Raw genomic sequence first — 227,192 nt, 5'->3', positions numbered from 1 at the left:
GTCTTGCTGAAGAACACATAAAGACCCCAGGTCAGTAGGACGGTGACAACAATCACGGCCACGTCCTCCATCCCCAGCACAAGACCACCGAACCGGATCTCCTTACCAGCCAATGGGTTCTGCAGCGTTTGCGGCTCGTGCCCCCAGATCAGACCAGCTGCAAACCTGATCACAAAGCCCAAGGCGATGGTTAGGATCACCACGGCAGTTTGACTTTCGCCAAAGACGCGGCGGATGATCAGCCGATCGATCAGATACCCAAGTGCGCCCATAATCCCCAGTGAAATCGGTAGCGCCAGCCAGAAGGGCAGCCCCATATATTCCGTATTCGTAAGGCCAATGGTGACAAACGCACCCAGCATCATGAAATCGCCCTGCGCAAAATTCACTGCCTCGGTGGCTTTGTAAATCAGTACAAAGCCAAGGGCGATCAGGCCGTAGACACAACCATTCGCCAGCCCGCTAATCAGCAGCTGTGCGTTATCCAATCTCACCCTCCCTAAGCCGGTTAAGTCCGGCGCTTTGTTCTACTATGGAGTGATTATCACCTTCCCGTCACTCTTTTTCAGAGCATCCGCCAGATTTGGCAGCACTTCTCGTAGCGAAAGCCGTGCGGAAACATCTGTACGCCAGCGCCCATCTGCAAATCGCGCCTGCACTTCGCTGACAACTCGCATTTGATCAGCCGGGGGGGTGTCCATCATCCAGCGGGTCAGCCAGAAGCCCTCGATCCGTTTGCTCATGAAGATCAACTGGCCCATCTGAGTCAACTTCGGCATTTCCGTGGTGAGTTTCCCATAGCAAACCCACCGCGCGCCATTGGGCATCGCGCAGAACACCTGCTCTGACAGTTGGTCGGCAACCGCGTCGAGAAAAACACGAGGTTTCAGATCTGCACTGATCGTGGCAAACCGCGTCGGCGCATCCGTATCGCTGGTCACGACCACCTCTGCCGCACCCAGGCCTTTTAACATCTCGACCGTTTCGGCGCGCCGCACCAGAGCGATCGGTTTCAACCCAAGATCCCGTCCAAGGCTGCACATCAACTTACCAAGCTGGCTGGTGGCGGCAGAGACCACAAAAGCCTCGCCCTCAGCCCGTGCGATATCCACCATCGCCATTGCGGTTAGCGGGTTTACGATCTGCGCCGCCCCGTCCTCATCCGAGATTTCGGGGCGCAAGGGGATACACATCTGGGCCTGCGTCACAACATACTCGGCCCAGGCACCAGAGCCTGCTGCCACAAAGGCCACGCGCTGATCCAGCAGGGCGTCAGCCCCGGTACCGGTGGCAACAACATCTCCGCACCCCTCGAACCCTGCTGCGGCGCCTTTGACCCGCGGCTGACCATATTCTCCTTTGATAAAATGGATATCTGAAGGATTCACCGAGGCAGTGCGCACTTTGATCAACACTTGTCCCGCCTTTGGGACAGGTACAGGCAGTTCAGCCTCCGCTAACCAGTCCGAGGCATTCTCCAGCGTCGGTCCCGTGGCTGTGCCGGAATATCCGTCCTGCGTCTGAACAACGGCAAACATGGTGTCGGGCAGGGTGGTCATCGTTCGATCCTTCTTTGATGCGAGTTCAGCACGAGGCCTTCATCGTCACAATGTAACACACTGACAAAAGGTTTTATTTTTTCAAAACAATCTCAAGAAAGCAATCAAACACGGTGAGCTATGTCAATTGGGTAATGCCGTAATGTGACGCAAATTAAGTCGCATCCCGACCGGGTGAACCAGCCCTCTTAGGGCTGGTTCTGGAATTGATCACTGCTGCGTCATCAGATTGCGCAGATCCTGTATCTTCGCGACAACCAGCTCAGGCGACGCTTTGATCTCGTCGAGGATCTTCATAACCTGTGTTTTGATGTCCTGAGACAAGGCGCTTTCCTGAACCGACGTGACGATTGCGTCATAGTCGAAATTCTGCGCGGTCAGCATGCCGTCCTGAACCCACGAGTTGAACAGTTCCTGCCCCTGACCGGCAAGCGCTGCGACCTGATCGCCAGCTGCTGAGGCTGCATCATTGGCCTGCTCGGTCAAAGATGTAGCAGCGTCGCTGGCCTGTTCCGATACCGAAGATGCAGCTTCCGAGGCCTGATCCGCAATCGAGGACGCAGCCTCGGATGCTTGTTCAGTCGCCGCCTCAACGGCATCAGCAGCGCCCTCTTGTATTGCCGAGGCTGCTTCACCAACCGCCTCTGAGGCATCTTCAGCCGCCGATTGCAACTGCTCGGCAGGGGTTGGTTCAGGTTTTGTGGCGAAATAGTAAGCGCCTCCGCCGATAACGGCGATGGCTACGATAAGTAAAAGACGCGACATTGGATGTCTCCTTCAAATGATGTGTCGCTCAGATGGGGTTAAGGTACGTTAAAGCAAAGGGGAAAACACGTGATTTTGCAGCATATTGCGGGTTTGAGCCACACTGCGCTGATTGACACCGCAGGCAGTGGCAACATCATGCCATCCGTTGCAGGAATCGCAACACAAGCAAAGAAACAGCCTTGAAGGATGAATTGATTTATGGCGGAGAGACAGGGATTCGAACCCTGGGTGGGCTTGCACTCACAACGTTTTCCGAGACCGTGTACTACATCAAAACAGAAGTCCTTGCATTAAGAGACAAGAGCTTTGTGGCGGCAAGATGGGCGGGTTCGGCACAGAAAGCGGGCAGGGGTGTCACAAGAAAGCATTAAAGTGATTTATGGTGAGTGACCTATGTCAGCGGTTGCCGAACGCGCATTGAAGATCCTTAGGGCGGAACCGGAATTTTTTGGAACCACTCCGCGTGACTTTCTAACACCAAATCTTTTTCGCCCGAAACAGTAGGCTAGGAAAGTAGAGCATTCCAGGCGGCACACGTTTTTTGTGTCATTTCAATCAAATGTTCCGCGAAGAACCTCGCGATCAACTTAATGGTGTGTACGGTAACAGTATTCCGCTCCGAGGCTAATCCAGTCAACGAGGTGGTGCCTGCCCGTGAATTCAGACAAAGCTATTATGGCGACCGTTACGCGAGAGTATAGTGTCCAGTGAATCTGGGCCGCGTGCCAACGACCATACAGGTTATTGGGAAATCGATGCCATGACACAGGTCAAAGCTCTCTTAGGTGTTGCGCCCTTTGCTGTTAATGGACCGACAACGGGCAGCAATCTGAACAAAGGCGATAGGAGCTCGGGAAAACGCTCCATGCTTGTTATCTACCTGTATTGACGTTGTTTCGGTGTGAGTACCCAAGAATAGTTTTTTCTTCACAATGGCTTGACGATCTGAAGCCACCTTTGAAACCGCCCCATGTGCCTACGGCGGCGGCATTCCAGATGAAATATCCCTTACGCAAAACCTGTTGTTTGTTGACCTTCCAGCGCGGGAACCGGGCATACAGCCCAAATGAGTCGTAAAGCAAGAATACACGCTTGGGATGGCAGGCATGAAACCGAACAGGGATAGAAAGGCTGTTACGCGACGCGGAGTGATTGCCGCGTTTGCTGCGACAACTCTTTTTCCAGCACCGGCCGTTTGGGCCCAATCGATGACAACCGAGGGGACGCGCCGGAATGTTTCCTCATTCCGCGTTGCTAAATGGCAGGATCACTTTGATACGCTTAAGAATGGTGTGATCCTGTCCGATACACAGTCCAAGGTCCTGCAATATTGGTCAGAAGACGAGCGCGTCTATCGGATGTATCCAACCAGCGTGCCGCTGACGGAAGACCTTACAAGGCTGGGCTACACCACAGTAACTCGCAAGGTTGAGGGGCCATCTTGGCGACCGACACCAGCAATGAATAAGCGCAACCCCGCTTGGCCCGACTATGTGGGCCCGGGTCCGGAGAATCCTCTGGGGACACATGCACTTTATTTGAGCTGGCAATACTACCGGATCCACGGCACCAACGACACACGCAAGATCGGAAGAAGATCCTCCAATGGCTGCATCGGCTTATATAACGATCAGATTGCGGAATTGTTCGAGCTGGCGGCTGTAGGCACGCAGGTAAAACTGATCTGACCATGGTCAAGTCGGCTTTTCTGGACAGGTGCTTAAGCTCGGTAACTTACAACGACGTGAAATAGTAAAATGGATAAACTTACACTCATGATAGGCGGTGTGGCGATCGCAGGTGCCGTCGCAATCGTCTACAATCTAAATCAGCAACCAGCTGGCCATTCGATGACGACACCTGATACGTCGACGCTGGCGTCGGGAGATCCAATCCAAAACGTCAATCTACCGGACCAGCTAAGCGAATTTGCGGCCGTCGGCAAAGTGGCATTCGACGCAAAATGCTCGGCGTGCCATGGCGGGAATGCAACTGGTCTGGAAGGCCTTGCACCACCATTGGTGCATAAAATCTATGAACCAAGCCACCATTCGGACGAGGCATTTTACGTGGCCGTCCAGAATGGTGTTCGGGCACACCATTGGAAGTTCGGTAACATGCCGCCGGTCGATGGTTTGACCCGCGCGGATGTGAAGGGCATCGTGGCGTACATAAGAGAGTTGCAGCAAGAAAACGGGATTTTCTGAAGGTGACGAGTCGAGTGGGCACAGCAATTCGTTACTCCATCCTGTCAATTGCGCTGGCTATTGGCGGGCTACTTGTGACGGCCGATTCTGCTCATGCACATGGCGGTGATTCACAGCATGTGATTGACCAAACCGACTCTGCGGACGTCGAACATGTCAAGCAGGGTCATCCCGGGCATTGTCATGGCGGAGCGATCTGCAACGCTGTTGGACTATTTTTGATGGGTCCAACACTGCCTGGTCCCCAAGGCACGGAACGAAGATACTCGATCCCTCGGGCTCAATACCGGGTTCTTAGTATTATCGCGTTTGACCCACCACCGCCGCGTGTCCTGATCTGACGAGTCGAATTGCGCTCAAGATGGGCGCGTCGAAGCAGACGAAAAGGACAAATAAATGAACTTTCTAAAAATGACTACAGGCGTGGCCCTGGTTTCTCTATTTGCGGCGGCCGCCTTGGCGCATGGTGGCGCAACCGGCGTCGTCAAAGAACGCATGGACGGTATGTCCGCGATGAAGGACAGCATGAAGGCCCTTACACCGATGATGCAGGGGAAAACGCCCTACAATGCGCAAACGGTACGAAGCGAAGCCAAGAAAATCGGAAGCCACGCCGGTGAGAGCATGACTAAGCTGTTTCCAGAGGGATCTGATGGCAAACCCTCGGAGGCCAAATCGCAAATCTGGCAGGATTGGGGTTCCTTTACAGAAATAGCCAGACAGTTGGAAATCTACTCAGAAGGCCTTGCGCTTTCGGCAGACAACGGGCTGATGGCGTCCGGATCGGGTCATGGTTCCGGCATGATGGGCGGCAAATCCATGATGGGAGGTCGTTCCATGAGGGGAGGTGGTTCCATGATGGGAGGTGGTTCCATGATGGGCAGCGGGATGATGGCTGGCAGTCCAAACTTAGCACAGCTGTCTGAAATGCCGGCAGATGGTGTGTTCATGATGCTGAGCCAGACATGCTCGGCGTGTCACACGCGATTTCGGTCGGAATAGGAATGCATCATGAAGCCGATAATACGGTTGGGTCTTGCTGCCGCCGTTACGGCGTCAGCAGGGTTTGTTGCTGTGATGGCTTGGCCGATTGGCCAGCCCTTACAAGCTCTCGACATTCAAGGTGACGTTAACCGCGGGGCGTATCTGGCAAGGGCAAGCGGCTGTATCGCCTGCCACACAGACTTTGCCAAAGGAGGTGCGCCCTTGGCCGGTCGGGTGGAGTTGGATACCCCGTTCGGCACGCTCTTTTCGCCGAACTTGACCACAGATCCCGATCACGGGATCGGTGATTGGACCATCGAGGAATTTGCCCGCGCTGTGCGTCAGGGTGTATCGCCAGACGGGCAGCCCTACTACCCGGCCTTTCCTTATCCGTTTTATGCGAATTTCACGGATCAGGACATCGCCGATCTCTGGGCCGCCTGGAAAACGGTTGCACCGGTAGCGGAACCGTCAAAAGAGCAGGAAATGGTGTTCCCCTTCAATCAGAGATGGGGCCTGAAGCTGTGGCGGGCGGCATTTTTGGAACCGCCGCGGACCGATCCCGTACCGGGCAATGATGATGTATGGAACCGGGGCCGGTTACTCGTTGAAGGTGCCACGCATTGTGCCGCCTGTCACACCGGGAGAAACCTGGCTGGCGCAAGAAATTCGGACACGGAACACTTCAAGGGAAGTGACTATCTGCCGGGCGGTGACAAGGCACCGGCCATCGACTTTGAGACCCTGCAAATGCGTGGGTGGACAGTTGTTGATCTGGCCTACGCGTTGCGCACCGGCGTCATGCCTGATGGCGATGTCTTCGGCGGCGCCATGGGAGAGGTCGTAAACTATGGCACCAGCTTTCTGACAGACGAAGACCTGAAGGCAATGGCGACCTATCTGCTGGATGTGCACGACGGGGGATAATCCAGTGCGAGATCAAGTATTCTTTGGAAGGAAGTCCTAATGAAGCTCAATCGCAGGCAATTCGTTGCAGGCACGTCGGCACTAATCGCAGTGCCGACTATTGGGAGGTCGGCTACCGCCGCCCGAATAATCGAGGCGCGTTCAGGATTGGCGCGTGTTGCACCCAACAACTATCCGGAGACCGAGATATGGGGATATGATGGCGGTGTTCCGGGCCCTGAAATTCGAGCCCGGCAAGGCGAAACGGTTCGCCGGACACTCCTGAACTCGCTACCTCAGCCTACAGCAATCCATTGGCACGGATTGCGGGTTCCGAACAATATGGACGGGGTACCGGGCCTTACGCAGGAGGCTGTACCAACCGGCGGCAAATTTCAGTATGACTTGCCTCTGAAGGACGCGGGGACCTTCTGGTATCACTCTCACAACCAGTCAACGGAACAAGTGGCCAGGGGCCTTTACGGCGCGTTCATTGTCGACGAAACGGACCCGCCGGACACGGACCATGACATCACGATCCTTCTGGATGATTGGCGGTTGGGTAAGGACGCTCAAATAGTAGATGATTTTGGTGCAATGCATGATTGGACCCATGCAGGTCGGATGGGAAACTACGTTCACGCGCGCATATCGCCAATGACCGAAGTTTTGACGAACCAGCGATTGCGAATTCGAATGGTCAACGTGGCAACTGATCGGATCATGTATGTGTCAGTAGGTGGCGCAAACGGGAAACTGGTCGCTTATGATGGCATGCCTGTAAGGCAGCCAGAAGATTTCGAAACACTTGTTTTCGGACCTGCGCAGCGAGCAGATTTGATCGTCGACGTCACAGCGGAATCGAACGAAGCCGTTCAAATAACTCTTCACGAACGCGATGAATCATTTGTTATCGCTGAGATCCCGGTTTCGGGAAGCGGTACATCTGCCAGTCGCGGTGAGATTGAAGCTCTGCCACCCAACCCTGTTTCTTTTCTTGAAGATGTTTCTGACGCCTTAAAGGTTCCATTGGTGATGGAAGGCGGGGCGATGGGCGGACTGCGTCAAGGTACTTACAACGGCCAAGTCATGAGCGCTAATGAGTTGGTTCAGGAAGGACAGATCTGGACATTCAACGGAGTCGCAGGGTTACCCGAAGACCCGCTCGCTTCTGTTTCGCGTGGCGACATAGTCCTTATTCAGATGCAGAACGACACTGTCTTTGCGCACGCCATGCACTTGCACGGGACGCACTTTCAGGAAGTTCTGTCGAACGGGAGCCTGGGACCGTTGCGAGACACGATACTGGTTGACCGGATGGAAACGCGGGAGATTGCGTTCGTTGCGGATAACCCGGGGGACTGGCTGTTTCATTGCCATATGCTGTCGCATCAGGCCGCTGGAATGAAGACCTGGCTGAGCGTGGCGTGATGAACAAGAGCGCGGCGAAATGGGTGTCACTAGCTGCTGTGGTGATCATTGTCGCGGTCGCTGGCTGGGGCCTGAGCGGGCGTGCACAAAACAGTGCATCAGCGGATTCGGCACGTGGTGCAGTTTTGTATGCCGAAAACTGCGCGTCATGCCACGGGGCAGATTTGGAGGGTCAACCAGATTGGCAGACACCTGATCCAGTTGGCGTCTTGCGAGCTCCCCCGCATGACCGAACAGGGCACACCTGGCATCACGGCGACAAGCTGTTGTTCGATTATACAAAACTTGGCGGGTACCAAACTTTGAAGCAGATGGGTGTCACTGACGTCAAAAGCGGTATGCCAGGTTTCGAGTACACTCTGTCGGATCAGGAAATCTGGGACATCCTCGCCTTCATCAAGGAGAGTTGGCCGGATCGGGAACGCAAGCTGCAAGAGCAGCGCACCGAGGCAGAACAAACGGAAGGAAACTGACGTGAAACGATTTTTTGCAGGCTTAATTGCCATCACTATGTCGATTGGTGCTGCTATGGCGAGTGCTGACGAATTGTCTGACTCCGATGTAAAACGGCTGGCTCTGGAAGCCATAATGGAAAACCCCGAAATCATCATGCAGGCGATTCAATTGCTTCAACAGCGCGAAGATCAGGCAAAAGCCGAAGCCATTGGAAACGTCTTGGAAAATCAGCGTGAATTGCTGGAACAGAATCCGAATGCGCCTGTCATCGGAAACCCGGAAGGTGATGTAACCGTAGTCGAGTTTTTTGACTATAACTGCCCATATTGCAAACGCGCGGCCCCGGTCGTGAAAAACGTAATCGCAGGCGATTCCGATGTCCGAGTTGTTTACCGAGAATGGCCCATACTCGGAGAAGGTTCCGACTTCGCGGCACGCGCCGCGCTTGCCTCACGTAATCAGGGAAAATATGAAGAATTTCATTGGGCGCTTATGGCTCTGAACGGTCGTGCCACTGAGGCCAGTGTCCTGAAAGTTGTTCGGGAACTTGGCCTGGACGAGGATCAATTGCGCGCAGACATGGAGGCGCCGGAAGTCGACGCGCATATTCAGGTGTCCATGGAATTGGCCCGGCAGCTTGGCTTCAGTGGCACCCCTTCGTTTGTGATTGGAGATGCGCTTGCCCCGGGTCTGATCGCCGAAGATGAAATGACCCGGCTAATCGAGGCAGTCAGAGACGCAAGATAGAACTAAGGGACGACAGCATTTGCGCTCCTAAACTTCTGTTGCGAAAGTGGCTTCGTATCCCTCGGACTCTGAGCTGCAAGGATATGATCAAGTTGATTGGTGCTTAAGACACGTACCCTGCGGTTTTTCATGTCAAAGTCCAACTGTGCGGAGGAACTTACTGTGTCAATGGCTTTGTCTATAGCTGACTTGCGGTGCCCGCAGCTCATATCCGGGATACTTAGCGTCGTCATGAATGATGAGAAAGAAAGTCAGCCTCATCCCTTGACCTTCCACTTGCTGGAACCCTTATGTTGCCCGTCAGCAGAACATACGTGGTGGCAATATGACTGAAAATTCACATGCGCGGTTCCAGGTTCAGGGTATGAGCTGTGCTTCCTGCATTGGGCGCGTCGAGCGCGCATTGAAAGATGTGCCAGGGGTAGATGCCGCTTCGGTTAATCTCGCCAGTGAAAGCGTTCAGGTCGATTTCCGCGATCCAGCCGATAAAGCGGCCATTGCTGATGCGTTAAACCGCGCCGGATATCCGGCGCGGACCGCAGAGGTCACGCTGGATATTCAGAACATGTCCTGCGCATCCTGTGTAGGGCGCGTTGAACGAGCCCTGGAAGCCGATGGCGGCGTCTTGTCCTCGTCGGTCAATCTGGCCACTGAAAGTGCAACTGTGCGTTTTGCTGAGGGAGTCACAACACCCGAAGCAATCGCGGCGCTTGCGGCATCTGCCGGCTATCCGGCGAGCCTGCGATCCGCAACGCAGACCGAACCACAAGACCGCAAAGCGGCAGAGATCAGCCATCTGGCGCGGCGAACAAGCTTCGCCGCTTTGCTCGCTTTGCCGGTATTCATTCTCGAAATGGGCTCGCATGTTATTCCGGGCATGCACCACCTGATAGCGAGCACCATCGGCATCCAGAACAGCTATTACCTGCAATTCCTTCTGACCACGATCGTTCTTTTTGGGCCAGGCTTGCAGTTCTACACCAAGGGATTCCCTTCCTTGGTCAGAGGCGCGCCGGACATGAATTCTCTGGTGGCTCTGGGCACTTCGGCGGCCTATGGGTTCTCGCTTATCTCGACCTTTGCGCCGGGTGTTCTTCCGGTCGGAACCGCAAATGTCTACTACGAGGCCGCAGCGGTGATCGTGGTTCTTATATTGCTTGGGCGATTCCTCGAGGCGCGCGCCAAGGGTCGAACTGGTGAAGCGATCCGAAAACTGGTCGGTCTGCAGGCAAAAACAGCGCGAATTGAGCGCGACGGATCGGTTGTCGAGCTACCGATTGAGCAGATTGTTGTAGGTGATATTGTGCACGTTCGACCGGGCGAGAAAATCGCGGTGGATGGTGCCGTAATGACCGGCACGTCATATGTCGATGAAAGCATGATCACCGGAGAGCCGGTTCCCGTCGAAAAAACCGAGGGCGCAACTGTGGTCGGGGGGACCGTAAATGGCGCGGGTGCATTGACGTACCGTGCTGAAAAGATCGGCGCAGACACTATGTTGGCCCAGATCATTCAGATGGTCGAACAAGCACAGGGTGCCAAGCTTCCGATTCAAGGCCTGGTCGACCGCATCACGCTGTGGTTTGTGCCGGTAGTGATCGCAGTGGCCGTTGTGACAGTGCTGGTATGGATGTTGTTCGGACCCGATCCCGCGCTTAGCCTGGCGTTGGTGGCCGGGGTTGCGGTACTGATCATTGCTTGCCCCTGCGCCATGGGGTTGGCCACACCTACTTCCATCATGGTCGGCACTGGCCGCGCTGCCGAGATGGGCGTCCTGTTCCGAAAGGGCGATGCCTTGCAAATGCTGCAGGAAACCACCGTTGTTGCGGTGGACAAGACGGGCACCCTGACCGAAGGGCGTCCGGAGCTGACCGACCTGATTGTGGCCGAAGGAATGACCGAAGACGAGGTTCTGCACCTTGTTGCTGCCGTTGAGGTCACATCCGAACATCCAATCGCCACAGCCATCGTGCGCGCGGCAGAAACCCGTGGTCTGGAGCTTTCCAAGCCAGAAGACTTCACGTCGATCACCGGTTACGGGGTAAGCGCCTCAGTCGAAGGCCATAATATCCTGATCGGGGCCGACCGCCTGATGAGTCGCGAAGGGGTTGAAATGGGCGCGTTGTCTGATCGGGGCGCTGAACTCGCAATCAACGGAAAGACTCCACTTTATGCTGCCGTAGACGGGGCTATCGCGGCCGTAATCGCTGTGGCGGACCCAATCAAAACCACCACGCCGGACGCAATCGAAGCTCTGCACGGGCTGGGCCTGAAAGTAGCGATGATCACCGGTGACAATGCCGCTGCTGCCAAATCCATTGCAGCGCAGCTTGGCATCGATCATGTCGTGGCTGAAGTTCTGCCCGAGGGTAAAGTATCCGCGTTACAGGATTTGCGTTCAAATGGCGGAAAACTGGCCTTTGTGGGTGATGGCATCAATGATGCGCCTGCTTTGGCGGCAGCTGACGTAGGAATTGCGATCGGGACAGGCACTGACATTGCCATCGAAGCGGCTGACGTCGTTCTGATGTCAGGCGACCTGACGGGCGTGGTCAATGCCTTCGATATTAGTCAGCGCACCATGCGTAACATCCGCCAAAACCTGTTCTGGGCGTTCGGCTACAACACACTGCTCATACCGGTTGCGGCAGGGGTGCTTTATCCGTTTGGCGGCCCGCTGCTGTCGCCGGTTTTGGCCGCAGGTGCCATGGCTCTCTCCAGTGTATTTGTCCTGACCAATGCGCTGCGGTTGCGCTGGGTTATGCCGATCAAAGTTGGGCGAGAACAGATCTCGCAAAACACCGAGCAAACGCTGCGTTCAGTGCATGCTGGATAGTATAGGAGAACCGCTGTGAATATCGGAGATGTAGCAGAACGTTCGGGTCTGCCTGCCAAAACCATCCGCTATTACGAGGATATCGGGTTCATCAAACCCAAGCGGAGCCTCAATGGGTATCGCCATTTCGACGAAAAGGAACTGCACAAGCTGGCCTTCATCGGGCGGGCCCGCTCATTGGGCTTTACCATTGAGGATTGTCGTTCGCTACTGGCGCTTTACGAGGACAAAGAACGCGCAAGCGCGGACGTGAAAGAAATTGCAAAACAGAATCTGAAAGAGATCGACGATAAGATTTCCGATCTGAAGGCGATGCATGAAACACTGTCTCATCTGATCGAAGAATGCGCTGGCGATCACCGCCCAGACTGTCCAATTCTAAAAAACTTGGGCCAAGCGTAGTTGACCTTGTTGTTTGATCTGCCTCCAAGTTTGGCAATCTTTTTCTTCAGACGTGGCAATCCGCTCTTCTCTAGTGCGTGCCGCACTATCAAATGTAGTTTTGTTGGCTTCGGGTCAGCACTAGGGACGGCTTCGGCACAAAAAGCGGGTGGGGGGGGTGTCATAGGAAAGCGTCATAGTGATTAAAGTCGAGTAACCTTTGCCGGCAGTTATCGAAGGCGCATTTAGGTCCCTTAGGGCGGAAAGCACTCCTTACCTCAAGTCCGCACAGCGCAAACTAGACGATAGCAAATTCGGTTATCGTAGTGACCGGCAAACTGCATCAAGAGGTCATTGTCCTAACAGCTTGTTAGTAAGACTTTGGTTTGAAATGTCTGCGTCGTGTATCGGCTTGAAGCTCCATCCTAATGCTCGCATTTGATTTAAAAAAAATCAGCGTCATCCAGTAAGAACAGTGGCTAAGCGTTCAACCAACACTCGTTGAACGATTGCAAATCTTGGTGTGTTCGCAATTTCGTCCAGCGCCGCAACCCAGAGCGGAACCTGAATTTCTGGAGTGATGTCGTGAGACTTTCGAAGTCTGGAATCCGCGTCGCCAAAAAAAGTAGGCAAAAACGTTTTGCCGACTCCTGCGGCTGCCATCTGCTGAAGCACCAAAAAACTGTCTGCCCCGCTGATCATTTGGTCAGCACTGACATTCGCTTTTAACCATTTGGCAGGAAGTGAACGGCTTAACGCGCCATCTAGCCTCAACCATTTGCGATTGGGGGAGCCGTCGTCAAAGACTCCGAAAGACAGTGTTCCGGCACGCTGTCCGATCAGACCCTCCCCGAGCTTTATCGATGGGCGCACGGCGATGTCTGCGCTTAACCGGGACAAATCATGGTGACTATTCCCGCTTAGCAAAGTCAGCTTCAGGCCGGGGTAAAGCCGTGCGATCTCATTTAGTATTGAAGGTAGAACAATCTGGCAAAGACTGTCTGTAGATGTAATTCGCACATGGCCCGTAGGGGACTGATTTGCACCGACAATCGCGCGTTCGACCGATAGCACCGCATCTTCGACGCTTTCCATAGCCGACAGAACTGCTCTGGCCTCGGGCAGGGCAGAGTATCCCGAAGGGCTTTTCTGGAAAATCACACAGCTATTGCGCTCTTCGAATGCGGCTACCCTTCGCAACACGGTCGCATGCGTGACGCCCAGTGCCGCTGCCGCTGCATTGAGTGAGCCGTATTTGCTTACGGCGAGCGCGTACCGAATATCATCCCAGTTTGCATTGTTCATAAATTAACAAGTGTCGACCAATAACAAACAATTACAAGAAAAATCGTTCAAGCTAACATTCGGAGCATTAAACAGGGAGACACATCATGAAGAAGAAGTTCTCAGTATTCGCGGCAGGTCTTTTATCATTGGCCGCCATTGGCACAGCCATCGCCCATGAAAGTGAAAATCCGGCTGTGAAAGCTCGTACCTCAATCATGCAACTCTATGCCTTCAATCTTGGTACACTTGGCGGAATGGCTAAGGGAGAGGTCGATTATGATGCCGAGGCCGCAACTCGGGCCGCGAATAATCTTGTTGTACTGACACAAATCGATCAATCCGCGATGTGGCCCCAGGGATCTGACAATGTGTCCGATCCGACCACCCGTGCACTGCCTGCGATCTGGGAGAACTTCCCTGACGTGGGTGCAAAAGGGCAGGCCATGGCAGACGCCGCTGTTGCGATGCAGGCTGCGGCAGGTCAAGATGTTGATGCCCTAAAAGCAGCCATGGGCGATCTGGGCGGAAGCTGTTCGGCATGTCACAAAGCATACAGAGCTCCAAAGAACTGATTGGGCACTGACGGTGCGGCGCTTTCTTTTCTTTGTCGCAATCGTCATTGTGTTGGTCGGGTTGGCCGGTTTGGTGCTGACCCGACCTCAACGAATGGAGCAATCACGACTCGACGGTTTGAACCCAGATCTTGCCAGAGGTGAAATCGTGTTCCACGCGGGGGGATGCGCATCCTGTCATTCAGCGCCGGATGCGGTCGGTGAAGACAAGCTCGTGCTCGCTGGTGGTCGCCGGTTTGAGACGGAATTCGGTACGTTCATTGCCCCCAACATTTCCAGTGACCCGGAAACTGGTATCGGATCCTGGTCTGCCCTGGATCTGGCCAGTGCCTTGATCCATGGAACCGGACCCGAAGGGCAGCACTATTTCCCAGCGTTTCCCTATACCTCTTACGCCAACATGTCGGCCGAAGACGTGGTTTCGCTACACGCATTCCTCGGCACGCTGCCAGCGGCCGCAACGGAAAGTGTTGCGCATGACGTAGGTTTTCCTTTCAGCGTTCGGCGCGGATTGGGGGGATGGAAGCTCTTGTTCATGTCATCAGGCTGGGTGGTTGAAGGTGATCTGACCGACCAACAAAAACATGGCAGGTATTTGGTCGAGGCGCTGGGTCATTGCGCTGAATGCCATACCCCGCGAAATGGTTTAGGGGGCCTGAAACGAGACCTTTGGCTGACGGGTGCACCAAATCCAAATGGGAAAGGTCGTATCCCCGGCTTAACCTCAGACCAGCTTGATTGGTCAGAGGCAGACATTGCCGAATACCTAAAATCTGGCTTTACACCAGACTATGACAGTGCGGGTGGTGAGATGGTGGAAGTCATCGAGAACACCTCACGGCTGACGGATGAGGACCGTTTGGCGATTGCCGCCTATCTCAAGGCTGTTCCTGTTTCGTCGACCGGGCTTTCATCCGAATAACAGTCGTTTGGCGCCACGCAGCGGCGACCAGATGATGTCGCCGATAGGATGCCGTAAGACCTATTCCCTTTTCGCCAAACACCTGTTTTACGTTTTGAACACCGGAGCTCACCAATCACCCGAGTTTCTGTTCATAATTGACTGAGGGTCGCGGCCAAATGACACAAAAAATCGCTCTTTGGTCTATCCCGATATCCATTGCGGTACTGGCCCTGAAACTGTTGGCTTGGTGGCTGACAGGTTCGGTGGCTTTGTTGTCAGACGCAATGGAATCAACCGTGAATGTTGTCGCGGCTTTGTTGGCGTATTTCGCAGTTCGGGTTGCCAATAAGCCCCCTGACCAAAACCACCCCTTTGGTCATAAAAAAGCGGAGTATCTTTCAGCCGTGGTTGAGGGCGCGCTGATTGTGTTGGCGGCGTTCTTGATCATCAGAGAAGCTGTACTGGTGCTCCCGAACCCGCATCTTGAGGATGCGCCGCTGCTTGGAATTGCCGTCAATATCGTTGCAACGGGTGTGAACGGTGCATGGGCCTACCTCTTGCTTAGGACAGGTAGGCGCGAGGGATCGCCCGCCTTGGAAGCGAGCTCCCGCCACATTTTTACGGATGTTATGACTTCTGTTGGTGTCGTCGTAGGACTGATACTAGCGCTTGTCACCGGCTGGTTGATCCTTGACCCGATCCTGGCAATTCTTGTTGCGCTGAACATCTTGTGGGAGGGTTGGAAAGTTATTCGGGCATCCGTCGATGGCCTGATGGATGTGAGCCTGTCGGAACATGACTTGCAGACTGTTTCTAATGCAATCGAAGCAAACCTCGGCGCAGCCTTAGAGTATCATGACCTCAAAGGGCGCAGATCCGCGAATGTTATCTTTGTAGAGTTTCACCTTGTTGTGGACGGCACAATGCCAGTCAGCGCAGCGCACGATATATGTAACGACATAGAGGAAGAACTAGAGTGTCTGTACCCGGGTTCCGTCTTTGTCATTCACCTCGAACCTGATGACGAGTTGAAAGGCGACGGGGTTAATCCCCACTGAACTGCTCATTTGGTTCTGCAAAAAATCTATTGGTTTGACTGATCTGATTAAGACGTTCGGCTTGAAATTCGTCAGACCTAAGCCCGATGTGGGAAAGTCGGACCGGTAGTAGCCTGTCTCCAATGTCACGAAGCGTGTCGATCAAAATTGGAGGCGAAAATGAAAATTCAAAGAAAGCTGGGTCAACTTCTAAGTACCGCGGCGTTGGCTTCGTCGATTGCCGCGACGCCTTATGTGCCAACCTTTGATAAGGATGGTCGCCTACTTTTTGAACCGTCATATGCCTTTGCCAAAAGCGGCAAAGGGAAAGACGGGGATGATCGTGACGATGACAGGGATGATGATCGTGACGATGACAGGGATGATGATCGCGACGACGATCGGGATGATAATTCGGGGTCGGGTAATAGCGGCCGTGGTGGCGACCGAGATGATGATCGTGATGACGATAGAGACGATGATCGAGACGACGACAGAGATGATGACCGGGACGACAATTCGGGATCAGGAAAAAGTGCTCGCGACGACGATGATGATGACGATAATGACGATGATGACTCCAAACGCTCCAATAAGGGCAGCGGAAAGAAGGATAAGTCTAATTCAGGGGGTAAATCGTCGGGTTCGGCTGGGATAACAAAGGTCGAAACGAACGCCAAGGGCATTGAGGTGCGTTACGCCGACGGAACCAAGGAAGAGATCGAAAACGGGCGGTATGAGAGAAAGAATGCTCAGAACCGGACTGTTGAGGAACGCCCCGCGACAGGCGCTGACGTTTCAAGGCTTCGGTCCTTGGCGAATGGTATCTCAATCGACAATGTACGCTCATCTGGGCAAGGCGGCACTGCTGGAAGTCGACCCACGAAAATCGAACGCCAAGGCAACAATATCGAAGTAAATTATGCCAATGGTTGGAAAGAGGAGATCGAGTTTGGGCGTTACGAGTTGAAAGACCCTTACAACCGGACTGTTGTTGAAAGAAACGCAACGGCCTCTGATCGCCGGAGGTTACAGTCGGTTGCTAACTGAGCTGCAATTCCAGTCGATAATCCGTTGGCGGCTTCTTTTTGGTGAGGGGCCGCCACCGTCGTCAAAGAGACCGCAGCTATTCTCCCTTGTTCCAAACATCATGTGCAATGAGCGCGGCCTCTACCCGATTTCGCGCATGAAGCTTGGACAGAACTGCGGTCATGTAGTGCTTCACGGTCTTTTCCTGGAGGTCTAACTCGTCAGCGATTTCACGATTACTCAGTCCTTTGGCCACACGTCTCAGTATTTCTTCCTCACGATGTGTAAGGTCATCTAGAATGCTGCTGTTAACAGACATGCCGGTGTCAGCGTTGATTTGAAGAAGTACCCGCGAGGCCAAGCCAGGAGAAACGAACCCTTCACCTGCGGCGATGCTGCGTAAAGAAGCGGTTAGTTCGCTCGCGGTTACTCCCTTCACAATGTACCCAATCGCACCCGCCTCCAAGGCGTCCGCGACATCGCCGCTGTTCTCTGAGACCGTCAAGATTGCAATGACGGGTGGATTTGCCATTGCCGCGATTTTACGTGTCGCGCTTATCCCGCCACCGGGCATCGAGAGGTCAAGAATAGCTATGTCCGGCTGATGCGCGCCGACCAGCGATACTGCCTCTTCAGCACTGGACCCAGCGGCTAAAACTTCGAAGCCATCAGCTTCATCCAACGTGCGTTGCAAACCATCCCTGAATATCGGGTGATCATCGGCTATTACGACAGATGTGGTCATGATGTGCCTAACTTTCTGGGAAATAGTGTCATAGCTATGGTGGTGCCTTCGCCCGGCCTCGATGCGACGTCGAACCTGCCACCAATACTCTCGACCCGATCTCGCAAGCCCATAAGCCCCTGGCCACCATCGTCTCGCAACGCGGTTTCTTCTGACCTGTCAAATCCTGGTCCGTCGTCTGTGATCTTTACAACTATGCGGTCGTTCTGCGCCTCAGCGATAACAGTGCACTTGGAAGCTGGAGCATATCTCGCCGCATTGGAAAGCGTTTCCTGGAGGAACCGAAAAACGCACAGTTTGTCGGACAATGACAACTCCGGAGCCTGGCTACCCAGGAATGAAATATCCGGTCGCAACGGGCTGTGTTCGGCGTGATCCTCTACGGCTCTCTTGACAACATCGACGAGTGACAGGCTATCGATATCTGGCGCGGACAGCCCTCGCGAAATTGCACGAATTTCAGCCAGCGATTTTTGCAAAGACTGCTGAATTTCCACTGCCTCTTTAGGCCTTTCCGACTCTTTGGAAAACGCCGCCTCCAGTCTAAGGGCGGCGAGCGACAGGTATTGCGCAGGGCCATCATGTAGCTCAGCTCCAAGATTCTTGAGGAACCGATCTGTTTGCGTGGTATATCTTTCTGACGCCTCGACCACACGCGACCGCAGCAGCGCATTCTGCTCAGCCATCTTCTCACTTTCTTTCAACCGCTGTTTAAGAAGAGACCCCTGTCGTCGAATTGTTTTGTCGCCAATTGCGACGATGGAATACAGAACAATAGTACTTGCCAGAAATGCGGAGCCGACGACCAACCAACTTGTTCGCCTGGCCTTGGCTAAGTCTAACTCAAGCTGGTCAGCTCTTTCGTAGAACTCCGCAACTGCGATGATTTCGCCGGACCAGAGTTCGCGAATTGGGCTGTAAACTTCCAGCAGTGGTATCCCCAATGCCGCCTCGGCGGCGCTCTCGGCATGATCAAGTTCTTCGAAGGAGCCGGAGATATCACCGTTCCACGCTCGCCTTAAATCATCCGTTGGATTGAAACGGTTTCCTATGATGTCTGTATCCGAGGCATGCGCAATCACACCGCCTTGCTTCCAGAATTTGTAGGAAACGATACGGTCACGCATTGGCTGGGTCATGAAAATCTCATCCAGCGCCAGGCTCGCCTGCTCAGAAAGGCGGTCGCCATGTGCCAATTCCTGGCTGAGCGGGGAAACTACGCTTTCCATATACAGCGCTGCGGAGTTGGCGGAGTTTTGCACGACTGCGTTCTGAATTCGATTAGACACCCAGACCCCAACGATTGCGGTAGCAGTACCCATCACGAAGATACTTGCCGCAAGAAAGACTCGCGACAACGACCAATTGCCAATCGTCAGGTCAGTTACTTTCGCTCTCATCGTGAAATCGACTATGAACTACAATCTATTACCGCACCACAGACCTTGGTCTGAGGTGATCTGGCTAAATCTCAGACCCTGAGTTTCCGCCCTGTGTCCAGAGTCAGATATCATCCATCGTTCGCAGACTTTGCAGCATCGGGCAGTGAACGTTACCACTATCACAATTGGCGGTAAGCTCACTCAAGGCACGCTCCAGACGTCTGAGCTCATCAATCTTGCTTCGAACGCTGGCAATATGCGCCTCGGCCAATTCTTTCACTGACCAGCAGTCTTCGGCACTTCCTTCTGACAGCTCTAAAAGCGCCTTTGCGTCTGGGAGAGGAAATCCCAGGTCGCGGCACCTCTTCAAAAATCGAAGTCTTCCCACATCGCTTGCTGAAAAGAGGCGACGATTGTTCAGAGCTCGCACAGGTCTTGGTACGATACCTTCGCGTTCGTAGTAGCGGATGGTTTCTATGCCAACCCCGGATTGCCGGGAAGCCTCACCTATCGCAATCATGTGAAGTGCCTCCACTTGATCCTGTAGTTACTACAGGAGTTATACGCTCTGAATACCGGTGCTTCAACACAATCAAATCGAGCATCTCGGGAGCAAAAGATGAAGAAATACGTGAACCTCAGCTACTTGGGATCGGTTTCAGCTCTGGGCGTCGCAACATGCTGTGTTCTTCCAATGGCCATGATGTTGTTAGGCTTGGGCGGCAGTTGGTTGGCAGTATTCGGAAAAATAGCGGCGGCAAGCTACTGTGTTCTCGCCGTCTCAACAGCGCTGGCCGCGGTTTCGTGGTTCTTAGCGCATCTAAACGGGGCGTTGGCAAATCTGAAATGGTGGCTTGTCGGAAGCACGGCGACTACCGCGTTGGCATGGGTCATCGTGTTCAATGAGGCTCAAATCAACGACTATCTAATCATGCAGATGTGAGACAATGACAAATCAAACTGTGGTGCTCAATAGCACTTTGACCTGCCCAAAGTGTGGGCACATTGAAACCGAAAGAATGCCAACTGACTCGTGCCAGTGGTTTTATGAATGCAAATCATGCAAGGCAGTCTTGAAACCGTTAGAAGGCGATTGCTGTGTCTTTTGTTCCTACGCAACTGTACCGTGTCCGCCAATTCAGTTGGGGGATAGCTGTTGTGGATAGGTCTTACTACGGGTCGGATTGATTGACTGCGGACAATACCGAAGGAGTAAAAGATCTAATACTTTTGGCCCGATCCAGCCGTTGGGCAATGGTTCTTGAACGACTGCTCGGCCGAAAATAACAAATTGGAAAGAGGGCGCCGGGCACAGTAGCTTTTTTGGGGCAAGGCAAATGAAAAACTACTTCAATCTATTTGAAAACGGACCCATCCGATGCTCAACGACAAGTGCACTCGGTCGTGAGTAGGGCATCGAGACTGTATTCAGGAATGTTGCTGGTAGCAAAATAGTGGCGGAGAGACAGGGATTCGAACCCTGGGTGGGCTTGCACCCACAACGGTTTTCGAGACCGCCCCGTTCGACCACTCCGGCACCTCTCCGCGGGGGTCTGTGAGGGGGGGATTTAGTGGTGAACGGGCAGGGGTGCAAGCAGAAAGTTCCGGATTTTGACGATAGTGGGATTTTCCATTGCCAGAGGTAAGAAAACACCTAGGCTGATATGTATGACTTACTTTATACGCCAGTTCGCAATCAGCCTCATCCTTCCAATTTTCTCACTTGGTGTCATGGCCTCGCCATCTCAGGCCGCCAGTCAGGATCAGATTGAGGCGTTTCTGACCACGACAGGGTTTGATGTTGCCTTGGAAAGCATAGCGCAGGCCTCTGCTTCGGCCCCGCAGATGCTGGGTATCGACCCTGACGGCTTCGGATCGGATTGGGCGCGTCTGACCGAAGAGGTGTTTGATACCGCTTTGATGCACGAAACGGCCGTCTCGATCCTTGAACAGACGCTTAGCGAAGAGGCGCTGGTCCACGCGGTCTCGTTTTACGCCTCGGAGTTGGGGCAAAGACTGGTCGTTGCTGAAAACGCCGCTCATATGGATGACGATGATGATGCCAAACAACTGGCCGGGCAAGAAATCGTCTCGAAGTTGATAAAAGAAGGCTCATCTCGTGTTGAAAGCCTGAAACGCATGAACCGTGCGGTGGACGCCAGCGGAACCTCGCTGCGCGCGCTGCAAGAGATCCAGGTGCGGTTTTTGCTGGCGGCAAGTGCGTCTGGCATTATCGACATGCAACTGAGCGGAGATGAACTGCGCGCGATGATCCAACGCAATGAAGGTGAGTTGCGTCGATCTCTGCAACTATCAGCTTTGGCAGGGGCGGCTTACACCTACCAGGATTTCTCGGATGAGGATGTCGACGCCTATGTTGACGCTCTGGAACAGCCTCTGATGCAGGAGGTCTATGAGCTGTTGAATGCGATCCAATATGAAATCATGGCGATGCGGTTTGAAGTATTGGCCGCCCGCATGGCCGAATTGCGCCCGGCGCAGGATATCTGATGCGAGTTTTAGCTACGGCACTCTGTTTGACGATCTGGGCACTGCCTCTGGCCGCAAGCGAGCGTGCTGAAAGACTGATGCAGGCGATGCATATTTTGGATTTTATGAAAATTCTTAGTGAAGAAGGCGTGGCGCAAGGGCATGCAATCAACGAGTCGATGCTGAGCAGCTCAGGAGGAGCCTATTTTTTGGCGCAAGTTGAGGATCTGTACGATCCGACTACGATGCACCAGCAACTTTCGCTGTCTGTTGGCGAGATGATGTCCGATGCGCAGCTAGAACAAGCTTCGATCTTTTTTGAAAGCGAACTGGGGCAAAGCATCGTTTCTCTGGAAAATTCGGCGCGCCGGGCCATTGCAGATGACGCGATCGAAGAGATGGCACGCAGCGCTTACGAACAGGCTGATCGCGAGGGCATGTTTTTTCGTCTTGTAGATGAATATGTGCAGGTCAACGACCTGATCGAGAAAAATGTGCAAGGCACCATCAGCGCTGATTATAGTTTTTACCAAGGACTTGCCTCTGGGCAAAGTGCCCTGTTCGACGATGCATCCGTGTTGCAGGAACTGCTATCTCAGCATGAGAACACCAGGGCAGAGACAACTGAATGGATGTACTCGTTCCTTTTATTGGCCTATCAGCCGTTGAACGAGTCTCAGATGCGAGAGAACATCGCCTTTTCCCGCACCGATGCGGGTCGGGCCTTGAATTCCGCTTTGTTCATGGGTTTTGATGAAATGCTAAACGGCATCTCTTACCAGCTTGGTCAAACCGTCGCGCAAGCCATGAAAGCGTCGGATCTCTGAGCCGCAGATTTTTGGTTGACTTTCTTCATGAATGCTTCGATAAGCGCGCATCCCGGCCGGCTTTCCGCGCCGGGTATCGTTATTCTTTGACCTGATGGCATGTGCCAAAGGTCATTCACACAGCCCGAAAAGGGCGCGCTGTTCGAGGTGGCGAAAGCCGGAAACACCCAATCGGGGACCACAGAACGCGGTCAGACAAAGGAAAGACGCATGTTTGCGGTCCTCAAGACTGGCGGCAAGCAGTACAAGGTTCAGGCGGGCGATGTGCTCCGTGTTGAAAAGCTGGCTGCCGACGCAGGTGAAAAAGTTCAATTCAACGATGTTCTGATGCTGGGCGGCGACGCACCGGTTGTTGGTGCACCTTTCGTTGAAGGCGCAGGCGTACAGGCCGAAGTGATCGAACAGATCAAAGGTGACAAGGTCATCAAGTTCGTCAAGCGCCGTCGTAAGCACAGCTCGAAGCGTACCGTTGGTCACCGTCAGAAACTGACTCTGGTCAAAATCACCGACATCCTGTCGTCGGGCGCTGACAAGTCGGGCATCAAAGCTGCAACCGGTTCGGCACCGGCTGGCGAAGCTGCTCCGGTGGCAAAAAAGCCTGCCAAGAAAGCTGAAGCCAAAGCAGAGGCACCCGCCGCAGCTGCTGCCGCTGACGATCTGACTGCTCTTAATGGTGTCGGCCCTGCCGCTGCCAAAAAGCTGGTTGAAGCCGGTATCGAAAGCTTTGCCGCTCTGGCCGCCTTGTCGGACGAGCAGATTGCTGCTATCGACACCATCAAAGTGAAACCCGAATGGGTTGAGCAAGCCAAAGAGCTGGCTCAGGGCTAAGGAGAGAGAGAATGGCACATAAGAAAGCTGGCGGTTCCTCCCGTAACGGTCGCGACTCAGCGGGTCGCCGCCTTGGCGTGAAACTGTATGGTGGCCAGGCCGCCATCGCAGGCAACATCATCGTGCGTCAGCGCGGCACCAAGTTCTGGCCGGGCGAAGGCGTAGGCATGGGCAAAGACCATACCATCTTTGCAACTGTCGATGGCGCCGTGAAGTTCCATAAGGGACTTAAAAACCGCACCTTTATTTCGGTCCTGCCAGTGGCGGAGGCCGCAGAGTAAGCCGAAACCCAGAAGGTTTAAGAAAAATTCATGGGGGACCGGCACAAAGTGCCGGTCCCTTTTTCGTTTTAACGCAGTCGTGATCACCAGAACCGATGACAGTCGCAACCACCAGTTTCCTGATTTTTGCCGCTTCGCAGGTTGGCACGCCGGGACCGGCCAATATGGTCCTGCTGGGAACAGGTGCGCGTTTTGGCTTTCGGTCGGCACTGCCCTTTGTGGGCGGGGTCATTCTGGGTAAACAGCTGATCATCTGGCCGGTTGGTTTTGGCCTGATGCAAGTGGCCGATCAGGCGCCGTTGGTGTTCGAGACACTCAAATATGCTTCTGCTGCATATATTTGCTGGCTCGCGTGGAAAATTGCCAATCTGCGGCTTTCCCGAGGTCAATCGGATAAGCAAGTGCCCGGTTTTCTGGCGGGGTTAATAGTGCATCCTCTTAACCCTAAGGCTTGGGCAATGATTATCGCAGGCTTCACCGGGTTTGTGGCAACAGGAACACCCAGTTTTGAGGCAACCCTTACGATCGCTCTCTGTTTGTTAATCTGCCAGATCGTATTGCACCCGATCTGGACATTTGCAGGAGATCGGATCGCCCATGCGGTTGAAGGTCGGCCTGCGGAAAAATATCTGATGTGGACGTTAGCCAGTTTGACAGTTGCGTCCGTACTTTTTGTGTTGTTCGGAGGAGGAACGCACTCATGAAAATTGAGGCAATAATAAATCAGCCGGTCATTGAAACCGAGCGGTTCGACCTTCGCCCTCTGCGTCGGTCGGATTTGGGTCTCATTGAGCACTATGCAGGCGATGAGCGTGTGGCGCGCATGACGACATCGATCCCGCATCCATTGCCGCCCGGCTCGATTGAGGCGTTTGTGATGCGCGCGATGGCCGAAGACCGGGACGAGGATGTCTGGGCAATGGATGCCACAAAGGATGGTGGCCCGGAGCTGATCGGACTGATTTCATTGACCCGGCTGGATCGCAACCAGTCCGAGGTCGGCTATTGGGTCGCCCCGGTGTATTGGAACACCGGCATTGCATCGCTGGCCGTTGAAACGCTGGTCAACGCCAATCCGCTGGAAAACGCGACCATGTTCGCCAGCGTGTTCCAGGACAACCCGGCCTCGGCCCGGGTTCTGACCCATTGCGGGTTCCAGTATCTTGGCGATGCGGAAACCTATTCGGTGGCGCGCGATGCGAATGTGCCCACCTGGACCTATACAAAGAAACTCTGACTTGTGGCCGATGGGGCCTTTGCAGTAGGGGACAGCTATGAAATTTCTCGATCTTGCAAAGGTCTACATCCGGTCCGGGGCCGGAGGTGGCGGCTGCGTCAGCTTTAGACGTGAAAAGTACATCGAATACGGCGGACCCGATGGTGGGGACGGCGGTAAGGGTGGGTCTGTTTGGGCCGAGGTTGTGGACGGGCTGAACACCCTGATCGACTTTCGCTATCAACAGCATTTTTTCGCCAAGAACGGCCAACCCGGTCGCGGTCAGCAGCGTACGGGTAAGGATGGTGACGACATCATCCTGCGCGTTCCCGTCGGAACCGAGATTCTGGACGAAGACGAAGAGACCGTGATTTGTGACCTGACCGAGGTTGGTCAGAGGTTTTTGCTGGCAAAAGGCGGCAACGGCGGCTTTGGCAACCTGCATTTCAAATCCGCGACCAATCAGGCCCCGCGCCGCGCCAATCCGGGGCAGGCGGGGATCGACCGCACCATCTGGCTGCGGCTGAAGCTAATTGCGGATGTGGGTCTTTTGGGCATGCCCAACGCCGGGAAATCAACTTTCTTGGCTGCCACATCCAATGCACGGCCCAAAATCGCCGACTATCCCTTTACTACGCTGCACCCCAATCTGGGCGTTGTCGGTGTCGATAATGTAGAGTTCGTCGTTGCCGACATCCCCGGACTGATCGAAGGCGCGCATGAAGGGCGTGGAATCGGTGACCGGTTTCTGGGCCACGTGGAACGCTGCGCTGTGCTTTTGCATCTGATCGACGGCACCTCGGAAACTGTGGTCGAAGACTATCGCACAATCATCACCGAGCTTGAGGCTTATGGCGGAGAGCTGGCGGATAAGCCACGTATCACCGTTTTGAACAAGATCGACGCTCTGGACGATGAGGAACGCGAACTGATCAAGGCCGAACTGGAAGAAGCCGTTCGCGGCCCGGTCATGACCATGTCAGGCGTTGCGCATTTGGGCGTGACCGAGGTGCTGCGGTCCTTGCGGGCTCAGATCGATGAAAACCGCCTGCGCCAGAAACCCGCCGAGGAGGCCACGCCTTGGCAACCCTGACCCATGCCCGCCGCCTGGTGGTCAAGATCGGATCGGCCTTGTTGGTCGACCGGGATACGGGATTGCTCAGGTCGGATTGGCTGAAATCGCTGGCGCAGGACGTGGCTTGGCTGAAAGGGCAGGGGACAGATGTTGTTCTGGTCTCGTCCGGGTCAATCGCGTTGGGTCGAGGTGTACTTGGCCTGCCGATGCAGAATCTGCCGCTGGAACAGTCACAGGCCGCTGCGGCGGTTGGACAAATCCGGCTTGCCCGTGCGTATGAAGAAGCGTTGACGCCGCATGAGATCAAAACCGCTCAGGTGCTGGTCACGTTGGAAGACAGCGCGGATCGGCGGCGTTATCTGAATTCCCGTGCAACGCTGGAAACGCTGCTGAGCCTGGGTGTTGTTCCGATTGTCAACGAAAACGATACAGTCGCCACGGATGAGATCCGGTATGGCGACAATGACCGGCTGGCAGCGCAAATCGCCGTGACCATCGGCGCGGATCAGTTGATCCTGCTTTCAGATGTCGACGGGTTCTATTCGGGCAATCCCAACGAGGACACGACAGCCACCCGATATGACGTGATCAAACAGATCACGCCCGAGATCGAGGCCATGGCAGGTGACGCGGGATCGGGGCTGTCAAAGGGCGGCATGAAGACCAAGCTGTTGGCTGCCAAGATGGCAACCGCAGCTGGCTGCGATATGGCGATAACTGAAGGATCACCCCTGAACCCGCTGAAAACGCTTGAAAATGGAGCGAGCTGCACTTGGTTCACGGCCACGCTCGATCCGCATGCAGCCCGGAAACGCTGGATTTCGGCGATGAAACCGCGCGGAGAGATCGTGATCGATGACGGCGCGGCAAGGGCGCTTTCCAATGGCAAAAGCCTGTTGCCCGCTGGCATTGTCGAGGTCACGGGTGATTTTGGTCGCGGCGATCCCGTCGCTGTTCTGGATGCGCAGGCGCGGAGGCTGGCACAGGGGCTAAGTCGCTATACCGCGCAAGAGGCGGATGCGATCAAAGGACGTAAATCGTCTGAAATCGAGGCGACGCTAGGCTATCCAGGCCGCGCGGCCCTGATCCACCGGGACGATCTGGCGCTGTAAGGGCGTGATTTGATAAACTGAGACCGAAAGGCGCTTGAGATGAAGGATTTCGACAACATTCCCGCAATGATGGCCGACCTTGGTGCGCGCGCCAAAGCAGCCTCGCAAGAGCTTGCTTTTGCCACCGCAGAACGCAAGCACGCTGCGCTGATCACAGCCGCAGACGCCGTTTGGCACAAACGTGCCGACATTATCGAAGCGAACAAGAAGGATTTGGAGTTCGGGCGAGAAAAGGGTTTGAGCCCCGCGATGATGGACCGCCTGATGCTGGATGAAGCACGCGTTCAGGGCATGGTTGACGGACTGCGCACCGTCGCCGATCAGACCGATCCTGTGGGTGAGGTGTTGGCCGAATGGGACATGGCCTCGGGCCTCAACATTCAGCGTGTGCGCACGCCATTGGGTGTGATCGGCGTGATCTACGAAAGCCGTCCCAACGTGACGGCGGATGCGGGTGCATTGTGCCTGAAATCCGGGAACGCCGTGATCTTGCGAGGCGGGTCTGAGAGCTTTCATTCGTCAACCGCGATCCACGCCTGTCTGGTTGAGGGGCTAGCAGCTGCTAGCTTGCCCGAAGACGCCATTCAACTGGTGCCGACTCGCGACCGGGCTGCGGTGCAAGAGCTTTTGACCATGACTGATTATGTCGACGTCATCGTTCCTCGAGGTGGCAAAGGATTGGTGGGTCTTGTGCAACGCGAGGCGCGCGTGCCCGTCTTTGCGCATCTCGAAGGCATCGTTCATATTTATGTTGATAAAGCCGCCGATCCCCAGAAGACGCTGGATGTTGTGTTGAATGCCAAAACTCGGCGCACCGGTATCTGTGGCGCGGCAGAATGCTTGCTGATCCATCAAGACGTTGCAGAAACACTGGGCCGTGATCTAATCGCTGCTCTTCAAGCTGCGGGTGTTGAAGTGCATGCCGAAGGCGTTTTGGCCAATGAGAACACCATTCCTGCGTCGGATGATGACTGGGGCAAAGAGTACCTAGATAGTATCATCGCTGCACGGCCCGTCGCAGATATCGACGCCGCGATTGCGCATATCCGGCAGTTTGGCTCAAGCCACACCGATTGTATCATTACCGAGGATTCCGTGGCCGCCGAGCACTTTTTCGAACGGCTTGACAGCGCAATCCTGATGCATAACGCCTCGACCCAATTCGCGGATGGCGGTGAGTTTGGCATGGGTGCTGAGATTGGTATCGCCACCGGCAAGATGCACGCGCGCGGTCCTGTCGGTGCCGCTCAGTTGACCAGTTTTAAGTATCTGGTGCGCGGAAACGGGACCACTCGGCACTAAAACCGCAGTGTCACCCGGGTTGCGGTCGTTTCTGCCGTGATCCTGCGCCCCATCGTCGAGGCCGTGTCCGGCAGCAGGGCAAATTGAACGTGCGCCGGGCTTAGTTTTTCGGTAAATCGCCCCGAGCCAATCCCTTTCCACAGTCCCGTATTGAGGTTCAGCTTGTCAGCAACGCCAGTCACCGTCCATGCGTCGCCCTGAGTTTCGATTTCCACTTCGCCGCCGAAGGGCATCGCATTTTCACAGCACATCACAGCCAGAAACGCGAGTTTAACCTGATTGCGCGGGACAGGTTCGGTCAGGTTCCAACTGATCTGCAGGCGCCCGGCCTTTTCCACATCTTTAAGAAGCTCGACCACTTCGGTGCGACCCAACGGCTGATCGCTTGCTGATCCAAAGGCAACGCGGAAAAACCGGATGCGGGCGCCTGCACTGCCAACGCTGCCTGAAATCAGCTCCATTTCAGGGCCTTGGACTGCGCCAACCATCTCCAACAGCTCAAGCCCGTTGGTAATTGCCCCAATGGGGCTGATCAGATCATGACAGATCCGAGAGCCGATCAATTCGGCCAGGTTGACGTCTGACGCGCCCATGCGTACCTCCTGCTGCATCTGCCTTGGACCCGGAGGCCCGATATGACAGATCTGAATGCCATTCTCGCACCGGGCATGTTTGTCCGCCACCCCGATTTCCCCGATTGGGGCGTTGGACAGGTGCAGTCCAACATCGGAGGCAAGATCACCGTTAACTTTCGCGAGCAGGGGAAAGTGGTGATCGACGGGACACGCATAGCCCTGATGCCGGTCTTTGATCCGTGAAACTGGTTTAGGAAAGGTTAACAACTCGGGCAAAACGCGGGCGAGTTGCCTTTGGCCGAGCAATCGCGTTATCAGCGCGCAACCGCGATCGATGGAATTTTCTTGATGCCAGACGAAGGCCCCTCATTCACTGTCAAATTGGCCAATACCGAGGTTGAACTGCGGGCGGCCCAACGTCTGCGCTATGACGTGTTTGTTCAGGAATTGGGCGGTGGCGGCGAGATGGTGGATCATGAGGCGGGGCTCGAGAAGGATCGGTTCGATCCATACTTCGATCATATGCTCGCCATCGACGATTCATCTGGAGAGGTGATCGGCGTCTATCGACTGCTTCCTGGTGAGCGAGCTGCCGAACTGGGGCAATTCTACTCCGAGGATGAATACGATCTCACCGTTCTGAAACAAAGCGGGCGCAAGCTGTTGGAGCTTGGACGCTCGTGCGTGCATCCGGATTATCGTGGTGGCACGGCGATGTATCATCTGTGGAATGGTCTGGCTGCATACGTCACTGAGCGTGGTATTGAGATCTTGTTCGGGGTCGCGAGTTTCCACGGAACCGACGTGAGCAAATTGGCGCAGCCGCTGTCGATGCTGCATCACAACCATCTTGCCCCGCTGGATTTGCGGGTTCGGGCCCAGCCAGAGGTATTTCAATCAATGGACCTTTTGGCACCCAACGCGCTGGATCGGCGCGCGGCGATGGTTCAAGTGCCGTCTCTCATCAAGGCCTACCTTCGCCTCGGTGGATTCGTGGGCGAGGGGGCATTTATCGATCATGCCTTCAACACAACCGATGTGTGTCTGATCCTTGACACAGCCCGCATGAATGAGCGTCAGCGGCGTATTTATGGTGGAGCATAACCCTGTGAGCGACCCATCGTGGCAGAGTGAAGACGCGCCTGATCCAATTGAGCTTGGTTTCATAGGTTGGGTCCTGGTGATACTTCGCGGTTTGCCGCTGGCCCTTTTGGTTTTTGGGGGGCTGTTCGTCTTATTGGCCATACGTCTCATCGAACGACCGCTTTATGGCGTTCAACGGCCGGTGACACCGTTCATTTCTCAGTTCGTTTGTCGCAATGCATTTCGAATTCTCGGGATCAGATTTCGCACCTCTGGCGCGCTCATGCAGGAACGCGGCGCTGTGGTTGCAAACCATACGTCGTGGCTGGATATCTTTGCGCTGAATGCCCGTAAGCGCGTGTATTTCGTATCGAAAGCCGAAGTTGCAAAATGGCCCGGCATCGGCTGGCTGGCACGCGCGACGGGTACGGTCTTTATCGAACGTGATCGCAAGAAAGCCCGCGAGCAGACCCGGATTTTCGAGGAACGTCTGAAAGCCGGGCACAAGCTGTTGTTCTTTCCAGAAGGCACTTCGACCGACGGACAGCGAATTTTACCCTTTAAAACAACACTCTTTGCCGCGTTCTTCACTGAAGAGCTGCGGGAATTCATGTATGTTCAACCGGTTTCGGTCATCTTTCACGCTCCCCAAGGTCAGCCCGATAGGTTTTATGGCTGGTGGGGCGACATGGATTTCGGTCCGCATTTGCTTAAGACTTTGGGGGCACGTCGACAAGGCACCGTGGAATTGATCTACCACGCGCCAGCTAAGGTTAGCGACTTTGAAAACCGCAAAGCTCTGGCAGCCCATTGCGAAGACGCGGTACGTGATGCGCATTCACTGGCGCGGCTTGAAAAATAGGGGCATTTGGCCCTTGCACTGATGCTAAACCTGCCGTATACGCGCGCCATTCAAACCCGCAGGCGGGGTTTGGGCTTTTTGAGGGAGACATCCTCATCTGGCCCGCCGGTTGGAGCATCCGCTTCTTTCACCCCCGCCGAGGCGTAAACCGGAAAAGGAAAGTAAAGCATGGCTCTTCCCGAGTTCACCATGCGTCAGCTGCTGGAAGCTGGCGTTCACTTTGGTCACCAGACACAGCGTTGGAATCCCCGCATGGGCCCGTTCATCTACGGCTCGCGCAATGGCATCCACATCATGGACCTGACTCAGACCGTTCCGATGCTGGATCAGGCTCTGCAGGCTGTCCGTGACACCGTCGCAAAAGGTGGCCGCGTTCTGTTCGTAGGCACCAAGCGTCAGGCAGCTCAGCCGATCGCAGATGCCGCTGAAAAATCGGCTCAGTACTACATGAACCACCGCTGGCTGGGCGGCACGCTGACCAACTGGAAAACCGTTTCCCAGTCGATCAACCGTCTGAACCAGATCGACGAAGCCATGGAGTCGGGTGCCGAAGGCCTGACCAAGAAAGAGCGTCTGGGCATGGAACGTGACCAGGCCAAGCTGCAGGCTTCACTGGGCGGTATCCGCGAGATGGGTGGCGTTCCGGATCTACTGTTCGTCATCGACGTCAAGAAAGAAGCACTGGCTATCGCCGAAGCCAACAAGCTGGGTATCCCGGTTGTGGCTGTTGTCGACACCAACTGCTCGCCCGATGGCGTTGACTACATCATCCCCGGCAACGACGACGCAGCGCGCGCAATCGCTCTGTATTGCGATCTGGCCGCACGTGCCGCTCTGGACGGCATGACCGCTCAGATGGGTGCTGCTGGCGTTGACCTGGGTGCGTTCGAAGAGGCGCCGGTTGAAGAAGTGGTTGCCGAAGAAGCACCCGCTGAAGAAGCCGCACCGGAAGCCAAAGCCGAAGCGTAAGCTGCCCGTCACGTAAATGACATATGGGGCAGGGTAGACCTGCCCCAATTCCGTTTGAATTGAGGAGAGCCAAAAGATGGCAATCACAGCAGCAATGGTAAAAGAACTGCGCGACTCGACCGGCGCAGGCATGATGGACGCAAAAAAAGCGCTGACCGAAACCGACGGCAACATGGACGAAGCCGTTGACTGGCTGCGCACCAAAGGCCTGGCCAAGGCGGCCAAGAAATCGGGCCGTACTGCAGCTGAAGGTCTGGTTGCTGTTCACGTCAACGGCGGCAACGGTGTTGCAGTCGAAGTGAACTCGGAAACCGACTTCGTTGCGAAAAACAGCGAATTCCAAGAGATGGTCGGCAAGATCACCTACGCAGCCGAAGGTGTTGATGACGTCGACGCGCTGCTGGCTGCCGATCTGGGCGGCAAGTCTGTTGCAGATACTCTGACCGACAAGATCGCCACCATTGGTGAAAACATGTCGGTCCGCCGCATGTCGAAACTGTCGGGCGATACTGTCGTTTCCTACGTTCACAACGCGGCGACAACCGGCATGGGCAAAATCGGCGTTCTGGTCGCTCTGTCCGGCGGTGATGAAGGCTTCGGCAAGCAGGTTGCAATGCACATTGCAGCTGTGAACCCAGCGGCCCTGTCCGAGGCGGACATGGACCCGGAAGTTGTCGAGAAAGAGAAGCAGGTCCAGATGGACATCGCCCGCGAATCCGGCAAGCCCGAGCAGGTGATCGAAAAGATGATCGTCGGTCGCATGAAGAAATTCGTCGCCGAAGCGACCCTGCTGAACCAGGACTTCGTTGTGAATCCTGATCTGACCGTCGAAGCGGCTGCCAAAGAAGCAGGTGCTACCATCACCGGTTTTGTCCGCATGGAAGTAGGCGAGGGCATCGTGGTCGAAAAAGAAGACTTCGCTGCCGAAGTTGCAAAGGCAGCCCAAGGCTAAAATCTTTTGCAGCTTCGGTTAGAGGCTGCAACAAATACCGAGCCCGGTTGCATAGCGCAGCCGGGTTCTTTTCATGTCAAAAGCCTGTGAACCGATGCTTGCGAAGATTGGTGAATTGAGGGGCCCTGCATGATGGGGATGGAAGGGCCCCTCAATAATCCCGACAAAGAGACGTGGACGAATAGACGCCTCGGTGTCAGAGCGATCAGAGAGCTTTGGTATTACAAAGATCCGATCAAAACGTTCCCTGGCTAAAGCCACCACTCACGGAACAATATCAATTTGCAATTTTATCGGGAGATTCGGAAAGTCATGTATTCCTTACCCTAGGTCAATTTGATGCTAATTAGCATCAAAATAGGGTCATGCTTCCATCACAAACATCTGATTCTGCAACGCGGCCTTCAATACGGCCTGAGCAGTTGTTTCAACCGAAAGCGCCTCACGCGCGAGTCTCAGGTGTTTTTCCACCGTTGCCGAAGTCAAACCCATCAATAGCGCGATGTCCTGCGTGGTCTTTCCGTCGCCGACCCATTGCAAAGCTTCGCGCTGGCGTTTGGTCAGCGCGCGGTTCGGGGCATGATATGGCAAGGTCAGGATTTTGAGATGGGCAACATTATTCATCAGAAGGATGTCGTCGCCGTGCTCGTTCCAAACCTCGTCCATCTCCTCCTGGCTGTGATTACGTGCCGCAAGCGAAATCGCCCCTTTGGAACGCATCGATACCGAGTTGAAGCTGACCGTATAACCTACTGTAATATCACGCGACTTATTGAACTCAAAAACCCGAAGCTCTTCGTTCGACATGACCCCGCTGGACATCATGTCCTGTATCATGCTCCAACTTGCAGCGCCTTCGTTGTTCAGGGCCCATTTCAGCATCGGGGCATGAAAATACAGACCGGATTGAAGGAACCCTTCCAAGTAATCCGAGCAGTGATTGGTCAGGATTACAAAATCTTCTGGATCGCCGAGCGAAGTCGCCGTTCGGTATTGCGTATACCCATACAACAACCGGTCGAAGCCATACTTTTCCATCTGGCGGCAATGTGCATCCCAAAGCTCTTCCAGAGTTTTCGTGTAGCTCAGAAAATTCAGATACTCTTTGAGGGTCATCCTGTGTCCCTCTCAGCCAGATGCGCGGCAATCGCGTTCAGTGCAAGAACATAGCTTTGCGCGCCAAAACCACAGATCTGTCCAATCGCGACTGGTGCGATATGCGATTTGTGACGAAACGCCTCGCGCGCGTGGATGTTAGATAAATGAACTTCAACCACGGGTACTTCGGCCGAAGATATCGCATCCATCAGCGCAATCGATGTATGCGTGAATGCGCCTGCATTCAGTACTATGCCATCCTGAACGCCGCGTGCCGCGTGGATCGCATCAATCAGCGCGCCTTCGTGATTGGATTGGAGATGGGTTATGTTTTGACCCAGCGTTTTACCATGCGCAACGCACAGGTCCTCGATCATCTGCAACGTCGTTGCGCCGTAGACCTCGGGTTGCCGTGTACCAAGCAAATTCAGGTTCGGACCATTCAGAACCAGGATATTGTGCATATTCAAACTGTCCCCATCTTCCTTTTTTCATAAACATGAATTTAAAGGTCGTCCAGCGACCTTCGCTCTTATGGGTAGAGCTTCATTGACGCATGCAGGTTGCTGGATCGGCTCAATCCCATCCTCTATTCAATTATCTTCCATCGTGACCACAACTTTACCGAGAGCCTCGCGCCTTTCGAGCATGCCAATTGCCTCTGCCACCTGGGTTAGCGGAAATCGTGCACTGATACGGGGTGAAATCTTTCCCGAACCATATAGGCGGAACAACTCGGCCAGGTTTTGTGCATGCCCCTTCGGGTCGCGAAATACGGACGCGCCCCAGAACACCCCGACGATCTGACAGCCCTTGAGCAAAGTCAGGTTCAGCGGAATGCTGGGGATGCCGGCAGGAAAGCCAACAACCAGATAACGCCCACCCCATGCCATACTTCGCAAGGCGGGCTCAGCGTAGTCTCCGCCGACCGCGTCGTAGACCACATCCACACCTTCGCCCCGGGCCAGTGCCTTTATCTCGGCGGACAGGGCCTTTTGCGCTTCGCGGTCCAAATCGCGAGGATAGATCAGCGTCTGGTCTGCGCCAACATCTCTGCAAAACAATGCTTTGTCTTCAGACGAGACCGCCGCGATCACATGTGCCCCCATCGCTTTGGCTAGCTCGATCGCCGCAGACCCAACGCCACCGGCGGCCCCCAGAACAAGTACTTTTTCGCCGGGCTTAAGTAGCGCACGGTCCTTGAGGGCGTGGTATGAAGTGCCGTAGGTGAAGACAAAGCTAGCCGCATCTTCAAACGGCATCACGTCGGGTATCTTGACGGCAGTCGCTGGTTTAAGCTTCAGATGCGTGGCGAACCCTCCGTGCCCTGTCAGCGCCAGAACCCGATCACCAGGCGCGAAGTCTGTGACGCCTTCTCCAACCGAGACAACTTCTCCGGCGATTTCACCACCTGGCGCAAAGGGGCGGGGTGGTTTTATCTGATAGAGGTCCCGGATCATCAGCGTATCAGGGAAGTTCACCCCGGCGGCGCGGATACGCAATACAATTTCATCTGACTCAGGGGTTGGATCGGGCAGGGTGGTCAGTTCCAAACTCTCGGGGCCGCCTGGTGTGACGCTGAGTAATGCCTGCATGTTTTTCAATTGCCTCTTGCTTCACCTGTTTTGAAATCGTTGGATTGTCAGGACGTATTGTCAAGAAGACCTCACGACAGAATCCCAGATCGCCTGAATGGAGTACACATGACGCCCGAGACTTTGTTTTCGCTCAGTGGAAAGACGGCACTGGTAACGGGGGGTGCCACCGGTATCGGTCGAATGGCGGCCGAGGCGTTGGTACGTGCCGGGGCGCATGTGCTGATCGCTTCTCGCAAAGGCGAGGCATGCGAGGAGGTTGCAACAGAGTTGAACGCTCTGGACGCGCCAGGTTCGGCAGAAGGGTTTGCTGGCGACATCAGCAGTGAGGCGGGTGTAGATGCGTTGGTGGATGAAATCAAAAATCGCACTCAAGCGATTGATATATTAATGAATAATGCAGGTGTGTCTTGGGGCGCGCCGATGGGGCAGTTCCCTCATTTCGCTTGGGACAAAGTCATGTCGGTTAATGTCGCAGGCGTATTTGATCTGACCCAAAAATTGCTGCCACTTCTGATGAAATCCGCAACCGACGAGGATCCTGCGCGGGTCGTCAATGTAGGTTCGGTTATGGGTGAGGTCCCGATGGGTGACGGGGCCTACAGCTATTCCGCGTCCAAAGCGGCGGTTATTCACCTGTCCAAAATCATGGCTAAAGAATTGGCACCCTACAGAGTAACGGTGAATGCGCTGGCCCCGGGACCATTCGTATCGCGCATGACGGCCTTTGCCACCGAAGACGAAACCAAGCGCGCGCGCGTCGGCAAAGGTGTTCCACTGGGCCGGGTTGGCCAGGCCGAGGATATCGCTGGTTGCATGTTGTTTCTATGCGGTCGCGGAGGCAGCTATGTCACTGGCGCGGTCATCCCTGTCTCCGGCGGGATAAATGTGCAGACCGGTGGCAATATCTTTGCCGATGCCCTTTAGCCGTGGGTTCATACGCAGGCTGAATATATGACACACACTGAAAACACTTTGGATATCAAGTCCGTCGACGCTTATCTAAACACGCATCTTGTTGGGTATCATGGCCCTCTTGAGGCTACAAAATTCACCGTGGGTCAATCGAACCCAACCTATCTGCTGCGTACGCCGGCCAAATCCTATGTTCTGAGACGCAAGCCGCCGGGCATATTGCTGAAATCCGCACATGCAGTGGATCGGGAATTTCGCGTACAAGCGGCGCTGGCTGGAAGCAAAGTGCCCGTCCCGCAAGTACATCTGCTTTGTGAAGATGACAGCGTCATAGGCTCGGCCTTTTACGTGATGGGGCATCTGAAAGGACGCACATTTGTCGACCCTGTCATGAAAGGCGAAAACAATGCGACGCGCACGGGTGTGCTGAAAGAGATTAACCGCGTACTGGCCGAACTGCACATGGTCGATATCGATGCGGTGGGTCTTTCGGATTTCGGACCTCCAGGCAACTATTTCGAGCGGCAAATTGCTCGCTGGACCAAACAATATCGCGCCTCTGAGACCGAAAAAATCGCAGAGATGGATCAGCTGATCGCCGATCTTGAGCGCCAGATCCCCGAGGATGACAATCAAAGAACACTGGTTCATGGGGACTACCGAATCGACAATCTGATGTTCGAGGCGCATGGCACCGCCTGCATCGGAGTGCTGGATTGGGAGCTATCGACCATCGGTCACCCATATGCGGACCTGGCAGCCGTCATCATGCAATGGCAGCTGCCCCCGGGCAAGGAGGGTCGGGGGTTGGCTGGCGTAGATCGGTTAAGCCTTGGGCTACCGTCAGATCAGGACTTCATCGCCGAGTATTGCGCGCGCCGCGGCCTAACGGGGATTGAGAATTTTGGCTTCTACCTTGCTTTCAACTTCTTTCGGATGGCCGGCATTCTGCAAGGTGTCTACAAGCGGGCCTTGGATGGAAACGCGTCAGACCCGGCACGCGCTAAGGCTTTCGGTGCCTATGTGCCGGTCTTCGCCCAACACGGATTATCTGCGCTGCAAAAAACGTAGGCAGTATTCTCGGCGCCCTTCAACAAATCCAGCAAAAATCAGCAGAATTCGCTGTTGCCTCGGATCTCACGAAGGCAAGATCGGCCTGATTAAGATGGAGTTGCCTCATGGGATTTGATCCGACCGCGCAGACCGACATCCACAATTGGATGCACCGATATGTGGAGCAGAGGAAATACGCAGGCAGCGCCCTTCTGATCCACCAGAACGGGCAAGAGGCATTCTTTCACGCATGTGGCCGCCGCTGCATTGAAACCGACCTCGCGTTCCAGCGCGACAGCCTGGTTCGGATCTATTCGATGACTAAGCCTGTGACGTCCGTTGCTTTGATGATGTTGGTGGAACAAGGGTTGTTTCATCTAGATGCCCCAGTTTCCGATTTCCTGCCAGAGTTTGCAACGATGCAAGCTTTGGTCCCGGGTGCAACGCAGTTGAACCAGACCGAGGACGCGCCGACGCCCAGCTTGCATCAATTGCTGACGCACACCAGCGGGCTGAGCTACCCGTTCAATCCCGGCCTTTTGCCAATGGCCATGGATGAGCTCGATCTGATCTTTTCCCCGAAACAAGGCCCGCTGGCGGATCGGGTTAAAGTGCTGGCAGGGTTGCCGCTGGCTTTTCAGCCAGGCAGTCGCTGGGAGTACTCGGTCGGTATCGACGTGATTGGCCGCGTGATAGAAGTTGTATCAGGCAAACCGCTGGACGTGTTTCTGACAGAACACATCTTTCGACCACTTGGGATGAGTGAAACCGCGTTTTCAGTGCCTGAAGGGGCAGGGGACCGATTTGCCTCGCTCTACACCCCGCTCGAAGGCGATGCCATGGCGCTGAATGCCGCAAAATCGGGTGGCGAAACATTGCGGTTGGTGGATCGGGCCGGAGAGTCCCCGTTTGAGGCGGCAACGACCTTTTCTGGCGGTGGCGGATTGATCAGTACCATCGACGATTACAGCAAGTTCGCCGAGATGTTGCGAAACAAAGGAACCGCAAATGGCGCGCGATTGCTCGGGCCGAAGACTGTAGAATTCATGTTTCGCAACCATTTACCGGACGATATTGCATCCATGGGTCCACAAAGCTTTGCAGAGCAACCCATGGAAGGCACAGGCTTTGGCATCGGAGGCGCGGTGGTACTGAACCCGGCGAGCACCCGAGCCCCAAGCTCGGTTGGCGACTATGGCTGGGGCGGGATGGCCTCCACCTATTTCTGGATCGATCCGGTCAACGCGCTTTCAACAGTGTTTTTTACACAGCTCTCGCCATCCAGCTCTTATCCATCCCGAGCGGAACTGAAGGCGCTTGTTCACGCGGCGCTCGTTGAATGATCGGTGTTTGAGTGATACCGGAAAAGGCCAAGACGCCGGAGAGCCCTGAATGACCGAAGCCGAACGCATATTGCTTGATCTGCTGAATATCGAACCGCTTGAGGTCGATTTGTTTCGCGGGACCGGTTCTGGTGGCGAGACACCAACGCGTATCTTTGGCGGGCAGGTGATCGCGCAAGCGCTTGCGGCAGCGTACAGGACGGTCGAGGATCGTTTATGCCATTCCTTGCACGCCTATTTCATAAGGCCCGGAGATCCGTCAATTCCGGTTATATATCAAGTGGATCGCGCGCGCGATGGAGGTTCTTTTACAACCCGCCGCGTGGTTGCGATCCAGCATGGCAAGCAAATTTTGAACATGTCAGCTTCGTTCCACAAGCAGGATGACGGATGGGAACATCAGCATCCGATTCCGGACGTTCAAGCGCCCGAGCACCATCCATCGCGTGACGAATTGCGCGAAAAATACCTGGATCGTGTTCCCGAAAAGCTGAAAGCTGAATTGCTGCGCGAGCGCCCGATCGAAGTGCGCGAAATTGATCCGCTGGACCTGTTTGCACCCGCCAAGGCAGATGACAAGAACCACGTCTGGTTTCGCATGGGCGCAGCGAACCACGCGGACACCGTCACACAACATCTTCTATTGGCCTATGCCTCGGATATGAGCTTGCTCAGTTCCGGAATGCGGCCCCATGGGCTGAGCTGGTTCACTGGTGAAATTGATGGGGCCAGTCTGGACCATGCCATCTGGTTTCATGCACCCGTGCAGTTTCAAAACTGGCATCTGTATTCGATGGAATCGCCGTGGACAGGGCAGGGGCGCAGCTTCAATCGGGGTTCGATCTTTTCGCAGAATGGCGAATTAGTTGCATCCGTCGCGCAAGAAGGCCTGCTCAGAAGACGGAAACTGCGCTAAGAACTGCCAGCAAACCTTTGATTAAGCTTCATCATTCCACCTAACCATCGGTCGTAGTCTTCTGTTTTTAAACGCATATAGTCAAGCACTTGTGGATGCGGAAGAATCAAGAAACGTTCATCCGCCAGCGCCTCGACACAGGCTTGGGCGACCTCATCAGGTTCAATTATTCCGTCAATCGCGGCGACCGAATCCTCATGTCCACGTATCATCTCGGACCGAACGGCCTGTGGACACAGAACCGAAACCCTGAGACTTTTATCGCCATAGGTCATCGCGATCCATTCAGCAAAACCCACAGCCGCATGTTTGGTTACGCCATAAGGGGCTGCGCCGGGTTGATTGAGCAATCCAGCCGCTGAAGCTGTGATCATCAAATAACCACCACCACGCGCAACCATCCTTGGGATCAGGTGCCGCGCGGTCCAGACATGGGACATAACGTTGATCTGCCAGATGCGGTCCCATTCAGCATCCGGCACTTCAAATCCACCTAGGGTGAGTATTCCCGCATTGGCACAGAATAAATCAATCGGAGCGATCGTATCCTCGACAGTCTCAATCAGATTTCGTATATCACTTTCCTTGGACACATCACAGCTGAGTGCATCACCGCCAATTTCCGCCGCCACGGCCTGTGCGCCGGCAAGGTCGATATCGGCGCAGACTACATGCGCACCTTCTTCTGAGAACCGCTTGGCAAGACCTTTACCTATGCCATTTGCAGCGCCAGTGATGACGACGGTCTTCCCAATCAGAACCATTGCATAGCTCGTGTCTTACTTCTCAAACACAGCGTAACATATTGGCAAGCCACGACCAATGTGTGTTCTATAGTCGTGGCTCGCTTGCTAAGTATTTTACATAATACCGATTATGCGAATAACAGATGCAGCCTCAGTAAAATGCCTGTAGTCCGGTTTGCGCCCGCCCCAGGATCAATGCATGAACGTCGTGCGTGCCCTCGTAGGTGTTGACTGTCTCAAGATTGATCATGTGACGCACCACCTGGAACTCAAGTGAGATACCGTTGCCGCCGTGCATGTCACGCGACATCCGCGCAATGTCCAATGCCTTGCCGCAATTGTTACGTTTGATGATCGAGATCATCTCGGGCGCAGCTTCAGCCTGATCCATCAGACGGCCGACGCGCAAGCTTGCTTGCAGTCCCAAAGAGATTTCGGTCTGCATCTCTGCCAGTTTGCGTTGAAACAACTGGGTCTGCGCAAGTGGTCGATTGAACTGTTTACGATCCAAGCCGTATTGACGCGCTGCGTGCCAGCAGCATTCCGCGGCCCCCATCGCACCCCAGCTGATACCATAGCGTGCGCGGTTCAGGCAGCCGAACGGTCCCCTGAGACCCTGAACATGTGGAAGCAAAGCGCCCTCGTCCACCTCAACGCCATCCATGACAATTTCACCTGTGATCGAAGTACGCAGGCTCAGCTTGTTCTCGATCTTCGGTGCGCTCAGGCCCTTGGTGCCTTTATCCAGCACGAACCCACGAATCTTGCCGTCATGCGCGTCTGACTTGGCCCAGACCACATAGACATCTGCGATCGGTGCGTTTGAAATCCACATCTTGCTGCCGGTCAGACGATACCCGCCATCAATCTTCTCGGCGCGGGTCTTCATCGCCGCCGGGTCCGAACCCGCATCCGGCTCTGTCAGGCCAAAACACCCAATCCATTCGCCGCTTGCCAGTTTCGGCAGATATTTGCGACGCTGTTCTTCGCTGCCATAGGCGAAAATCGGGTACATCACCAACGAGCTTTGCACCGACATCATCGAGCGATAGCCGGAATCCACCCGTTCAACTTCCCGCGCCACAAGTCCATAAGATACGTAGCTTGCACCGATCCCACCATATTCTTCGGGGACTGTCGTGCCCAACAGGCCCATTTCACCCATTTCACGAAAGATCTCCGGATCGGTTTCTTCGTTTGCAAAAGCCTTGGTGACACGCGGCTGCAATTTCTCCTGGGCGTAAGCGCGCGCGCTGTCGGCAATCAGGCGTTCATCCTCTTCCAACTGGTCCGACAAGCGAAATGGGTCGTCCCAGTTGAAACGACCAAGGTCAGGCGCATCTTTTGCGCGCAGGACAGGCTTTGTATCTGGAGCGTTCATTTTGCTTCTCCGACTTGAATAGGTTTGCGCAACTATAATCTGAGTAATATTCGAAAAACAGCGAGACATTTGCATTGTTTCATGATCAAAACGCATAGATGGACACCAAGCGCCCTATCCTGCCGCCTATATCCGCGCTGCGCGCGCTTGAGGCTTTGGATCGCCTTGGGTCAGCCTCGGCAGTTGCGGATGAAATGGCACTGACGCAGAGCGCGGTCAGTCGGCAACTGCAGACGCTTGAAGCGCATTTGGACGCAGAATTGGTCAGCCGTGATCGCAAGCGATTGTCACTGACAAAGGCTGGACAAGACTATGTACAAGAAATTCGGCCAGCCTTGTCTCAGATCGCGCAGGCGGCGCTGAAACTGCACATTTCCCCTGTCGGTGGGACATTGAATCTGGCGATTCTGCCGACATTTGGAATGCGCTGGCTGGTACCGCGTCTGCCAGATTTCGCCCGCCGCCATCCGGATATCACAATCAACATGACCACGCGGTTGCGACCGTTTAGTTTTGCTTCGGAACCCTTTGATGCGGCTTTACATTTTGGGGAACCTGATTGGCCCGGAACTGATCGCTTGCTATTAAGTGTCGAGCGGGTTTTGCCCGTCTGCGCGCCCGAGCTTTTACCCAAAGGCACTCCGACCTCACCCCGCGATCTGCTAAAACTGCCGCTGCTGCATATCCAGACACGACCGCGCGCCTGGCAGGACTGGTTTCAACAGATGGGTGTCACGCACCCGCATCCCCTGCCCGGCACCGTCCACGACCAGTTCAACACCATCAACCAAGCCGCGCTGCACGGCCTGGGTGTTGCCCTGTTGCCAAACTATCTGGTGGAACAAGACCTTGCGACAGGTAGGCTGGTTGCAGCCTTCCCTGACGCGATAGAGACGATGGGGGCATATTATCTGGTTTGGCCGCGCGAAAAATCGGATGACGGATCATTGCGAGAGTTTCGACACTGGCTTGCTTCTCAGGCCCAGACCGAAGAAGCACTGCCACGTTAGCCGAGCGCGTACCCTGCCCCGCGCACCGTTCGCACCGGATCTTCGCCGCCATGTTGAGTCAACGCTTTGCGCAGACGACCGATATGAACATCAACAGTACGCGTGTCGACGTAGATATCGCGGCCCCATACGCGGTCAAGCAACTGCTCTCGGCTCCAGACCCGGCCGGGCTTTTCCATGAATGTGCTCAGCAACCGGAACTCGGTCGGGCCCAGTTTTAACAGCTTGTTGTCGCGGCTTACCTTGTGGGTCTCAGAGTCCAATATGATATCGTCAAACTCCAACCGGATGCCCACGGTCGCTGGACGCACTCTGCGCAATTGTGTCCGTACACGCGCCATCAATTCGACAACCGAGTAAGGCTTAACCACATAATCATCGGCACCGGTTTCAAGGCCGCGCACTTTATCAACCTCTTCCGAGCGCGCCGACAGCATGATGATCGGAATTGATCGGGTGTCGGGCCGCGTTTTCAGGCGGCGGCAAACCTCGATACCGCTCAGATTGGGCATCATCCAATCCAAAACGATGATATCCGGGCGGTCTTCTTCGACCAGCAGCAAAGCTTCGTCGCCATTAGCGGCACGGATTACCCGGAACCCTTCGGCGTCCAGATTATAGGCCAGTACCTCTCTTTGGGCCAACTCATCCTCAACAACCAGTACCGTCGGTTGATCAGCGGACATGACTGAGATCTCCTAGATCGTTTGCGACGTGTTGTCGGCTTTGGGGCGCGCTTCGCTGGGTCTCTCGCCGGTGACGAGATAGACGACCTGCTCGGCAATGGCGGTGACGTGATCGCCCATGCGTTCGATATTTTTTGCGATGAAATGCAGGTGCATGCACGATGAGATATTGCGCGGATCCTCCGCCATGAAGGTCAGGAACTCGCGAAACAGGCCGTTATACATCTGGTCCACTTCCAGATCCCGTTCGATCACGTCCTGCGCCAGCTCAGCATCACGCTGGATATAGGCATCTAGCGCGTCGCGCAGCATCCGCTCGACCTCGCGCGCCATTCGGCGCAGAGCGGCGGCACTGCCGTTGATTTCGCCGGCATTCACCAGAACGGTCGTTCGCTTGGCGATGTTCTTGGAGTAATCTCCAATCCGTTCAAGGTTGGTCGCAACCTTCAGAACGGACAGAACCAGCCGCAAATCGCTGGCCGTCGGTGCACGCAAGGCAATCAGGCGCGCGGTCTCTTCGTCAATCAGTTCTTCCAGTGCGTCGATGGCCTTGTCGCCTTGACGCACTTCATTTGCCAGTTCTTCGTCGCGGGTCTCCAGCGACCGGGCCGCGCCCATAATGGCGGCTTCGACCAGTCCACCCATCTTCATGATGTGTGCTTGGATGGCCTCAAGGTCGCGGTCGAACGCGGATGCAATATGTTGTTCGCTCATTGCAGTTATCCTGTGCTCAGCCAATCCGGCCGGTGATGTAACTTTCGGTTCGGGGATCTTCGGGGTTGGTGAAGATCTGCCCGGTTTCGCCGAACTCAACCAAGTTCCCCAGATGGAAAAACGCTGTCTTCTGACTGACCCGCGCGGCCTGTTGCATCGAATGGGTTACGATCACCACTGAATAGCGTGAACGCAGTTCGTCAATCAGTTCCTCGACCTGCGCGGTTGCGATTGGGTCGAGCGCCGAACAGGGTTCGTCCATCAATAGCACCTCAGGCTCGGTGGCTACGGCGCGCGCGATGCAAAGACGCTGTTGCTGACCACCAGAAAGGCCGGTACCGGGGGCATCCAGACGGTCCTTGACCTCATCCCAGATCGCACCACGACGCAGAGATTTCTCTACGATTTCATCCAGTTCTGCCTTATTCTTGGCAAGGCCGTGGATACGCGGACCGTAAGCCACGTTGTCATAGATCGATTTGGGGAACGGGTTCGGTTTTTGAAAAACCATGCCGACCTTGGCACGCAACTGTACCGGATCGACGCGCTTGTCGTAAATGTCTTCACCGTCCAGCAGGATATCACCCTGCACCCGGCAAATGTCGATTGTGTCGTTCATCCGGTTCAGACAGCGTAGGAAGGTGGATTTACCGCAGCCAGAGGGACCGATGAAAGCCGTCACAGTCTTGTCTTCGATATCGACGCTCACGTCCTTAATGGCGTGGGTCTCACCGTAGTAGACCTGAACCTGCTTGGCGTTGATCTTGATGTCTTTGGAGTCCACGGTTCTCTCCACTCGTGTCATATCGTTCATTTTAAACCCCTCCTACCAGCGGCGTTCAAAGCGGCGGCGCAGGATGATAGCGATGATATTCATGGTCAGCAGGAACATCAAAAGGATGATGATGCCGCCCCAGGCTTTCTCGTAAAAACCCACATCGGCACGCGCGGCCCAGGTGTAGATCTGTGCCGGCATGGCCGAGTTCGGCTCGGTGAAGCCCGCCAAAAAGCCATCGGGATAGCCTCGGGCGACAAAGCCCACCATGCCGATCAACAGCAACGGAGCAGTTTCACCCAGCGCCTGCGCCAAACCAATGATGGTACCAGTCAGGATACCGGGCGCGGCCAACGGCAGCACGTGGTGGAAGACGGCCTGCATCTTCGAGGCCCCTACCCCCAACGCCGCGTCGCGGATAGACGGGGGAACCGCCTTTAGCGAGGCTCGGGTCGAGATGATGATCGTTGGCAGGGTCATCAGCGTCAGCACCAGACCACCCACCAGCGGTGCCGACTGCGGCAGGTGCATGAATTGAATGAACACTGCCAGCCCCAGGATACCGAAGACGATGGACGGAACGGCGGCCAGGTTCGAGATATTCACCTCGATCAGGTCGGTAAATTTGTTCTGCGGCGCAAACTCTTCCAGATAGATCGAGGCGGCGACCCCAATGGGCAGCGACAGGCACAGCACCACCAACATCATGAAGAACGAACCGACGACCGAGGCACCAATACCCGCGCCACCGGGGTTATCCACGCCCGAGTCCGCACCAGTGATGAACGGCCAGTTGAAAGCCTGTTTAATGATCCCCGCTTCTTTCAGCGCGTCCACCAGATCAAGATCGCTGAGTTGCAGGAAGCGGCTGTCCTGCAGTGTGTCACGAGACACCCGACCCTTGAAGTAGCCATCCACACGGCTTGAAGCCGCCAGATCGAACATGATCGGCTCACCCAGCTTGCTAGGATTATCGGCATAGAAGGTCCGGATCGTACCGCCGATTTTGCCCAACAGACGCTCGATGGCATCCTGATCGAAATCCACGGTGATGCCACTTTCGGCCAGTTGTTCATTCAGTTCCGCAATGAACAGATTGGAGTAGGCCTTTGTCTTGAACATCGTGCCTTCGGCTTCATCGCGCTGCGCTTCGCTCAGCGTGAATTCTAAACTGATAACTGTGCGCTGGAAGGCCGGGATGCCTTGCGACAGGATTGAGGCAAACAGCACAATCAGAAAGAACAGTCCGGTCGCGATAGCGACGATCCCGTAGGCGCGAAAACGCTTTTCGGCAGCCGCGCGTTTTTTGGTCCGGGCATCGGATGCAGTCAGCGAGGTCGAGGTGTTTTGCATGCTGGCGTCGGTCATTCGTACTGCTCCCGATACTTGCGCACGATATACAGGGCGAAAACGTTCAGCCCCAGCGTGAGAATGAACAGTGTCATGCCAAGCGCGAAGGCGACGAGGGCCTCGGGCGAGGCGAAATCGGCGTCGCCTGTCAGCTGGCTGACGATCTTGGCGGTTACGGTGGTCATGGCCTCGAACGGGTTCAGGTCCAGACGCGCAGCGGCCCCTGCCCCCAGAACCACGATCATGGTCTCACCAATTGCACGCGAAGCTGCCAGCAAGATCGCACCGACGATCCCGGGCAAGGCTGCGGGCAAAACGACCTGCCGGATGGTCTCGGATTGTGTGGCCCCCAGCCCGTAAGAGCCATCACGCATGGCCTGAGGCACCGCGTTGATGATGTCGTCGGAAAGCGACGAAACGAACGGGATCAGCATGATGCCCATGACAAGACCGGCGGTCATCACCGCCGTACCGGCTTTCATCCAGCCCAAACCATCATCCCCGAACACGCTCAGCAACAGCGGGCCAACCGTCAGCAGAGCGAAAAGGCCGTAAACGATGGTCGGGATACCGGCCAGCACTTCTAGCATTGGTTTGGCGATCGAGCGCACGCGTGAAGAAGCGTACTCACTGAGATAAATCGCAGCGAAAAGACCGATTGGCACGGCCACCAACAACGCCACCAACGAGATATAGAACGTGCCCCACAGCAAAGGGATGATACCCAGATCTGATGCCCCACCACGGCCCGAGAAACTGGGCGCCCAGGTAGTACCGAAAAAGAATTCTGATGCCGGGTAAAGCTTGAAGAACTCCCACGTATTGAAAACCAGCGAAAGGACGATGCCGACCGTTGTCAGGATCGCAATCGACGCAGCCGCCAGCAGCATCACACGAATTCCCTGCTCAACCACATTGCGGGCACGATATTCAGAATGCGTCTGTAACCAACTGAACGCAGCACCGGCCAAGGCGACGAGTATCACAGCGACGGACATGATCGCGTAACCGGTTGAATTTATCGCCCGATAGGCTTGAGCTGCATGCAAAACCGTCTGCGTGATGTCCGAGGTTACGACTTGACCCGCGTCCTTCAACTCTTGGGTCATCTCGGAAATATCTGCCCGCGCATCCTGTGCGAGCGTTTCGGTGAGATGTCCCTGCGCAACGGCACTGTCCAGACCATTTGCGGTCCGACGCACCTCGGCCATAACAAGACTGCGCGACGATCCTTCCTTGATCGCCGTTTCGGGAACCATCTCCGAGATCTGAGAGTTAACGTAGAGCGGCTGAACCAGCAGCCAGACGATCAACAAACCCAAGGCGGGAACTATGACTTTCAGTGCGACGTTCGCGCCATAAAACGAGGGCAGAGAATGCAGATTGCGGCTGTCCCCTCCGGCACTTTGCAAGGCGCGCATTCGCCCCAAAACATATCCGACTGCCGCGATCGCAAGCACGATCAGAATGAGCCAAAGAATTGGCATGGCGCCCCCATAGGTCTTGATCGGGATTAGGGAAAAATTGGGGGCGACAGAAAACGCCGCCCCCAGTCAATTCAATCGGGGTGAGGGATTAGCTGCCCGAACCCAAGGTTACTTCGTTGGCAATCGCGTCCTGCGTTTTTGCCAGTTCAGGATCGGCAACCAGACCGTAGTTGGCCAGCGGGCCCGAGGGACCAGCAATTTCTTCATGAGTGAAGAACTGGGCGTATTCTTTCAGACCGGGGATCACGCCGATATGCGCTTTCTTGACGTAGAAAAACAGCGGGCGTGAGACGGGGTATTCACCCGACGCGATGCTCTCGGTCGACGGTGCGATACCACCCATCGTAGCCACTTTCAGCTTGTCGGTGTTGTTCTCGTAGAACGCCAGACCAAACACGCCGATACCATTGGTGTTGGTATCGATGCGGGCCAGAGTTTCGGTGTAGTCACCGTCGATATCGACCGATTTGCCGTCGGTGCGCACGTCCAGGCATGCATCTTCGGCGTCATCTTCGCTTAGGCCGCCCGCGACCATGGCTTCCATCGCGCCCGTCGCTTCACAACCTGCCAGCAGAACTTTGTCTTCGAACACTTCGCGGGTGCCGTGCTTGGTGCCCGGGATGAACATTGCGATTTCCACATCCGGCAGGTCAGCGTTGAACTCGGCCCAGCTGTTGAAGCTGTTGTCGACCAGCGCGCCATCTTTCATCACTTTCGATCCGATGGCATTGTAAATATCCGCAGGCTCAAACGCCGTGAAGGCAGGACCCGACTGCTGGCTTGCAAATACGATGCCGTCATAACCGATGCGGACTTCCATGATGTCGGTCACACCGTTTTCGGCGCATGCTTTAATCTCTTTTTCACGGATGGCACGCGATGCGTTTGCAACGTCGATCGTGTTTTCACCGACGCCTTCGCAGAAGCGTTTCAGACCGGCGGACGAGCCGCCTGATTCAACAACCGGTGTGGGGAAGTCGGTATTTTCACCGAACAGTTCTGCAACGATTGACGCATAAGGCAGAACGGTGGAAGAGCCAGCAACTTGAACGTTGTCACGCGCAGCAGCAGTGGTTGCCGAGACGGCAGCGATAGCCAGCGCAGAAGCCGACAGTTTTACAAAGGACATTTCAGTCTCCTTGAAAAGGATGGGTACTGATCATCCCCATGATGATCTGAGCGCAGCACTATGACGCCTGCGTAAGCCTTTTGTGACAGGTATGTAACGGTTTCATGACAACTCATGAATTTCTCAGAAATTCTTAACTTGACGATGCGTCACCCCAGTAAAGCCTGCGTTTGGCACGACCTTAGCGTGGTAGAATGACCGTAAACGTCGCTCCCTGCCCCGGTTCACTTTCCACACGCAACCTGCCCCGATGGCGATTGACGATATGCTTCACGATCGCAAGCCCCAGTCCGGTTCCGCCCAACTCGCGCGAGCGGTGACTGTCTGCGCGATAGAACCGTTCGGTCAACCTGGGCAGGTGTTTGGCATCAATACCGGGCCCTTGATCAATGATCTTGATCCGTACCGCAGGACCGCGCATCGCCGTATCCCGCTCAGACAGGGTTACGACCACACCGACCTTGCCACCGCTGCCCCCGTATTTGATCGCGTTTTCAACGAGATTGGTTATCACCTGGCGAAGCTGATCGCTGTCTCCGACCATCTCGATCGACTCGTTTGGGGCATCCAACGAAACAACAACACTGGCATCATCCGTCAGCGGTCGCAGAGTGTTTAAGGTCGATTGAATCAAGCCTGTCAGTTCCAATGGCTCTTTGGGTCTGACCCGCTCTTCACTTTCCACCCGATTGAGCGACAGCAAATCCCCCACAAGCCGGTTCATCCGATTGGCCTCATCCGCCATGATCTGAAGAAAGCGGTCGCGGGCGGCCGTGTCGTCGCGAGCGGGGCCTTGCAATGTTTCGATAAACCCCATCAAGGCCGTTAGCGGCGTGCGCAATTCATGGCTGACATTGGCCACGAAATCGCGCCGCATCTGACCGGCCTGTTCCAGATGCGTGATATCCTGAAATACCGCCAATACCGCTTCGGTCCCGCCGACGAATCTGCACTGCACCTCAAACGTCGTATCCTGAGCACCATCATTGGACAGATGCCGCGCTTTGCCGGGCTGCTTCGAGCGCAGGCATTGTTCGACGGCATCGATGACCTGAGGCTGGCGCAGGATTGTGGCAAAATGCCTGCCTTCGATTGCGTGTCCCAAAAGCGTCCGCGCCTCGCTATTTGCGGCGACAATACGCTCGGTCTGACCAACCAGCACGGCGGGCATCGGAATGGCTGAAACCAATTCGGCAAGCAGGGTATCCGTCATGCGCGTTTAGACCGGACGCAATGTTTGGCGAAACTTGCGCATGTTGTCCTGATAGTGCAGCGCACTCAGCGTTAGTTTCTGGGCCGCCGCCTCATCAAGCTGCCGCACAACTTTGCCCGGCGAGCCCATGACCAACGAATTATCGGGAACCTCTTTGCCTTCGGTGATCAGCGCCCCCGCCCCGATCAGACAGTTCTTTCCGATATTCGCCCCGTTTAGAACGATAGCCCCCATACCGATCAGCGTATTGTCTCCGATCGTGCAACCATGCAGCATGACCTTGTGACCAATTGTGCAGTTCTTCCCAATGGTCAGCGGATAGCCCGCATCGATGTGCATCACGCAGTCTTCCTGCACATTGCTGCCTGCGCCCACACGGACTTCTTCGTGATCGGCCCGGATGGTGCACCCGAACCAGACCGAAGCGCCTTGTTCCAGGACTACTTTGCCGATCAGGTTGGCGTCGGGGGCTACCCAGGTGTCTTCGTGAATTTGCGGCGAGTGATCACCCAAAGCATAGATGGTCATGACAAGCCCTCGAACTCGGTCTGCAACGAGCGGATGTGGTTCTGCAGGCTGGGCTGTTGGATGCGACGCATGCGTTCTGCGCTGACGATGGTCTTCAGCTTTTCCTCGGTGGTATCCAAATCATCGTTGATCAGAACATAGTCGTAGTAGCCCCAATGGCTGATCTCATCCCAGCTTTTCAACATGCGCTTGGCGATCACATCCTCACTGTCCTGCCCACGCCCTTCCAGCCTGCGGCGTAGTTCACGGATCGAGGGCGGGAGGATGAAAATCGACAACGCATGCTTGCCCAGATCCGAATTGCGGATCTGCACTTCTCCCTGCCAATCGACATCAAAAAGCACATCACGCCCCTGTGTGATGGACTCGCGGACCGGTCCAGCAGGAGAGCCGTAGAAGTTGCCGAACACATGCGCGTGTTCCAGCATCTGCCCATCCGCCACCTGCTGTTTGAACTCGTCCTCGGATAGGAAGTAGTACTCCCGGCCATGCTCCTCACCCGGGCGCGGAGCGCGGGTGGTGGCCGAGATCGAGAATTCCAAACCGACATCCCACCGCATCAAACGGCGGGCCAGAGTGGATTTACCTGCACCCGAAGGCGAGGACAGTATGATTAATAGACCGCGGCGATCCGCCATGTGATGTTCCCGTCCTTATTCCACGTTCTGCACTTGCTCGCGCATCTGATCGATGACCGCCTTTAGCTCCAAACCAACCGCCGTCAGTTCAGCATTCTGCGATTTCGAGCAGAGCGTGTTGGCCTCACGGTTGAACTCCTGCATCAGGAAATCCAGCTTACGCCCGACCGGGCCGTCTTGCGTCAATAGGGCACGCGCAGCAGTGACATGGGCCTTCAAACGATCGATTTCTTCGGTGATATCGGCCTTGACCGCGATCAGGGCCAGTTCTTGTGCAACGCGATCAGGGTCCGCACCTTGCGTATTGTCGAGAACGCGTGTCAGATTTTCGCGCATGTTTTGCGCCATTTCCTCGCGGCGACGCTCGGCCAGATCAGCGGCCTGATCCGTCAGCTTTGCGACTTGGTCGAGTTGTCCCGTAAGAATGCCTGACAGTGCTTCACCTTCGGAACCGCGCATCTCAATGAATGAAGCAAGCAAGCCACCGAACTCAGATTTCAGGTGCTCGACAAGTTGGGCTGGATCATCCGCGTCAGCTCCGGCTTCCAACATCCCTTTCAACGCAAGAAGATCACTGGCTTTGGAGGGAGCCAACAATACGCCCCGCGCGCCTGCAAGCGCTTCGGTCTGGGCCAGTGCATCCAGCGCAGCTTCCATCGCTGGGGTATTCAACCGGACATCCGCGGCGGTTTCTTCCCGTCCCATCCGAAGGGACAGCGTGATGTTCCCTCGGTTGACCTGCTTCGACAGATCGCCTCTCAGCGCGGCCTCTAACCCTGTCAACCAATCGGGAAGCCGCAGACGTAAATCCAGCCCCTTGCCATTGACGCTGCGCAATTCCCAAGTCCAGCTATGGGGACCAAACGCCCCCTTGCCCGAGGCGAAACCGGTCATGGATTTGATCATGCCTGCCCTTTCCGTCAAATTCACTGGTCGCACCTAATGCCATTGACCAGCAAGGGGCAAGACCTTGCTCATTCCCCAATCAATGCCAAGAGGTTAACCATTCGTTAAAGAATTGCTCCAAAATTGTATTAACCCGTGTCAATCTGACAGTCAGAAAAGCTGGCGGATCGCAGCTTTGCCCATTAGATGGCATTTTAGGAAAATCGCGAGTGATTGACGGTAGGGTGATGAAATGAAAACCTTTTTCGGGACTGGTTCCGGCTCAGAACTTGGAAAGATCATCGCAATGGACCGATTTGACAGCGGGCGAAGCCTTTCTCCCATCCGTCAGGCCGAAGCCTATTGGACCGCCTTGCTGACAGGTGAAGGCGTTCCGATGCGCTCGCAGATCGATCCGCGCGGCCTGGAGAATATTCTCGAATACACATTCATACTGGAACGCATCGCGCCGGGTTTGGCCCGGTTTCGGCTGGCGGGAAGTCACCTGAACAATCTGGCGGGCATGGAAGTTCGCGGTATGCCTCTAACGGCTTTTTTCGAACCGAGCGCCCGCGATGATGTCAAATCCATTCTGGACCAAGTCCTCACCGGCCCCGCGGTTGCCGAACTGGGCTTGCTTTCGAAAGGCAAGCTCGGACGAACCAGCCTTCAGGCCCGCATGATCCTGCTGCCGCTTAAAAGCGATCTGGGCGACGTCAGCCGCATTCTTGGGGTCATGGTCAGCGATGGAACCATCGGGGCAACACCGCGTCGCTTCATTGTCTCGGATCGCCGCGTCAACCCGATCTCTGAACTGCAACAGCCTCCGAGGCCTGTCCAACAGCAAACAGAGGGGTTCGCTGAAGACCAGACCACGTTCAAAGGGGCACCGCACCTAAGGTTGGTATCATCACGTGACGACTAAATGAAAACGGCGGGCATGAGGCCCGCCGTCTTACTAATTCAGGATGTATTCGAAGTCAGCTTGCAGCGCGCTTGCTGCGGTCACGACGTAGGTTGGTCAGTTCTTCCGCGACAAGGAATGCAAGTTCCAGCGACTGCGAGGCGTTCAGGCGCGGGTCGCAAGCTGTGTGATAGCGATCCGAAAGATCCTCTTCTGTCACCGCGCGCACACCTCCGGTGCATTCGGTGACATCCAGCCCTGTCATCTCGAAATGAACACCACCGGGGATCGTGCCTTCAGCCTGATGTACGCCAAAGAAATCGCGTACTTCGCGCAGCACGGAATCAAACGGCCGGGTCTTGTAGCCGGTCGCGGATTTGATCGTGTTGCCATGCATCGGATCGCAGACCCAAGTAACCTGTGCGCCCTCTTCCTTCACGGCTTTGACCAGACGCGGCAGATGCTCACCCGCTTTACCTGCACCAAAGCGCGCGATCAGAGTCAGACGCCCCTCTTCGTTTTCTGGATTCAACTTGGACATCAGAACCTTGAGGTCTTCGGCACTGGTTGTCGGGCCACATTTCAGACCAATCGGGTTCAGAACACCCCGGCAGAACTCGACATGCGCACCGTCGGGCTGACGGGTCCGATCGCCGATCCAGATCATGTGACCCGAGCCAGCCAACCAATTGCCAGATGTCGAATCCAGACGCGTCAGCGCCTCTTCGTACTCAAGCAGCAGGCCTTCGTGGCTGGTGTAGAATTCCACCGACGAGAATTCGTGTGTGGTATCTGCGGTGATGCCCGCAGCCCCCATGAAGTCAATCGAATCCTGAATGCGGTCGGCGATCTCAGAGTATTTCTGAACGTCTTGCCCGTCGGCAAAACCCAGCGTCCACGAATGCACGTGGCTCATATCCGCAAAACCACCGGTCGAGAACGCCCGCAGCAGATTCAGTGTTGCCGCCGCCTGTGTATAGGCCTGAAGCATCTTGTCGGGATTCGGAATACGTGCCTCGGGTGTAAAGGCCAGCTCATTGATGATGTCACCGCGGTAGCTGGGCAGTTCCACACCGTCCACAACCTCTGTCGGTGCACTGCGCGGTTTTGCAAACTGGCCCGCCATGCGGCCAACTTTAACCACGGGAACCTTGGCGCCGTAGGTTAGCACCATTGCCATCTGCAGCATCACCTTGAACGTGTCACGGATCGCATCCGCGCTGAACTGCTCAAAGCTTTCAGCGCAATCCCCGCCTTGCAACAGGAACGCTTCGCCACGACCCGCGGCTCCCAGATGCTGCTTCAGCCGTCGCGCTTCACCCGCAAAAACCAGCGGGGGATACTGCGAAAGCTGCGCCTCGACTTTGGCCAGCGCGGCCGCGTCGGTATAGTCTGGCATCTGAACCCGGGGCTTGTTGCGCCAGTTCGTTTTTTGCCATTCAGTCATAGCTTTTATCTCCGCTGAAGTATTTCAGGTGGCCTCTATACAAAATGCATGAATGAGAGGCCATATCCCTTTTGCGCCTCTTGACGCCATAATCAAGCTTTGAGCATGGTGACTGGCATATCCGCCACCGTGGAAATCCCGGTGCGCGCCGAATCAAGGACAGTTCGCCATGCAAGAGCAACGCCAAGTTGTCACTGTGGATCATAGCACAGGCAAGCCGCATAACTTTGTATTTGTGCTTTTGGACAAGTTTTCCCTTTTGTCATTCGCTTCGGCTTTGGACAGTCTGCGGATCGCCAATCGAATGGCCAACCGAGAGCTTTATACCTGGACCTTGACGGGCGAAGGCGGTGAGACAGTGACTTGTTCAGCCGGTACTTCTTTCAATCTTGATTCTGATCTGACCGAATTGCAGCGTGACGACGTCGTCCTGATCTGCGGGGGGGTCGATGTACAAGCGGCAACCACCAAACGCATCCTGAACTGGGTACGCCGCGAAGCGCGTAAAGGGTTGAAAATCGGCGGTCTTTGCACCGCGGCCTATACGCTGGCCAAAGCCGGTTTGCTGGAAGGCAAGCGCGCAACGATCCATTGGGAAAACTCAGACAGTTTTGCCGAAGAATTCGACACAGTAGAACTGACCAAGTCGGTGTTTTTGGTTGATGGCAACCGAATGACAACTGCTGGCGGCACATCCTCGATTGACCTGATGCTCAAGCTGATTGCCGAAGATTACGGAGAAGATCTGGCCAACGCGGTCGCTGATCAGATGATCTATTCTTCGATACGTACGGATCAGGACACGCAACGTTTGTCGACACCTACACGGATCGGCGTACGCCACCCCAAGCTCAGTCAGGTTATCCTGATGATGGAAAAGAACATAGAAGAGCCAATCTCGCCCTCTATTCTAGCCAAGGACGTAGGCATGTCGACGCGCCAGCTAGAACGTCTGTTCCGCCGCTATCTTAGCCGCTCGCCCAAGCGCTACTACATGGAACTGCGCCTGCATAAAGCGCGGAACTTGCTGATGCAGACCGATATGAGCGTCATCAATGTGGCGCTGGCTTGCGGCTTTGCCAGCCCGTCGCATTTCTCCAAATGCTACCGGGCGCATTACAACACCACGCCTTATCGCGAACGCGGTGCACAGAGCGGTCGGTTGTCTGTTTAATCCAAAGCCGCAGGGAAACCTTACAAATCTTTCGCAAAGTAGTGCAGGTGCGGCCGTAACATCGGTTGATCCAGATAGGTCGTGGTTTCGATTGGTGAGTCCAGTTCAACAAAACCAAGTTTGGGGTACAGGTCGCGCATTTCGACATTCGGTGTAAGCGTATCGGCGATGAGGCGTTTCAAACCCATATCACGCGCGGCCTGTTCCCGGGCTTCGATCAAGGCACGCCCGGCACCGGTCCCTCGTGCCTCCTCGGTCACAAAAACCCGTTTAAGTTCACCGGTTTGGTGATCAAATCGTTTCAGCATCCCACATCCAATGATGTTTCCGGCATCGTTTCGCGCCACCACAAGACATCCATTCGGGGGTAGGTAATCCTCTGTATGCGCCCAAAACTCCGCCAATGCGCTTTCGGGGGCCGCTAGATCAATCTCAAAGCCCATATCCTGCATTCGTTGCACGATAAGCGCGTAATATTGTGCCAGGATCGTATTCAGTTCGCGCTTTGGCGGCATTGTTTCACAAAGCTCGATTACAAAATCACTCATTCAAATCTCCTGATCACCCTGAAGCCCGGAACAGATACACCGTGACCGAATGGCATAGAAGCAAACGCCCTAACCCCGTTTAATACCGTCAAAGGGGCGTCATTCGGTAAACCGCGCCTTGCCCGACGGAAATGAACCAGATCGACCCATCTGGTGCTTCGGCGATGTCGCGAACACGTTCGGTCTCGGGGCCTTCGATCTGCTCAACCTCACGCAGTGGATCGCCCGCCAAACGTGCAATGTAGTCGAATTTCAAAGAGCCAACGAATAGATTCCCCTTCCATTCCGGCCAAAGTTTCCCGGAATAGACCATCAAGCCAGAGGGTGCGATGGAAGGATCCCAATAAAGCTCGGGCTGTTCCATTCCTTGCTTCGACGTGCCTTCACCGATCTTCTGACCCGAATAATGAACGCCATACGAAATCACTGGCCAGCCATAATTGGCACCGGGTCTGATCAGATTAACCTCATCCCCGCCTTTTGCCCCGTGTTCCGAAATCCAAAGCCGACCCTGCAGATCCAAATTGGCACCCTGAGGGTTTCTGTGACCAAACGACCAGATCTCGGGGCGGACACCGGGATTGCCCACAAACGGGTTATCACTGGGAACTGAACCATCACGGTTGATCCGAATGACCGTACCCATGTGGTTCGTTCGATCCTGCGCAGCCGGGCGATCACCTCGGTCACCGATAGTGACGAACAACGTGCCATCATTCGCTTCAACGACGCGAGAACCAAAGTGGCGCCCGCCTGAGCCACCGGGAGAGGCCTCGAATATCACGCGCAGATTGGTTAGACGTTCTCCGTTTTCCGATAAACGAGCGACAGCGACAGCGGTGCCTGCACCGCCTCGTTGCGATTTGGAGAAAGTCAGAAAAAGCTCGCGGGTCTGATTAAAGTCACGCGCGATGGTGACATCTAGCAAACCGCCCTGCCCGTTCGCGACCACTTTTGGCAGACCCTTGATGCGCTTCGCCTCACCTCCGGCAACGTACAAAAGCTCGCCATCTCGCTCAGTGACAACAAAGCTGCCATCCGGAAGAATGCCAATCGCCCAAGGTGTATCAAGGCCTCTGACCACCTGAGTAACCTGAACCGGCCCGCCGGTTGTGTTGATGACATCGGACCAGCCTGCAATCGACCAGCACGACAGAATGAGAATCGCAAAAGTCCTGATCATATCGACCCAATCCCTAGTGGTGCACCGCAACAAACTGACCTAGCCTAACAAAACAGATAGGATTGCTGCTTTCAAAAGCACTTTTTTGTTAGGACTTTTCTTTTTCGGACAGCTTGCCTAGGGTCATGCCCAGAACGACGACGTTCAAACGATAAATAGGGAGTAACCTAATGAAAAAGCTGCTTACCGCTACTGCAGCAACCGCTCTGCTGGCGGGTACCGCTATGGCCGAGGACGTGAAGCTGGGCGTGCTGTTCGGCTTTACAGGCCCGATTGAATCGCTGGCCCCGGCCATGGGTTCGGGCGCAGAAATGGCGATGGCCGAGGTCACCGAATCCGGCAAACTGCTGGACGGCGCAAGCGTGACCGGAACCCGCGCCGATACCGGCTGTATCGACAATGGTCTGGCCACATCGAACGGCGAACGTATGATCGCCGATGGCGTCGCCGGTATCATCGGCGGCGACTGCTCGGGCGTCACTGGCGCGATCCTGCAGAACGTCGCGATCCCGAACGGCATGGTCATGATCTCGCCGTCGGCCACGTCTCCGGGTCTGTCGACCATGGAAGACAACGGCCTGTTCTTCCGCACCGCGCCGTCGGATGCGCGTGAAGGTCAAGTAATGGCAGACATCCTGAATGACCGTGGCATCAGCTCGATTGCTCTGACATACACCAACAACGACTACGGCAAGGGTCTGGCGGACGCGATCCAGTCCTCGTTCGAGGCTTCGGGTGGCGAAGTCACCATCGTTGCCGCGCACGAAGACGGCAAGGCCGACTATTCGGCCGAAGTTGGCGCGCTGGCCTCGGCCGGTGGCGATATTCTGGTCGTTGCCGGCTATCTGGATCAGGGTGGTCTGGGCATCATCCAGTCGGCGCTGGACAGCGGCGCGTTTGATACATTCGGTCTGCCCGGCGGCATGATCGGTGACTCGCTGCCGGCAAACGTTGGTCCCGACCTGAACGGCTCGTTCGGTCAGATCGCTGGCTCGGGCGGTGAAGGTGCCGAGAAGTACTTTGCCATGGCTGAAGCTGCGGGCTTTGACGGTTCGTCGCCCTACTCGCCGGAAAGCTATGACGCCGCCGCGCTATTCATGCTGGCGATGCAGGCCGCAGGTTCGACCAACCCCGCTGAATACGGCGCGAAAATCATGGATGTCGCCAACGCTCCGGGTGAGCAAATCTTCCCCGGAGAACTGGCTAAAGGTCTGGAGCTGTTGGCTGCCGGTCAGGACATCGATTATGTCGGCGCATCGGGCGTTGAGCTGATCGGCCCTGGTGAAAGCGCAGGTTCCTATCGCGAGATCGAGGTGACCGACGGCGAAAACAAGACCGTCAACTTCCGTTGATCCAAGGTTAAAAGTCATAAAAACAAGCAGCCCGGCCCTTGTGTCCGGGCTGTTTCAATGAAAAAAGGCCGCACTCCGGTTAACGGGGATGGTAAAAACGCCGAAAACGGCGGCTAGGGGAAAAGATGATCGTCGTCGATGACGTGCACAAGCATTTCGGCGGGTTTCATGCGGTGGACGGGGCATCGCTGGAAATCCAAAAGGGCTCGATCACCGGTCTGATCGGACCGAACGGGGCCGGAAAAACCACGCTATTCAACGTGATCGCGGGCGTACTTCCACCGACCAGCGGTAAGGTACACATGGACGGTGAGGATATCACTGGCCTGCCCCCGCATGAGCTGTTTCATAAGGGCCTGCTGCGCACCTTCCAGATCGCGCATGAGTTTTCGTCGATGAGCTGCCGTGAAAACCTGATGATGGTGCCCGGCGCACAATCCGGGGAATCGCTGTGGAACACGTGGTTCGGGCGTAAGCGTATCGCGGATGAGGAACGCGCACTTAGGGCGAAAGCCGATGAGGTGCTGGAGTTCCTGACAATCGAACATCTCGCCGATCACAAGGCCGGTCAGGTCTCGGGCGGTCAGAAGAAGCTGCTGGAACTTGGCCGTACCATGATGGTCGACGCCAAGATCGTGTTTTTGGACGAGGTCGGCGCTGGTGTGAACCGCACCCTTCTGATGACCATCGCCGACACGATCCTGCGCCTGAACAAGGAACGCGGCTATACCTTCGTCGTTATCGAGCACGACATGGATTTCATCGGCAAGATTTGCGACCCGGTCATCTGTATGGCCGAGGGAAAGGTGCTGGCCGAAGGCACTCTGGACGAGATCAAGGCCAATGAACACGTGATCGAAGCTTACCTAGGCACCGGCCTGAAGAACAAAGACAAGCTGGAGGCGGGCGTATGAGCGACAACCCCTACCAGGACGACAAGGGCAACAAGGACGCTTCGATCACCAATACGCATGGTGTCGGCACCATGACTCCAGCACATCGCAAAAGCGGTGAAACGCATCGGGTCGAGGGCGGTCCTTTCCTGATTGGCGACACTATGACTGGTGGCTATGGCAAAGGGCCAGACATCCTGCATGACTGCACCATCGCCGTTGATAAGGGCGAGATCGCGGTGATCGTCGGCCCCAACGGCGCGGGCAAATCCACCGCAATGAAAGCTGTGTTTGGCATGCTGGACGTACGCCAAGGGTCTGTGCGGCTGGATGGCGAAGATATCACCAATCTCAACCCGCAAGACCGCGTGGTACGCGGCATGGGCTTTGTCCCGCAGACCTCGAACATTTTTACGTCGATGACAGTGGAAGAGAACCTTGAGATGGGTGCCTTCATCCGGCGCGACGACATCAGCCAGACGATGGAACAGGTCTATGACCTCTTCCCCATCCTGCGCGACAAGCGCAACCAGGCCGCCGGAGAGCTGTCAGGTGGTCAACGTCAACAGGTCGCTGTGGGCCGTGCGCTGATGACTCAGCCCAAGGTGTTGATGCTGGACGAACCCACCGCCGGTGTCTCACCAATCGTGATGGATGAGCTGTTCGACCGGATCATCGAAGTTTCGCGCACCGGCCTGCCGATCCTTATGGTCGAACAGAATGCCCGTCAGGCGCTGGAGATTGCGGACAAGGGATATGTACTGGTCCAGGGTCGCAATGCCTATACCGGGACAGGCAAGGAGCTGTTGGCCGATCCAGAAGTTCGCAAGAGTTTCTTGGGGGGATGACGCCAGTGACAGCTACTCTCGTGTTTGATCACTCTGAAATCAGGTCGAAAAGACGTACGAACTTGGAAAATGAGGTAACGAACTAATGGACTTCCTCAACGCCCTTGTGGCGCTCTCCAACTTCGTTCTTGTTCCCGCAATCGCCTATGGCAGCCAGTTGGCGCTGGGCGCTTTGGGGGTGACGCTGATCTACGGCATCCTGCGGTTTTCGAACTTTGCCCATGGCGATACGATGGCCTTTGGCGCGATGATCGCCGTGCTGGTCACATGGGGTCTGCAGGCCGCTGGGGTCAGCTTCGGGCCGTTACCGACCGCTCTGCTGGCCCTGCCCTTTGCCATTCTGGGCTGTATCGTTCTGGTGCTGATCACCGACCGGTTGGTCTATCGGTTCTATCGGGAACAGAAGGCCAAACCGGTCATTCTGGTGATCGTCTCGATGGGCGTGATGTTCATCATGAACGGGCTGGTTCGTTTCATCATCGGTCCGGATGACCAAAGGTTCTCGGACGGAGCGCGTTTCATCGTCTCGGCGCGAGATTTCAAGGCGATGACTGGGCTGCGTGAAGGGCTGGCTATCAAGACCTCCCAGGGCATCACGGTGATCGTGGCGGTTGTCGCCGTGGCGCTGTTGTTCTGGTTCCTGAACAAAACGCGCACCGGCAAATCAATGCGGGCCTATTCTGACAATGAGGATCTTGCGTTGCTGTCCGGTATCAACCCCGAGCGCGTGGTGATGATCACATGGATCATCGTTGCCGCGCTGGCGACCACTGCGGGCGTGCTTTACGGCCTCGACAAAAGCTTCAAGCCATTTGTCTATTTCCAGCTTTTGCTGCCGATTTTCGCCGCGGCTATCGTGGGTGGCCTCGGAAACCCTCTGGGAGCTATCGCGGGCGGTTTCATCATCGCGTTTTCTGAGGTGACGATCACCTACGCGTGGAAGAAAGTGCTGACTTATCTGGCACCTGAAAATCTGGAGCCGTCAGGTTTGGTGCAGTTCCTGTCCACCGATTACAAATTCGCTGTCAGCTTTGCCATTTTGCTGATCGTACTTCTGTTTAAGCCAACCGGCTTGTTCAAAGGAAAAGTGATATGAGCGAGCCCGTCAAAAACACGCTGCTTTTTGTGGTCGTCGGCGCACTCATCCTGTTGACCGGATTCACCCAAAGCTGGAACGCCGCAATCCTGATCCTGAACATGGGCTTGATCTCGGCCATCATGTCGATTGGCGTGAATCTGCAATGGGGCTTTGCTGGCCTCTTCAACGTTGGTGTCATGGGCTTTGTCGCGCTGGGCGGGCTGGCGGTTGTGCTGGTCTCGACACCCCCAACCCCCGGCGCCTGGTCTGGTGGCGGGTATGGCGTCATCCTGTCGCTTTTGATGGGTGCGGCAACCGTGGTTGCAGCTGTGATGGTGGCCCAAAAAATGCCCAAGGGACGCACACAAACCTTTGCAATCATCGGTATTCTGGTCGTAGGTTTTTTTGTTTACCGCGCAATTTTTGATCCCAACGTAGCTGCGATCGAAGCGATTGATCCTGCTGTCGCTGGTAATATCGGCGGTTTGAACCTTCCTGTCCTATTCGCTTGGCCTGCCGGGGGACTTTTGGCGGCGGGCGCAGCATGGCTGATCGGAAAAACAGCGCTGGGCCTGCGCTCGGACTATTTGGCAATCGCCACACTTGGTATCGCCGAGATCATCATCGCCGTCATGAAAAACGAGGACTGGCTGGCACGTGGGGTCAAGAACGTCTACGGCATTCCACGCCCCTCACCGGTGGTTGGCTACGAAGTTGAATTGCAGCAAGACCCAACTTTCCTTGCAAGGGCCGAGTGGTTCGGGCTGGATCCGGTTACTGCCTCGACGCTTTCCGTCAAGCTAGGCTACTCTTTGCTGTTCCTGATCGTGCTCCTGGTGCTGCTGTGGATGGCTCAGATGGCGTTGAAAAGCCCTTGGGGCCGCATGATGCGCGCCATCCGCGACAACGAGGTTGCCGCCGAGGCGATGGGCAAGGATGTCACCCGCCGCCATCTACAGATCTTCGTGCTGGGCTCGGCCATCTGCGGCATCGCCGGTGCGATGATGACCACTTTGGACGGGCAGCTGACGCCGGGCACTTACAACCCGCTCCGCTTTACCTTCCTTGTCTGGGTCATGGTGATCGTCGGCGGGTCGGGCAACAATTTCGGAGCCGTACTGGGAGCGTTCCTGATCTGGTTCCTGTGGGTTCAGGTTGAACCCATGGGCCTGTGGCTGATGAACCTGATAACCTCAGGCATGCCTGACGGCAGCGCACTTAAGACGCATCTGATCGATAGCGCCGCACATATGCGCCTGTTCACCATGGGACTGATTCTTTTGATTGTTCTCAGATTCAGTCCAAGAGGGTTGATCCCCGAGAAATAAGCAAAATTTCTTGCGAAATTCCCCTAACGCACCGTTAATCGGTGCGTTTTATTGTGCGGCGAGTCAGAACGCTCTAAATCGGTGTATCGTGATCCACCACATCGCGCTGTGCCCCATACCATGTTTGTTTGGTGCGGAGTTGTAACGATCTGACAGTTAACCAAGATGAGAGCACCGTAGTCGCAATGATTAAACCACTCAGAGTTTTCGCAATCGGGATCCCGCTGATGGCAACGCTATCAGCGTGTATTCCCTCACCCGAACAATTGGAGACCACCCCGGTCAAGGTCCAGACGCCCAAAGGTGTTGTGACCTGTCAGCTTTACCGCCAGGACCGCGTCACCTGGGACCGCGCAATCGATTTTCCGGCCACCAAAATGTCGGTGCCCGAGGCGGATAATTATTGCAGACAGGAAGGCCTGCGCCGGCTTAATCGATAACAATATGGGCGCGCGACTGGTTCGGCGCGCGCCGCACTCCGGATTCTAGCGATTGCGGAACAAGCCGCCCAGTATGCCCCTGACGATGCGGCGGCCAGTTGTTCCTTTCAGCTCTTTGATCACGGCCTCGCTCATGGCTGTGGCGAAGGTATCCTTTTTGCGCGAAAGACGAGAAGACGATCGCCCAACGCGATTGCCCGAATACCTTCGGGCCGAGGCGTATTCGCGTTCTGCCGGGCTCTGCTGTTCCAGAACTTCGTCGGATTCCGCCTGTTCCGCCGCATTCGCAGCGGCATCCGCGCGCGCCTGCAGAATCTCAAACGCCGATTTGCGGTCGATACGCTTGCCGTATTTTGCATCCATCGGCGAAGCTTTGATCACCGACTGACGCTCAGCTTTGGTAATCGGACCAAGTTGAGAGCCCGGTGGCCGGATCAAAGTGCGCTCGACCACGCCCGGAACACCTTTCTTTTGCAACATCGAGGTCACGGCCTCGCCCACGCCCACCTCTCGGATTGCGGTCTCAGTATCGAAAGCTGGGTTTTCACGATAGGTCTCAGCAGCAAGTCGCAGATTCTTGCGGTCGCGCGCTGTGAAGGCCCGCAGCGCATGTTGGACCCGGTTGCCCAGCTGACCCAAAATATCTTCCGGGATGTCTGCCGGATTCTGCGAGATGAAATAAACGCCAACGCCCTTTGATCGGATCAGGCGCGCCACCTGCTCGACCTTGTCCACCAGCACCTTGGGGGCGTCCTCGAACAGCAAGTGCGCTTCGTCAAAGAAGAACACCAGCTTCGGTTTTTCAGGGTCCCCCACTTCGGGCAGTTCTTCAAACAATTCACTAAGCAGCCACAACAGGAAAGTCGCGTATAGGCGCGGAGAGCCCATCAGCTTGTCAGAGGCCAGAATGTTCACCATCCCCTGCCCGTTCGCATCTGTCCGCATCAGGTCGGCCAGGTCCAACGCAGGCTCGCCAAACAGATTGGTACCGCCCTGGTTTTCCAGAACCAGCAAGCGGCGTTGAATAGCACCGATCGAAGATGTCGAGACATTGCCATAGCGCAGCGATAGTTGGGCGCGATTCTCGCCTATCCAGACCAGCAATGCCTGCAGGTCTTTCAAGTCGAGCAGCGGCATGCCTTCTTCGTCTGCGACCCGAAAGGCGATGTTCAGAATGCCTTCCTGCGCCTCGCTCAGCTCCATCAGTCGCGATAGTAGCAGTGGGCCCATCTCGGTCACTGTGGTCCGGACCGGATGCCCCTGCTCGCCAAACAGATCCCAGAACGTGACTGGACACGCGGCGTAAGAGAATGTGCCGAACCCGATCTTCGCGGCCCGATCCAAAAAAGCCTGGTGTAATTTGTGGGTTTCGCTTCCAGGCAGCGCCAGCCCCGACAAGTCCCCTTTCACATCGGCCAGAAACACTGGAACCCCTGCCTGTGAGAAGCCTTCAGCCAGAATTTGCAGCGTAACCGTTTTGCCCGTACCGGTCGCACCAGCAATCAGGCCATGGCGGTTCGCATATTTCAGCGACAGCCCCTGTGCCACTGAATAGCTGTCGCCACCACCGCCTACGAAGATCTTGTTGTCCATTGAAAATCTGTCCCGAATTCTACCGATCTGCTGCAAGCATACAAAGTTAACCTTTCGCTGCGAGAGTAAATGTTGCTTCTCGTGGCCTGGCTGCGGTGGCAAACTTCCTCCCTGTCGACTGGCCGTGCCTTTGGGCACGGCTTTTTTTTAAATTCTACGAAAACCGAAAGACGCAAGAATAGTTTTTTAGGGTTAGGAGTTGACCAACGGGTTCCCCTTTCGTAACGTCTGCGCATAACTAAGTCGGCCAGTCCGACGGGGAGAAAATATTCAGGAAGGGAGCCGCTCCACCGGCTCCCTTTTTCGTTGCAGATCGCGGTGTTTCCCACGCATTTCGGCAAAAAACGATCAATTCACGGTCTGGAATTCGGATTTACCCTGACACCACTGAATTGCGGTGATAGAGGAAACAAAAAACTGGATCAGTTAGATGAGGCATTCATGATCAGGAAACTTGTCCCTTTTAATGTGGCGGCCGCAGCACTGTTGTGCGGAACAGTATTTGCGCAGGAAACCACACAGCAACCTGAAGCCGGTGCTGAAGCCGAAGTTGGCAGCGATCTGGATCTGGGTGAATCCGGTCCCCGTGTTGGCGAGCAATACGTCAAAGAACAAACGGGTGAATGGAATATTTCCTGCATCAAAACCGAAGGCGAAGACGATCCCTGCGCGATGGTTCAGATCCTCAATAACCAACAGGGTGATCCGATTGCCGAAGTTTCGATCGGAAAACTGCCCGAAGGCGGTGCCGCTGTTGCTTGGGCGAATGTTGTTGTACCGCTCGAAACCCTGCTGCAGGCGCAATTGGCTATGTCGATCGATGGGGCACCGCGCAAGCTTTACAATTATCACCACTGCATTCCGGTTGGCTGCGTGGCGCAACTGGGTTTGACTCAGGGTGATATCGACGCGATGAAATCAGGCCAAAAGGCGGTGCTGTCGCTGGTTCCTGCGCGCCTGCCAGATCAGGTTCTGAATATGGACATGTCTTTGTCTGGCTTCACAGCAGGCTTTGACGGGCTGAATGTTTCCATAAACTAAGCCCCGCAAAAACATCGAATAAGAAAGCCGCCGTGATAACACGGCGGTTTCTTCATATACGCTTCAACGCGAGAACGGCATTCAGCCCACCAAAGGCGAAAGCATTGCTAAGGGCGACATTAACTTTCGCCTCACGCGACTCGTTTGGCACCACATCCAGCGCGCATTCGGGGTCGGGCTCTTCATAGCCAATGGTCGGGGCGATCACCCCGTCGCGCAGGGCCATGATACAGGCTAATAGCTCAACTGCGCCGGTACCGCCGATCAGGTGTCCGTGCATGGACTTTGTTGACGAAATCATCAGATCGTCGGCGTGCGGACCAAACACACCAGCAACGGCTGCACATTCGGTTTTGTCATTTGCAGCCGTGCCGGTCCCATGGGCATTTATGTAACCCACATCGCTTGCATTCAGCCGTGCATCCGATAACGCCCCGGCCATGGCCCGTGCTGCCCCTTGTTTGCTGGGCATAACTATGTCGGCCGCGTCCGAGGACATGGCAAAGCCCACGACCTCGCACAGGATATCTGCTCCGCGCGCGCGCGCGTGATCGTATTCTTCGAACACAAAAACACCCGCACCTTCGCCTTGCACCATCCCGTTTCGGTTTGCGCTAAAGGGCCGACAGGCATCTTTTGACATGACGCGAAGCCCTTCCCATGCCTTGACGCCCCCAAAGCACAGCATCGACTCCGAGCCACCGGTCACCATTGCGGGCGCTGCCCCGCTGCGCACCATCTGAAATGCCTGCGCCATCGCATGGTTCGAAGACGCACACGCTGTTGATACTGTAAAGCTAGGGCCTTTGAGGTTGTGCTCCATCGAAACGTGGCTGGCCGCCGCATTGTTCATCAGCTTGGGCACGACAAAAGGATGCACGCGATTTTTACCATCCTCGTAAACCGAGCGGTAGTTGTCATCCCAGGTGGAGACGCCACCACCGGCCGTTCCCAGCACCACCCCCGACCGCGCGGCTGTGTCACCCGAGAATACGATACCGGATTGATCGATCGCTTCTTTAGCGGCGGTTAACGTGAACTGCGTGAACCGATCATACAGCGTCATCTGTTGGCGGTTGAAACGGCCCTCGGCCTCAAAACCCCGGACTTGACCGCCGATCTTGATCGACAGGCGATCCACATCACGAAACTCAAGCTCGGAGATACCACAACGACCCTCGCGCATGGCTTCCAGAGTGTCGGGGACGGAATGGCCCAACGCGTTAATGGTGCCAGCACCCGTAATGACGACGCGTTTCATACCGGCGGTCAGACCTTTTCAGACACGAGTTTTTCGATACCCGCAATGATCGCTGTCACATTCGAAATGTCGAAATCGCCGGATGTGGGCTCGTTTGCGTTGAAGGGCACGGTGATATCGAACTCTTCCTCGATGGCAAAGATACTCTCAACAAGACCCAGGCTATCGATGCCCAATTCTTCGAGCGTACTGTCGGGCGTCACATCCGAAGGCTCAAGCACGGCCTGTTCGGCAATGATTGCTATGACGCGGTCGCTGATGCTCATCTCGATCCCCTGATTTTCGCCTTGGGGATGATTTAATCACTTGAAGGCTGTTTGAAAACAGCCTTTTTCAACGCCTCGACGTCGCGCGACAATCGGGGCAGACGACGTTGGGCTTTATATATCTCGGTATGGCTTTCCATTTTAATGCCCGGGTAGCCCATGATCACGCGCCCAGCAGGAACATTTGACAGAATCTTGGTGCCGCCACCGGCAATCACGCCATCACCGATGAAAATATTATCGACAACACCAGTCTGACCACCCAGTACTACGTTATTACCAATCTCGACCGAACCAGAAACGCCGGTTTGCCCACATAACAAACAATCCTGCCCGACTCGGGTGTTGTGTCCCACGTGGACAAGATTATCCAGTTTCGATCCACTTCCGATTACAGTATTGCGTATGGTCCCGTTGTCGACAGTGCAGTTCGAGCCGACCTCGACGTCATCGCCAATCTCGACCGCACCCAGCGAATGGATGCGCAACCAGCTTTGCGCCTTTGCACCCCCCTGATCACCCAGAGTTTTCCTCGCATTTTCGGCACCCGAGACTTCTGGTGTGACATAGCTGAAACCGTCCCCGCCGATACGGGCACCCGGCTGCGCGATAAAGCGATCACCGATTTGAGCCCGCGCACCGATGCTGACCATTTCGCGCAGCAGAGCGTTTTCACCAAGCGACGCATCCATACCGATCACGCAATGCGCGCCGATAACCGAACCCGCGCCGACGCGCGCGCGCGCACCGATAACAGCAAGCGGGCCGACCGATACGTCGCCCCCGATCTCGGCGGTTTCATCAATGACAGCCGATGGATGAATTCCCGGCGCAATCCCCTGCCCGCGATCCAGCATCGCGGTGATCCCTGCCATCGCCATGCGGGGGCGTTGCACAAAAATGGCGGCCTCAAGCCCCAGTGCTTTCCAGTCCGCGCCATCCCACAAAACCGCGGCCCGTGCTGAACCGGTCCCCAAAGCTTCAGCATATTTTGGCGACATCGCCATGGCCAGATCGGTTGGCCCGGCATCTCCCGGCTCGGCTGCCCGCAAGATGGTCAGGCCAGTCTGGCCTTCTGCGACGACCCCCAGGGAATCGGCGATTTGTTGAACGGTAAACTGCATGTCGGGCGTCCTCGTGGCGGGATTTGCCTCGTGATTACCCTTGAACGTCCGGCAGGACCACCCCTGCCTTTTGCAGCGCTTCCCAGATCTTGCGATCCCGGTCATACACGTCGCGGCGATACTGCACCTCGCCTTTGGGGCCAATATAGGCCGTGCGATAAATCAGATGCACCGGAATTTTTTTATCCAGTTCAACCTTCGTTTCTTTGCCCGTGTTCAGCACGCGGTGGAAAAACGCCTTTGGATCCTCTTCCTGCTTGGCCAGCAGCTTATAGGCAAACTCGAACGGTTGCGCCAAACGGATGCATCCATGAGAGAATGCCCGAACCTCGCGTGCGAACAGAGATTTCTGAGGCGTATCATGCAGATAGATGTTGTACTTATTAGGGAACATGAACTTCACCAGCCCAAGTGCGTTGCTTTTGCTCGGGGGCTGACGCATGGAAAACGGGAAATTACGCGCAGTGAACTGGGTAAAGTCAACCGCTCCACGATTTACCTGACGGCCACGGCGGTCGGTGATCTGGATATGGCCGACAGCATTTGGATTGGCCCGTAATTGCGGCAGATATTCCTTCGTGATGATCGAGCGTGGCACATACCAACTTGGGTTGATCACCATATGCTCCATCTCATCCGAGAACTCTGGGCTACGGCGATCATGTGTGTTTTTGCCGATCACGGCACGAGTCTCAAACGTGACCTGCCCGTCATCGACGATCTTGGCAGAAAAATCGGCCAGATTCACCAGAATATGCCGCTCACCACGGTCTTTGGGTAACCAGCGCTCCCGTTCAAGCGCAACGTAAACAGCTTTCAAGCGGTCTGAAACTGGGCGATTGATCTCGGAAATAGTGCCTTTGCCAGCTACGCCATCCGCCTCAAGACCATGAGCAGCCTGAAAGGATTGCACCGCCGCAAACAGCGCATCATCATAGTTTGGGCTGGCAGTAGGCTTCAGATAACCCATCGCGACAAGTCGATTGCGCAGCCTGATGACACTGTTCCCTGTGTCCCCAAGCTCAAGCTTGGAGACAGGAACGGTCTCGCCCCAGCCACCTTGTGTCATCAACGCTTCCAGCGCCTTCTTCTGTTTCAACAGCGCAAGATACTGGCGCGATTGAGGCATCATATCCCTGAAATAGGTATCACCCTGGCTGGAAACGAGCAGTTCAAGATGCTCTGCGGCGCTGTGTCGTTCCACCGCCCGCACTAGGCCGGGATCAATCTGCGAAGGCGTTACAGAACCGGAATGCAAGTCTCTGGCATATTTGACAAAAACCCGAGTCAGCTCGGCCTCGAGCACGCCCAGATCACGGGTGTTGCGCGCGTCCTGCATCTTTGTCTTCAAAGTCTGGACGTCGTAACGTGCCCCAGGCAATCCATGCAGATCGGTCGTCGAAAGCGCTTCGATCAGGGCTTTGCGTCGTGCAGAATGTTCGGGCGTATCGCCAACCCAAACCGGATCAAACCCGTTTGTGCGATAAAACTCAGCAATAGCCGGGCTGTTGGACACACTTTCCGCAACGGCCAATTGAAACGCTGTGCCATCCGTCCCCGCCTGCGCGACTGAGGCCGAAGCCACAAGGAAAGCGGCGATAAAAACACTTGAACGAGCACGGGTAACAAATGACATAGGATGGCCCTGTTTCTTCAATGACTTGTCACGCCCTATAAGCGGCGTCTGAAAATAATGTTTTGCTGAGCGCCTGATGTCTATTCACAAATTCATCACCAGACCGCTTCTTTGACCCCTGGTGCGCGTTTGCATCGCCGACGCGCGAACTGCGCCAAAAGCAAGCATACTTGCATCAGTTGCGCAAAAAACTGCCGAAATTTCCCCCTTGATTTGACTGCGACCAAAGATTTCTTGGCTGTTGAATCCTACTGTGCCATAAATCCCGCATCTGGGATGGGAAAAAATTAATACGGCGCGCGTAACATCGTGTGCAGGCAGGAACAGTACGGGACGAAACAAAAAATGACCAAGAGCAGTACCTCGGGCCTGACCCGGCGTGCCCTATTGGGCGCATTCGCCGCAACAGCAGTTGTTGCAGCCCCCACATATTCCAACGCAGCAGGTTTCCTTCGCGGCGGAGGTGATATTCGCCGTATCCGCATGTATTCCGGCCGTACCGGTGAACGTATCGATATGGTCTATTGGGTTGATGGCAAATACATCAAAGACGCGGTGAAAGAGGTCAATCACTTCATGCGCGACTGGCGCAGCGATCAAGTCAAGTCAGTGGACCTGAGGACCATCGACATCATGGCGGCCACCCACAATCTTCTGGATGTCAGCGAACCCTACATGCTGTTGTCCGGTTACCGCTCGCCGCAAACCAACGCAATGCTGCGCCGCCGCTCGCGGGGTGTTGCCAAGAATTCGCTTCATATGAAGGGTCAGGCTGCTGATCTGCGACTGTCATCACGCTCTGTCTCGCAAATGGGCAAAGCAGCGATGGCCTGCCGTGCCGGTGGCGTTGGACAGTATTATCGTTCGAATTTCGTTCACATGGATTGCGGTGTCATCCGCTCGTGGCGCGGCTAATCGAGCATTTCATCTTTCGCTTTTGCACAACCCCCATCAGATAGTTCTGGCGGGGGTTTTGTTTTGCCTGGAAAGAACAGGTTCGTGCACCGTCAGTTCTGCGTAATATGACGACTAGCAAGGGTGAAATGGCGCACCTGAGAGGATTCGAACCTCTGGCCTCTGCCTTCGGAGGGCAGCGCTCTATCCAGCTGAGCTACAGGTGCCTTGGCCGTTAGCTACCCTCGTTCCAATCCGGGTGCAACTGCAAATCCGCAGTACGTCAGGCAAACAGATCGTGGGCAAGCTCCAACGCATCGATCAGGGTGTCGACCTCATCCGTCGTGTTATAAAGCCCAAAGCTGGCACGACAGGTAGCAGTGACCCCCAAATGGTCCATCAGCGGCCCGGCGCAATGGTGCCCTGCGCGCACTGCGACACCCTTTTTGTCCAGAATGGTAGAAACATCATGGGCATGCCCTGCCCCATCCAGAGTAAAGCTGAATATCGCGGCTTTGTTCGCTGTGGTGCCTTGAACCTGCAGCCAGTTCAATCCATTCAACCGTTGCATCGCATAGTCGCGCAAGCCGGCCTCATGCGATGCAATGCTCTCCATGCCAAGGTCCATCATATAGTCAAGCGCCACACCCAACCCGATGGTCTGCACGATGCCGGGGGTTCCGGCCTCGAACTTCATTGGTGGATCGTTGTAGATCACCTGATCCTTTGAAACCTCTTTGATCATGTCACCGCCACCTATAAAGGGGCGCATTTCAGCCATGCGGTCCGATTTGATAAAAATTGCGCCAGAACCGGATGGGCCGTACAGTTTATGACCCGTGATGGCATAGAAGTCACATCCGATGTCATCGACATTGACGGGCATATGAACCGCGCCCTGGCTGCCATCCACCAGAACCGGAACGCCTTTGACGTGGGCGGCTTGCGTGATTGCTTTGACATCAACCACAGAGCCCAGCACGTTCGAGCACTGGGTCACCGCAACCAGCTTTGTCTTGGGGCCAATGGCGTCGATTACCGCCTGAGGGTCAAGATGGCCGGTCGCATCGATGTCGATCCATTTCAGCACCACGCCCTGCCGTTCGCGCAGGAAGTGCCACGGCACGATGTTGGCGTGATGTTCCATCACGCTGAGGACAATCTCGTCCCCCGCCTGCAGGCGTGGCATTGCCCAACCGTAGGCGACCAAATTGATTCCCTCGGTCGTACCCGAATTCAGGACAATCTCATTCTCGTTTGATACGCCCAGAAACCGCGCAACCGTGCCACGGACGGCCTCATATTTCTCGGTCGCGAGATTTGACAGATAGTGAAGCCCTCGATGCACGTTCGAATATTCGTGCGCATAGGCCTGCGTGATCGCGTCGATCACTACCTGGGGTTTCTGCGCGGAGGCCCCGTTGTCTAGATAAGTCAGCGGCTTTCCGTTGACCTGACGTGACAGGATCGGAAAATCTGCGCGGATTTTTTGTACGTCATACATAGACAGGACTTCCCTATACAGACCCGGCGGGGATCAGCCAAAGAACAAACGGGACGGCCACAAGACCAGAGATCAGGATCACCACAAACGATTTTCCCAACGACTGAAATCGATGCGCCTCGTTGAGAAAATGCAAGGTGATGTAAAGGCTAAGACCCAGCATCGCCAGACTGGCCGGTAAGAATAGAAACGGCAGCGCTGCAACCAGCGCTAGAATGATTGCTTGCCCCGCAATTTGCAGGATTTGCAACCAGACAATCAGCGTCATGAAGTCATTGAACGTTCCCGTTCCACCCAAGACGCGGCCCACTAATAGGAACGTCACGACGCTGATCATGATTGCCGCGACGGAAACAAAAAGCGTCCTCGATAGTGGCTCAGCCAGTTGCTGAACATCCGGACTGATAAGCGGCAGGACGAAGCTGGACGCAGACTGGACCAGAGCGTTCAGGATCACCGCGAGAGAGAAGGCGAGCCACAGTACATCCGTACCCAGCCGCAACGCGAGCAATCGTCTTGCGGCTTCGGCTGGATTGGACAGGGTCAGAACGACCAGGTTGAGCAGTGCGGTGGAATTCATTTAGCAGCCTTTTGCGATTGCTTGAGGCCCGACAACCAGAACCAGAGAAAAACCGCAACCCATAACAGCCCCACAAGTGTTTGCGCTGACCCGGGGCCGATGAAACCGGACACCAGCCCATTCAGCAACACCAAAGGCGCTGACGCGAGAAGCGCCCAGAACAAGGCTAGCCGCGCACCATAGCTGGTGCCAACGCCCCCCATCATTCGCGCGATGAAATGGGTGAGCCAAGCAAGAAGATAAAAGCACAATGGCAGAATAAAGACCGAGCCCAACAGGGCCCCGCCCATCAGCATGTTCAGCTCTATTCCTTCCAGATGAGCTCTCCGTGCAAGGCCGGGCAATTGTGCGATAAAGCCTATTACACAGAACGCCATCACAAACGCCAATGCGCGATCTTCGCGCGGCCCCATATCAAGCAGCCGACGCACCACACGCCCCGGTCCGCGATACGTGGCCACGATATCGGTTGTGACAGGCATCAGCGTCGGCGTGCCAGCCAATCTTGCAATCGGGACACGATATCAGCTGCCAGATCCTCGTCCTCGATTTCATCGACGGCTTCAGCCAGGAAGGCCAGTGTCAACATGTCGGTTGCTTCCGCAGTTGGTACTCCACGCGAGCGCAGGTAGAACAAAGCCGTTTCATCAATGGCGCCCGAGGTCGAACCATGCGAACACGCAACGTCATCGGCGTAAATCTCGAGCTCGGGCTTTGCGAGGAACTGACTGTCATCGTCCAGAAGCAGCGACTGGCTGATCTGGTAACCGTCGGTTTTCTGAGCACCTTCCTTCACCAAGATCTTGCCCTGAAAAACACCCGTCGCACCGTTGCGAAGCACCTTCTTGAACACTTGGCGGCTCTCGCAATTCACCGCATCATGGGTGACAAAGACCGTGTCATCATGGAGAAAATCACCGTCTCCAACACACGCACCCGCCACGTGCGCGACCGCATCATCACCCGTCAGTTCGACGACTTGCTCGTTTCGCGTTAAAACTCCGTTCACGGTCAGCGTGAAGGATTTATAGACGGATTCTTTGCCAAGCCGCGAGAACATATGAGTCGCCGCACGGCGTTGATGATCCCTGCCCTGCGCACGGATATGATGCAATGTGCCATTGTCGGCGATATCGATCTCCATACATTTGTTGAAGCGCGAAGCTGCGGGTCCGTTTTCAAGGATCGTGACTTCGGCACCGCTTTCAACCCGAACGACGTGATGCAGGATCGCATCCGACGTTTCAGATTCATGGCGATAAATCAGGTTAATCGGTTTGCTCGGCTTGCCGGATACATGAATGGCAACTCCATCTGACGCATAGGCCGTGTTCAGCGCCGCCAAGGGACGCGCCACTGGATCTTGGCCTTTTGCTTCAAGAACGCCGTATAACTCTTTGGCCCAATGGATATCTTTGCAACAGATATCTTCCAGCCGATCGATCGTTACACCCTCCAGAGACAGATCATCAGACTCTTCCGGGCTGAATACGCCATCAATGAAAACGATCTTCAGTCGGTCGAGCGCGTGGAACAGAGCCGGTTCATCCGTTTTGAACAAAGCAGCACTGGGAGCTTCCGCAGAGACCAGAGTGTCTGGACGGGTATATTTCCAGTATTCATCTCGACGACTGGGCAAACCCATCGCGCGTACACGTGCAATTGCGGCTTCGCGCGCTTTGCGTGTGCATCCCGCATCCGGCATGGTCAGCGCTGCCAGCCGTTCCTCGGTCGCCGTTTGTTTCGCTTGGGGTAATGCCATCAGTTCACCTCGGCCAGGATGTCGGCATAGCCGTTGTTTTCCACTTCCAGCGCGAGTTCGGGGCCACCGGATTTCACGATACGACCATCCGCCATGATGTGAACCACGTCAGGTTTGATGTGATCGAGAAGCCGCTGATAGTGCGTGATAACAAGGAAACCCCGCCCTTCATCGCGCAGGGCGTTCACTCCCTCGGCCACCAGCTTCATCGCGTCCACGTCAAGGCCCGAGTCTGTCTCATCCAGGATGCACATCTTCGGCTCAAGCATCGCCATTTGCAGGATTTCGTTGCGCTTTTTCTCACCACCCGAAAAGCCAACATTGACCGGACGTTTCAACATTTCAGCGTCGATTTTCAGCGCCTTGGCCTTGGCACGAACCTCTTTCAAAAAATCCGTCGCCGATAGCTCTTCCTCGCCACGTGCTTTGCGCTGCGCATTCACGGCGGTGCGCAGGAAGGTCATGTTGCCCACACCGGGAATCTCGACCGGGTACTGGAACGCCAGAAACACACCTGCGGCTGCACGTTCTTCCGGTTCCATTTCAAGCAGATCCTCGCCATCAAGCGTCGCGCCGCCCTCGGTCACCTCATAGCCATCACGACCAGACAACACGTAGCTGAGCGTTGATTTGCCCGAGCCATTGGGCCCCATGATCGCATGCACCTTGCCAGGCTCGACCGTCAGGTCGACCCCTTTCAGAATTTGCTTGTCTTCTTCCTCAAGTTTGACGTGCAGGTTATTGATTTCCAGCATTTTCTGTCCTTTAGCATCTCGCAAGGGGCGCATTGCGACCCCGATAAGTTCTTATCCCAGCACCTTGCGGATCACGCGGGCGATGATCCATCCAAGCAACGCGCCTGCGCCCACTGCCCAAACCGGGTTTATGAAGTCCATGTACTTGGTATTGACGTAAGCAACCCCCAACAGGCCGCCGAGCACCGGCAACGCATAGCCAAGCACGGTCAGGACATCGTCCTTTCGGATTCGCTGTTGGGGTTTTGGTGTCATCAGCCGACTGATCCCTCAAGGCTGATTGCCACAAGCTGTTGCGCTTCCATCGCAAATTCCATCGGCAGCGCCTGCAGAACGTCCTTGCAGAACCCGTTGACGACCAAGGCCACGGCTTCTTCCTCGTCCATGCCACGCTGACGGCAATAGAACAGCTGATCGTCATCCACTTTTGATGTCGTCGCCTCGTGCTCGACCCGAGATGAGTTGTTCTTCACCTCGATATACGGAACCGTATGCGCCCCGCATTTGTCGCCAATAAGCAAGCTGTCGCACTGCGTATAGTTGCGGCTATCCTTGGCCTTTGGATGCATCGACACCAGACCACGATAGGTGTTCTGCGCCTTACCGGCACTGATCCCTTTCGATACGATCCGCGACTTGGTGTTCTTGCCCAGATGAACCATCTTGGTGCCGGTGTCGGCCTGCTGCATGTTGTTCGTGATCGCGATCGAGTAGAACTCACCCTGGCTATCGTCGCCACGCAGGATGCAGGACGGGTATTTCCAGGTTACGGCTGAGCCGGTTTCGACCTGCGTCCACATCACCTTGGAGCGATCACCCCGACAATCGGCGCGCTTGGTCACGAAATTGTAGATCCCGCCTTTGCCATTCTCATCCCCGGGGAACCAGTTCTGAACGGTCGAGTATTTCACCTCGGCATCTTCTTCGACGATGATCTCGACAACCGCCGCGTGCAACTGAGCGGTGTCGCGCTGGGGCGCCGTGCAGCCTTCCAGATACGAGACGTAAGAGCCCTTGTCGGCGATGATCAGCGTGCGCTCAAACTGGCCGGTATTTTCTGCATTGATGCGGAAATATGTGCTCAGTTCCATCGGGCAGCGCACGCCAGGCGGGACGTAGACGAATGAACCATCCGAGAATACAGCTGAGTTCAGCGTGGCATAGAAATTGTCCGAGACCGGTACGACCGTCCCTAGGTATTTCTTGACCAGTTCCGGATACTCTTTGATCGCCTCGGAAATCGAGCAGAAGATAACGCCGGCTTTCTTCAACTCTTCCTGAAAAGTCGTCCCGACCGAAACCGAGTCAAATACTGCATCAACAGCAACCTTACGGCCTTCTGCCGGTGCATTCTCAGCGCCCTCGACACCTGCCAGGATCATCTGTTCTTTCAAAGGGATACCCAGCTTTTCGTAAGTCGCCAGAAGTTTGGGATCGACCTCATCAAGAGATTTGGGTTTATCTTCCATCGATTTCGGACGGGCATAATAATACTGGTCCTGAAAGTCGATCGGCGGGTAGTGCACCATCGCCCATTTAGGCTCTTCCATCTGGGTCCAGCGCTCGAACGCGGCCAGACGCCATTCGGTCATCCACTCAGGTTCATCATTTTTGTCCGAGATCAGACGAACGATATCGGGATTCACGCCTTTTGGCGCATACTCCATCTCGATATCAGTTTCCCAGCCGTATTTATAAGTGCTGACCTCGCGAACCGCGTCTACGGTTTCCTGATCGACACCCTCTTTCACCTGGGTCTGGTCCAAAGCGGCCATAATTCACCCTCCGTCAGATCACGCGGCCCGCGCGCGATGCTTTTTCTCTTTTTCAAGCCACGTTTCCGCGAAACGCAGCACATCTTCTTCTGCCGTCTCTGGCCCCAGCGATACGCGGATTGCGCTGGAGGCGGTCATCTCATCAAATCCCATGGCCGTCAGTACGGCGCTTGCACGAACCTTGCCGCTGGAACAGGCCGAGCCTGCGCTGACCGCAAATCCCGACAAATCCATCTGCATGACCTGGGTCTCACCCTTCCAGCCTGGTGTGGCGAAGCACAGAGTGTTGGGGAGTCGCCCTTGGTCTTTCCCGACAAAAATAGTAGCTTTCGTACCAGCCTCAAGAGCGTTTTCTAGAATATTTCTAAGTTCTGCAACGTTTTCCCAAACGCCATTTGCTAAATCACGGGACGCGGCTTCAGTTGCTGCTCCGAACCCCGCAATTCCGGTGACATTTTCTGTACCCGAGCGACGCCCCATCTCCTGCCCGCCGCCCTTGATTTGCGCAGCAAGATCGGTGCCGCGCTTCATCACCAACGCCCCGATCCCTTTTGGCCCGCCAAGTTTGTGGGCTGAAATCAGCGCCATCTCAGCCCCCAGCCAGTTGAAGGCTATCGGCAACTTACCAAAAGCCTGAGTCGCGTCAGTGACCGCAAGACCGGCAGGCAAAGACTGAACAATCCCGGTTTCCGAATTGGCCAGTTGCAGCGTGGATCGGGACGCCTCCAGAACGTCAACGTGCCCACTCTGGGCCACAGGCAAAACCTCATCAATCCAGGCCCTTACCGCGTCATGTTCAATCGTTGCGCCTTGAAGATCGCGCCCCGCCATGGCCAAAGCCGCTGCCTCCGTCGCGCCGGATGTAAACACGATGTCGGCACCATCGGCCCCAAACGCTGTTGCGATTTGAGCCCGCGCTTTCTCGACCACCGCTTTTGCGGCGCGCCCTTCGGCATGGACCGAGGACGGATTGCCCACCAAATCCATCGCCGCGATCATTGCATCGCGGGCCTCGGGCCTCAGAGCGGCGGTTGCGTTATGGTCGAGATAAACCCGTTTCATAGATGTATCTTTTCCAAGATGGGTTTTGACGGAACACAGAAACACGTCATCAGATCAATCGTCCACGACTGCGAACAAGCTGGGAACAGCAGGACACGGTGCAAGATCATTCCGGATTACATCCGACAGCCGCGTTTGATGCAGGAATACGTAAACATTCGCGCTCAGGCTTTCCCACAACCGATTGGTCAGTGACTGCGCCCGGCTGCCCGAAGACGCGCCCGAGGCACCTGCCCCCTTGTGCATCGCATCCACCGTCTCATCAACCGCGGCCAGTATCTCGACCACACGGATTTCCGAGGCAGGTCGCGCCAGGCGATAGCCCCCACCCGGTCCGCGTACTGAACTGACCAGATCAGCTCGGCGCAGTTTCACGAAAAGCTGCTCCAAATACGGCAGTGAAATATCCTGACGTTCGGAAATCTCGCCCAACGTGACGAGTTTGTCCGAGGACTGAAGGGCGATATCCGCCAGCGCAACCATCGCATAGCGGCCTTTGGTCGACAGCTTCATTTTGTTTCCTTCAGGCAAGAACTGCGCGAAAACATTGACGTCGCCCGAGCCAGTGCGTATCTCCCACTGACAGCGTTTTCACGCGACACAATGTAATTAGAACCGTTCTAAGGTACCTGAGGATTACCGTCAAGATAATCTCGGGGCCGACGCGTCAAAAAACAGGACCAAAGCACACATGCCCGAGGTGATTTTTCCCGGACCCGAAGGCCGCCTGGAAGGCCGCTACCACCCGCAAAAGGAAAAAGACGCACCGATCGCTATCGTGCTTCACCCGCATCCACAATTTGGCGGGACCATGAACAACAAGGTGGTCTATAACCTGCATTACGCCTTTTACAACATGGGCTTCACGGTTCTGCGTTTTAACTTTCGCGGCGTTGGTCGCAGCCAGGGCGAGTATGACCAGGGTGTAGGTGAGCTGAGCGATGCAGCATCAGCGCTGGATTACCTTCAGTCGATGAACAACAACTCCAAGCATTGCTGGGTCGCTGGGTTCTCGTTCGGTGCATGGATCGGAATGCAGCTTCTGATGCGCCGCCCCGAGATCACTGGCTTCATCAGTGTATCGCCGCCCGCAAACATGTACGACTTTTCGTTCCTGGCACCCTGCCCGTCTTCTGGCTTGATCATCAACGGATTGGCGGACCGTGTCGCGCCACCTGCAGACACTGCGTCTCTGGTCGGAAAGCTGCATGAACAAAAGGGTATCACCATCACCCATAATGAGGTGGAAGGTGCCGATCACTTCTTCCAAGACCGCCACATGGACACGCTGATGACAGATGTGACGGATTACGTGAAACGCCGCCTGACAGAGAATACGCGCTGATGTCCGATACCATCACTACCCTCGCCGCCAGATTGGCCGAGGACACGATGAAGGTTATGGACGAGACGGGCGAGGATCGATTCTTTGTGGAGGTTGGAGACGTTCTCGGTGCAGCCTCGCAATCTCTGGAAGAAGCGTTCTTGACCGAAATCCGGGTTAGGCTGGCGGAACGTAAGGCACGGCAATTCGTGGTGAAAAGACTGTCTGAACATCGATCCAAGCTGAAAGCGATCGAAAAGCAGTAAAGATTGCTTAGCGTCTGAAGAAAAGAAAAGGAGCCCGAAAGCTCCTTTTCGAGGATATCGCTCGGTGGGCGCCTAAACCGGAAAACCTGTGAACCGCTCAACACTCTGGGCTGCATCAATGTCGACGGACCCCCCGTCTGCAAGCCACCCCAACGCCACAATCAAAACCGAAGCGATAATGACCGATTTTGCAAAAGTCGTCATCTTATCAAACTCATTAAAAACACACTAAAAACAATCGAGTGTTTAGCACGAATGCAAAAGCCCGAATAGTCGGGTTTACCTGACCTTTGGTAAAGTTAGGGTTTTGATCATCTGCAACTGAATCCCCTTGCCCAAATGATCGCAAGTATGCTCAACCTTTCGCGATAATTCAGAGAGGCATCGCTCGTGCCAAAGACCTACCTAATCCTAATGTTGGCTGTTATCGCGGAAACCATCGGCACGACTGCGTTGCAGGCTAGCCATCAGTTTACGCGATTTTGGCCGTCGGCTCTTGTCGTGGTTGGCTATGGGTCGGCCTTTTATCTTATGGCCCTCACGTTAAAGGTCATGCCTGTGGGCATTGTCTATGCAATCTGGTCGGGCCTTGGTATTGCCCTGATCGCACTGATTGGATTTCTGGTTTTTGGCCAAAAACTCGATTGGCCCGCAGTCTTGGGTTTGGGCATGATTTTGAGCGGCATTCTGATCATCCACCTGTTTTCAGCTACAGCGGGCCACTGACCGCCGGTTAGGGCTGGTATATTTTGTCGCGCCGCGTTATGCGCGCGGCAACTTCCCGTTCAAAGGCTGACCTCTCATGGACCTGCGCAACATCGCAATCATCGCTCACGTGGACCACGGCAAGACGACCCTGGTGGATGAGCTGCTTAAACAATCCGGCGCGTTCCGGGAAAACCAGGCCGTGGCAGAACGCGCCATGGACAGCAACGACCTGGAACGCGAACGCGGCATTACCATCCTGGCCAAAGCCACCAGCGTTGAGTGGAAGGATACCCGCATTAACATCGTCGACACCCCCGGCCACGCTGATTTCGGTGGGGAAGTCGAACGTATTCTCAGCATGGTCGACGGCGTTGTACTGCTGGTCGACGCCGCCGAAGGCCCGATGCCGCAAACCAAATTCGTGACCTCAAAGGCGCTGGCTTTGGGCCTGCGCCCGATTGTCGTGCTGAACAAGGTCGACAAACCCGATGCCGAGCCTGATCGCGCGCTGGACGAATGTTTCGACCTTTTCGCCAACTTGGGCGCCGATGACGATCAGCTGGACTTCCCGGCCATGTATGCTTCGGGCCGGTCCGGCTGGGCCGATATGGAGCTTGACGGTCCGCGCAAGGACTTGACCGCCCTGTTCGATCTGATCGTTGATCACGTCCCCGCACCCAAGCAGATCGAGAAAAAGGACGAACCGTTCAGGATGCTCGCCACCACTTTGGGCAGCGATCCATTCATCGGTCGCATTCTGACCGGTCGTGTGGAAAGTGGAACTCTGAAAGCGGGTGACAGCCTCAAAGCACTCAGCCGAGACGGCACCCAGATTGAAAGCTTCCGCGCGTCGAAAATCCTTGCATTCCGTGGATTAGCTCAACAACCCATCGACGTCGCTGAAGCAGGCGACATTGTCACGATTGCGGGTATGAGCAAAGCCACCGTGGCAGATTCCCTTGTAGCCCCGCAAGTCGACGAGGCCCTGCCTGCCCAGCCTATCGATCCGCCAACCATCACAGTGACCTTCGGCATAAACGATTCCCCGCTGGCCGGTCGTGACGGCAAAAAGGTTCAGTCTCGGGTCATTCGTGATCGCCTGATGAAAGAAGCCGAATCGAACGTAGCCATCCGCATCAGCGACACGCCCGGCGGCGAGGCCTTCGAGGTTGCTGGTCGCGGCGAATTGCAGATGGGTGTTCTGATCGAAAACATGCGCCGCGAAGGATTCGAGCTCAGCATCTCGCGCCCACAGGTTTTGTTCCGCGAGGAGGACGGCCAGCGCCTTGAACCTATCGAAGAAGTCACGATCGATGTGGATGATGAATATTCTGGCGCGGTGATCGAGAAAATCACGGGTGCGCGCAAAGGTGAACTGGCTGAAATGCGCCCTGCAGGGGCAGGCAAAACCCGGATCATCGCCCACGTGCCGTCTCGTGGCCTGATCGGCTATCACGGAGAGTTCCTGACCGATACGCGCGGAACTGGTGTCTTGAACCGTGTCTTCCACGGCTGGGCGGCCCATAAAGGACAGATCCCCGGCCGACGCGCAGGTGTTCTGATCTCGATGGAAAACGGCCAGGCGGTTGCCTATGCGCTTTGGAATTTGGAAGAGCGTGGCCGCATGTTCGTTGGCCCGCAAACTGATGTCTATCAGGGCATGGTGATCGGAGAGCATTCGCGAGACAACGATCTAGAAGTGAATCCGCTGAAAGGGAAGAAGCTGACAAACGTGCGTGCCAGCGGCTCGGACGACGCAGTAAGGCTGACCCCTCATATTCAGTTCTCGCTTGAAGAGGCAATCGCTTATATCGACGACGATGAACTGGTCGAGGTTACGCCCAATGCGATCCGGCTTCGCAAACGTTATCTGGATCCGCATGAGCGTAAACGGATGTCAAAATCAGCCTGATCAATGCTGTGAACTTGTTCACGTTTTGGAAACATTGCCACATTCGTGACATTTTTGCGTCAGACTAGAAACAACACAGAAAAAGAAGACCTGGTGCAACAGCAGGTCTTCTTTTTGTTTTTTATGGGTTAATCGCGTTTGAGTGAGCTGGATCACAGAAATCCAACAGAAAGTTTGCTTGAAAATAGGCGATAGAAAGAGGACTTTGTGTTCAAAGTGTGACGCCGTTTGTTTATACGGCGGTGTAGTTAACGAGTGCTTAAGGAGCGTGCGATGCGCATTAGATCCAAACTGTTATCGATTGCTTTTGCTTCCGCAATCTTACCCTTCATCTTCGTGAATTCCGCTCAGGCAGCTGGCACATGTACCGTGAGAACGGCAAAACAATCTGTATCTTCGAATACGCTATGTGCGTGTGACGTGGTTACTTCGGGCATGCTCCGGTATATCCAACGGCGCGCCGATTTCGAGTCGATCTTGGAACGTACCATTCTTGATTGCCCGCGATTTGCAGCTGTTTTGACTGACCTGCCAACTGCAAGCATTGGCTTCGCCGACCAAAGATCAGGCGACGGTCCATCAGATGAATCTGAGCGGGAAAGTTCAAGTTCCGGCCCCAGCGGTAATTCTTCTCCAGACAACGACCCCGGATCTCCGACGCCGGGAGGTGAGAACGACGGAAATGACAACGATCCTGATGACAAGCAGGATAAAGATAAAAAGTCGAAAGATAAAAAGTCGAAGGACAAGAAATCCAAGGACAAAAAGTCGAAGGACAAAAAGTCCAAGGACAAAAAGTCGAAGGACAAAAAGTCCAAAGACAAAAAGTCCAAAGACAAAAAGTCGAAGGACAAAAAGTCGAAGGACAAAAAGTCGAAGGACAAAAAATCCAAGGACAAAAAGTCGAAGGACAAAAAATCCAAGGGCAAAAAGTCGAAAAACAAAACTAATACTAGTATGTTTGATAACTAATACTGAAAAAGGGCGCTGCTCATTGCACGCGCCCTTTTTTGTTTCTCTGATTTCTAGCTCTTTCCGTAAACTCCGACCCAGTTTCGCGGTTGTTTAGGATCTTGCATCCTCAGGAACAAATAGCGCGTCGCCTTCCATGGCTTGATCTGATTGGTCAAATTATCCAGAACCAGATCGCCGTCGCTTGACCGATAAACCAAAACAGCATGAGAGTTTCTGCGCGTATCCAACACTGTCGCGAGCAGTAGTTTACGAGGGTCGAAACCAGCCTGGATCAAATCTCTTTTCTTTAGAAGCGCAAAATCTTCGCAGTCACCACCGCGCGACGTTGGAAGCGCCCAAAGTTCACTGGTTTTGTATTGCGACTGATCCGTGACCTCTCTCGTGGATCGATTAACGCGGCGGTTGATTTCTTTGACAAGCTTCAATTCTTGGCTGGTGGATAAGGAACCGATACCTTTTTGCGCACATGCCCAGGAATACTTACCACAAAGCTGACGCGCACCGGAGGGTGGTGGCGAGGCAGCGATACTCGGGATAAACGCGGCATCTTTCGCCGATGCTTCAGTCCCAAACAACAGCGAACCGTTAATCAGGATAGCCAAACCAAACAGCCCGCCAAGCTTGGCAGCGCTCTTTAAGTGGGCGTCTAAGGTCGTACCAAAGAATTTCATGCCTGTCCCTCGAGTCCTATTAGTCCCTGCAAACTGCGTGGATCAGAACCCATCTGTACACCGGACCATATCCGCAAACCGTGGTTGTCACGCAATCAAATCCGAGATTGAGCGGAAAAAACGGCGGAAATTCGTCACTTTTCGTGACCATTTCCGCGCAAGAAAGTGGCGCGAAGTGCCACAATCGGACAGAGAAATATGTTCAAAACCAACCGGAAGCATGCACAACCCATTGTAATAATGTGTATAAATTCAGAGCGATCGTGAAGAGCCGCCCACGCTAAAATGCATGGCAGATCGCACGGCTCTGGGCCGGGCAGAATTTGCAAATTTCATGCGAAGGTAGATTGAGCCTGATTCTCAGTCGGTAACTTCAACGACCACCAGCTCTCGCTCGCTGGCGCCACGGGCATGATCCAATGCCTGCTGATATGCAGGAGAATTGTAGCACTCTACCGCAGCCTCGACGGTTGGGAAGCGGGCGACCACATTGCGTGGTCGCTCTTTGCCCTCTAACTGCACGTAACGTGCCGCGCGGGCGATGAATTCACCCCCATGCGCCGCAATTGCCGGCCCTGCAAGCTCGGCGTATTTTCCATAAGCATCGGCATCTGTCACAGTGACGTGTGCGATCCAAAGTGCTGGCATCTTATCCTCCCAAAACCTGTTCAGCGGCCTTGATTGCAGCCTCTGCATTCGAGGCATCCTTGCCCCCCCCCTGTGCCATGTCAGGCCGTCCGCCACCGCCTTTGCCGCCCAGTTCAGCGACCGCCGCCCGGACCAGATCCACCGCGGATACCGTGTCTGTCAGGTCAGACGTGACGCCCGCAGCAACAGCCGCTTTGCCGCCGGTATCAGCAATCAACAATACTGCACCGGTGCCCAAACGGCTTTTGTGCTCATCAATCAATGCAGGCAGGTCCTTTCCGGACACACCCGAGAGCGACTGCGCAAAGAACGCAACGCCGTTCACATCGCGCGCTTCCGCTCCACCGCCCTGCCCCGCGCCTCCGGCCATGGCCAGATCACGGCGCAACTGCGCAACTTCGTTTTGCAGCGACTTACGCTCATCCAGCAGAGTCTTAACACGCGCCACAACGTCATCAGGCTGCGCTTTCAACTCAAGCGCAATTGAGGAAAGGCGATGATCCTGTTTCGACAGATACTTAAATGCGTCATCACCCGTCAAAGCCTCGATCCGCCGCACGCCCGCGCTGCTGGCACTGTCGCCCAGCACGACGAAGGTTCCGATATCACCGGTCTGGCGCACATGGGTACCGCCACACAGTTCAATCGACCATGTTTCGCCATCCTGGCCTTTGCCGGTGGGTGCTTTGCCCATCGAAACCACGCGCACCTCATCCCCGTATTTCTCACCGAACAGAGCTTGAGCACCCAGTTCACGGGCGTCATCAGGTGTCATAATCCTGGTTTCCACGGTTGAGTTTTGGCGGATGAATGCGTTCACCTCTCGCTCAACTTTCTGCACTTCTTCCAGTGTCAGAGCCTTGGAATGGCTGAAATCGAACCGCAAACGATCTGATGCGTTGAGCGACCCGCGCTGCGCCACGTGATCACCCAATGTCTCACGCAGGGCTTCATGCAGAAGGTGCGTCGCGGAGTGGTTGGCACGAATGGCCGTGCGGCGCGCGTGATCGACTTCCAGCTCAACTGCGTCACCTTTTGAGATCGCCCCATGATCAATCGTGACCTTGTGAGCATAGACTTTGCCATCAGCAAACTTTCTGGTGTCTTCAACACGGGCGATATCGTCGCGCTCATCCAGCCTGCGAATTTCACCGGTGTCGCCGACCTGGCCGCCGGCCTCGCCATAGAACGGTGTCTGGTTGACTACGACCCAGCCGGTACCACCCTTCTCGATCTTGTCGACCAATACACCATCGACCACCAACGCAGCGACCTGCCCTTCGGCCTTTTCAGTATCGTAGCCAAGGAAATCGGTCGCACCGGCCGCATCCAGCACATCGAACCAAACCACCTGATCGGCAGATTCGCCAGACCCGGCCCACGCCGCGCGAGCCTTGGCTTTTTGTTCGGCCATGGCCACGTCAAATCCATCGGTGTCGACGGTTCGACCTTTCTCGCGCAGCGCATCCTGCGTCAGATCAAGCGGGAAACCATAGGTATCATACAGTTTGAACGCCGCGTCTCCGGGTAGTGGATCGCCTTCAGGTAGGCCCGAGACTTCCTCATCCAACAGCTTCAAACCGCGATCCAAAGTTTGCTTGAACCGAGTTTCCTCAAGCAGCAGTGTCTCTTCGATCAGTGGCTGCGCCTGACCAAGCTCTGAATATTGCGCACCCATCAATTGCACCAGCGTGGGTACCAGGCGGTGCATCACCGGATCTTTGGCCCCCAACAGATGCGCATGGCGCATCGCGCGGCGCATGATACGGCGCAGAACATACCCTCGCCCATCATTTGACGGCATCACACCATCCGCGATCAGGAACGAAGTTGAACGCAAGTGGTCCGCAATCACGCGATGATGCACGTTTTGATCCCCATAAGGATCAACACCGGTCGCATCCGCGGAGGCTTCGATCAGCGTTTTGAACAGATCGGTGTCATAATTGTCGTGGCTGCCTTGCAGCAACGCTCCAATGCGTTCCAATCCCATGCCGGTGTCGATCGACTGCATGTCTAGTTCGACCATCGAGCCGTCTTCGAACTGTTCGTTCTGCATGAAAACGATGTTCCAGATTTCGATGAACCGATCACCATCTTCCTCAGCCGAACCCGGAGGCCCACCCCAGATGTGATCACCGTGGTCATAGAAAATCTCGGTGCACGGGCCGCAGGGGCCGGTAGGGCCCATTTGCCAGAAATTGTCATTGGTAGCGATGCGGATGATCCGGTCTTCAGGGACACCAACCTTTTTCCAGATTTCAAATGCCTCATCATCGGTGTGATAGACAGTGGCCAACAGACGGTTCTTATCGATACCAAACTCTTTGGTGATCAGTTCCCAAGCGAACGGTATCGCCTCATGCTTAAAGTAATCCCCGAATGAGAAATTCCCCAGCATTTCAAAGAACGTATGGTGGCGAGCGGTATAGCCCACATTGTCCAGATCGTTGTGTTTGCCGCCTGCACGCACGCATTTCTGTGCAGTGGTAGCACGGCTGTAGTCGCGGGTTTCGACGCCAGTAAACAGATTCTTGAACTGAACCATACCCGAGTTGACGAACATCAGTGTCGGATCATTGCGCGGAACCAGCGGGCTGGACGCAACCACTTCGTGCCCCTGCTTGGCAAAGTAGTTCAGGAAGGTAGATCGAATGTCGTTCAGCGTTGGCATAAGGCTCTCTCGGCGCGCAGTCGTTATGGTCAGCAAAGGTTTAGCCCCACCCCCCGAGAGTGTCCACAGCATTGGCCCATCCGAAACGAAACAAGGCGGCCCCGAGGAGCCACCCTGTTCCAGATATTTTAGCACTGCCGGGGTGCCGGGGGATTTCTTCGGTTCCCCCTCAGGCACGCTTTAAGCTTCGAGGATGTCATCCTCTTCCGCCTCGGGTGGCATTTCAAAGTCTAACCCATGCGCGGCACGTATTTTGTCTTCGATCTCGAGCGCCGCACGGGAATTGTCACGCAGATATTGCTTGGCATTCTCACGGCCCTGCCCGATCCGCTCATCACCGTAGCTGAACCACGAACCCGACTTTTCGACCACACCGGCCTTGACGCCCAGATCCAGAAGCTCACCCATTTTGCTGATGCCTTCGCCATACATGATGTCGAATTCCACCTGCTTGAACGGCGGTGCCACCTTGTTCTTGACGACCTTGACGCGGGTCTGGTTGCCCACAACTTCGTCCCGATCCTTGATCGCACCGATACGGCGAATATCCAAGCGGACCGAGCTGTAGAATTTCAACGCATTACCACCGGTAGTGGTTTCCGGGCTGCCAAACATCACACCGATCTTCATCCTGATCTGGTTTATGAAGATCACCATGCAGTTCGAGCGATTGATCGAGCCGGTCAGCTTGCGCATCGCCTGGCTCATCAGCCGGGCCTGAACACCCACGCTGCTGTCACCCATGTCGCCTTCCAACTCGGATTTCGGCGTCAGCGCCGCAACCGAGTCGACCACGACCATGTTCACGGCTCCCGACCGCACCAAGGTGTCGGTGATCTCAAGTGCCTGCTCGCCAGTGTCGGGCTGAGAGATCAGCAATTCATCCAGATCCACACCCAGCTTGCGCGCATATTGAGGGTCCAGCGCATGTTCTGCGTCGACGAACGCGCAGACTCCGCCGCGTTTTTGCTGTTCAGCGATGCAGTGCAGCGTCAGCGTGGTCTTACCCGAGCTTTCCGGGCCATAAATCTCGACGATCCGCCCCATCGGCAGGCCGCCGATCCCCAGCGCGATATCCAAGCCCAGCGACCCGGTCGAGCTCGCATCGATATCCTGCTTGGAATCTTCGCCCAACTTCATGATCGAGCCTTTGCCGAACTGCCGTTCGATCTGGGCCAATGCGCTGTCGAGCGCCTTTTGCTTGTCTGCGTTTTTCTTGTCGCTCATCGTCAGAAGATCCGCCATTGTCCTGTCGCCTTCTCTTTTGTCACACCCTTGATCGGGCGGCAATCGCTGCTTTGTTCGCCTCTTGTTCCTTATGGGACCAAAAAGAGAACATTTCAACTAAAACTTATGAAAACTACTCTTCAGCAATTGTGTTAAAGAGTCGTTTACGACAATCTGAGACATGAAAGGCATTGAAGAGAAAAGATAAATGCTTGTTTTCTATGAAAAGCGGCTTGCGCTTCTGTCTGTTCCAAAGACCGGCTCCACCGCGTATCAATCAGCTTTGCGCGATCGGGCCGATATCGTCGTGTCCGGACCAACAGACCTGAAACATGCGAACATGCGTCGCTATGATCGCTTCTTCCAGACCATGTTTCGCAAGATGTTTGATGCAGAAATGGACGTCATGGCCATTGTGCGCGAACCTGTCGATTGGTTGGGAAGTTGGTATCGATATCGAACGCGCGCCGAATTGGCAGGTCATCCGCATTCCACAAATGGTTTAAGCTTCGAGGCATTCCTTGACGCCTATATGCAAAACCCCCGCCCGGCCTACGCAGATGTGGGATGCCAAACCGATTTTTTGCAACCCCGCAGTAACGGTAAAGGTGTTGCGCATATCTTCAAATATGACAGCCAGCAAAAGATACTGGATTTCCTTCAGAATCGGCTGGAATGTAAAATCGATCTACCGCGTGAGAACGTCTCGCCCGCTTGCCCAATGGACTTCTCAAAACAAACTGAACTCCGGTTCCAATCATTGCACGCCGCAGAATACGCATTGTATCGTGCTGCCGAATAACGTTTTCAGTTCATTTGCTGAAACACCGCTTCGGTCAGCTGGGTCAACGAAAACGGCTTGGGCAGGAAGGTGGAATTTTCGATCTGAGGACCAGATTCGCCGAACGCCCCCTCAGTATAGCCTGACATGAAGACCACCCGCACTTCAGGCCGTGTTTTCATGGCCTCGCGCACCCAGGTCGGGCCGTCCATTCCGGGCATGACGACATCGGTGACAAAAACATCCACCAGCAAATTGGGGTCGTCCAACAATTGCAGCGCATCTTCGGCTGATTCAGCTTCAAGCACAGTGTAGCCTTTCAAGCGAAGCGCCCGCGTTGCGAAGGCGCGCACCGGGGCTTCGTCTTCGACCAACAAAACCACGCCTTCACCCAATCGGGAACTTTGCACCTCTGACGTATCGGGGGCCTCAGGCTCCGATTCTTGGACCCGGGAACTCACAGGCAAGAGCACGGTAAATTCCGTTCCCCGGTCCTGCACACTGTCGACAAATATGAAACCACCAGTCTGTTTTACGATCCCGTAAACAGTCGATAGCCCCAGCCCCGTCCCTTCGCCTGTGCGTTTGGTCGTATAAAATGGCTCAAACACCTTTTGCAGTTTGTCTGCAGGAATCCCGATGCCGCTATCGATGACTTTGACCGTAACATATTCCCCCGGCTGTACCGTAGCCCGATCGCGCGTGATCGATTGATCCAATGTCACTACTTCGGTCTCGATCCGAATCTCCCCACCCTCAGGCATCGCATCACGCGCATTGACGACCAGGTTCATCAAGACCTGCTCTAACTGGCGCTTGTCCGCGCAGACGGATTTGAGCACCGGGTCATGACTGAGCGTCAGGCGGACCTTCTCGCCCACAAGACGGTTTAGCAAATGGATAAGGTCTGAAATCGTATCTCGCAGATCCAGCACCTCGGGCCGGAGCGTTTGTTTGCGCGAAAAGGCCAGAAGCTGGCTGACCAACGCTGCAGCACGGTTGGCGTTCTGATTGATCTGTACAAGATCGCCGTAATTCGGGTCATCTTGGTCATGGCGCAACAGCAACAGATCACAATGCCCCGAAATCGCCGTCAGCAAGTTATTGAAATCATGTGCGACCCCGCCAGCCAATTGCCCAACGGCTTGCATCTTCTGGCCTTGAACAAACTGCGCCTCCATCGTTTTCAGTTCGGTGGCATCGTTCAGAACCGCAATAAGACAGACCTGACCATCCCTGAGAATCCGTGACAGCGTAACTTGCACAAATACCTCTTTGTCCTTGCGCACCAAACGCAGGAATTCAGACCGCGGTGCTGCGCCTTGTTCGGCAGCACTCGCCAGCCAGTCCCTGATCGGATAGCCGAGCCCCTGCATCATGCTTTCGATATTCGTCCGCCCCGGTTGGATCTCACCGACCAATTCAACCGCGAGGTGGTTTGCTTCGCTAACATCTCCATCGGGAGACATGCACATGATCGCAACTGGCAAATCTGCAAATGATGTCGTGTGCTGCGGTCCTTCGGCGTGCTGCAGCGGCGTTAAAAGCAACTCACGCACAATACCGCTGTGCCTTAGCGTTGTGACAGTGAATGGTGCTTCGGTTTCCCCGGTTTTAATCTGTATGATGCTACCATCAACTGCACCGCCAGCTTGAACCATCGGCTTGAGGCATGTGGGAATTTGACCAAAAAGCTCGATAGCCGCATCATTGGCATCTAGCACCACGTCATTTCGTCCGATCGTCAGAACCGGCCACTGCACGCTGCGCCAGATCTGGGGTGCATCTATTCTAAAACGCCAGCAAAACCGATTTTCACCCAGCTTTGAAACAGACACCGGTATTGTTTGTCCGCGCGTGACAACATCTTCTTCCCAAAAACCCCGTTTCAGGGCATGAGACTGCAAACGCAACAGCGCCGCCGACGGGTTTGCAAATACGGTACGCAGAGACTCATCTAGTCGCGTACCCGCGTTCCGAATAAGACGCGCATTGGCCTGAGCGTTCGCAACTAGCACCTCGCCCGTCGCATCCGAAATGACACAGGCATCGGTTTCTTGCTCTAGAAAACCCGTCATCGCAGCGTATGTTTGCGCTTCGATCTGATTCAATATCCAAGCGCGCGCCAAGGCAAAGACCACTACTACCAGGAAGGACAAGCCAACGGCTGCGACCCCAGCACTTAACCGTGGCGGCAAGACGTCAAAGAAGGAAAGTACGCTCAATAAAATGGCGATCAATGCCAGTGAGGCATAGCGCCCACGATCAATGCCCCATCCACTTGATCGAGAGGGGGTAAATTCAGATTGAATAGACATAAACAGCCCGGATTATTACAATTTCTGATCAATATCTGCCTGCAATGGTTAATTGCTGCTTAATGATCAGTGACATAAACTTCTTAAGGTTGTGTTTTAAAGTTTATATTCGCGTCAAGTGTGCTGTAAAAAATCCATCGGTCCCGTGTGAAACCAGCCACGTTTTGCGGTATCCGCTCTGCCATTCGGGATTGCTGGCAAAGAATCCATCAATAATGCCGTCGTTTTCAATCGTCAGCATCGAGCAGGTCGCATAGGCAAGCACGCCTTTGGGCGCAACGAGAGGTGATACGTCTCGTAGAATAGCGGCCTGAATCTGCGTCAGCTCGTCCAAGCGCTCCGGTGTAAGCGCCCATTTCCCTGCCGGTGCGCGGCGCCACGATCCGCTGCCGGAACATGGCACATCTGTCAAAACCACATCGAACGGGGCCTGACCGGTGATTTGGCCTGTGGTCAGGATCTTGACATCCGCGCCCGCCCTTGCCGCGCGCGCTGGCAAGTCGCGCATACGGTTGGGATTGGCATCATGGGCAATGACCTGAACACCCATATCCGTAGCCGCTAAAGCAAGGGACTTGCCTCCGCCACCCGCACAATAGTCCAGGACACGCATGCCTGGCTGTAAATCAAGCGCGGCAACAACCGCCTGGCTTGCGGCATCCTGCAACTCAACCAGCCCATCTGTATACGGACCGCTCTGAGATATCTTGCGTGCGCCCTCGGTAACTTCCAATGCAGTATCGCAGGCCGGATGTGGATGCGCCGTGATCTCCTCGGCAGCCAGTCGTTGAATGGCTGTGGGCAGGTCAGTTTTCAGCAGGTTGACCCTCAGATGAATCGGAGCGCGCGATTGTAGCGCGGCTGCGGCAAGTTCAGCTTCGTCCTTCAACGCGGCCTGAAATTGGGGCCACAACCATTCGGGGATATCCAGACGTTCTGCGTCGCTCTGAAATGACCTGGGTTGGTCAGCCTCGGTTACCTCTGCAGGTGCATATCGCGCGCCCGAAAATACTGACGTTAGGTCTGAGCCCAAGGATCGGGCGGCACCGATCATCAGGCCGCGCCCCGTCTCGGACCCACCGAGCGCCGAGAAGGATCGCTTGCACCGCAATGCATCAAACACATGATCCCGGATCGCAGCGCGATCCTTAGATCCCGCGAACCGACTGCGTCGAGCCCAGCCGGTCAACGCCTTCTCGACCGGTGCACCGGCAAGAATGTCATCGAGGATCTCGATCGAGGCCTGTACCCGAGCAGCAGGTGTCATCGCGTTTTCCGTTCGTCTACACGATCAATTTCGAGAGCCCCCCTGAAGGGTCTCACAAACTTACATCACGCGATAATTGGGGCTTTCCCGTGTGATCTGAACGTCATGCACATGGCTTTCCTTCAAACCTGCGCCAGTGATTTTGACAAAGTTGCAGTTCTGGCGCATCTCATCGACGGTGGCACAACCGGTATAGCCCATCGCCGCCCGCAAACCTCCAACCAGTTGGTGCACAACAGCGCTTGCGGACCCTTTGTACGGCACCTGGCCTTCGATCCCTTCGGGCACCAGCTTGTCATTCGCGGCGTCCTTCTGGAAATAGCGATCCGCCGAGCCGCGCGCCATCGCACCCAGACTTCCCATGCCGCGATACGATTTGAACGAGCGGCCTTGATAGAGGATCACCTCGCCCGGGCTTTCATCCGTGCCCGCAATCATCGAACCCACCATGGCGCAAGATGCCCCTGCCGCAATCGCCTTGGCGAAATCGCCCGAGAATTTGATGCCACCATCAGCAATGACCGGAACTTCCCCCGCCGCAGCGGCACAATCCATGATGGCCGTCAACTGAGGGACGCCAACACCCGCGACCATCCGTGTGGTACAGATCGAGCCGGGCCCGATGCCCACTTTGATCGCGTCTGCACCTGCATCGATCAGCGCTTTGGTGGCTTCGGCAGTGGCGACGTTACCGGCGATGATCTGAACCTCGTTCGACAGCGTCTTGGCACGTTTCACCGCGTCCAGAACCCCTTGCGAATGACCATGTGCAGTATCCACAACAATGATATCGACCCCGGAATCGACCAACTGCTCTGACCGCTCGAACCCCGCGTCTCCGACCGAGGTTGCAGCAGCCACACGCAGACGGCCCAACCGGTCTTTACAGGCCGTAGGGTTCAGCACGGCCTGTTCGGTATCTTTCAGCGTCAGTAAGCCTGTCAGCTTGCCCTTGCCATCGACGACCAGCAACTTTTCGATCCGACGCGCACGCATAAGGCTTTTGGCCTCTTCCAGATCGGCGGGCTCTTGCAGCATCGCCAGATTGTCAGAGGTCATCATCGCTTTGATCGGCGTGTCATCCGAGGTCGCAAAGCGCATATCTCGGTTGGTGACAATGCCGACGACACGACCGCTTTCTTCAACGACCGGGAAGCCGGTGAAGTTGTAGCGCTCTACCAAAGCCTGAGCATCTGCCAATGTTTGATCCGCGCGCAGCGTGACCGGGTTATAGACGATACCGGATTCGAACCGCTTAACCCGACGCACTTCGCGGGCCTGTTCCTCGACCGAGAGGTTTTTGTGCACCACGCCGATGCCTCCAGCCTGCGCCATGGCGATAGCCATACGCGCCTCGGTCACCGTGTCCATCGCCGAGCTTAGCAGCGGGATGTTCATCGTAATCTCACGCGTCACGCGCGTGGTGGTATCAGCGGTTGCCGGCAGCACAGAAGATGCGCCCGGAACCAGAAGAACGTCGTCGAAGGTGAGTGCCTCACGAATCTGCATTTGATAACCCCATGCAAAAGCCCGTTTGACGGTGACCCTATTGCATGGATTTCACCCGAGGGAAAGCCCCGAACCCAAGTTGTTTTCCCCTGCGGGCTTCTGCCACGCCCGAAAACGACGCAAGCAATGCAAAACGTGCCGCTGAATGCCCTTTCCCTTTGCGTTCAAACCCATATGTTCGCCGGCATACGCGCGAATACAAAGGCAAGCCATTCATGACCACCGATCCTCTTGTCGTTTTCACCCCGTCCGGCAAACGCGGACACTTTCCTGTTGGCACGCCAATCCTGACGGCAGCGCGCCAGTTGGGTGTCGATCTTGATTCAGTCTGCGGTGGACGCGGTATTTGTTCGAAATGTCAGATCACCCCCAGCTATGGCGAGTTTCCCAAACATGGCGTGACCGTCTCGGAGGACGCGCTGAGCGAATGGAACGCGGTTGAACAGCGTTATGACGACAAGCGAGGCTTGAAACCCGGGCGCCGTTTGGGCTGTCAGGCCTCGGTTCAGGGTGACGTGGTGATCGACGTGCCTCCTGAAAGCCAGGTTCACCGTCAGGTGGTCCGCAAGGCCGCCGCCGCCCGCGCCATCACCATGGACCCTGCTACACGCCTGTATTTCGTGGTGGTGGAAGAACCCGACATGCACTCGCCCACAGGCGATCTGGAACGGTTAGAGCGCGCCTTGCGCGAGCAGTGGAAGATCGACGCAATAACCGCCGACCTGTCCCTGATGTCCAAGCTGCAGCCAGTGCTTCGCAAAGGGAAATGGGGGGTCACGGTCGCCGTCCACAAAGGCCACAAGGACAACGTGGCCCGTATCGTCGAAATTTGGCCCGGCCTGCACGAACATGGGCTTTACGGTCTGGCTATCGACCTCGGCTCGACCACCATCGCTGCGCACCTGACCGATCTGGAAACAGGTGAAGTCAAGGCTTCTTCCGGCCTGATGAACCCGCAAATTCGTTTCGGCGAAGACCTGATGAGCCGCGTGTCTTACGCCATGATGAATCCCGGTGGCGACAAGGAAATGACCCGGGCCGTTCGCGAAGCGATCAATGACCTGACCACTTATATTGCTGACGAAGCGGAGATCGATGCCGCTCTGATCGTCGAAACAGTGTTCGTCTGCAATCCGGTCATGCACCATCTTTTGCTGGGTCTGGACCCAGTCGAACTGGGTCAGGCGCCATTTGCGCTCGCGACGTCCGAAAGCATGTCCCTGCCTGCGCATGAGATGGACCTGACCACGATGAATCCGCGCGCGCAGGTCTACATCCTGCCGTGTATTGCGGGCCATGTGGGTGCGGACTGCGCTGCCGTTGCCCTATCCGAGGAACCCGGCAAGTCCGACGATCTGGTACTGATCGTGGATGTGGGTACCAATGCGGAAATCTTGCTGGGCAACACCCACCGCGTTCTGGCCTGTTCGTCACCCACCGGCCCCGCATTTGAGGGTGCCCAGATCAGCTCGGGCCAGAGAGCCGCGCCCGGTGCGATTGAACGAATCGAAATCGATCCTGTCACCAAAGAACCGCGTTTCCGCGTGATCGGGTCCGAGAAATGGTCGAATGACGAAGGCTTTGATCAGGACATTGCCACCACGGGCATCACCGGTATCTGCGGCTCAGGCATTATCGAGGCCGTGGCCGAGATGCGCATTGCAGGTCTTCTGGACGAAAGCGGGCTGATCGGCTCGGCCGCGCAGACTGGCACACAGCGTTGCGTTCCCGAAGGCCGCACCAACTCCTATCTGATCCACGATGCCAGCGCCGAGGGCGGTCCGCGTATCACGGTAACTCAGGGTGATATCCGTGCCATCCAGTTGGCTAAATCCGCGCTTTATGCCGGTGCGCGTCTTCTGATGGACGAGATGGAGGTCGACCGCGTGGACCGCGTGGTACTGGCCGGAGCTTTCGGCGCGCATATTTCGACCAAACACGCGATGGTGCTGGGTATGATCCCTGATGCACCGCTGGATAAGGTCTCCAGCGCGGGTAATGCCGCTGGAACCGGTGCCCGGATCGCGCTGTGTAACATCGGATCGCGGGCCGAGATCGAACGCGTGGTGCGCGAGATCACCAAGGTCGAAACGGCAATCGAGCCCAAGTTTCAGGACCATTTCGTCGCCGCCAATGCGATCCCGCACAAAACCGATCCGTTCCCTGAATTGGCCCAGGTCGTCACCCTGCCCGCTCCGTCCTTCAATACCGGCGGCGGGGATGAGGAAAAATCTGGCCGCCGACGCCGCCGGAGGTCATAGTCGCCCCATCCACAGGAGGCGAACATGACATCAGTGAACGAGGAACAGGCGGAATTCTGGGGAAACTCGGAACAAGGCACCAAATGGCTGACCTATGAGGATCAGCTTGACCACGCCTTCGCGCCCGTTCTTGATCTCGTTCTGGACCGGGCCGCCCTGTCGGCGGGTATGCAAGTGCTGGATATCGGATGTGGCACGGGCGTCAGCGCAATCGCTGCCGCCCGCGCGGTAGGACCGAACGGGCACGTTCTGGCCGCTGACATTTCACAGCCCTTTCTGGACCGCGCAGCCAAACGCGCTGAAAGCAACGGGATACAGACTATCACTTTTCAGCACGCGGATGCGCAAACCTACGCGTTTGAACCAGGACAAATGGATGCCGCAATCTCCCGGTTTGGTGTCATGTTCTTTAGCGACTCGATCGCAGCATTCCGAAACATCGCCTCGGCACTGAAACCCGGTGGGCAAATGACGTTCGCTTCCTGGGGGCCATTGGACGTCAACCCGTGGTTCAAGATACCCCATGTCGCCGCCGTTCGGCGAATGGGTCAACCGCCCCGCGTAGACCGCTATGCGCCCGGACCGCTGGCGTTCCACGACATCGACCATGTCAAAGGTCTGATGACCCAAGCGGGGCTGTCTGAAATAACCGGCGACGCGATCACAGTGAACCTGACGGGTTTTGGCGGCGTTGAAGGCACGGCGAGGCTGGTGACACGTGTTGGTCCTGCGGGCCGTGTTGTTGCTCATTTCGAAGGGAGTGAGGCTGATACTGACGCCATACAACAAGCGGTCGCAGAAGAGTTCCGACAGTATAAGTCTGGTTCGGAGATCCTCATCCCGGCGATGATCAACCTCTATCAGGCCCGACGCGCAGAATGATTGGAGCGGGTAGCGGGAATCGAACCCGCGCGTTCAGCTTGGGAAGCTGACAGGCTACCATTACATCATACCCGCCGCTGGGCATTGATTAACACTGCTCTTTACTGGGGTTCAAGGGTCAAAAAAACACTGACGAATCGAAAAGGCCGGATCAAAAAATCCGGCCCAATCCCTTGTTTTATTTACCTTAAGCGCGGCGACGACGACCACCGCCACGACGTCCGCGTGCACCCTCGCCTTCGGCTCCGGCCTCGGCAGGTGGTTTGTTGAACCTGATCCACTCACCGCCATGTGCGTCGTTGTTGGTCAGCAGGTTTGCGGCGCGGATGGCCTCCATCTCTTTGCCCGCACGCGGAAGGGTCGAACCCAGCCCGAACATCTGTACAAAGGTTTCGTCGTCCATTTCCTCGGGCAGAATGATACCGGCGGCAGCAACGGCCTCTTTCTTTTCAGCAATCTTCTTCTGCGTCACCGGCAGAGCCACCGGGTTCATGATCGCCGAAGTCATTCCAGCACCCATTGCCATCGGCAGGAAGGCGTTGTTGATTCCGTGACGGTTCGGCAGGCCGAACGAGATGTTGGACGCACCGCATGTGGTGTTCACGCCCAGCTCTTCCCGCAGACGACGGACCAGAGCAAACACCTGCTGGCCAGCAGTTGCCATCGCACCAATCGGCATGACCAGCGGATCGACCACGATGTCATGAGCCGGGATGCCGTGATCGGCTGCACGCTCAACGATGGTTTTGGCGACGGCAAAACGCACATCAGGGTCTTCCGAGATTCCGGTGTCATCGTTCGAGATCGCCACAACGGGTACGTTGTATTTCTTGACCAGTGGCAGAACCAGTTCCAGACGCTCTTCTTCACCGGTGACCGAGTTCAACAGCGGACGACCTTCCGCCGCCTCAAGACCGGCTTCCAAAGCGCCCGGAACCGAGGAATCGATGCAAAGCGGTACATCAACAAGCCCCTGCACCAGCTCGACGATCTTGGTCATCAACGGCGGCTCGGTCTCGTTCGGGTTGGGGTTCGAGTTGTAGACGACACCTGCGTTGATATCCAGAACGGTCGCGCCTGCAGCGACCTGCGCCAGAGCATCCTTTTCGACTGTCGAGAAATCGCCTGCTTCCAATTCGGCAGCCAGTTTCTTGCGGCCCGTTGGGTTGATCCGCTCACCGATAACGCAGAACGGTTCGTCAAAGCCCAGAACGGCAGTTTTTGTTTTTGATTCTACGACTGTACGGGTCATGTCCGTTCCTTAGGAGTTAACCGGCTTTGCCGAAGCGCCGCCGTTGTTGATCGCCCAGTTGGCGTTGGTCTTGATCCCGCCCAGCGGGAAGAAGTGTACCTTGGTGATATTGAAATCCGGGTTGGCTGCCTTGTGATTGGCCAGTTCGGTGACCACATCGGTTGGCTCGTAAGGCAACAGCAGCTTGGACACGTCCATGGCGCGCTTCTGCAGGACTTTCAGCGATGGACCAACGCCGCAGGCGATAGCGAATTTGATCAACGTCTGCAGCTTCGCCGGGCCCGCGATACCGATATGGATCGGCAGATCAATACCCGCTTCTTTCAGGCTATCTGCCCAAGCGATGATCGGCTTGGCGTCGAACGCAAACTGAGTAGCCAGCGCCATTTCGGCGTCGGTGGTTTCCGAAAACTTCTGCTTCCAGCGCAGCGCGTCATCGACATTCTTGGTCGAGCCGTCGGGATCGATATCCTTGTTGCCTTCGGGGTGACCGGCTACGTGCAGTCGCTTGAACCCCGCCTTGTCGAACAGTCCGGTTTCCAGCAGCTGCATCGAGCTGTCGAAATCACCATGCGGTTTGGCGACACCACCGGCCAGCAGAAGCGCCTGCTCGACGCCCGCTTCACCCTGATACATGGAAATCCAGTTTTCCAGCGTCGCGGCATCCTTGATGATCCGTGCCGGGAAATGCGGCATGACAGGGTAACCTTCGGCCGCGATGCGCTTGGCGGTTTTGACCATGTCTTCGATTGGCGTGCCCTCGATATGGGCGATGTAGACACGGGTGCCTTCTGGCAGCAGCGCGCGGAAATCTTCGACCTTTTCCGCAGTGCGCGGCATCACCTCGATCGAGTAGCCCTGCAAAAAGGCTTCGACGGTCGGGTTCACAGGGCCGTTTTCGACCGCATCACGTTTCTTGAAGTTCAGCAAAGCCATAGCGGCCTCCCATAAAGATCTGGGGCTCATGCCCAACCGTCATTGGCGATCAGGGTCTTGATACGGTCCTGATCGTATTCTGTTTCCAAACGCGCGGCCTCGGCTTCGGCAATTTCGGACGGGTCGCCCTCAACTGCGAAAGGCTCGGCTTTGCGCCACTCGGCCAGATAGGCATCACTATCCTTGGCGTTCACCTTCATTGCGGCCCGGTCGATGGCTTGTTCAAACCGCTCTTCCAACTGCCGCTTAGCGCCACGACGGCCCTTTCCGACGATAACTTGGGCGGGAATATCGCGCCAATATACGATGGTGACGTCAGGCATTACCGTGATTCCTCCTAACCAGATGGACCGGTTCTAAACTTCAATGTGGGTCCAAGTCGGTCGATTTTCGACATACGGCGTATTTGCAGCGACCTTTTTGCCCACGGCTGCGTACCGCAGCTTTTAAAGCCTTGGTGGCCAAAACCGAACATCAAAATCCTAATGACTTTAATGAGCGTCTTGCGTGATCCAATTGCGCGACCTATGGTCGGGGTAACTCGAAAATCGGAGGGCGTTTAAGATGGCGCCCAAGCGTCCCAGAGGTGCGGGCGCGTTCCCGAAAGCGGTCGAAAGCCCCGCGCCGGCAAGACCCGATCCAGATGCGTTATATGCGGCGCTGGATCTGGGGACAAATAGCTGCCGCATGTTGATCGCCCAGCCCAAGGGCAGTGGCTTCCATGTGGTCGACAGTTTCTCCAAATCGGTGCAGTTGGGCGCCGGTCTGGAACGCACCGGGCGGCTGTCGCGGGCCTCGATGGCACGCACCGTCCAGGCTCTGCGGATCTGTCAGCAAAAGCTCAAACGCAATAAGGTCAAGCGTATGCGCCTGATCGCGACCGAGGCATGCCGACGCGCCAAGAATTCGCGCGATTTCATCCGACAGGTTAAACGTGAAACCGGCCTTACGCTTGAGATCATCCAGCCCGAGGAAGAAGCGCGGCTGGCCGTCATCTCCTGCGCCCCGCTTGTGTCGACCAAGACCGAACAATTGTTGGTCGTTGATATCGGTGGGGGCTCTACCGAGTTGGTCTGGATCGACATTTCCTCTGTGCCCCGACGCGACCGGCCTGCCGCGATCATGCGACTGCATAACGGTTTCCACACTTCTGAAAGCCCATTCCCTGCGGCCAAGGTTGTTGATTGGATCAGTGTCCCACTGGGCGTCGCTACGCTGCGGGATCAGTTCAACGACGTTGAAGATGATGCTGCACGGTTTGCGCTCATGAGTTGGTTTTTCGAGGAAAACCTTGCCGATTTTGCCCCTTACAAAGACGAACAGACCCGCGAAGGTTTCCAGATCGTGGGCACCAGCGGCACGGTAACCACGGTGGCCGCCTCGCATCTGGGGCTCAAACGCTATGACCGGACCAAGGTGGACGGTTTGCGCATGACCAGCGATCAGATTGACAAGGTGATACGAGGGTATCTAGAACTCGGCCCTCGTGGGCGCCGCCGCGACCCCCGGATCGGGGAGGATCGGCAAGCCCTGATCATGTCCGGCTCGGCCATTTTGCAGGCATTGCTGCGCTGCTGGCCTACTGATCGCCTGTCTGTGGCGGATCGTGGGCTGCGCGAAGGCTTGCTTTATGCCCAGATGAGCGCGGACGGTGTATTGGAAGACGGACCGTTCTGATGGCGAAGACACCAACCGGCAAAAGCAACTCGGGTCGCGGGCAGCGCGACCTGAAGGTGAAGGTTAAGACAGCGCGGGGGCGCAAGCTCAGCTCGACTCGCTGGCTTGAACGGCAGCTGAACGATCCATATGTCAAGCGCGCGCAAGTCGAAGGCTATCGCGGTCGTGCGGCGTTCAAGATCCTTGAATTGGATGACAAATTCCGCTTTCTGGTCCCCGGCGCGCGAGTGGTTGATCTGGGCTGCGCTCCCGGTGGCTGGCTGCAGGTTGCAGTGAAACGCGTTAATGCGCTGGGTGAAAAAAGCGGCAAGCGGATCGGTACGGTTCTAGGTATTGACCTGCAAGAGGTTGAACCGGTCGCCGGGGCCACCGCGCATGTGCTTGATTTCATGGAAGACGACGCCGATCAAAAGGTCAAGGACTGGCTGGGTGGCAAAGCAGATGTGGTGATGTCAGACATGGCGGCGGCCTCTTCGGGTCACAAGCAGACCGACCACCTGCGGATCATGGCATTGTGTGAAACAGCAGCCTATTTCGCATTCGATGTGCTGGAAGAGGGCGGCACTTTCGTTGCCAAGGTGCTTGCTGGCGGGGCTGAGGGGGACCTTCAGAAACTGCTCAAGCAGAAATTCAACAAGGTTGCCAATGTGAAGCCTCCGGCCTCACGTTCTGATAGTTCCGAGAAGTTTGTTGTCGCCACCGGCTTCCGGGGTTAAGCGGCGTTAATCCAGATCGATCTTTCCCGGCGCTATGCTCTGTTTCCGCAGAGACGCTGCAGCGATACCTTGCAGCAATAGTGCTTCGCCATGATTGATATCGACAGGCTTGCGCGCGCGCAGCACTTCAATACGCTGGTCAAGCGTTGTTTTACGAGCCGCCGTCAGCGGCTTTGCGAAGGTAGCGGTGCGATCCGGCATACATCACCTGTTGCAATCCGAGTGCTGATACCGGCTGGCTAACCGTAGAATGCGCCGTGAAGATGGCGCAATTCTGCCAGTTCCATGCCAGTTATCTCCCGAGTTCCTGCGCCAGTTGCATTAAGTTCGGATCATCGGGAAGCACTAACAAGGCCTCGTCCAATGTCGCCAACGCAGCCTGAACACCGCGATTGATGTGGGCAAGTTGAACCAGCATCGGCCAAGCCTCAACGCGCTGCGGGTCGAGCGTTACAACCTCTCGGAACGCACGTTCTGCAGCCGGCGCGTTTCTGAGCGTAAGCGCCCAACCACCCAGCACCAAATGGGTCTCAGGAAAGTCCAAACGATTGGAAATGCTACGTTGCCAATCCGCCATGCCCTGCTGCGCGCTTGCGCGTTGGTCTTGCGCCATGGCCTGCGCTGGGACCGATAAGAACTCTTTCGCAGCCGAGATGCGTACATTGCGCATGGGGTCGGATAACAACGGCTCTAACCGCGAAGCGCGCAACTGGGCAGGAACCTGACGCTGCAGTACCGGTCCATTGGCCCGTATCAGTGGGTCCGGATCGGCTAGCAACGGTGCCAGACGCTCGGCAAGATCAGGCGTTGCAAAAGGTTGCAACAAATACAGAGCGGTTGCGCGAACGATACCTGCCTGCCCTTCATCCAGAGCGATCGCGACCAGCGTTTCAGGGTCGTCCAATTGACCACTGCCTGCTGCTGCAAATGTCGTGCCATAATGCGCCACTCTATAGGATGATTCCGGGAACCAGAGTTCAATCTGCTGCGCTGCCCAAGACTGATCTTCATCCGCATGGCAATCGGTGCAGGCATCAGTTCCGAGCCCCAGATCAGGGCGGGGAATGCGGAAGCTGTGATCGCGCCTGCCATCTACCCCCATATAGACACGCTCGATCATGTGGCAGTTCTTGCATTGGTCACCCGCAGAATTTTCAGCATGTTGGTGATGCGCGGGCGTGTCATAGTCGGCTTTCCGAAGGGTCGGGAAATCCGGGTTGCCAGCGGGGGAGTGGCATTGGGTACACAACCCATTACCCTCGGCTTTTACCTCAGCCCGGTGCGGATCATGGCAATTCATACAACCCACCCCTTCTGCATACATGCGCGACTGCAGGAATGAGCCATAAACATAGACCTCGTCCAAAATCTGGCCATCTGGGTGATACAAACCCGGTCGCAGCAACGCCAGGTTATAGGCGTCGTGATACGGCTTGCCGGGAAGCGGATTACCATCTTCCAACGCCTCGCGCCGGGAATGACAGCCGGCGCATTGCTGAATTTCCGCTTCTGTCTGCCCCCTGCCCCATGTCGTAGGGAATCCGAACTCGCTCAAACCGTCTTGCAACACTTTTCCGGTCGTCCACTCCAAATGCGCAGAACCCGGCCCGTGGCAAGCCTCGCACCCGACACCAATTTCGACCTGTGTCGAGGCATAGCGCCTTTCCTCAGAGTCGTAGTTCTTCACATAGCCGGTCGCATGACACTCGGCACAGCGGGCGTTCCAATTTTTGTACGGACCGGTCCAGTGCAGCCCATCATTCGGAGGCAGATCCTGATCCGGGTAAAGGTGGAACCAACGGCCCTTTTCGACGTCCCAAACCACATCAAAACTCTGCAATCGGCCGGGTTCGGTTTCGAAAAGATATTGCTGTAGCGGCGCGATACCAACCACTGAATGGACCGGATAGGTCGTTGTAACGCCGTCTTTTTCGGTGACTTGCGCCGTAAGAGCTCCATCTTGATCCGCAAAGGCCACGCTCATTCCATCATGCGAGAATCGTGTTCCATCGAAATCAGCCTGAACATGGCCGTCTTCCACCTCAGTCCAGGCAAGCGCATGGTATGAGCTTTCCCAGGCTTCGGTTTCTTCCTTATGACAATCCGAGCAAGCGACTGATCCAACATAGTCCTGCGCCTGCGACTGCTGCGCGGTTGCCCAAAGGATCGCGGTCACCAAGATTGCGCGGAGATACATCATTGCCCCTCTTCGTTTTGCAAATCGATCAGCGCGCCGTTGTATTCGGCCCCGAGGATCAGCATGGCCGAGCACAGGTACAGGAAAATCAGCGCCGCCATCGCCCCTGCAAGCCCGGCATACGTCGCGCTATAGGTCGCAAACTTGGCGATGTAGATTGAAAAGCCCCATCCACCTGCAGCCCACAAAGCCAATGTCAGGATTACGCCCGGCAAGATCTGTAGTAGGCTGTGCCGTCGGGTGGGCAAGATCAGATGGGCCAAAAGAACGGTGCCAGCGGGGACAGCCACGGTAAAGGTCCATCGCAGACGATCCACCGACAGCCAGTTGTCCACATCCACTGCCGTCTTTTCCGAAACCAAACGGGTATAGACCGGTAGAACGACTTCGACCGCCGCGATGGCCAGAATGGCAGCACCGCCGATTATGACCAGCACAAAGCACAGCAGTCGGGTCTTCCAGAACGGCCAATTGTCCGTGTCGTGATAGGCCTGTGCCATCGCCTTTCGCACAGCGGCGACTCCGTTTGAGGCAAAGTAGATCGCCAACAAGCCACCCAAAGTGATCACGCCCGAGCCCGCACCGGCCAGAACAGCACGCAGTTCTGAAACGATGGGATCGGCCACATCTTTGGGCCAGGCGCCAAATATCAGTTCGATCAGTTCATCGGTCACATAGCCCTGTGACAAGGCCCCTGCCAACGCGACCGTGAATAGAACGAATGGAAACAGGGCCATCATCAACGACATGGCGACGTGGCTGCTCATGACGAAGCCGTTTTTGTCATTAAATCGGCGCACAGCAAGCCAGAGCGCACGCAGGAATTGGCCGAACGAGGGAATCAAAACAGTTGGCATTGCGCTAGCCTAGCCTGCCTTTTCCTTTGGCAGAACCGCCAATCGGATCAGGCCACCGATTTCATGCGTATAACCTTCTGTATGGATTGCATAAACCCGCCAGCCTGTGCAGGATCAATCAAAACACATCCAGGCAGCACTCAGACCAAGGCCATCTTATGACCTCTGACCCAGAAAACAGCCCTTCCCGTGCGCGTCCGCAACTGAGCGTATTGCGGGATGTAGCGATCGTGGCCACGCTAATGGTGCTTGGCCTCTATGCAGGGGCAAACTTTCTGGTGCCGTTGACCATGGCGTTGCTGGTCAACGTGCTGATCCTGGCCCTTAGCGACCGGGTCATTGCAGTGACGCAGGTGCCAATATGGTTGGCGAATGTCGCGGGAGTAACGGTTGTATTGGCCGGTTTGTTCATGATCATGTACATTCTGGGCAGTCAGGCCACGCAGTTTGCACGCTCGATCAACACCTACGAAAGCCAGTTTGACGGGGCTGTTCATAGAATTACCGGGTTGGTCGGCAACGATGTCACAAGTTTCATCCGAGACAATCTGGTCAGCATCGATATGTCCTATGTCGCTCGGATATTGCTGGGCAGCGCCACATCACTGCTTAACCAGTTCTTCCTTATCAGCCTTTATGTCGCCTTTCTGATGGCCGAGCGGTTGGCCTTTCGCAAGAAAATCCAGCTTGCCGCCGGCAACCCGCGGCTGGGGGCTGACCTGGCCTTGGTTCTGGATGCGATTTCGTACAGCCTGCAGCGATATGTCGGCGTGAAAACCTTTATCAGTCTGATCACCGCCACCATCAGCTACGCTGTATTCAAAGCGCTGGGTCTGGAATATGCCGAGACCTGGGCCGTGCTGACTTTCGCCCTGAATTTCATCCCGTCAATCGGTTCGATCATCGCCGTCATCTTTCCCGCAATGATCGCTCTGGTTCAGTTTGAGACGATCGGGCCATTTCTCGTGATCGTTCTGGGGTGCGGCATACTACAGTTTCTAATCGGCAACTTTCTAGATCCGGCCATGCTAGGCCGATCGCTGAACATGTCGACGTTCCTAGTGATTTTGGCGTTGACCTTCTGGACCACGGTCTGGGGTCTGATCGGAGCGTTCCTGAGTGTGCCTTTGACCGTCTGCATCCTGATCATCTTCAGCCACATCCCCGCGCTGCGCCCGGTCGCGATCTTGATGTCTTTGGATGGAAGGCTCGGTGAGGATGATCACTCGTCAACAGAACATTCGGCTTGAAAGTCCGTCAACTTTGACAGCTAGCGACGAGGGCGCGTCGATCTTTCAACCTCAGCCGACCATACCCGCCTTCGATCAAGTCTAATTCGATAAGCCTGTGTAATGCTCGGTGAAGCGTTGGCGCAGAGACTGCAATCATAGCCGCCAGCTCTTCCTGCGAAACCGGTATCCAACCCTCTGCATCGGATGTCACCTCATCCAGATGCAGCAACCTCAGAACCAGCCGTTTCTCGGTGCCGGTCACCGCAAGATTGGCAACGATACGTAGGGCTTTTTGCATGTTTTCATGACTTAAGGCGTAGAAATCCCGAACAAAGTCAGGAGAATCCTGCACCAAGCGTTCTAACCGCGGGGCCGGAAAGAAAAGCGTCTCGGTTGGCCGAGTCGCCACCACGCTGATCAGCCGATGCGCAGTCGCAAACAACGCGAGATCGCCGATCCAAAAGCCACGTCCCTCTTGGTGTATGACAAATTCCTGACCGTCATCTGCGGGGACGGTGATCTTAACACTACCATCCAATACAGCGTGAATCCCGTTGGCGGGATCACCCTGGACAAACAAAGCTTCGTCAGCACCGTAAGTTCGGCGCACGGCACTGCGTAACAGAGCATCCTGAAAGGCGGGAGATCTGGTTTTGAACCAGGAACTTTCCTGCAGCGCGTCTAGATCAGTTTCAATTAATGCCATCTATATATTTAAACTTCATCATATGATAAATTTCAATCAGGCTCACTGGCCTACATTACTTACACACGAATCCCGCAATCTGGCTATTTTCGCGGGATATCCAATGCTTAACGACTGCAACTAATCCTATTCTGGACACAAGTCTCAGATAGTTCACAGGGACAAATTGTCCACAAGTTCAGGAGTAAAACATGTTAACTACAACCCGGTTCTTGGAAAACTGGCGTATCGGACTGCGCCGTACCGCAGCAGCGTCGATTGCCGTTCTGGTCGCACTGCCCGCATGGGCGCAGGATCAAAAACCCAACATTCTGGTCATTTGGGGCGATGACATCGGCCAATCCAACATTTCGGCCTACACAATGGGCCTTATGGGATACCAGACCCCCAATATCGACAGGGTCGCCGATGAAGGCATGATCTTCACCGATTATTATGGCGAGCAATCCTGCACAGCTGGCCGCTCATCTTACATCATGGGCCAATCGGTGTTCCGGACTGGACTGTCCAAGGTTGGCTTGCCTGGCGCCAAAGAAGGGATGCAGATCGAAGACCCCACGATTGCAGGGTTGCTTAAGGATCATGGGTACGTGACCGGCCAGTTTGGCAAGAACCACCTGGGCGACAGGGATGAGCACCTGCCGACAAATCACGGATTTGATGAGTTTTTTGGGAATCTCTATCACCTCAATGCCGAAGAAGAACCCGAGCATGAAGATTATCCCGGGGACGCGGTTCTGCCCGACGGGCGCACGTTCCGCGAGGCCTATGGTCCGCGCGGTGTGATCAAGTCCAGCGCAGGCGGCCCCATCGAAGACACCGGTCCACTGACACGCAAACGCATGGAAACGGTGGATCAGGAAACCCTGGAAGCTGCCGTTGAGTTCATTCGTGAGGCCAACCAGAACGGCACACCATTCTATGTCTGGTGGAATGGCACACGCATGCATTTCCGCACCCATGTCGGGGAAGAAATGCGCGAAACAGCCAACGAAATCCTAGGTAGTCCGGCCGATGAATACACGGCGGGCATGATCGAACATGACATTCAGGTCGGCCAACTGCTTGATCTGCTGGACGAACTCGGCATCGCCGACAACACTATCGTTCATTATTCCACCGATAACGGCCCGCATTACAACACTTGGCCGGATGCCGCTTCGACACCGTTCTGGGGCGAAAAGAATACCAACTGGGAAGGCGGCTGGCGCGTACCATCCATGGTGCGTTGGCCCGGTAAGATCGAAGCGGGTTCGATCTCGAACGAAATCGTGCATCACATGGATTGGCTGCCCACCTATCTGGCGGTCGCTGGCGACCCCGAAATCAAGGAAAAGCTGAAAGCCGGCTATTCCTCACCTGCCATGGGTCGCGACTACAAAGTGCATCTGGATGGCTACAACATCTTGCCACTGCTGACCGGTGAGACCACTGAAAGCCCCCGCCGTGAAATCTTTTATTTCACGGATGACGGCGACCTGTCCGCTTTGCGCTTTGACGACTGGAAGCTGATTTTTCTGGAGCAAAAAGCATGGGCTACCCTGCGCGCATGGATGGAACCATTCACGGAGCTGCGCGTGCCGATCATCGTGAATCTGCGCCGCGACCCTTATGAGCGTGGATACCGGACATCCAACACATACTATGACTGGATGATTGACCGGGTGTATTTCCTAGTACCGGCGCAGCAATATGTGGCGAGTTTCCTGAGTACTTTCCAAGAGTTCCCACCACGCCAGAAGGCGGCAAGCTTCAGTCTGGATCAGGTAATGCAGAAATTGGCCACACCGACTTCGAACTAGAAAACAAGACAGGGGCCGCCGTAAAGCGCGGCCCCTTTTTCCAGTATCAGAGGCTATTAAATGAGATTTCTCAAACTCACGGCGTTTATAGCCACCGTCCCCTTAGTGGCGTTCGCAGACCCACTGCCCAGTTGGACCGACTCAGCATCAAAACAGCAGATCATCGACTTTGTTGACGCGGTCAGCGACCCGGCGAATGAACTATATGTCACTCCCGCCGACCGGATTGCGGTGTTTGACAATGACGGCACGCTCTGGGCCGAACAACCGGTCTATTTTCAGTTCATATTTGCTATGGACCAACTGGCAGAGCTTGCTAAACAAGACCCATCGATCTTATCGACCCCAGCGTTGAAAGCGGCTGCTGAGGGTGATCTGAAAACCATTCTGGAAGGCGGGCACGACGCTCTGATCGAAGTGGTCAACGCATCGCATTCGGGCAGCAGCGTTGAAATGTTCCAAGCGTCGGTGGCCGATTGGCTGGGCACTGCACGACATCCCGAGACCGATCTGCCCTACGACCAGATGACCTATCAGCCGATGGTCGAGCTGTTGCGCTACCTGCGAGATGAGGATTTCAAAACTTATATCGTTTCAGGTGGAGGCCTGCATTTCATGCGTGTCTTCGCCGAACAGGCCTATGGCATTCCGCCCGAACAGATTCTGGGCACTTATGGGGAAACAACTTATGACAGCGAAAACGGCACGCCCGTAATCAACAAGGCCCCCGGCATCGCCTTCATCGATGACAAAGAAGGCAAGCCAATCAACATCGAGCGCACCATCGGCAAACGCCCCATTTTTGCCGGAGGAAACTCGGACGGGGATTTTGCCATGCTTGAATGGACCACTGCAGGCGACGGGCCACGGCTGGGCGTTTTGATCCATCACACTGATGCGGATCGCGAATGGGCCTACGACCGCGAAAGCCCGATTGGACGGCTAGTCGATGGGTTGGACAAAGGCCCGGATATGGGATGGGTCATTGTTGATATGGCCAACGACTGGTCCCGCATCTACACTGGGGCAAACTAAGCAACCCGGATCGCTGCGCCCCGATGTGGACATTACTCGTCTCGTTTTTTCTGTTTTCACTCTATTGCGTAGCGGTCGTCTTTGCAGTTCGCGCTGCGCAGACTGCACGCACACCACAAGGAGCGGTTGGCTGGGTTGTGTTCCTGCTGTCGGCCCCGATGTTTGGCGTGCCGCTGTATCTATTCCTCGGTCACCATCGGTTCAGAGGATACCGGATCGCTCGGCAAGAAAGTGAGCGCGTCGTCGAAGGGATCAAGACTTTTGCCGATTTCTCGAAACCCGACCCTCAGACGATGCGAGTCAATCCTCGCGCGTTTGAAGCGCTGGCCCATTTGCCCGTCTCACGTGGGAATGGAGCCGAGCTGCTGATCGACGGCAAAGCTACGTTTGATGCCATTCTCGACGCCATAGATAAGGCCGAGAATTACGTTCTGATCCAGTTCTACATCGTCCGGGATGATGATCTTGGGCGAAGGGTGCGGGACCGGCTGATCGCCGCGGTCAAGCGTGGCGTACATGTTCGGTTCATGACCGATGCAGTGGGTAGCTATGGCTTGCCGTCCAGCTATTTTGAGACGCTGCGCCAGGCCGGTGTGGATGTTGCAGATCCCCGCGAACAACGCGGGCCCAATTTCCGGTTTCAACTGAACTATCGCAACCACCGAAAAACTGTGATCGTGGACGGCAATGTCGGCTTTATCGGTGGTCACAACATCGGCGTTGAATACTTGGGGCAAAGCCCTCGGTTCGGTCGCTGGCGGGACACGCATATCAAGATGACCGGCCACGTTGTACGGCAACTGCAATTGATTTTTACCGAGGATTGGCACTGGGCGCGCAACGAAGATCTGATCGACCAACTCGATTGGGCTGGAAATGAATCTGATCAGGACATGAATGCGCTGCTGGTGGCAACGGGCCCGGGCGACGAAACAGAAACCGGCGCAATGATGTTCTTTGCGGCCATTTCTGAGGCGAAAGAACGGCTTTGGATCGCCTCGCCCTATTTTGTGCCCGACATCGACATCATGACCGCGCTACAGCACGCGGCGTTGCGTGGTGTGGATGTACGAATACTCGTGCCGGATGTCATCGACCATCGTCTGCCCTGGCTGGCCGCTTTTGCCTATTTCGACGAAATCCGAGACTGTGGCGCCCGGGTGTTTCGCTATACCGACGGCTTCATGCATCAAAAAGCGTTTGTTGTAGACGATACCTTGGCCGCCGTTGGCACCACCAATCTGGACAACCGATCTTTCCGTCTGAACTTTGAGGCGATGGCCCTGTTCTTTGATCGTCGCGCAGCAAACGCAGTGGCTGCGATGCTGGAAACTGATTTTGAAGCAAGTTACGAATTGACCCGCAATTTGCCGCAGCAACCGTTCCACATCCGTTTTGGTGCGCCGCTTGCACGGTTGTTTGCACCGATCCTCTAGTTCAGGAACCGTTCTTCAAAGACCCGCGTCATGAGGGCCACCAGGAACGCGGTCGACAGCCCAAAGGCCAGTAGGCCCGTGACCGATGCAAACGCTCCGAAGATGCGCAGCCCTTCGCCCAAGACGATGTCGCCGTAACCCAGCGTTGTGAACGTCACCAATGAGAAATAGAGGGCCGAATTCCAATCCGGCAGCACATCACCCCACACCCAGACAATCGCCCAGATCCAGACCTGAACCGTATGGGTCAGCACGATAAACACCAGCGCCACGCTGATCGGGCCTGCGGTTGCAAGGATAGTGCTGCGCGTCTCCCATTTCGCTACCAGTTTTCGGATGACCAGAACGCACCAGGTCAGCAGCATGATTTCGATCAGAAAACAAATACCCAGATAGAAGCTGCCCCAAATGATTTGTTGCGACAATGTCATGTAAACGGCCTTTGTTCTGATCGCTGAAAGCTGTGCAAGCATGGGGGTTTCGCGCGTTGCCGACAACCCCATGCGATGCGTAAGGCTGCGGCGAATAGAACCGATCTCGGCTCTGGACACTGGCGCGCCGCGTTGCACATTGTGACGGGACCAGATGAGAGTTTGCATGTTGCTATCAATTAATCACGTTCGAAAATCCTATCCCGGTGGGAGACCTGTCCTGACTGATGTTTCATTGACGCTGGAACAGGGACAGACCTTGGCGCTGACCGGAGAAAGTGGCAGTGGCAAAAGCACATTGTTGCATCTGGTGGCGGCGCTGGATGGGTTTGATGGCGGAGAGATTACTCTGGACGGGCGCGCCATGTCGGCCCTGAATGATGCGGAACGCGCCGAATTGCGTCGCGGCACCCTGTCTCTGGTCTTTCAGCAGTTCAACCTGATCCCGTCGCTGACCGTTGCCCAGAACCTCTCGATCCATGCGCGACTTGCGGGTCGGAACGACCCGGATTGGGTTGTCCACCTGACCGAGCGCCTTGGCCTGAGAGAACTGCAAGACCGCTACCCCGAGAACCTTTCGGGCGGACAGCAGCAGCGGGTTGCCATCGGACGCGCCATGGCGATCCAACCACGATTGCTGCTAGCGGATGAGCCGACGGGCAATCTGGACGAAACAGCAAGTGCGGTGGTGCTGGACCTGATGCTTTCATTGGTTGCCGATACCGGCGCTGCGCTCCTGCTGGTCACTCACTCGAATGACATCGCCAGCCGTCTCGACCGACGTGCCCACCTGACGGGCGGGCATATCGCATGACACGCGCTGCGGTCCTGGCGCTGGTGTCCCATTGGCGGATGCACCCATTGCAATTGATGACGCTTCTGACGGGTATCGCGCTGGCAACTTGTCTGTGGTCGGCCGTGCAAGCCATCAATGCCGAAGCGCGCGCGAGCTATGAACGCGCCAGCACCCAGCTTGCCATCGGACAATTCGACGAATTGCGCGCCTCCGGTTCCACGATCCCTCTTTCCCGCTACTCCGAGCTCAGGCGCGCAGGCTTGCAAGTGGCGGCCGTCTTAGAAGGCACGCTGCGCATCAAGGGCCGTTCCGTACGTCTGATGGGGGTGGATTTGGTGGCCTACCCTGTCCTGCCCGCGATCACCCAGATCGAGCAAGGCGCGGATGCCCCCGACCCGGCTGATATGCTGACAGCTCCGGGGCGGCTGCTGATGTCACCCGCCCTGGCCCCGCTGTTTCAATCTAACGACAAATTCCCACCGGTGCTTTCCAGCACCGCGCTGCCACCTGATCTGGTGCTCACCGATATTGGAGTGGCCGAGCGTCTTCTGAACCGTCCCGGTCAGATTTCCCGTCTGGTGATCTTGCCCATTCAGCCCCGTGGTGTCCCGTCTCTGTCAGAACTTGCGCCTGAACTTCAACGCATTAGCCCCTCGGCCCGGTTGGATACCGCGCAACTTACCGACAGCTTTCACCTGAACCTCTCAGCCTTCGGCTTGCTGTCTTTCGCCGTCGGCCTGTTCATCGTTCACGGAACGGTCGGCCTCGCCTTCGCGCAGAGGCGTGGCACGATCCGTACATTAAGGGCGTTGGGCCTTCCCATGCGGGGCCTGATCTGGATCGTTCTGGGTGAATTGCTTCTCTTGGCCCTGATCGGTGGCCTGTTCGGGTTAATCCTGGGGTATTTTCTGGCTGGAGCCTTGTTGCCTGATGTCGCCGCCACGTTGCGCGGCCTCTACGGGGCAACAATCGACGGGCAGATGTCATTACGCCCCCAATGGGTCGCCGCAGGTCTTGCGATGGCAACAGGCGGCACGTTGGCGGCCAGTGGCCACGCTCTTTGGCGACTTTCGCGCATGCCCATCCTCGCAGGGCCGGGCTTACAAGCTTGGCGTGGCAGTAAAGCCTCGGCCCAGATTACAGGCGCGTGTGGCCTAGCCCTGCTAGCATTGGGCTTTATCGCATATTTCACAATCGGCGGACTTATCGCAGGGTTTGCCTTGCTTGCCGGGATGCTGACCGGAGCGGCCTTGTTGCTGCCGCTCGCACTGTCAGGGATATTGACCTTGTGCCTGCGCCGGGCCCGCACGCCTGTTGGTCAATGGGTGCTCGCGGACATGCGGGCGCAATTGCCCGGTCTGTCACTTGCGCTGATGGCCTTGCTGCTAGCGCTCGCCGCGAATATCGGCGTGGGCACAATGGTTTCAAGCTTCCGCCTCACCTTTACTGGCTGGCTCGATCAACGGTTGACCTCCGAACTCTACGTGACCGCAGCCGACAATGCACAAGGCGCAGCCCTTATCGATTGGCTCGCCCCAAGGGCGTCAGCTGTCCTACCCATTCGCAGCACCGAATTGCCGCACGAGACCGGGCCGTTGTTTCTGTACGGGATTGTTGATCACGATAGCTATCGCAACAACTGGCCACTGATCGCCAAGGATCCCGACGTCTGGGACAACGTCCTGTATCGCGGCGCCGTACTCATCAACGAGCAACTCGCACGACGCGCGGATCTATGGCCTGGAGATACCATCTCGATCACACCCGAGCACAGCTTGCCGATTGCAGGTGTCTATTCCGATTACGGGAACCCGACAGGTCAGGCCATAGTCGCTACGCCGATGCTAGATCAGATTGCCCCGGATACGGATACACGCCGCTTCGGCATTCGCATCGCACCGGATCAAGCCTCGGAGCTGGCACAGGCGTTGCGTGACCAATTTGACCTACCCCCATCGGCAGTTGTGCAGCAGGCCGCTATGAAAGCGCAATCGATGGCTGTTTTTGAGAAAACTTTCGTCGTCACCTCAGCGCTGAATGTGCTGACACTGGGCGTTGCGGGGTTCGCGATCCTCACCAGCTTGCTGACATTGTGGACCCAGCGCCTGCCTCAGGTCGCACCGGTCTGGGCGCTGGGCCTTACGCGCGCGCAACTGGCCAAGCTAGAGCTTCTGCGCAGTGTCCTGCTTGCGGTGATGACCGCTTGTCTTGCCCTTCCATTGGGCCTTGTATTGGCATGGGTGCTGCTGGCCGTGATCAACGTGCAGGCCTTCGGATGGCGCTTGCCCATGTATTTGTTCCCAACTGATTGGCTGAGCTTATTCCTGCTGACTCTGGTTGCCGCCGTGCTCGCAGCGGCCCTACCCGCATTACGATTGCTCCGCCTACCACCTGCTGCGCTGTTGAGGGTTTTTGCCAATGAACGTTAAAGCCTTCATTCTGTTCATCCTCCTTCCAATTCCCGGTTGGGCGCAGGGTTATGCCGGGTTGGGCGGCAATGCGGATGGCTTTACGCGTCCTGAACCGGGCTACAGCTTTCAGTTTCCGCAAGATCACGGCGCCCATCCGGATTATCGGATTGAATGGTGGTATCTGACGGCAAACCTCAAAGACGCAGAGGGTCGCGACTATGGCATACAATGGACCCTGTTCCGATCGGCCCTGAAACCGTCCGAGGCTGACGGCTGGCAAAGCCCGCAGATCTGGATGGGCCATGCCGCGCTCACAACGCCAGAAACACACTATTTCGCCGAACGACTCTCTCGCGGCGGTGTCGGACAGGCTGGCGTAACGGCCCATCCGTTTGAGGCATGGATCGATGAATGGCACATGCGCGGCGATGATTTGGAAACCCTCAGCCTGACAGCAAACGGATCAGATTTTGGGTATGATCTGACTCTGAAGGCCCAAGGCCCATTGGTGTTTCACGGGGCCGAGGGGTATTCGGTGAAATCCGCCGATGGTCAGGCAAGCTACTACTATTCACAACCCTTCTACTCGGTCGAGGGCACGCTCCACCTGCCCAACGAAGATGTCGAAGTCGCCGGCCAGGGTTGGCTGGATCGCGAATGGTCTTCGCAACCCTTGGCCGAAGATCAAAGCGGCTGGGACTGGTTCTCGCTCAGCTTTGACGACGGTGACAAGCTGATGGCCTTCCGCCTGCGCGGGGATCGAGGGGATTTCACGGCCGCTACGTGGATTGAGGCCGATGGGCAAACGACCCCCCTACCTGACGGCTCAGTCCTGCTAGAACCCCTTGAAACCGCCCGCGTGGCACAACGTGACGTTCCGATCAAATGGCAGGTGTCGTTGCCGGATCGCGGGATCGATGTTGAAGTCGATGCCATAAGCCCGAAAGCCTGGATGGGAACCCGGTTCGAATACTGGGAAGGCCCAATCACCATCACAGGCAGCCACACAGGGCGCGGATATCTTGAGATGACGGGGTATTGAAGCCGAACTTCAGCAATATATTCAGAGTCGCTGTGGTGCCCAAGGAGAGACTCGAACTCTCACGCCCGTGAAGGCGGGGGATTTTGAATCCCCTGCGTCTACCATTCCGCCACTTGGGCCACGAACACTGGATTAGCGCCCTACCGAGAGAAGGTCCAGAGGCAAAAAACAACCACTGCTCTGAATGTTTCATCGAAGGAGGTTGACGGTCAGTCGGGTGCATGGTTTGGCTTGCCGCAGCGGTTACCAGGATACTTATTCTTCATGTTGCGATCCCTTTATGACTGGACCATTCGTCTGGCCGAACATCCTCATGCGCTCTGGGCGCTGGCTGTTGTGGCTTTTGTTGAAAGTTCGTTTTTTCCGATCCCACCCGATGTTTTGATGATTCCCATGATCCTTGCACGTCCGTCGAGGGCCTGGCTGATCGCGACAGTCGCCTTGGTTGCCTCGGTGCTGGGTGGGATATTGGGTTATGCAATTGGGGCATTCTTTTACGAAAGCCTTGGGCAGCCTGTTCTGGAAGCCATGGGCAAAGCCCACGCAATGGAAGAATTCAATACCCGCTTCAATGATTTCGGCTTCTGGGCCGTGCTGGCGGCTGGTGTGACGCCTTTCCCATATAAGGTCATCACCATCATGTCGGGCTGGACCGGGATGCCGATTGGGACGTTCATAGCCACCTCGATCCTGGCGCGCGCCTTGCGCTTCTTTCTTGTGGCCGGGCTGCTGTGGAAATTTGGGGAACCAATCCGTGACTTCATCGAAAAACGGTTGGGTTTGATGTTTACCCTATTCATAATCCTGCTGTTTGGCGGCTTTCTTGTGGTGAAATACTTATGACGCGCAAAAGACTTCTGGTTCTGGTTGCCGCATCCGGCTCGGCCGCGTTGCTACTTGGGGCTTGGGGCTTTCAGTACATCGGTGGGCTCGCGCCGTGCAAAATGTGCATCTGGCAGCGGTATCCTCATGGTGTCGCAGTGATTCTTGGTGCTCTAGCCTTTGCCTTCCCGGGCGTCCGCCCCCTGCCCCTACTAGGCGCTCTGGCCGCGGCCACAACGGCGGGAATAGGGTTTTACCATGCTGGGGTCGAGCAAGGCTGGTGGGAGGGCCCATCGACCTGCACATCTGGTGATATCGGCGGCCTGAGTGCAGAAGAGTTAATGGATCAGATCATGTCCGCCCCGCTCGTGCGTTGCGATGACATCCCGTGGGAGATGTTCGGGATTTCCATGGCGGGCTGGAATGGATTGATTTCGACGGGTCTGGTCCTGATCTGGATCGCAGCCTGGCACGCGCGCTAGGGTTTATAGCTGATCCAGTTCGGCATCCCAGTAGAGGAAGTCGATCCAGCTTTCGTGCAGATGGTTCGGGGGGAACTTCCGACCGATATTGCGCAAAGCCTCAGCATCCGGCTGACGCGGCGGTTTATTCAGAGACATTCTGGCTTGTCGCAGGGATTTTGAGCCTTTGCGCAGATTGCACGGGCTGCACGCTGCAACGACATTCTGCCAACTTGTGACCCCGCCCGCAGCGCGCGGTACAACATGATCAAAGGTCAGGTTTTCACGGCTGCCGCAGTACTGGCATTTGAATTCATCCCGCAAGAATAAATTAAAGCGCGTGAAGGCCACGCGCTTTCTGGGTTTTACATAGTCTTTCAGGACAACGACCGAGGGTATTCGGATCTCGGTACTGGGACTGCGGACAACCTCGTCATATTCCGCAACAATATCCACCCTGTCCAGCCAGGCAGCTTTGATCGCCTCCTGCCACGGCCATAAAGACAACGGGTAGTAGGAAAGAGGTCTGTAATCGGCGTTCAAAACCAATGCCGGATGATGCTTGAGAGCACCGGTTTCCCTGACAAATTCGGTCCTGAAGTCTCCGTCCATAACAGAATCGCTCCTCGCTCTGTACTGCCCGTTTGTGACATCAGAGCGGGGAACACCCGCCCCGGCCTTAAGTTAACTATATATCGTGTTAAATCTCTGACAAGTGCCGAGTTCACACAACATCTCGGGTATTGGTTAGGCCGAATACGTAACAGATAAGTGACACTTATCCACAGGTTGCGCAGATGTGGTCTGCAAGCTATGGCGGGGCATGTCCTGGTTCATCCGTTTCAACAAACCTTACGATGTATTGCCGCAGTTCACCGACCGCGCCAATTCTGACTCGCCCCGCAGCACGCTCTCGGAATTCATCGACCTGCCCGGTGTCTATCCTGCGGGACGCTTGGACCGGGATAGCGAGGGTTTGATGCTGCTGACTGATAATGGGCGATTGCAGGCGCAGATATCAGACCCCAAGCACAAGATGCCTAAGACATACTGGGTTCAGGTCGAAGGCATTCCCGATACAGCGGCACTAAAGGCGTTGCGGGAAGGTGTTGAACTTAAGGATGGTTTGACGCGCCTCGCCAAGGCGCGTCTGATTGACGAACCCGAATGGCTGTGGCCACGCACCCCGCCGATCCGGGTTCGCCAAACGGTGCCCGACAGTTGGGTTGAACTGACGATTAAAGAGGGCCGCAACCGTCAGGTTCGCCGGATGACAGCCGCAGTCGGGCACCCAACTCTGCGCCTGATCCGAGCCCGTGTTGGAGATTGGTCTTTGGACGGCCTTGACCCCGGTCAGTGGGAAAGCCTGCCGATGCCAGCTGTTGACTCAGCACCGTCGCGCAAGCGGGACCGCCGCCCGCGCCGGTGACAAAAACTGCGTGATGTGATAGGCTTAGGGCATGAAGGTCACACCGGATATCCCTGCCCCGTCTGCCATCCTGGAAGCCGCGCTGTATGTCGACGACCTGGATGCGGCCGAGGATTTCTATGGTCAGATATTGGGACTAGATAAAATCCAGCGTGTCACCGATCGCCATGTGTTCTATCGGATCGGCGGGTCCGTCCTGTTGCTGTTCAATGCCAGCGAAACCGAGAAACCGCCAGGAAACCCCGATCTGCCGGTCCCACCGCATGGGGCGCGCGGTCCCAGCCATGTTTGCCTTGTCCTGAGCCGCGATGAAATCACCGTGATGCGCAAGCATCTGTTGGACTGGAACATCCCTGTCGATGCCGAGTTCGACTGGCCCAACGGAGCCCGGTCGCTCTATGTACGAGACCCTGCAGGCAATTCGGTCGAATTCTCGGAAGGAAAGCTTTGGGAGTGATCGATCAGCGAAGCGGCTGCTTCTCGCCCCCGATCACACGGTAGATTTCGCTAGAGACAACGCCGACCTCGCCAAGCGCCGCCTGAAAAGCAGCCATATGAGGGGTCGCGAAATGGGCCTCAAGCGCGGCCTGATCCTGCCATTCCTCATAGACCCGAAAGCGGGTCGCCTGACCCAGGATTTGACTGAATTCATAGATCAGGCATCCGGGTTCTTTCAGAGTTTCCGCAACCATTTCCTGCGCAGCAGCAATGGCTTTCTCGACCGCTGCATCTGAAACGTCGACCACTCCTGTCACGATCAGCATCATGCTCTCCTTAGATCGTCCCGCAAGTCAGAGGCTCAGCTTATCCCGCATGAAGGCCAGCGCAACACTCAAGCCATCCGGAGCAATCCCGTGGCCAGTGCCCTTCATTATATGGGCATAAACCTCTTTGAACCCGGCCGCCTGAAGTGCCTCAGCTGCTTCTGGCAACGATTGCGGCGGTACAACGTCATCAGCATCGCCATGCACCAGCAGGATCGGCATGCGACTTACGGTTTCGTCTGGCAGCAAATCAGGTTCCAGCAAACGGCCCGAGAACGCTACGATCCCGGCCACTGGGTCCTCGCGGCGCGGGGCTACATGTAAGCTCATCATCGTGCCCTGGCTGAAACCGAACAGCACTACCTGCTCTGGCAGGACATCCTCATCCACCATCAGCGCATCAAGGAACGCGTTGAAATCCTCAACCGCCATTTCCATACCCCGTCGGGCTTCCTCCTCGGATGAGCCATCAATCCACGGGATCGGGAACCACTGGAAACCGTTGGGCATACCGATGATCTGTTCAGGCGCGTCCGGAGCTACAAACAACGTATCCGGGAGATGCTCGCCCAACGGATCAGCCAGCCCCAAAAGATCGGCCCCGTTTGCACCATAACCATGCACAAACACCACGACCGAGCGTGTGTCGCCTGAAACCGGCTCTTTCCTGAGCGCGTTCAAAACCCGTGTCATCTGATCCCTTCTCTGTCTTTTGCGACCCGGTAATAGGCCCACAGCACCCGCGCCGCAACCGATCGCCACGGCGACCATGCTTCAGCCATCTGGCGTAACTCTTTGTCTTTTGGTCGTTCTGGCAATTCATAGAGGATGCGTGCAGCTTCCTGTAAGGCCAGATCGCCCGGTGCAATCACATCGGCGCGACCCAGCGAAAACATCGCATAAATCTCGGCGGTCCAGACACCGATTCCCGGCACCTCGGTCAGAATCGCGACCACCTCGTCATCCGGGGCATCGCGCAGTGCTTTGTAATCGATCCGCGCCTCGGCCAAGGCGCGGGCATAGCGAATTTTCTGACGGCTGAGACCCACAGCGCGCAGATCATCATCAGTGGCCCACATAATCTTGCGCGGACCGGTCAGTTTTGCGTCCTGCAGCCTCTTCCAGATTGCGTTTGCCGAGGCCACGCTGACCTGCTGACTGACAATCGCGCTGAGCAACTGGGCGAACCCGTCAGGCTTGCGCCTGAGTGGCAGGGGTCCGGTTTGCTCTATCGCATAAGCCATCCGGGGGCAGGCCTCAGCCAGCCACTCGGCCCCTTCGGTAACGCAGTCCGATGTTTCGATGATGCGTCCGACGGACATGCGCTCTCCAATAAGTGATCCTTGTCCGCACGTTAGGCGGATGTGCCGCATATGCAACCCGCTTGTGCCAAGTCTCAATCGTAGATAACCATTCGCCCATGACAATGATCGCTGCCACCCCTGACGACAGTCAGGCCAAACGCAACGTCGCCGTTTTGGTGGCAGCACAGGCAATCCTGGGTGCACAGATGCCGATGATGTTCATCGTCGGCGGGCTGGCAGGCCAATCGCTGGCCAGCAACGCTTGCCTTGCGACGCTGCCGATTTCACTAATCGTTCTGGGTTCAATGCTGGCGGCCACGCCGATTTCAGCCATCATGCAACGCTGGGGACGCCGTGCCGGGTTTCTTGTGGGATCAACCGCAGGTGCCGCAGGGGGCGTTATCGGGGCTTACGGCCTTTATCTCGGCTCGTTCCCGATCTTCCTGATCGGCAGCTTCCTGACCGGCATATACATGAGCGCACATGGCTTTTATCGCTTTGCTGCTGCCGACACCGCCTCCGATGCATTTCGGCCCAAGGCGATCTCATACGTCATGGCCGGAGGGCTTGCGGCGGCGATCATCGGCCCTCAGATCGTCAAGCTGACCTCGCAGGCGTATGTGGTCCCGTTTTTGGGCACTTATCTGGCGGTGATCGCGATCAACGTAATCGGCTCAGCCCTGTTCTTCTTTCTCGACATCCCTACTCCGCCGAAACCGACCGAAGATGAACCCAAAGGTCGCACACGGCTGGAGTTGCTGAAAACCCCACGCATCGCAGTAGCGATCATCTGCGCAATGGTTTCCTATGCGCTGATGAACCTTGTAATGACGTCTACACCTTTGGCCGTCGTCGGGTGCGGATATACCGAAGGTGATGCCGCGGATATCGTCACCAGCCACGTACTGGCGATGTACATTCCCAGCTTCTTCACCGGCCACCTGATCGCGCGGTTTGGGGTCGAAAAGATCGTAGCTCTCGGTTTGGCAATCCTTGGCGGCGCAGGCATTGTCGCCTTGCAAGGTATTGATCTAGGTAACTTTTTCGTCGCCCTGATCCTGCTTGGCATCGGATGGAACTTTGGCTTCATTGGCGCCACCAGCATGTTGGCAGACTCGCATGAAGTGCACGAACGCGGGCGAATGCAGGGCCTGAATGACTTGCTGGTGTTTGGCGGCGTGACCTTTGCTTCGCTTGCCTCTGGCGGATTGATGAACTGCTCGGGCGGTTCAGCGGTCGAGGGTTGGACGGCCGTAAACCTCGCCATGATCCCGCTGCTGACCCTTGCAGGTGGCGCGCTGCTGTGGCTGGTTCTGAGGCCTTCGGACCCACAAACCGTCTGACGTTACCAGCGCCCGGTCGCTGCGGTTTTCATCAGGGTAAACCGACGTCGGATTTCACCCTGAGCCAACGCACCTGCGGCCACCCGGTCCGGTCTGGCCAATGCAGTCCGCAACACCCATTCCGTCTGCCACCCCGCATAGAGCGCAGGCCGTGCTTGTGCCGAGACCTCGTTGCGGGCGGACCGCGCCTGCGCCAATCGGTCCAAAGCCTTCTGCGCCAGCGCCCGAACCCCGTCATGGGTTCCGTCCAGCAAAGGAATGCGCCCACGTGCCTCAAGCTCGGGAATTGCGCGCAGCCAATTCGCGATCCCCGCTGCATATCCGAAATCACGCAGAACAGTTTCATCCGCCGAACCCAAAGCCTGCGCCGACACCACCATTAATGTTCCAGCGCTATGGGCAATATAGGCGTCAAAATGCGCCTCATCCTCGAACGGATCACGATAGATATCCCAACGCCTTACGGCCACATATTCATCCAACAGCGCTGCCAGATGCGGATAAATCACGCGCGACAATGGCGTAACAACCTCGTGCCGACGAACAGATGGACCTTCGGCAATCTCTTGCAAGGCATCGCGCCACCATTGCAGCCGCATCTCGGCGATCATGCTCTCTTGCGTCACCCACGGGGCACGGGCCACCTCGACGTTCAGCGCATAAATCGGGAACAAAACTGCCCGTGCCTCAACTGGCGCGGCCATGGCAGCCATAAAGCGATCGGGATCGGCCCGATGAACCAGCGCAGCACAAGCCTTGATGTCGTCGTCGAACTCCACCTTATTCGGCGGCCGCTGACTGCGGGGCGCAATCGCTCACCAGTTTCCACTGAATCGCATCCAGCAGCGCTTCGAACGAGGCATCAATTATGTTCGCACTCACCCCAACCGTAGACCAGCGCCGCCCTTGCCCGTCTTCGCTGTCGATGATCACGCGCGTGACCGCCTCGGTCCCGCCCTGAGTGATGCGCACCTTGAAGTCGACCAGCCGCATATCCGACAGTATCTGCGAATACTGCCCCAAATCCTTGGCCAGAGCTTTGGCGAGCGCGTTCACCGGACCGCGATCGCTACCGCTTTCATCCAGCGACTCACTTACCGACAGCTTCTTCTCGCCATCCACTTTCACAACAACAACCGCTTCGGACAGGCTGACCATCTTGTTGTATTTGTTTTTCCGGCGTTCAACGGTCACCTTATAGCGCTTGACCTCAAAGAACTCGGGTAACTGCCCCAATTCATCCCGCGCCAGCAGCTCAAAACTAGCCTGCGCGGTGTCGTAGGAATACCCCTCGGCCTCGCGCAGTTTTATCCGCTCAAGGATACGTCCCAACGCCGGATCGCCCGCTTCTACGGCCAATCCCGCATCGGTCAGACGTTTACGCAGGTTCGATTGCCCAGCCTGGTTCGACATCGGAATGATGCGCGCATTTCCAACACTTGCCGGATTGATATGCTCATAGGTTGTCGGGTCCTTGAGGATCGCGCTGGCATGCAGCCCGGCCTTATGCGCAAAAGCCGACGCGCCCACATAGGCGCTCTGCTTGCTGGGCACTCGGTTCAGGATATCATCCAGCATCCGACTGATGCGCGTCAGCCCGGCCAGCGCCTCGGGCATCACTCCGATCTCATAGCGCGAGGCATAGGGTTCTTTCAGCATCAGCGTTGGGATCAAAGCGGTCAGGTTGGCATTGCCACAGCGCTCTCCCAACCCATTCAACGTACCTTGAATCTGCCGCGCCCCCGCATCGACTGCAGCCAGCGAGCACGCCACTGCGTTCTCGGTGTCGTTATGCGTATGAATGCCCAGCCGATCCCCCGGCAGACCGGCCGCAATCACCTCGGATACGATCCGCCCGACCTCTGCCGGCAATGCTCCGCCATTGGTGTCACACAGAACCACCCACCGTGCCCCTGCATCGAGCGCAGCGCGGCAGACTTCAACCGCATATTCCGGGTTGTCCTTGTAGCCATCAAAAAAATGCTCGGCATCAAACAGAGCCTCCTGCCCCTGCGCCACGATATGCGCGACCGAGGCGCGAACGTTCTCGGTGTTTTCCTCCAGCGTGATACCAAGTGCGTGGGTCACGTGGTAATCGTGCGATTTCCCAACCAGACAAACGGCTGGTGTTCCCGCGTTCATTACAGCCGCCAGAACGTCATCATTCTCAGCCGACCTGCCCGAGCGTTTGGTCATTCCAAACGCCGTCATACAGGCCGACGTCTCAGGCGCGCTCTCAAAAAACGCACTGTCGGTCGGGTTCGCTCCGGGCCAACCCCCTTCGATGTAATCAATCCCCAGCGAATCCAACGCCTGCGCGATCTGCACCTTCTCGGCTGTCGAGAACTGCACACCCTGAGTTTGCTGCCCGTCGCGCAGGGTGGTGTCATAGAGGTAAAGGCGCTCTTTGGTCATTCGACCGCCTCCAACTTCGCGGCATCAAAGCCAGCACCTGGCACCAACTCCACACCGTCCTTGCTCATCCGAACCTCCAGCCCTGCGGCGACATAGGCCGCCTTCAGGCGATCGACCTCAGAGAAATCCTTGCTCTGCATCGCAAGAGCGCGGGCATCGGCCAGTTTTTCTGCGTGGGATGACAGATCAGCCACGGCGGTTTGCGCCCAAGCTGCCATTTCATCCGTCAACAGCCCGACCACCTGTGAACTCGCCAGCAATAAAGCAGCGTTGCCGTCAGCAGCCAAACGATGAAGTTCAGCGATGGCACCTGCCGTGTTCATGTCATCGGCAAGCGCATCAATGACCGCAGGTGCCGCGGCGGCAGCGGGCTCGATGCCCGCTGTCAGCGCCCGCCACTTGCGCAACGTTGCCTCGGCTTCGCGCGCCTTCTTCTCGGTCCAGTCCATCGGCTTGCGATAATGGGTCTGCAAGAACACAAACCGGATCACTTCACCCGGCACACCCTGCTCAAGCAGATCATGAACGGTGAAGAAATTGCCCAGCGATTTGGACATTTTCTTGCCCTCGACCTGTAGCATTTCATTATGCATCCAGACACGCGCGAATTCGCCATGCGGGTGGGCACATTTGCTCTGAGCAATCTCGTTCTCGTGGTGCGGGAACATCAGATCGTTGCCGCCACCGTGAATATCAAAGCTCTCGCCCAGCAATTCATAGCTCATGGCCGAGCATTCGATATGCCACCCCGGACGCCCCCGGCCCCATGGGCTGTCCCAGCCGGGCAACTCATCGGTCGACGGCTTCCACAGCACAAAATCCATCGGGTTCTTCTTGTAAGGCGCGACCTCGACCCGCGCCCCGGCGATCATGTCATCAACCGACCGCCCCGACAGCGCACCATAGTGTTCCTTCCAGCTGTCCACCGCGAACAACACGTGACCCTCGGCAGCATAAGCGTGCCCCTTGGCCATCAGGTCTTCGATCATCGCAATCATCTGCGCGATATACTCTGTGGCGCGCGGCATCGCGTTGGGTTCCAACGCCCCCAGCGCGCCCATGTCGTGCAGATACCAGCCGATGGTTTCGTCCGAACGTTCCTGCACCAACTGTTCCAAAGACCCGTCAGCCCCAGCCTTCTTGCGCGACAGTGCGGTGGCGTTGATCTTGTCATCCACGTCGGTGAAATTGCGCACATAGGTCACGTGATCAGCACCGTATACATGCCGCAACAAACGATAGAGCACGTCGAACACAACCACAGGCCGTGCGTTCCCCAGATGCGCCCGATCATAGACCGTCGGACCACAGACATACATCCGCACATTATCGGGATCGATCGGCACGAAATCCTCTTTCGTCCGAGTCCTTGTATTGTGCAGTTTGATCGTCGTCATCGGGTCGTGCTCCTGAAACAGCATATACGTCACGCGTTGGCGCGGGCTTAGCAACTTGTCTCAGAGATGAAAACGAAAGAAACCGGCCCGCTTGAGAAATCAGCAGGTAATGCAGCAGATAATGATGCAAGTTTTCCGGTTCATGCGCTTTGCCTAGCACGGGATTGATGCTGAGCCAAGCCTTGAGTTTCAACCTCCACAGAGGCAGTCTGCCCACCATGACCCGTGATTACGTCAATTCCGTATGCGCAGACCTGCCCGGTGCCGAACTTTCGGACCCTTGGGGTGGCGGCCACGACGCATGGAAAGTTGGCGGCAAGATGTTCGCCTGCGTCGGTTCGGTCGGGGATGGTGTATCGGTCAAGACACCCGACATTGAGACCGCGCAGATGTTGATCGACGCAGGGATTGGCACCAAGGCCCCGTATTTTCACCGCAGCTGGGTTCGACTGCCGTGGGAAACCGCCGCCGACGAGATGCAACATCGCCTGATCACCTCATACGTTATCGTCCGTGCATCGCTGACCAAGAAGATACAGGCGAGTTTGCCGCCGCGAAGCTGATTGACAAAATTGCTGTGCTTTGCCCCATTCGGCGTCATAGCCGGTCGGGAGAATCCCTTGAAACTATCGCATCGCATTACGCATCTGACCGAGGGTGGATCAGACGGCTGGGAGGTGTTCATCCGCGCGCGTCGGATGATTGCCGAAGGCCATGCCGTTACCGAGTTGACGATCGGCGAGCATGACATTCGGACCGATCAGTCAATATTGTCGGCCATGGAAAGTTCGGCCCGCAGCGGGCACACAGGATACGCGATGGTTCCGGGCACTGATCTGCTGCGTGATACTGTGGCCGCCCGTGTCCAAATGCGAACAGGTGTAGCGACCACTCGCAACAATGTCATCATAACCCCCGGCGGTCAGGCCGCGTTGTTTGCGGCGCACACCGCGCTTTGCGATCCGGGCGATATCGCGCTCTACCTGGATCCGTATTATGCCACCTACCCCGGCACGATCCGTGGCGTTGGAGCGGTAGCCAAACGCATAGAAACACGCGCCGAAGATTTGTTCCAACCTCGCGCTTCCGATATCGATGGCGCGGCAGGCGGGGCGGTGTCGCTGCTGATAAACTCCCCAAACAATCCAACTGGTGTGGTCTATTCCGCCGAAACACTTTCTGCCATCGCCGAGGTTTGTCAGCGCCGCGATCTATGGCTGATTTCCGATGAAGTCTACGATACGCAGGTTTGGGAGGGTGAACACCTGTCACCGCGCGCCCTACCCGGCATGGCTGAGCGCACTCTGGTCGTGGGTTCAATGTCGAAATCTCATGCCATGACTGGCTCGCGTTGTGGGTGGATCGTTGCTCCGGAAGGCGTGATCGACCACCTGATCAACTTGGCAACACATACAACCTATGGTGTGCCCGGCTTTATACAGGATGCGGCCAACTATGCGCTGAGCGTGGGACAACCTCTCGAAGACAAAATCGCCGCGCCGTTTCGCCGCCGCCGCGCTCTGGCGATTGAAGTGCTGGCTGCGCAGCAGGTCGTCACCTTAATACCGGCGCAAGGCGCGATGTATCTGATGCTGGATATCCGGGCTACGGGTCTTAGCGGCGATGTGTTCGCAAATGCGCTGCTGGACACGCATGCCATCGCTGTGATGCCCGGTGAGAGCTTTGGTTCTGCCGCCGCAGGTCACATCCGCGTGGCCATGACAATCGATGACGAGAAATTCGTCACATCGCTACAGACCCTATGCGAATTTGCCGCTCAATTGGCAGATGGATGACAATCGACCACCGAGTTTCAGAAGCGGAATGTGGTGCGCAAGTTGAACACATTTGCGTCGAGGCTTCGACCAGACTCCGGTATATCATCGAAGTTCTGCCGCAGCGCTTCGCCACTGATTACAAACCGTTCGCCAAGCGGATAGGCAACACCGATCCCGTAAACGGCTGCCGTATCACTGTCACCCGACGTACTGGCCCGCGCGGTTCCCAAGACAACATAGCCAAGGGCTGATCCAAAATCGTAGCCGCCGCGCAACTTCAATCGCGACATACTATCAAGGCTTCCTTCGGATTGTCCCAGATCAAGATTCAGGCGGTTATATTCCAGCTCACCGCCAAGCACGAAATTTCCAAAATCATAGTCGTATCCGATCAGCGGGCCAAAACTGCCCCCGCTTCCGCCTGCCCCTCCGGACCCATCAACATCTGCATAACCAAAGCTGAAACCAGCGTACGCGCCTGTCCAGTCTTCTGCCACAACCTGCCCTGCACCTGTTATCAGTGCTGTGGCGAGTGCGGCCAGTAATGACTTCATGCAGACCTCCAAACATCCGTTGCCGGTTTGGGCGCATCCCCGAGGCAGCGATCTGCTGATCAGCCAACCCCAGTATTTACTTAAACCTAAGATACAAATCCAAATAACTACGTGCAGATTAACAGATTCTTACCGCAATTGGAAAAAAACATTTAGTCACGAGGATTTGCGCCCAGTTCATTTTGACTGATGGCCCAATAAAATTAGTCCAAAGTCGCAAACAGAACAGATTGTCCAAAAGTGCATTGAAACAATGGGCGCATCAGACTGAGGAAGTTGATGCATAACGAAGTTTGGAAAATTCGACTGGTCAGCCGCACCATTGGTGCGGATCGCGGTCGTGCGGCACGAGGACGGCCAGCACTGGTCTAGGTACACTCACCCACATCGTACTTTTTTGACCGGACACACACATGAACGAACAAACCCGAAACTCATCCCGCAGCGGTGGCCGCGCCGCGCGTCGTGCCGCCCGTGCGTCAGCTCTTCCGGAACATCTTCGCCCGATTCGGCCTGGTATGGAGGGCGGAACCCTGAAGGTTCTGACCCAAGCACAGATCGAACGCATCCACGAGGCCGCTCTGACCGCACTGGAAACCATCGGCCTTGCTGATGCGCCACAAAGTGGGATCGACTATCTCGTGGCTGCGGGATGCACCTTGGGCGACGATGGCCGCATCCGCTTTCCGCGCGCATTGGTCGAGGACACAATCGCCAAGGCCAATCGCTCGATCACTCTGCACAGCCGGGACGGCAAATCGGATCTGGAGCTGTCGGGAACGCGTGTCCATTATGGCACCGCAGGCGCAGCGGTCAGCATGGTCGACGTGCATGGGCAGGAATATCGCGACTCGACCCTGCAGGACCTGCATGACGCGACTCGCATCTGTGAACAGCTTGAAAACATTCACTTTGTTCAACGCCCCATGGTGTGCCGAGATATCGCCGACAACCTTGAGATGGATCTGAACACGGTCTACGCCACCACCTCAGGCACGTTCAAACACATCGGTACGTCGTTCACAGAGCCCAGCCATGTGGCCCCCGCCATCGAGATGCTGCACATGATCGCGGGCGGAGAGGACAAGTGGCGCGAGCGGCCCTTCATGTCCAACTCCAACTGCTTCGTTGTGCCCCCGATGAAATTCGCCACCGAAAGCTGCGAGGTGATGGAAGAATGCATCAAGGCCGGAATGCCGGTTTTGTTGCTTTCTGCGGGCATGGCAGGAGCTACCGCACCCTCGACCGTTGCCGGAGCGATCACACAAGCCACCGCCGAATGTCTGGCGGGTTTGGTTTATGTAAACGCCGTAAAGCCCGGTGCACCCGCGATTTTTGGCACTTGGCCTTTTGGTCTGGACCTGCGCACGGGTGCAATGTCCATCGGCTCGGGTGAACAAGCTCTGCTAACCGCTGGCTGCGCGCAAATGCACCAGTTCTACGATCTGCCCGGTGGTGCCGCAGCTGGTGCATCGGACGCGAAATTGCCCGACATGCAGGCCGGTTGGGAACAAATGTGTTCGAACGTCATGGCTGGGCTGTCGGGCCTGAACATGGTGTATGAAGCGGCAGGCATGCATGCCTCGTTGCTGGGCTTCTGCCACGAGAGCCTGATCCTGAGCGATGACCTGATCGGACAGGCACAGCGCTGTGTGCGCGGGATCGAGGTGACGGACGAGACACTGGCACTGGATCAGATGGCCGAAGTCTGCATGGGTGGTCCTGGGCATTATCTTGGCACCGATGCGACGCTAGGCCGTATGCAGGCAGATTACGTCTATCCTACCTTTGGTGACCGATCATCTCCGAAGGAATGGGTTGAGCTTGGCAAACCAGATCTGATCGAAAAGGCAGTGAAGCGGAAGGAAGAAATCCTTGCCGTGCCTTCCCCGGCCAGATTCGACCGGCTTCTGGACGCGGAAATTCGCGGCAAATTCAACATTTACTTACCCGCGTAAGACACTGAAAAATAAGCGGCCCGGAGCTTCCGGGCCGCCAGTACTCCTGCTTTATCAGCCGTTGGACGGCGGCAGCAGGCCCGCTTGTTCAGCGATGGTGATCTCATCCTGATCTAGCGCACCGTCGCCGTTTGCGTCCATCTGCGCAAAGCCTTCGGCATCAACATCAGGCACGACGGCCTGAACTTCATCGATCGTCAGTACTCCGTCGCCGTTGGTATCGGCGGCGCTTTGGCCGACGGCCAATGTCGGCAGGCCAAGTGCGAAGGTTGAGATAAGGGCCAGAATTTGCGGTTTCATGTTATGCCTCCTGATTGCGTTTTCTTGAGTGTTTGCGTCCGGACAAGCGCCAAAAAAAGCCCATCCTGAAGGCATGTCACCCGCTCAGATTGATATGGTCGCATTCAAGCCAATCTCTGCGTGTTTGACTGAGTCGCATTTGCGGACGATTGCCGGACGAAATGGCCAGTCGTGGCTTCGGCAACTCTTGCCCGATCCAAACAGGATGATCCGGCGAAGCCCTGCTCAGATCCGCGACTCGGGGTTGAAAAAAGAAAGGGGGCCGAAGCCCCCTGTCAGTTTCGCCTTCCAGGCTCATTTCGTTGACCGCCCGGTGTTTTTTTGCCTGCGGCCTGGACTGCGCATGGGACGAGCGCACCCGTCCCGTGAGAGAGTGGGAGGGAGCAAATATTCCGCCCCACCCTGTTCCCGGCCGACACGGGCATGTCGGCCGAGTGAAACAAGGCATCGATGGTAAGTCTCAGCGCCTTGCTTCGTATTCGTCGGGGCCGGTTACTGTGGCAGCATCCGACCCCTGCACCCCGGGTTGCCGGGGCGCTAAACTCAGCTACACCCGCTAGTTGCGCCGCAGGTGTTGCATTTCATGCAGGTGCCGTTGCGCACCAGCGTGTAGTTTCCGCATTCGCCGCATGGATCGCCCTCGTACCCTTGCATCTTGGCTTTGGTACGGGCGTCCATTCCGGTCGCAACCGCCGTCTCAGCGGGTGCTTCGAATGTCGCTGCGGTTTCGGCCATACCGGACACGTCGGCTTGACCACCATTGAAGACCATCAGATCCTGCGGTAGCCGCTTGCGCAGATACCCAGTCGAGCTGATTTGTTTCAGCACTTCCAGAGATTTGGTTGCCGCGCTTTCACTGATTTCCGATACGTTGGACAGACCATCCTCTTCGCCGCGACCCAGATCGTCGAAGGTTGCGCCTTCGGGCTTCACATGAGCCAGATCGGTGCGGTCCAGATAAGACACGGCCAGTTCACGGAAGATATAATCCAGGATCGACGTCGCGTTCTTGATCGAGTCGTTGCCCTGAACCATCCCGGCTGGTTCAAACTTGGTGAAGGTGAAGGCGTCGACGAACTCTTCCAGCGGCACGCCATATTGCAGACCAACCGACACGGCGATGGCAAAGTTGTTCATCATCGCTCGGAAGCCAGCGCCTTCCTTGTGCATGTCGATGAAAATCTCGCCCAGCTTGCCGTCTTCGAACTCACCGGTCCGCAGGTAAACCTTGTGGCCGCCCACGATTGCCTTTTGGGTATAACCTTTGCGGCGATGCGGCAGTTTCTCGCGATGGCTGCGGATCATTTCCTTGACCACAACCTTCTCGATCACCTTCTCGGCCAGAACGACGGCTTTTTCTTGCGTCGAACCGCTTTCCAGCACTTCGGCTGCCTCATCGTCATCTTCGACCAGCGCCGCCGCCAAAGGCTGCGACAGTTTCGAGCCGTCGCGGTACAGCGCGTTCGCCTTCACACCCAGCGACCAGCTGAGTTCGTATGCCTTCTGGCAGTCCTCGATGGTCGCGTCATTGGGCATGTTGATCGTCTTTGAGATCGCGCCCGAGATAAAGCTTTGCGCTGCAGCCATCATGGTAATGTGGCTATCAACCCCAAGGAAACGCTTGCCTTTCTTGCCGCACGGGTTGGCGCAGTCGAAGATCGAATAGTGCTCTTCCTTCAGATGCGGCGCACCTTCCAGCGTCATGGTTCCGCAAACATGGTCGTTTGCCGCGTCGATATCCGCCTTGGTAAAGCCCAGATGGCGCAGCAGATCGAAGGTCGGGTCATTCAGCTTGGTCGCCGGGATGCCCAGAACACCGGTGCAGAAGTCCTCGCCCAGCGTCCACTGGTTGAAGACGAACCGGATGTCGAACGCGCTTTCCAGTGCGGCATCTACTTTTGCCAACTCGTTCGGGCCAAAACCATGACCGGTCAGCGAGGTGTGGTTGATCCCCGGCGCGTTGCCGATGGTGCCATGACCAACCGCATAACCCACGATCTCTTCGATCTGAGCCGAGGAATAGCCCAGCTTCTCCAGCGCCGAGGGCACCGAGCGGTTGATGATCTTGAAGTAACCACCTCCCGCAAGCTTCTTGAACTTAACCAGCGCAAAATCCGGTTCGATCCCGGTCGTGTCGCAATCCATCACCAGACCGATGGTGCCGGTTGGTGCGATAACTGTGGCCTGCGCGTTGCGATAACCGTTCTTTTCGCCGAGGCTCAGCGCTTCATCCCAGGCTGACATGGCCAGATCGATCAGACGTTTGTCCGGGCAATTGTCGTGATCCAGAGGCACCGGCTTAACAGCCAGTTTTTCATACCCTTCGGTCACTCCTTGCGACGCACGACGGTGGTTGCGGATGACGCGCAGCATATGGTCTGCGTTGCGCTCATATCCTTTGAACGGGCCAAGCTCGCCTGCAATCTCTGCCGAGGTCGCATAAGCCACACCGGTCATGATCGCGGTCAGCGCGCCACAGATCGAACGTCCCTCATCCGAGTCGTAGCTGTAACCCATGTTCATCAACAGGCCGCCGATGTTGGCGTATCCCAGACCCAAGGTGCGGAAGTCGTAAGAGAGTTTCGCAATTTCCTTAGACGGGAACTGCGCCATGGTCACCGAGATTTCCAGCGTCAGCGTCCAAAGCCGCGAGGCGTGCATATAGTCCGCCGCCTGGAACTCACCGTCCTTGAAAAAGGTCAGCAAGTTCATCGACGCCAGGTTACAGGCAGTGTCATCGAGGAACATGTATTCCGAACACGGGTTCGAACCGCGGATTTCACCGTCTTCGGGGCAAGTGTGCCATTCGTTGACAGTATCATGGAACTGGATGCCAGGATCGGCACAGGCCCATGCGGCGTGGCCGACCTTTTCCCACAAATCACGAGCTTTGACTGTACGAGCAACCTTGCCGTCGGTGCGGTTGATCAGTTCCCAATCCGCGTCTTTTTCAACTGCGGTCAGGAACGCATTGGTCACCCGGATCGAGTTGTTCGAGTTTTGGCCCGAGACCGAGCTATAAGCCTCTGAATCCCAGTCCGTATCGTAGGTCGGGAATTCAATGCTGTCGTGGCCCTGCTTGGCGTAGTCCAGAACGCGCTTGATGTAAGTTTCTGGGATCGCGACCTTTTTCGCTTCGCGAACCGCATTTTTCAGGGCGTCGTTTGCGTTTGGATTATAGGCATCATCGGCAGAGCCGTCCCAAGACCGGATGGCCTCGAAAATGCCGTTCAGCATCTTCTCGTGCATCTTCGATCCGGCAACGATCGAGGCCACCTTCTGCTCTTCGATCACTTTCCATTCGATGAATTGCTCGATGTCCGGGTGATCTGCATCGACGATTACCATCTTTGCTGCTCGACGGGTTGTACCGCCTGATTTGATCGCGCCAGCGGCGCGGTCGCCGATCTTGAGAAATCCCATGAGGCCCGAAGACTTGCCGCCACCCGAAAGCGCTTCACCCTCTGCACGCAGATGGCTGAAGTTGGTTCCGGTGCCCGAGCCATACTTAAACAGGCGCGCCTCACGCACCCACAAGTCCATGATGCCGCCTTCGTTGACCAGATCATCGTCGACCGACTGGATGAAGCACGCATGCGGTTGCGGATGCTCATAAGCGGATTTCGATTTGGTTAGCTTGCCGGTTTTGTAGTCAACATAGTGGTGCCCCTGCGCCGGGCCATCGATCCCATATGCCCAGTGCAGACCGGTGTTGAACCACTGCGGCGAGTTCGGAGCTGCACGCTGGGTCGCCAGCATATAGCGCATCTCGTCAAAATAGGCGCTCGCGTCCTCTTCAGTCGAGAAATAGCCGCCCTTCCAGCCCCAATAAGCCCACGCGCCGGCCAGACGATCAAAAACCTGTTTCGATGAGGTTTCGCCATCAAATTCAGCATCTTCCGCAGCAACCGATCGCCACAGGAATTCGGGAACGTCCTTTTCCTTAACCTTCTTCAGCTTGGAAGGAACGCCGGCCTTGCGGAAGTACTTCTGTGCGATGACATCGCTGGCCACCTGGCTCCATTTTGCAGGCACTTCAATCTCGTCCAGACGGAACACGATTGTGCCATCCGGATTGCGAATCTCGGATGTTGCGGACACAAAATCCAGATCGGCATATGCATCCTGTCCCGGTTTGGTGAATTTTCTTTCAATCTTCATGTCCGCTGCCCCAGCTTCGATCTGTCCAAATTTCAAGTCCCGGCACTAAATCTTGATGCTGCGGGGTGCCGCCCGCACTACCGACGAATTTGAGACGCAAGGGACCGGACGCTGCCTAGAACAGCGCAGAACCGCGAATCCGGTCTACGTCATAGTGGTTTGCTTTCCGTCCCTCGCCCGATGCCTTTTCTGGTCATTGCCTACCAGATTTAGTGGCTCGTCTTTCGGCCCATACAATCTGACGTATATTCCCATAGTTGGTCAACGGGCTTTTTCGGTCATTTTTGGAATCTTTTAGCTTGACCTGTTTTGCTGAACCGGCGGAATTTCGCCGCATCGCGATTCCTCCACAGACATGTCCCGGACGACCAGCCCATTCCGCCTTGATGTGTCAGAGTGATTTCTCGTGTTTTCCGCCACAGTTAGAGGTCATTGATCAACCGATCCCGCGTTAAGGACATGTTCAGAGAATCATCGTCACGACATCGCAGCGCGTGCCATACTTGAAATCACACGACATTTCTGGATGGGAAATCTACTCTACATGCGTTTGATTTCATTGTTAACTATTGTGGCGCTAATCGTGTCCTGCACATCACAGGAAGCACCACCTGCATCTCGCAGCGCGCAATTCGACGGTTATCCGCAGAACCTTTTCAATTCCTTCAGGACCGACTGCGCGGGGCCGGGCGACAAGTATATCAAGACCACCGCAAGCATCTTTGAATGCCGCGAGACCTTGCCGCCCGAGGCAACGGCGTATTTGATTCTCAGCTTCAACGGTTATCCGCAGAACTTGCCGCAGATCGTAACGCGGCTGAGCTCGACCAAGAATCAGGCCGGGTATCGCGTGGACGCAGAGTTGTACTTTCTGGTTCCGCAGAAAGATGGTTCAACTCTTAGAATACCTATTGAAAGCAAAGATTTGGACAGGGATTTTTCCAAGCTCTACACCGATTATGGCGGAACGCCAGTGTAGAGGAAAAATGGTCGGGGCGGCAGGATTCGAACCTACGACCCCCTGTACCCAAAACAGGTGCGCTACCAGACTGCGCCACGCCCCGGACCGTGCGCCTTCCTAAACGTGCCGATCTGATTTGAAAAGCCCTAACAGGGCCAAATTGCAGGACCTTGCGAAAAAACTTCGTGGCGCATCTGCGATCCAGGCCGAATGGCGTAACGCTCGGCTAGGCCAGCGTTGATTTCCAGGACCGCATAAACCGAATCGCCGCCTTCGATTGGGCTCAGATCCCCCGGAATTGCACCTTCGTGCACACGCGTCACCGTGCCCGCGCGATCAACAAAGATCATATCAAGCGGAATCAGGGTATTCTTCATCCAGAACGCAACAGGTTGCGGCGGATCAAAAACAAACAACATTCCAGATCTGTTCGGCATGCTTTCGCGAAACATCAATCCGCGCGATCGCTCTTTCGGTGTGATGGCCAGCTCAACGTCGAAGCGAACCTCTGCCAGATCATTTCGAAGCTCGACACGATCCGGACGGCATTCAGCCCGCGCGATCCCGCCAATCAAAAAACTCAGGAGCGCCAGTACGAAAGCCGTTCTCATCATTCAGAACCTAGTCGTTCAGGGCCGCTTCCCAGGCCAGAACCTGCGCGGCCATTCTTCCGCGCTTGCCATCAATGACCCGCATGGCCAGCGCTTCGCCCGGTTGCAGATCTGCCAACCCAGAACGACGTAGCACCTCGATATGCAGGAATACGTCTTCACTGCTGCCGAAAACATTGGCAAAGCCAAACCCTTTGCCCTTGTCGAACCATTTGACGCGCGCAGCCTCAAGCGGAGCGCTGCCGATCACGGTTGGATCAAGCTCGGCAAAATCGGCCAACATCATGGTTTCCGCGCGAACAGGCGGGTCAACACTGATCACTTCGACCGCTTGAACACCGCGATCAGTTTTGTGGGTCATGATCTCGATGCCGGCGCCATCCGCGACCGAGCTTTGCCCGAAGTTTCGCAGCACGTTGACGTGCAACAGAATGTCCGGGCCGCCTTCGTCAGACACAACAAATCCGTATCCCTTGGCGGGATCGAACCATTTTACGTGTCCACGGACGCGGTACATGCTGTTCAGATCTTCTGGCACTGTTTTCCCATTACGATAGGCAAGTCGTTAAGGGTTTCTTGTTTATGTTTTGGCTCGCAAATTCAAGCTGAAAAAAGCTATTGTCTGCAAACAGTTGCATTTCACGCAACGCGAACGTCATGGATTTAACCTCAGCACTTGCCAGTCGGAATCGACATTTTGTCGCTTCCACTGAAACCTGTCATGCAACCTGAAGGCACCATCGGCCCAGAACTCGACTTCGACAGGTGTTACACGGTATCCCCCCCAAAATTCAGGGCGAGGCGGGTTGGTACCCAACTTTGCGGTCACTTTAGCCACTTCGGCCATCAGGGATGCACGACTTTCCAGCGGTTGCGACTGGTGTGACGCCCAAGCACCCAAGCGGCTTTTGAGCGAGCGCGAGGCGTAGTATGCGTCCGCCTGCGGCCCATCTTCCTTGGTGATTGTACCACGAACACGGATTTGTCGCCGCAAAGATTTCCAATGCATCACAAAAGCCGCTTTGTGGGCGCTGTCCAACTCCTGAGCCTTGGCGCTGTGATAGTTCGTATAGAAAACAAACGCGTCCTTCTCGATTTCCTTCAGCAGAACCATACGGGCGTTCGGCAAACCTTCCGGGTCCACGGTTGCCAAAGCAATCGCATTAGGATCATTCGGTTCGGTCTTTTCTGCCTCGGCCAGCCACCGATCCGCGATTTCAAACGGATCAGCCCCGGCGAAGATGCCATTATGCTCGTTCATTTCCATCCCCAGGAAACAATTAACATGACCCTAAGGCGAGAACCCGCTGCGGGCAAGAGCGCATGGCCTTGAAGCAGGACAATCAATGGCATAAACCAACCGAACACAATGCGACGACAGGCGGAGAACCGAAGATGTCAAATCAGTTGATGGCCGGAAAACGCGGCCTCATCATGGGACTGGCCAATGACAAATCAATCGCATGGGGTATCGCCCGCGCCTTGTCCGACGCCGGGGCCGAGCTGGCCTTTTCCTATCAGGGGGACGCCCTGAAAAAACGCGTCGATCCATTGGCGGCGCAGTTGGGCAGCGAGATCGTTTTGCCCTGTGACGTCAGCGACGAAGAATCAATTAATGAACTCTTCAGCGCGCTGGAAAAGAAATGGGGTAAACTGGATTTCGTCGTCCACGCCATTGGCTTTTCTGACAAGAACGAATTGCGCGGGCGCTACGTCGACACATCGCGCGCGAACTTTAACCTGACGATGGATGTTTCGGTCTACTCTTTCACCGCCGTTATGCAGCGCGCGGAAAAAATGATGAACGAAGGCGGCAGTGCGATCACCCTCACCTATTACGGCGCTGAACAGGTCATGCCACACTACAATGTAATGGGTGTTGCAAAAGCCGCCCTTGAGGCATCCGTAAAGTATCTGGCCGAGGATTTGGGCAAAGACGGCATTCGCGTGAATTCGATCTCGGCAGGCCCGATCAAGACGCTCGCGGCCAGCGGCATCGGCGATTTCCGTTACATCATGAAGTGGAACGAGTATAACTCGCCCCTGCGCCGGAATGTGACCATCGATGATGTTGGTAAATCGGCCCTGTATCTGCTGTCTGATCTCAGCAGCGGAGTGACAGGTGAGAATCTGCACGTGGATTCAGGTTATCACATCGTCGGAATGAAGGCCGTCGACGCGCCGGACGTTGAAAAAGGATAATAGACAATGAGCGCCAAGGACCGCCTGCCACACGAAAAAGGCTTCCACATCAGCTGGGATCAGATTCATCGCGACTCGCGCGCTCTTGCGTGGCGTCTGGATGGGCAAGGACCAGATGATGGCGCTTGGCGTGCGGTCGTGGCAATTACACGTGGCGGCATGGCCCCCGCAATGATCGTCAGCCGCGAACTGGATATCCGTACGGTCGATACCGTCAGCGTGAAATCCTATCATCATCAGGCGCAGGGCGAAGCAGAAATTCTCAAAGCGCCCAATGCTGATCTGATGGGTGATGGCACCGGTATTCTGATCATCGACGATCTGGTCGATAGCGGCAAAACGCTGGAACTGGTGCGCGAGATGTTCCCCAAAGCGCATTTCGCGACCGTATACGCCAAGCCCAAGGGCCGTCCGATGGTAGACACCTTCATTACCGAGGTCAGTCAGGACACATGGATTTTCTTCCCATGGGACATGGCGCTGCAATATGTCGAACCCTATCGGGGCACCGATTAATCAAGCGTTTCAACTAAGCGCTGAAATCACGGACTCACCATGACAATGACCCGCACTGCCGCCACCTTTGCCCCTCCGGTGATGGAGGCACGCCGTTGGCTGGACGGGGTCGAGTTCGCAGTTGACCGTCCGTTGATCAATGTCAGTCAGGCGGCTCCGGTCGATCCGCCCCCGTTAGCGCTGCGGCAAGCAATGGCCGAATTCGCAGTCGAGCAGGACAGCGCACATCTTTACGGCCCGGTCTTGGGCAACGATGACCTGCGGTCCGAGCTCGCGGCTCAGATCAGCGCACATTATGCGGCTGAGGTATCGGCGAATCAGATCGCAATCACCTCGGGTTGCAATCAGGCCTTTTCAGCCGTGATTTCGGCAATTACCGATCAGGGGGATGAGGTGATCCTTCCGACCCCTTGGTATTTCAATCACAAGATGTGGCTGGATATGGCTGGGGTAAAAACCGTTGATTTGCCCACAGACGATGATTTGCTTCCCGATCCGGAACGGGCCCGCGCCCTTATCACCGAAAAGACACGGGCGATTTCGTTGGTGACGCCGAACAATCCCGGTGGTGTCGAATACCCTGCGGACTTGGTGCGCCGCTTCTATGATCTTGCGCGGGAAACGGGGCTTCGTCTGTTGGTTGACGAAACCTATCGCGATTTCGACAGCCGATCAGGCGCGCCTCATGACCTGTTCCAGCAATCGGGTTGGGACGATACGTTTGTCCATCTCTACTCGTTCTCAAAAGCCTACCGCCTGACCGGTCACCGTGTCGGCGCGATTTCAACCAGCCCCGCCCTGTTGGCGGAGATCGAGAAATTTCTGGACACGGTCGCAATCTGCCCCGGCCAGATCGGCCAGTTTGCCGCGCTTTGGGGCATGCGGAACTTGACCCAATGGGTTGCGGGTGAACGAGATGAAATTCTCGACCGAAGAGCCGCCATTGCAGAAGGAATGCCACGCCTTGAAGACAAAGGCTGGCGTCTTTTGGGACTTGGCGCTTACTTTGCATACCTCGAACATCCCTTTGGCATCGCTTCCGACGAATTGGCCCGACGGCTGGTACCCGAGGCAGGTATACTGCTTTTGCCGGGTACCATGTTCATGCCAGAGGGCGATTCCGCGGGAAAGCGGCAGGTTCGCGTAGCATTTGCCAACCTCGACCGCGCCGGTATCGCGCAATTGTTCGACCGATTGCAGGGCTTGTCCTTCTAAGCTTGCCCCCCGGCTGCACGCATCGTATTCAGGGCCGCAACCGACTGGGCAGACATTTGCCGACAAAACCAAGAGGGCACCATGGCCGCAGGCATGAAAAACCTATCCAAAACCTTTGTCTGGATTCTCATGGGTCTTTTGATGCTGGGCCTTGCTGGCTTTGGCGCCACCAGCCTGACCGGAACCGTTCGTACGGTTGCGCAGGTCGGTGATGAAAGCGTTTCGGTCGACGCGTATTTTCGTGAGCTTCAGCGCGAGATCCGGGCCGTCGAAGCGCAAACCGGACAGGCAATGCAGATTTCGCAGGCACATGATCTTGGCCTCGATCAACTTGCCCTTTCGCGCCTGATCGCACTGGCCGCAATCGATAACGAGGTCGGACAGCTTGGCATTTCGATCGGTGACGAGAACCTGCAGGACGAGATTGTACAGATACCGGCGTTCCAAGGTGTAAACGGTACATTCGACCGCGAAGCCTATCGCTTTCAGCTGGAACAGGTCGGAATGACCGATTCCGAATTCGAATCGGATCTGCGCAAAGAATCTTCACGCACCATCGTTCAGGGCGCGGTCATGAGCGGTGTTGAAATGCCCCGTACGCTGACCGAGGCTTTGTCGAACTATGTGCTGGCCCGCCGCAGCTTTACCGTGGCGACGCTGTCTGCCGACCTTCTCGAAACGCCCGTGGCCCAACCCACAGACGCGCAGATTCAGACATATTACGACGAGAATACCGATCAGTTCACCCTGCCCCGCACCAAGCAACTGACCTACGCCATTCTGTCGCCCGACATGCTGCTCGATACGATCGAAGTGGACGAAGATTCTCTGCGCCGTCTATACGACCAACGCGCTGACGAATATTTCCAACCCGAGCGCCGCTTGGTCGAGCGTCTGCCCTATCCCAGCGAAGAATCCGCAACCGAGGCGCTGGCACAACTTGAAGTTGGCGGGGCCGATTTCGAACAGTTGGTCCGCGAACGTCAGCTTGAGCTGAGCGATGTTGATCTGGGCGATGTCACCCGTGAAGATCTGGGCGATGCAGCCGACGCCGTGTTTGCCGCCGAGATCGACGATGTGGTCGGCCCGCTTCCCACGGTGTTCGGCCCTGCCCTGTTCCGGATCAATGGATCGCTGGCCGAGAACAATGTCAGTTTCGAAGACGCCGAACCCGAACTTCGTGCAGAACTCGCCGCCGACCGAGCGCGCCGTCAGATCGAAGCACAGGCCGAAGACATCAACGATCTGCTTGCAGGCGGCGCAACACTGGAAGAACTGGCCGGTGAGACCGAGATGGAACTGGGTCAGATCGACTGGACCCAGCAAAGCGACGATGGCGTTGCCGCGTATGACGGCTTCCGCTCAGTCGCTGAGGCTGTGCAAGAAGGTGATTTCCCAGAGGTCGCGTTCCTTGAAGATGGTTCGATCTTTGCGTTGCGTTTGAATGAAGTGCTGGAACCGCGCCCGGAACCTCTGGAAAGCGCCCGTGACCGTGTCGCCGAGGCATGGCTGCAGGTAGAAACTGCGAAAGCGCTGCAAAATCAGGGCAACACGGTTCTGACCCAACTGGCAACAGATGGCGACTTTACCGCCACAGGCCTGCCCTTCCGCGTCGAAAATGCGCTGACACGTACCGCATTCCTCGAGGATGTTCCCGTGGACTTCATGACTCAGGTGTTTGAAATGGACCCTGGCGAGCTGCGTGTCATTCCCGGAAACGGTAACGCCCTGATCGTGCGTCTGGATGAAGAGCTGCCTCCGGCGGAAACCGATGAGCAACGCCAGATGCAGGATGCACTGGCTGCGCAATTGAGCCAGGCGCTGGCGCAGAACATCTTTGACATCTATGTGCGCAATGCCCAGACACGCGCACGCCCTGTGCTGGATCAGCAAGCGCTGAACGCGGTACGGGCCAGTTACTAAAAGAGACAGAACATGGCCCTGACCCCGGATTTCGAAAGTTTCGCGCGCGCTTATGATGCGGGCGAAAATCAGGTCGTCTATACCCGCCTCGCCGCTGATCTGGATACGCCGGTTTCACTGATGCTGAAACTGACAGGCGCTCAGAAAGACGCCTTCATGCTCGAGTCGGTAACCGGGGGTGAAGTGCGTGGGCGCTATTCGATCATCGGAATGAAGCCCGATCTGATTTGGCGCTGTCAGGGCGAGACATCGGCCTTGAACCGATCAGCCCGCTTCGATGGCGAGGCGTTCGAGCCACAGGATGGCAACCCGATGGACAACTTGCGCGCCTTGTTGGCTGAAAGCCGCATCGCGCTTCCCGATGACCTGCCGCAGGCCGCCGCTGGCCTGTTTGGCTATCTGGGCTACGACATGGTCCGGTTGGTGGAATACCTGCCGGATGTGAACCCTGACCCGTTGGGCCTGCCCGATGCGATCATGCTGCGCCCCTCGGTCATTGCTGTGTTGGACGGCGTCAAAGGCGAGGTTACCGTAGTGTCGCCCGCATGGGCCAGCGAGGGCCAAAGCGCCAAAGCCGCCTATGCGCAGGCCGCTGAGCGTGTGATGGATGCCGTGCGTGATCTTGAGCGTGCCATGCCGGCCGAGACGCGCGATCTGGGTGACGCAATTGAAGTTGGGGCTCCTGTCTCTAACTTCACCAAATCGGGCTATATGGAAGCCGTTGAAAAGGCCAAGGAATATATCCGTGCGGGTGATATCTTTCAGGTCGTCCCGGCCCAACGCTGGACACAGGATTTTCCACAACCGCCATTTGCCCTCTACCGCTCGCTGCGGCGCACCAACCCGTCGCCATTCATGTTCTATTTCAACTTCGGCGGCTTTCAGGTCGTAGGTGCAAGCCCAGAAATTCTGGTGCGTGTCTTCGGCAATGAGGTCACGATCCGCCCTATCGCGGGTACCCGCCCGCGTGGCGCGACGCCCGAAGAAGACAAGGCCAACGAAATCGACCTGCTGGCCGACAAAAAAGAACTCGCCGAGCACCTCATGTTGCTGGACCTGGGCCGCAATGACACCGGGCGTGTTTCTAAGATTGGAACCGTGCGTCCTACCGAAGAGTTCATCATCGAGCGCTACAGCCACGTGATGCACATCGTATCAAACGTGGTCGGTGAACTGGCCGAAGACAAGGACGCATTGGACGCGTTCTTTGCCGGGATGCCTGCAGGCACGGTATCAGGCGCGCCCAAAGTGCGCGCGATGGAGATCATCGACGAGTTGGAGCCTGAAAAGCGCGGCATCTACGGTGGCGGTGTCGGGTATTTCAGCGCAGGCGGCGACATGGATATGTGCATCGCGCTGCGGACGGCCATTGTGAAGGACCACAAACTGTATATCCAAGCTGGAGGCGGCGTTGTCTATGACAGCGACCCCGAAGCGGAATACATGGAGACCGTCCATAAATCGAACGCCATTCGCCGCGCGGCTGCGGATGCGGCGCGGTTTACAGGCAGCGGAAACATCTAGTAGGGCGGCGGATGGTCGCTGCCGTCACCCGTCCGTCAGCGATCCCGCAACGTCCTGCTGGACTTCTTTCATCATCACGGCAGAAATTGGGGCCATCGCCACGCGGCTGCCGCGATCCTCAAGCCCCCACAGCAACAGGGCCGAGATCGTCTCGGGACGCAGACGACCCAGCATCACCACAGCACCTTCCTGTCCGGCGCGGAAGGCTGCCTGATCCAGAAAACGCCGCATGATCTTGGGGTCCTGTTTGGCACCATCGAAATCGCGGAACACTACGCTGGATGGAATGCCGTTGCGCGCTGCAAGCTTTTGCGCAGTGTTTAGACCATTGTCCTGCGTCACCAGCCCGCGCCCGGTATCTCCGGCAATCGCCGCAACCTGATCAGCCAGCTTTCGATTGCCCTGAATGCCGCTTCCGACACCTTCCAGAATGCCAACGGTTTGAGGCAATTGATCCAACCACACCGACAACGACACCTCAGCGTCCTGAGCACTGGCGGCTTCGTGCATGTCAACCAAGGCCAATACTTCAAATCCAGCCTCGCGATGACGGGCCATTTTTTCCGCTGCATTCGGGTCAGACGGGCTGACGGCAAAACTTAGCGGGTATGGGAAATCCTGCAACGCCTCGGCCCCAAAAGCCCCTTCATCATCGATCAGAATGATCGACATCAATGGCTTGGATTCTGGATTTTCGAAGGTGGCAGCATGTGCTTCGATGGGCTTAGCCACCACTTCTGGAGTAATCACGGCTTGTTCGACGGGCGGGTCATCCCTTTCGGTTAGGGGCACGACACGCTTGCCGATCAACGAACCGGAACCTGTGGCCCCCTCTCCGCCAATTTGCGGCAGGGTCAATACGCGCGGCTGACGTACAGGGCGGGTATCTTCTTCACCCTCAACCGCGATTGGATTTTCATCAGGCACGGGTTCCGCTTCCTGAGCCTCTGGAGCTGCATCCGGCACATCCGCGATCTCAGGCTGCAAGGCAGCGACCTGAGGGGCCTCCTTGGGCGTTTCTTCCGCAACCTGCGGTTCCGGGGCTTCCTCGGGCGCAGGCGCTGCTGGAGCATCCGCGAGCGCTGCCGGTTCGGCTTCCTGTTGTGGCGAGGTTGGTTCGGCAAGTGGATTTGGCGGTGCCGCGGGCGCTTCGGTTTGAACGGTCACGTCAGAAGATGAGATCGCTGCAGGTGCCTCGGCTACGGTCGGTGCTCCACCCGCCTCAGGACGGGCACCGGGCTCAAGCTCGATACCTGCCAAGCCATCCAGCGAATCTGATGATAGATCGGGGGTTTCAGGGCCGGATGGTGGCAACTCAACCAGATCAGCATCTGCATTGCTTTCTTCAACTTTCGCAGCCTCCAGGGGCTGCGGAGTATCAGCCACTTCGGGCGCTGTTGCCGTCACATCTGGTTTACGTGACAAAGGAGTTGTCAGCGAAAGAACCGCGCCCAGTGCCAATACCGAGACCGCCCCGGCGATCACTCCACCGTAAAATCCGCTCATCGAAATCTCGCCTCTCGCGTTGTTTCGTGCCTCATCTGCCCAGACGCCATCTTCCGCGACGCTCACCTGTACGGTGTCAAGTTGGGTATGTCCTCTTGACGCTGCCGCACAAGCCTGAGCATGTATGTCCCGACATTATACCGCGCTCAGGGACTGCATCGCCAGCCCGAAATGCCCATAGGAAGATAAGTGCCCAAATGCTGCTGCTGATCGACAACTATGACTCGTTTACCTACAACCTCGTTCATTATCTGGGTGAGCTCGGGGCTGAGATGGTCGTGCGCCGGAATGACGCGCTGGATGTGCAGGAAGCAATGGCGATGAACCCGGCTGGTATTCTGCTCAGCCCCGGCCCTTGTGATCCCGATCAGGCGGGCATCTGTCTGGCCTTGACCGAAGCCGCGGCCGAGACGCAAACACCGCTGATGGGGGTCTGTCTGGGGCATCAAACCATCGGTCAGGCATTTGGCGGCAAGGTTGTGCGCTGTCATGAGATCGTGCACGGGAAAATGGGCACGATGAAACACACCGGCAAAGGTGTATTCGCTGGCCTGCCCTCGCCCTTCGAGGCCACCCGGTATCATTCGCTTGTCGTAGAACGCGAAAGCCTGCCCGATTGCCTTGAGATCACGGCCGAGCTTGAGGATGGCACGATTATGGGTCTGCAGCACAAAGAACTGCCGATCCACGGCGTCCAGTTTCACCCGGAATCCATCGCGTCCGAGCATGGTCACGCCCTGCTCAAGAACTTCCTGAACGAAATGAAAGTCCCCGCATGAGCGACGCTCTGAAACCGCTGATCGGTGCTGCGGCCGATCGACCTTTGACCCGTGCCGAGGCTGAACAGGCCTTTGGCATACTCTTTGATGGGGCCGCCACGCCCAGCCAGATCGGCGGGTTGCTGATGGCAATGCGCACGCGCGGCGAGACGGTCGAGGAATACGCCGCCGCCGCTGCCGTAATGCGCGCGAAATGCAATGCAGTGAAAGCTCCCGCTGGCGCGATGGACATCGTTGGCACGGGGGGCGACGGCAAAGGAACACTCAATATCTCGACAGCCACGGCTTTTGTGACGGCTGGCGCCGGTGTCACCGTTGCAAAACACGGTAATCGGAATCTGAGCTCGAAATCCGGCGCAGCAGATGCTCTTGGGCAGCTAGGTATCAACGTAATGGTCGGCCCGGAAGTCGTTGAAAAAGCGCTGAAAGAGGTCGGTATCGGCTTTATGATGGCCCCAATGCACCACCCGGCGATCGCTCATGTCATGCCTTCGCGGCAAGAACTGGGGACGCGCACGATTTTCAACATTCTGGGCCCCCTGACCAACCCCGCCGGAGTGAAGCGCCAACTGACCGGTGCGTTCAGCCGCGACCTGATTCGCCCGATGGCCGAAACTCTGGGTCTGCTTGGGGCTGAACATGCCTGGCTAGTCCACGGCTCAGACGGTACGGATGAGCTTACGATCACCGGGGTCAGCTGGGTCGCGTCGGTTGAGGACGGCGTTGTCAAAGAGGTCGAGCTTCACCCTGAAGACGCGGGCCTTCCGGTGCATCCGTTCGAAGATATCATCGGCGGCACCCCCGAAGAGAACGCGGTTGCCTTCCGCGCCCTGCTGGATGGGGCACCTTCAGCCTACCGCGACGCGGTGCTGCTGAACTCTGCCGCGGCGCTGGTCGTTGCAGATGCGGCAAGCGATTTGCGTGAAGGCGTAGCAATGGCCACAGAAAGCATCGACAGCGGCAAGGCCCGTGAAAAGATCACCGCGCTGGCGCGCATTACACAGGAAGCCGCATGACCGAGACCGTTCTGGACAAGATCAAAGCGTACAAGCTGGAAGAGATCGCTTCGGACAAAGAGCATAAATCTCTGGAAACACTGGAATCCGAGGCTCGGAACGCGCCCGAGGTCCGGGGCTTTGCCGAGGCGCTGCATACAGCGATGCGCAAAGGGTATGGCTTGATCGCCGAGGTCAAGAAGGCAAGCCCGTCCAAGGGCCTGATCCGCGCTGATTTCGATCCGCCCGCGCTTGCCCAAGCGTATGAAGAGGGCGGCGCGGCTTGCTTGTCTGTTCTGACGGACACGCCCAGCTTTCAGGGTGACAAATCCTTTCTGACCGAAGCGCGCGCGGCCTGTTCGTTGCCCGCTTTGCGGAAGGACTTCATGTATGACCCCTATCAGGTGGTCGAAGCCCGCGCATTGGGCGCAGATTGTATCCTCATCATCATGGCCTCGGTCAGCGATGCGCAGGCCGCCGAGCTTGAGCAAACCGCGTTTGACTGGGGCATGGATGTTCTGATCGAAGTTCACGACGCAGACGAGCTTGCGCGCGCATCGCAGCTGAAAAGCCCGCTGATCGGGATAAACAACCGCAATCTCAAGACCTTCGAGACGACTCTTGTTACAACTCGTCATCTGTCAAAGCTGGTTCCAGCGGATCGCACGATCGTCTGCGAGAGCGGCCTTAGCACTCCGGCGGACCTCGCAGATATCGCCCGCTACGGTGCGCGCTGTTTCCTTATTGGTGAAAGCCTGATGCGTCAGGATGATGTAGCTTCGGCAACTCGAGCACTGCTCGCCAACCCGCTCATTCCCGGAGTGATGTGATGCCGCTGACCCATTTTGATGCCAAAGGTGAGGCCCATATGGTGGACGTGTCCGACAAGGCTGTCACCGACCGGGTTGCGGTTGCATCTGGATACATCAAGATGGCGAAGGAAACCTTTGATATCATTTCAGAAGGACGCGCTAAGAAAGGCGATGTTCTTGGTGTTGCCCGACTTGCGGGCATAATGGGCGCCAAGAAAACGCCTGACCTGATACCTCTGTGTCATCCGCTACCCGTGACCAAAGTCGCCATTGAACTGAGCTTAGACACGGACCTTCCCGGCGTTCAGATTGAAGCGACTGTAAAGACTTCCGGCCAGACCGGCGTAGAGATGGAAGCGCTGACAGCAGTCTCGACAGCCGCACTGACGGTTTACGATATGGCGAAGGCCGTGGACAAAACGATGGAGATCGGCGGCATTCGTGTTCTACTGAAAGACGGCGGAAAATCAGGGCGTTACGAGGCATCATGATCTCGGTTGAAGAAGCGCGGGCTCTGCTGTTCGATCTGGTCTCACCGCTGCCCGCAGAAACGGTTGCCCTTGCCGAGGCTGCCGGTCGTATCCTGGCAGAAAACGTTGCAGCAACGCGTGATCAGCCGCCCTTTGCTGCGTCATCGATGGATGGGTACGCCGTCAAGGCGGCCGAAGTCGAACTGCATGCAATGTTCAAAGTGGTTGGCGAAGCAGCGGCCGGACGTCGCTTTGCTGGAAGCGTCGGACCCGGCCAAGCTGTGCGGATATTCACTGGTGCGCCTGTGCCGGATGGTGCAGATTTCGTCGTCATACAGGAAGATGTCGACCGACGCGGTGATCTGATCACCATAATCGACGCCCCCGGTGAAAAGACCAATATCCGCCCTGCGGGGATCGATTTCAGCATCGGTACGCAGATCACGGCCCCGCGCCAGCTCAGACCCGAAGATGTCGCATTAATGGCAGCGATGAACATCGCTTCGGTCCCTGTGACCCGCAAACCCGTGGTTGCACTAATCTCAACCGGTGACGAACTGGTGATGCCCGGAGAAACACCCGGCCCCGATCAGATCATCGCCTCAAATACCTTTGGTCTTAAGGCGTTACTGGAAGATGCTGGCGCACAAGTTCGTGTACTTCCTATCGCACAAGATACCTTAGCGTCATTAGAAACAGCTTTTGGCTTGGCACAGGGCGCTGACCTCGTGGTGACCATCGGAGGGGCGTCGGTTGGCGAGTACGACCTGGTTGCGGATGTCTCGGAAGGTCTTGGGCTGAAGCAATCGTTCTACAAGATTCGCATGCGACCGGGTAAACCACTGATGGCCGGGCGGCTTGGGGATGCTGCGATGGTCGGTCTACCCGGAAACCCGGTCAGTGCCATGGTGTGCGGTTACCTGTTCCTCATCCCAATGGTGCGCCGCATGTTGGGGATTGAACAGGCCCTACAGCCATTCCAACGCGCCCGCCTTTCTGCCCCGCTCGGAAAAAATGGCCCGCGTGAGCATTATATGCGGGCGGTGTTGGACAACGGCGGCATCCGCGCCTGTGATGATCAGGACAGCTCGCTGCTAAGTGTTTTGGCGCAAGCCAATGCACTATTGGTACGCCAACCCCACGATCCCGCGCGCGAGGCCGGGGATGAGGTCCTTTACCTGCCGATCTAGCAAATCCGTTGACACAAAACGTGAACATGCGTAGAACAAAAGAAAACGCATGAGCGACGAGGTATGAGCAATGCTGACCAAGAAGCAACTGGATTTGCTGGAATTCATCCACAAACGCGTGCAAGCGGACGGTGTTCCGCCCAGTTTTGATGAGATGAAGGCCGCGTTGGATCTACGGTCAAAATCCGGGATTCATCGACTGATCACCGCGCTGGAAGAACGTGGCTTTATCCGCCGCCTTGCCCATCGGGCTCGTGCCATCGAAATTGTCAAGCTGCCAGAAAGCCTTGGGGGAGAGCCCACGGCAGGTTTCAAACCGCGTGTGATTGAAGGCGATCGTCCTGAAGGTCCACGCCCCGCGAACTTTGAACCCGTCACAGTTGATGCGATGGAATTGCCTGTTATGGGCCGGATTGCTGCCGGTGTACCGATCGAAGCGATCAGCCATGTTTCGCACCGCGTTGCGGTACCGGGCTCGATGGTTTCGGGCCGTGGTGAACATTATGCGCTTGAGGTTCGTGGCGACTCGATGATCGACGCCGGTATCAACGATGGCGATGTCGTGGTAATCCGCGAAACCACAGCCGCTGACAACGGTGACATCGTGGTGGCATTGGTGGAAGATCAGGAAGCCACGCTGAAACGGTTTTTCCGCCGAGGTCAGGCCATTGCGCTGGAAGCGGCGAATCCGGCCTATGAGACCCGCGTGCTGCCAGAGGACAAGGTGAAAGTTCAGGGCCGCCTGGTAGGCTTGATCCGAAGCTATTGAGGCAGCTTGGGGGACCAGAGGCGGCGGCCTGAGATATCAGAACTCGCGAACAAACGCCCCTTGGACAACGCAAGACTGTCTGTCTTCTGCAGAAATTCCGTATCGTAAACGCTGCATTCACCGGTCAAAGTCAACGACACCGGGGCGACAATGATCTGATCTTTCCTGCATTCCTGAAAGGCGCTCGCAGCCCGCTTGCCAGTCAAGTGGACAAGCTCTTTGTCTCCCAGCAGAAAACGTTGAATTCCCGATGATGCCTCTGGCCATCGCAAAGCGGCCTTTGGTTGATCTGCCCCGTCCCCGTCATTTTCCAGCCACACCGACGCGACAAATCCGCTGCCTTTCGGTTTGCTCAGCGCGCGCCCGTGTTCAGTCATCACTCCGACCAGCCCGCCGGTATCGGCGATCAGCACGTCTGGGCGGCTTCCCTGACCCCACAGCGCTATCGCCAATGCCGCCGGGGCGATGCCGAGCCACCGTGCGTGCCCTTGCCACAGCATTAGCCACAGAAGAGACAGAGCCAGAACAGGCAATACGAAATAGTCTGGGCTTACTACGTACCCGCGCGCGCCCTCCAGTCCCGCGACCCAATTGGCAACGGTAAGGATCCATCTCAGCCCAAGACCCATTACGTGCAATGCAATCGCTTCAAGCCCAAAAGGTGCAAGAAGGGCGGCGACCACCGCACTTGGAACGACCAGCGTTCCCATGACGGGCACGGAGACGAGATTTGCCAGCAACCCGTAGTGCGAAATGGCGTTGAAATGCGCCGCCCCGATCGGAGCTGTCGCGATCCCCGCGATCGCCGAGGATGTCAACAAGGCCAGCACAGGCCGCAGCCATTTTGGGCCTGGCATTGGGCCATAGTCCCGCAACGCGCCAAACCCTGCGACCAAGGCGGTTGTGGCTGCAAAAGACATCTGAAATCCGGGGCTCAAAAGAGTTTCTGGACGAAAGGTAAGAACAATCAGCGCAGCCACGGCCACCGCCCGCAACGAAATCGCGCGCCGGTCCAACAATACGGCCCCCAGCATAACGCAGACCATCACAAAGGCGCGCTCAGTCGCGACGTTCCCACCAGACAGAAGCAGGTAGATTGTCGACGCGAATAACGCGCAGAGCGCGGCCACCTTGCGTACGGGCATGCGAAGCGCGATGACAGGTACCATTGAGAACCCCATGCGGCATGCCACAAAAACGAAACCGGTCAACAAACCCATGTGAAGGCCCGAAATCGCCAGAAGATGAGCCAGGTTGGACGCGCGCAACGCCTCTAACGAGGCCTGCCCCATCCCGCTGCGATCACCGGTAGTTACAGCGGCGGCAAAGCCCCCGACTTCGCCCGGCAGGATCGTGCGCACCCGATCCGAGATCTCCATGCGCCAGGCCGTGATACGCACTCCGTCCAAACCATCTTGCGCCGCAGCCGACGTCAGGACCGGAACCCGAGTGTATCCAACAGCGCCGAGTTGCTGGAACCAGGCGTGGCGGCGAAAATCAAAACCTCCGGGTTCAACTGGCCCTTGCGGCGGCGAAAGATGTGCTGTGGTCATAATCCGCTGACCCGGGGACAGCGCAACTGACTCACCGTGAATAGAAAGCCGGATGCGCCGGGGTCTTTGATCAGCAGGAACGTCCCCGATCCGCACCTGATCCAATGTCACCCTCAGCGCATCCGACGCAGAGCGGTCCAGCGCTACGACCCTCCCCTCGACCGGGCCATAGTAACGCCATTGCAGGACCGGCTCCGCAACCATATGTGCCCGCGTCCCGGCCAGAGCGAACCCCATCGCGATCAGGGCTAAGCCAGTGGCCAGCGGTGACCACGCGGCCCCCATCCAACGGGTGGAGGCAAGCGCCAGCAAGGCAAGCGCCAGAACGCCGACATAGAGCTCAACCTCGGGTTCGAACCTGAGGCTGAAATACCAACCAATCCCGACCGCCAGGCAGATCGGGGACCACGGAAACAAGTGTCCCCGCTGGGTCAGCAATGCGGTCTCGACCCGTGTCAGAACACGCATGGTTGCCCCCGTCCTTTGGGCTGGGTAGATAGTCGCCAAACTATGCCCGCTAAGGTTACCAAAAGGTTAATCCACACCATGTCCGATCAGGTCGTCACCCGTTTTGCCCCCTCTCCCACCGGATTTCTGCATATCGGTGGCGCCCGCACTGCGCTGTTCAACTGGCTTTATGCGCGGGGTCGCGGCGGCAAGTTCCTGTTGCGGATCGAGGATACCGATCGGGAACGTTCCACGCCGGAAGCAACAGCGGCCATACTGCAAGGCATGGACTGGCTAGGGCTTGATCATGACGGTGAGGTCGTCAGCCAATTCGAGGGTGCCCCTCGACATGCAGAGGTCGCGCATCAGTTGCTGTCCGACGGCAAGGCATACAAGTGCTTTTCGACGCAGGAAGAAATCGCTGCGTTCCGCGAACAGGCCCGGGCCGAAGGGAAATCGACCCTGTTCCGCAGCCCATGGCGCGAGGCCGACCCGGCCACCCATCCGGACGCCCCTTACGTGATCCGCATCAAGGCCCCGCAAGACGGCACCACCGTGATCCGTGATCAAGTGCAGGGCGATGTGACTATTCGAAATGAGCAATTGGACGACATGATCCTGCTGCGTTCGGATGGGACTCCGGTCTATATGCTGGCTGTTGTGGTTGATGATCACGATATGGGCGTAACCCATGTGATCCGGGGCGACGATCACCTCAACAACGCCGCCCGTCAGATGATGATCTACGAGGCGATGGGTTGGGATGTACCAGTCTGGGCGCATATCCCTTTGATCCATGGACCCGATGGGAAAAAGCTCAGCAAACGTCACGGTGCGTTGGGGGCGCAAGAATATCAGGCCATGGGATATCCGGCATCCGGAATGCGCAACTATCTGGCTCGGCTGGGCTGGAGCCATGGGGATGATGAGTTCTTTACCGATGCCCAAGCTAAAGAGTGGTTCGATCTGGATGGCATTGGCAAAAGCCCGGCGCGGTTTGATGTGAAGAAGCTTGAAAACCTTTGTGGACAACATATTGCCGTCGGGGAAGATGCCGCGCTGCAGCATGAAATTCAGGGATATCTGAAGTCAGCTGGTTTGCCGCCGCTTTCTGAAACACAATCCAGTGATTTGGTCCGTGCGATGTATTGCCTCAAGGACCGCGCACGCACGTTCCCGGAACTCATTGAAAAAGCTCATTTTGTGCTTACGTCGCGACCTATCCAGCCAGATGAAAAGGCCGCAAAGGCGCTGGCATCTGTATCCGACGGTATACTGAAAGAATTGACGCCGCAGCTGCAAAATGCTAGCTGGTCCCGGAACGAACTGGAGGAGACCCTGAATTCGTTCGCAGAGGCGAATGGGGTTAAGTTCGGCAAATTGGCTGGTCCGCTGCGGGCGGCACTAGCGGGCCGGGCAGTTACACCTTCGGTATTTGACATGATGCTTGTGCTTGGGCGCGATGAAACCCTGGCGCGGCTTTCTGATGCAGCGAACCCGGCCTGATTTCACATAAGGGTAACGCTGCTCCGTTAAGAACGGACTGCGCGACGGAACGCAGTCGTTGCCTGCTTTGTCGGACAGCGATCCGGCATGCGCACGAATGAAGAAGGGACAAACATGACCGAGAGCAAAAAATCAGCCAAACTGACTGTCCACGGCGAAAGCTATGATCTGCCGGTGTTTTCTCCGACCGCTGGGCCCGATGTGATCGATATCCGCAAGCTCTATGGTCAGGCTGGCGTCTTTACTTATGATCCGGGTTTCACTTCCACCGCAAGCTGTGACAGCACCATTACATTCATCGACGGTGACAAGGGCGAGTTGCTGCATCGCGGTTATCCGATCGAACAGATCGCCTCGAAGTCGCATTTCCTCGAACTCAGCTATCTGCTGCTGTATGGCGAGCTGCCTTCGGCGAAGGATCTGGAGAACTTCGAGACCACAATCACCCGCCACACGATGCTGCACGAGCAGATGCAGTATTTCTATCGCGGATTCCGCCGGGATGCGCATCCGATGGCCATCATGGTGGGTGTGGTTGGTGCCATGTCCGCGTTCTATCACGATTCGACCGACATCGCGGACCCGCGTCAGCGTGAAGTAGCTTCGCACCGTTTGATCGCAAAAATGCCGACCATCGCGGCCTGGGCCTACAAATACCATATTGGTCAGCCCTTCGTGTATCCGCGCAACGACCTGGACTATGCGTCAAACTTCCTGCGCATGTGTTTTGCCGTTCCTGCCGAAGATTACGAGGTGAACCCGATTCTGGCACGCGCCATGGATCGTATCTTCATGCTGCAGGCGGATCACGAACAGAACGCCTCGACTTCGACGGTGCGTCTGGCATCTTCTTCGGGTGCAAACCCATTCGCCTGTATCGCGGCCGGTATCGCCTGTCTATGGGGTCCGGCCCATGGTGGTGCGAACCAGGCTTGCCTTGAAATGCTGGAAGAGATCGGCAGCGTCGACCGCATCCCCGAGTTTATCGAGCGCGCCAAAGACAAAGATGACCCGTTCCGTCTGATGGGCTTTGGCCACCGCGTCTACAAGAACTTCGATCCACGCGCGAAAGTGATGAAGCAATCGGCAGACGAAGTGCTTGACCTGCTGGGCGTGGAAAACAATCCCAAACTACAGGTCGCGAAGGCGCTGGAAAAACAGGCTCTGGAAGATCCGTATTTCATCGAGAAGAAACTGTTCCCGAATGTCGACTTCTATTCGGGCATCGTGATGGAAGCGATGGGCTTCCCGACCTCGATGTTCACGCCAATCTTCGCGTTGTCACGTACCGTTGGCTGGGTTAGCCAGTGGAAAGAAATGATTGCCGATCCACAGAATAAGATCGGACGCCCACGTCAGCTATATCTGGGCGCGACCAACCGCGATTACGTGGACATCGAAAACCGCTGATCCACACACAATATCGATGTTAAGACCCCGGTTATCCGGGGTCTTTTTTCCGTAGCGTCACCAAAATGAGACCGTTCGAAACCAAACGTAAATGACTGTTTCGATGCATCTTTCCGCACTGCGTTAGTCCGCCTAATGTTGCCGCGTCCGGCGAATAGTGTTTGGTTCTCATGCGTTTCATCTTCTTGTTCATTATGTTGCTACTTGCGCAATCGGCATCCGCTCAAAGCGTGCTGGAGCGTGCTTTTGAGAAGCAGCAGCAGGAAAACGCCGCCGGGTCGTTGGCAATCTTGGGGTTGGCAGGCATCCCGGACGATTCTGCCAGCGCAATCTCACTGCAATCAAATACTGACAATCGCGATTACGATTTCAAATCCGCCCAGCTGGGCGGCGGGTTTCGCCTTGCTGAGGGCGTGCCGATCTATCTTGAGGGGTATATAGGCTACGCGCGCTATGACCCCGTTCTGACCTTCAGCGGCACCGGAGATACCACGCGTATTCCACTGAAATGGACCAGCCTCGCCCTGACCGGCGGTGTCGGCTATCAGTTCGACATCGGCGAGTATTGGAAAATGACCCCGATGGCCCATATCTCGGTCGGACGTACGCAATCCGACGCATCTGTCGGTGCGCAAGCCATCGCCAACCGCCTGGGGCTTGATCGAGACTTTCTCGAAAGCGGCGGCATCTGGGCTGGTGGCGCAGGCGGATCGATGACGGTCTCGTACGAAAAAGCTCTGTCCAACGATCGGGAATTCGAGGCGAGCCTGCGCTATACCCATATCGAATACTGGCCTATCGGAGACAACGAGGACTTGTTGGTTGAATCAACTGCCGCAAATGTAGTTCTGTGGTCACGCTACCGCTTTCCAACTGGAAAACGCATGTTCGGTCGCCCGGTCCGCTGGGTGGGCGATCTGTCCCTGTCCTATCTGATCGGGGATCAGTCACTTGTATTGGGCACCGACTGGCTGGCCCGCGTAGGTGGTGGGATCGAGGTCGATCTGTCTGACACATGGGTGCCTTGGGTATCAACGACACGGTTTATGGTCCGCTACTACGGCAGCGATACCGTCAACGGCTTCTCGGCCGGTATTGGCATTAGTTTCTGAACCAAGGCTTCAAAACAAAGCCAGTTGATCACCGGGCTGGGGTGGAGGTGCAAACGCCGCACAGTTCAGAGGCGGCATGTCTGTCGACAGCCCGAGACGTTTGACTGCGGCCTTGAACCGTTGCGCAATCATCTCGGCATAGGTCCCCTCGCCCCGCATGCGGTGGCCCCACCGGGGGTCATATTCCCTACCCCCATGCATTTCGCGCAGCCGTGCCATCACCTTCTCAGCCCTGCCCGGCTGATGTTCGATCAACCACTCGCGCCAGAGCGCGGATACTTCACGGGGAAGCCGCAGCATGATCCAGCTTGCAGCATCGGCGCCAGCCTGCTTTCCGGCCTCCAACAGGTTTTCCAATTCATGATCGGTTAAACCGGGAATCACCGGAGACGTCATAACGCGCACTGGCACGCCAGCCTCGGTCAGGTTGCGGATCATTCCGAGCCTGCGCTGTGGTGAAGGCGCCCGGGGTTCCATCCGCCGGGAAAGATCCCGGTCCAATGTGGTCAGCGAAATGCCAACCCGGACAAGACCATTGCTGGCCATCGGTGCCAGAATATCAAGATCACGCTCGATCAGAGTCCCCTTGGTCACAATACCGACCGGATGTTGAAAATCTCTCAGAACCTTTAGACAGCTTCTTGTTATCTTGCGTTTTTTTTCGATCGGCTGATAGGGGTCGGTGTTGGTGCCCAGTGCAATCGTGGCCACCTTGTAAGAACGTGCCGAGAGTTCGCGACGCAATAGCTCAGCCGCATTGGGTCGCGCAACAAGGCGGGTTTCGAAATCCAAACCCGGAGACAGCCCCAGATACGCATGCGTTGGCCGAGCAAAGCAATACACGCATCCATGCTCGCAGCCCCGATATGGGTTTATGGATCGGTCAAAAGGTAGGTCAGGCGACTTGTTATAGGTGATCAGATTGCGCGCCATTTCTTCCCGAACTTCGGTCCGCAACGGGGGCAGTTCGTCTGGCAAATCCCAGCCATCTTCGGTCAACTCGGTTGTAAACCTCTCGAATCGACCTGCTTCGTTTGAGGTTGCTCCGCGCCCAGGGTTTTTGATGGCAGCAGTCATTTGTTCGCCTTTTGTTCCTATCACTAGATGTAATTAAAACCAGTTTCACTGGCAAGATTCATGTTTCGATTCCCAAAAATCATCAGATGCTCGAAACCGGCGACGCATTAGACTGCAGGTGAATTTACCGTGGCTAATGAAACCAATGCAGGATGATCTTGCAAAATTCGATGTCGCTGAGTGCGAATATTCGGCCTATAGGTCGGTCTCAGAACGACCTAGGTCGCAATCGTCACAGTAGACCTGCGACGAAATGGCCAAAACGGTGAAAATGCCACCACGGGCCGCAGGCCCGCACAGCTCAGGGAAATACCCATGTCTGATGAAGAAGACATCGTCCTGTCCGAACTGAATGACGACGAACTCGTCGAACAGATGTTCGATGACCTTTATGACGGCCTGAAGGAAGAGATCGAAGAAGGTGTGAACATCCTGCTCGAGCGCGGATGGCAACCCTATGACATCCTGACCAAAGCGCTGGTTGGCGGCATGACAATTGTCGGCCACGACTTCCGCGACGGAATCCTGTTCGTGCCTGAGGTGCTGCTGGCGGCCAACGCCATGAAAGGCGGTATGGCGATCCTGAAGCCTCTGCTGGCTGAAACTGGTGCTCCGCGGGTTGGCAAGATGGTGATCGGCACCGTAAAGGGCGACATCCATGACATCGGCAAGAACCTTGTTGCGATGATGATGGAAGGCGCCGGGTTCGAAGTTGTCGATATCGGCATCAACAACCCGGTCGAGAACTACCTCGAAGCGCTGGAAAACGAACAGCCCGACATTCTGGGCATGTCCGCTCTGCTGACGACGACGATGCCTTATATGAAGGTCGTAATCGACACGTTGGTCGAACAAGGCCTGCGTGATGAGTACACCGTTCTGGTTGGCGGCGCTCCGCTGAACGAAGAGTTCGGCAAGGCGATCGGCGCTGACGGCTATTGCCGCGACGCAGCCGTGGCGGTGGAAATGGCCAAGGACTTCATGTCGCGCAAGCACAACCAACTGGCCGGCTAAGGCGCGAGATCATATCGTGAGACAGGCCGTCCTTTTTGGGGCGGCCTTTTTTGTCCGAACCTCGGGCACATATATAGCTAAAAACCAGCCAGAGAGATCAGATGACCGACTCACAGATCCCAGACGATGACAGCCTGACCCGTCAAGGCTATGTCGCACCGCACAGCGCCGAGTCGATTCTTCTGATCGCATGCGGTGCACTGGCCCGCGAGATTCTGGACCTGAAAGAACGGAACAGCTGGGATCACATGGCACTGACTTGCCTGCCCGCCATTTTGCATGTGCACCCGGAAAAGATCACGCAGGCGGTCGAGGATGCGGTTGCCAAGCATCGGGGCTCATACGACCGCATCTACGTTGTCTATGCCGATTGCGGAACCGGTGGCTTGTTACAGGCAGCATGCGAGCGGCTGGGGGTCGAGATGATCCAAGGGCCCCATTGCTATTCCTTCTTCGAGGGCAATCTTGCCTTTGCAGCGCATGGCGACGATGAAACCACCGCTTTTTATCTGACAGATTTCCTTGCGCGGCAGTTTGATGCGTTTGTCTGGAAACCGCTGGGTCTCGACCGGCATCCTGAATTGCGAGAGATGTATTTCGGCAATTACACCAAGCTCGTCTATCAAGCACAAACTGATGATCCCAACCTCACTCGCCGCGCGCAGGAGTGCGCTGATCGGATGGGGCTGGAGTTCGAGCGTCGGCAAACCGGTTATGGCGATCTGGAAACCACGCTTGCTGACTGGGCAGCGCGCAAATCCACCTAAAAGTCAGGCGCTGGCCAATGCCACTTCGCGAATACGTTCTATCATAGCGCGTAACCCGTTCGAACGTTGGGCAGACAAATGATCCTGCAACCCCAGTCGCGCGAGTTCTCCACCGGCATCAACACTGGGCACCTCGGCCACCGGCAAGCCGTTATACAGGCTACGAAGAACCGCAATCAGGCCCCGAACAATCAGGGCATCGCTGTCACCGTCAAAGCGGAATTGACCGCCCTCAATGCTTGGATGCAGCCAGACCTGACTGGCGCAACCATTCACCTTGGTCGCAGGGACTTTGAATGCATCATCCAGAGGCTCCATCGCTTTGCCCTGCTCGATCACATGGCGATAGCGGTCTTCCCAGTCCTCCAGGAACTCGAAATCCTCGACTATCTCTTCGAAGGCTGGCGTTGCCATATCGGGTCCGTCCTTGCGTTACGCATTCACAATTGTGAACTATGCTCAGCGCTACCGACTGTCCAGTCCCCAGCGTGGCTTTTCAAACGATCGAATTTGCGTTAACCCGATGCAGGTAAAGTTGCACAAAGTACTGGGTCCATGCACAAAACTCTGCCTGTTCTGATGATCTTCACAATGGCTCTGTCCGCTTGTAGCAACTGGAGCAACTCAAGCGCGAATCCATCGAACTGGTTTGGCAGCAGCACACCCAGCCCATCCGAAGTATCAGCCGATGACGCCAATGCATTGGTTCCCGAAAATGCCGACAAAAAAGGCCTGTTCGAGCGTCCGGACGCCGAGGATAACAGCGTTCCAATCGCCGTGATCAACGAATTGCGGATCGACCCAACCTCGACGGGCGCAATCATCTATGCGGCTGGCACAGCCATTCGACAGGGTGCGTTCAACGCACAGCTCGCGCGCGTAAGATCTGAAGAACTCAGCAAAAATGGCGTTATGGAATTCACCTTCCGCGTGGATTACCCGGACTACGCCACTGCGCAGGGCACCGAACGGTCGCGGATGGTTTCAGAGGCCGTCAATGTAAGCCGGAAAGAACTGGAAGGTATTCGTTTAGTTCGGGTCAAAGGCCAGCAGAACGCGTTGGAATCCCGTCGCCGTTAAAGCGAGATAACCTGCACGGCCTGTCCCTTGGCGGCCAAAGCAATCTTGCCTTCGCAAAGCTTCAGCGCGTCCTCGCCAAAAACCTCGAACCGCCAACCAGACATGGCGGGAACTTCTCGTTCGCCTGCAGCGATCTGATCCAATTCCGCGCTGGAGGCGATCAATTTTGCGGCAACGCCTGCGCTTTCGGTCTTTGATTTCAAAAGAACGCGCAGCAAATCTGCAAGTGCAGGGTTGACCTTCAGCTTGTCGCGGCTGTTGTCAATTTTCGGCAATCGGTCTTGCGGGCAACCTACGCCCCGTTTTACCGCCTCCAGAATGCCTTCTGCGATCGCCCCTTTGCGCGCTTCGCGCAGCAACAAGCGCGATCCGCCCAGATCAGAGGGCGTCTTGGGCTTGGTCGAGGCCATCTCGATCAACGCATCGTCTTTGAACACACGGCTTCGTGGCACATTGTTCTCTTGCGCATAGGCCTCACGGAACTGCGCCAGCTCTCGAACCACGGCCAGAAACTTGGCAGAGTTGGTCCGCGTTTTGACCCGCCGCCACGCCTCTTCCGGGCGAATGTCATATGTCTCGGGTCGGGTCAGTATGCGAAGCTCTTCTGCGACCCAGTGATCCCGGCGCGACTTCTTAAGTTCTGCAGCCAGTTGCTCATAGATTTTCCGAAGATGGGTTACATCTGCCAGTGCGTATGTTTTCTGCGCATCCGTCAGAGGGCGCCGTGACCAATCGGTGAAGCGAGAAGTTTTATCGACCCCTTCCTTGCAAATCTTCCGGACCAGAGTCTCATAGCCAACCTGTTCACCAAAACCGCAGACCATCGCAGCGACCTGAGTATCAAACAACGGAGTCGGAAAGACGCCCGCGTCGACCCAAAAAATTTCAAGATCCTGCCGCGCGGCGTGGAAAACCTTGACCACGCTTTCGTCGCTGAACAGCTGGTACAAAGGCTCCAGCGACATGCCGTCAGCCAATGGATCAACCAGAACGGCGCTGTCTTCATCTTCCGATGGCACCGCAAGCTGCACCAGACAGAGTTTCGAATAATAGGTCCGTTCGCGCAGAAATTCGGTATCTACAGTGACATAAGGATATTGTGCAGCAGCCGAGCAGAATGCGGCCAGCTCTTGCGTCGTCGTCAGGGTTTTCATGCGCGGTGCTGTTCTTGCTTTTGGTTATTGTGACTGCCCGTGCCGTCCTCGTCCCGAGCGATATGCGACCATAAGACGAATAACCTTTGCGTGTAAATCACCCCGCCGCGTTAGGGCAGAAGAACTGGGTCTTTGTTGCCCATACAATAACGGCGAAGCACGGCAGGGTAGAGTTTGTGCTCCCAGGTCAACACGCGGGCGGCGAGCTCCTCAGGCGTGTCCCCTACCCGTACACCCACGCGCGCCTGACCCAGAATCGGTCCGTCATCCAACGCGGCAGTAACTTCGTGAACGGTGCAGCCATGTTCGGCGTCGCCTGCTTCAATGGCGCGGGCATGGGTGTTCAAACCCTTGTACTTAGGCAAAAGCGATGGGTGGATGTTCAGCATCCGGCCCTGGAAACGCGATACAAATTCACCCGTCAATACACGCATGAAACCGGCCAGACAGACAACATCCGGCTGGGCTGCCATAAGCGGTTTAAGCAGTTCTGCCTCAAACGCAGCGCGATCTTTGCCAAAGGGCTTGTGGTCGACGGCTGCGGTCGGAATTCCGCGCTGTGCAGCTTTCTTCAGCCCTCCGGCATTTGCATCGTTCGACAATACCAGACATGGCCGACCGGGATGATCGCCATTCATGCTGTCGACCAGCGACAGCATGTTCGATCCGCCCCCAGAGATCAGGATCGCGACGCGCTTGTGGCTCACAGCAATTTGCCTGAATAGGCCACACCCGGCGCTGCGGTGACCGTTCCGATGCGCGCAACGGATTCGCCTGCCTCTGCAAGCAGTGTTGTAAGATCATCTGCCTGATCTGCAGCGCAGACAACAATCATGCCGATGCCGCAGTTGAAGGTCTTCAACATCTCGGACTCGGCGATGCCACCGGTCTCGGCCATCCATTTGAACACAGGCGGCAAGTCCCAAGCACTCAAATCAATCTCGGCCCCGAGCCCTTCGGGCAATACGCGCGGCAGATTTTCGGTGAGGCCGCCGCCGGTTATATGGGCAAGCGCGCGAACGCCGCCAGCCCGGATCGCCTGCAGCGCTGGTTTCACATACAGCCGCGTGGGGGTCAGTAGAGCCTCACCCAAGGTTCCGCCACCGAAAGGCGACTCTTCCTCCCAGCCCAAGCCCGAGATCTCGACCAGCTTGCGCACCAGCGAATAGCCGTTGGAATGCACCCCGTTCGAAGCCAGCCCCAGCAGGACATCACCCTGTTCAACGCCCTCGGGCAATGCGGTCCCGCGTTCCATGGCGCCAACCGAGAAACCGGCCAGATCGAAATCGCCGTCAGGGTACATACCCGGCATCTCGGCGGTTTCACCACCAATCAGGGCGCAGCCAGATTGGACACACCCCTCGGCAATTCCTTCGATAATCCGCGCGGCAGTATCGGTGTCCAGCTTACCGGTGGCAAAATAATCCAGGAAAAACAGCGGCTCAGCACCTTGGCAGATCAGATCGTTGACGCACATCGCCACCAGATCGATTCCCACGCCATCGACAACGCCGGTATCAATTGCGATCCGCAGCTTGGTGCCCACACCATCGGTTGCGCCCACCAGAACCGGGTCTTGATAGCCAGCCGCTTTCAGGTCGAACAGAGCGCCAAATCCGCCTAGCCCACTCATCACGCCCGAACGGTTGGTGCGCTTGGCCGCAGGCTTGATCCGATCGACCAGAGCGTTGCCTGCATCGATATCCACACCTGCGTCTGCGTAGGTGATTCCGTTCTTGCCCGCTGTCATGGCCAATCCCTCATGAGTGCTTTGCGCGCGGGTTATTCGATTGTGGGCCATGTTGCAACGGTCAGGCTTGACGCGGGCTGCCATCGTGATACCCAAGGCGGCACGGTGGGCCTGTAGCTCAATTGGTTAGAGCAGAGCGCTCATAACGCTTTGGTTGGGGGTTCGAGTCCCTCCGGGCCTACCAATTCACCGTCCAATCACGATATCCGCGCATAATCCGCCCAGCCTTTCGCTGCTGCCCAGTCGCAGAATACCACCATGTACGCGGGCGATATCGGCAACAATCGCAAGGCCCAAACCCACGCCGGTGCCCTGATTCTGGTTTCGCGCCGGATCAAGTCGCGTGAAGGGTTTGACGGCCTCGGTGCGTTGTTCGATCGGGATACCGGGGCCGTCATCTTCAACCCGAATGCGTAGTGACTTTGGCGTCATCGAAAGGCTGACCTCGGCGCGTGAACCATAGCGATTCGCGTTTCCAATCAGATTCTCTACTGCCCTGCGCATGGCCGATGGGCGCAGCATTGCCGTTCCACGCCCCTCGACCGAGATTAGTTCAACGTGCTGGCCCGCGCGCTGTGCATCGTCAACGATTTGGCTCAGCCAGTTTTCGGGTTCAATCTCTTCGGGTGCGCTCTCTGCAGCGCCACGCGAGAAGTCCAAGAATGCATCCAGCAGCGATTGCATCTCGTCCACGTCTTGCAACAACGGTGCGGCCTCGTCCTCGGGCAACATAGCTAATCCAAGTTTCAGACGCGTCAGAGGTGTGCGCAGATCGTGGCTGACCCCCGACAACATGAGCGTGCGCTGCTCAATCTGCCGCTCGATTCGGGCGCGCATGTCAACGAAGGCATTGCCCGCAGCGCGTACCTCAATTGCACCACCGGGTGAATAAGGCACGACCCGCCCGCGACCAAAGGCCTGCGCCGCGTCCGCAAGGCGCGTGATCGGGCGCAACTGATTGCGCATGTAGAGAAACGAGATCGTTGTCATCAGAGCCGCAAAGAACACCATCGTCACAATCAGCTGATGCGGTGCAGTCGGCGACAGGCGTCGGCGATCAAACTCTAGCTCAAGCATGCCCAGATTGGTTGCCAGAAAAAGACTCACTTCCTGTCCATTTGGCAGAGCCACATACTGGGTTTCAGGCAACAAGCTGCGCATTTCCGCATCCACCTGCGGGGCAATGAAATCGTACCATCGACGCGGACTGTTTTTCGGCTCTTCATTCGGCGGCAGAAAGCGGGCGGTCATGTTCAAGACCGACAAGTCCTGCCGCGCAGCTGCCAATGCCTGCTGCTGGGTTTCCGCACCCTCCATCACGTCCAGCACCAGTGTCACCTCGCGCGCCGCCGTGCGGGTCATCTGGGCGGTCACTTCTTCAAGATGTTTTTGCAAAAAGGCAATCGCCACCACCAAAAGCACGACAATGACCGGCAGTACCAGAATGAGTGCGGCACGCGCATATAGGCTACGCGGCATATAGGGTTTGAGCCATTGGGTCGACATGCGCTAAACCTAGCGGGCTGCCCGGGCAAGAGGAAGAGGTCAGAATGCAAGCCCCCGACGATTTCAACCCTCTCCCTGGACAGGTTGCCGTGCTCACCCCGGGACTTAGGCGCATTCTTGCGCCCAATCCCTCGCCAATGACTTATCGTGGTACGAATACCTACCTTCTGGGCGATGAGGACATTGCTGTCATCGACCCTGGGCCATTGAGTGATACCCATATGCAAGCCATAGTTGATGCGCTGGAACCCGGGCAGCGGATCAGCCACATATTTGTTACGCACACCCATCTGGATCACTCGCCTTTGGCCGCCCCGCTCGCATCCCGCACCGGCGCTCCGGTTCTGGCTTTTGGTGGTCCGCAAGCTGGACGCAGCGAAGTCATGACCGAGTTGGCCCAGAACGGGCTTGCCGGAGGTGGTGAGGGAATCGATGCCGATTTCCGCCCTGATATCGAGCTTGAAGACGGTGAACGCGTCGCGGCAGAAGGCTGGCAACTCGAAGTGATCCACACACCCGGCCATCTGGGCAACCATATCGCGTTGGCCTGGGGGGATGTCTGCTTTACGGCTGATCACGTCATGGGCTGGGCCAGCTCTCTGGTCTCGCCCCCGGACGGAGACCTGACGGATTTCATGGCAGCCTGTCGCCGCCTGCGTGCGCGCGAGTGGTCGGTTTTTCATCCGGGCCATGGTGCCCCTATCACGAATCCTGCCAAGCGCCTGGATTGGCTGATAGACCACCGATTGCAGCGGGAATCACAGATACTCGACGCCCTGGAAAATGGCCCAGAAACGGCCCAACAGCTTGCCCAGCGAATCTATATCGAAACCCCCGCCGCGCTGCTTCCCGCGGCCGAGCGTAATGTCTTCGCCCATCTGGTTGATCTGACCGGCAGATCCCGTGTAGCGCCCTTGGGGGATCTGTCAGTTGCGTCTCGTTTCAAGCGCATCGCGTGAATCGGAAAAAATTGACGGCCCGTGCGCTTCCCCTCTGGACGCCGAAAATACGGGTTGTTATACGCCCCTCAGTTCCGGCGTAGCTCAGCGGTAGAGCAGTTGACTGTTAATCAATTGGTCGTAGGTTCGATCCCTACCGCCGGAGCCAAATCACACCAAATTCTTCATAATTAGCTACGTGAGCCACGGCGAAGTTTTTTCGCAGAAAAAACTCCACTACCCCACTGGACGCCGCAATTTGAGGTTGCTATACGGCGCGGACCGTTCCGGCGTAGCTCAGCGGTAGAGCAGTTGACTGTTAATCAATTGGTCGTAGGTTCGATCCCTACCGCCGGAGCCATTCTTCCCAGACTGGCACTTATCCCATCAGCGCATCACTGAAATCCGAGCGCAACGTGCGTTTCAGGACCTTTCCGGTCGCGTTAAGGGGCAAGGCATCAACGAACACGACCTTGTCGGGTACCTGCCATTTTGCGATTTTGCCGTCGAAGAATGCCAACAAATCCTGCTCGGTCGGTTCTTCGCCCTCGGCCTTCACTGCTACCAAAAGCGGGCGTTCGTCCCATTTCGGATGCGGCACGCCCACAACGGCAGCCGTCGCTAGTTGAGGGTGTGCGACCGCGATATTCTCCAACTCGACAGAGCTGATCCATTCACCCCCCGATTTGATGATGTCCTTCGATCGGTCGCGGATGGTCATGTACCCATCCGGGTCCAGTGTGGCAACGTCGCCAGTCGCGAACCAGCCATCCTGCAACAAGGCCTCATCCTGCATGTGGAAGTAGCTGTCCAGCACCCAATGGCCGCGCACCATCAGATCGCCCTGCGTTTCACCGTCATGGGGAAGATCTCTGCCATCATCATCGACGATTTTTAGTTCAACCCCAAAGGGCGGGCGGCCTTGGTTTTCGCGCAGCTTGTGCTGTGCCTCCATGGGCATGTCCAGATGTTTGGCCATCGGATAGTTCGTCGTGCCCAGCGGGCTCATTTCGCTCATGCCCCAGGCGTGGACGGTATCGACGCCATAAGTTTCGCGGAACGTTTCAATCATTGAGGGCGGGCATGCCGCACCACCGATTACAGTACGATTGAGGCTTTTCAACTTGGTCCCGCATGTCGCGGCATGGGCCAGCAGACCTTGCCAAATGGTCGGTACGCCCATCGCCAGCGTGACACCATATGTGTCGATCAGATTGACCAATGCCTCGCCATGCAATCCCGGCCCCGGCATCACCATTCGCGAACCAGACATAGCGCTGGCATAGGGCGAGCCCCAAGCGTTGACGTGGAACATTGGCACCACCGGCATCACCACATCCATGGCGGAATAGCCGATTACGTCGCGCGTGTTCGACGCGAAGCTATGCAGAACTGTAGAGCGGTGGGAATAGAGAACGCCTTTGGGGTTCCCAGTGGTACCCGAAGTATAACAGAGGCTGGAGGCAGTGTTTTCATCAAAGCTGGGCCACGCGTAGTCTGTATCACCGGTTTCAATCATCTCGTCATAAAAAACCAACCCCGGCACCTGAGACAGCGCAGCCTCGTCCCGCGCACCCATCAGCACATAGTACTGCACCTCAGTCAGATGCTCTTGCAGCGCGGCGACCAAAGGCAGGAAGGTCGCATCGAAAAACAGGACCCGGTCCTGCGCGTGGTTGATGATATAGGTTAGTTGCTCGGGAAACAGACGCGGGTTGATCGTGTGGCAGACAAAGCCCGCGCCGGACACCGCATAGTAGATCTCAAGGTGGCGGCGGTTATTCCAGGCCAGCGTGCCCACGCGATCCTGCGGTTGCAGCCCCAGCTTTTCCAACGCCGAAGCCATCCGTCGGGCGTTCTGCGCGATCCCGGACCAATTGGTCTCGGTAACGGTTCCGTCCGTCTCGACCGAGATAATCTCGGTCTGCCCGTGATAACGTTCAGCATGTTCAATAAGCGACGAAATCAGCAAAGGCTGCGTCATCATCTGTCCCAGCATGGACATTCCTCCCATCGTCAGCGCTTGGCCGCGCCGTTATGTCTTGGCAACAACCCTGCCAAGAATTCAATTGTCTGACAATAAGAGAGTGCGGCAGGGTGCCGCGTCAACCGCGATGTCGCAAGGCGTATCCAACCAGCGCCGAGGTCGAGCCATCTTTGCCTTCGGCGCTGACCTCACCGTCCACGATCGGCCCAAGTGACGTTGCCAATTCCTTGCCCAGCTCAACACCCCACTGATCGAACGAGTTGATTCCAAGCAGCACGCCTTCGACAAACACACGGTGTTCATAAAGCGCAATGATTTGACCCAGCACAAACGGGGTAAGCTGCGGATAGATCAGCGTGGTTGACGGGCGGTCGCCCGAAAACACACGATGGCGTGCCTGACGCTCCAACTCGTCGCCTGTCAGGCCCTTTTCGGCCATGCGTGCGCGTGCAACATCCAGCGACCGACCCCGCATTAGCGCTTCGGACTGGGCCAAGCAATTAGCCAATAGAAGGCGATGATGATGGGCCAGTTCCGGCTCATGCCCGTTTGCTGCAACCATGAATTCGCAAGGAATCACATCGGTGCCCTGATGGATCAACTGATAAAACGCATGCTGCCCATTTGTGCCGGGTTCGCCCCAGACAACCGGACCTGAAGGTATGGTCAGCGCGCTGCCATCCATCGCGACGGATTTACCGTTCGATTCCATCTCAAGCTGTTGGAAATAGGCAGGCAGGCGCAGCAGACGCTGATCATATGGCAGAACTGCGCGGCTGGCATGCCCAAGCACCTGACGATGCCAGACCCCCACAAGCGCCAGCATAGCTGGCAGGTTTTCTGCCCATTCGGCGGATTGAAAGTGCAGATCCATCGCCTGACCGCCCCGTAGAAACGCGTCAAACGCGTTCGAGCCAACGGCGATCATTACCGGCAGTCCGACCGGCCCCCAGACCGAGTACCGCCCGCCGACCCAATCCGCGAAGCCAAACACCCGCGACTCGGGAATCCCGAAGGCCTGAGTTTTGTCAACAGCGCTGGAGACCGCTGCGAATTGCCGCGCCGGATCACCACCACCATCGACCATCCAAGCCCGCGCCGTGCGTGCATTGGTCATCGTCTCGATGGTCGTAAAGGTCTTCGAAGCGACAATCACCAGAGTCCGTGTCGGATCAAGCGGGCGCAGCGTATCCGCAATATGCGCACCATCCACGTTTGAGACATAATGCAGCCTTGGCCCGTCGTGATAAGGTGCCAAGGCATGCGTCGCCATCACCGGCCCAAGGTCCGAGCCGCCGATGCCAATATTGACCACATCCGTAAAGCCGCCCCCTGCCCCTTTGATCGCCCCGCCACGCACTTCTTCTGCAAAGACGCGCATTCGCTGCAAAGTGCCCAGTACGTCCGGCATTACATCCTGACCATCGACCTCGACCGGGCCTCCGTCGAGATTGCGTAGCGCGGTATGCAATACAGCCCGGCCTTCGGTTTCGTTGATCTTTTCTCCGGAGAACATCGCGGCCCGACGCTCTGCCAATTCGACTTGATCGCAAAGCTGGATCAGTGCCGCGCGGATATCTTCGTCGATTTGTGTCTTCGAATAGTCAAACAGCAGATCTCCGGCCGAAGCAGAGAAACCCTGCGCCCGGTTTGGATCGGCGTCAAACAGATCGAGTATCCGACGGCCCATCTGTGTGGCTGCGAGTGAGTTCAATTGATCCAGCTGCATCGTGATTACTCCGCCCAATGTACGGTCATGCCGCTGAGCACGGCCGCGATCGGAGCTTCCTCGGGTGGCAGTGACATGGCACGATCCAGGGCATTCCGTTTAGTTTCTCCGAATATGACGAGATGCTTGGACAGAGCGCCGTCCAGAACCGGACCCGTCAGCGTGATACGCGCTTCGGGCTGCACGTCGGTCCGCGCTACCGCCAGTGTCGGGGCGTTGTTGTTCAGAGCAGCAGACAAGCCCTGCATCCCCGGAAAGAGCGAGGCGGTATGCATGTCCTCACCCATACCTAGCACCAGAACCGATAGCGGCAGATGCGGGTTAATCAGGCTTTCGATCTCGGGCAAAACCGCCTCAGGCTCATGTTCCGCAACATAGAGCGGCATGTATTGTGCAATGGATGCGCGACTGGTCAGCAACCGTTCCCGGATCAACCTCTCGTTCGAACGCTCGTGATCACCCGGCACGCATCTTTCATCGGTCGGCAGTATGTGCACACGATCCCATTCCAGATCAGCAGCGCACAATCCATCAAAGATCGGCCCCGGTGTGGTTCCGCCCGGAACGGCCAACGAGACAGTATCATGATGCAGCAATGAAGCCTCAAGGTCTCCGGCCAATGCATTCGCGACATCAATCGCCAGCATGTCGCGATCGGCGTATTCTTTGATATTCATGGATTTATTCCTTGCCAGCGGCGGTGGTCTCGTTTCATCAGCAGCTCGGCGTCGCCCGGGCCGGTGCTGCCGTTTTCATAGGGTTTGGGAACATCACCGCGTGCCTCCCAGCCCGCGATAATCGGATCGGTCCAGGCCCATGCGGCTTCTACTTCATCGCCGCGCATGAACAGGGTTTGGTTGCCGCGAATGACATCCATCACCAGCCGCTCATAAGCGTCGGGTGGATCCTGGTTTTCAGGCCCAAGCGCTTCGGCAAAGCTCATGTCCAGCGGAACGTCAACCAGACGCATGCCTCCCTGCCCCGGCTCTTTAATTGTCACTTTCAAAGTGATGCCTTCATTGGGTTGCAACCGGATCGACAGGGCATTCGCATGACGCCCGGCCTCTTCGCCAAAAATCGAATGCGGAGCATCCTTGAACATCACATTGATGACCGAGGACCGCGCCACCAGCTCTTTGCCCGTGCGCAGATAGAACGGTGTGCCCGCCCAACGCCAATTGCTGATATGCGCGCGCAATGCGATGTAGCTTTCCGTCGTCGACCTTTGATTGCCGACAACTTCACGATACCCCCGGCCATCGGCACCGCCTGCAAACTGACCTCGTACGATATGGTGCGGCTCAACCGAATCCAACGCGCGTATGACCTTGAGTTTCTCATCGCGCACCGCGTCCGGATCAAATTTTGCGGGTGGTTCCATCGCGATCAGACACAAAAGCTGCATCAGATGGTTCTGCATCATGTCGCGCATGGCGCCGGCGCGCTCGTAATACTCTTCACGACCGTCAATGCCGACGGTCTCGGCCACAGTGATCTGAATGTGATCGACATACTGGCTGTTCCAAAGCGGTTCGAACAGCATGTTGCCGAACCGAACGGCCATCAGATTCTGAACGGTTTCCTTACCCAGATAATGATCGATCCGATAGATTTGCCCTTCGTCAAAATGCGCCGCCAGTGTCGCATTCAACGCGCGTGCACTTTCCAGATCGTGCCCAAAAGGCTTTTCGACGACGATACGGGTTTGCGGGGTGGCGAGATTGTGCGTCCTGATTTGTTCTGCCAGCGGGCCAAACAAACGGGGGCCTACCGAGAAATAGAAGGCCCTGATACGATCCGCATTCAGCATTTCGGCCAACTGGGCCCAACCATCTTCGGACAAAGCGTCAAGCGGGACATACTCCACGCGCTGCAGAAAACCGTTCACAGCCTCCTGATCTTTTGCCCGTTTCGGTGCGTGCTGGCGCAACGATTCGGCCACCATCTCGCGAAAGCCATCAACGCTCAGAGCGCCCCGCGCTGCGCCGATGATCCGGGTGGCCTCGGGCCACTGCCCGGCGCAGTAACGCCGAAACAGGGCCGGAACGATCTTGCGCTGTGCCAGATCGCCGGTTCCGCCAAATATGACCAGATCAAATGGGTCAACAGGTATGACACGAGAAACCATGGCTTTTCCTTACCTTGCCGCTTGGGGCATGTCCAATGTTAGCGCAACCAATCAGCAACTTTCTTCCCACATCAAAACTCTGTCAGCGAGGGGTAGATGCTCTTAACTAAACCGGCACGAACGGTTAAGTCGGTTTGGCACAAGCACAGAACCGGATGCCGGAATGAAAGACAACGCCCTACAGGCTGCGAATATCGGGAAGTTTCAGAACAGTTTGGTGACAGCAGACGGGCAAACGCGCGCGTCCGTTGCGCTGACTCATCCCGAAACCCTTTGGTTCAACACCGGAACGCTGTGCAACATCGAGTGCGTAAACTGCTATATCGCCAGCAGCCCAACCAACGATGCTCTGGTTTACATCACCGCCGACGAAGTCCGCGACTATCTGGATCAGATCGAACAGCGCCAATGGCCGATCCGCGAGATAGGCTTTACTGGTGGTGAGCCCTTCATGAACCCCGAGATGATCGAGATGACGCGCGTCGCGCTAGAGCGTGGGTACGAAGTTTTGATCCTGACCAATGCAATGCGGCCGATGATGCGCCGCAAAATGCGCGAGGGTTTGCTGGAATTACAGCGCGACTACGCAGAAAAACTGACGCTGCGTGTCTCCGTCGACCACTACCGCCCCGATCTGCATGACGAAGAACGCGGCAAAGGCAGTTTTGCCAAAACTCTGACGGGGATGGAGTGGTTGCGGGATAACGGCTTTAGGATGGCAATTGCCGGGCGCTCAGTCTGGGGGGATAGCGACGCTGAAAGCCGCGCGGGGTATGCAGCATTCTTTGCCAAGCACGGCTTTGACATTGATGCTCAAAATCCGGGCCAAACAGTTTTGTTTCCCGAGATGGACGAAACAGTTGAAGTTCCTGAAATTACAGCCGCTTGCTGGGGCATCCTGGACAAATCCCCCGATGCGGTGATGTGCGCCAGCTCGCGTATGGTCGTCAAACGCAAAGGCGCCGAGCGCCCGGTAGTGCTGGCCTGTACGCTGCTGCCTTATTCACCGGAGTTTGAATTGGGCGAAACCCTTGAAGAGGCCGAGGCCGACGTGCATCTGAACCACCCGCACTGCGCCAAATTCTGTGTATTGGGCGGCGCGAGTTGTTCGGCCTGAGGGCTAGTTCACCCGAAACTCACCCACCATGTTGCGCCATTCCCCAGGCGCGATCATTTTACGGTGCGTGAACCTGACCGAGTGCAGCGGACCTTCAATCTCTTTCTGCCAGAATTCTACGAATTCGAACAGCTTCGGATGGTCCGGAGCAAGGTCGTAATCCTGCCAAATAAACGTGTTCAGTACGTGAATATAGTCGGGCATGTGGTAGAAAAATTCCGCCGTGGTCAGCCCGTACCCCTTAAGCATGAGTTCAGTTTCACTTTGCGCCATGCAGACCTCCAATCTTGTTACAAGGTCTACTCAGAGTAACACGGAACTGTCCTAATACTTAGATAACAATATGTTACTCAGGTGTTACCGACCTAATTTGGCCGGGGAACGGTTGCTTGCTTGCACCTTATATGCCGGGTCTGATAAAGTGTATCCACAAGATATAGATCAAGAACAAGACACGGGCAGCCTACGTGAGCGATACGCCAGAAATCCCTGAAAACATGGACGAAACCCCGCCCGAGCGCCCCGTTTATGACGGCCCGACGGTATCCATCGAATCCGAAATGCGCACGTCCTATCTGGACTATGCGATGTCGGTCATTGTCAGCCGTGCGATCCCCGATCTGCGCGATGGGCTGAAACCGGTGCATCGGCGTATTCTCTACGCGATGCATGAGACCGGGAACACTCATGACAAGTCCTATCGCAAGTCGGCCCGTCCGGTTGGCGACGTGATGGGTAAGTACCACCCGCATGGTGATAGTGCGATCTATGACGCGCTGGTGCGGATGGCGCAGGATTTCTCGATGTCGCTGCCGCTGCTTGATGGTCAGGGCAACTTTGGCTCGATGGACGGCGATAACCCGGCGGCGATGCGTTACACCGAAGTACGGATGGACAAACCCGCCGCGTCCCTGCTGGCCGATATCGAAAAAGAGACTGTCGATTTTCAGGACAACTATGACGGCAAAGACAAAGAGCCGACCGTCCTGCCCGCCCGTTTCCCGAACATGCTGGTTAATGGTGCCGGTGGAATCGCCGTGGGTATGGCAACCAACATCCCACCGCATAACTTAGGCGAAGTTGTCGATGCCACGCTGGCGCTGATCGACGACCCGGATCTGACATCAGAACAACTGATCGAGTATGTGCCCGGCCCCGACTTCCCGACTGGCGGTGTGATGCTGGGCCGCTCAGGTGCGCGCAAAGCCTACCTTGAAGGCCGTGGCAGCGTCATCATCCGCGCCAAGACCCGCGTAGAAGAGCTGCGCAAGGATCGGTACGCCATCGTTGTGGACGAGATCCCCTATCAGGTGAACAAAGCCTCGATGATCGAAAAGATCGCCGAAGCCGTGCGTGAAAAACGCATCGAAGGCGTCAGCCACGTACAGGACGAATCCGACCGCAATGGTGTGCGTGTCGTGGTCGAACTGAAACGCGATGCAACGCCCGAAGTGGTGCTGAACCAGCTCTACCGCTTCTCGCCGATGCAGACCTCATTTGGTTGCAACATGCTGGCGTTGAACGGTGGTCGACCCGAACAGCTGACCCTGCGCCGCTTCCTGACCTCGTTCATCGACTTCCGCGAAGATGTTGTTGCCCGCCGCACAGCCTATGACTTGCGCAAGGCGCGTGAGCGCAGTCACATCCTGTGTGGTCTGGCCGTGGCCGTTTCGAATGTTGACGAAGTGGTTGCCACGATCCGCTCGTCGGCAGACGCTGCTGAAGCGCGCGAGAAACTAATGACCCGCCGCTGGCCTGCATCCGAGATCGAAGGCTATCTGCGCCTGATCGACGATCCGCTGTCCAAGATGAATGACGACGGCACCTATAACCTGACCGAGGTACAGGCCCGCGCCATTCTCGAGCTGCGGCTGCAGCGTCTGACCCAACTGGGTGTCAAGGAAGTCACGGACGAACTGGAAGAACTGGCCGACAAGATCAAGGAATACTTGGATATTCTGTCTTCGCGTGAGCGCATCATGGGCATCATCGCCGATGAGCTACGCAGCGTGCGCGAGCAGTTCGCCGTCGACCGCCGCACCGAGATCGTTGACTGGTCCGGTGATATGGAAGACGAAGACCTGATCGAACGCGAAGATATGGTCGTGACTGTCACCTCAGGCGGCTACATCAAACGCACCCCGCTGGCCGATTTCCGGGCGCAAAAGCGTGGCGGCAAAGGCCTGTCGGGTATGCAGACCAAGGAAGAGGATGTTGTCACCAATCTCTTCGTGGCGAACACGCATACGCAACTGCTGTTCTTCACCACCGAAGGCATGGTGTACAAGCTCAAGACCTGGCGTCTGCCGCAATCCAGCCGGACCGGTAAGGGCAAGGCGATCGTCAACATCCTGCCGATCCCGACCGGTGTCTCGATCGCGGCGATCATGCCCGTGGATGTGCCGGATGAAGAGTGGGAGAACCTGCAAATCGTCTTCGCCACCAGCGCGGGTGACGTGCGTCGCAATCGTCTGTCAGATTTCACGAACGTCCGCCGCAATGGCAAGATCGCGATGAAACTGCCCGAGGATGTGGAACTGGTAAACGCCCGCATCTGTTCAGAAGATGAAGACGTGATGCTGGTCACCAATTCGGGCCGTGCGATCCGATTCCGCACCACTGATGTACGTGTCTTCAACTCACGCGAATCTACCGGTGTGCGCGGCATCAGGCTGAGCAATGGCGACCGTGTCGTCTCGATGTCCGTAATTCGCCATTTCGAGGCCGACCCGGACGAGCGCGCCGCCTACCTCAAGATGCGCCGCGCAGTCGCGGGCATTGCGGATGACGGCGAAATGGACGAGGACGAAGCCGCGCCTGGCAGTATCACGCAGGAACGCTATGCCGAGATGTCGGCAGCCGAGAACCTGATCTTGACCATCACGTCGGGCGGTGCGGGCAAGCTGAGCTCCAGTCATGATTACCCGGTCCGCGGTCGCGGCGGCATGGGTGTGGCGGCGATGGACAAAGCCATGCGCGGCGGCGAGCTGGTTGCCTCCTTCCCCGTAGAAATCGACGATCAGATCATGCTGGCTACCTCGAAAGGCCAATCAATCCGGGTGCCGGTCGAGGGCATCTCGTTCCGCTCCCGCAGCGCGGGTGGTGTGCGGGTATTCAACACCGGTAAAGGCGAAGAAGTCGTTAGTGTGGCCTGGATCGCCGACCAGGGTGACGAAGAAGCCGAGGAATAACAAAGCACTACAGAAGTGTAACAAAACGCTCGTATTGCGGGCGTTTTTGTTACTCAGGGTCACGTTCCTGCCAACGGCACGAGGGTGGGCTTGCCCCAGCAGACCCGGCGCGCCTAGCATTTCGATATGTGGTCATTCGCCCATATCCGACCTGCCTATAGCCGTGCTGAGCGAATAAGTGACGGTGTTGTTCATGTGCTGGGTGTTTCTTCGGCGGTGATCGCAGCGCCTATGCTGATCATCATGACAGTCTTCTATCGGTCAGACCCGGCGGCGGTTTTGGGCGCCTCGATCTATGGAATAACTCTGGTTTTGATGCTGACGTTCTCGGCGCTCTACAACATGATCGAGCATGATGAGTGGGCAGAGTTTCTGCGCCGCCTTGATCACTCGGGTATCTACGTGAAGATCGCAGGAACTTATACGCCGTTCCTGCTGCTCTCGGCTTCGCAACCTCCGGGGCTTTTGCTGGGGCTGTGGTCTTCTGCGACGCTGGGCTCTGTTCTGAAGATGATCGACCCGAACCGCTTCCGCTGGTTCGGGCTGGCGCTGTATCTTCTGATGGGATGGGCCGCGGTTTGGGCCGGACAATCCATGTTGGCCGAACTTTCACCCCTTACCCTTACTTTGATGATCGCCGGAGGCCTCATCTATACCGCAGGCGTGGTATTCTACCTTCTGGACTGGCTGCCCTACCACAACACCATCTGGCACGTATTTGTATTGGCAGGAAGCGGCCTTTTCTTCGCCGCTGTTGCCTTGCGTATCGAAATGGTACCGTCAGGGCCAGTGTAACGCCGGAGCGCCACGAACACGCCTCAAAGCCCGTACAACGCCCTGAACTTCTGCTCCAGATAAGCCAACAGCGGCTCCGGCCCTGGTTCCACCCCACTGGCGCGCTGAATGATTTCGCGGGGCGCGTACAGGCCGCCATGCTGCTGCACATGCTCTCGAAGCCAACCGGTCGCCCCGGAAGTATCACCAGCTGCCAACTGCCCCTCAAGTCCGGGAATTGCCGCGCGCAGTGTTTGATACAGGCATCCCGCATAGACATTACCCAGCGAATAGGTCGGGAAATAGCCAAACAGGCCAACCGACCAGTGTACGTCCTGCAAGCATCCATTCGAGGGCTTGTCGACCGCATAACCAAAATCTGCTTTGAAGCGGTTGTTCCAGGCGGCTTCAAGGTCGCCGACCTGCAAGTCACCGGCCATCAGTGCGCGTTCCAAATCAAACCGCAGCATGATGTGCAGATTGTACTGCACCTCATCCGCCTCGGTCCGGATATAGCCGTTGTGGACGCGGTTGACGGTGGCATAGAACGCATCTGCATCGGCGATGCCAAAATCACCGAACGCCTCTTTCATCTGGTCAAACAGCCATCCGGTAAAGGCGCGCGAGCGGCCCAGCTGGTTTTCGTAAATCCGGCTTTGGCTTTCATGCACACCCATCGACACACCACGTCCCAGCGGGGTCAGCAGGTAATCGCGGTCGATGCCCTGCTCATAGGCGGCGTGTCCAACCTCGTGAATGGTCGAGTAAAAGCAGTTGAACGGATCGGTCTCGCTGGTGCGGGTGGTGATCCGAACGTCCAGCCCACTGCCCGAGCTGAACGGATGCACCGCTTTGTCGACGCGGCCATTGTTGAGGTCATAGCCGAATGTCGTGGCCAGTTTCTGCGTCAGGCGCATCTGGGTCAGTTCGTCAAAGCTGCCGGTCAGCGCGACAGGTTCCGGGCGATCCAGAACGGCGGCGCGAAGAGCCACCAGACGTGGGCGCATTTCGTCAAAGATCGCAGCGATCTGAGTGCCGGTTGTGTAGGGCTCGTAATCCTCGACCATCGCGTCATAAACGTCGCCACCCTGTGCCAGCGCTTCACCTTCTTGCCGTTTCAGCGAGACAACTTCTTCCAGCACCGGCAGGAAGGCTGAGACATCTTCGTCCGCTCGCGCCTGGGCCCATGTGCCCTGCGCGGCGGATGTCACGCGGGCAATCGCCGTCGCCAGATCGGCGGGCACCTTCACCGCGCGGTCATAGGCGCGGCGTATCTCACGCAGTTGTGCCTTGCCGATCTCATCTTGCGGTGCGGCCTGCTCCAACCATTCGGCAACGCGAGGGTCAGAGCGGCGAGCATGCAATACAGCCTCGATCGCTGCCATTTCCTCGGCCCGTTGCGGCGCGGCACCGCGCGGCATCACCGTTTCCTGGTCCCAGCCGAGCCTACCGGCAATCTGGCCCAGGGCCGAGGTTTCGCGCTGAAAGGACATCAGGTCATTGTATGCTGTCATGGGATCATGCTCCGCGCACAGATGTTGCGATAGGGTAAGCTGTCAGGAAGCGGGCGCGCAGGATCAGTGTCCAGACGACCACGGCCATGAACTGGTGGAAAATGGCAATCTGCCAAGGTGCCGCATAGACGACTGTGATGATGCCCACGACCACTTGCAGTGACAAAGCCGCGAACATGGCGTTGAAGGCAAAGCGGGTCTGTGGGTGCGCGCTGCTGCCACCGCGCCGCCAGACTATGATGGCGAAAATAAACAGCAGATAGCCGACGCAACGGTGGATAAACTGCACCAGACCGGGACTTTCAAAGAAGTTACGCCACATCGGTTCCAGCATGGCCGCATCGGGCGGCAGCAACTGACCGCCAATCAGGGGCCAGTCAGTGTAGGACCTCCCCGCGTCGATCCCGGCCACCAGCGCACCGATGAGGATTTGCAGGAAGGTGAAGTGCAGCAGTCCGGTCGATATCGAGAAAAGCTTAGCCTCTTTCGCGCGGCGGGCCTGCATCAGGTCACGTTCGTCACGGCCAAGTTCTAAGATGTACCAGGCAAGAAAGCCGAGGATCACGAAGGCCAAGCCAAGATGCGTTGCCAGACGATAGCTGGCAACGGCGGTCATGCCTTCACCCTGTGTGACGCCCGAGGCGACCATCCACCAGCCTACAGCACCCTGAACACCGCCAAGCAGGCCGGGGATCAGCAGCTTACCAGCCCATCCTGTCGGAATTTTGCGAGCCACAAGGAAACCGATAAATCCAACGGCCCAAACCAATCCTATCACGCGGCCCAACTGGCGATGGCCCCATTCCCACCAATAGATGGTTTTGAAATCATCCAGCTCCATCCATTGGTTCTGAATGCGCCACTGGTCAATCTGCTTGTATTTATCGAATTCGGCTTGCCAGTCGGCGGCGTTCATCGGTGGGATCGCACCCGTAATAGGTCGCCATTCGGTGATCGATAGTCCACTGTCGGTCAGCCGCGTGAGCCCGCCCACGGCAATCATGATCACGACCAGCGCGAACAGGATCATCAGCCAAACCCGGATCGCGGCCCGCGCACCGCCACGCCCCCGGTCGATCAAACCGGGTTGGACGGCCTGTTGTTTTTCGCTGTCCGAGACCTCTTCGAAGATGCTGCGCTTACCGCTCATGCTGTCCTCATGTCCTGATTTCGTCGCAAGCTATGGTTTGGCGGAAGATAGGTCCAGCCTCAGCTTTTGTCTTTCCAGCGGACCATCTGCCGCATGATCCCGTGGAGCATCTGTACATCGGCCCGTGTCATCCGCATCCGCGACCACAGATTGCGCAGGTTCACCTTCATTCCTTCGGCTTTTTCCGGCGGATAAAAGAACCCGGCCTGTTCCAGACGGTCCTCATAATGCTCGACCAACTTTTCAACCTCGATCCCGGTCGCCCAATCGCCCTTGCCCAGATCAGTTGCCTCATGCACGACATCCCCGGTCTGGCGCATCCATTCGTAGGCGGTCAGCAGAACGCACTGCCCGAGGTTCAACGACGCATATTCCGGATTCACTGGCACCGAGATAATCGCATTGGCCTTGGCGATATCCTCATTCTCAAGCCCTGCCCGTTCCGGGCCAAACAGAACAGCGACCTTTTCGCCCGCCGCCACTTTCTGCGATGCAAGCTGCATTGCGCGCTCCGGGCTATAGACAGGCTTGGTCAACCCACGTTGCCGCGCTGTGGTGGCAAAGACAAAGGTGGTGTCCGCCAGCGCGCCCGCCAGATCGTCAAATAACTGCGCCTCATCCAAAAGCCGCCCGGCCCCGCTGGACATCGCCACCGCCTTGGGGTTGGGCCAGCCGTCGCGCGGTGCCACGATCCGCATCCGATCCAGCCCAAAGTTCCACATCGCCCGCGCGGCAGCACCGATGTTCTCACCCATCTGAGGGCGCACCAGAACAAAAGACGGCTGTGATGTATCGCTGGGCATGGCTAACTCCGAAAAACTCCGCTTGCTCTAATGGCCGCATGGGTCGAGGGCAAGTCGGCCCGGCGTCTTCTGTTCGCAAAAGGGTACGTAGCCGGCATAAAAGTTTGCTTCCCCCGCGCAATCCGCTAAACCGCGCGAAAGATGACAAACCCGAAGGACGCGCCATGGACACCCCCGAGCAGCCGCAGATTTACCTGATCACGCCTCCGACCATCGCGCTGAGTACATTCCCTGATCAATTGGGTCACGTATTGGACGGGGCTGAAATTGCATGTATCCGCCTCGCCTTGGCTGGAAGCGACGAAGATACCATCGCGCGCGCCGCCGATGCTTGCCGCGAAGTTGCGCATGCGCGCGATGTAGCCATCGTGATTTCCAACCATGTATTGCTGGCGCAGCGGTTGGGTCTGGACGGGGTGCATCTGGATGACGGCGCGCGGTCTGTCAGGGCAGCCCGTAAGGAGCTAGGCGCGGATGCGATTGTCGGCAGTTTTTGCGGGTCTTCCAGCCATGACGGGATGACTGCTGGTGAAAGTGGCGCGGATTACGTGGCCTTTGGCCCGGTTGGTTCCGCCACGCTGGGCGATGGTACTCAGGCCGAAAAGGACCTGTTCCAATGGTGGTCCGAAATGATCGAGGTTCCCGTCGTGGCCGAGGGCGGCCTGACGTCCGATCTGATCCGAGACCTCACCCCCTGCACCGATTTCTTCGGCATCGGAGAGGAAATCTGGTCGCAAGATAACCCGTTGGAGGCGCTGAACTCTCTGATTGCCGCAATGCGCTGAGGGATGCGAGCGTTAACCCTTGCACCCGCGTCGGGGCTGCGGCATGACACAAGGCATGAACAAGAACAGCGAAATTTTGTGCATCGGCTCGGTCCTTTGGGACGTGATCGGACGCTCGGCCAGCGCCATGCGACAGGGCTCGGATGTACCCGGCCGCATTACTCGCCTGCCGGGTGGCGTCGCCATGAACATCGCCATGACGCTGGTGCGGTTCGGAATGACCCCGACTTTGCTGACCGCAATTGGCCGCGACGCTGAAGGCGACGAATTGGTCCGGTCCTGCGCGCGTTTGGGGATGGTCACCGATCACATCTATCGCTCGCAAGACCTGCCAACCGACAGATATTTGGCGGTTGAAGGAGCCAACGGGCTGATCGCCGCCATTGCCGACGCCCATTCGCTTGAAGCTGCCGGAGCCAAAATCCTGCGTCCCTTGATGCATGGTCCGCTGGGCTATGAAAATGCGCCATTCGAAGGGCCCATCGCGCTGGACGGTAACCTGACGCTTACCTTGCTTGAAGAGATCGCCCAAAGCCCCGCCTTCGCCAAAGCCGACCTGCGCGTCGCCCCGGCGTCGCCCGGCAAGGCAGAACGGCTGCTGCCCTTCCTCAAACACGCCCGTGCAACGCTCTATGTGAATCTCGAAGAGGCCGGACTGCTTTGCCAACGCGAGTTCACCGATTCCGAGAGCGCCGCCAAAGGCCTGCTGGACCGTGGCGCGTTGCGGGTTCTTGTGACCGATGGCGGCAACTCGGCCACCGTCGGGGATGCTGATGCTGTCTTGACCCAAACACCCCCGTCCGTTCTGGTCACCCGCGTGACCGGCGCGGGTGACACTTTCATGGCCGCCCATATCGCCGCCGAGGCGAATGGTGCCGACAGCGACGCGGCACTCAGCCGCGCGCTGCGCGCCGCTGCAACCTATGTTTCCGGAGAAACCCCACTGTGATCACCATTCACTATTCCGCAGAGGTCCGCGCCGCCAAGGATGCGGGCCAACCAATCGTGGCATTGGAAAGCACCATCATCACCCATGGCATGCCCTACCCCCAGAACATCGAGGTCGCGGCACAGGTTGAACAAGACATCCGCGATGCGGGCGCCGTTCCAGCAACGATTGCCGTTATTGACGGAGTTTTGCACGTCGGCCTCGAAGCCGACCAGCTGAGCGCACTGGGTCAGGCGCAAGGCGTCGCCAAACTGTCACGCGCTGACATGGCCGCCTGCCTCGCCACAGGCGGCACCGGGGCCACCACCGTCGCCGCAACAATGATCGCCGCACATTATGCAGGCATTGAGGTCTTCGCCACCGGAGGCATCGGTGGGGTGCATCAGGGGGCCGAAACCTCCTTCGACATCTCCGCTGACCTGCACGAGCTCGCGCAGACCCCGGTGACTGTGGTCGCGGCCGGGGCCAAAGCCATCCTCGACCTCGCCAAAACGCTTGAAGTTCTGGAAACGCTCGGCGTCCCCGTCATCGCCCACGGACAGGACGAGTTCCCAGCCTTCTGGTCCGCAAAATCACCCTTGGCAGCCCCGCTGCGCATGGATGATGCCGCTGACATAGCAAAAGCCCACGCAGCACGGCGTGCGTTGGGGCTGCCAGGTGGTCAGTTGGTCGCTAACCCGATCCCGCAAGCCGACCAGATCCCGTCCGAGGAGCTGGCCCCGATCATCGCGTCCGCACAGGCCGATGCAGAAACTCACCGGATCACTGGCAAAGGCGTCACACCTTATCTGCTACAGCGTATCTATGAACAGACCGAAGGCCGTTCGCTTACCGCCAACATCGCTTTGGTACGCAACAACGCCCGACTGGCAGCGGTCATCGCGCGTGCACTAACGGAATCAGCCCACTGACCCCAGCTATTGCACCAAGCGCCCGGACTGCTTACCTAATTCCGCAAACCACTCAGGACCGCAATGAACACTCCGTTTGACGAAGAACCCCACCGACGCCCCGGCCTGTTCTCCCGGCTACGCGCGTCCTTTCTGACTGGTATCGTCGTCATTGCTCCGGTGTGGCTGACCATCTGGTTGATCTGGTCTGTGGTTGGCTGGATCGACAGCGCCGTCCTGCCACTGATCCCGCAACGGTTCCAACCCTCGGAATATGTCGGCATCAACCTGCGCGGCGTTGGCGTGGTCATATTCCTGCTGTTCACGATTATCGTCGGCTGGATCGCAAAGGGCATCCTGGGCCGTTCGCTGATCCATTTCGCCGAAAGTGTCGTCGACCGCATGCCCGTGGTCCGTTCGGTTTATTCCGGGATCAAGCAAATCTCGGAAACTGTGTTCGCCCAGACCGAGCGGTCTTTCGAAAAAGCCTGCCTGATCCAATATCCGCGCCGGGGCATCTGGGCAATCGGCTTCGTCTCGACAACAGCGCGCGGTGAAGTGAGCGATCGCGCCGAAACCGGGGGCGAGTTGCTAAGCGTGTTTGTCCCGACAACCCCAAACCCCACATCCGGGTTCCTGTTGTTTTTCCCCGCAGAGGATGTGATCCTGCTGGATATGTCCATCGAGGATGCAGCCAAGCTGGTGATCTCAGCAGGTCTGGTTTACCCGAATGACAAAGACCCAACCCAGCCGCCTGAATAATCAACCAAACATTGCGGGCAAATCGACCGTGCTCCGCTGACCCAGATCGTCCTTATGCACGCTCAGAAACTGATCCGCCGCATCGCGCCCGGACTGTTTCAGCCGGTTCAGCACAACCGGGTTTGGCACGATCTTGGTGGCCGCTGAAAGGTCGTTCATCAAGGCGTCATCAGCGATCATATGCACCAGCACCCGGCTCATCTCACCAGCCTTCAGCTTGCCTTCGGCCAGAAGCCGTTGAACGAAATTGATCGCACGCAGCTCGCGAAACAACGATGAGTTAAAGCTGATCTCATTGATCCGGTTCTGAATCTGCTGCGGCGTTTTAGGCACCTCATCGCGTTCCAGCGGGTTGATGTTCACAATCACCACATCATCTGGCAAATCCCCACCGAACAACGGATAAAGCGCCGGGTTTCCGGTATAGCCGCCATCCCAATACGCTTCGGTCCGCTCGGATTTCGGGTCATAGATTTCAACCGCCTGAAACAGGTTCGGCAAGCAGGCCGAGGCCAGAATCGCATCGGTCGAAATCTCCTCGCCTGTGAACACGCGAATCTTGCCGCTGCGCACACAGGTGGCGCAGACAAACAGCGCGGGCCCTTCGTCTGCACAAATCTCATCAAAGTTGAACCGATCCACAACCGGGGTGAGCGGATTGCGATAAAACGGCCCATAGGCGTAAGGCGATACCAGCCGCGACCATGCTTCGGCCATCGAGAACGGAACGGAGTACTCCAACGCTTGTGCAACATGAGCAGGCTCAATGCCCCGCATCCAATGGGCGATTCGCATATCGCCGACGGCACCCATGCGTTTCCAAAGCCCATCCAGACACGCCCGCGCCCCGTCGCGCCCTGCATGCACCATCCCTGATTTGAACGCTGCCCCGTTCAGCGCGCCGGCCGAAGTCCCAGTGATCGCGGCAACCTCGATATCCTCTTCATCCAGCAATCGATCCAGTACACCCCAGGTAAACGCGCCATGCGCCCCACCGCCCTGCAATGCCAGATTGATCCGTTTCATGGTTCCGCCTCTTCATATGGCCAGAAATACCTCGGGGGTATGGGGGCAGAGCCCCCATGGTCCCTCACAATGCCGTCCATCCCCCATCCACGGATATCGTCGTTCCTGTGATCTGTGCCGCTGCATCCGAGCACAAGAAGATCGTAGTTCCGCCCAGCTGCTCGACCGTGGCAAACTCCTTCGACGGCTGCCGCTCCAGCAGGATGTTCTTCACCACATCCTCACGGCTCATATTGTACTCTTTCATCGTGTTGGGAATTTGCGCCTCAACCAATGGAGTCAGTACGTATCCCGGACAAATAGCATTGCAGGTAATCGGCTCCTGCGCAGTCTCCAGCGCCACGGTCTTGCTCATCCCGACGACACCATGCTTTGCCGCGATGTAAGCCGCCTTGTAGGGCGAGGCCGTCAGACCGTGAGCCGAGGCAATATTCACGATCCGCCCCCAGCCCGCCGCGCGCATCATCGGAAGCGCTGCCGCCATCGTATGAAAGACCGAATTCATGTTGATCGCGATGATCGCATCCCATTTGTCCGACGGAAACTGATCGATCGGGGCCACATGCTGAATGCCGGCGTTGTTCACCAGAATGTCACAAGCACCTGCCTGTTCGATCAGTGCACGGCATTCATCGCCCTTGGACATATCTGCCTTGATGTAGCGCGCGTTGGTTCCCGTCTCTTTGCCAATCTCGGTGGCCAGCGCATGATCTTCATCACGGTCGGTGAACGAATTCAGCACCACATCCGCCCCGGCCTTCGCCAGCTCACGCGCGATGCCCAGCCCAATCCCCGAATTCGACCCCGTGACGACGGCTGTTTTGCCCGACAGACTCATGGCACTCTCCTTATGAGTTTTTTGTTTCTCAAACACAGTGCCATGCTGCACCTGCAAAGAAAACGGGGAATGATCTGATCCGCGCACCCGCACGAGTTTTGCCAAAAAAAAACGCCCGCACGAAGCGGGCGTTAAGTTATTGAGGCAGGTTTCATACAGGCAAGAAACCTATCGAGCAGTAGAACCTTTATAAGCAATTCCACGCCCTCGTCCAAGCTAAAAGTTTGATAATAAGAAAAATCATGGCTACGGTGAATCCCAAACAAAATAAGGCCAGAGCAGGATTGTTTCCAAAATGAGCCCCGATTATCTCCGCCCCCTTCATCCCGCGATTGTGGGAATCACCTGTATTTTCGCCGCCTCAATGGCGTCAGCAGAATCGGCCCATGGCATAGCTATGTATGGTGACCCGGCCCTACCACCGGATTTTGTGTCGCTACCCTACGCAAATCCTGACGCGCCCAAGGGCGGCAAGGTCGTATTTGGCAATACCGGCGGCTATAACAGTCTGAACCCGTTTGTGCAAAAAGGCACCGCGCCGTGGCAGTTGCGATTTTGGACTCATGAAAGCCTGATGGGCCGCTCCTGGGACGAACCTTTCACTCTTTACGGGTTGTTAGCCGAATCAGTTGAGACAGATTCGGACCGAACTTGGGTCGAATTCACGCTGCGCGAAAATGCTGAATTCTCGGATGGATCGCCGGTCACTGTCGATGACGTGATCTGGTCGTATGAGACACTGGGCACCGAAGGCCACCTGCGATATCGCGGGCTGTGGGGCAAGATTGATAGCATTGAACAGACTGGACCGCGCAGCGTTCGGATCACCTTTAACGAACCGGATCGCGAACTGGCCCTGATCGCCGGAATGCGCCCGATCCTGCAAAGAGCGCAGTGGGAGGGAAAGTCGTTCGCTGACGCTCAACTACACGATATACCCATCGGTTCCGGACCATACGTAATCGATGACTATGAGGCTGGCCGCTATGTGAACCTGCGTCGCAATCCTGACTATTGGGGTGCCGACATCCCCTACCGCAAGGGCACCATGAATCTGGATGACATGCGGATTGAGTTCTACGGAGACGGCACAGTCGCGTTTGAAGCGTTCAAAGCTGGCGAGCTTTCGGCCGTTCGTGAATTCAACGCGGATAAATGGAACACGCAGTACAACTTCCCAGCGGTTCAGCGCGGTGATGTTGTGAAGACGGAAATTCCCCATCAAAAGCCGTCAGGCATGACCGGCTTTGTCATGAACACACGCAAGGCCCCATTCGATGACTGGCGCGTACGCGAGGCACTAACGCTGGCCTTCAACTTCGAGTTCATCAACGACACCATTACAGGCGGGGCGCAGCCCAGGATCATCTCATATTTCTCGGGTTCGGAATTGGGGATGCAACCCGGACCGGCCACTGGTCGTGTCGAGGAATTGCTTCAACCTTATGCCGCCGAGTTGGCACCGGGCACGCTGGATGGATATGAATTGCCTCAAAGCGATGGAACCGAACGCAACCGCCGAAATATCCGCAAAGCGCTTAAACTGCTGGAAGAGGCCGGATGGATCATTCAGGACGGCCAGCTTCGCAACGCCAGCGGTGAGCCGTTTGTGATTGATCTGGTCATCAGCCAGGGCAGCCTGAACGTGGTCCAGGATGTCGGCGTGATCGCGGAAATCTACGCCCGCGCCCTCGAACGCCTGGGTATCCAGTTGACAGTCGAGAAAGTAGATGACGCGCAATATACTTCACGCATCGATGCGCAAGATTTTGACATGACCCCGTTCCGTCGTGCGCTGTCGCTCTCGCCAGGCAACGAACAACGCCTGTATTGGGGCAGCGAAAACGCCAACGCTCCCGGGACGCGGAATGTCATGGGTCTGACCTCGCCCGCCGTGGACGGGCTGATCGACGCGATGCTGGCCTCGGAAAGCCACGAGGATTTTGTTGCGGCAACGCGCGCGCTGGATCGTGTTCTGACAGCGGGTCGCTATGTTATTCCTATCTGGAGCTTTGATGTCGGCCGTATCGCCCATGTCAAAGAGCTGAAACAACCCGACACTCTGCCAATTTATGGCGATGGGCCAGAATATATGCCACAGGTCTGGTGGTTTCAGGATTGACGAGTCCTTTCTATTTCCATATTTCATGAATTATGGAAATAGAGATTCATGACAGGCTGAACGCACTCGCACATCCCAAGCGGCTGGATCTGTTCCGGCTGTTGATGCGTCGCTATCCAGATTCCGTAGCTGCGGGTCAGATTGCCGAGGCTTTAGCGCTGAAACCCAATACTGCGTCAACCTACCTGAATGCATTGAAATCCGCCGGGCTGATCCAGCAGTCGCGCAGCGGGACATCATTGCAATATGCCGCCAACTTACCAGCGGTGCGCGGGCTGTTTGATGAGTTGCTGGGCGGTTGCTGTCAAAATCGTCCTGATCTGTGCATGCAACCCTCGGATGACCCCGTTATGGCGTCCCCTGGCCGCGTTATGAATGCGCTTTTCCTCTGCACCGGAAACTCGGCCCGTTCGATCATGGCGGAAGCCATCCTGAACAATGAAGGTAACGGCTTGTTTCGTGCTTATTCGGCAGGAACGGCACCATCGGACGGACCAAATTCAATCGTTTTGGAACTCTTGAAGCAAAAAGACTACGACACGACCTCACTCCGCTCAAAATCACTGGAAGAATTTGCCGCTGCTGATGCCCCAAAGATGGATTTTGTCTTTACCGTCTGCGACCACGCAGCGAACGAGGCCTGCCCCGCTTGGCCAGGACAACCGATAAGCGCGCATTGGGGTCTGCCCGATCCGGTCAAAGTTGAAGGAACCGACGCGCAAAAGCAGCTGGCATTCCAGCAGGCCTACGGATTGCTGCGCAACCGTATCACCGCCTTTGCAAGCCTCCCGTTCGAAACGCTCGACCGCATCTCACTACAGCACAAGGTGGATGATATCGGTCGAATGGCCGAATAGTCCTCGATCAATCCAAGGATACCCCCATGAACATACTGGTTCTATGCACCGGCAACTCGGCTCGGTCGATTCTGCTGGAGTCGCTCTTCAATCACACCGGCGAAGGGCGTGTACGCGCCTATTCAGCAGGCTCCAACCCGACCGGGAAGGTGCATCCGCAATCCTTGACGCTGCTTGGTGCCGAAGGCCATGACGTCCGCGATGCCCGCTCTAAAAGCTGGGATGAGTTTGCAGCAGAAGATGCTCCTGAAATGGACATAGTGATCACGGTTTGCGGCTCAGCCGCCGAAGAGACATGCCCCGTCTGGCCCGGCGCGCCCGTACGCGCGCATTGGGGTGTCGAGGACCCGGCTGCCGCGTCTCAGTCAGACTGGGAAACCGCCTTTAGGACCGCATATGACATTCTTGGGCGCCGCGCCGAAGCACTTCTGGAGCTGCCCATTGAAACCATGGACAGCGTTGAACTCTCGGCCCATCTCAAACGTATAGGAGCCCTGCTGTGAGCGCCCGCCAATACTTTGCCGAATTCCTCGGAACCGCCTTCCTGCTGATCGGCGTTGTCGGATCAGGCATCATGGCGCAAACCTTGTCCGAGGGGAACATCGCGCTGGCGTTGCTGGCCAATGCAATTGCGACCGGCTGCATCCTTTACGCTATCATCACTACGCTCGGCCCTGTCTCGGGCGCTCACTTCAACCCTGCAGTGACATTGGCCTTTGCGCTGCGCGGTGAACATCCCTGGCGTGCGGTCACCCCTTACATGCTTGTTCAGATTGCCGGAGGTATCGCGGGGGTCTGGGCCAGCCATTACATGTTTGACCTGCCGATTCTGCAAACTTCGGAAACGATGCATCGTACCGGGGCACATCAGTGGTTTTCGGAAATTGTCGCCACTTTGGGTTTGCTGTTTGTGATTTTCGGCGGAATTCGGCACAAGCCGGACACGGTACCAGCCCTTGTGGGCCTCTATATTACCGGCGCCTACTGGTATACGTCTTCCACAAGTTTTGCTAATCCGGCCGTTACAATCGCAAGGGGCTTTACGGATACCTTTGCAGGGATATACCCTGCGCACATTCCGATGTTCATAATTATGCAGTTAATTGCTGTATTTATCGGACACAAAATACTGAACTGGTTATTCGAACCAGCAGAATAACGGACCGGCCGCCACTCACTTTACAGCAGGTCCGTGGGCCCGTTGCGGTATCTCCGCAGCGGGTTTTTTGCATCTTATCTCCCGACTCCGGCTGCGACATTTTGTCATGTCTGCAGCAACGCACGGCGCTCCGTAGGCTGTCTTGGGGGAGAGCAATCCTGAAACACCAACTAAGGAAGGCTCGCAGATGCTAAACTGGGCTGATCTGACGCAAGACTGGGACGCGTCATATGCGCGTGCAAAACGTAGGTTTCCGAACCTGCGCGATAGGGATATGGCGCGCGTTGGCGAAGATCGCAAACAGTTCGAAGCTTACCTGGCCGAGCGTCACCACCTGACCGTAAACGAGGCGCGCGAAGAGCTTGAGGATTTCCTGTTCACCGAAGCATTGAACCGCGAAGCGGCCCAAGCCCTAAGCAAGTGACGTCACCCACAGGATCGTCGCATCCTCATCACTGACCGAAATGACGTTATGCCCCATGCTGCCGTCGTAATAAGCGCTGTCGCCGCGGCGCATTTCGACCGGCTCATAGAACTCGGTAAACAACCGCACCACTCCGGTCAGAACATACAGAAATTCCTCACCATCGTGACGCACCCAGCCGTCAAATTCTTCCATCGAGCGTGCACGTACACGGGCGCGATAGGGCAGCATCTGCTTTTTGGTCAGCGTTTCTGCCAGCAACTCATGTTCGTAGGTGGTGGTCGCATGGGCCGCACCCCCGCCCATCTTGGTCACTGCCATTCGACCGATCACCTGATCGCGTTGTGGCGGCGTAAAAAGCTGAGGCACCGAAATCTCCAATCCGGTCGCCAGCTTTTTCAAAGCATCATAGGTCGGAGACATCTGACCATTTTCGATCTTGCTGAGTGTCGACCGAGCCAGACCCGCCTGACTCGCCGCCTGTTCCAGCGTCCAGTTGCGGGCTTTACGCAGTTCGCGCACGCGCGCGCCCAGATCGACCGGCTCCAACTCGGTGTTGACACCATTGTCGCGGGCAATTCTGACGATAGATTTATGATCATTGGTGGCCATGGGTCTTTCTATAGGGCGAGCATGCCCTGCTTGCAACGCGCCTCGCACGGGGATAGCCAGTTCTCATGTTGTCGATCTTTGATCAGGGGCCGCCTACGCCCTGCCCGCGCCCATTCAATCTTGCCGCGCATGTGCTGCGCCATGCGAAAAGTTCAGCTGAGAAGACCGCACTTTCGGTGCTGGGATCGGATGGTGCAACAGACTGGACCTATGGCGATCTGCATTCGGCGATAATGGGCACCGGTTCAGGATTGCTGCAGAGCGGCCTTCGCGCCCAAGACATTGTTCTCATGCGATTGGGCAATACCGTCGATTTTCCGATCGCCTATCTGGGCGCAATCGCCGTGGGGCTGGTCCCCGTGCCCACCTCATCACAACTGACCGAGCAAGAGACCGCAAAGATCGTCGACGATCTGAAACCCGCCGCCATTTTGCGAGATCCCCAGGTCGCCTGCGCGGCGCACCCGGATCAGATCATGCTGCCTGAACTGGCCCGGATGCGATCACTGCCGCCAGCAAGTTTTGCCATGGGTGATCCCGAGCGGCTTGCCTACGTGGTCTACACTTCGGGTACTTCGGGCAAACCCCGTGCGGTTGCGCATGCACACCGCGCCATCTGGGCTCGGCAGATGATGGTCGACGGCTGGTATGGCCTGAAATCCTCGGACCGGCTGTGCCATGCGGGGGCATTCAATTGGACCTACACGCTGGGCACCGGCTTGATGGACCCTTGGGCCATTGGTGCAACGGCTCTGATCCCTGAACCCGGGACAGACATACGCGATCTGCCTGCCCTGTTGAAACAACATCGTGCCACCATCTTTGCAGCCGCACCGGGGGTCTTTCGGAAGATGATGCAAAGTGACACGCAGCCCGGCCTTCCCGATCTGCGCCACGGCCTTTGCGCCGGGGAAAAGCTGTCGCGACACCTGCATGAAAAATGGGTGCAGTTCACCGGCACCGAGCTTTATGAGGCTTACGGCATGTCCGAATGCTCGACCTTCATCTCATCCAGCCCAAGCCACCCGGCACGCGGCACAGCGTTGGGGCAGCCGCAGCCCGGGCGTCGGATTGCCATCCTCGGGCCGGATGGCCCTGTGCCACAAGGTCAGGAAGGTACAATAGCCGTACATCGCGAAGATCCGGGCCTGATGCTGACCTATCTGAATGCCCCCGACGAGGCCGCTGCTCGGATGCAGGGGGATTGGTTCCTGACCGGTGATCAAGGCGCGATGGCGGTTGATGGGCAAATCACCTATCTGGGTCGAGATGACGACATGATGAATGCGGGCGGATATCGCGTTTCCCCGGTCGAAGTCGAGGCGGCCTTATCCACCCATCCCGAGATCACCCAGGTCGGGGCGGCTACGGTTGAGGTAAAACAGGACAGTTCGATCATCGTTGCCTTCTACACTGGCCCCGAAGAACTGGACGCGGCGGACCTGCACGCCTATGTGTCTGACAAGTTGGCGCGCTACAAACAGCCGCGTGCCTTTGTCCATCTGCCCGCCTTACCCACCGGAGGCAACGGCAAACTTCTGCGCCGCGCCCTGCCGGCCTATTTCAAGGCGACGTCCGAATGACACACACTGTAAAGCTCGACATCATGTCCGATCCGATTTGCCCCTGGTGCTATATCGGCAAGACCCATCTGGACAAGGCGCTGGCCGAAGTGCCAGACCACCCCTTTGTGATCGAGTGGCACCCCTTTCAGCTGAACCCCGATATGCCCGACGAGGGCATGGATCGGCGCGAATACCTTGAACGGAAGTTCGGCGGCAAGGACGGAGCAGTTCGCGCATACGCTCCCGTTGTCGAACATGCCGAAAACGCAGGTTTGAATATCGATTTCGAAGGCATGAAACGCACGCCCAACACGCTGGATGCCCACCGCCTGATCCACTGGGCGGGGATTGAGGGCAAGCAGGAATCCGTGGTCGATGCACTCTTTAATGCTTACTTCGTCGAGGCGCGTGATATTGGTGATCATGAGGTGTTGGCTGATGTCGCCGACAGCGTCGGCATGGACGCAGCGGTCGTACTGAAACTGCTGCAGTCAGACGCCGACCGCGAGGATATCCGTAACCGCGACAGCCATTCACGCGAAATGGGCGTAAATTCGGTTCCCACATATATCGTTGCAAACCAGCACGCTGTTCCGGGCGCGCAACCTCCTGAATTGTGGGCAAAAGTGATCGCTGAGATCATGTCTCAGATTGAGGCTTCCCCTGCAGAATAGCACATACCCCTGTGCATTTCTGATCTAGTCCAACCCGAAACGCCGTGATAGCGCATTCGGGAAGGAGTTCCCCATGGCCGACCGCATGTCCCGGGGCGAATTCATTGCGTTGATCGCGATGATGTTCGCCACGATAGCCTTTTCGATCGATTCAATGCTGCCAGCCCTGCCCGAGATCGGCGCAGAGCTCAGCCCCTACGATCTGAACAAAGCACAGTTGATCCTGACCTCTTTTGTGCTGGGCATGGGGATCGGCACATTCTTTACTGGGCCAATTTCCGATGCGGTCGGGCGCAAGCCGGTGATTTATGGTGGTGCCGCTCTCTATATACTGGCCTGCGCTGTTGCGTGGTCCAGCTCATCGCTTGAACTGGTGCTGGCTGCGCGCATCGCGCAGGGCCTCGGGGCGGCCGGGCCGCGCGTTGTGGCTATGGCGATCATTCGCGACTTGTTTTCAGGGCGCGAGATGGCGCGCATCATCTCGATTGCGATGATGATCTTTACTCTGGTCCCCGCCGTGGCACCGCTGCTAGGCGCAGGCGTTATTGCACTGGTCGGCTGGCGCGGCATCTTTGTGTCCTTCATCATATTCGCCACGATCATCGTGATCTGGATGGCCACGCGCCTGCCTGAATCTCTGGCGCCCGAAAACCGACGCCCCTTCCGCCTGCCCCTGATGATTGCGGCAGTGCATGAGATGTTCGCACACCCCACTGTGCGCCTCTCGATCCTGGTGCAGACCCTTTGCATGGGGTTGCTGTTCACCATGCTAACGATGGTTCAGCCGGTTTTTGACGTCATCCATGATCGGGCAGACAGCTTTCCCTTCTGGTTCGCCTTCGTGGCGCTGATCTCGGGTTCGGCCAGCCTTTTGAACGCCGCCGTGGTCGTACGCGTCGGCATGCGCCGTATGGTGACCTGGGCCTTGGGCGCGCAGATTCTGATCACAAGCGCCGTCATCATCCTGAACATGACACCGCTTTCACCGGGCGCATCCTTTGCTGTGTTCGTGGCATGGCAGACCTCGATCTTCTTTATGGCCGGTGTAACCATGGGCAACCTGAACGCCATTGCCATGGAACCTATGGGTCATATCGCGGGAATGGCTGCCTCGGTCATCGGCTCGATCGCCACAATTCTGGCGGCTGCCATCGCGGCCCCTATTGGGCTGTTATTTGACGGGTCGATCACACCGCTGACGACCGGCGTGCTGACGATGTGCATCCTTGGCTTCGGCCTGATGCTACATATGGGCCGGATTGAAAACAGACTGCCCGCCTGATCTGTGCAGAGCCGCTGAAACACGCTAACCTTCCCGCAAATCGTGGGGAGGGGGCGCCATGAGCGACTATTATGATCTGGGCACGTATTCCTGTGCCGTCACCACAGCATCTCCCGAAGCACAGCTTTGGTTCGATCGCGGATTGGTCTGGACGTATGGCTACAACCACGACGAAGCGGTCACGTGCTTTCAGAAAGCTGCCGAAATTGACCCGGATTGCGCCATGGCCCATTGGGGCGTCGCCTATGCAGCAGGCCCAAACTATAACCTGCCGTGGGAATTGCGGGACGATCAGGGCCAGGCCAAATCACTGGCCATCGCCTATGATGCAACACAGAAGGCGCTGTCGCAGCTCAACGGGTGCACAGCGGTTGAGCAAGCGTTGATCCGCGCCCTACCCTCCCGATACCCTCAGCGTGACCCCATCGAAAACATGCACCAGTGGGACTATGACTATGCGGATGCGATGCGCGCCGCATTTGCCGAACAGCCTGATGATCTGGACCTGCGCACGATCCATGTTGAGGCGCTGATGAACCTCACCCCGTGGCAGATGTGGGACCTGAAAACGGGTCAACCGGCCGAGGGTGCCGCGACCCTTGAAGCGCAAGACGCTTTGGAGAGCGCTATGGTCAATGACCCGGCGTCGATGTCTCATCCCGGTCTACTTCACCTATATGTGCACCTGATGGAGATGTCGCCGACGCCAGAAAAGGCGCTGCAGGCCGGAGACATCCTGCGCACACTTGTGCCCGATGCCGGGCATCTGGTGCATATGCCAACCCATATCGATGTGCTGTGCGGCCATTACCACAATGTTGCCTACTGGAACGAAAAGGCTACCGAGGCCGATCTGAAATATTATGAGCGTGAAGGCGCGTTCAACATTTATACCGGCTATCGTCAGCACAACTATCACTTCACCATCTATGGCGCTCTGTTTCTCGGTCAGATGGAACCAGCCCTGCGTGCCAATCAGGGCCTGTGGGATACCACCCCCGAAGATATGCTTCGGATCGAAAGCCCGCCGATGGCGGATTACTTTGAAAGCTACATGTCCATGGGCCCGCATATACTGATCCGCTTTGGCCGCTGGGAAGAGGCCAAGGCACTGAATTTGCCAGACGACCCTGACCTCTATCGCACTTTGACAGCAACAACACATTATGCTCGCGCCATCGCCCATGCAGCCACTGATGAGGTGGCGCAGGCCGAGGCCGAAGAGCAGTTGTTCCTTGCCGCAAAAACCTGCGTGCCCGAGACGCGCCGCCTGCACAACAATCGGGTCATCGACCTTCTGGAGATCGCAGCGGAAATGCTGCGCGGAGAAATCGAGTATCGCAAAGGCAACTACGAGATTGCCTATGCACATCTACGCCGCTCGGTCGAGTTGGATGACACGCTGCCCTATGACGAGCCATGGGGTTGGATGCAACCAACACGCCATGCGCTTGGTGCGTTGTTGTTCGAACAAGGGCATGTGAACGAGGCCGAGGCAGTCTATCGTGAAGATCTAGGCTTGGGTGGCATGCTCAGCCGCGCCTCGATCCACCCTGACAATGTCTGGAGTTTGAAGGGTTTGCATGATTGCCTGAAAGCACGCGGCGAGACAGTAGAAATCCGCCAAATCAAGCAACGCCTTGATCTTGCCTTGGCGCGCGCGGACCGCACCGTCGGCGCGTCGTGCTTCTGTGCCCAAGCCGCCATGAGGGCTGCGGAATGAAGCTATTCCTTTTGGTGGCAGGCCTGCTGCTTGCCAGTCCAGCGCTGGCACAGCGCCAGACCTTTCCACCTATCGACGAGGCAGGTCAAAATCCATCACTGGTCGCATTCCGAGCTGACTTGCTGGCGAAAATCGAGGCACGCGATACCAATGCAGTTGTCGCCGCCGCTTGTCCCGACATCTATCTCAGTCACGGCACAGCAGGTGGACCGGAAGAGTTTCGCACCAACTTGACTGTGCCTCCGGAAACGCTTGGTGAAGAGTTTAAGGACGAGGCTGCGGAGCTACGTGATTTTTACTGGTCGCAATTGCAGCAAACGGTTTCCCAACCGGGATATTTTGACGATCAGGGTGAATTCTGGATGCCGCACTATTGGCGGATCATTCTTCCCGCTACAGTAGACCCTTTCACCGCCTTCTATGTTTCGGGCGAAAGCATCACACTGCGTCAGGCACCGTCTCGTGGCGCGCCCATCCTTGCGCTGATCAGTCATGAAATCGTGATCGTCCCTGACTATCAACCTGATGAGGAGTACCAGAAAATCAGACTGACCGATGGGACATCGGGCTACTTACTCAGCGATTTTCTGGCATCAATGGTCGGTTACCGCGCTGCGCTTGTAAGATCCGAAGCGGGTGACTGGCAGCTCTGCACTTTTGTGACAGGGGACTAGGCTTTCGCCTTTTTCTTCACAGCCACGACCTTTTCGGCCAGATCACGGGCGATGGCAAACGCACCTTTGATCTTGTCGCTGTCCTTCTTCCAGTCGCGCCGCACAACGATCTTGTTGTCCTTGACCTTGGCCAGCCCGCGTTGGTTCTGGATGAACTCGACCAACCCCTCGGGTGAGGCGAACTTGTCATTGTGGAACTGTATCGTTGCGCCCTTTGGCCCGCCGTCCAGCTTGGCGATCCCGGCGCGTTTGCACATCGCCTTGATGCGCACGACAAGCATCAGGGTATTCACCTCTTTCGGCAGGCTGCCGAAGCGGTCGATCAACTCGGCAGCGAATCCTTCCAGTTCCACTTTCGTCGACAGTGACGACAGGCGGCGGTAGAGGCCCAGACGCACGTCCAGATCAGGCACATAATCCTCGGGGATCAGAACCGGGACACCCAGATTGATCTGTGGCGCCCATTGGTCATCGGCATCCGATAGCCCCTCCATCTCGCCGGCTTTGATCTTGGCAATCGCCTCTTCCAGCATCGATTGGTAGAGTTCGTAGCCCACATCACGCATCTGGCCGGACTGTTCCTCACCCAGCAGGTTGCCCGCACCACGAATGTCGAGATCTTGCGATGCCAGTGTGAACCCGGCCCCGAGCGTATCCAGCGAGCCCAGAACCCGCAGCCGTTTCTCAGCCGTCGCCGTCAGGCGCTGGCGCGGTTTGGTGGTCAGATAGGCATAGGCGCGGGTTTTTGAGCGCCCCACCCGCCCCCGGATCTGATAGAGCTGCGCTAGGCCAAACATATCCGCCCGATGCACGACCATCGTGTTGGCAGTCGGGATATCCAGCCCGCTTTCTACGATCGTCGTGGCCAGCAGAACGTCGTATTTACCGTCGTAGAACGCGTTCATCCGGTCATCAAGCTCACCCGCAGCCATCTGCCCGTGTGCGACCACGTAGGATAATTCAGGCAACTGCTCTTTCAGGAATTCCTCGATCTCAGGCAGGTCAGAGATGCGCGGCACCACATAGAAGCTCTGCCCGCCACGATAATGCTCGCGCAGCAGCGCCTCACGGATTGTTACCGCGTCGAATTCGCTAACATAGGTGCGGATCGCAAGCCGGTCGATGGGGGGCGTGCCTATGATCGACAGATCACGCACGCCTGTTAGGGACAGTTGCAGAGTTCGTGGGATCGGTGTCGCTGTCAGGGTCAGGACGTGCACGTCCGAGCGCAGCTGTTTCAGCCGTTCCTTGTGGCCCACGCCGAAATGCTGTTCCTCGTCGATGATCAGCAGACCCAGATTATTGAACCGTATCCCTTTGGCCAACAGCGCATGGGTGCCGATCACGATATCCACCGTGCCTCGCGCCAACCCATCGCGGGTTTGCTGCGCCTCTTTGGCCGAGACAAAGCGCGACAGTTGTCGGACTTCAAGTGGGAAACCCCGGAAGCGATCCTTGAAGGACGCCGCGTGTTGCCGCGCGAGCAACGTGGTCGGTGCCACAATGGCAACCTGTACGCCCGACATCGCGGCGACAAAGGCTGCGCGCATGGCGACCTCGGTCTTGCCAAAGCCTACATCGCCACAGATCAGACGATCCATCGGCGCACCGGAATGCATATCCTCCATCACCTCAGAGATGGCACGCAACTGATCGTCGGTCTCCTGATATGGGAAACGCGCGCTGAACTCTTCCCACGCATGGGGTGGTGGGTCCATGACCGGAGCCTTGCGCAAGGCACGCTCAGCGGCGATGCGGATCAATTTATCCGCCATCTCGCGGATGCGCTCTTTCAGCTTGGCCTTCTTGGCCTGCCATGCGCCGCCACCCAGACGGTCCAACAGCCCCTCGTCATGGCCATATTTCGACAGCAGCTCGATGTTTTCGACCGGCAGGTAGAGTTTGGACTGTTCGGCATATTCCAGCAGCAGGCATTCATGGGCGGCGCCAGCAGCCGTAACGACCTCCATCCCCTGATACCGCCCGATCCCGTGGTCAACATGCACCACCAGATCACCGGGGCTAAGCGACTGCGTTTCAGTCAGGAAGTTCTCGGCCTTGCGGCGTTTTTTGGGTTGGCGGATCAGACGGTCGCCCAGAACGTCCTGTTCCGAGATCACGGTCAGATTGGGCGCTTCAAACCCGTGTTCCAATGCCCAAACCGCAAGATGCAGGCCGCGCTTTCCAACCCGGGTTCCGTCGGTCACCGGGATCGCCTCGGCCAGGCCTTCATCTTCGATCAAGCCGGTCAGTCGTTCACGAGCGCCTTCGGAGTAAGAGGCAATGAGGACCGGCCCCGTGTCCATCTTTTCGGTGATATGCGCCGCCAGAGCGCCAAACAGGCTGATGCTTTCCTGCTGACGTTCGGGTGCAAAGTTGCGCCCGATCCGTCCGCCCGCATCGATCACGCCCGGACCACTCGCCTGCGGCAGCGGGCTGAACTGCAAAACGCGACGATCGCCCACTGCATCTTCCCATGCAGCATCGTCCATATAGAGCAGACCGGGAGGCGTCGGTTTATAAACCGTATCCATGCGCGAGCGGTTTTCCAAAGCGAGCTTTCGCGTCTCAAACTGATCCGCAATCGTATCCCAGCGCGCCAGCCGAGCAGGCGTGACCTGATCGTCAAGCGAGATTGAGGCCCCCGGAAGATAGTCGAACAGGGTTTCCAGTTTTTCATGGAAAAACGGCAACCAATGCTCGATCCCCTGATGCTTGCGACCTGCGCTGACAGCTTCGTATAAGGGATCATCCGTACCCGCCGCGCCGAATTCGATGCGATAGTTCTGACGGAATCGGGTGATGGCGGCTTCATCCAGTATAACCTCGGACACCGGGGCAAGCTCGACCACCTCAAGTTTTTCAGTCGTTCGCTGCGAGACAGGATCAAACCGGCGTGCACCATCCAGAACATCCCCGAACAAGTCCAGCCGCACGGGACCGCTCTCACCGGGTGGGAAGATGTCGATGATACCGCCTCGGATAGCGTAGTCTCCGGGCTCCATCACCGTGGGGCTTTGGGTAAAGCCCATGCGCACCAGAAAGTTGCGTAGGGCATCTTCGTCGATGCGCTGATCTACGCGAGCGGTGACTGCGGCCTCTCGCAACACTGCACGCGCGGGTACCCGTTGGGTCGCGGCATTGAGCGTGGTCAGCAGCACGAACCGCTGCGGCATCTGATGCACCAAAGCAGCCAGTGTTGCCACGCGGGCAGCAGAAATGTCGGCATTGGGCGACACCCGATCATAGGGCAAGCAGTCCCATCCGGGGAATACAAATACGGGCATGTCCGGCGCAAAGAATGCCAACGCTGCCCGCATCGCCTCCATCCGTTTGTCATCGCGGGCGATATGGCAGACTGGACCGCCCGAGCGCGCGATCTCATTCAGCACAAGCTGTGCATCAAACCCCTCGGGGCCGCCGCCGACTGTTACGTGGTTCGGAGCCGTCATTACCTTGCCTTTCAGGGACTACTAACCCAGGACACCAATCGAAATGTTCTGATACATTCCCCAGAACGCAGTGATCAAGATCGAGAACATACCAATGATCTGAGTAAAGGTCCGACTGCGCGTCAGCGTTTTGGAAACGTTTTCTACGGTCGCTTCTTGAGTCTGCAATCGACGCGCTGCCGCAATACTGATCATCATGACAAAACACATCGGGAGCAGAAGCAGAAATACGGCCTGTGCGAATTCCACGTCGTAGAAGAATCCCAACGTTGCAAGGCCTGTCAAAACAAAACAGCAAATTGCCATCAATACCAGACCCGAGGTTTCGACGATATACAACACTCTGTTCGAGTTGATCCGCGCGACATCCAGAAGGTCTTGTTCTGATTGACCACCTACACGACGGGCGCGCATCACAAGATCATAGGGCACCCCCATCGTCCAGTGGCTGGCAGATGACCAAAGAACGGCCAGACCGATCCAGTACCACAGATTCGAAAAGCTCCGCATGTCGATGAGTTCGAAAATCGAAGAGTATATGTCCAAGCGTCTGCCCTTTGTTCAACGTCCGCAGGGACCGTCATCGCAGCGATGCGTCCATTGTTACCCTTGAGACCACCGGGAATTCATGCCACCCAATGCGCAATTGTTCAAGGAGAGTGCGCCATGAAACCGACCATCGCCCCATATCCCCGGACCCGTTTCCGCCGGGCCCGCCAATCCGAGGCGATCCGGGGTCTGGTGCGCGAGAACACCTTGACCGTGAATGACTTTATCTGGCCTGTTTTTGTGCGCGACGGTGAAAATATCGAAGAACCCGTGCCGTCGATGCCCGGGGTCGTGCGACGCTCGGTCGACCTGATCACCAAAGCCGCGGTGGAAGCGCAAGCCCTTGGTATTCCTGCAATATGTATTTTCCCGTACACCGATCCGAGCCTGAAAACCGAAGATTGTGCCGAGGCCTGGAACCCCGACAACCTGTCCAACCGCGCCATTCGTGCAATTAAGACTGCTGCGCCCGAAATCGCGGTGATGACGGATGTGGCCCTGGACCCCTACAACATCAACGGCCATGACGGCTATGTGGTCGATGGCGAGATTGTGAATGACCAGACTGTTGAGGCGCTGGTGAAAATGACGCTGGCGCAGGCCGAAGCCGGAGCTGACATCATCGGCCCGTCCGACATGATGGATGGCCGTATCGGCGCCATGCGCAGCGCACTTGAGTCGGCGGGTCACCACAATGTCATGATCCTGAGTTATGCCGCCAAATATGCCAGCGCTTTCTACGGCCCTTTCCGCGACGCCGTTGGGGCATCAGGCGCGCTGACCGGTGACAAGAAGACCTATCAGATGGATCCTGCCAACTCGGACGAGGCCCTGCGTCTGATCGAGCGCGATCTGACCGAGGGTGCAGATATGGTCATGATCAAACCGGGGATGCCATACTTGGACATCTGCCGACGGGTCAAAGACAGCTTCGGTGCGCCGACCTATGCCTATCAGGTGTCTGGCGAATATGCGATGATCCAAGCCGCTGCACAAAACGGTTGGATCGACGGCGAAAGGGTGATGCTGGAAAGCCTACTGGCCTTCAAGCGCGCAGGGTGTGACGGCATCCTGACCTATTTTGCACCCGAAGCCGCGCGCATCCTGCAGGGCTAACACCTCAGATTGTCGCAATTTTTCGCCGATTTGCTGCGTGCGCAGCACAGCTTTCCCGTGACAGGCCGGTGCAATCGGCGTATTCTTGCAGACAAGATCGGGAACACCCGACATTTCAGGCACATACACAGAGACAGAGAAACATGAGCAGTTCAAACTCCCCCCGACTTAGCCGTCGCGGTTTTGCTTTTGGCATGGCCGGACTGACGCTGATCGCCGCCTGCGGCAACGGCGTTGGCAACTCCAACGCAGTCACACTCGACGCGCGCGTCGACGCGACGCTGAACGAGATGTACAGCAAGTATCCCAACACCGTTGAGATTGCCAACAAGGCCAACGGAATGTTGGTCATGCCACTGATTACAGATGCCGGATTTATCTTTGGTGGCGCCTATGGTCAGGGTGCACTGCGTATTCAGGGCGCGACGGTCGACTATTATTCCGCCATCTCCGGTACTGCGGGCCTGCAGATCGGCGCACAGCAATATGCGCATGTTCTGTTCTTTATGACCGAAGAGGCCTTGAACGATTTCCGCCGCTCCAGCGGTTGGACGGCCGGTGCAGATATCGGATACGTCGTCGACGCGACCGGAGAATCCTTGTCGACCGACACCACTCAGTTGCGCAAACCCGTGCTGGCCGCAGTCTTTGGACAAGCGGGTCTGAAGTTCGGCGCGACGGTCGAAGGCACCAAATATACGCGCATCATCCCCTAAGACCCAAGATACCACCCTCCCCCCTCTGACGAGCCCCGCTACATCTTGTGGCGGGGCTCCGAGTTTTCGCGGATTTCCACAAATTCCAGTGGCATTCCTCTTTCGGTCGGGCGGAGGTTCCAGTAACCTTGGCGCAAATGACCGCATAGAATTCTCGGGGGACAGATGGGTCTGGTTTTTCGCTGGCTGGTGAGACTTACGACAGGCCTGATCCTGCTGGCAATCGCTGCTGTGGGGTTGGTCTACTTTCTGGCCAGCCAATCCCTGCCTGAATACAATCAAACCCTTGAAGTTGAAGGAATAACTGCCCCTGTCGAGATCGTTCGCGACACTGCAAATGTGCCGCATATACTGGGCCAGTCCGACCCGGACGTGTTCTTTGGTCTGGGCTATGCCCATGCACAAGACAGGCTGTGGCAGATGACCATTCTGCGTCGGACCGCACAGGGCCGCTTGTCCGAAGTGTTCGGCCAGCGCACGGTAGCCATCGACAAATTACTGCGTCGTTTCGATCTTTACGGACTCGCCCATCGCTCAGTCGAGTTTCAGGACGACTATACCAAGGCCGCGCTTCGCGCTTATTCCGCAGGGATCAACGCCCGGCTTACCGAGATCAACGAACAGGCGCTTGGACGTGGCGCCCCCGAGATGTTCCTGTTCAACGCCCCCGTTCCCCCATGGCAGCCGGGCGACAGCGTAGCGATTATCAAGCTGATGAGCCTGCAGCTTTCCGGCCACCTTGCTGATGAAGTGTTACGCGCACGCACATCGCTGATGCTGGATAATCCCGCACGGCTGGCCGACATTCTGCCCGACGTCCCCGGTCCCGGTATTGCCGCGCTGCCCGAGTATGCTGATCTGTTTCCAGACCTTCCACGCTATGCCCAAGGCACTCCGATGCCCGACACGCCGCTGTCGCCTTTCCCGCAGCGCGGGCTGGCAGGTGCGTCAAATGCGTGGACCGCCGCGCCGTCCCGCTCGGCCAGCGGTGGCACGTTGCTGGCAAACGATCCGCATCTGGGCCTCACTGCCCCGGGTATCTGGTATCTGGCGCGGCTGGAACTGGCCAAAGGCGGCGTTATCGGTGCAACCATTCCAGGCGTACCGGCAATCTCAGCCGGACGGAGTGAGCGCTTGGGCTGGGGCCTTACCTCATCCTATCTGGACGATCAGGACGTTCACATCGAACAACTGAACCCCGACAATCCCGAAGAATACCTTACTCCAGACGGCTACAAACGCTTTCAGACCCGCCCTTCGATTATCGAGATCAAAGACGCCGCCCCAATCACCCTGACCCTGCGCTGGACCGAGAATGGACCGGTTCTGCCGGGCACGCATTATGATCTGGAAACCATCACACCACCGGGCCATGTCGCGTCTCTCTCGTGGAGCGCGCTAAGCCCCCGCGATACATCCATGAGCGCCTCTTTGGCGCTGATGAATGCCGATTCAGTTCGAGACGCCATTGACGCGGCCGAGGACTATATTGCCCCTTCGCAAAACTTGTCGCTTGTCGATAAAGACACGATCGGCATGAAACTGGTCGGCGCAATGCCCCGGCGCGATCTGAACAATCAAAGCCGAGGCCGCATTCCCACCCCCGGCTGGCTGGAACGGAACCGTTGGCAGGGCCGCCTGCCCTATTCAGACAATCCTGAATTCGTGGCCCCGGTCGGCGGAGTTCTGGGTAACACCAACAACAAGATTATCGACCGGCCGTTCCCGCGCCATGTGTCGTACGAGTGGGGCGACACCCAGCGGGTCAATCGCTGGGAACGCCTGATGCAATCGCGCGAGGTACATACGCGTGACAGTTTTATCGAAGCGCAGTTGGACACGGTTAGCTTTACAGCGCGATCACTGCTTCCTCTGATCGGCGCCGACCTCTGGTTTACCGGTGAGTCGGCACCCGAAGGCACGCCCGAACGGCAGCGTCAGATCGCGCTGGATCTGCTGGCCAACTGGAACGGTGAGATGAACGAGCATCTGCCGGAACCCCTGATCTACGCCGCATGGTTGCGCGCGCTGCAAATCCGCCTGATCTCGGACGAACTTGGCCCGCTGGCTGCCGAATACAAGCATGTCGAGCCGCTGTTTATCGAACGGGTGTATCGCGATATCGACGGTGCCTCGGTCTGGTGCGACGTGGTTCAGAGCGCTCCCGTTGAAAATTGCACCGACATGGCACGACTGGCCCTGGATGACGCGATCATTTGGATTTCCGAGCGCTATGGCCCCGCACTCGAATCTTTACGCTGGGGCGATGCGCATCAGGCCACCCAGGACCACCCTGCGCTGGGCCAGGTTCCGGTGCTGCGGTTTTTCGTCAACATCCGCCAATCCACCAGCGGTGGCGATAACACCCTGCTGCGCGGGCGCACGTCAGGCGAAGGACCGGACCCGTTCCAGAATGTGCATGGCGCAGGTTATCGTGGCGTCTACGATTTTGCGGACCCCGATAGTTCGGTTTTCATCACCGCAACTGGCCAGTCAGGCCATTTCCTATCTCGCTATTATGACGATCAGGCCCAACTATGGCGGCGCGGGGAATACATCCCCATGTCGCTGGATATCGGGCTTGCCCGAGCAGCGGCAGTTGGTGTGACCGTCCTGAACCCGCGCTGATCTGATCGGCAAATCCCCGCCCCTTTTTGAACCTCGCGTGGCGCACCCCTTCGTTATCGCCTAAACTCGTCTGGCCGTCGCATTGCACGAAGGGGGAAAATGCATGGGCAGCTTTCGAGACACCTTAAACAATCTCGCACGCGATTATGCGATCGCCTGGAGCTCGGGCGATCCCGACTTGGTCGCCAGTTTTTTCGCCCCCGAAGGTCAGATCAGCATCAATCGCGGTGAGCCCCTGCGTGGCCATGCCGCAATCGCCGAAATGGCTCGCGGGTTCTATGCAGAATTCCCCGATCTTGAGGTGCGTTGCGATATGATGCGTTGGGCCGGAGGGCATGCCATTTTTGTCTGGACCCTCGAAGGCCATCACGCCGAGACCGGCAACCGTGTCGTTACACGCGGCTGGGAAGAGTGGGAGCTTTCAAAGGACAACAAGGTGCTATCTTCGCTTGGGTGGTTCGATGCAGAGGATTACCAGCGTCAGATAGACGGTACCTAGAACGCCGCGAAGCGGGACGCCTGCTTGTCAGTCCAGAGCACCGTGATCTCGAACCCCTCTTCGGTCTGATCTTCAGACCTGACCACATCCTGACGATAGAGCCACGCGCGTTTGTCACCATCGGCAAAGCCCAGTTTCAGGATAGTCTCATGCCGCGCACCCTGCAGGATCGTGGCGATTTCAGACAGCAGCGGATCAACACCTTCGCCCGTTACGGCCGATATGGCAAAGATCGCCGGATCACGCTCGGCCCGGGCAAGCGCGGCTTCGCGGTCTTCCGGGCTCAGCAGATCGATCTTGTTCCAAACCTCCAACCGGGGGCGACTGTCCTCGACACCCAAAGAGTTCAGGATCGCCTCAACATCCCGTGCCTGTGCCTCGGTTTCTTCATGGCTGATATCGCGGACATGCACGACCAGATCAGCCCCCAGAACCTCTTCCAGCGTGGCGCGGAAGGCCGCAACCAGTTCCGTGGGCAAGTTCGAGATGAAACCCACGGTATCGGACAGGATCACCTCGGGGCCATCCGGCAGCTCAACCCGCCGCATGGTTGGGTCCAGCGTGGCGAACAGCATGTCTTTTGCCATCACCTCGGCCCCGGTTAGGCTGTTGAACAGCGTGGATTTCCCGGCGTTTGTATAGCCAACAAGTGCAACAATCGGATATGGAACCTTCGCGCGCGCTGCGCGGTGTAAGGTGCGGGTCTTCACCACTTTTTGCAATTGGCGGCGCAGGCGGACCAGTTGTTCATCAATGGCACGCCGGTCGGCCTCGATCTGAGTTTCACCGGGACCACCCACAAACCCAAGGCCACCGCGCTGACGTTCCAGGTGGGTCCAGGCCCGAACCAGTCGCGTACGCTGATAGCTAAGCGCGGCCATCTCAACTTGCAGTACACCTTCACGGGTACGCGCACGGTCGCTGAATATTTCCAGAATCAAACCGGTCCGGTCGAGGATTTTGACCTTCCACGCTTTTTCCAGATTGCGCTGCTGAACCGGAGTCACTGGCCCGTCGATCAGAACCAGCTCGATCTCATTGTCGTGGAGGCGTTCGGCCAGTTCCTCGATCTTGCCGCTGCCGAACAGAAAACCAGCCTGCGCGCGCGGTAGGCGCACTATTTCGGAACCGACCACATCCAGATCGGGCAAAGCGGCAGCTAGTGCCACCGCCTCTTCCAGCGCTGGTTCGGGCACACGGCGCTGTTCATCTGATTTGATTTCGGGATGCAGCACCCAAGCCCGGGTGCGCGCCCTCTCATGTTCCATCAAGAGGCGTCTTCGCCCTCATAAAGGTTGATCGGCTGTGACGGCATGATGGTCGAAATCGCATGCTTGTACACCAACTGCGACTGTCCGTCGCGGCGCAGCAGCACGCAGAAGTTATCGAACCAGGTGATTACACCCTGCAATTTCACACCGTTGATCAGGAATATTGTGACCGGGACCTTTGCTTTCCGTACATTGTTCAGGAACGCGTCCTGCAGATTCTGTCTGTCCGAAGCCATATTTTGTTATCTCGCCATTGTTCTTGCTACGCGCTGCGGACCAACGCGCTCCCTCCGGCAGAGTATGGAGTGCCGCGCACAGATATTCCAGATGAAAAATCAGGCAGTAACACCAGGTGCCTGACGCAGGGTCAATCGCGCCACAGCGTTGGCGTAATCAGTGCCACGATCGCCAGAGTTTCCAACCGCCCGATCACCATCGCCGCGCAGACCGTCAACTTGGCCCCGCTGGAAAGATCAATCAGACGTATGGGCACATCCGTTGCCAATTCAATCAACGGCCCCGTGGTGCTGAGTGCGGCAACGCTGAGCAGCATGGCCTGTTCAAAACCTACGCCCATGACGGCCAGCAACAAATCGAACAAGGCCAACGTCAGGGCGAACATCATCAGGAAGATCCAGGCGATGAAGGCACCGTCGCTTTGAATGCGGCGGTTGCCGCCACCCTCTCCGCTGACCGAAGAAGGATAGATCAGTCGGTCAATCTCGCGCTTGCCATTCAGATAGAGCGCAAAAACCCGCAACAGCTTTACCCCACCCGCAGTCGTCGCCACGCCTCCTCCGACCAGGGCTAGCCCCATCAGAATCAGGCCCGGTGTGCTCAAGCCCGACAATTGCTGCGCGTCGTTCCAGTTGGCGCTTTCAAATCCGGCCGTGGTCAGAAACGACATCGCCGTAAACATGAACCCCCAAAAAACGCCAAGTGCTTGCCGCACTTCGACGGCAATGTTCAGTTCGGCCGTTCCAGCCAAAAACCGGATGAACAGCAGCACAGCGACCGCCAGCACGATGAAGATGCCAATCCGAAATTCTGGGTCTTTGTCCAGCCGCGAATACCCTGAGGTCGCTGTATCGGTCGAAAAGGTCAGCCGCGACAGGGCAAAGAACAGGAACAGGAACAGGATCGCCTCGCCAGTGATTCCTGCGGTCGATCCTTCCAATCCACCGACAGGTGATATGCCGGAAGTCGCAATCACTGACATCGCGTGGCTCACGGCAGTAAGCCCTTGCTCACCTGCGATCAACAGCAGGATCCAGATCACAGCTGTCAAACCCGCATAGACGGGTGCCAATGTGCGCGACACGCGGATCAGATGGCCGCGTGGATCGGACTTCTCGCTCTGTGCCACGCCCGAGACGGGACGCCCCGGTTGCCCCCGGGCTGTGACTTCGAAACCGCCCAACGACAAGGGCGCCAGAATCGCGGCCGCCGAGATCCACATCAGCAATCCGCCCATCCAACCGACCAACGCGCGCCATAAGTGCAACGGCGCCGAAAGGCGTGCGGGATCGGGGAACAGATCGGCGCCGGTTGTGGTCAGCGCGCTGACCATATCGAAATAGGCGTTCAGGAAGCTGGTTGTCCCCAGCGCATCATGAAACGGAATTGCAAGAAATATCGGCAGTACGGTAAAGGCGGCCAGCAGAACCGCCAATTGACCAAGCGTTCCCCGCCGTGGTCGTCGGTTCGACATGGCCAGAGCTATGATCGACACCGCAAAAACACCCAGCAATCCGGAATAGAAGAATGACCGTGAGGTGGCGTGATCATCCAGCGCCAGCGCATAAACTGCGGGTATCCACATTGCCAGCGACACGATACCCCAGATCATCAGCAGCAGCGGCAATCGCCGCAATACTCCGATCCGTTGCTGTCCGCGTGCTTGCAACATCAGAAGAAATCGATTGAAACCTGCATCAGACGCTCAACCTCGGGCACGTCTTTGGCCATTGCAAAGATCGCCACCACGTCTTTCTCGTCGATGCGCAGGCTGCCGGTCGGGCGCAGAACCTCGTCACCTTTGCGTACTGCGCCGACCAGAACGCCTTCTGGGAAATCGATGTCGCGCAGTTTTTGTCCAGCCATGGGCGAGGTTGATAGCACTTCGGCCTCGATTACCTCGGCCTCGGCATCACCAATGGAATACACCTGACGCACGCGCCCGTGCCGAATGTGACGCAGGATCGAACTGACAGTGGTGGCGCGCGGGTTAATATATGCGTCAATCCCCAGCGGTCCCATCAAGGCGACCATGCTGGGGTCGTTGATCAGGGCGATGGCCAGTGGACAACCCTCTCCCTTGGCGCGTACCGCGGCCAGCATGTTGGTGCGATCGTCATCCGTGACCGCCAACATCGCGTCGGCGCGCTCAATCCCTGCTTCGCTCAGCAAAGATGAATCTAGGCCGTCGCCGTTCAGAACAATCGTCCGCTCCAATGCTTCGGCAGCGATTTCGGCGCATTTGCGGTCACGCTCGATAATCTTGGCACGCACCCGGCTTTCGCGCTCTTCCAGTGTGCGGGCCACTTCCAACCCGACATTACCGCCGCCGACGATCACCACACGATCTTGCTTACGCTGAGCCTTGCCGAACACCTCCATCGTACGTTCAACGTCTTTTACGCTAGTGAAGACGTAGCATTCGTCGCCTACAAACAGCTGATCCTCGGATTCCGGCGCAAACAGCGTCCCTTCACGGCGCACACCAACCACAATCGAGCTGAGCGTGGAAAACAGGTCGGTCAATTGTCGCAGCGGTGTGTTGACGATTGGGCAGTCTTCCTCGACCCGAATGCCGAGCAGCTGCGCCTTTCCATCCATGAATATCTCGGTATCGAAAGCAGAAGGTGCCGAAAGACGGCGCATCGCTGCGGCGGCAACTTCGCGTTCCGGGCTGATCACTACATCAATGGGCAGATGATCGCGGCGGTAGAGATCGGAATGGATTGCTTCAAGATAGGATTTCGACCGCAAACGCGCGATCTTGCGCTGGATCGAAAAAACCGAATGCGCCATCTGGCAGGTGACCATATTCACCTCATCCGAATGGGTCGCGGCGATGATCATGTCGGAGTCGCGGGCCCCTGCACGATCCAGCACATCCGGATAACTGGCGAACCCCGCGATCCCCTGCACGTCCAGCGTCTCGGTCGCGCGACGTACCAGATCGGGATTGTTGTCGACCACCGTCACATCGTTCAGTTCGCCCGAAAGGTGACGCGCAATCTGCCAGCCGACTTGACCGGCACCGCATATGATGACCTTCATGCTCTTGGCCTTTCTGCCTGAAATCTTTGAATGACAGATGCCCCCAAAGCGGTCAATTGAATTGTCATGCCTCCTAAGCTGCGCCAAAGTAAGCATATGAAAACCATTCTGCCTGCTCTGATTTGCCTACTGACGCTGTCCGCCTGTGGTCCGCTTTCTTTGTATTATCGCGAAGGTGAGAGCGTCTCGCGGATGCAGACCGAGACCACGAACTGCCAGGTGCAGGCCCTCAAGGACGCCCCTGTCGCCAATCAGGTCCGGCAGAGCCCGCCAGTCTATTGGCCCGGGCGCACCTATTGCGATGGCCGAGGACGCTGCTATCGCAACCCCGGATGGTGGGAGCCCGGGCGGGTCTATACCGTCGACGTGAACCAGGGGCTGAGAAACAAGGTCGAGGCGCAGTGCATGGCCCAAAAGGGCTATCGCCCGGTCAGCCTTCCGCCTTGCAAACAGGGTGTCAAATCGCGGGTCACGCCCACGCGCACCACGACGCTCCCGCCGCTGAACAGCGCGTCCTGTTTCGTGAAATTTGACGACGGGTCATTTCAGATCATCACTCCGGGACAAGCCAGCTGATTTGCGACGCCGCGCCAGCAGCAGATGCGCTATGATCGCGATGCTATAGAACGCGGCGACGGCTACAAACATGCCAGCCTCATCGACGCCCAGCAATATCGCCAGCAATACCGGGGTTCCAAGCAGGTTTCCGGCATTGCCCATCTGCGCCATCGCACCATAACTCAGAGCTTGGGCTTCGGTGGTATCGTTTAACTCTGGCACAGCGGCGAAGCTGCCGCCCTGTACAAGCCCGAGCACGGCAAACAAGGCGATACATCCGAACGTAAGGGGCGCCCCCAGAAACAATGCGATGATCGTCGCGATCCCCAGCATAAAGCCCAGATTGACGACGCTGACGCAGGACAGGACGGTCAACAGCAAGGGCACCAGCAGCCATGACAGTACAATCCCTGCCAGGGGCATAAGTGCCGCAATCGATGCGCCCTGCCCTTCGGGTAAACGCCCCGGCAGGATCGCTAAAAGAGAAACAAATGTCAGCGTGTAGAAGAACCAGCCAATTGCCGGGGCCGAAATAAAGGGTGAGCGGTAGGTCCTGATATGCACATCAAGGAAGGCGGAGAGCCCCCACCCGGTACCCTTCGTCTGGCCCATGTCGGTTTTCAGATTGCTAAGCGCGATCAGCGCGGCGATCAGCAGCATCAGACCCCCGTGCATGGCAAAGTATGTGGGCAGTCCGAAACGATCGACGATGGGCAGCCCAACCCAAGCGTTTAATGCGAATGCAACGCCAAAGAATGTACTCCACAGCACCATGGAATTATACCGCGCCCGACCGGATGTGATCTGAGCAATCAGCGTCGGTGCCGCCACCACAATCGCAAGATGGGACAGCCCCTCGATCACCCGGCTGAGCAGCATCAGTTGAAAAACCGGCAAGCTTGCTTGCAGCAAAGATAACGCGCCGCCGAGCACAAGCCCTGATAGCAATAGACGATTTGGCCCAATACGCGCTGTGATCGCTCCGGATATCGCGCCCAAAGCAGCCCCCATTAGACTGATAATGGACAGCAACCAGCCGATCACGGCAGCATTGTCCGGGTACAACAGCCCCACATCAGAAAATGGTACGGCAATCTTTGCAAATTGGGTTGCCGCACCGAGGCCAGCAAACCAGATCAGCATGACCTGCAAGAATGTGCGAAAAGAGTCACTCATGCAGCCGGTCTATCGCGCCTAACCTGACAGCGGAACGCATAAATTATGCGGTGACTTCGCGCCGCCCGCTGACCAGACGGACCGGAGTGCCATCACCCAGATACAACCGCTCCCACACGATTTGCCCGGCGCTGATCCTGATTTGATCATGCACAGCCTCGGAAGTCAGAAACGCTTTGGGTGAAGGCGAATGCAAATCCCACCAGCCATCTTTCTGCAGTTCTGCTTCGGCTTGTCGGATCTCATCCGTTGCAAATTGCCAAAGCGACACGCCCAGCAAGGCGCGCTGTGAGGTCTTCCAATCCCGCGCCCGGCTGCCCGAATAAGCAAGGCAGATATGGCTGGCCTCTTCGACAAGGTGCAAGCACTCTGCCGAATGAACGACCAGACGTTTCAGCGCAGAATCCTGCACCCGAACCGGCCCCAACGCTGCAAAAACGGACTGTTGAATATGCGGCGATGGCGTTTGACCCCCGTTTTCCCACCGGGAAATCGTGGTTTGGTCGACTTCAATCAGATCTGCGAGGGCGGATTGCTTAAGTCCAACCGACCGCCGCAACCGCTTCAACCGTTTACCAAAGGCGGGAAAACCGATGGAAACGGCTGCGGTCTTTGTATTCGGCGCGGCACTCACTCGGCTGGTTCGGGCTCGTCAATCTGAGCCACCCGCGCACCGGATTTGTTCGAGGTCACGACGCCCAGCGACTTGAGCTTGCGATGCAAGGCGCTGCGTTCCATGCCGACAAAACTGGCCGTGCGGCTTATGTTGCCACCAAACCGATTGATCTGGGTGAGCAAATATTCACGCTCGAACGCTTCGCGCGCCTCACGCAGCGGCAGCGTCGCCAGTGCGCCAGACAGTACCACGCGCCCGGACTCGTCGGATTTCTCTTCTTCGTTGGGCAACTCGCGGGCCTCGATCGGGCCAGTGCTATCGCCTAGGATCAGCACCCGCTCAATCAGGTTCTTCAGCTGACGCACATTGCCCGGCCATGTCATCGTTTGTAGCAAAGCAATAGCCTCATCCGACAGCTCGCGCATCGGCAGACCCTGTGTATCGTTGCACATCTCGATGAAATGTTGCGCCAGAACCGGGATGTCCTCTCGCCGTTCCTCCAGCGAGGGAACCGCAATCGGCACCACATTCAGCCGGTGATACAGTTCTTCGCGGAACCGTTCGGCGGCGATCTCTTCTTCCAGATCGCGGTTGGTCGAGGAGATGACCCGCAGATCAACCCGCACCTTGTCAGAGCCACCAACACGCTGGAATTGCTGATCAACCAACACGCGAAGAATCTTGGACTGCGTCCCCAGCGGCATGTCAGCGACTTCGTCGAAGTAGACAACGCCGCCATGCGCCTCTTCCAACAGGCCTGACTCGATTCCGCGCTCAGACGATTCTCGTCCGAACAGAACCTCTTCAACCCTCTCAGGTTCAATCCCCGCACAATTGACCGTCACAAATGGGGCATTCGCCCGGTTGGAATGGGCATGGATATAGCGCGCGGCAATTTCCTTGCCCGACCCAGCCGGCCCGCTGAGCATAACCCGGCCATTCGACTTTGTTACCTTGTCCAACTGCCCCTGCATCGCTCGGAACGACGCAGAATTGCCAATCATGTCTGAACAGCTGACTTCCTGCCGCTTCAGCGAGGCATTCTCGCGACGCAGGCGCGAGGTTTCCATCGCACGGCGGATCACCACCATCAACTGGTCAATGTTAAAGGGCTTTTCGATAAAGTCGTAAGCCCCCTGCTTGATAGCCGCCACCGCAATCTCGATATTGCCATGTCCGGAAATGATCACCACCGGAACATCCGGGTTGTCCCGTTTTACAGCTTTCAGGATGTCGATCCCGTCCATCCGGCTATCTTTCAGCCAGATATCCAAGATCAACAGCCCCGGAGGTTCGGCATTGATCGACGACATGCACTCATCCGAGTTTGCAGCCAGCCGGGTGGAATAGCCTTCGTCCTCCAGAATGTCGGACACCAATTCGCGAATATCGCGTTCGTCATCTACGATCAGAATGTCGCTCATCTTTGGCCTGCTTTCAGTTTGTTTGTTTTAATCGCCTGTTTTTCCGGCGCATTTGTCGGGCCGCCTGAGGCCCCGGGTAGACGAATGACAGCCATTGCGCCGAAATGGTCCTGTCCGTCGAATGTGGGCGCGTCTTCCAATGTCAGCGCTCCGCCATGTTCTTCGATGATCTTCTTTACGATGGGCAGGCCAAGGCCGGTGCCTTCGTCACGCGTGGTCACATAAGGTTCGAACAGCCGTGCCCTGTCCTCGGGCAGACCGATGCCATTGTCCGCAATGGTGATCTGCGTTCCTGCATCGTCAGTGGAGACTACGACTTTGATCTGAGGTTTCAGATTGTCCGGTGCGCCTTTTTCTTTCAGCGTTTCAATAGCCTCGCCCGCGTTCTTGATCAGGTTCGTCAACGCTTGGCTCAACATGGTCGAATCCACATCCGCCAAAATGGGCTGTTCAGGTAAGTCCGCATCGATCTGAACATCAGGCTGACCCGCCTGCTGCAACAGAACCGCCTCACGCACTAGCGTCACGATATTCTCTTCGCGCCGTTCCGGTTCGGGCATGCGTGCGAATTTCGAGAACTCGTCAACAATCCGCCGCAGATCATTGGTCTGCCGCACGATCACGTCGGTCATCGATTCCAGGCTATCGCAATCGTCCTCATCCAGCTTGCGCGAGAATTTGCGTTTGATCCGCTCGGCGCTCAGTTGGATCGGTGTCAGCGGATTCTTGATCTCATGCGCAATGCGACGGGCCACATCACCCCACGCCGCCATGCGCTGCGCGCTTACCAGATCGGTCACGTCATCAAAGGCTACAACGTAGCCTTCCAGCCTTCCATCCTCGCCACGCCGTGTCGCCATGCGTACCAGTAAGTTCTCCAACCGGCCTTTGCGGGTTACCTTGATCTCCCCCTGGACCGCCTCTTGCCCGCTGTCCTTAAGGGCTTCGAACAAAGGCAAAAATTCGGGAACAGCGATGCCGATTGCCAGGTTCTGTTCTCCACCAGACCAGCCCAGAAGACGTTCGGCGGATCGGTTCACGAAGGTCACACAGCCCTCTGAATCAACGCCAACGACACCGGATGTCACCGAGCTTAGCACTGAATCAAATAGCCGCCTTCGACGCTCGATATGGCGGGTGTTTTCCAACAGCGTGTCGCGCTGCCCCTTCAACTGACGAGTCATCTGGTTGAAGTAGCGGCCCAGCATCGCGATTTCGTCATCGCTGGCCTCTTCGATGACCTGAACACTCAGATCACCAGCACCAACGCGCTGCGCCGCCGTTGTCAGCCGTCCAACAGGGCGAGAAAGACGTTCGGCGAACCACATGCCCAGCGACATCGCGGCCAGAATCAGGATCACAGCAAAGCCGAGATAAAGAAGGCCGAATTCGAACAGGACCCTGCCCCGCTCACTTTCCAATTGGCTGTAGAACTGTGCTGTCTCTTTGGTTTCATCAAGCAGGGTCAGAAGCTGCCCATCAACCTCGCGACTGACATAGAGATACCGGTCAAGATAGGCGTGCAAAGGAACAAGCGCGCGGAATTCGCTGTTCTCCCAATCGGCAATGATGGCCACGCCCTGATCATTGGCCTCGATCATCTCTTCGGGGGTTGGTGCCTCGTAGTCGAACAGGTAGGACCGATCACCGCGCGATCGGATTTCGGCGCTGCCATCGATCACATAGGCCTCGCGCAAACCGCGTTGTATCTGGGCCTGCCCCTGGGCCAGAACCTCTCGCAATTCGGCGTCTGAGACAAAATAATCCAACGATCGCGCGTTATCGAGGAAACGCGCCAGAACAACCGCATCCTGCGTCAGGCCCTCGCGGTGTTCCTGTTCGTAAGCTTCGGCCGCAGTCAGTGACGACCCAACCACCTGCCGCACACGGTCCGAGAACCAACCTTCAAGGCCGATATTCACCGTCAGCCCGGCGAAAATCGCCACGGTGACCGTCGGTACCAGAGCCAACAGCGTGAAAGCGCCGATCAGGCGCAGGTGAAGACGGGAGCCCGCAGATTTTGCGCGACGCGCGGCGATCAGACTGAACAATTGGCCCAACACCAGCGCAGCTACGACCAGCACGTAGACCAGATCAGCCAACAAAATCAGCCGCAGTGTCGGTGCCGCCGCGCCAAGATCAAAAGGGCCAATGACGAGATAGGTTGCAAGCGCCAGAACCGGGCCCAGCATAACCAATCCCAATGTACTGAAATTGCGCATCCTCCGGGACTTGCGCCACCGGTTGATCGATAGGATCGGCCCGTTCTGTGCCCGGGTTGCCACCGTCTGCCCTCATTCTGATGTGCCGCTTGCGCGGCTTACCGCCATATATCGTGGTCGTTCCCGGGGTCGAACCCGAATGCCACTGTTTGTGTGGCGATATTACATCAGTTTGCGACGGCGTGTCACCTGAATATCGAGGTCAGTAATCTTTTTCCGCAGCGTATTCCGGTTAATCCCCAGGAGATCAGCACATTTTGCCTGATTTCCACCAGTCGCATCCAGCGCGATTTCGATCAACGGTGCCTCGACTTCGCGTAGAATACGTTGATAGAGGCCGGGAGGCGGCAGGATGTTTCCGTGCAGATCAAAATACCGGCGCAGGTGACGACCAACAGAAGATGACAGCTTCTCACGCTCGCCATCACCCAGAACTGGTTCGGCCTCGGGCTGGCTACCCAGCACCATCTCAACTTCGGTGCGCGAGATTTCATCAGATCGGCTGGTTAGACCAAGACGCCGGATCGCATTTTCAAGCTGTCGGACATTGCCGGGCCAGGAATACCGGCGCACCAACTCGACCGCTTCGGGGCTGAGGCGACGCTGCGCGCCGCTTTCCCGCTCCTCCCGCGCCAGAAAGTGATCGGTCAGCAAGGTAATATCATCAACCCGTTCGCGCAACGCAGGCACGTGGATCGTCGCACCGCAGAGACGGTAATAGAGATCTTGCCGCACGCGACCGCTTTCCATCGCGTCGGTCAGATCTGATTGACTTGTGGCCATGAAACGCGGCACGTGATCGCCCGGCGTGTCCATCATGCGCACGATACGGGCCTGAATCTCATCATCAATATCGGCAATTTCATCGATCAGCAGCGTACCACCACGTACGCGCGCCATAACCCGTGCCGGGCCTTCCAAATCGCTCAGATCGGCAGCAGTCACGGTGACAAAGGGCAGTGTCCTTCGGTCAGAGAAATCGTGAATAGCGCGTGCTATCAGAGATTTACCCGTCCCACTTTCACCAGAAATCATTACAGACAGATCCGTGTTCATCACCCGAGCGACCAGACGATAAAGCGCCTGCATCACCGGGGTGCGCCCGACAAGCGGCAGTTCATCAGGTCGGTCTTCGCTGGCCATCACCGGCTCAGCCTGTACCCGCTGCTTTTGATCCAGCGCCCTCGCGGTGCGCTTCATCAGATCGGGCAAATCGAAAGGCTTTGGCAGATAATCGTAAGCTTCCGCCTCAGCCGCCTGAATGGCTGTCATGATGGTGTTCTGGGCCGAGATCACGATGACCGGCAAACCGGGACGGTCCTGCGCGATCTTTGGCAGCATCTCCAACCCGTTTCCATCCGGCATTACCACATCCGAGATCACAACGTCGCCCTTGCCTTCGGCTACCCAGCGCATCAGCGTGGTCAGCGAAGATGTCGCGTGAACCTTGCACCCCGCCCGCGTCAGGGCCTGTGTCAGAACCGTGCGGATCGTGCGGTCGTCATCGGCAACCAGAACTGTGCCATCCATCAGATGCTCTCCTTTTCATACGCGTCGTTCGGTGCACGCCGCAGGGACAGTCGAAAACTAGTGCGACCGGGCACAGATTCAGCCGAAATCCAGCCGTCGTGGTCGGAAACGATCTTGCTGACCAGCGCCAGCCCAAGCCCGGTGCCGTTCTCCTTGCCCGACACGAAGGGGTCGAAAATATCACTGCGAATATTTTCCGGCAGGCCCGGCCCATCATCAATAATCTCGATCTGCAGAGGCAGCGAATGACCCGAACCGTCGCTGCGCCGCAGTCGGAATGAATGCTCAAAATAGGTACGCAGCCGGATTGTACCGTTGCCATCAGCAGCTTCCGAAGCGTTTTTGAGCAAGTTCAGAACCACCTGCAGGAACTGATCCGGGTCCCCGTAGGCCAAGGGCAGCGAGGGGTCGTAATCCTCGATAATCGTCATATGCGCGCCAAAACCCAACAGCGCTGACCTGCGCGCGCGATCCAGTACATCGTGGATATTGACCGGTTTGAAATCGGGTTGAGAAAGGTTGCCGAACTGTTCTACCTGCTCCAACAACTTCACGATGCGGCGGCTTTCCTCAACGATAAGGTCAGTGAGCTCAAGATCTTGCTGCGAAATATTCATGCTGAGCAATTGCGCCGCACCGGTGATCCCTGCCAAAGGGTTCTTGATCTCATGCGCCAGCATCTCGGCCATACCAATCGCAGACTGCGCTGCCGATTTCACAGTGTTGCCACGGGTCATCCGACCGGCCAGTTCGCGCGGCGAGATGATCATGATCATTGAACCGGGATGCCCCATCAGCGGTGCGATTTGCAGCGCACATTGTAGCGGCGCGCGATTTCCCGACCCAACGTCCACATCGTTCACGAACAGCGGTGTACCTTGTTGACGCGCGCGCAGAAACGCCTCTTCCAACGGCGCGTCAACCGCGAGTTGATCCCAGACCGGGAGTCCAATCACTGCCTTGCGGGAGGCGTTCAGAAACCCCTCACCCGAGGAGTTGACGTCCGATATCCGATCTTCGGCATCGATAATGAACGCCGGAACCGGAAGCGAGGTCCAGATGCTCTGGTCAGAGGTCATGCTGCTGCCTCCGCCGTGCCACTAAGCGCATCTGCCAAAAGCCGTAACACCTCATTGGTGTCGCGGGATGTCAGGACAGCCCGCCGCAAGGTGGCGGGTGTTCCGGCCTCATCCATGTACCAACCGAGATGTTTGCGTGCGACGCGCAGGCCCAGATCGGTACCGTAGAACTCCAGCATCGCCAGATAGTGGCCACGCACCATCTCGATCAGTTCAGTGCCCGTGGGAATGGTTGGCGAAGCAGCGCCATAGAGATCATGGCAAATCTGCGCCAGCAGCCAGGGCTTGCCCTGCGCCCCACGACCTATCATGACGCCATCGGCCCCGGACTGATTCAGCGCGATTTGCGCGGCCTCGGTATCGACGATGTCACCGTTTGCGATGACAGGGATCGAGACGGCTTCTTTCACCGCCCGGATCGCCCGCCAATCTGCCCGGCCTTTATAGAATTGACAGCGCGTACGCCCATGGATGGTCACCATCCGGATGCCTGCGTCCTGCGCCCGCCGCGCCACATCCGGTGCGTTCAACAGATTGTCATCCCAGCCTAGCCGCGTTTTCAGCGTAACAGGCACATCAACTGCACCCACAACGGCCTCGATCAGCGTCAGTGCATGGTCCGGAGTTTTCAACAAAGCCGAACCGGAATAGCCATTGGTTACCTTCTTTGCTGGGCAACCCATATTGATATCGATCACGCGCGCGCCCCGGTCAGCGACTTGCCGGGCGGCCTCGGCCATCCAATGCGCCTCGCGTCCGGCCAGTTGCACAGCGGTGTTTTCCACATCCGCCGACAGCTCGGCCCGTTCACGTACGCCTGGTTTGGCCTGTACCATCTCTTGGCTGGCGACCATTTCGCTGACAACCATCCCCGCGCCGAAGCGCATCACAAGGTCCCTAAAAGGCCGGTCGGTGATTCCGGCCATTGGCGCCAACAGCACCGGAGGGGTCAGATCCTTTTCAGCAAGACGCAGGGCCAATGTGCTTAATCCTTGAGCAGTTGCGCATTTGATATCGAAATTGCGGCATATGAACAATAAAACGGGAGCGTTCAAGCCCGCAAAATCATCATATGCTTATTTTTTAAGCAAATTGACGCGGGTGATTGCCTCTGCATTCACCGCCCCCTAAACAATGCCCCAATCAGGAGACCTTTCAGATGACCACAGCCGCCATCATCGTCGCCGCCGGGCGCGGCCAGCGCGCCGGAGGCGGAGTGCCCAAACAGTGGCGTGCCTTGGCTGGGCGGCGCGTGGCCGATTGGGCGATTGACCGCTTCGAAGGGTTGGTTGATCACGTCGTTTTGGTGCTGGCCGAAGAGGACACAGCCGTTTGGGAAGAATTCAGCGCGACAAACCTGATCCTTGCACCCGGCGGTGCAGACCGCGCCAGATCAGTGCGCAACGGGTTGCAGGCTTTGGAAGCGTACAGCGTTGAAAAGGTTTTGATACATGATGTCGCCCGACCCTGCGTCAGCGCTCGGATAATCGGCGATGTTCTGAAAGCACTCGACACGCATGCGGCAGCTGCTCCGGGCTTGGCCGTCACGGATGCGCTCTGGACAGGCGACGGTTCAGTGGTCACAGGAACGCAGGATCGATCCGGCCTTTACGCTGCGCAGACACCGCAGGGATTTCATTATGGCACAATCACCGCCGCCCATTCAGCCCATCCCGGAGGTGCAGCGGATGATGTAGAAGTCGCGCGCGCTGCGGGAATCGAAGTCGCGATTATTCCGGGCGATGCGGATAACCTGAAAATCACACGGCCCGAGGATTTCGCACGGGCCGAACGTACAATGGGTATGAATATGGATGTAAGGCTGGGCAACGGCTACGACGTGCACCGCTTTGGTGACGGAGATCACGTGATCCTCTGCGGTGTGAAGGTGCCGCACAATCGTGGGCTCCAAGGTCACTCCGATGCAGATGTGGGGATGCACGCGGTCACCGACGCGATCTATGGCGCCCTGGCGCGGGGTGATATCGGACAGCATTTTCCGCCCTCCGATCCGCAGTGGAAAGGTGCAGCAAGTGAAATTTTCCTGCGCCACGCAGTCGAATTGGCTGGGCAGTTGGGCTATGAGATCTCGAATGTCGACTGCACACTGGTCTGCGAATTTCCCAAGATCGGCCCTCATGCCGATACCATGCGTGCCGAAATGGCACGGATCATGGGCTTGCGCACCGATCAGGTCTCGGTCAAGGCCACCACATCCGAACGGCTGGGCTTTACCGGTCGCAGCGAAGGCATTGCCTCGCTCGCAACTGCCTGTCTGGTGAAGTCATGACAGCGGCTCGTCTAATCGGAACCGTCTGCGGCGTCGGTTACCTCCGCCCTGCCCCCGGCACCTGGGGATCGCTGGCTGCTTTGCCGCTGGCGTGGGTTCTGCATACGCTGGGTGGCTTCCCCTTGCTGGTCATCTCAACACTCGCGGTTTTCTTCGGGGGCCTGTGGGCTACGCAAGTGATGACAGCTGGACAAGATGACCACGACCCGTCCGAAATTGTCATTGATGAAGTCGCGGGCCAATTCATCGCGATATGGGCGATTTCCTACCCGTCTTGGGCGCATGGGATCGACATCACAGCGCTCTGGCCCGGCTGGATCGCGGGTTTTCTCTTGTTCCGCCTCTTCGACATTACCAAACCCGGTCCCATTGGCTGGGCCGACCGGCGTGGAGATCCGATGGGTGTCATGCTGGATGATGTGATCGCTGGCGTCTTTGCGGCCATCGGTGTGGTCGTCCTCGCCGGTATCTCACATGGAGTCATGGGTCAATGATCGTTGTCGACCTGCTGGATCGCGCCAAGGCGCAGGGCATGATGATCGCCACTGCTGAAAGCTGTACCGGTGGTATGGTCGCCGCTGCACTGACTGACATCCCCGGCAGCTCTGCCGTGGTTGAGCGCGGCTTTGTCACCTACACCAACACCGCAAAGCAAGAGATGCTGGGCGTGCGCGCCGATACGCTTGAGACGTATGGCGCAGTTTCAGAAGAAGTCGCCCAAGAAATGGCCAATGGCGCCCTGCTGAATTCGCGGGCGCAGCTGGCGGTCTCGATCACCGGCATCGCGGGCCCCGGCGGGTCCGAACACAAACCCGAAGGCCGCGTTTGCTTTGGCCTCGCTGCACAGGGTCAACCGACCCGAACCGAGACCGTGGAATTCGGAGCCCAGGGACGGGATAACGTACGTCGCGCTGCACGGGACCACGCTTTGACCCTTTTGAGCGACGCTCTTGCTGATCTGGCTCAGACCTAAGAATACGTGCAACCTACAGCGCATCAATTCGAATACTGGGCGCTGAATACAGTTACTGCGCGGCAGCCTACACATTTGTGACGGCAATGGTGGTTGCGCTTCTTACCTCGCCTCGCATACACGTCGAAACCGAGATTGAAGGCACGGTCTTGCCGATTGCGGAAAGCGAGCCCGAGAAATGAGCAGTCAAGCCCACCTTGGCTGCTCTGCCCGCAAGGGCATCAAGCGGACCTCTTGGGGGTCCGCTTTTCTTTTGGCGTGCCCTCTCGACTCTGGGCCGGGGGTCAGGCTATCAGCCTGCGACACCCTTTCAGCCCAGAGGTTTGCGCCATGATCCCCAGTTCCTTCCCCGACAGCACCGAAATCGCCCGCCTGACCGCGCGGATGCTGCTGGAGATCAAAGCCGTACACTTTAATTCCCGCGAACCTTTCACGCTGGCCAGCGGTCTACCAAGCCCGACCTATATCGATTGCCGCAAGCTGATCTCGTACCCGCGCATCCGCTCAACTCTGATGGACTTCCTGACGGTTACCGTGATGCGCGACGCGGGGTTCGAAGCGTTTGACAATATCGCCGGTGGCGAAACAGCGGGTATTCCCTTCGCTGCAATGGTCGCCGAGCGCATGGCACTGCCAATGACCTATGTGCGGAAGAAACCCAAAGGCTACGGCCGGAACGCCCGCATCGAAGGCGCGATGAGCGAGGGTGAGCGGGTACTGCTGGTTGAAGACCTGACCACCGATGGAGGCTCAAAACTGTCCTTTGTCGACGCGATCCGCGAAACCGGTGCGACCTGTGGGCATACGGCTGTGATCTTCTATTATGGTATTTTCCCCGAAACCGAGAAAACGCTGGGCGATCACGGCGTAAAATTGCACTCGCTTTGTACTTGGTGGGATGTTTTGGCGGAAGCCAAAGCGCAAAAGGCCTTTGACGAAGAGACGCTTGATGGCGTCGAGGCCTTCCTGAACGACCCGCGCGGTTGGCAGGACGCACATAAAAGCTGACGTTGCGCAAACTGTTTTCAGAATGGAAACACTGACCGCTGCGTCGATCGCTTCATCCACAAGATGTTGACGCAACCCTGCCTCATCCTTCAATATGATGGGGCAGAGAGATATGCACAGCATATCCCCAGAAAACATACAATTTGCGCCGACTCACAGGGCCGCGCTATGGCCTCTGTCCAGGGGACAAAGAGAACAGCAATGAACGAGATCAGCAGTATCGAGCAGGCCGCCGCACAGATTCAGAACCCAGAAACAATGCCGCACTCCATCGAGGCCGAGCAGCAGCTTCTGGGTGCTATTCTGACGAATAACGATCTGTATGATCGGGTCGCATCGATTATTGGGGCCGAGCATTTCTATGATCCGGTTCATGCGCGCATCTACGAAGTCGCGTCGACCCGTATCGCTAAAAATGCGCTGGCTTCACCCGTCACGCTGAAGTCTTTCATGGCCGAGGATGAGGGCCTGAAGGAACTGGGTGGTCCGGCCTATCTGGTCAAGCTTGCCGGTGCATCGATCAGTGCCTTTGCGGTGCATGACTACGCCCAAATGATCTATGACCTCGCCATTCGGCGCGAGCTGATCCGGCTGGGCCGGGACATTTCAGACAAGGCTGCGAGGGTCGATGTCAGCAGCGAGCCCAAAGAACAAATCGTCGAGGCCGAGCAACAGCTTTATCAGTTATCCGAGCAGGGCCAGACCGAACAGGGTTTTCAATCCTTCCTCAAGGCGGTCACAGAAGCCGTCAACGTCACCAACGAGGCGTACCAACGCGGTGGCGGCATGGCGGGGATTTCCACCGGTCTGGCCGATCTCGACAAGCAATTGGGTGGCCTGCACCCGTCCGACCTGATCATTTTGGCCGGGCGTCCGTCGATGGGTAAGACATCGCTGGCAACAAACGTCGCATTTAACGTGGCCAAGGCCTACAAGCGCGGCACCAAGCCGGACGGCTCTGAAGGTGCGATCGACGGCGGTGTGGTTGGGTTCTTTTCACTCGAAATGAGCGCCGAACAGCTTGCGGGCCGGGTTCTGGCCGAGGCTTCCGAGATCTCTAGTCACAAAATCCGCCAGGGCGACATGACCGAGTCCGAGTTCCGCCGCTTCGTTGACGCCGCGAAAGAACTGGAAGCCTGCCCGCTATTCATCGATGACACCCCCGCCCTGCCGATCTCGCAACTCGCTGCCCGTGCACGGCGGCTGAAGCGGACGCACGGGCTGGATTTGCTGGTGATCGACTACCTTCAGCTCTGCCGCGGAATGGCCGACAACCGCGTCAACGAAATCGCCGAGATTTCGATGGGCATGAAAGCCATCGCCAAGGAACTCAACATCCCGGTCATCGCACTGTCACAGCTCAGCCGACAGGTAGAAAGCCGTGACGACAAACGCCCGCAGCTGTCTGACCTGCGGGAATCGGGCTCGATCGAACAGGATGCCGACGTTGTGATGTTCGTGTTCCGCGAGGAATACTATAAGGAACGCGAAAAACCCGGCGATCACGAGTTGGAAAAGATGGAAGAGTGGAAACAGGCCATGGAGCGCCTGCATGGCAAGGCCGAGGTCATCGTCGGCAAGCAGCGCCACGGCCCCATCGGCACGGTCGAGCTGTCGTTCGAAGCTCAGTTCACCCGATTTGGCAATCTGGTCAAACCTTGGCAACAGGACAGCCAGATCGAGGGCTATTGATCCCTTGACCAGCCCGGTCCGATGTGTACGGATCGGGCTATGCAAGCTTGTCTCAATCCCCTACCCCGGCGCGTGATTCTGGCGCGTCATTTCGGGCATCGCCGCAAACGCTTTGCGGGATAGACCGGGGGCATTTTTGCCCCTGCAATCTTCCCAATATAAGCGAGAGAGACATGACTGAATTCACAGAGATCCCCGTTATTCGTCTGGGTGCACGCCCTGATGAGGAAATCGCGGCCGAGTTTCGTTCGGCCTACGGCACGACTGGTTTCGGCTATATCGAAGATCACGGAATAGACCCGCAGCTGATGCGCGATGTGTTCGAAGCCTCAAAACAGTTTCACGCGCTGCCGCTGGATCAAAAGCTGGCAATCGCAGTCGACCACACGCATCGCGGATACATCGCCATCAACACATCGACAGATGTGAACTCAACACTGGCCGATGTAAAAAAACCCAACCAATCCGCCAGCTTCATGATGATGCGCGAGGATGCTGGCGTTGATCCCGATATCTACCTCTCGGGTCCAAACCGATGGCCTGATCTACCGGATTTTCGCGACACCCTGGAAACCTACGTTAAGGCTATGTCGGCCCTTGGACGTAGATTGATGCATATCGCTCTGATCGCTTGCGAGGCGCAGGATTTCTCGGTCCTTTCCGCGTTTGACGAGCCTACATTCTGGCTGCGTTTGCTTCACTATCCTCCGCAAGCAAAGACCAGCCCCGATGATCTGTTCGGCTCGGCCCCGCACACTGATTTCGGATGCCTAACGCTGCTTGCTCAAGATCAGGTGGGCGGCTTGCAGGTCAAAACATCGTCAGGGCATTGGGTTGACGTTCCGTCCCGTCCCGACGCCTTTGTCGTCAATGTCGGGGATATGCTGCACCGGATGTCGAACGGCCGCCTGCTTTCGACGCCGCATCGGGTCATCAACCATTCTGGCCGTGAACGATATAGCGTTCCGTTCTTCTTTGATCCTCATGTCAGCACAATCATCGAACCTCTACCCGGGACCGGCCAACCTCAGTTTAGCCCCTTATTATTTGCGGATTTCCTGCGTTCCGAGCTGGAAGCGGCCTATGAGGCGCATAAACCCGCCAAGAATTAAGGTGCTCCCCCTTGACCTGGGCCAATCCTATGTGATGAACGGCGTTTATGAGTACCGCACATCTGACGATAAATCTGCACGCGCTCGCCCAGAACTGGCAGGCGCTTGACGCAAAGACCCAGGTTGAAACCGGCGCAGTGGTCAAAGCTGACGCCTACGGGTTAGGTGCCGGTCCGGTCGCCTCTGCGCTGGCTGAGGAAGGCGTTGCAAAATTCTTCGTCGCCGTTGCCGAGGAAGGCGTGGCCGTGCGTGAGGCTGTGGGCCCCGGCCCGCTGGTTGCGGTGTTTTCCGGACATATGGAGGGCGACACGGATCTGCTGCGCCAGCATGATCTGACGCCGTTGATCAACTCGCCCGAACAATTCAAGCGTCATCGTCAGGCCCTGCCCAATCATGGCTTTGGTATCCAGCTCGACAGCGGTATGAATCGCCTTGGGCTTGAGCCTGCGGACTGGGCCGAACTGCGGCACGAAGCTCTTGCCCTGGACCCGCTGGTCGTGATGTCGCATTTGGCCTGCGGGGATGAGCCTGAACACCCTATGAACCGCCAACAGTTGAACACGTTCAAACAGATGACCGATGGCGTCGACGCGCCGCGCTCGCTTGCGGCGACGGGTGGTACTCTGATGGGGCCGGAATTCCACTTTGACTTTTGCCGCCCAGGGATTGGCCTGTACGGCGGGATGCCCTTTGCCGGGGCCAAGCCGGTCGTCACCGTCGATATGCCGGTGATTCAAGTGCGCGACGTCGCCGTGGGCGAGACCGTCGGCTACGGCAACAGCTGGAGCGCGCGCCGCCCGTCGAAGATTGCGACCGTTGCGGCCGGTTATGCCGATGGGCTGCATCGCGCCATTGGGGGCGGCATCGATACATTCGCTGGTGATCAGCCCTGCCCGGTGGTAGGACGTATCTCGATGGACCTGATCACCGTGGATGTGACTGACTTGCCGTACAAACCTGATCGCCTGCGTATCCTGAACGGGCACCAAACCGTCGATGATCTAGCCGAAGCCGCTGGCACCATCGGCTATGAAATTCTGACCTCGCTCGGCAGTCGCTTTTCGCGGGGCTACGTGGAATGAATCCCGTTTCATTGCTGGGTGAGCTGGGGCGTTCTATCCTGACC

219 protein-coding genes and 8 tRNA genes (2 of these 227 cut by a window edge) are annotated in these 227,192 nt (G+C 56.8%); 121 read left to right on the top strand and 106 right to left on the bottom strand.

Annotation, left to right across the window (positions count from 1 at the left end; all coding sequences use genetic code 11):
* From ACRZ96_RS02840 to ACRZ96_RS02830, 3 genes are all read right to left on the bottom strand, one after another.
* Positions 1–488, bottom strand: the 5' portion of a protein-coding gene (locus tag ACRZ96_RS02840) for a branched-chain amino acid ABC transporter permease (protein WP_170393104.1). 388 nt of this gene lie to the left of the window's left edge; 488 of the gene's 876 nt are visible here — the first part of the coding sequence; the start codon lies at positions 486–488; its stop codon lies off the left edge, out of view.
* Between the two features lie 42 nt (positions 489–530).
* Positions 531–1,559, bottom strand: coding sequence for an alcohol dehydrogenase catalytic domain-containing protein (locus ACRZ96_RS02835; protein WP_480814218.1), 1,029 nt, complete (start codon positions 1,557–1,559; stop codon positions 531–533).
* Between the two features lie 210 nt (positions 1,560–1,769).
* Positions 1,770–2,324 carry a hypothetical protein gene (locus ACRZ96_RS02830; RefSeq protein ID WP_170393102.1) on the bottom strand — a complete coding sequence of 185 codons (555 nt, stop codon included), beginning with the start codon at positions 2,322–2,324 and terminating at the stop codon, positions 1,770–1,772.
* 1,100 nt (positions 2,325–3,424) lie between these two features.
* On the opposite strand from ACRZ96_RS02830, the gene ACRZ96_RS02825 reads away from it, so the two are divergent.
* The 9 genes from ACRZ96_RS02825 to cueR all read left to right on the top strand — a co-directional run bounded on the left by ACRZ96_RS02825 (position 3,425) and on the right by cueR (position 12,296).
* A complete protein-coding gene (locus tag ACRZ96_RS02825; RefSeq protein WP_480615007.1) occupies positions 3,425–4,015 on the top strand; it encodes a L,D-transpeptidase in 591 nt (196 codons plus the stop codon).
* Between the two features lie 69 nt (positions 4,016–4,084).
* On the top strand, positions 4,085–4,534 hold the full coding sequence (locus ACRZ96_RS02820; RefSeq protein ID WP_170392477.1) for a c-type cytochrome: 450 nt from the start codon (positions 4,085–4,087) through the stop codon (positions 4,532–4,534).
* A gap of 396 nt (positions 4,535–4,930) precedes the next feature.
* Positions 4,931–5,536, top strand: coding sequence for a c-type cytochrome (locus ACRZ96_RS02815; RefSeq protein WP_480814217.1), 606 nt, complete (start codon positions 4,931–4,933; stop codon positions 5,534–5,536).
* 9 nt (positions 5,537–5,545) lie between these two features.
* The gene (locus ACRZ96_RS02810) at positions 5,546–6,445 is read left to right on the top strand and encodes a c-type cytochrome (protein ID WP_480814216.1); all 900 of its coding nucleotides are present in this window, start codon (positions 5,546–5,548) and stop codon (positions 6,443–6,445) included.
* 39 nt (positions 6,446–6,484) lie between these two features.
* Complete coding sequence (locus ACRZ96_RS02805) at positions 6,485–7,855, top strand: multicopper oxidase family protein (RefSeq protein ID WP_480814215.1); 1,371 nt, start codon at positions 6,485–6,487, stop codon at positions 7,853–7,855.
* Positions 7,855–8,328 (top strand): c-type cytochrome, encoded by a 474-nt coding sequence (locus ACRZ96_RS02800; protein ID WP_480704796.1) that lies wholly within the window; start codon positions 7,855–7,857, stop codon positions 8,326–8,328. The genes ACRZ96_RS02805 and ACRZ96_RS02800 overlap by 1 nt, the downstream gene beginning before the upstream one ends.
* Before the next feature lies 1 nt (position 8,329).
* Positions 8,330–9,058 (top strand): DsbA family protein, encoded by a 729-nt coding sequence (locus ACRZ96_RS02795; protein WP_480814214.1) that lies wholly within the window; start codon positions 8,330–8,332, stop codon positions 9,056–9,058.
* 325 nt (positions 9,059–9,383) lie between these two features.
* A complete protein-coding gene (locus tag ACRZ96_RS02790) occupies positions 9,384–11,894 on the top strand; it encodes a heavy metal translocating P-type ATPase (RefSeq protein WP_480814213.1) in 2,511 nt (836 codons plus the stop codon).
* A 15-nt stretch (positions 11,895–11,909) separates the two neighbouring features.
* Complete coding sequence (gene cueR / locus ACRZ96_RS02785; RefSeq protein ID WP_170392471.1) at positions 11,910–12,296, top strand: Cu(I)-responsive transcriptional regulator; 387 nt, start codon at positions 11,910–11,912, stop codon at positions 12,294–12,296.
* A gap of 438 nt (positions 12,297–12,734) precedes the next feature.
* Here cueR and ACRZ96_RS02780 read toward each other — a convergent pair whose 3' ends face one another.
* Entirely contained in the window at positions 12,735–13,580 is an 846-nt protein-coding gene (locus ACRZ96_RS02780) for a LysR family transcriptional regulator (protein ID WP_170662540.1), read from the bottom strand.
* 86 nt (positions 13,581–13,666) lie between these two features.
* Here ACRZ96_RS02780 and ACRZ96_RS02775 point away from each other — a divergent pair, with 86 nt between their 5' ends.
* The 4 genes from ACRZ96_RS02775 to ACRZ96_RS02760 all read left to right on the top strand — a co-directional run bounded on the left by ACRZ96_RS02775 (position 13,667) and on the right by ACRZ96_RS02760 (position 17,125).
* The gene (locus ACRZ96_RS02775; RefSeq protein ID WP_170610631.1) at positions 13,667–14,134 is read left to right on the top strand and encodes a cytochrome c; all 468 of its coding nucleotides are present in this window, start codon (positions 13,667–13,669) and stop codon (positions 14,132–14,134) included.
* 13 nt (positions 14,135–14,147) lie between these two features.
* Positions 14,148–15,056 (top strand): c-type cytochrome, encoded by a 909-nt coding sequence (locus ACRZ96_RS02770; protein ID WP_480704805.1) that lies wholly within the window; start codon positions 14,148–14,150, stop codon positions 15,054–15,056.
* Between the two features lie 158 nt (positions 15,057–15,214).
* Positions 15,215–16,096, top strand: a complete 882-nt coding sequence (locus ACRZ96_RS02765; RefSeq protein WP_480814212.1) for a cation diffusion facilitator family transporter — start codon at positions 15,215–15,217, stop codon at positions 16,094–16,096.
* Positions 16,097–16,243: 147 nt separating this feature from the next.
* On the top strand, positions 16,244–17,125 hold the full coding sequence (locus tag ACRZ96_RS02760; protein ID WP_480704809.1) for a hypothetical protein: 882 nt from the start codon (positions 16,244–16,246) through the stop codon (positions 17,123–17,125).
* A gap of 76 nt (positions 17,126–17,201) precedes the next feature.
* Here ACRZ96_RS02760 and ACRZ96_RS02755 read toward each other — a convergent pair whose 3' ends face one another.
* From ACRZ96_RS02755 to ACRZ96_RS02745, 3 genes are all read right to left on the bottom strand, one after another.
* Positions 17,202–17,849 (bottom strand): response regulator, encoded by a 648-nt coding sequence (locus ACRZ96_RS02755; RefSeq protein WP_480704811.1) that lies wholly within the window; start codon positions 17,847–17,849, stop codon positions 17,202–17,204.
* Positions 17,846–19,171, bottom strand: coding sequence for a sensor histidine kinase (locus ACRZ96_RS02750; protein ID WP_480814211.1), 1,326 nt, complete (start codon positions 19,169–19,171; stop codon positions 17,846–17,848). The genes ACRZ96_RS02755 and ACRZ96_RS02750 overlap by 4 nt, the downstream gene beginning before the upstream one ends.
* Before the next feature lie 181 nt (positions 19,172–19,352).
* Positions 19,353–19,751, bottom strand: coding sequence for a MerR family transcriptional regulator (locus tag ACRZ96_RS02745; protein ID WP_170392759.1), 399 nt, complete (start codon positions 19,749–19,751; stop codon positions 19,353–19,355).
* Positions 19,752–19,850: 99 nt separating this feature from the next.
* On the opposite strand from ACRZ96_RS02745, the gene ACRZ96_RS02740 reads away from it, so the two are divergent.
* Together ACRZ96_RS02740 and ACRZ96_RS02735 are read left to right on the top strand one after the other, a co-directional pair.
* The gene (locus ACRZ96_RS02740) at positions 19,851–20,174 is read left to right on the top strand and encodes a hypothetical protein (protein WP_170776185.1); all 324 of its coding nucleotides are present in this window, start codon (positions 19,851–19,853) and stop codon (positions 20,172–20,174) included.
* A 4-nt stretch (positions 20,175–20,178) separates the two neighbouring features.
* Positions 20,179–20,397, top strand: a complete 219-nt coding sequence (locus ACRZ96_RS02735) for a GDCCVxC domain-containing (seleno)protein (RefSeq protein WP_480704817.1) — start codon at positions 20,179–20,181, stop codon at positions 20,395–20,397.
* Between the two features lie 289 nt (positions 20,398–20,686).
* Here ACRZ96_RS02735 and ACRZ96_RS02730 read toward each other — a convergent pair.
* Positions 20,687–20,776 (bottom strand) — tRNA-Ser (locus ACRZ96_RS02730).
* A gap of 123 nt (positions 20,777–20,899) precedes the next feature.
* On the opposite strand from ACRZ96_RS02730, the gene ACRZ96_RS02725 reads away from it, so the two are divergent.
* The 9 genes from ACRZ96_RS02725 (at position 20,900) to ACRZ96_RS02685 (ending at position 28,362) form a co-directional block, all read left to right on the top strand.
* On the top strand, positions 20,900–21,742 hold the full coding sequence (locus tag ACRZ96_RS02725; RefSeq protein WP_170421599.1) for a DUF2059 domain-containing protein: 843 nt from the start codon (positions 20,900–20,902) through the stop codon (positions 21,740–21,742).
* A complete protein-coding gene (locus tag ACRZ96_RS02720) occupies positions 21,742–22,548 on the top strand; it encodes a DUF2059 domain-containing protein (protein WP_480814210.1) in 807 nt (268 codons plus the stop codon). Before ACRZ96_RS02725 ends, ACRZ96_RS02720 begins: the two co-directional genes overlap by 1 nt.
* Positions 22,549–22,758: 210 nt before the next feature.
* Positions 22,759–23,376: a 50S ribosomal protein L21 gene (locus ACRZ96_RS02715; protein WP_170421606.1), complete on the top strand. Its 618-nt coding sequence runs from the start codon at positions 22,759–22,761 to the stop codon at positions 23,374–23,376.
* A gap of 11 nt (positions 23,377–23,387) precedes the next feature.
* Complete coding sequence (gene rpmA, locus ACRZ96_RS02710) at positions 23,388–23,657, top strand: 50S ribosomal protein L27 (protein WP_010440093.1); 270 nt, start codon at positions 23,388–23,390, stop codon at positions 23,655–23,657.
* A gap of 95 nt (positions 23,658–23,752) precedes the next feature.
* Positions 23,753–24,361: a LysE family translocator gene (locus tag ACRZ96_RS02705; RefSeq protein ID WP_170509934.1), complete on the top strand. Its 609-nt coding sequence runs from the start codon at positions 23,753–23,755 to the stop codon at positions 24,359–24,361.
* Complete coding sequence (locus ACRZ96_RS02700; RefSeq protein WP_170393085.1) at positions 24,358–24,894, top strand: GNAT family N-acetyltransferase; 537 nt, start codon at positions 24,358–24,360, stop codon at positions 24,892–24,894. Before ACRZ96_RS02705 ends, ACRZ96_RS02700 begins: the two co-directional genes overlap by 4 nt.
* Before the next feature lie 37 nt (positions 24,895–24,931).
* Positions 24,932–25,966 carry a GTPase ObgE gene (gene obgE / locus ACRZ96_RS02695; protein WP_480569695.1) on the top strand — a complete coding sequence of 345 codons (1,035 nt, stop codon included), beginning with the start codon at positions 24,932–24,934 and terminating at the stop codon, positions 25,964–25,966.
* Entirely contained in the window at positions 25,954–27,060 is a 1,107-nt protein-coding gene (gene proB / locus ACRZ96_RS02690) for a glutamate 5-kinase (protein WP_170393083.1), read from the top strand. Before obgE ends, proB begins: the two co-directional genes overlap by 13 nt.
* A 39-nt stretch (positions 27,061–27,099) precedes the next feature.
* Entirely contained in the window at positions 27,100–28,362 is a 1,263-nt protein-coding gene (locus tag ACRZ96_RS02685) for a glutamate-5-semialdehyde dehydrogenase (protein ID WP_480771440.1), read from the top strand.
* Here the strand turns inward: ACRZ96_RS02685 and ACRZ96_RS02680 are convergent.
* The gene (locus ACRZ96_RS02680; RefSeq protein ID WP_480814209.1) at positions 28,359–28,955 is read right to left on the bottom strand and encodes a histidine phosphotransferase family protein; all 597 of its coding nucleotides are present in this window, start codon (positions 28,953–28,955) and stop codon (positions 28,359–28,361) included. The genes ACRZ96_RS02685 and ACRZ96_RS02680 overlap by 4 nt on opposite strands.
* 42 nt (positions 28,956–28,997) lie before the next feature.
* On the opposite strand from ACRZ96_RS02680, the gene ACRZ96_RS02675 reads away from it, so the two are divergent.
* The 5 genes from ACRZ96_RS02675 (at position 28,998) to tsf (ending at position 32,803) form a co-directional block, all read left to right on the top strand.
* Positions 28,998–29,180, top strand: a complete 183-nt coding sequence (locus ACRZ96_RS02675) for a DUF3553 domain-containing protein (RefSeq protein ID WP_170393080.1) — start codon at positions 28,998–29,000, stop codon at positions 29,178–29,180.
* A gap of 105 nt (positions 29,181–29,285) precedes the next feature.
* The gene (olsB, locus tag ACRZ96_RS02670) at positions 29,286–30,041 is read left to right on the top strand and encodes an L-ornithine N(alpha)-acyltransferase (protein WP_480569703.1); all 756 of its coding nucleotides are present in this window, start codon (positions 29,286–29,288) and stop codon (positions 30,039–30,041) included.
* Positions 30,007–30,882: a lyso-ornithine lipid O-acyltransferase gene (olsA, locus tag ACRZ96_RS02665; protein ID WP_480791082.1), complete on the top strand. Its 876-nt coding sequence runs from the start codon at positions 30,007–30,009 to the stop codon at positions 30,880–30,882. The genes olsB and olsA overlap by 35 nt, the downstream gene beginning before the upstream one ends.
* Positions 30,883–31,050: 168 nt before the next feature.
* Positions 31,051–31,851 carry a 30S ribosomal protein S2 gene (gene rpsB, locus ACRZ96_RS02660; RefSeq protein WP_170393078.1) on the top strand — a complete coding sequence of 267 codons (801 nt, stop codon included), beginning with the start codon at positions 31,051–31,053 and terminating at the stop codon, positions 31,849–31,851.
* 76 nt (positions 31,852–31,927) lie between these two features.
* Entirely contained in the window at positions 31,928–32,803 is an 876-nt protein-coding gene (gene tsf / locus ACRZ96_RS02655; RefSeq protein WP_480771441.1) for a translation elongation factor Ts, read from the top strand.
* Between the two features lie 363 nt (positions 32,804–33,166).
* Here the strand turns inward: tsf and ACRZ96_RS02650 are convergent, their stop codons facing one another.
* The 3 genes from ACRZ96_RS02650 to ACRZ96_RS02640 form a co-directional block, all read right to left on the bottom strand.
* Complete coding sequence (locus ACRZ96_RS02650; RefSeq protein ID WP_170393076.1) at positions 33,167–33,919, bottom strand: autoinducer binding domain-containing protein; 753 nt, start codon at positions 33,917–33,919, stop codon at positions 33,167–33,169.
* Positions 33,916–34,365 (bottom strand): type II 3-dehydroquinate dehydratase, encoded by a 450-nt coding sequence (gene aroQ / locus ACRZ96_RS02645; RefSeq protein WP_170562752.1) that lies wholly within the window; start codon positions 34,363–34,365, stop codon positions 33,916–33,918. Before aroQ ends, ACRZ96_RS02650 begins: the two co-directional genes overlap by 4 nt.
* A 129-nt stretch (positions 34,366–34,494) precedes the next feature.
* Complete coding sequence (locus ACRZ96_RS02640; protein WP_480771442.1) at positions 34,495–35,496, bottom strand: NADPH:quinone oxidoreductase family protein; 1,002 nt, start codon at positions 35,494–35,496, stop codon at positions 34,495–34,497.
* A gap of 108 nt (positions 35,497–35,604) precedes the next feature.
* Between ACRZ96_RS02640 and ACRZ96_RS02635 the strand changes: the two genes are divergently transcribed.
* From ACRZ96_RS02635 to ACRZ96_RS02620, 4 genes are all read left to right on the top strand, one after another.
* Entirely contained in the window at positions 35,605–36,423 is an 819-nt protein-coding gene (locus ACRZ96_RS02635; protein WP_480704831.1) for an SDR family NAD(P)-dependent oxidoreductase, read from the top strand.
* Between the two features lie 27 nt (positions 36,424–36,450).
* The gene (locus tag ACRZ96_RS02630) at positions 36,451–37,482 is read left to right on the top strand and encodes a phosphotransferase family protein (protein WP_480704833.1); all 1,032 of its coding nucleotides are present in this window, start codon (positions 36,451–36,453) and stop codon (positions 37,480–37,482) included.
* A 107-nt stretch (positions 37,483–37,589) separates the two neighbouring features.
* Entirely contained in the window at positions 37,590–38,807 is a 1,218-nt protein-coding gene (locus ACRZ96_RS02625; protein ID WP_480704835.1) for a serine hydrolase domain-containing protein, read from the top strand.
* Between the two features lie 49 nt (positions 38,808–38,856).
* A complete protein-coding gene (locus tag ACRZ96_RS02620) occupies positions 38,857–39,723 on the top strand; it encodes an acyl-CoA thioesterase (protein WP_480704837.1) in 867 nt (288 codons plus the stop codon).
* Here ACRZ96_RS02620 and ACRZ96_RS02615 read toward each other — a convergent pair.
* Positions 39,720–40,487, bottom strand: a complete 768-nt coding sequence (locus ACRZ96_RS02615; RefSeq protein WP_480704839.1) for an SDR family oxidoreductase — start codon at positions 40,485–40,487, stop codon at positions 39,720–39,722. The genes ACRZ96_RS02620 and ACRZ96_RS02615 overlap by 4 nt on opposite strands.
* Positions 40,488–40,620: 133 nt before the next feature.
* Complete coding sequence (locus ACRZ96_RS02610) at positions 40,621–41,850, bottom strand: acyl-CoA dehydrogenase (RefSeq protein ID WP_480704841.1); 1,230 nt, start codon at positions 41,848–41,850, stop codon at positions 40,621–40,623.
* A gap of 98 nt (positions 41,851–41,948) precedes the next feature.
* Between ACRZ96_RS02610 and ACRZ96_RS02605 the strand changes: the two genes are divergently transcribed.
* Positions 41,949–42,860, top strand: coding sequence for a LysR substrate-binding domain-containing protein (locus ACRZ96_RS02605; RefSeq protein WP_480613540.1), 912 nt, complete (start codon positions 41,949–41,951; stop codon positions 42,858–42,860).
* On the opposite strand, the gene phoB is transcribed toward ACRZ96_RS02605, so the two are convergent.
* The 10 genes from phoB to ACRZ96_RS02555 all read right to left on the bottom strand — a co-directional run bounded on the left by phoB (position 42,857) and on the right by ACRZ96_RS02555 (position 52,286).
* A complete protein-coding gene (gene phoB / locus ACRZ96_RS02600; protein WP_170393066.1) occupies positions 42,857–43,546 on the bottom strand; it encodes a phosphate regulon transcriptional regulator PhoB in 690 nt (229 codons plus the stop codon). The genes ACRZ96_RS02605 and phoB overlap by 4 nt on opposite strands.
* A 12-nt stretch (positions 43,547–43,558) precedes the next feature.
* Complete coding sequence (gene phoU, locus ACRZ96_RS02595; RefSeq protein ID WP_170393065.1) at positions 43,559–44,260, bottom strand: phosphate signaling complex protein PhoU; 702 nt, start codon at positions 44,258–44,260, stop codon at positions 43,559–43,561.
* Between the two features lie 16 nt (positions 44,261–44,276).
* A complete protein-coding gene (gene pstB, locus ACRZ96_RS02590) occupies positions 44,277–45,074 on the bottom strand; it encodes a phosphate ABC transporter ATP-binding protein PstB (RefSeq protein WP_170393064.1) in 798 nt (265 codons plus the stop codon).
* Positions 45,075–45,086: 12 nt separating this feature from the next.
* A complete protein-coding gene (pstA, locus tag ACRZ96_RS02585) occupies positions 45,087–46,403 on the bottom strand; it encodes a phosphate ABC transporter permease PstA (protein WP_170393063.1) in 1,317 nt (438 codons plus the stop codon).
* Positions 46,400–47,872, bottom strand: a complete 1,473-nt coding sequence (gene pstC / locus ACRZ96_RS02580; RefSeq protein ID WP_480814208.1) for a phosphate ABC transporter permease subunit PstC — start codon at positions 47,870–47,872, stop codon at positions 46,400–46,402. Before pstC ends, pstA begins: the two co-directional genes overlap by 4 nt.
* Positions 47,873–47,960: 88 nt before the next feature.
* Complete coding sequence (locus ACRZ96_RS02575; protein ID WP_170393061.1) at positions 47,961–49,001, bottom strand: substrate-binding domain-containing protein; 1,041 nt, start codon at positions 48,999–49,001, stop codon at positions 47,961–47,963.
* A 181-nt stretch (positions 49,002–49,182) separates the two neighbouring features.
* The gene (locus ACRZ96_RS02570) at positions 49,183–50,214 is read right to left on the bottom strand and encodes an ATP-binding protein (RefSeq protein ID WP_170625901.1); all 1,032 of its coding nucleotides are present in this window, start codon (positions 50,212–50,214) and stop codon (positions 49,183–49,185) included.
* A 6-nt stretch (positions 50,215–50,220) separates the two neighbouring features.
* Entirely contained in the window at positions 50,221–50,742 is a 522-nt protein-coding gene (locus ACRZ96_RS02565; RefSeq protein WP_480704845.1) for a gamma carbonic anhydrase family protein, read from the bottom strand.
* The gene (gmk, locus tag ACRZ96_RS02560; RefSeq protein WP_170421654.1) at positions 50,739–51,380 is read right to left on the bottom strand and encodes a guanylate kinase; all 642 of its coding nucleotides are present in this window, start codon (positions 51,378–51,380) and stop codon (positions 50,739–50,741) included. The genes ACRZ96_RS02565 and gmk overlap by 4 nt, the downstream gene beginning before the upstream one ends.
* Before the next feature lie 15 nt (positions 51,381–51,395).
* The gene (locus tag ACRZ96_RS02555) at positions 51,396–52,286 is read right to left on the bottom strand and encodes a YicC/YloC family endoribonuclease (protein ID WP_170625898.1); all 891 of its coding nucleotides are present in this window, start codon (positions 52,284–52,286) and stop codon (positions 51,396–51,398) included.
* 232 nt (positions 52,287–52,518) lie between these two features.
* Here ACRZ96_RS02555 and ACRZ96_RS02550 point away from each other — a divergent pair, with 232 nt between their 5' ends.
* Positions 52,519–53,190 (top strand): PAS domain-containing protein, encoded by a 672-nt coding sequence (locus tag ACRZ96_RS02550; RefSeq protein WP_480704848.1) that lies wholly within the window; start codon positions 52,519–52,521, stop codon positions 53,188–53,190.
* Positions 53,191–53,245: 55 nt separating this feature from the next.
* Here the strand turns inward: ACRZ96_RS02550 and ACRZ96_RS02545 are convergent, their stop codons facing one another.
* On the bottom strand, positions 53,246–54,616 hold the full coding sequence (locus ACRZ96_RS02545; RefSeq protein WP_223118039.1) for a class II 3-deoxy-7-phosphoheptulonate synthase: 1,371 nt from the start codon (positions 54,614–54,616) through the stop codon (positions 53,246–53,248).
* A gap of 169 nt (positions 54,617–54,785) precedes the next feature.
* Between ACRZ96_RS02545 and ACRZ96_RS02540 the strand changes: the two genes are divergently transcribed.
* Entirely contained in the window at positions 54,786–55,790 is a 1,005-nt protein-coding gene (locus ACRZ96_RS02540) for a GlxA family transcriptional regulator (RefSeq protein ID WP_170393055.1), read from the top strand.
* Between the two features lie 20 nt (positions 55,791–55,810).
* Here ACRZ96_RS02540 and ACRZ96_RS02535 read toward each other — a convergent pair whose 3' ends face one another.
* Together ACRZ96_RS02535 and ACRZ96_RS02530 are read right to left on the bottom strand one after the other, a co-directional pair.
* Positions 55,811–56,338: a GNAT family N-acetyltransferase gene (locus ACRZ96_RS02535; RefSeq protein WP_480704850.1), complete on the bottom strand. Its 528-nt coding sequence runs from the start codon at positions 56,336–56,338 to the stop codon at positions 55,811–55,813.
* An 88-nt stretch (positions 56,339–56,426) separates the two neighbouring features.
* On the bottom strand, positions 56,427–57,521 hold the full coding sequence (locus ACRZ96_RS02530) for a PQQ-dependent sugar dehydrogenase (protein WP_480771445.1): 1,095 nt from the start codon (positions 57,519–57,521) through the stop codon (positions 56,427–56,429).
* Positions 57,522–57,691: 170 nt separating this feature from the next.
* Between ACRZ96_RS02530 and ACRZ96_RS02525 the strand changes: the two genes are divergently transcribed.
* The 6 genes from ACRZ96_RS02525 to ACRZ96_RS02500 all read left to right on the top strand — a co-directional run bounded on the left by ACRZ96_RS02525 (position 57,692) and on the right by ACRZ96_RS02500 (position 63,460).
* Positions 57,692–58,873 carry an ABC transporter substrate-binding protein gene (locus tag ACRZ96_RS02525; RefSeq protein ID WP_170393052.1) on the top strand — a complete coding sequence of 394 codons (1,182 nt, stop codon included), beginning with the start codon at positions 57,692–57,694 and terminating at the stop codon, positions 58,871–58,873.
* Positions 58,874–58,998: 125 nt separating this feature from the next.
* Entirely contained in the window at positions 58,999–59,787 is a 789-nt protein-coding gene (locus ACRZ96_RS02520; RefSeq protein ID WP_170562704.1) for an ABC transporter ATP-binding protein, read from the top strand.
* Positions 59,784–60,614, top strand: coding sequence for an ABC transporter ATP-binding protein (locus ACRZ96_RS02515; RefSeq protein WP_480814207.1), 831 nt, complete (start codon positions 59,784–59,786; stop codon positions 60,612–60,614). The genes ACRZ96_RS02520 and ACRZ96_RS02515 overlap by 4 nt, the downstream gene beginning before the upstream one ends.
* An 85-nt stretch (positions 60,615–60,699) precedes the next feature.
* Positions 60,700–61,710: a branched-chain amino acid ABC transporter permease gene (locus ACRZ96_RS02510; RefSeq protein WP_480771447.1), complete on the top strand. Its 1,011-nt coding sequence runs from the start codon at positions 60,700–60,702 to the stop codon at positions 61,708–61,710.
* Positions 61,707–63,020: a branched-chain amino acid ABC transporter permease gene (locus tag ACRZ96_RS02505; protein WP_170421678.1), complete on the top strand. Its 1,314-nt coding sequence runs from the start codon at positions 61,707–61,709 to the stop codon at positions 63,018–63,020. The genes ACRZ96_RS02510 and ACRZ96_RS02505 overlap by 4 nt, the downstream gene beginning before the upstream one ends.
* A gap of 227 nt (positions 63,021–63,247) precedes the next feature.
* Positions 63,248–63,460: a hypothetical protein gene (locus tag ACRZ96_RS02500; protein WP_480438555.1), complete on the top strand. Its 213-nt coding sequence runs from the start codon at positions 63,248–63,250 to the stop codon at positions 63,458–63,460.
* A 45-nt stretch (positions 63,461–63,505) separates the two neighbouring features.
* On the opposite strand, the gene ACRZ96_RS02495 is transcribed toward ACRZ96_RS02500, so the two are convergent.
* Positions 63,506–65,053 (bottom strand): helicase HerA-like domain-containing protein, encoded by a 1,548-nt coding sequence (locus ACRZ96_RS02495; protein ID WP_170636120.1) that lies wholly within the window; start codon positions 65,051–65,053, stop codon positions 63,506–63,508.
* A 441-nt stretch (positions 65,054–65,494) separates the two neighbouring features.
* Here ACRZ96_RS02495 and ACRZ96_RS02490 point away from each other — a divergent pair, with 441 nt between their 5' ends.
* Positions 65,495–66,094, top strand: a complete 600-nt coding sequence (locus ACRZ96_RS02490; RefSeq protein ID WP_480704861.1) for an invasion associated locus B family protein — start codon at positions 65,495–65,497, stop codon at positions 66,092–66,094.
* Between the two features lie 52 nt (positions 66,095–66,146).
* Here the strand turns inward: ACRZ96_RS02490 and ACRZ96_RS02485 are convergent, their stop codons facing one another.
* The 4 genes from ACRZ96_RS02485 to ACRZ96_RS02470 are packed head-to-tail and all read right to left on the bottom strand — an operon-like array spanning position 66,147 to position 70,381.
* Positions 66,147–67,355: a beta-ketoacyl-[acyl-carrier-protein] synthase family protein gene (locus tag ACRZ96_RS02485; RefSeq protein ID WP_480771448.1), complete on the bottom strand. Its 1,209-nt coding sequence runs from the start codon at positions 67,353–67,355 to the stop codon at positions 66,147–66,149.
* Between the two features lie 8 nt (positions 67,356–67,363).
* Positions 67,364–67,621: an acyl carrier protein gene (locus tag ACRZ96_RS02480; protein WP_170393043.1), complete on the bottom strand. Its 258-nt coding sequence runs from the start codon at positions 67,619–67,621 to the stop codon at positions 67,364–67,366.
* A 32-nt stretch (positions 67,622–67,653) separates the two neighbouring features.
* A complete protein-coding gene (gene lpxD / locus ACRZ96_RS02475; protein ID WP_480814206.1) occupies positions 67,654–68,745 on the bottom strand; it encodes a UDP-3-O-(3-hydroxymyristoyl)glucosamine N-acyltransferase in 1,092 nt (363 codons plus the stop codon).
* Positions 68,746–68,779: 34 nt separating this feature from the next.
* Complete coding sequence (locus tag ACRZ96_RS02470; RefSeq protein WP_480704864.1) at positions 68,780–70,381, bottom strand: L,D-transpeptidase family protein; 1,602 nt, start codon at positions 70,379–70,381, stop codon at positions 68,780–68,782.
* Between the two features lie 345 nt (positions 70,382–70,726).
* Here ACRZ96_RS02470 and mepK point away from each other — a divergent pair, with 345 nt between their 5' ends.
* Entirely contained in the window at positions 70,727–71,296 is a 570-nt protein-coding gene (gene mepK, locus ACRZ96_RS02465; RefSeq protein ID WP_170393040.1) for a peptidoglycan L,D-endopeptidase MepK, read from the top strand.
* Between the two features lie 129 nt (positions 71,297–71,425).
* Here the strand turns inward: mepK and ACRZ96_RS02460 are convergent.
* The 10 genes from ACRZ96_RS02460 to iscR form a co-directional block, all read right to left on the bottom strand.
* Positions 71,426–71,502, bottom strand: a tRNA-Arg gene (locus ACRZ96_RS02460).
* Between the two features lie 56 nt (positions 71,503–71,558).
* Positions 71,559–72,779, bottom strand: a complete 1,221-nt coding sequence (locus ACRZ96_RS02455; protein WP_480771451.1) for a cysteine desulfurase — start codon at positions 72,777–72,779, stop codon at positions 71,559–71,561.
* A 13-nt stretch (positions 72,780–72,792) separates the two neighbouring features.
* Positions 72,793–73,359 (bottom strand): Yip1 family protein, encoded by a 567-nt coding sequence (locus ACRZ96_RS02450; RefSeq protein ID WP_170510265.1) that lies wholly within the window; start codon positions 73,357–73,359, stop codon positions 72,793–72,795.
* Positions 73,356–73,841 carry a YIP1 family protein gene (locus ACRZ96_RS02445; protein WP_170393037.1) on the bottom strand — a complete coding sequence of 162 codons (486 nt, stop codon included), beginning with the start codon at positions 73,839–73,841 and terminating at the stop codon, positions 73,356–73,358. The genes ACRZ96_RS02450 and ACRZ96_RS02445 overlap by 4 nt, the downstream gene beginning before the upstream one ends.
* Complete coding sequence (gene sufD, locus ACRZ96_RS02440; protein WP_170393036.1) at positions 73,841–75,121, bottom strand: Fe-S cluster assembly protein SufD; 1,281 nt, start codon at positions 75,119–75,121, stop codon at positions 73,841–73,843. Before sufD ends, ACRZ96_RS02445 begins: the two co-directional genes overlap by 1 nt.
* Positions 75,121–75,876: a Fe-S cluster assembly ATPase SufC gene (gene sufC / locus ACRZ96_RS02435; protein ID WP_170393035.1), complete on the bottom strand. Its 756-nt coding sequence runs from the start codon at positions 75,874–75,876 to the stop codon at positions 75,121–75,123. Before sufC ends, sufD begins: the two co-directional genes overlap by 1 nt.
* Positions 75,877–75,927: 51 nt before the next feature.
* The gene (locus tag ACRZ96_RS02430; RefSeq protein ID WP_170405842.1) at positions 75,928–76,131 is read right to left on the bottom strand and encodes a hypothetical protein; all 204 of its coding nucleotides are present in this window, start codon (positions 76,129–76,131) and stop codon (positions 75,928–75,930) included.
* Positions 76,131–77,651, bottom strand: a complete 1,521-nt coding sequence (gene sufB / locus ACRZ96_RS02425) for a Fe-S cluster assembly protein SufB (RefSeq protein WP_480814205.1) — start codon at positions 77,649–77,651, stop codon at positions 76,131–76,133. The genes ACRZ96_RS02430 and sufB overlap by 1 nt, the downstream gene beginning before the upstream one ends.
* A gap of 18 nt (positions 77,652–77,669) precedes the next feature.
* Positions 77,670–78,713 (bottom strand): cysteine desulfurase family protein, encoded by a 1,044-nt coding sequence (locus ACRZ96_RS02420; protein WP_480704868.1) that lies wholly within the window; start codon positions 78,711–78,713, stop codon positions 77,670–77,672.
* Positions 78,714–78,767: 54 nt separating this feature from the next.
* Positions 78,768–79,226, bottom strand: coding sequence for a Fe-S cluster assembly transcriptional regulator IscR (gene iscR / locus ACRZ96_RS02415; protein WP_170393031.1), 459 nt, complete (start codon positions 79,224–79,226; stop codon positions 78,768–78,770).
* A 178-nt stretch (positions 79,227–79,404) separates the two neighbouring features.
* Here iscR and ACRZ96_RS02410 point away from each other — a divergent pair, with 178 nt between their 5' ends.
* The gene (locus tag ACRZ96_RS02410; RefSeq protein ID WP_008758207.1) at positions 79,405–80,058 is read left to right on the top strand and encodes an alpha/beta hydrolase; all 654 of its coding nucleotides are present in this window, start codon (positions 79,405–79,407) and stop codon (positions 80,056–80,058) included.
* Entirely contained in the window at positions 80,058–80,303 is a 246-nt protein-coding gene (locus ACRZ96_RS02405) for a hypothetical protein (protein WP_170393030.1), read from the top strand. Before ACRZ96_RS02410 ends, ACRZ96_RS02405 begins: the two co-directional genes overlap by 1 nt.
* Before the next feature lie 72 nt (positions 80,304–80,375).
* Here the strand turns inward: ACRZ96_RS02405 and ACRZ96_RS02400 are convergent, their stop codons facing one another.
* Complete coding sequence (locus tag ACRZ96_RS02400) at positions 80,376–80,507, bottom strand: hypothetical protein (protein WP_480590294.1); 132 nt, start codon at positions 80,505–80,507, stop codon at positions 80,376–80,378.
* A 186-nt stretch (positions 80,508–80,693) separates the two neighbouring features.
* Between ACRZ96_RS02400 and ACRZ96_RS02395 the strand changes: the two genes are divergently transcribed.
* The 3 genes from ACRZ96_RS02395 (at position 80,694) to ACRZ96_RS02385 (ending at position 83,895) form a co-directional block, all read left to right on the top strand.
* The gene (locus ACRZ96_RS02395; protein ID WP_480453698.1) at positions 80,694–81,029 is read left to right on the top strand and encodes a DMT family transporter; all 336 of its coding nucleotides are present in this window, start codon (positions 80,694–80,696) and stop codon (positions 81,027–81,029) included.
* A 76-nt stretch (positions 81,030–81,105) separates the two neighbouring features.
* Entirely contained in the window at positions 81,106–82,923 is a 1,818-nt protein-coding gene (typA, locus tag ACRZ96_RS02390; RefSeq protein ID WP_480814204.1) for a translational GTPase TypA, read from the top strand.
* A 273-nt stretch (positions 82,924–83,196) separates the two neighbouring features.
* Positions 83,197–83,895, top strand: a complete 699-nt coding sequence (locus ACRZ96_RS02385) for a hypothetical protein (protein WP_480814203.1) — start codon at positions 83,197–83,199, stop codon at positions 83,893–83,895.
* Between the two features lie 53 nt (positions 83,896–83,948).
* Here ACRZ96_RS02385 and ACRZ96_RS02380 read toward each other — a convergent pair whose 3' ends face one another.
* The 4 genes from ACRZ96_RS02380 to recA all read right to left on the bottom strand — a co-directional run bounded on the left by ACRZ96_RS02380 (position 83,949) and on the right by recA (position 89,136).
* On the bottom strand, positions 83,949–84,569 hold the full coding sequence (locus ACRZ96_RS02380; RefSeq protein WP_170509802.1) for a transglutaminase-like cysteine peptidase: 621 nt from the start codon (positions 84,567–84,569) through the stop codon (positions 83,949–83,951).
* A 360-nt stretch (positions 84,570–84,929) separates the two neighbouring features.
* Positions 84,930–85,217 carry a DUF1330 domain-containing protein gene (locus ACRZ96_RS02375; protein WP_170509800.1) on the bottom strand — a complete coding sequence of 96 codons (288 nt, stop codon included), beginning with the start codon at positions 85,215–85,217 and terminating at the stop codon, positions 84,930–84,932.
* Position 85,218: 1 nt separating this feature from the next.
* Positions 85,219–87,891: an alanine--tRNA ligase gene (alaS, locus tag ACRZ96_RS02370; RefSeq protein ID WP_170510786.1), complete on the bottom strand. Its 2,673-nt coding sequence runs from the start codon at positions 87,889–87,891 to the stop codon at positions 85,219–85,221.
* Positions 87,892–88,071: 180 nt separating this feature from the next.
* The gene (recA, locus tag ACRZ96_RS02365; RefSeq protein WP_170393025.1) at positions 88,072–89,136 is read right to left on the bottom strand and encodes a recombinase RecA; all 1,065 of its coding nucleotides are present in this window, start codon (positions 89,134–89,136) and stop codon (positions 88,072–88,074) included.
* 190 nt (positions 89,137–89,326) lie between these two features.
* Between recA and ACRZ96_RS02360 the strand changes: the two genes are divergently transcribed.
* Positions 89,327–89,920: a gamma-glutamyl kinase gene (locus ACRZ96_RS02360; protein WP_480704877.1), complete on the top strand. Its 594-nt coding sequence runs from the start codon at positions 89,327–89,329 to the stop codon at positions 89,918–89,920.
* Between the two features lie 5 nt (positions 89,921–89,925).
* Here ACRZ96_RS02360 and ACRZ96_RS02355 read toward each other — a convergent pair whose 3' ends face one another.
* The 3 genes from ACRZ96_RS02355 to guaB form a co-directional block, all read right to left on the bottom strand.
* Entirely contained in the window at positions 89,926–92,217 is a 2,292-nt protein-coding gene (locus ACRZ96_RS02355) for an ATP-binding protein (protein ID WP_480814202.1), read from the bottom strand.
* A 103-nt stretch (positions 92,218–92,320) separates the two neighbouring features.
* The gene (locus tag ACRZ96_RS02350; protein WP_480771454.1) at positions 92,321–93,484 is read right to left on the bottom strand and encodes an RsmB/NOP family class I SAM-dependent RNA methyltransferase; all 1,164 of its coding nucleotides are present in this window, start codon (positions 93,482–93,484) and stop codon (positions 92,321–92,323) included.
* Positions 93,485–93,544: 60 nt separating this feature from the next.
* Complete coding sequence (guaB, locus tag ACRZ96_RS02345; RefSeq protein WP_480704881.1) at positions 93,545–94,993, bottom strand: IMP dehydrogenase; 1,449 nt, start codon at positions 94,991–94,993, stop codon at positions 93,545–93,547.
* A gap of 215 nt (positions 94,994–95,208) precedes the next feature.
* Here guaB and ACRZ96_RS02340 point away from each other — a divergent pair, with 215 nt between their 5' ends.
* Both ACRZ96_RS02340 and ACRZ96_RS02335 read left to right on the top strand, forming a co-directional pair.
* Positions 95,209–97,254: an ASKHA domain-containing protein gene (locus ACRZ96_RS02340; protein ID WP_480814201.1), complete on the top strand. Its 2,046-nt coding sequence runs from the start codon at positions 95,209–95,211 to the stop codon at positions 97,252–97,254.
* 24 nt (positions 97,255–97,278) lie between these two features.
* Positions 97,279–98,136: a class I SAM-dependent methyltransferase gene (locus ACRZ96_RS02335; RefSeq protein ID WP_480814200.1), complete on the top strand. Its 858-nt coding sequence runs from the start codon at positions 97,279–97,281 to the stop codon at positions 98,134–98,136.
* A gap of 1 nt (position 98,137) precedes the next feature.
* On the opposite strand, the gene ACRZ96_RS02330 is transcribed toward ACRZ96_RS02335, so the two are convergent.
* The 4 genes from ACRZ96_RS02330 to ACRZ96_RS02315 form a co-directional block, all read right to left on the bottom strand.
* Positions 98,138–98,211, bottom strand: a tRNA-Gly gene (locus ACRZ96_RS02330).
* A gap of 112 nt (positions 98,212–98,323) precedes the next feature.
* Positions 98,324–99,388, bottom strand: coding sequence for a methyltetrahydrofolate cobalamin methyltransferase (locus ACRZ96_RS02325; RefSeq protein WP_170562646.1), 1,065 nt, complete (start codon positions 99,386–99,388; stop codon positions 98,324–98,326).
* A 9-nt stretch (positions 99,389–99,397) separates the two neighbouring features.
* Complete coding sequence (locus ACRZ96_RS02320) at positions 99,398–100,324, bottom strand: methylenetetrahydrofolate reductase (RefSeq protein ID WP_170393017.1); 927 nt, start codon at positions 100,322–100,324, stop codon at positions 99,398–99,400.
* A 26-nt stretch (positions 100,325–100,350) separates the two neighbouring features.
* Complete coding sequence (locus ACRZ96_RS02315; protein WP_170393016.1) at positions 100,351–100,647, bottom strand: virulence factor; 297 nt, start codon at positions 100,645–100,647, stop codon at positions 100,351–100,353.
* A gap of 241 nt (positions 100,648–100,888) precedes the next feature.
* Here ACRZ96_RS02315 and ACRZ96_RS02310 point away from each other — a divergent pair, with 241 nt between their 5' ends.
* Positions 100,889–102,001 carry a Ppx/GppA phosphatase family protein gene (locus tag ACRZ96_RS02310; RefSeq protein ID WP_170683755.1) on the top strand — a complete coding sequence of 371 codons (1,113 nt, stop codon included), beginning with the start codon at positions 100,889–100,891 and terminating at the stop codon, positions 101,999–102,001.
* A complete protein-coding gene (locus ACRZ96_RS02305) occupies positions 102,001–102,717 on the top strand; it encodes an RlmE family RNA methyltransferase (protein WP_480814199.1) in 717 nt (238 codons plus the stop codon). Before ACRZ96_RS02310 ends, ACRZ96_RS02305 begins: the two co-directional genes overlap by 1 nt.
* Positions 102,718–102,723: 6 nt before the next feature.
* Here the strand turns inward: ACRZ96_RS02305 and ACRZ96_RS02300 are convergent, their stop codons facing one another.
* From ACRZ96_RS02300 to ACRZ96_RS02290, 3 genes are all read right to left on the bottom strand, one after another.
* Positions 102,724–102,918: a hypothetical protein gene (locus ACRZ96_RS02300; RefSeq protein WP_480814198.1), complete on the bottom strand. Its 195-nt coding sequence runs from the start codon at positions 102,916–102,918 to the stop codon at positions 102,724–102,726.
* 91 nt (positions 102,919–103,009) lie between these two features.
* A complete protein-coding gene (locus ACRZ96_RS02295) occupies positions 103,010–104,914 on the bottom strand; it encodes a cytochrome c3 family protein (protein WP_480814291.1) in 1,905 nt (634 codons plus the stop codon).
* Positions 104,914–105,771, bottom strand: coding sequence for a YihY/virulence factor BrkB family protein (locus tag ACRZ96_RS02290; RefSeq protein WP_170393012.1), 858 nt, complete (start codon positions 105,769–105,771; stop codon positions 104,914–104,916). Before ACRZ96_RS02290 ends, ACRZ96_RS02295 begins: the two co-directional genes overlap by 1 nt.
* Before the next feature lie 158 nt (positions 105,772–105,929).
* Between ACRZ96_RS02290 and ACRZ96_RS02285 the strand changes: the two genes are divergently transcribed.
* Positions 105,930–107,021, top strand: a complete 1,092-nt coding sequence (locus ACRZ96_RS02285; RefSeq protein ID WP_480814197.1) for an AI-2E family transporter — start codon at positions 105,930–105,932, stop codon at positions 107,019–107,021.
* Between the two features lie 7 nt (positions 107,022–107,028).
* Here the strand turns inward: ACRZ96_RS02285 and ACRZ96_RS02280 are convergent, their stop codons facing one another.
* Positions 107,029–107,709, bottom strand: coding sequence for a Crp/Fnr family transcriptional regulator (locus tag ACRZ96_RS02280; RefSeq protein WP_170421752.1), 681 nt, complete (start codon positions 107,707–107,709; stop codon positions 107,029–107,031).
* Between the two features lie 191 nt (positions 107,710–107,900).
* On the opposite strand from ACRZ96_RS02280, the gene ACRZ96_RS02275 reads away from it, so the two are divergent.
* Genes ACRZ96_RS02275 through cls form a run of 3 tightly spaced genes read left to right on the top strand, consistent with a single transcriptional unit; the run spans position 107,901 to position 111,982 of the window.
* The gene (locus tag ACRZ96_RS02275) at positions 107,901–109,511 is read left to right on the top strand and encodes an arylsulfatase (protein WP_480453702.1); all 1,611 of its coding nucleotides are present in this window, start codon (positions 107,901–107,903) and stop codon (positions 109,509–109,511) included.
* 60 nt (positions 109,512–109,571) lie between these two features.
* Positions 109,572–110,546, top strand: a complete 975-nt coding sequence (locus ACRZ96_RS02270) for an HAD family hydrolase (RefSeq protein WP_480814196.1) — start codon at positions 109,572–109,574, stop codon at positions 110,544–110,546.
* A 23-nt stretch (positions 110,547–110,569) separates the two neighbouring features.
* Complete coding sequence (cls, locus tag ACRZ96_RS02265; protein WP_170405886.1) at positions 110,570–111,982, top strand: cardiolipin synthase; 1,413 nt, start codon at positions 110,570–110,572, stop codon at positions 111,980–111,982.
* Here the strand turns inward: cls and ACRZ96_RS02260 are convergent.
* Positions 111,979–112,581 carry a potassium channel family protein gene (locus ACRZ96_RS02260; RefSeq protein ID WP_480561461.1) on the bottom strand — a complete coding sequence of 201 codons (603 nt, stop codon included), beginning with the start codon at positions 112,579–112,581 and terminating at the stop codon, positions 111,979–111,981. The genes cls and ACRZ96_RS02260 overlap by 4 nt on opposite strands.
* Here ACRZ96_RS02260 and ACRZ96_RS02255 point away from each other — a divergent pair.
* Genes ACRZ96_RS02255 through ACRZ96_RS02245 form a run of 3 tightly spaced genes read left to right on the top strand, consistent with a single transcriptional unit; the run spans position 112,580 to position 116,662 of the window.
* The gene (locus ACRZ96_RS02255; RefSeq protein WP_480561460.1) at positions 112,580–113,227 is read left to right on the top strand and encodes an ABC transporter ATP-binding protein; all 648 of its coding nucleotides are present in this window, start codon (positions 112,580–112,582) and stop codon (positions 113,225–113,227) included. The genes ACRZ96_RS02260 and ACRZ96_RS02255 overlap by 2 nt on opposite strands.
* Positions 113,224–115,638 carry an ABC transporter permease gene (locus ACRZ96_RS02250; RefSeq protein ID WP_480814195.1) on the top strand — a complete coding sequence of 805 codons (2,415 nt, stop codon included), beginning with the start codon at positions 113,224–113,226 and terminating at the stop codon, positions 115,636–115,638. Before ACRZ96_RS02255 ends, ACRZ96_RS02250 begins: the two co-directional genes overlap by 4 nt.
* On the top strand, positions 115,628–116,662 hold the full coding sequence (locus ACRZ96_RS02245) for a lipocalin-like domain-containing protein (RefSeq protein WP_480704893.1): 1,035 nt from the start codon (positions 115,628–115,630) through the stop codon (positions 116,660–116,662). Before ACRZ96_RS02250 ends, ACRZ96_RS02245 begins: the two co-directional genes overlap by 11 nt.
* Before the next feature lie 33 nt (positions 116,663–116,695).
* On the opposite strand, the gene ACRZ96_RS02240 is transcribed toward ACRZ96_RS02245, so the two are convergent.
* Positions 116,696–116,781, bottom strand: a tRNA-Leu gene (locus tag ACRZ96_RS02240).
* A gap of 145 nt (positions 116,782–116,926) precedes the next feature.
* Here ACRZ96_RS02240 and ACRZ96_RS02235 point away from each other — a divergent pair.
* Together ACRZ96_RS02235 and ACRZ96_RS02230 are read left to right on the top strand one after the other, a co-directional pair.
* A complete protein-coding gene (locus ACRZ96_RS02235; RefSeq protein WP_170393003.1) occupies positions 116,927–117,505 on the top strand; it encodes a YqaA family protein in 579 nt (192 codons plus the stop codon).
* Positions 117,502–117,966 (top strand): disulfide bond formation protein B, encoded by a 465-nt coding sequence (locus tag ACRZ96_RS02230; protein WP_480704895.1) that lies wholly within the window; start codon positions 117,502–117,504, stop codon positions 117,964–117,966. Before ACRZ96_RS02235 ends, ACRZ96_RS02230 begins: the two co-directional genes overlap by 4 nt.
* 3 nt (positions 117,967–117,969) lie before the next feature.
* On the opposite strand, the gene ACRZ96_RS02225 is transcribed toward ACRZ96_RS02230, so the two are convergent.
* The gene (locus ACRZ96_RS02225; RefSeq protein ID WP_170405905.1) at positions 117,970–118,557 is read right to left on the bottom strand and encodes an HNH endonuclease; all 588 of its coding nucleotides are present in this window, start codon (positions 118,555–118,557) and stop codon (positions 117,970–117,972) included.
* Between the two features lie 211 nt (positions 118,558–118,768).
* Between ACRZ96_RS02225 and ACRZ96_RS02220 the strand changes: the two genes are divergently transcribed.
* Both ACRZ96_RS02220 and ACRZ96_RS02215 read left to right on the top strand, forming a co-directional pair.
* Entirely contained in the window at positions 118,769–119,374 is a 606-nt protein-coding gene (locus ACRZ96_RS02220; protein ID WP_480704897.1) for an rRNA large subunit pseudouridine synthase E, read from the top strand.
* 31 nt (positions 119,375–119,405) lie between these two features.
* Positions 119,406–119,831, top strand: coding sequence for a VOC family protein (locus ACRZ96_RS02215; protein WP_480704899.1), 426 nt, complete (start codon positions 119,406–119,408; stop codon positions 119,829–119,831).
* A 4-nt stretch (positions 119,832–119,835) separates the two neighbouring features.
* Here the strand turns inward: ACRZ96_RS02215 and ACRZ96_RS02210 are convergent, their stop codons facing one another.
* From ACRZ96_RS02210 to ACRZ96_RS02200, 3 genes are read right to left on the bottom strand one after another with little or no spacing between them, the layout of a single operon-like run.
* Positions 119,836–120,138, bottom strand: coding sequence for a putative quinol monooxygenase (locus ACRZ96_RS02210; protein WP_480814194.1), 303 nt, complete (start codon positions 120,136–120,138; stop codon positions 119,836–119,838).
* Between the two features lie 27 nt (positions 120,139–120,165).
* On the bottom strand, positions 120,166–120,831 hold the full coding sequence (locus ACRZ96_RS02205) for an alpha/beta fold hydrolase (protein ID WP_170392997.1): 666 nt from the start codon (positions 120,829–120,831) through the stop codon (positions 120,166–120,168).
* Positions 120,828–121,460 (bottom strand): DNA-3-methyladenine glycosylase family protein, encoded by a 633-nt coding sequence (locus ACRZ96_RS02200; protein WP_480569806.1) that lies wholly within the window; start codon positions 121,458–121,460, stop codon positions 120,828–120,830. Before ACRZ96_RS02200 ends, ACRZ96_RS02205 begins: the two co-directional genes overlap by 4 nt.
* Before the next feature lie 98 nt (positions 121,461–121,558).
* On the opposite strand from ACRZ96_RS02200, the gene ACRZ96_RS02195 reads away from it, so the two are divergent.
* Positions 121,559–122,785 carry an MFS transporter gene (locus ACRZ96_RS02195; protein WP_480704901.1) on the top strand — a complete coding sequence of 409 codons (1,227 nt, stop codon included), beginning with the start codon at positions 121,559–121,561 and terminating at the stop codon, positions 122,783–122,785.
* Between the two features lie 2 nt (positions 122,786–122,787).
* Here ACRZ96_RS02195 and ACRZ96_RS02190 read toward each other — a convergent pair whose 3' ends face one another.
* Genes ACRZ96_RS02190 through cysS form a run of 3 tightly spaced genes read right to left on the bottom strand, consistent with a single transcriptional unit; the run spans position 122,788 to position 126,597 of the window.
* Entirely contained in the window at positions 122,788–123,564 is a 777-nt protein-coding gene (locus tag ACRZ96_RS02190) for a phytoene/squalene synthase family protein (protein ID WP_480771462.1), read from the bottom strand.
* A 1-nt stretch (position 123,565) separates the two neighbouring features.
* Positions 123,566–125,200 (bottom strand): citramalate synthase, encoded by a 1,635-nt coding sequence (gene cimA, locus ACRZ96_RS02185; RefSeq protein WP_480704905.1) that lies wholly within the window; start codon positions 125,198–125,200, stop codon positions 123,566–123,568.
* Positions 125,197–126,597 carry a cysteine--tRNA ligase gene (gene cysS, locus ACRZ96_RS02180; protein WP_480814193.1) on the bottom strand — a complete coding sequence of 467 codons (1,401 nt, stop codon included), beginning with the start codon at positions 126,595–126,597 and terminating at the stop codon, positions 125,197–125,199. The genes cimA and cysS overlap by 4 nt, the downstream gene beginning before the upstream one ends.
* Positions 126,598–126,815: 218 nt before the next feature.
* On the opposite strand from cysS, the gene ACRZ96_RS02175 reads away from it, so the two are divergent.
* Positions 126,816–127,160, top strand: coding sequence for an MmcQ/YjbR family DNA-binding protein (locus tag ACRZ96_RS02175; protein ID WP_480771463.1), 345 nt, complete (start codon positions 126,816–126,818; stop codon positions 127,158–127,160).
* A 57-nt stretch (positions 127,161–127,217) separates the two neighbouring features.
* Complete coding sequence (locus tag ACRZ96_RS02170) at positions 127,218–128,393, top strand: pyridoxal phosphate-dependent aminotransferase (RefSeq protein WP_480561451.1); 1,176 nt, start codon at positions 127,218–127,220, stop codon at positions 128,391–128,393.
* A 17-nt stretch (positions 128,394–128,410) separates the two neighbouring features.
* Here ACRZ96_RS02170 and ACRZ96_RS02165 read toward each other — a convergent pair whose 3' ends face one another.
* Positions 128,411–128,929, bottom strand: coding sequence for an outer membrane protein (locus tag ACRZ96_RS02165; RefSeq protein ID WP_480814192.1), 519 nt, complete (start codon positions 128,927–128,929; stop codon positions 128,411–128,413).
* A gap of 413 nt (positions 128,930–129,342) precedes the next feature.
* Here ACRZ96_RS02165 and ACRZ96_RS02160 point away from each other — a divergent pair, with 413 nt between their 5' ends.
* Positions 129,343–130,887 carry a trimethylamine methyltransferase family protein gene (locus ACRZ96_RS02160; protein ID WP_480704910.1) on the top strand — a complete coding sequence of 515 codons (1,545 nt, stop codon included), beginning with the start codon at positions 129,343–129,345 and terminating at the stop codon, positions 130,885–130,887.
* Between the two features lie 54 nt (positions 130,888–130,941).
* Here ACRZ96_RS02160 and ACRZ96_RS02155 read toward each other — a convergent pair whose 3' ends face one another.
* Positions 130,942–131,187 (bottom strand): EF-hand domain-containing protein, encoded by a 246-nt coding sequence (locus tag ACRZ96_RS02155; protein ID WP_170405941.1) that lies wholly within the window; start codon positions 131,185–131,187, stop codon positions 130,942–130,944.
* A 543-nt stretch (positions 131,188–131,730) separates the two neighbouring features.
* Positions 131,731–135,348: a vitamin B12-dependent ribonucleotide reductase gene (locus tag ACRZ96_RS02150; protein ID WP_480704912.1), complete on the bottom strand. Its 3,618-nt coding sequence runs from the start codon at positions 135,346–135,348 to the stop codon at positions 131,731–131,733.
* A 544-nt stretch (positions 135,349–135,892) separates the two neighbouring features.
* Between ACRZ96_RS02150 and ACRZ96_RS02145 the strand changes: the two genes are divergently transcribed.
* Positions 135,893–136,327 carry a hypothetical protein gene (locus ACRZ96_RS02145; protein ID WP_170392985.1) on the top strand — a complete coding sequence of 145 codons (435 nt, stop codon included), beginning with the start codon at positions 135,893–135,895 and terminating at the stop codon, positions 136,325–136,327.
* Positions 136,328–136,335: 8 nt separating this feature from the next.
* Here the strand turns inward: ACRZ96_RS02145 and ACRZ96_RS02140 are convergent.
* The 4 genes from ACRZ96_RS02140 to pdxH form a co-directional block, all read right to left on the bottom strand.
* A tRNA-Pro gene (locus ACRZ96_RS02140) sits at positions 136,336–136,412 on the bottom strand.
* 43 nt (positions 136,413–136,455) lie between these two features.
* The gene (locus ACRZ96_RS02135; RefSeq protein ID WP_170392984.1) at positions 136,456–136,923 is read right to left on the bottom strand and encodes a DUF192 domain-containing protein; all 468 of its coding nucleotides are present in this window, start codon (positions 136,921–136,923) and stop codon (positions 136,456–136,458) included.
* A 7-nt stretch (positions 136,924–136,930) separates the two neighbouring features.
* On the bottom strand, positions 136,931–137,458 hold the full coding sequence (locus ACRZ96_RS02130) for a cold-shock protein (protein WP_170392983.1): 528 nt from the start codon (positions 137,456–137,458) through the stop codon (positions 136,931–136,933).
* A gap of 117 nt (positions 137,459–137,575) precedes the next feature.
* Positions 137,576–138,181, bottom strand: coding sequence for a pyridoxamine 5'-phosphate oxidase (pdxH, locus tag ACRZ96_RS02125; RefSeq protein ID WP_170405948.1), 606 nt, complete (start codon positions 138,179–138,181; stop codon positions 137,576–137,578).
* Positions 138,182–138,315: 134 nt separating this feature from the next.
* Here pdxH and fabI point away from each other — a divergent pair, with 134 nt between their 5' ends.
* From fabI to trpE, 5 genes are all read left to right on the top strand, one after another.
* Positions 138,316–139,122 carry an enoyl-ACP reductase FabI gene (gene fabI, locus ACRZ96_RS02120; RefSeq protein ID WP_170405951.1) on the top strand — a complete coding sequence of 269 codons (807 nt, stop codon included), beginning with the start codon at positions 138,316–138,318 and terminating at the stop codon, positions 139,120–139,122.
* A gap of 6 nt (positions 139,123–139,128) precedes the next feature.
* Positions 139,129–139,638 (top strand): xanthine phosphoribosyltransferase, encoded by a 510-nt coding sequence (gene gpt / locus ACRZ96_RS02115; protein ID WP_170392980.1) that lies wholly within the window; start codon positions 139,129–139,131, stop codon positions 139,636–139,638.
* A gap of 39 nt (positions 139,639–139,677) precedes the next feature.
* Positions 139,678–140,853 carry an aminotransferase gene (locus tag ACRZ96_RS02110; RefSeq protein ID WP_170562577.1) on the top strand — a complete coding sequence of 392 codons (1,176 nt, stop codon included), beginning with the start codon at positions 139,678–139,680 and terminating at the stop codon, positions 140,851–140,853.
* Between the two features lie 81 nt (positions 140,854–140,934).
* Positions 140,935–142,776, top strand: a complete 1,842-nt coding sequence (locus tag ACRZ96_RS02105; protein ID WP_480704917.1) for a peptidyl-prolyl cis-trans isomerase — start codon at positions 140,935–140,937, stop codon at positions 142,774–142,776.
* A 12-nt stretch (positions 142,777–142,788) separates the two neighbouring features.
* A complete protein-coding gene (gene trpE, locus ACRZ96_RS02100; protein WP_480814191.1) occupies positions 142,789–144,300 on the top strand; it encodes an anthranilate synthase component I in 1,512 nt (503 codons plus the stop codon).
* A 24-nt stretch (positions 144,301–144,324) separates the two neighbouring features.
* Here the strand turns inward: trpE and ACRZ96_RS02095 are convergent, their stop codons facing one another.
* The gene (locus ACRZ96_RS02095) at positions 144,325–145,806 is read right to left on the bottom strand and encodes a divergent polysaccharide deacetylase family protein (protein ID WP_480771469.1); all 1,482 of its coding nucleotides are present in this window, start codon (positions 145,804–145,806) and stop codon (positions 144,325–144,327) included.
* Positions 145,807–146,003: 197 nt separating this feature from the next.
* Here ACRZ96_RS02095 and ACRZ96_RS02090 point away from each other — a divergent pair, with 197 nt between their 5' ends.
* From ACRZ96_RS02090 to lexA, 6 genes are all read left to right on the top strand, one after another.
* Positions 146,004–146,585, top strand: coding sequence for an anthranilate synthase component II (locus tag ACRZ96_RS02090; protein ID WP_170392975.1), 582 nt, complete (start codon positions 146,004–146,006; stop codon positions 146,583–146,585).
* The gene (gene trpD, locus ACRZ96_RS02085; RefSeq protein WP_170465332.1) at positions 146,582–147,601 is read left to right on the top strand and encodes an anthranilate phosphoribosyltransferase; all 1,020 of its coding nucleotides are present in this window, start codon (positions 146,582–146,584) and stop codon (positions 147,599–147,601) included. Before ACRZ96_RS02090 ends, trpD begins: the two co-directional genes overlap by 4 nt.
* A complete protein-coding gene (trpC, locus tag ACRZ96_RS02080) occupies positions 147,598–148,410 on the top strand; it encodes an indole-3-glycerol phosphate synthase TrpC (protein ID WP_480814190.1) in 813 nt (270 codons plus the stop codon). The genes trpD and trpC overlap by 4 nt, the downstream gene beginning before the upstream one ends.
* Positions 148,410–148,883, top strand: coding sequence for a cyclic pyranopterin monophosphate synthase MoaC (gene moaC, locus ACRZ96_RS02075; RefSeq protein WP_480704925.1), 474 nt, complete (start codon positions 148,410–148,412; stop codon positions 148,881–148,883). Before trpC ends, moaC begins: the two co-directional genes overlap by 1 nt.
* Complete coding sequence (locus ACRZ96_RS02070) at positions 148,880–150,052, top strand: molybdopterin molybdotransferase MoeA (RefSeq protein WP_170392971.1); 1,173 nt, start codon at positions 148,880–148,882, stop codon at positions 150,050–150,052. Before moaC ends, ACRZ96_RS02070 begins: the two co-directional genes overlap by 4 nt.
* A 70-nt stretch (positions 150,053–150,122) precedes the next feature.
* Positions 150,123–150,821, top strand: a complete 699-nt coding sequence (gene lexA / locus ACRZ96_RS02065) for a transcriptional repressor LexA (RefSeq protein ID WP_170392970.1) — start codon at positions 150,123–150,125, stop codon at positions 150,819–150,821.
* Here the strand turns inward: lexA and ACRZ96_RS02060 are convergent.
* Positions 150,815–152,842: a ComEC/Rec2 family competence protein gene (locus ACRZ96_RS02060; RefSeq protein WP_480771471.1), complete on the bottom strand. Its 2,028-nt coding sequence runs from the start codon at positions 152,840–152,842 to the stop codon at positions 150,815–150,817. The genes lexA and ACRZ96_RS02060 overlap by 7 nt on opposite strands.
* 78 nt (positions 152,843–152,920) lie before the next feature.
* Between ACRZ96_RS02060 and gltX the strand changes: the two genes are divergently transcribed.
* The 3 genes from gltX (at position 152,921) to ACRZ96_RS02045 (ending at position 156,849) form a co-directional block, all read left to right on the top strand.
* Positions 152,921–154,327 carry a glutamate--tRNA ligase gene (gene gltX, locus ACRZ96_RS02055; RefSeq protein ID WP_480759479.1) on the top strand — a complete coding sequence of 469 codons (1,407 nt, stop codon included), beginning with the start codon at positions 152,921–152,923 and terminating at the stop codon, positions 154,325–154,327.
* A 114-nt stretch (positions 154,328–154,441) separates the two neighbouring features.
* Entirely contained in the window at positions 154,442–155,737 is a 1,296-nt protein-coding gene (gltA, locus tag ACRZ96_RS02050; protein WP_170392967.1) for a citrate synthase, read from the top strand.
* A 170-nt stretch (positions 155,738–155,907) separates the two neighbouring features.
* Complete coding sequence (locus ACRZ96_RS02045; protein ID WP_480814189.1) at positions 155,908–156,849, top strand: autotransporter outer membrane beta-barrel domain-containing protein; 942 nt, start codon at positions 155,908–155,910, stop codon at positions 156,847–156,849.
* Positions 156,850–156,858: 9 nt separating this feature from the next.
* On the opposite strand, the gene ACRZ96_RS02040 is transcribed toward ACRZ96_RS02045, so the two are convergent.
* On the bottom strand, positions 156,859–157,926 hold the full coding sequence (locus ACRZ96_RS02040) for a PA0069 family radical SAM protein (protein ID WP_480814188.1): 1,068 nt from the start codon (positions 157,924–157,926) through the stop codon (positions 156,859–156,861).
* A 315-nt stretch (positions 157,927–158,241) separates the two neighbouring features.
* Here ACRZ96_RS02040 and ACRZ96_RS02035 point away from each other — a divergent pair, with 315 nt between their 5' ends.
* Complete coding sequence (locus ACRZ96_RS02035; RefSeq protein WP_170392964.1) at positions 158,242–158,940, top strand: corrinoid protein; 699 nt, start codon at positions 158,242–158,244, stop codon at positions 158,938–158,940.
* A 101-nt stretch (positions 158,941–159,041) separates the two neighbouring features.
* Complete coding sequence (locus ACRZ96_RS02030) at positions 159,042–159,707, top strand: DUF1638 domain-containing protein (protein ID WP_480814187.1); 666 nt, start codon at positions 159,042–159,044, stop codon at positions 159,705–159,707.
* 3 nt (positions 159,708–159,710) lie between these two features.
* On the opposite strand, the gene ACRZ96_RS02025 is transcribed toward ACRZ96_RS02030, so the two are convergent.
* Positions 159,711–160,121 (bottom strand): SufE family protein, encoded by a 411-nt coding sequence (locus tag ACRZ96_RS02025; RefSeq protein ID WP_480814186.1) that lies wholly within the window; start codon positions 160,119–160,121, stop codon positions 159,711–159,713.
* A gap of 141 nt (positions 160,122–160,262) precedes the next feature.
* Here ACRZ96_RS02025 and ACRZ96_RS02020 point away from each other — a divergent pair, with 141 nt between their 5' ends.
* Positions 160,263–160,787, top strand: coding sequence for a hypothetical protein (locus ACRZ96_RS02020; RefSeq protein WP_170392961.1), 525 nt, complete (start codon positions 160,263–160,265; stop codon positions 160,785–160,787).
* Here ACRZ96_RS02020 and rnd read toward each other — a convergent pair.
* The 3 genes from rnd to purM form a co-directional block, all read right to left on the bottom strand.
* Positions 160,784–161,941 (bottom strand): ribonuclease D, encoded by a 1,158-nt coding sequence (gene rnd / locus ACRZ96_RS02015; protein WP_480814185.1) that lies wholly within the window; start codon positions 161,939–161,941, stop codon positions 160,784–160,786. The genes ACRZ96_RS02020 and rnd overlap by 4 nt on opposite strands.
* A 110-nt stretch (positions 161,942–162,051) precedes the next feature.
* Complete coding sequence (gene purN, locus ACRZ96_RS02010) at positions 162,052–162,648, bottom strand: phosphoribosylglycinamide formyltransferase (RefSeq protein ID WP_170817811.1); 597 nt, start codon at positions 162,646–162,648, stop codon at positions 162,052–162,054.
* Positions 162,645–163,691 (bottom strand): phosphoribosylformylglycinamidine cyclo-ligase, encoded by a 1,047-nt coding sequence (gene purM, locus ACRZ96_RS02005; protein ID WP_480705730.1) that lies wholly within the window; start codon positions 163,689–163,691, stop codon positions 162,645–162,647. The genes purN and purM overlap by 4 nt, the downstream gene beginning before the upstream one ends.
* Before the next feature lie 107 nt (positions 163,692–163,798).
* Here purM and ACRZ96_RS02000 point away from each other — a divergent pair.
* Positions 163,799–163,875: transfer RNA gene (locus ACRZ96_RS02000), tRNA-Ile, on the top strand.
* Between the two features lie 2 nt (positions 163,876–163,877).
* Here ACRZ96_RS02000 and ACRZ96_RS01995 read toward each other — a convergent pair.
* A complete protein-coding gene (locus ACRZ96_RS01995; RefSeq protein ID WP_170421844.1) occupies positions 163,878–165,197 on the bottom strand; it encodes an ATP-binding protein in 1,320 nt (439 codons plus the stop codon).
* A 44-nt stretch (positions 165,198–165,241) separates the two neighbouring features.
* Between ACRZ96_RS01995 and ACRZ96_RS01990 the strand changes: the two genes are divergently transcribed.
* The 3 genes from ACRZ96_RS01990 (at position 165,242) to ACRZ96_RS01980 (ending at position 166,496) form a co-directional block, all read left to right on the top strand.
* The gene (locus tag ACRZ96_RS01990; RefSeq protein WP_170421846.1) at positions 165,242–166,156 is read left to right on the top strand and encodes an MBL fold metallo-hydrolase; all 915 of its coding nucleotides are present in this window, start codon (positions 165,242–165,244) and stop codon (positions 166,154–166,156) included.
* 73 nt (positions 166,157–166,229) lie between these two features.
* Positions 166,230–166,304: transfer RNA gene (locus tag ACRZ96_RS01985), tRNA-Asn, on the top strand.
* Positions 166,305–166,421: 117 nt separating this feature from the next.
* Positions 166,422–166,496 (top strand) — tRNA-Asn (locus ACRZ96_RS01980).
* An 18-nt stretch (positions 166,497–166,514) separates the two neighbouring features.
* On the opposite strand, the gene ACRZ96_RS01975 is transcribed toward ACRZ96_RS01980, so the two are convergent.
* The 4 genes from ACRZ96_RS01975 to zwf form a co-directional block, all read right to left on the bottom strand.
* Positions 166,515–168,134, bottom strand: a complete 1,620-nt coding sequence (locus ACRZ96_RS01975; RefSeq protein ID WP_480704937.1) for a long-chain-fatty-acid--CoA ligase — start codon at positions 168,132–168,134, stop codon at positions 166,515–166,517.
* A 106-nt stretch (positions 168,135–168,240) separates the two neighbouring features.
* On the bottom strand, positions 168,241–169,851 hold the full coding sequence (gene pgi, locus ACRZ96_RS01970; protein ID WP_480704939.1) for a glucose-6-phosphate isomerase: 1,611 nt from the start codon (positions 169,849–169,851) through the stop codon (positions 168,241–168,243).
* A 5-nt stretch (positions 169,852–169,856) separates the two neighbouring features.
* Complete coding sequence (gene pgl, locus ACRZ96_RS01965; protein WP_480704941.1) at positions 169,857–170,528, bottom strand: 6-phosphogluconolactonase; 672 nt, start codon at positions 170,526–170,528, stop codon at positions 169,857–169,859.
* Positions 170,525–171,979, bottom strand: a complete 1,455-nt coding sequence (zwf, locus tag ACRZ96_RS01960; RefSeq protein WP_480814184.1) for a glucose-6-phosphate dehydrogenase — start codon at positions 171,977–171,979, stop codon at positions 170,525–170,527. Before zwf ends, pgl begins: the two co-directional genes overlap by 4 nt.
* A gap of 163 nt (positions 171,980–172,142) precedes the next feature.
* Between zwf and ACRZ96_RS01955 the strand changes: the two genes are divergently transcribed.
* Positions 172,143–173,096, top strand: a complete 954-nt coding sequence (locus ACRZ96_RS01955) for a radical SAM family protein (protein WP_170396933.1) — start codon at positions 172,143–172,145, stop codon at positions 173,094–173,096.
* Positions 173,097–173,099: 3 nt separating this feature from the next.
* Here ACRZ96_RS01955 and ACRZ96_RS01950 read toward each other — a convergent pair whose 3' ends face one another.
* Complete coding sequence (locus ACRZ96_RS01950) at positions 173,100–173,369, bottom strand: usg protein (protein ID WP_039535770.1); 270 nt, start codon at positions 173,367–173,369, stop codon at positions 173,100–173,102.
* 194 nt (positions 173,370–173,563) lie between these two features.
* Here ACRZ96_RS01950 and gyrA point away from each other — a divergent pair, with 194 nt between their 5' ends.
* On the top strand, positions 173,564–176,287 hold the full coding sequence (gene gyrA, locus ACRZ96_RS01945) for a DNA gyrase subunit A (RefSeq protein WP_170509667.1): 2,724 nt from the start codon (positions 173,564–173,566) through the stop codon (positions 176,285–176,287).
* Positions 176,288–176,413: 126 nt separating this feature from the next.
* Positions 176,414–177,082 carry a PAQR family membrane homeostasis protein TrhA gene (trhA, locus tag ACRZ96_RS01940; RefSeq protein WP_170406032.1) on the top strand — a complete coding sequence of 223 codons (669 nt, stop codon included), beginning with the start codon at positions 176,414–176,416 and terminating at the stop codon, positions 177,080–177,082.
* A gap of 23 nt (positions 177,083–177,105) precedes the next feature.
* Here the strand turns inward: trhA and ACRZ96_RS01935 are convergent, their stop codons facing one another.
* Genes ACRZ96_RS01935 through ACRZ96_RS01925 form a run of 3 tightly spaced genes read right to left on the bottom strand, consistent with a single transcriptional unit; the run spans position 177,106 to position 180,528 of the window.
* Positions 177,106–178,575, bottom strand: coding sequence for a carboxypeptidase M32 (locus ACRZ96_RS01935; protein ID WP_480704946.1), 1,470 nt, complete (start codon positions 178,573–178,575; stop codon positions 177,106–177,108).
* 4 nt (positions 178,576–178,579) lie between these two features.
* Positions 178,580–179,725 (bottom strand): heme A synthase, encoded by a 1,146-nt coding sequence (gene ctaA / locus ACRZ96_RS01930; protein ID WP_480771475.1) that lies wholly within the window; start codon positions 179,723–179,725, stop codon positions 178,580–178,582.
* A 59-nt stretch (positions 179,726–179,784) separates the two neighbouring features.
* Complete coding sequence (locus ACRZ96_RS01925; protein ID WP_480814183.1) at positions 179,785–180,528, bottom strand: RNA methyltransferase; 744 nt, start codon at positions 180,526–180,528, stop codon at positions 179,785–179,787.
* A 164-nt stretch (positions 180,529–180,692) separates the two neighbouring features.
* On the opposite strand from ACRZ96_RS01925, the gene ACRZ96_RS01920 reads away from it, so the two are divergent.
* The 4 genes from ACRZ96_RS01920 to ACRZ96_RS01905 all read left to right on the top strand — a co-directional run bounded on the left by ACRZ96_RS01920 (position 180,693) and on the right by ACRZ96_RS01905 (position 183,914).
* Complete coding sequence (locus tag ACRZ96_RS01920) at positions 180,693–181,313, top strand: thiamine phosphate synthase (RefSeq protein WP_170396915.1); 621 nt, start codon at positions 180,693–180,695, stop codon at positions 181,311–181,313.
* A gap of 55 nt (positions 181,314–181,368) precedes the next feature.
* The gene (locus ACRZ96_RS01915) at positions 181,369–182,262 is read left to right on the top strand and encodes a PfkB family carbohydrate kinase (protein ID WP_480814182.1); all 894 of its coding nucleotides are present in this window, start codon (positions 181,369–181,371) and stop codon (positions 182,260–182,262) included.
* On the top strand, positions 182,259–183,173 hold the full coding sequence (locus ACRZ96_RS01910) for a pseudouridine-5'-phosphate glycosidase (protein ID WP_170406047.1): 915 nt from the start codon (positions 182,259–182,261) through the stop codon (positions 183,171–183,173). Before ACRZ96_RS01915 ends, ACRZ96_RS01910 begins: the two co-directional genes overlap by 4 nt.
* Positions 183,174–183,236: 63 nt before the next feature.
* Complete coding sequence (locus tag ACRZ96_RS01905) at positions 183,237–183,914, top strand: DUF502 domain-containing protein (protein WP_170396909.1); 678 nt, start codon at positions 183,237–183,239, stop codon at positions 183,912–183,914.
* Here ACRZ96_RS01905 and ACRZ96_RS01900 read toward each other — a convergent pair whose 3' ends face one another.
* Together ACRZ96_RS01900 and ACRZ96_RS01895 are read right to left on the bottom strand one after the other, a co-directional pair.
* A complete protein-coding gene (locus tag ACRZ96_RS01900) occupies positions 183,915–184,940 on the bottom strand; it encodes a patatin-like phospholipase family protein (RefSeq protein WP_170567158.1) in 1,026 nt (341 codons plus the stop codon). It abuts the gene before it with no gap.
* A 64-nt stretch (positions 184,941–185,004) separates the two neighbouring features.
* Positions 185,005–185,778 (bottom strand): 3-hydroxybutyrate dehydrogenase, encoded by a 774-nt coding sequence (locus ACRZ96_RS01895; RefSeq protein WP_170421879.1) that lies wholly within the window; start codon positions 185,776–185,778, stop codon positions 185,005–185,007.
* Positions 185,779–186,073: 295 nt separating this feature from the next.
* Here ACRZ96_RS01895 and ACRZ96_RS01890 point away from each other — a divergent pair, with 295 nt between their 5' ends.
* From ACRZ96_RS01890 to ACRZ96_RS01870, 5 genes are all read left to right on the top strand, one after another.
* Complete coding sequence (locus ACRZ96_RS01890; protein ID WP_480771476.1) at positions 186,074–187,900, top strand: extracellular solute-binding protein; 1,827 nt, start codon at positions 186,074–186,076, stop codon at positions 187,898–187,900.
* Between the two features lie 32 nt (positions 187,901–187,932).
* On the top strand, positions 187,933–188,757 hold the full coding sequence (locus ACRZ96_RS01885) for an arsenate reductase/protein-tyrosine-phosphatase family protein (RefSeq protein WP_480759428.1): 825 nt from the start codon (positions 187,933–187,935) through the stop codon (positions 188,755–188,757).
* Positions 188,758–188,783: 26 nt separating this feature from the next.
* A complete protein-coding gene (locus tag ACRZ96_RS01880) occupies positions 188,784–189,260 on the top strand; it encodes an arsenate reductase ArsC (RefSeq protein WP_170800676.1) in 477 nt (158 codons plus the stop codon).
* Entirely contained in the window at positions 189,257–189,916 is a 660-nt protein-coding gene (locus ACRZ96_RS01875) for an MIP/aquaporin family protein (protein WP_170406065.1), read from the top strand. The genes ACRZ96_RS01880 and ACRZ96_RS01875 overlap by 4 nt, the downstream gene beginning before the upstream one ends.
* A gap of 187 nt (positions 189,917–190,103) precedes the next feature.
* Positions 190,104–190,340: a hypothetical protein gene (locus ACRZ96_RS01870; protein WP_170396893.1), complete on the top strand. Its 237-nt coding sequence runs from the start codon at positions 190,104–190,106 to the stop codon at positions 190,338–190,340.
* Here the strand turns inward: ACRZ96_RS01870 and ACRZ96_RS01865 are convergent.
* Complete coding sequence (locus tag ACRZ96_RS01865; protein WP_170396891.1) at positions 190,329–190,952, bottom strand: XRE family transcriptional regulator; 624 nt, start codon at positions 190,950–190,952, stop codon at positions 190,329–190,331. The two genes, ACRZ96_RS01870 and ACRZ96_RS01865, sit on opposite strands and share 12 nt — an antisense overlap.
* Positions 190,953–191,017: 65 nt before the next feature.
* On the opposite strand from ACRZ96_RS01865, the gene ACRZ96_RS01860 reads away from it, so the two are divergent.
* The 5 genes from ACRZ96_RS01860 to ACRZ96_RS01840 all read left to right on the top strand — a co-directional run bounded on the left by ACRZ96_RS01860 (position 191,018) and on the right by ACRZ96_RS01840 (position 196,870).
* A complete protein-coding gene (locus tag ACRZ96_RS01860; protein ID WP_170406068.1) occupies positions 191,018–192,535 on the top strand; it encodes a class I adenylate-forming enzyme family protein in 1,518 nt (505 codons plus the stop codon).
* A complete protein-coding gene (locus tag ACRZ96_RS01855) occupies positions 192,532–193,191 on the top strand; it encodes a DsbA family oxidoreductase (protein WP_170406071.1) in 660 nt (219 codons plus the stop codon). Before ACRZ96_RS01860 ends, ACRZ96_RS01855 begins: the two co-directional genes overlap by 4 nt.
* A gap of 73 nt (positions 193,192–193,264) precedes the next feature.
* A complete protein-coding gene (locus tag ACRZ96_RS01850; protein WP_170406074.1) occupies positions 193,265–194,473 on the top strand; it encodes a multidrug effflux MFS transporter in 1,209 nt (402 codons plus the stop codon).
* Between the two features lie 58 nt (positions 194,474–194,531).
* A complete protein-coding gene (locus ACRZ96_RS01845; protein ID WP_480814181.1) occupies positions 194,532–196,196 on the top strand; it encodes a hypothetical protein in 1,665 nt (554 codons plus the stop codon).
* Positions 196,193–196,870: an SH3 domain-containing protein gene (locus ACRZ96_RS01840; protein ID WP_480704962.1), complete on the top strand. Its 678-nt coding sequence runs from the start codon at positions 196,193–196,195 to the stop codon at positions 196,868–196,870. The genes ACRZ96_RS01845 and ACRZ96_RS01840 overlap by 4 nt, the downstream gene beginning before the upstream one ends.
* Here ACRZ96_RS01840 and mfd read toward each other — a convergent pair.
* Positions 196,867–200,322: a transcription-repair coupling factor gene (gene mfd / locus ACRZ96_RS01835; protein WP_480814180.1), complete on the bottom strand. Its 3,456-nt coding sequence runs from the start codon at positions 200,320–200,322 to the stop codon at positions 196,867–196,869. The two genes, ACRZ96_RS01840 and mfd, sit on opposite strands and share 4 nt — an antisense overlap.
* 21 nt (positions 200,323–200,343) lie before the next feature.
* Positions 200,344–200,868, bottom strand: a complete 525-nt coding sequence (locus ACRZ96_RS01830) for a component of SufBCD complex (protein ID WP_170396878.1) — start codon at positions 200,866–200,868, stop codon at positions 200,344–200,346.
* A gap of 120 nt (positions 200,869–200,988) precedes the next feature.
* On the opposite strand from ACRZ96_RS01830, the gene hemB reads away from it, so the two are divergent.
* From hemB to ACRZ96_RS01810, 4 genes are all read left to right on the top strand, one after another.
* Positions 200,989–201,987 carry a porphobilinogen synthase gene (hemB, locus tag ACRZ96_RS01825; RefSeq protein ID WP_480704964.1) on the top strand — a complete coding sequence of 333 codons (999 nt, stop codon included), beginning with the start codon at positions 200,989–200,991 and terminating at the stop codon, positions 201,985–201,987.
* A gap of 143 nt (positions 201,988–202,130) precedes the next feature.
* A complete protein-coding gene (locus ACRZ96_RS01820; RefSeq protein WP_480814179.1) occupies positions 202,131–202,703 on the top strand; it encodes a lipid-binding SYLF domain-containing protein in 573 nt (190 codons plus the stop codon).
* 165 nt (positions 202,704–202,868) lie between these two features.
* Positions 202,869–205,331 carry a penicillin acylase family protein gene (locus ACRZ96_RS01815; protein WP_170567136.1) on the top strand — a complete coding sequence of 821 codons (2,463 nt, stop codon included), beginning with the start codon at positions 202,869–202,871 and terminating at the stop codon, positions 205,329–205,331.
* Positions 205,332–205,434: 103 nt separating this feature from the next.
* A complete protein-coding gene (locus tag ACRZ96_RS01810; RefSeq protein ID WP_170567134.1) occupies positions 205,435–205,830 on the top strand; it encodes a nuclear transport factor 2 family protein in 396 nt (131 codons plus the stop codon).
* Here the strand turns inward: ACRZ96_RS01810 and hflX are convergent.
* From hflX to trkA, 4 genes are all read right to left on the bottom strand, one after another.
* Positions 205,827–207,098, bottom strand: a complete 1,272-nt coding sequence (gene hflX, locus ACRZ96_RS01805; RefSeq protein ID WP_170396869.1) for a GTPase HflX — start codon at positions 207,096–207,098, stop codon at positions 205,827–205,829. The two genes, ACRZ96_RS01810 and hflX, sit on opposite strands and share 4 nt — an antisense overlap.
* Complete coding sequence (hfq, locus tag ACRZ96_RS01800) at positions 207,098–207,337, bottom strand: RNA chaperone Hfq (RefSeq protein WP_005982826.1); 240 nt, start codon at positions 207,335–207,337, stop codon at positions 207,098–207,100. Before hfq ends, hflX begins: the two co-directional genes overlap by 1 nt.
* A 131-nt stretch (positions 207,338–207,468) precedes the next feature.
* Positions 207,469–209,010 (bottom strand): TrkH family potassium uptake protein, encoded by a 1,542-nt coding sequence (locus ACRZ96_RS01795; protein ID WP_170396867.1) that lies wholly within the window; start codon positions 209,008–209,010, stop codon positions 207,469–207,471.
* The gene (gene trkA / locus ACRZ96_RS01790; protein ID WP_480814178.1) at positions 209,010–210,386 is read right to left on the bottom strand and encodes a Trk system potassium transporter TrkA; all 1,377 of its coding nucleotides are present in this window, start codon (positions 210,384–210,386) and stop codon (positions 209,010–209,012) included. The genes ACRZ96_RS01795 and trkA overlap by 1 nt, the downstream gene beginning before the upstream one ends.
* A gap of 96 nt (positions 210,387–210,482) precedes the next feature.
* On the opposite strand from trkA, the gene ACRZ96_RS01785 reads away from it, so the two are divergent.
* Positions 210,483–210,962, top strand: coding sequence for a hypothetical protein (locus tag ACRZ96_RS01785; RefSeq protein WP_170396863.1), 480 nt, complete (start codon positions 210,483–210,485; stop codon positions 210,960–210,962).
* On the opposite strand, the gene ACRZ96_RS01780 is transcribed toward ACRZ96_RS01785, so the two are convergent.
* The 7 genes from ACRZ96_RS01780 to dusB form a co-directional block, all read right to left on the bottom strand.
* Positions 210,927–212,120, bottom strand: a complete 1,194-nt coding sequence (locus ACRZ96_RS01780) for an MFS transporter (protein WP_480814177.1) — start codon at positions 212,118–212,120, stop codon at positions 210,927–210,929. The two genes, ACRZ96_RS01785 and ACRZ96_RS01780, sit on opposite strands and share 36 nt — an antisense overlap.
* A gap of 43 nt (positions 212,121–212,163) precedes the next feature.
* Positions 212,164–212,754, bottom strand: coding sequence for a helix-turn-helix transcriptional regulator (locus ACRZ96_RS01775; protein WP_480814176.1), 591 nt, complete (start codon positions 212,752–212,754; stop codon positions 212,164–212,166).
* On the bottom strand, positions 212,751–214,160 hold the full coding sequence (gene ntrX / locus ACRZ96_RS01770; protein WP_170396856.1) for a nitrogen assimilation response regulator NtrX: 1,410 nt from the start codon (positions 214,158–214,160) through the stop codon (positions 212,751–212,753). Before ntrX ends, ACRZ96_RS01775 begins: the two co-directional genes overlap by 4 nt.
* Positions 214,157–216,382: a sensor histidine kinase NtrY-like gene (locus tag ACRZ96_RS01765; protein WP_480453723.1), complete on the bottom strand. Its 2,226-nt coding sequence runs from the start codon at positions 216,380–216,382 to the stop codon at positions 214,157–214,159. The genes ntrX and ACRZ96_RS01765 overlap by 4 nt, the downstream gene beginning before the upstream one ends.
* Positions 216,383–216,544: 162 nt before the next feature.
* Positions 216,545–217,912 (bottom strand): sigma-54-dependent transcriptional regulator, encoded by a 1,368-nt coding sequence (locus ACRZ96_RS01760; RefSeq protein WP_170396851.1) that lies wholly within the window; start codon positions 217,910–217,912, stop codon positions 216,545–216,547.
* On the bottom strand, positions 217,912–218,991 hold the full coding sequence (locus ACRZ96_RS01755; protein WP_480704969.1) for a two-component system sensor histidine kinase NtrB: 1,080 nt from the start codon (positions 218,989–218,991) through the stop codon (positions 217,912–217,914). Before ACRZ96_RS01755 ends, ACRZ96_RS01760 begins: the two co-directional genes overlap by 1 nt.
* Positions 218,988–219,971, bottom strand: coding sequence for a tRNA dihydrouridine synthase DusB (dusB, locus tag ACRZ96_RS01750; protein WP_480704971.1), 984 nt, complete (start codon positions 219,969–219,971; stop codon positions 218,988–218,990). Before dusB ends, ACRZ96_RS01755 begins: the two co-directional genes overlap by 4 nt.
* Before the next feature lie 179 nt (positions 219,972–220,150).
* On the opposite strand from dusB, the gene ACRZ96_RS01745 reads away from it, so the two are divergent.
* From ACRZ96_RS01745 to ACRZ96_RS01710, 8 genes are all read left to right on the top strand, one after another.
* Positions 220,151–221,281: a bifunctional 2-C-methyl-D-erythritol 4-phosphate cytidylyltransferase/2-C-methyl-D-erythritol 2,4-cyclodiphosphate synthase gene (locus tag ACRZ96_RS01745; protein WP_170662706.1), complete on the top strand. Its 1,131-nt coding sequence runs from the start codon at positions 220,151–220,153 to the stop codon at positions 221,279–221,281.
* Positions 221,278–221,775 carry a phosphatidylglycerophosphatase A family protein gene (locus tag ACRZ96_RS01740; RefSeq protein ID WP_170406118.1) on the top strand — a complete coding sequence of 166 codons (498 nt, stop codon included), beginning with the start codon at positions 221,278–221,280 and terminating at the stop codon, positions 221,773–221,775. Before ACRZ96_RS01745 ends, ACRZ96_RS01740 begins: the two co-directional genes overlap by 4 nt.
* Positions 221,772–222,254 carry a CinA family protein gene (locus ACRZ96_RS01735; RefSeq protein ID WP_170662710.1) on the top strand — a complete coding sequence of 161 codons (483 nt, stop codon included), beginning with the start codon at positions 221,772–221,774 and terminating at the stop codon, positions 222,252–222,254. Before ACRZ96_RS01740 ends, ACRZ96_RS01735 begins: the two co-directional genes overlap by 4 nt.
* Positions 222,255–222,584: 330 nt before the next feature.
* On the top strand, positions 222,585–223,262 hold the full coding sequence (locus ACRZ96_RS01730; RefSeq protein WP_170406124.1) for an orotate phosphoribosyltransferase: 678 nt from the start codon (positions 222,585–222,587) through the stop codon (positions 223,260–223,262).
* Between the two features lie 201 nt (positions 223,263–223,463).
* Positions 223,464–224,954, top strand: a complete 1,491-nt coding sequence (locus ACRZ96_RS01725; RefSeq protein WP_170421945.1) for a replicative DNA helicase — start codon at positions 223,464–223,466, stop codon at positions 224,952–224,954.
* 173 nt (positions 224,955–225,127) lie between these two features.
* Positions 225,128–226,066 (top strand): isopenicillin N synthase family dioxygenase, encoded by a 939-nt coding sequence (locus ACRZ96_RS01720; RefSeq protein WP_480704974.1) that lies wholly within the window; start codon positions 225,128–225,130, stop codon positions 226,064–226,066.
* A 47-nt stretch (positions 226,067–226,113) separates the two neighbouring features.
* Positions 226,114–227,148, top strand: a complete 1,035-nt coding sequence (gene alr / locus ACRZ96_RS01715; RefSeq protein WP_480771481.1) for an alanine racemase — start codon at positions 226,114–226,116, stop codon at positions 227,146–227,148.
* Positions 227,145–227,192, top strand: the 5' portion of a protein-coding gene (locus ACRZ96_RS01710; RefSeq protein WP_480613397.1) for an MlaE family ABC transporter permease. It continues 735 nt past the right edge of the window; only the first 48 of its 783 coding nucleotides appear in the window; it begins with the start codon at positions 227,145–227,147; its stop codon lies off the right edge, out of view. Before alr ends, ACRZ96_RS01710 begins: the two co-directional genes overlap by 4 nt.

It is taken from the genome of Ruegeria sp. CF1 (assembly GCF_056537445.1).
Note: the sequence above shows the minus strand (reverse complement) of the source record. Positions and strands in the feature narration are given on the sequence as shown.

Excerpts from the sequence above, each read along its gene's own strand:
- ACRZ96_RS02835 (WP_480814218.1), bottom strand. The coding sequence starts at position 1,559 with ATGACCACCCTGCCCGACACCATGTTTGCCGTTGTTCAGACGCAGGAC.
- ACRZ96_RS02830 (WP_170393102.1), bottom strand. The coding sequence starts at position 2,324 with ATGTCGCGTCTTTTACTTATCGTAGCCATCGCCGTTATCGGCGGAGGC.
- ACRZ96_RS02825 (WP_480615007.1), top strand. The coding sequence starts at position 3,425 with ATGGCAGGCATGAAACCGAACAGGGATAGAAAGGCTGTTACGCGACGC.
- ACRZ96_RS02820 (WP_170392477.1), top strand. The coding sequence starts at position 4,085 with ATGGATAAACTTACACTCATGATAGGCGGTGTGGCGATCGCAGGTGCC.
- ACRZ96_RS02815 (WP_480814217.1), top strand. The coding sequence starts at position 4,931 with ATGAACTTTCTAAAAATGACTACAGGCGTGGCCCTGGTTTCTCTATTT.
- ACRZ96_RS02810 (WP_480814216.1), top strand. The coding sequence starts at position 5,546 with ATGAAGCCGATAATACGGTTGGGTCTTGCTGCCGCCGTTACGGCGTCA.
- ACRZ96_RS02805 (WP_480814215.1), top strand. The coding sequence starts at position 6,485 with ATGAAGCTCAATCGCAGGCAATTCGTTGCAGGCACGTCGGCACTAATC.
- ACRZ96_RS02800 (WP_480704796.1), top strand. The coding sequence starts at position 7,855 with ATGAACAAGAGCGCGGCGAAATGGGTGTCACTAGCTGCTGTGGTGATC.
- ACRZ96_RS02790 (WP_480814213.1), top strand. The coding sequence starts at position 9,384 with ATGACTGAAAATTCACATGCGCGGTTCCAGGTTCAGGGTATGAGCTGT.
- ACRZ96_RS02780 (WP_170662540.1), bottom strand. The coding sequence starts at position 13,580 with ATGAACAATGCAAACTGGGATGATATTCGGTACGCGCTCGCCGTAAGC.
- ACRZ96_RS02775 (WP_170610631.1), top strand. The coding sequence starts at position 13,667 with ATGAAGAAGAAGTTCTCAGTATTCGCGGCAGGTCTTTTATCATTGGCC.
- ACRZ96_RS02765 (WP_480814212.1), top strand. The coding sequence starts at position 15,215 with ATGACACAAAAAATCGCTCTTTGGTCTATCCCGATATCCATTGCGGTA.
- ACRZ96_RS02755 (WP_480704811.1), bottom strand. The coding sequence starts at position 17,849 with ATGACCACATCTGTCGTAATAGCCGATGATCACCCGATATTCAGGGAT.
- ACRZ96_RS02750 (WP_480814211.1), bottom strand. The coding sequence starts at position 19,171 with ATGGGTACTGCTACCGCAATCGTTGGGGTCTGGGTGTCTAATCGAATT.
- ACRZ96_RS02745 (WP_170392759.1), bottom strand. The coding sequence starts at position 19,751 with ATGATTGCGATAGGTGAGGCTTCCCGGCAATCCGGGGTTGGCATAGAA.
- ACRZ96_RS02740 (WP_170776185.1), top strand. The coding sequence starts at position 19,851 with ATGAAGAAATACGTGAACCTCAGCTACTTGGGATCGGTTTCAGCTCTG.
- ACRZ96_RS02735 (WP_480704817.1), top strand. The coding sequence starts at position 20,179 with ATGACAAATCAAACTGTGGTGCTCAATAGCACTTTGACCTGCCCAAAG.
- ACRZ96_RS02725 (WP_170421599.1), top strand. The coding sequence starts at position 20,900 with ATGACTTACTTTATACGCCAGTTCGCAATCAGCCTCATCCTTCCAATT.
- ACRZ96_RS02720 (WP_480814210.1), top strand. The coding sequence starts at position 21,742 with ATGCGAGTTTTAGCTACGGCACTCTGTTTGACGATCTGGGCACTGCCT.
- ACRZ96_RS02715 (WP_170421606.1), top strand. The coding sequence starts at position 22,759 with ATGTTTGCGGTCCTCAAGACTGGCGGCAAGCAGTACAAGGTTCAGGCG.
- rpmA (WP_010440093.1), top strand. The coding sequence starts at position 23,388 with ATGGCACATAAGAAAGCTGGCGGTTCCTCCCGTAACGGTCGCGACTCA.
- ACRZ96_RS02705 (WP_170509934.1), top strand. The coding sequence starts at position 23,753 with ATGACAGTCGCAACCACCAGTTTCCTGATTTTTGCCGCTTCGCAGGTT.
- ACRZ96_RS02700 (WP_170393085.1), top strand. The coding sequence starts at position 24,358 with ATGAAAATTGAGGCAATAATAAATCAGCCGGTCATTGAAACCGAGCGG.
- obgE (WP_480569695.1), top strand. The coding sequence starts at position 24,932 with ATGAAATTTCTCGATCTTGCAAAGGTCTACATCCGGTCCGGGGCCGGA.
- ACRZ96_RS02685 (WP_480771440.1), top strand. The coding sequence starts at position 27,100 with ATGAAGGATTTCGACAACATTCCCGCAATGATGGCCGACCTTGGTGCG.
- ACRZ96_RS02680 (WP_480814209.1), bottom strand. The coding sequence starts at position 28,955 with ATGGGCGCGTCAGACGTCAACCTGGCCGAATTGATCGGCTCTCGGATC.
- ACRZ96_RS02675 (WP_170393080.1), top strand. The coding sequence starts at position 28,998 with ATGACAGATCTGAATGCCATTCTCGCACCGGGCATGTTTGTCCGCCAC.
- olsB (WP_480569703.1), top strand. The coding sequence starts at position 29,286 with ATGCCAGACGAAGGCCCCTCATTCACTGTCAAATTGGCCAATACCGAG.
- olsA (WP_480791082.1), top strand. The coding sequence starts at position 30,007 with ATGAGCGTCAGCGGCGTATTTATGGTGGAGCATAACCCTGTGAGCGAC.
- rpsB (WP_170393078.1), top strand. The coding sequence starts at position 31,051 with ATGGCTCTTCCCGAGTTCACCATGCGTCAGCTGCTGGAAGCTGGCGTT.
- tsf (WP_480771441.1), top strand. The coding sequence starts at position 31,928 with ATGGCAATCACAGCAGCAATGGTAAAAGAACTGCGCGACTCGACCGGC.
- ACRZ96_RS02650 (WP_170393076.1), bottom strand. The coding sequence starts at position 33,919 with ATGACCCTCAAAGAGTATCTGAATTTTCTGAGCTACACGAAAACTCTG.
- aroQ (WP_170562752.1), bottom strand. The coding sequence starts at position 34,365 with ATGCACAATATCCTGGTTCTGAATGGTCCGAACCTGAATTTGCTTGGT.
- ACRZ96_RS02640 (WP_480771442.1), bottom strand. The coding sequence starts at position 35,496 with ATGCAGGCATTACTCAGCGTCACACCAGGCGGCCCCGAGAGTTTGGAA.
- ACRZ96_RS02635 (WP_480704831.1), top strand. The coding sequence starts at position 35,605 with ATGACGCCCGAGACTTTGTTTTCGCTCAGTGGAAAGACGGCACTGGTA.
- ACRZ96_RS02630 (WP_480704833.1), top strand. The coding sequence starts at position 36,451 with ATGACACACACTGAAAACACTTTGGATATCAAGTCCGTCGACGCTTAT.
- ACRZ96_RS02625 (WP_480704835.1), top strand. The coding sequence starts at position 37,590 with ATGGGATTTGATCCGACCGCGCAGACCGACATCCACAATTGGATGCAC.
- ACRZ96_RS02620 (WP_480704837.1), top strand. The coding sequence starts at position 38,857 with ATGACCGAAGCCGAACGCATATTGCTTGATCTGCTGAATATCGAACCG.
- ACRZ96_RS02615 (WP_480704839.1), bottom strand. The coding sequence starts at position 40,487 with ATGGTTCTGATTGGGAAGACCGTCGTCATCACTGGCGCTGCAAATGGC.
- ACRZ96_RS02610 (WP_480704841.1), bottom strand. The coding sequence starts at position 41,850 with ATGAACGCTCCAGATACAAAGCCTGTCCTGCGCGCAAAAGATGCGCCT.
- ACRZ96_RS02605 (WP_480613540.1), top strand. The coding sequence starts at position 41,949 with ATGGACACCAAGCGCCCTATCCTGCCGCCTATATCCGCGCTGCGCGCG.
- phoB (WP_170393066.1), bottom strand. The coding sequence starts at position 43,546 with ATGTCCGCTGATCAACCGACGGTACTGGTTGTTGAGGATGAGTTGGCC.
- phoU (WP_170393065.1), bottom strand. The coding sequence starts at position 44,260 with ATGAGCGAACAACATATTGCATCCGCGTTCGACCGCGACCTTGAGGCC.
- pstB (WP_170393064.1), bottom strand. The coding sequence starts at position 45,074 with ATGAACGATATGACACGAGTGGAGAGAACCGTGGACTCCAAAGACATC.
- pstA (WP_170393063.1), bottom strand. The coding sequence starts at position 46,403 with ATGACCGACGCCAGCATGCAAAACACCTCGACCTCGCTGACTGCATCC.
- pstC (WP_480814208.1), bottom strand. The coding sequence starts at position 47,872 with ATGCCAATTCTTTGGCTCATTCTGATCGTGCTTGCGATCGCGGCAGTC.
- ACRZ96_RS02575 (WP_170393061.1), bottom strand. The coding sequence starts at position 49,001 with ATGTCCTTTGTAAAACTGTCGGCTTCTGCGCTGGCTATCGCTGCCGTC.
- ACRZ96_RS02570 (WP_170625901.1), bottom strand. The coding sequence starts at position 50,214 with ATGACGGATACCCTGCTTGCCGAATTGGTTTCAGCCATTCCGATGCCC.
- ACRZ96_RS02565 (WP_480704845.1), bottom strand. The coding sequence starts at position 50,742 with ATGACCATCTATGCTTTGGGTGATCACTCGCCGCAAATTCACGAAGAC.
- gmk (WP_170421654.1), bottom strand. The coding sequence starts at position 51,380 with ATGGCGGATCGCCGCGGTCTATTAATCATACTGTCCTCGCCTTCGGGT.
- ACRZ96_RS02555 (WP_170625898.1), bottom strand. The coding sequence starts at position 52,286 with ATGATCAAATCCATGACCGGTTTCGCCTCGGGCAAGGGGGCGTTTGGT.
- ACRZ96_RS02550 (WP_480704848.1), top strand. The coding sequence starts at position 52,519 with ATGAAAACCTTTTTCGGGACTGGTTCCGGCTCAGAACTTGGAAAGATC.
- ACRZ96_RS02545 (WP_223118039.1), bottom strand. The coding sequence starts at position 54,616 with ATGACTGAATGGCAAAAAACGAACTGGCGCAACAAGCCCCGGGTTCAG.
- ACRZ96_RS02540 (WP_170393055.1), top strand. The coding sequence starts at position 54,786 with ATGCAAGAGCAACGCCAAGTTGTCACTGTGGATCATAGCACAGGCAAG.
- ACRZ96_RS02535 (WP_480704850.1), bottom strand. The coding sequence starts at position 56,338 with ATGAGTGATTTTGTAATCGAGCTTTGTGAAACAATGCCGCCAAAGCGC.
- ACRZ96_RS02530 (WP_480771445.1), bottom strand. The coding sequence starts at position 57,521 with ATGATCAGGACTTTTGCGATTCTCATTCTGTCGTGCTGGTCGATTGCA.
- ACRZ96_RS02525 (WP_170393052.1), top strand. The coding sequence starts at position 57,692 with ATGAAAAAGCTGCTTACCGCTACTGCAGCAACCGCTCTGCTGGCGGGT.
- ACRZ96_RS02520 (WP_170562704.1), top strand. The coding sequence starts at position 58,999 with ATGATCGTCGTCGATGACGTGCACAAGCATTTCGGCGGGTTTCATGCG.
- ACRZ96_RS02515 (WP_480814207.1), top strand. The coding sequence starts at position 59,784 with ATGAGCGACAACCCCTACCAGGACGACAAGGGCAACAAGGACGCTTCG.
- ACRZ96_RS02510 (WP_480771447.1), top strand. The coding sequence starts at position 60,700 with ATGGACTTCCTCAACGCCCTTGTGGCGCTCTCCAACTTCGTTCTTGTT.
- ACRZ96_RS02505 (WP_170421678.1), top strand. The coding sequence starts at position 61,707 with ATGAGCGAGCCCGTCAAAAACACGCTGCTTTTTGTGGTCGTCGGCGCA.
- ACRZ96_RS02500 (WP_480438555.1), top strand. The coding sequence starts at position 63,248 with ATGGCAACGCTATCAGCGTGTATTCCCTCACCCGAACAATTGGAGACC.
- ACRZ96_RS02495 (WP_170636120.1), bottom strand. The coding sequence starts at position 65,053 with ATGGACAACAAGATCTTCGTAGGCGGTGGTGGCGACAGCTATTCAGTG.
- ACRZ96_RS02490 (WP_480704861.1), top strand. The coding sequence starts at position 65,495 with ATGATCAGGAAACTTGTCCCTTTTAATGTGGCGGCCGCAGCACTGTTG.
- ACRZ96_RS02485 (WP_480771448.1), bottom strand. The coding sequence starts at position 67,355 with ATGAAACGCGTCGTCATTACGGGTGCTGGCACCATTAACGCGTTGGGC.
- ACRZ96_RS02480 (WP_170393043.1), bottom strand. The coding sequence starts at position 67,621 with ATGAGCATCAGCGACCGCGTCATAGCAATCATTGCCGAACAGGCCGTG.
- lpxD (WP_480814206.1), bottom strand. The coding sequence starts at position 68,745 with ATGCAGTTTACCGTTCAACAAATCGCCGATTCCCTGGGGGTCGTCGCA.
- ACRZ96_RS02470 (WP_480704864.1), bottom strand. The coding sequence starts at position 70,381 with ATGTCATTTGTTACCCGTGCTCGTTCAAGTGTTTTTATCGCCGCTTTC.
- mepK (WP_170393040.1), top strand. The coding sequence starts at position 70,727 with ATGACCAAGAGCAGTACCTCGGGCCTGACCCGGCGTGCCCTATTGGGC.
- ACRZ96_RS02455 (WP_480771451.1), bottom strand. The coding sequence starts at position 72,779 with ATGTATGACGTACAAAAAATCCGCGCAGATTTTCCGATCCTGTCACGT.
- ACRZ96_RS02450 (WP_170510265.1), bottom strand. The coding sequence starts at position 73,359 with ATGAATTCCACCGCACTGCTCAACCTGGTCGTTCTGACCCTGTCCAAT.
- ACRZ96_RS02445 (WP_170393037.1), bottom strand. The coding sequence starts at position 73,841 with ATGCCTGTCACAACCGATATCGTGGCCACGTATCGCGGACCGGGGCGT.
- sufD (WP_170393036.1), bottom strand. The coding sequence starts at position 75,121 with ATGGCATTACCCCAAGCGAAACAAACGGCGACCGAGGAACGGCTGGCA.
- sufC (WP_170393035.1), bottom strand. The coding sequence starts at position 75,876 with ATGCTGGAAATCAATAACCTGCACGTCAAACTTGAGGAAGAAGACAAG.
- ACRZ96_RS02430 (WP_170405842.1), bottom strand. The coding sequence starts at position 76,131 with ATGACACCAAAACCCCAACAGCGAATCCGAAAGGACGATGTCCTGACC.
- sufB (WP_480814205.1), bottom strand. The coding sequence starts at position 77,651 with ATGGCCGCTTTGGACCAGACCCAGGTGAAAGAGGGTGTCGATCAGGAA.
- ACRZ96_RS02420 (WP_480704868.1), bottom strand. The coding sequence starts at position 78,713 with ATGAAACGGGTTTATCTCGACCATAACGCAACCGCCGCTCTGAGGCCC.
- iscR (WP_170393031.1), bottom strand. The coding sequence starts at position 79,226 with ATGAAGCTGTCGACCAAAGGCCGCTATGCGATGGTTGCGCTGGCGGAT.
- ACRZ96_RS02410 (WP_008758207.1), top strand. The coding sequence starts at position 79,405 with ATGCCCGAGGTGATTTTTCCCGGACCCGAAGGCCGCCTGGAAGGCCGC.
- ACRZ96_RS02405 (WP_170393030.1), top strand. The coding sequence starts at position 80,058 with ATGTCCGATACCATCACTACCCTCGCCGCCAGATTGGCCGAGGACACG.
- ACRZ96_RS02400 (WP_480590294.1), bottom strand. The coding sequence starts at position 80,507 with ATGACGACTTTTGCAAAATCGGTCATTATCGCTTCGGTTTTGATTGTG.
- typA (WP_480814204.1), top strand. The coding sequence starts at position 81,106 with ATGGACCTGCGCAACATCGCAATCATCGCTCACGTGGACCACGGCAAG.
- ACRZ96_RS02385 (WP_480814203.1), top strand. The coding sequence starts at position 83,197 with ATGCGCATTAGATCCAAACTGTTATCGATTGCTTTTGCTTCCGCAATC.
- ACRZ96_RS02380 (WP_170509802.1), bottom strand. The coding sequence starts at position 84,569 with ATGAAATTCTTTGGTACGACCTTAGACGCCCACTTAAAGAGCGCTGCC.
- ACRZ96_RS02375 (WP_170509800.1), bottom strand. The coding sequence starts at position 85,217 with ATGCCAGCACTTTGGATCGCACACGTCACTGTGACAGATGCCGATGCT.
- alaS (WP_170510786.1), bottom strand. The coding sequence starts at position 87,891 with ATGCCAACGCTGAACGACATTCGATCTACCTTCCTGAACTACTTTGCC.
- recA (WP_170393025.1), bottom strand. The coding sequence starts at position 89,136 with ATGGCGGATCTTCTGACGATGAGCGACAAGAAAAACGCAGACAAGCAA.
- ACRZ96_RS02360 (WP_480704877.1), top strand. The coding sequence starts at position 89,327 with ATGCTTGTTTTCTATGAAAAGCGGCTTGCGCTTCTGTCTGTTCCAAAG.
- ACRZ96_RS02355 (WP_480814202.1), bottom strand. The coding sequence starts at position 92,217 with ATGTCTATTCAATCTGAATTTACCCCCTCTCGATCAAGTGGATGGGGC.
- ACRZ96_RS02350 (WP_480771454.1), bottom strand. The coding sequence starts at position 93,484 with ATGACACCTGCTGCTCGGGTACAGGCCTCGATCGAGATCCTCGATGAC.
- guaB (WP_480704881.1), bottom strand. The coding sequence starts at position 94,993 with ATGCAGATTCGTGAGGCACTCACCTTCGACGACGTTCTTCTGGTTCCG.
- ACRZ96_RS02340 (WP_480814201.1), top strand. The coding sequence starts at position 95,209 with ATGACCACCGATCCTCTTGTCGTTTTCACCCCGTCCGGCAAACGCGGA.
- ACRZ96_RS02335 (WP_480814200.1), top strand. The coding sequence starts at position 97,279 with ATGACATCAGTGAACGAGGAACAGGCGGAATTCTGGGGAAACTCGGAA.
- ACRZ96_RS02325 (WP_170562646.1), bottom strand. The coding sequence starts at position 99,388 with ATGACCCGTACAGTCGTAGAATCAAAAACAAAAACTGCCGTTCTGGGC.
- ACRZ96_RS02320 (WP_170393017.1), bottom strand. The coding sequence starts at position 100,324 with ATGGCTTTGCTGAACTTCAAGAAACGTGATGCGGTCGAAAACGGCCCT.
- ACRZ96_RS02315 (WP_170393016.1), bottom strand. The coding sequence starts at position 100,647 with ATGCCTGACGTCACCATCGTATATTGGCGCGATATTCCCGCCCAAGTT.
- ACRZ96_RS02310 (WP_170683755.1), top strand. The coding sequence starts at position 100,889 with ATGGCGCCCAAGCGTCCCAGAGGTGCGGGCGCGTTCCCGAAAGCGGTC.
- ACRZ96_RS02305 (WP_480814199.1), top strand. The coding sequence starts at position 102,001 with ATGGCGAAGACACCAACCGGCAAAAGCAACTCGGGTCGCGGGCAGCGC.
- ACRZ96_RS02300 (WP_480814198.1), bottom strand. The coding sequence starts at position 102,918 with ATGCCGGATCGCACCGCTACCTTCGCAAAGCCGCTGACGGCGGCTCGT.
- ACRZ96_RS02295 (WP_480814291.1), bottom strand. The coding sequence starts at position 104,914 with ATGTATCTCCGCGCAATCTTGGTGACCGCGATCCTTTGGGCAACCGCG.
- ACRZ96_RS02290 (WP_170393012.1), bottom strand. The coding sequence starts at position 105,771 with ATGCCAACTGTTTTGATTCCCTCGTTCGGCCAATTCCTGCGTGCGCTC.
- ACRZ96_RS02285 (WP_480814197.1), top strand. The coding sequence starts at position 105,930 with ATGACCTCTGACCCAGAAAACAGCCCTTCCCGTGCGCGTCCGCAACTG.
- ACRZ96_RS02280 (WP_170421752.1), bottom strand. The coding sequence starts at position 107,709 with ATGGCATTAATTGAAACTGATCTAGACGCGCTGCAGGAAAGTTCCTGG.
- ACRZ96_RS02275 (WP_480453702.1), top strand. The coding sequence starts at position 107,901 with ATGTTAACTACAACCCGGTTCTTGGAAAACTGGCGTATCGGACTGCGC.
- ACRZ96_RS02270 (WP_480814196.1), top strand. The coding sequence starts at position 109,572 with ATGAGATTTCTCAAACTCACGGCGTTTATAGCCACCGTCCCCTTAGTG.
- cls (WP_170405886.1), top strand. The coding sequence starts at position 110,570 with ATGTGGACATTACTCGTCTCGTTTTTTCTGTTTTCACTCTATTGCGTA.
- ACRZ96_RS02255 (WP_480561460.1), top strand. The coding sequence starts at position 112,580 with ATGTTGCTATCAATTAATCACGTTCGAAAATCCTATCCCGGTGGGAGA.
- ACRZ96_RS02260 (WP_480561461.1), bottom strand. The coding sequence starts at position 112,581 with ATGCAAACTCTCATCTGGTCCCGTCACAATGTGCAACGCGGCGCGCCA.
- ACRZ96_RS02250 (WP_480814195.1), top strand. The coding sequence starts at position 113,224 with ATGACACGCGCTGCGGTCCTGGCGCTGGTGTCCCATTGGCGGATGCAC.
- ACRZ96_RS02245 (WP_480704893.1), top strand. The coding sequence starts at position 115,628 with ATGAACGTTAAAGCCTTCATTCTGTTCATCCTCCTTCCAATTCCCGGT.
- ACRZ96_RS02235 (WP_170393003.1), top strand. The coding sequence starts at position 116,927 with ATGTTGCGATCCCTTTATGACTGGACCATTCGTCTGGCCGAACATCCT.
- ACRZ96_RS02230 (WP_480704895.1), top strand. The coding sequence starts at position 117,502 with ATGACGCGCAAAAGACTTCTGGTTCTGGTTGCCGCATCCGGCTCGGCC.
- ACRZ96_RS02225 (WP_170405905.1), bottom strand. The coding sequence starts at position 118,557 with ATGGACGGAGACTTCAGGACCGAATTTGTCAGGGAAACCGGTGCTCTC.
- ACRZ96_RS02220 (WP_480704897.1), top strand. The coding sequence starts at position 118,769 with ATGTCCTGGTTCATCCGTTTCAACAAACCTTACGATGTATTGCCGCAG.
- ACRZ96_RS02215 (WP_480704899.1), top strand. The coding sequence starts at position 119,406 with ATGAAGGTCACACCGGATATCCCTGCCCCGTCTGCCATCCTGGAAGCC.
- ACRZ96_RS02210 (WP_480814194.1), bottom strand. The coding sequence starts at position 120,138 with ATGCTGATCGTGACAGGAGTGGTCGACGTTTCAGATGCAGCGGTCGAG.
- ACRZ96_RS02205 (WP_170392997.1), bottom strand. The coding sequence starts at position 120,831 with ATGACACGGGTTTTGAACGCGCTCAGGAAAGAGCCGGTTTCAGGCGAC.
- ACRZ96_RS02200 (WP_480569806.1), bottom strand. The coding sequence starts at position 121,460 with ATGTCCGTCGGACGCATCATCGAAACATCGGACTGCGTTACCGAAGGG.
- ACRZ96_RS02195 (WP_480704901.1), top strand. The coding sequence starts at position 121,559 with ATGACAATGATCGCTGCCACCCCTGACGACAGTCAGGCCAAACGCAAC.
- cimA (WP_480704905.1), bottom strand. The coding sequence starts at position 125,200 with ATGACCAAAGAGCGCCTTTACCTCTATGACACCACCCTGCGCGACGGG.
- cysS (WP_480814193.1), bottom strand. The coding sequence starts at position 126,597 with ATGACGACGATCAAACTGCACAATACAAGGACTCGGACGAAAGAGGAT.
- ACRZ96_RS02175 (WP_480771463.1), top strand. The coding sequence starts at position 126,816 with ATGACCCGTGATTACGTCAATTCCGTATGCGCAGACCTGCCCGGTGCC.
- ACRZ96_RS02165 (WP_480814192.1), bottom strand. The coding sequence starts at position 128,929 with ATGAAGTCATTACTGGCCGCACTCGCCACAGCACTGATAACAGGTGCA.
- ACRZ96_RS02160 (WP_480704910.1), top strand. The coding sequence starts at position 129,343 with ATGAACGAACAAACCCGAAACTCATCCCGCAGCGGTGGCCGCGCCGCG.
- ACRZ96_RS02155 (WP_170405941.1), bottom strand. The coding sequence starts at position 131,187 with ATGAAACCGCAAATTCTGGCCCTTATCTCAACCTTCGCACTTGGCCTG.
- ACRZ96_RS02150 (WP_480704912.1), bottom strand. The coding sequence starts at position 135,348 with ATGAAGATTGAAAGAAAATTCACCAAACCGGGACAGGATGCATATGCC.
- ACRZ96_RS02145 (WP_170392985.1), top strand. The coding sequence starts at position 135,893 with ATGCGTTTGATTTCATTGTTAACTATTGTGGCGCTAATCGTGTCCTGC.
- ACRZ96_RS02135 (WP_170392984.1), bottom strand. The coding sequence starts at position 136,923 with ATGATGAGAACGGCTTTCGTACTGGCGCTCCTGAGTTTTTTGATTGGC.
- pdxH (WP_170405948.1), bottom strand. The coding sequence starts at position 138,181 with ATGAACGAGCATAATGGCATCTTCGCCGGGGCTGATCCGTTTGAAATC.
- fabI (WP_170405951.1), top strand. The coding sequence starts at position 138,316 with ATGTCAAATCAGTTGATGGCCGGAAAACGCGGCCTCATCATGGGACTG.
- gpt (WP_170392980.1), top strand. The coding sequence starts at position 139,129 with ATGAGCGCCAAGGACCGCCTGCCACACGAAAAAGGCTTCCACATCAGC.
- ACRZ96_RS02110 (WP_170562577.1), top strand. The coding sequence starts at position 139,678 with ATGACAATGACCCGCACTGCCGCCACCTTTGCCCCTCCGGTGATGGAG.
- ACRZ96_RS02105 (WP_480704917.1), top strand. The coding sequence starts at position 140,935 with ATGGCCGCAGGCATGAAAAACCTATCCAAAACCTTTGTCTGGATTCTC.
- trpE (WP_480814191.1), top strand. The coding sequence starts at position 142,789 with ATGGCCCTGACCCCGGATTTCGAAAGTTTCGCGCGCGCTTATGATGCG.
- ACRZ96_RS02095 (WP_480771469.1), bottom strand. The coding sequence starts at position 145,806 with ATGAGCGGATTTTACGGTGGAGTGATCGCCGGGGCGGTCTCGGTATTG.
- ACRZ96_RS02090 (WP_170392975.1), top strand. The coding sequence starts at position 146,004 with ATGCTGCTGCTGATCGACAACTATGACTCGTTTACCTACAACCTCGTT.
- trpD (WP_170465332.1), top strand. The coding sequence starts at position 146,582 with ATGAGCGACGCTCTGAAACCGCTGATCGGTGCTGCGGCCGATCGACCT.
- trpC (WP_480814190.1), top strand. The coding sequence starts at position 147,598 with ATGACCGAGACCGTTCTGGACAAGATCAAAGCGTACAAGCTGGAAGAG.
- moaC (WP_480704925.1), top strand. The coding sequence starts at position 148,410 with ATGCCGCTGACCCATTTTGATGCCAAAGGTGAGGCCCATATGGTGGAC.
- ACRZ96_RS02070 (WP_170392971.1), top strand. The coding sequence starts at position 148,880 with ATGATCTCGGTTGAAGAAGCGCGGGCTCTGCTGTTCGATCTGGTCTCA.
- lexA (WP_170392970.1), top strand. The coding sequence starts at position 150,123 with ATGCTGACCAAGAAGCAACTGGATTTGCTGGAATTCATCCACAAACGC.
- ACRZ96_RS02060 (WP_480771471.1), bottom strand. The coding sequence starts at position 152,842 with ATGCGTGTTCTGACACGGGTCGAGACCGCATTGCTGACCCAGCGGGGA.
- gltX (WP_480759479.1), top strand. The coding sequence starts at position 152,921 with ATGTCCGATCAGGTCGTCACCCGTTTTGCCCCCTCTCCCACCGGATTT.
- gltA (WP_170392967.1), top strand. The coding sequence starts at position 154,442 with ATGACCGAGAGCAAAAAATCAGCCAAACTGACTGTCCACGGCGAAAGC.
- ACRZ96_RS02045 (WP_480814189.1), top strand. The coding sequence starts at position 155,908 with ATGCGTTTCATCTTCTTGTTCATTATGTTGCTACTTGCGCAATCGGCA.
- ACRZ96_RS02040 (WP_480814188.1), bottom strand. The coding sequence starts at position 157,926 with ATGACTGCTGCCATCAAAAACCCTGGGCGCGGAGCAACCTCAAACGAA.
- ACRZ96_RS02035 (WP_170392964.1), top strand. The coding sequence starts at position 158,242 with ATGTCTGATGAAGAAGACATCGTCCTGTCCGAACTGAATGACGACGAA.
- ACRZ96_RS02030 (WP_480814187.1), top strand. The coding sequence starts at position 159,042 with ATGACCGACTCACAGATCCCAGACGATGACAGCCTGACCCGTCAAGGC.
- ACRZ96_RS02025 (WP_480814186.1), bottom strand. The coding sequence starts at position 160,121 with ATGGCAACGCCAGCCTTCGAAGAGATAGTCGAGGATTTCGAGTTCCTG.
- ACRZ96_RS02020 (WP_170392961.1), top strand. The coding sequence starts at position 160,263 with ATGCACAAAACTCTGCCTGTTCTGATGATCTTCACAATGGCTCTGTCC.
- rnd (WP_480814185.1), bottom strand. The coding sequence starts at position 161,941 with ATGAAAACCCTGACGACGACGCAAGAGCTGGCCGCATTCTGCTCGGCT.
- purM (WP_480705730.1), bottom strand. The coding sequence starts at position 163,691 with ATGACAGCGGGCAAGAACGGAATCACCTACGCAGACGCAGGTGTGGAT.
- ACRZ96_RS01995 (WP_170421844.1), bottom strand. The coding sequence starts at position 165,197 with ATGTCGACCCAATGGCTCAAACCCTATATGCCGCGTAGCCTATATGCG.
- ACRZ96_RS01990 (WP_170421846.1), top strand. The coding sequence starts at position 165,242 with ATGCAAGCCCCCGACGATTTCAACCCTCTCCCTGGACAGGTTGCCGTG.
- ACRZ96_RS01975 (WP_480704937.1), bottom strand. The coding sequence starts at position 168,134 with ATGCTGGGACAGATGATGACGCAGCCTTTGCTGATTTCGTCGCTTATT.
- pgi (WP_480704939.1), bottom strand. The coding sequence starts at position 169,851 with ATGCAGCTGGATCAATTGAACTCACTCGCAGCCACACAGATGGGCCGT.
- pgl (WP_480704941.1), bottom strand. The coding sequence starts at position 170,528 with ATGAATATCAAAGAATACGCCGATCGCGACATGCTGGCGATTGATGTC.
- zwf (WP_480814184.1), bottom strand. The coding sequence starts at position 171,979 with ATGGTTTCTCGTGTCATACCTGTTGACCCATTTGATCTGGTCATATTT.
- ACRZ96_RS01955 (WP_170396933.1), top strand. The coding sequence starts at position 172,143 with ATGAAAGACAACGCCCTACAGGCTGCGAATATCGGGAAGTTTCAGAAC.
- ACRZ96_RS01950 (WP_039535770.1), bottom strand. The coding sequence starts at position 173,369 with ATGGCGCAAAGTGAAACTGAACTCATGCTTAAGGGGTACGGGCTGACC.
- trhA (WP_170406032.1), top strand. The coding sequence starts at position 176,414 with ATGTGGTCATTCGCCCATATCCGACCTGCCTATAGCCGTGCTGAGCGA.
- ACRZ96_RS01935 (WP_480704946.1), bottom strand. The coding sequence starts at position 178,575 with ATGACAGCATACAATGACCTGATGTCCTTTCAGCGCGAAACCTCGGCC.
- ctaA (WP_480771475.1), bottom strand. The coding sequence starts at position 179,725 with ATGAGCGGTAAGCGCAGCATCTTCGAAGAGGTCTCGGACAGCGAAAAA.
- ACRZ96_RS01925 (WP_480814183.1), bottom strand. The coding sequence starts at position 180,528 with ATGCCCAGCGATACATCACAGCCGTCTTTTGTTCTGGTGCGCCCTCAG.
- ACRZ96_RS01920 (WP_170396915.1), top strand. The coding sequence starts at position 180,693 with ATGGACACCCCCGAGCAGCCGCAGATTTACCTGATCACGCCTCCGACC.
- ACRZ96_RS01915 (WP_480814182.1), top strand. The coding sequence starts at position 181,369 with ATGAACAAGAACAGCGAAATTTTGTGCATCGGCTCGGTCCTTTGGGAC.
- ACRZ96_RS01905 (WP_170396909.1), top strand. The coding sequence starts at position 183,237 with ATGAACACTCCGTTTGACGAAGAACCCCACCGACGCCCCGGCCTGTTC.
- ACRZ96_RS01900 (WP_170567158.1), bottom strand. The coding sequence starts at position 184,940 with ATGAAACGGATCAATCTGGCATTGCAGGGCGGTGGGGCGCATGGCGCG.
- ACRZ96_RS01895 (WP_170421879.1), bottom strand. The coding sequence starts at position 185,778 with ATGAGTCTGTCGGGCAAAACAGCCGTCGTCACGGGGTCGAATTCGGGG.
- ACRZ96_RS01890 (WP_480771476.1), top strand. The coding sequence starts at position 186,074 with ATGAGCCCCGATTATCTCCGCCCCCTTCATCCCGCGATTGTGGGAATC.
- ACRZ96_RS01885 (WP_480759428.1), top strand. The coding sequence starts at position 187,933 with ATGGAAATAGAGATTCATGACAGGCTGAACGCACTCGCACATCCCAAG.
- ACRZ96_RS01880 (WP_170800676.1), top strand. The coding sequence starts at position 188,784 with ATGAACATACTGGTTCTATGCACCGGCAACTCGGCTCGGTCGATTCTG.
- ACRZ96_RS01870 (WP_170396893.1), top strand. The coding sequence starts at position 190,104 with ATGCTAAACTGGGCTGATCTGACGCAAGACTGGGACGCGTCATATGCG.
- ACRZ96_RS01865 (WP_170396891.1), bottom strand. The coding sequence starts at position 190,952 with ATGGCCACCAATGATCATAAATCTATCGTCAGAATTGCCCGCGACAAT.
- ACRZ96_RS01860 (WP_170406068.1), top strand. The coding sequence starts at position 191,018 with ATGTTGTCGATCTTTGATCAGGGGCCGCCTACGCCCTGCCCGCGCCCA.
- ACRZ96_RS01855 (WP_170406071.1), top strand. The coding sequence starts at position 192,532 with ATGACACACACTGTAAAGCTCGACATCATGTCCGATCCGATTTGCCCC.
- ACRZ96_RS01850 (WP_170406074.1), top strand. The coding sequence starts at position 193,265 with ATGGCCGACCGCATGTCCCGGGGCGAATTCATTGCGTTGATCGCGATG.
- ACRZ96_RS01845 (WP_480814181.1), top strand. The coding sequence starts at position 194,532 with ATGAGCGACTATTATGATCTGGGCACGTATTCCTGTGCCGTCACCACA.
- ACRZ96_RS01840 (WP_480704962.1), top strand. The coding sequence starts at position 196,193 with ATGAAGCTATTCCTTTTGGTGGCAGGCCTGCTGCTTGCCAGTCCAGCG.
- mfd (WP_480814180.1), bottom strand. The coding sequence starts at position 200,322 with ATGACGGCTCCGAACCACGTAACAGTCGGCGGCGGCCCCGAGGGGTTT.
- hemB (WP_480704964.1), top strand. The coding sequence starts at position 200,989 with ATGAAACCGACCATCGCCCCATATCCCCGGACCCGTTTCCGCCGGGCC.
- ACRZ96_RS01820 (WP_480814179.1), top strand. The coding sequence starts at position 202,131 with ATGAGCAGTTCAAACTCCCCCCGACTTAGCCGTCGCGGTTTTGCTTTT.
- ACRZ96_RS01815 (WP_170567136.1), top strand. The coding sequence starts at position 202,869 with ATGGGTCTGGTTTTTCGCTGGCTGGTGAGACTTACGACAGGCCTGATC.
- ACRZ96_RS01810 (WP_170567134.1), top strand. The coding sequence starts at position 205,435 with ATGGGCAGCTTTCGAGACACCTTAAACAATCTCGCACGCGATTATGCG.
- hflX (WP_170396869.1), bottom strand. The coding sequence starts at position 207,098 with ATGGAACATGAGAGGGCGCGCACCCGGGCTTGGGTGCTGCATCCCGAA.
- hfq (WP_005982826.1), bottom strand. The coding sequence starts at position 207,337 with ATGGCTTCGGACAGACAGAATCTGCAGGACGCGTTCCTGAACAATGTA.
- ACRZ96_RS01795 (WP_170396867.1), bottom strand. The coding sequence starts at position 209,010 with ATGTTGCAAGCACGCGGACAGCAACGGATCGGAGTATTGCGGCGATTG.
- trkA (WP_480814178.1), bottom strand. The coding sequence starts at position 210,386 with ATGAAGGTCATCATATGCGGTGCCGGTCAAGTCGGCTGGCAGATTGCG.
- ACRZ96_RS01785 (WP_170396863.1), top strand. The coding sequence starts at position 210,483 with ATGAAAACCATTCTGCCTGCTCTGATTTGCCTACTGACGCTGTCCGCC.
- ACRZ96_RS01780 (WP_480814177.1), bottom strand. The coding sequence starts at position 212,120 with ATGAGTGACTCTTTTCGCACATTCTTGCAGGTCATGCTGATCTGGTTT.
- ntrX (WP_170396856.1), bottom strand. The coding sequence starts at position 214,160 with ATGAGCGACATTCTGATCGTAGATGACGAACGCGATATTCGCGAATTG.
- ACRZ96_RS01765 (WP_480453723.1), bottom strand. The coding sequence starts at position 216,382 with ATGCGCAATTTCAGTACATTGGGATTGGTTATGCTGGGCCCGGTTCTG.
- ACRZ96_RS01760 (WP_170396851.1), bottom strand. The coding sequence starts at position 217,912 with ATGGATGGCACAGTTCTGGTTGCCGATGACGACCGCACGATCCGCACG.
- ACRZ96_RS01755 (WP_480704969.1), bottom strand. The coding sequence starts at position 218,991 with ATGACCTCTGACCAGAGCATCTGGACCTCGCTTCCGGTTCCGGCGTTC.
- ACRZ96_RS01745 (WP_170662706.1), top strand. The coding sequence starts at position 220,151 with ATGACCACAGCCGCCATCATCGTCGCCGCCGGGCGCGGCCAGCGCGCC.
- ACRZ96_RS01740 (WP_170406118.1), top strand. The coding sequence starts at position 221,278 with ATGACAGCGGCTCGTCTAATCGGAACCGTCTGCGGCGTCGGTTACCTC.
- ACRZ96_RS01735 (WP_170662710.1), top strand. The coding sequence starts at position 221,772 with ATGATCGTTGTCGACCTGCTGGATCGCGCCAAGGCGCAGGGCATGATG.
- ACRZ96_RS01730 (WP_170406124.1), top strand. The coding sequence starts at position 222,585 with ATGATCCCCAGTTCCTTCCCCGACAGCACCGAAATCGCCCGCCTGACC.
- ACRZ96_RS01725 (WP_170421945.1), top strand. The coding sequence starts at position 223,464 with ATGAACGAGATCAGCAGTATCGAGCAGGCCGCCGCACAGATTCAGAAC.
- ACRZ96_RS01720 (WP_480704974.1), top strand. The coding sequence starts at position 225,128 with ATGACTGAATTCACAGAGATCCCCGTTATTCGTCTGGGTGCACGCCCT.
- alr (WP_480771481.1), top strand. The coding sequence starts at position 226,114 with ATGAGTACCGCACATCTGACGATAAATCTGCACGCGCTCGCCCAGAAC.